Source organism: Halobellus sp. EA9 (assembly GCF_051195055.1).
In the GTDB taxonomy this organism is placed as follows: Archaea; Halobacteriota; Halobacteria; order Halobacteriales; family Haloferacaceae; genus Haloquadratum; species Haloquadratum rubicundus.
The window spans coordinates 53,882-265,347 of record NZ_JBNTJW010000004.1; the positions used below are offsets into that span (position 1 = coordinate 53,882).

General features: G+C 69.4%; 207 protein-coding genes, 2 tRNA genes and 1 pseudogene (1 of these 210 cut by a window edge). 111 read left to right on the plus strand and 99 right to left on the minus strand.

All coding sequences use genetic code 11. The annotated features are described in order from the left end of the window. Both ACQUQ0_RS06410 and ACQUQ0_RS06415 read left to right on the plus strand, forming a co-directional pair. Positions 1-1,278: the 3' portion of a helicase C-terminal domain-containing protein gene (locus ACQUQ0_RS06410; protein WP_435183891.1), read on the plus strand. 606 nt of this gene lie to the left of the window's left edge; the window shows 1,278 of its 1,884 coding nt (coding positions 607-1,884); its start codon lies off the left edge, out of view; it ends in the stop codon at positions 1,276-1,278. Between the two features lie 349 nt (positions 1,279-1,627). Continuing rightward, positions 1,628-1,834, plus strand: a complete 207-nt coding sequence (locus ACQUQ0_RS06415) for a DUF7317 family protein (RefSeq protein WP_435183892.1) — start codon at positions 1,628-1,630, stop codon at positions 1,832-1,834. A gap of 105 nt (positions 1,835-1,939) precedes the next feature. On the opposite strand, the gene ACQUQ0_RS06420 is transcribed toward ACQUQ0_RS06415, so the two are convergent. Then, positions 1,940-3,076, minus strand: a complete 1,137-nt coding sequence (locus ACQUQ0_RS06420) for a 60S ribosomal export protein NMD3 (protein ID WP_435183893.1) — start codon at positions 3,074-3,076, stop codon at positions 1,940-1,942. A 124-nt stretch (positions 3,077-3,200) separates the two neighbouring features. Here ACQUQ0_RS06420 and htpX point away from each other — a divergent pair, with 124 nt between their 5' ends. The 5 genes from htpX (at position 3,201) to radA (ending at position 7,935) form a co-directional block, all read left to right on the plus strand. Then, positions 3,201-4,073: a zinc metalloprotease HtpX gene (gene htpX, locus ACQUQ0_RS06425; protein WP_435183894.1), complete on the plus strand. Its 873-nt coding sequence runs from the start codon at positions 3,201-3,203 to the stop codon at positions 4,071-4,073. 3 nt (positions 4,074-4,076) lie between these two features. Beyond that, on the plus strand, positions 4,077-4,688 hold the full coding sequence (gene pspAB / locus ACQUQ0_RS06430; protein ID WP_435183896.1) for a PspA-associated protein PspAB: 612 nt from the start codon (positions 4,077-4,079) through the stop codon (positions 4,686-4,688). Positions 4,689-4,760: 72 nt separating this feature from the next. After that, the gene (locus ACQUQ0_RS06435) at positions 4,761-5,420 is read left to right on the plus strand and encodes a hypothetical protein (RefSeq protein ID WP_435183897.1); all 660 of its coding nucleotides are present in this window, start codon (positions 4,761-4,763) and stop codon (positions 5,418-5,420) included. Further along, positions 5,417-6,772: a hypothetical protein gene (locus ACQUQ0_RS06440; protein WP_435183898.1), complete on the plus strand. Its 1,356-nt coding sequence runs from the start codon at positions 5,417-5,419 to the stop codon at positions 6,770-6,772. The genes ACQUQ0_RS06435 and ACQUQ0_RS06440 overlap by 4 nt, the downstream gene beginning before the upstream one ends. Positions 6,773-6,903: 131 nt before the next feature. Next, complete coding sequence (gene radA, locus ACQUQ0_RS06445; RefSeq protein WP_372386651.1) at positions 6,904-7,935, plus strand: DNA repair and recombination protein RadA; 1,032 nt, start codon at positions 6,904-6,906, stop codon at positions 7,933-7,935. Between the two features lie 94 nt (positions 7,936-8,029). On the opposite strand, the gene sufU is transcribed toward radA, so the two are convergent. The 12 genes from sufU to ACQUQ0_RS06505 all read right to left on the minus strand — a co-directional run bounded on the left by sufU (position 8,030) and on the right by ACQUQ0_RS06505 (position 20,930). Then, on the minus strand, positions 8,030-8,449 hold the full coding sequence (gene sufU / locus ACQUQ0_RS06450) for a Fe-S cluster assembly sulfur transfer protein SufU (protein WP_435183899.1): 420 nt from the start codon (positions 8,447-8,449) through the stop codon (positions 8,030-8,032). Between the two features lie 58 nt (positions 8,450-8,507). Next, on the minus strand, positions 8,508-9,017 hold the full coding sequence (locus tag ACQUQ0_RS06455; RefSeq protein WP_435183900.1) for a hypothetical protein: 510 nt from the start codon (positions 9,015-9,017) through the stop codon (positions 8,508-8,510). A gap of 60 nt (positions 9,018-9,077) precedes the next feature. Next, the gene (locus ACQUQ0_RS06460) at positions 9,078-9,650 is read right to left on the minus strand and encodes a mechanosensitive ion channel family protein (protein ID WP_435183901.1); all 573 of its coding nucleotides are present in this window, start codon (positions 9,648-9,650) and stop codon (positions 9,078-9,080) included. A gap of 61 nt (positions 9,651-9,711) precedes the next feature. Further along, positions 9,712-10,989, minus strand: coding sequence for a bifunctional cysteine desulfurase/selenocysteine lyase SufS (gene sufS, locus ACQUQ0_RS06465; protein ID WP_435183902.1), 1,278 nt, complete (start codon positions 10,987-10,989; stop codon positions 9,712-9,714). Between the two features lie 98 nt (positions 10,990-11,087). Further along, positions 11,088-11,387, minus strand: coding sequence for a DUF424 domain-containing protein (locus ACQUQ0_RS06470; protein WP_435183903.1), 300 nt, complete (start codon positions 11,385-11,387; stop codon positions 11,088-11,090). Beyond that, positions 11,387-12,220 carry a tetratricopeptide repeat protein gene (locus ACQUQ0_RS06475; RefSeq protein WP_435183905.1) on the minus strand — a complete coding sequence of 278 codons (834 nt, stop codon included), beginning with the start codon at positions 12,218-12,220 and terminating at the stop codon, positions 11,387-11,389. The genes ACQUQ0_RS06470 and ACQUQ0_RS06475 overlap by 1 nt, the downstream gene beginning before the upstream one ends. 107 nt (positions 12,221-12,327) lie before the next feature. Beyond that, positions 12,328-12,789: a universal stress protein gene (locus tag ACQUQ0_RS06480; RefSeq protein WP_435183907.1), complete on the minus strand. Its 462-nt coding sequence runs from the start codon at positions 12,787-12,789 to the stop codon at positions 12,328-12,330. Then, positions 12,789-14,354: a VC_2705 family sodium/solute symporter gene (locus ACQUQ0_RS06485; RefSeq protein ID WP_435184250.1), complete on the minus strand. Its 1,566-nt coding sequence runs from the start codon at positions 14,352-14,354 to the stop codon at positions 12,789-12,791. Before ACQUQ0_RS06485 ends, ACQUQ0_RS06480 begins: the two co-directional genes overlap by 1 nt. An 83-nt stretch (positions 14,355-14,437) precedes the next feature. Next, positions 14,438-15,040 carry a DUF4212 domain-containing protein gene (locus ACQUQ0_RS06490; RefSeq protein WP_435183908.1) on the minus strand — a complete coding sequence of 201 codons (603 nt, stop codon included), beginning with the start codon at positions 15,038-15,040 and terminating at the stop codon, positions 14,438-14,440. A 14-nt stretch (positions 15,041-15,054) separates the two neighbouring features. After that, complete coding sequence (acs, locus tag ACQUQ0_RS06495; protein ID WP_435183910.1) at positions 15,055-17,043, minus strand: acetate--CoA ligase; 1,989 nt, start codon at positions 17,041-17,043, stop codon at positions 15,055-15,057. Positions 17,044-17,166: 123 nt separating this feature from the next. Beyond that, on the minus strand, positions 17,167-18,810 hold the full coding sequence (locus tag ACQUQ0_RS06500) for a bacterio-opsin activator domain-containing protein (protein ID WP_435183912.1): 1,644 nt from the start codon (positions 18,808-18,810) through the stop codon (positions 17,167-17,169). Between the two features lie 128 nt (positions 18,811-18,938). Next, positions 18,939-20,930: an acetate--CoA ligase gene (locus ACQUQ0_RS06505; protein ID WP_435183914.1), complete on the minus strand. Its 1,992-nt coding sequence runs from the start codon at positions 20,928-20,930 to the stop codon at positions 18,939-18,941. A gap of 133 nt (positions 20,931-21,063) precedes the next feature. Here ACQUQ0_RS06505 and thpR point away from each other — a divergent pair, with 133 nt between their 5' ends. Continuing rightward, positions 21,064-21,624 (plus strand): RNA 2',3'-cyclic phosphodiesterase, encoded by a 561-nt coding sequence (thpR, locus tag ACQUQ0_RS06510; protein WP_435183915.1) that lies wholly within the window; start codon positions 21,064-21,066, stop codon positions 21,622-21,624. Positions 21,625-21,655: 31 nt separating this feature from the next. Here the strand turns inward: thpR and ACQUQ0_RS06515 are convergent, their stop codons facing one another. Further along, positions 21,656-22,588, minus strand: coding sequence for a DMT family transporter (locus ACQUQ0_RS06515; RefSeq protein WP_435183917.1), 933 nt, complete (start codon positions 22,586-22,588; stop codon positions 21,656-21,658). A 158-nt stretch (positions 22,589-22,746) separates the two neighbouring features. On the opposite strand from ACQUQ0_RS06515, the gene ACQUQ0_RS06520 reads away from it, so the two are divergent. The 6 genes from ACQUQ0_RS06520 to ftsY all read left to right on the plus strand — a co-directional run bounded on the left by ACQUQ0_RS06520 (position 22,747) and on the right by ftsY (position 25,844). Beyond that, positions 22,747-22,899 carry a 50S ribosomal protein L39e gene (locus ACQUQ0_RS06520; protein WP_049985609.1) on the plus strand — a complete coding sequence of 51 codons (153 nt, stop codon included), beginning with the start codon at positions 22,747-22,749 and terminating at the stop codon, positions 22,897-22,899. A gap of 2 nt (positions 22,900-22,901) precedes the next feature. Continuing rightward, a complete protein-coding gene (locus ACQUQ0_RS06525; protein WP_435183919.1) occupies positions 22,902-23,180 on the plus strand; it encodes a 50S ribosomal protein L31e in 279 nt (92 codons plus the stop codon). Position 23,181: 1 nt separating this feature from the next. Then, complete coding sequence (locus ACQUQ0_RS06530) at positions 23,182-23,847, plus strand: translation initiation factor IF-6 (protein WP_435183921.1); 666 nt, start codon at positions 23,182-23,184, stop codon at positions 23,845-23,847. Positions 23,848-23,965: 118 nt separating this feature from the next. Continuing rightward, positions 23,966-24,151 carry a 50S ribosomal protein L18Ae gene (gene rpl18a, locus ACQUQ0_RS06535; protein ID WP_435183923.1) on the plus strand — a complete coding sequence of 62 codons (186 nt, stop codon included), beginning with the start codon at positions 23,966-23,968 and terminating at the stop codon, positions 24,149-24,151. Further along, positions 24,148-24,609 (plus strand): prefoldin subunit alpha, encoded by a 462-nt coding sequence (gene pfdA, locus ACQUQ0_RS06540; RefSeq protein WP_435183925.1) that lies wholly within the window; start codon positions 24,148-24,150, stop codon positions 24,607-24,609. The genes rpl18a and pfdA overlap by 4 nt, the downstream gene beginning before the upstream one ends. Positions 24,610-24,692: 83 nt before the next feature. Beyond that, positions 24,693-25,844, plus strand: a complete 1,152-nt coding sequence (gene ftsY / locus ACQUQ0_RS06545; RefSeq protein WP_435183927.1) for a signal recognition particle-docking protein FtsY — start codon at positions 24,693-24,695, stop codon at positions 25,842-25,844. Positions 25,845-25,852: 8 nt separating this feature from the next. Here ftsY and ACQUQ0_RS06550 read toward each other — a convergent pair whose 3' ends face one another. The 3 genes from ACQUQ0_RS06550 to ACQUQ0_RS06560 all read right to left on the minus strand — a co-directional run bounded on the left by ACQUQ0_RS06550 (position 25,853) and on the right by ACQUQ0_RS06560 (position 27,775). Beyond that, positions 25,853-26,110, minus strand: a complete 258-nt coding sequence (locus ACQUQ0_RS06550; RefSeq protein WP_435183928.1) for a hypothetical protein — start codon at positions 26,108-26,110, stop codon at positions 25,853-25,855. Between the two features lie 131 nt (positions 26,111-26,241). Beyond that, on the minus strand, positions 26,242-26,886 hold the full coding sequence (locus tag ACQUQ0_RS06555) for a GNAT family N-acetyltransferase (protein WP_435183930.1): 645 nt from the start codon (positions 26,884-26,886) through the stop codon (positions 26,242-26,244). 274 nt (positions 26,887-27,160) lie between these two features. After that, on the minus strand, positions 27,161-27,775 hold the full coding sequence (locus ACQUQ0_RS06560) for a LysE family translocator (protein ID WP_435183932.1): 615 nt from the start codon (positions 27,773-27,775) through the stop codon (positions 27,161-27,163). Between the two features lie 64 nt (positions 27,776-27,839). Here ACQUQ0_RS06560 and ACQUQ0_RS06565 point away from each other — a divergent pair, with 64 nt between their 5' ends. From ACQUQ0_RS06565 to ACQUQ0_RS06580, 4 genes are all read left to right on the plus strand, one after another. Further along, a complete protein-coding gene (locus ACQUQ0_RS06565) occupies positions 27,840-29,249 on the plus strand; it encodes a signal recognition particle protein Srp54 (RefSeq protein WP_372386676.1) in 1,410 nt (469 codons plus the stop codon). 69 nt (positions 29,250-29,318) lie between these two features. Continuing rightward, on the plus strand, positions 29,319-29,900 hold the full coding sequence (locus ACQUQ0_RS06570; RefSeq protein WP_435183935.1) for a magnesium transporter: 582 nt from the start codon (positions 29,319-29,321) through the stop codon (positions 29,898-29,900). After that, positions 29,901-30,458, plus strand: coding sequence for a magnesium transporter (locus ACQUQ0_RS06575; protein WP_435183937.1), 558 nt, complete (start codon positions 29,901-29,903; stop codon positions 30,456-30,458). It abuts the gene before it with no gap. Between the two features lie 82 nt (positions 30,459-30,540). Beyond that, positions 30,541-31,572, plus strand: a complete 1,032-nt coding sequence (locus ACQUQ0_RS06580) for a nucleoside recognition protein (RefSeq protein ID WP_435183939.1) — start codon at positions 30,541-30,543, stop codon at positions 31,570-31,572. Between the two features lie 27 nt (positions 31,573-31,599). On the opposite strand, the gene ACQUQ0_RS06585 is transcribed toward ACQUQ0_RS06580, so the two are convergent. Both ACQUQ0_RS06585 and ACQUQ0_RS06590 read right to left on the minus strand, forming a co-directional pair. Then, positions 31,600-32,022 (minus strand): RNA-binding domain-containing protein, encoded by a 423-nt coding sequence (locus ACQUQ0_RS06585; RefSeq protein WP_435183940.1) that lies wholly within the window; start codon positions 32,020-32,022, stop codon positions 31,600-31,602. Next, the gene (locus ACQUQ0_RS06590) at positions 32,019-32,618 is read right to left on the minus strand and encodes an AAA family ATPase (protein WP_435183942.1); all 600 of its coding nucleotides are present in this window, start codon (positions 32,616-32,618) and stop codon (positions 32,019-32,021) included. Before ACQUQ0_RS06590 ends, ACQUQ0_RS06585 begins: the two co-directional genes overlap by 4 nt. Positions 32,619-32,739: 121 nt before the next feature. On the opposite strand from ACQUQ0_RS06590, the gene ACQUQ0_RS06595 reads away from it, so the two are divergent. Next, positions 32,740-32,813: transfer RNA gene (locus ACQUQ0_RS06595), tRNA-Arg, on the plus strand. 290 nt (positions 32,814-33,103) lie between these two features. Continuing rightward, positions 33,104-34,018, plus strand: coding sequence for a malate dehydrogenase (mdh, locus tag ACQUQ0_RS06600; RefSeq protein ID WP_435183943.1), 915 nt, complete (start codon positions 33,104-33,106; stop codon positions 34,016-34,018). 41 nt (positions 34,019-34,059) lie between these two features. Here the strand turns inward: mdh and ACQUQ0_RS06605 are convergent, their stop codons facing one another. The 4 genes from ACQUQ0_RS06605 to ACQUQ0_RS06620 all read right to left on the minus strand — a co-directional run bounded on the left by ACQUQ0_RS06605 (position 34,060) and on the right by ACQUQ0_RS06620 (position 38,267). Further along, entirely contained in the window at positions 34,060-35,328 is a 1,269-nt protein-coding gene (locus tag ACQUQ0_RS06605; protein ID WP_435183944.1) for a hypothetical protein, read from the minus strand. A 66-nt stretch (positions 35,329-35,394) separates the two neighbouring features. Then, positions 35,395-35,793: a CBS domain-containing protein gene (locus ACQUQ0_RS06610; RefSeq protein ID WP_435183946.1), complete on the minus strand. Its 399-nt coding sequence runs from the start codon at positions 35,791-35,793 to the stop codon at positions 35,395-35,397. Between the two features lie 290 nt (positions 35,794-36,083). After that, entirely contained in the window at positions 36,084-37,817 is a 1,734-nt protein-coding gene (locus tag ACQUQ0_RS06615) for an excinuclease ABC subunit C (protein ID WP_435183948.1), read from the minus strand. A gap of 54 nt (positions 37,818-37,871) precedes the next feature. Further along, positions 37,872-38,267, minus strand: a complete 396-nt coding sequence (locus ACQUQ0_RS06620; RefSeq protein ID WP_435183950.1) for a hypothetical protein — start codon at positions 38,265-38,267, stop codon at positions 37,872-37,874. Between the two features lie 91 nt (positions 38,268-38,358). Between ACQUQ0_RS06620 and ACQUQ0_RS06625 the strand changes: the two genes are divergently transcribed. From ACQUQ0_RS06625 to ACQUQ0_RS06635, 3 genes are all read left to right on the plus strand, one after another. Next, positions 38,359-38,655: a hypothetical protein gene (locus ACQUQ0_RS06625; protein WP_435183952.1), complete on the plus strand. Its 297-nt coding sequence runs from the start codon at positions 38,359-38,361 to the stop codon at positions 38,653-38,655. A 90-nt stretch (positions 38,656-38,745) separates the two neighbouring features. After that, on the plus strand, positions 38,746-39,798 hold the full coding sequence (locus tag ACQUQ0_RS06630) for an ABC transporter ATP-binding protein (protein WP_435183954.1): 1,053 nt from the start codon (positions 38,746-38,748) through the stop codon (positions 39,796-39,798). Next, a complete protein-coding gene (locus ACQUQ0_RS06635; protein WP_435183956.1) occupies positions 39,795-40,715 on the plus strand; it encodes an ABC transporter permease in 921 nt (306 codons plus the stop codon). Before ACQUQ0_RS06630 ends, ACQUQ0_RS06635 begins: the two co-directional genes overlap by 4 nt. 7 nt (positions 40,716-40,722) lie before the next feature. Here the strand turns inward: ACQUQ0_RS06635 and ligA are convergent, their stop codons facing one another. Beyond that, positions 40,723-42,849: an NAD-dependent DNA ligase LigA gene (ligA, locus tag ACQUQ0_RS06640; protein ID WP_435183958.1), complete on the minus strand. Its 2,127-nt coding sequence runs from the start codon at positions 42,847-42,849 to the stop codon at positions 40,723-40,725. A 175-nt stretch (positions 42,850-43,024) separates the two neighbouring features. Between ligA and ACQUQ0_RS06645 the strand changes: the two genes are divergently transcribed. The 9 genes from ACQUQ0_RS06645 (at position 43,025) to ACQUQ0_RS06685 (ending at position 52,706) form a co-directional block, all read left to right on the plus strand. Then, a complete protein-coding gene (locus tag ACQUQ0_RS06645) occupies positions 43,025-44,230 on the plus strand; it encodes a pyridoxal-phosphate-dependent aminotransferase family protein (RefSeq protein ID WP_435183960.1) in 1,206 nt (401 codons plus the stop codon). A 127-nt stretch (positions 44,231-44,357) separates the two neighbouring features. Further along, positions 44,358-45,704 carry an O-acetylhomoserine aminocarboxypropyltransferase/cysteine synthase family protein gene (locus ACQUQ0_RS06650; RefSeq protein WP_435183962.1) on the plus strand — a complete coding sequence of 449 codons (1,347 nt, stop codon included), beginning with the start codon at positions 44,358-44,360 and terminating at the stop codon, positions 45,702-45,704. Beyond that, positions 45,701-46,909 (plus strand): homoserine O-acetyltransferase MetX, encoded by a 1,209-nt coding sequence (gene metX, locus ACQUQ0_RS06655; RefSeq protein WP_435183964.1) that lies wholly within the window; start codon positions 45,701-45,703, stop codon positions 46,907-46,909. Before ACQUQ0_RS06650 ends, metX begins: the two co-directional genes overlap by 4 nt. Positions 46,910-46,975: 66 nt before the next feature. After that, on the plus strand, positions 46,976-47,344 hold the full coding sequence (locus ACQUQ0_RS06660; protein WP_435183966.1) for a hypothetical protein: 369 nt from the start codon (positions 46,976-46,978) through the stop codon (positions 47,342-47,344). A gap of 94 nt (positions 47,345-47,438) precedes the next feature. Continuing rightward, positions 47,439-48,740 carry an O-acetylhomoserine aminocarboxypropyltransferase/cysteine synthase family protein gene (locus ACQUQ0_RS06665; protein ID WP_435183968.1) on the plus strand — a complete coding sequence of 434 codons (1,302 nt, stop codon included), beginning with the start codon at positions 47,439-47,441 and terminating at the stop codon, positions 48,738-48,740. A gap of 88 nt (positions 48,741-48,828) precedes the next feature. Continuing rightward, the gene (locus ACQUQ0_RS06670) at positions 48,829-49,986 is read left to right on the plus strand and encodes an anion permease (protein WP_435183970.1); all 1,158 of its coding nucleotides are present in this window, start codon (positions 48,829-48,831) and stop codon (positions 49,984-49,986) included. Between the two features lie 145 nt (positions 49,987-50,131). Further along, entirely contained in the window at positions 50,132-50,521 is a 390-nt protein-coding gene (gene fer / locus ACQUQ0_RS06675; protein ID WP_435183972.1) for a ferredoxin Fer, read from the plus strand. Positions 50,522-50,695: 174 nt separating this feature from the next. Continuing rightward, a complete protein-coding gene (locus ACQUQ0_RS06680) occupies positions 50,696-51,058 on the plus strand; it encodes a NifU family protein (RefSeq protein WP_435183974.1) in 363 nt (120 codons plus the stop codon). A gap of 100 nt (positions 51,059-51,158) precedes the next feature. Beyond that, the gene (locus ACQUQ0_RS06685) at positions 51,159-52,706 is read left to right on the plus strand and encodes a sulfatase (protein ID WP_435183976.1); all 1,548 of its coding nucleotides are present in this window, start codon (positions 51,159-51,161) and stop codon (positions 52,704-52,706) included. Positions 52,707-52,766: 60 nt separating this feature from the next. On the opposite strand, the gene ACQUQ0_RS06690 is transcribed toward ACQUQ0_RS06685, so the two are convergent. From ACQUQ0_RS06690 to ACQUQ0_RS06705, 4 genes are all read right to left on the minus strand, one after another. After that, positions 52,767-54,200, minus strand: a complete 1,434-nt coding sequence (locus tag ACQUQ0_RS06690; RefSeq protein ID WP_435183978.1) for an ATP-binding protein — start codon at positions 54,198-54,200, stop codon at positions 52,767-52,769. 93 nt (positions 54,201-54,293) lie between these two features. Continuing rightward, positions 54,294-57,986, minus strand: a complete 3,693-nt coding sequence (locus tag ACQUQ0_RS06695) for a DNA polymerase II large subunit (protein WP_435183980.1) — start codon at positions 57,984-57,986, stop codon at positions 54,294-54,296. Beyond that, complete coding sequence (locus ACQUQ0_RS06700; RefSeq protein WP_435183982.1) at positions 57,986-58,405, minus strand: PPC domain-containing DNA-binding protein; 420 nt, start codon at positions 58,403-58,405, stop codon at positions 57,986-57,988. The genes ACQUQ0_RS06695 and ACQUQ0_RS06700 overlap by 1 nt, the downstream gene beginning before the upstream one ends. A gap of 293 nt (positions 58,406-58,698) precedes the next feature. Beyond that, the gene (locus ACQUQ0_RS06705; RefSeq protein ID WP_372386710.1) at positions 58,699-58,866 is read right to left on the minus strand and encodes a DUF7556 family protein; all 168 of its coding nucleotides are present in this window, start codon (positions 58,864-58,866) and stop codon (positions 58,699-58,701) included. 367 nt (positions 58,867-59,233) lie between these two features. Between ACQUQ0_RS06705 and ACQUQ0_RS06710 the strand changes: the two genes are divergently transcribed. The 19 genes from ACQUQ0_RS06710 (at position 59,234) to ACQUQ0_RS06800 (ending at position 81,470) form a co-directional block, all read left to right on the plus strand. After that, entirely contained in the window at positions 59,234-60,082 is an 849-nt protein-coding gene (locus ACQUQ0_RS06710) for a CBS domain-containing protein (RefSeq protein WP_435183984.1), read from the plus strand. Beyond that, a complete protein-coding gene (gene glyS / locus ACQUQ0_RS06715; RefSeq protein ID WP_435183986.1) occupies positions 60,079-61,878 on the plus strand; it encodes a glycine--tRNA ligase in 1,800 nt (599 codons plus the stop codon). The genes ACQUQ0_RS06710 and glyS overlap by 4 nt, the downstream gene beginning before the upstream one ends. Before the next feature lie 2 nt (positions 61,879-61,880). Further along, positions 61,881-62,510 carry a dolichol kinase gene (locus ACQUQ0_RS06720; RefSeq protein ID WP_435183988.1) on the plus strand — a complete coding sequence of 210 codons (630 nt, stop codon included), beginning with the start codon at positions 61,881-61,883 and terminating at the stop codon, positions 62,508-62,510. A 62-nt stretch (positions 62,511-62,572) separates the two neighbouring features. After that, entirely contained in the window at positions 62,573-63,088 is a 516-nt protein-coding gene (locus ACQUQ0_RS06725; protein ID WP_435183990.1) for a cation:proton antiporter regulatory subunit, read from the plus strand. Further along, positions 63,088-64,299, plus strand: a complete 1,212-nt coding sequence (locus ACQUQ0_RS06730) for a cation:proton antiporter (RefSeq protein ID WP_435183992.1) — start codon at positions 63,088-63,090, stop codon at positions 64,297-64,299. The genes ACQUQ0_RS06725 and ACQUQ0_RS06730 overlap by 1 nt, the downstream gene beginning before the upstream one ends. After that, positions 64,296-64,997, plus strand: coding sequence for a DUF429 domain-containing protein (locus ACQUQ0_RS06735; RefSeq protein WP_435183994.1), 702 nt, complete (start codon positions 64,296-64,298; stop codon positions 64,995-64,997). The genes ACQUQ0_RS06730 and ACQUQ0_RS06735 overlap by 4 nt, the downstream gene beginning before the upstream one ends. Before the next feature lie 346 nt (positions 64,998-65,343). Further along, positions 65,344-66,558 (plus strand): argininosuccinate synthase, encoded by a 1,215-nt coding sequence (locus ACQUQ0_RS06740; protein WP_435183996.1) that lies wholly within the window; start codon positions 65,344-65,346, stop codon positions 66,556-66,558. Between the two features lie 6 nt (positions 66,559-66,564). Further along, positions 66,565-68,037 (plus strand): argininosuccinate lyase, encoded by a 1,473-nt coding sequence (argH, locus tag ACQUQ0_RS06745; protein ID WP_435183998.1) that lies wholly within the window; start codon positions 66,565-66,567, stop codon positions 68,035-68,037. Between the two features lie 232 nt (positions 68,038-68,269). Next, a complete protein-coding gene (gene lysW, locus ACQUQ0_RS06750) occupies positions 68,270-68,449 on the plus strand; it encodes a lysine biosynthesis protein LysW (protein WP_372386720.1) in 180 nt (59 codons plus the stop codon). A gap of 1 nt (position 68,450) precedes the next feature. Further along, entirely contained in the window at positions 68,451-69,317 is an 867-nt protein-coding gene (gene lysX / locus ACQUQ0_RS06755; protein ID WP_435184000.1) for a lysine biosynthesis protein LysX, read from the plus strand. Next, entirely contained in the window at positions 69,314-70,357 is a 1,044-nt protein-coding gene (gene argC, locus ACQUQ0_RS06760; protein WP_435184001.1) for an N-acetyl-gamma-glutamyl-phosphate reductase, read from the plus strand. The genes lysX and argC overlap by 4 nt, the downstream gene beginning before the upstream one ends. Before the next feature lie 25 nt (positions 70,358-70,382). Further along, positions 70,383-71,330 carry an acetylglutamate/acetylaminoadipate kinase gene (locus ACQUQ0_RS06765; protein ID WP_435184003.1) on the plus strand — a complete coding sequence of 316 codons (948 nt, stop codon included), beginning with the start codon at positions 70,383-70,385 and terminating at the stop codon, positions 71,328-71,330. Beyond that, positions 71,327-72,466, plus strand: coding sequence for an aspartate aminotransferase family protein (locus ACQUQ0_RS06770; RefSeq protein ID WP_435184005.1), 1,140 nt, complete (start codon positions 71,327-71,329; stop codon positions 72,464-72,466). Before ACQUQ0_RS06765 ends, ACQUQ0_RS06770 begins: the two co-directional genes overlap by 4 nt. Further along, positions 72,463-73,680 (plus strand): [LysW]-lysine hydrolase, encoded by a 1,218-nt coding sequence (locus tag ACQUQ0_RS06775; RefSeq protein WP_435184007.1) that lies wholly within the window; start codon positions 72,463-72,465, stop codon positions 73,678-73,680. The genes ACQUQ0_RS06770 and ACQUQ0_RS06775 overlap by 4 nt, the downstream gene beginning before the upstream one ends. A gap of 5 nt (positions 73,681-73,685) precedes the next feature. Further along, entirely contained in the window at positions 73,686-74,585 is a 900-nt protein-coding gene (argF, locus tag ACQUQ0_RS06780; protein ID WP_435184009.1) for an ornithine carbamoyltransferase, read from the plus strand. A gap of 59 nt (positions 74,586-74,644) precedes the next feature. Then, positions 74,645-75,148, plus strand: coding sequence for a phosphate-starvation-inducible PsiE family protein (locus ACQUQ0_RS06785; protein WP_435184011.1), 504 nt, complete (start codon positions 74,645-74,647; stop codon positions 75,146-75,148). A 146-nt stretch (positions 75,149-75,294) separates the two neighbouring features. Beyond that, the gene (locus ACQUQ0_RS06790; protein ID WP_435184013.1) at positions 75,295-77,472 is read left to right on the plus strand and encodes an ATP-dependent DNA helicase; all 2,178 of its coding nucleotides are present in this window, start codon (positions 75,295-75,297) and stop codon (positions 77,470-77,472) included. 146 nt (positions 77,473-77,618) lie between these two features. Continuing rightward, positions 77,619-79,988, plus strand: coding sequence for an amino acid permease (locus tag ACQUQ0_RS06795; protein ID WP_435184014.1), 2,370 nt, complete (start codon positions 77,619-77,621; stop codon positions 79,986-79,988). Between the two features lie 105 nt (positions 79,989-80,093). Further along, entirely contained in the window at positions 80,094-81,470 is a 1,377-nt protein-coding gene (locus ACQUQ0_RS06800; RefSeq protein WP_435184251.1) for a cytochrome P450, read from the plus strand. A gap of 28 nt (positions 81,471-81,498) precedes the next feature. On the opposite strand, the gene ACQUQ0_RS06805 is transcribed toward ACQUQ0_RS06800, so the two are convergent. The 4 genes from ACQUQ0_RS06805 to ACQUQ0_RS06820 all read right to left on the minus strand — a co-directional run bounded on the left by ACQUQ0_RS06805 (position 81,499) and on the right by ACQUQ0_RS06820 (position 83,854). Then, complete coding sequence (locus ACQUQ0_RS06805) at positions 81,499-82,020, minus strand: 2'-5' RNA ligase family protein (RefSeq protein ID WP_435184015.1); 522 nt, start codon at positions 82,018-82,020, stop codon at positions 81,499-81,501. A gap of 46 nt (positions 82,021-82,066) precedes the next feature. Next, on the minus strand, positions 82,067-82,276 hold the full coding sequence (locus ACQUQ0_RS06810; RefSeq protein WP_435184016.1) for a DUF7554 family protein: 210 nt from the start codon (positions 82,274-82,276) through the stop codon (positions 82,067-82,069). 296 nt (positions 82,277-82,572) lie between these two features. Then, complete coding sequence (locus ACQUQ0_RS06815) at positions 82,573-82,941, minus strand: VOC family protein (RefSeq protein WP_435184017.1); 369 nt, start codon at positions 82,939-82,941, stop codon at positions 82,573-82,575. Between the two features lie 118 nt (positions 82,942-83,059). After that, the gene (locus ACQUQ0_RS06820) at positions 83,060-83,854 is read right to left on the minus strand and encodes an IclR family transcriptional regulator (RefSeq protein ID WP_435184019.1); all 795 of its coding nucleotides are present in this window, start codon (positions 83,852-83,854) and stop codon (positions 83,060-83,062) included. 755 nt (positions 83,855-84,609) lie between these two features. Between ACQUQ0_RS06820 and ACQUQ0_RS06825 the strand changes: the two genes are divergently transcribed. Both ACQUQ0_RS06825 and ACQUQ0_RS06830 read left to right on the plus strand, forming a co-directional pair. Continuing rightward, positions 84,610-85,785 (plus strand): SPFH domain-containing protein, encoded by a 1,176-nt coding sequence (locus tag ACQUQ0_RS06825; RefSeq protein ID WP_435184021.1) that lies wholly within the window; start codon positions 84,610-84,612, stop codon positions 85,783-85,785. Positions 85,786-85,879: 94 nt separating this feature from the next. Then, the gene (locus ACQUQ0_RS06830) at positions 85,880-86,026 is read left to right on the plus strand and encodes a hypothetical protein (protein ID WP_372386734.1); all 147 of its coding nucleotides are present in this window, start codon (positions 85,880-85,882) and stop codon (positions 86,024-86,026) included. A 135-nt stretch (positions 86,027-86,161) separates the two neighbouring features. On the opposite strand, the gene ACQUQ0_RS06835 is transcribed toward ACQUQ0_RS06830, so the two are convergent. The 3 genes from ACQUQ0_RS06835 to uvrB all read right to left on the minus strand — a co-directional run bounded on the left by ACQUQ0_RS06835 (position 86,162) and on the right by uvrB (position 90,243). After that, entirely contained in the window at positions 86,162-86,614 is a 453-nt protein-coding gene (locus ACQUQ0_RS06835; protein ID WP_435184024.1) for a universal stress protein, read from the minus strand. Between the two features lies 1 nt (position 86,615). Then, a complete protein-coding gene (locus ACQUQ0_RS06840) occupies positions 86,616-87,731 on the minus strand; it encodes a sulfite exporter TauE/SafE family protein (protein ID WP_435184026.1) in 1,116 nt (371 codons plus the stop codon). Between the two features lie 352 nt (positions 87,732-88,083). After that, on the minus strand, positions 88,084-90,243 hold the full coding sequence (gene uvrB / locus ACQUQ0_RS06845) for an excinuclease ABC subunit UvrB (RefSeq protein ID WP_435184028.1): 2,160 nt from the start codon (positions 90,241-90,243) through the stop codon (positions 88,084-88,086). Between the two features lie 336 nt (positions 90,244-90,579). Between uvrB and ACQUQ0_RS06850 the strand changes: the two genes are divergently transcribed. Together ACQUQ0_RS06850 and ACQUQ0_RS06855 are read left to right on the plus strand one after the other, a co-directional pair. Further along, a complete protein-coding gene (locus ACQUQ0_RS06850) occupies positions 90,580-91,308 on the plus strand; it encodes a hypothetical protein (protein WP_435184030.1) in 729 nt (242 codons plus the stop codon). A 105-nt stretch (positions 91,309-91,413) separates the two neighbouring features. Beyond that, positions 91,414-91,683: a DUF7553 family protein gene (locus tag ACQUQ0_RS06855; protein ID WP_435184032.1), complete on the plus strand. Its 270-nt coding sequence runs from the start codon at positions 91,414-91,416 to the stop codon at positions 91,681-91,683. A gap of 187 nt (positions 91,684-91,870) precedes the next feature. Here ACQUQ0_RS06855 and ACQUQ0_RS06860 read toward each other — a convergent pair whose 3' ends face one another. Further along, positions 91,871-92,482 carry a transcription antitermination protein gene (locus ACQUQ0_RS06860; RefSeq protein ID WP_435184034.1) on the minus strand — a complete coding sequence of 204 codons (612 nt, stop codon included), beginning with the start codon at positions 92,480-92,482 and terminating at the stop codon, positions 91,871-91,873. Between the two features lie 54 nt (positions 92,483-92,536). Here ACQUQ0_RS06860 and ACQUQ0_RS06865 point away from each other — a divergent pair, with 54 nt between their 5' ends. Then, positions 92,537-94,156: a stage II sporulation protein M gene (locus ACQUQ0_RS06865; RefSeq protein WP_435184036.1), complete on the plus strand. Its 1,620-nt coding sequence runs from the start codon at positions 92,537-92,539 to the stop codon at positions 94,154-94,156. Positions 94,157-94,184: 28 nt separating this feature from the next. Here the strand turns inward: ACQUQ0_RS06865 and ACQUQ0_RS06870 are convergent, their stop codons facing one another. Further along, positions 94,185-95,051 (minus strand): sulfurtransferase, encoded by an 867-nt coding sequence (locus tag ACQUQ0_RS06870; protein WP_435184038.1) that lies wholly within the window; start codon positions 95,049-95,051, stop codon positions 94,185-94,187. Between the two features lie 241 nt (positions 95,052-95,292). Here ACQUQ0_RS06870 and ACQUQ0_RS06875 point away from each other — a divergent pair, with 241 nt between their 5' ends. Both ACQUQ0_RS06875 and ACQUQ0_RS06880 read left to right on the plus strand, forming a co-directional pair. Next, entirely contained in the window at positions 95,293-96,099 is an 807-nt protein-coding gene (locus ACQUQ0_RS06875; RefSeq protein ID WP_435184040.1) for a sulfurtransferase, read from the plus strand. Positions 96,100-96,181: 82 nt separating this feature from the next. After that, entirely contained in the window at positions 96,182-97,042 is an 861-nt protein-coding gene (locus tag ACQUQ0_RS06880; RefSeq protein WP_435184042.1) for a hypothetical protein, read from the plus strand. Between the two features lie 16 nt (positions 97,043-97,058). Here the strand turns inward: ACQUQ0_RS06880 and hisB are convergent, their stop codons facing one another. Continuing rightward, positions 97,059-97,676 carry an imidazoleglycerol-phosphate dehydratase HisB gene (gene hisB, locus ACQUQ0_RS06885; protein WP_435184044.1) on the minus strand — a complete coding sequence of 206 codons (618 nt, stop codon included), beginning with the start codon at positions 97,674-97,676 and terminating at the stop codon, positions 97,059-97,061. A gap of 107 nt (positions 97,677-97,783) precedes the next feature. Between hisB and hisG the strand changes: the two genes are divergently transcribed. Beyond that, the gene (gene hisG / locus ACQUQ0_RS06890; protein WP_435184046.1) at positions 97,784-98,629 is read left to right on the plus strand and encodes an ATP phosphoribosyltransferase; all 846 of its coding nucleotides are present in this window, start codon (positions 97,784-97,786) and stop codon (positions 98,627-98,629) included. 33 nt (positions 98,630-98,662) lie between these two features. On the opposite strand, the gene ACQUQ0_RS06895 is transcribed toward hisG, so the two are convergent. Further along, positions 98,663-99,064: a DUF7473 family protein gene (locus tag ACQUQ0_RS06895; protein ID WP_435184048.1), complete on the minus strand. Its 402-nt coding sequence runs from the start codon at positions 99,062-99,064 to the stop codon at positions 98,663-98,665. A 106-nt stretch (positions 99,065-99,170) separates the two neighbouring features. Continuing rightward, entirely contained in the window at positions 99,171-99,734 is a 564-nt protein-coding gene (locus tag ACQUQ0_RS06900) for a TATA-box-binding protein (protein WP_435184050.1), read from the minus strand. 139 nt (positions 99,735-99,873) lie between these two features. Between ACQUQ0_RS06900 and ACQUQ0_RS06905 the strand changes: the two genes are divergently transcribed. Continuing rightward, positions 99,874-100,875, plus strand: a complete 1,002-nt coding sequence (locus ACQUQ0_RS06905; RefSeq protein ID WP_435184254.1) for a THUMP domain-containing protein — start codon at positions 99,874-99,876, stop codon at positions 100,873-100,875. Positions 100,876-100,895: 20 nt separating this feature from the next. Here the strand turns inward: ACQUQ0_RS06905 and ACQUQ0_RS06910 are convergent, their stop codons facing one another. From ACQUQ0_RS06910 to ACQUQ0_RS06925, 4 genes are all read right to left on the minus strand, one after another. Continuing rightward, positions 100,896-101,315 (minus strand): hypothetical protein, encoded by a 420-nt coding sequence (locus ACQUQ0_RS06910; protein ID WP_435184052.1) that lies wholly within the window; start codon positions 101,313-101,315, stop codon positions 100,896-100,898. Between the two features lie 102 nt (positions 101,316-101,417). After that, the gene (locus tag ACQUQ0_RS06915) at positions 101,418-102,023 is read right to left on the minus strand and encodes a protein sorting system archaetidylserine decarboxylase (RefSeq protein WP_435184054.1); all 606 of its coding nucleotides are present in this window, start codon (positions 102,021-102,023) and stop codon (positions 101,418-101,420) included. Positions 102,024-102,026: 3 nt separating this feature from the next. Further along, on the minus strand, positions 102,027-103,121 hold the full coding sequence (locus tag ACQUQ0_RS06920) for an AAA family ATPase (RefSeq protein WP_435184056.1): 1,095 nt from the start codon (positions 103,119-103,121) through the stop codon (positions 102,027-102,029). Between the two features lie 80 nt (positions 103,122-103,201). Next, positions 103,202-103,753 (minus strand): SHOCT domain-containing protein, encoded by a 552-nt coding sequence (locus ACQUQ0_RS06925; RefSeq protein WP_435184058.1) that lies wholly within the window; start codon positions 103,751-103,753, stop codon positions 103,202-103,204. Positions 103,754-103,867: 114 nt separating this feature from the next. Between ACQUQ0_RS06925 and rnz the strand changes: the two genes are divergently transcribed. Both rnz and ACQUQ0_RS06935 read left to right on the plus strand, forming a co-directional pair. After that, positions 103,868-104,809: a ribonuclease Z gene (gene rnz / locus ACQUQ0_RS06930; RefSeq protein ID WP_435184060.1), complete on the plus strand. Its 942-nt coding sequence runs from the start codon at positions 103,868-103,870 to the stop codon at positions 104,807-104,809. Between the two features lie 194 nt (positions 104,810-105,003). After that, on the plus strand, positions 105,004-106,983 hold the full coding sequence (locus ACQUQ0_RS06935) for a DUF460 domain-containing protein (RefSeq protein WP_435184062.1): 1,980 nt from the start codon (positions 105,004-105,006) through the stop codon (positions 106,981-106,983). Here the strand turns inward: ACQUQ0_RS06935 and ACQUQ0_RS06940 are convergent. After that, positions 106,980-107,501 carry a hypothetical protein gene (locus tag ACQUQ0_RS06940; protein WP_435184064.1) on the minus strand — a complete coding sequence of 174 codons (522 nt, stop codon included), beginning with the start codon at positions 107,499-107,501 and terminating at the stop codon, positions 106,980-106,982. The two genes, ACQUQ0_RS06935 and ACQUQ0_RS06940, sit on opposite strands and share 4 nt — an antisense overlap. 64 nt (positions 107,502-107,565) lie before the next feature. Next, positions 107,566-107,883, minus strand: coding sequence for a PLDc N-terminal domain-containing protein (locus ACQUQ0_RS06945; protein ID WP_435184066.1), 318 nt, complete (start codon positions 107,881-107,883; stop codon positions 107,566-107,568). Positions 107,884-108,001: 118 nt separating this feature from the next. Here ACQUQ0_RS06945 and ACQUQ0_RS06950 point away from each other — a divergent pair, with 118 nt between their 5' ends. Next, positions 108,002-108,997: a tyrosine--tRNA ligase gene (locus tag ACQUQ0_RS06950; protein ID WP_435184067.1), complete on the plus strand. Its 996-nt coding sequence runs from the start codon at positions 108,002-108,004 to the stop codon at positions 108,995-108,997. A 94-nt stretch (positions 108,998-109,091) separates the two neighbouring features. Here the strand turns inward: ACQUQ0_RS06950 and hisA are convergent, their stop codons facing one another. After that, the gene (gene hisA / locus ACQUQ0_RS06955) at positions 109,092-109,823 is read right to left on the minus strand and encodes a 1-(5-phosphoribosyl)-5-[(5-phosphoribosylamino)methylideneamino]imidazole-4-carboxamide isomerase (RefSeq protein ID WP_435184069.1); all 732 of its coding nucleotides are present in this window, start codon (positions 109,821-109,823) and stop codon (positions 109,092-109,094) included. An 88-nt stretch (positions 109,824-109,911) separates the two neighbouring features. Further along, positions 109,912-110,142 (minus strand): hypothetical protein, encoded by a 231-nt coding sequence (locus ACQUQ0_RS06960; RefSeq protein WP_372386765.1) that lies wholly within the window; start codon positions 110,140-110,142, stop codon positions 109,912-109,914. Between the two features lie 87 nt (positions 110,143-110,229). Between ACQUQ0_RS06960 and ACQUQ0_RS06965 the strand changes: the two genes are divergently transcribed. Together ACQUQ0_RS06965 and glmM are read left to right on the plus strand one after the other, a co-directional pair. Further along, entirely contained in the window at positions 110,230-110,451 is a 222-nt protein-coding gene (locus tag ACQUQ0_RS06965) for a hypothetical protein (RefSeq protein ID WP_435184071.1), read from the plus strand. A gap of 63 nt (positions 110,452-110,514) precedes the next feature. Further along, a complete protein-coding gene (glmM, locus tag ACQUQ0_RS06970; protein WP_435184073.1) occupies positions 110,515-111,879 on the plus strand; it encodes a phosphoglucosamine mutase in 1,365 nt (454 codons plus the stop codon). Positions 111,880-111,975: 96 nt separating this feature from the next. Here the strand turns inward: glmM and ACQUQ0_RS06975 are convergent, their stop codons facing one another. Genes ACQUQ0_RS06975 through ACQUQ0_RS07000 form a run of 6 tightly spaced genes read right to left on the minus strand, consistent with a single transcriptional unit; the run spans position 111,976 to position 115,518 of the window. Next, positions 111,976-112,254, minus strand: a complete 279-nt coding sequence (locus ACQUQ0_RS06975) for a hypothetical protein (protein WP_435184075.1) — start codon at positions 112,252-112,254, stop codon at positions 111,976-111,978. Beyond that, positions 112,254-113,462 carry a DUF7118 family protein gene (locus ACQUQ0_RS06980; RefSeq protein ID WP_435184077.1) on the minus strand — a complete coding sequence of 403 codons (1,209 nt, stop codon included), beginning with the start codon at positions 113,460-113,462 and terminating at the stop codon, positions 112,254-112,256. The genes ACQUQ0_RS06975 and ACQUQ0_RS06980 overlap by 1 nt, the downstream gene beginning before the upstream one ends. Before the next feature lie 5 nt (positions 113,463-113,467). Next, positions 113,468-113,836, minus strand: a complete 369-nt coding sequence (gene hisI / locus ACQUQ0_RS06985) for a phosphoribosyl-AMP cyclohydrolase (protein ID WP_372386770.1) — start codon at positions 113,834-113,836, stop codon at positions 113,468-113,470. 60 nt (positions 113,837-113,896) lie between these two features. Further along, positions 113,897-114,910 carry a prepilin peptidase gene (locus ACQUQ0_RS06990; protein ID WP_435184079.1) on the minus strand — a complete coding sequence of 338 codons (1,014 nt, stop codon included), beginning with the start codon at positions 114,908-114,910 and terminating at the stop codon, positions 113,897-113,899. A gap of 56 nt (positions 114,911-114,966) precedes the next feature. Then, on the minus strand, positions 114,967-115,155 hold the full coding sequence (locus tag ACQUQ0_RS06995; protein ID WP_435184081.1) for a hypothetical protein: 189 nt from the start codon (positions 115,153-115,155) through the stop codon (positions 114,967-114,969). 39 nt (positions 115,156-115,194) lie between these two features. After that, positions 115,195-115,518 (minus strand): DUF5783 family protein, encoded by a 324-nt coding sequence (locus ACQUQ0_RS07000; protein WP_435184083.1) that lies wholly within the window; start codon positions 115,516-115,518, stop codon positions 115,195-115,197. 115 nt (positions 115,519-115,633) lie between these two features. Here ACQUQ0_RS07000 and ACQUQ0_RS07005 point away from each other — a divergent pair. Together ACQUQ0_RS07005 and ACQUQ0_RS07010 are read left to right on the plus strand one after the other, a co-directional pair. After that, a pseudogene (locus ACQUQ0_RS07005) lies at positions 115,634-116,744 on the plus strand (CNNM domain-containing protein). An 86-nt stretch (positions 116,745-116,830) separates the two neighbouring features. Further along, positions 116,831-117,745 (plus strand): universal stress protein, encoded by a 915-nt coding sequence (locus ACQUQ0_RS07010; protein WP_435184086.1) that lies wholly within the window; start codon positions 116,831-116,833, stop codon positions 117,743-117,745. Between the two features lie 44 nt (positions 117,746-117,789). On the opposite strand, the gene ACQUQ0_RS07015 is transcribed toward ACQUQ0_RS07010, so the two are convergent. From ACQUQ0_RS07015 to hemB, 14 genes are all read right to left on the minus strand, one after another. Next, positions 117,790-118,356 carry a hypothetical protein gene (locus ACQUQ0_RS07015; RefSeq protein WP_435184088.1) on the minus strand — a complete coding sequence of 189 codons (567 nt, stop codon included), beginning with the start codon at positions 118,354-118,356 and terminating at the stop codon, positions 117,790-117,792. 74 nt (positions 118,357-118,430) lie between these two features. Further along, on the minus strand, positions 118,431-119,483 hold the full coding sequence (locus ACQUQ0_RS07020) for an anion permease (RefSeq protein WP_435184090.1): 1,053 nt from the start codon (positions 119,481-119,483) through the stop codon (positions 118,431-118,433). 153 nt (positions 119,484-119,636) lie between these two features. Next, complete coding sequence (locus tag ACQUQ0_RS07025) at positions 119,637-120,011, minus strand: Hsp20/alpha crystallin family protein (protein ID WP_372386777.1); 375 nt, start codon at positions 120,009-120,011, stop codon at positions 119,637-119,639. Between the two features lie 544 nt (positions 120,012-120,555). Then, positions 120,556-122,004: a DHH family phosphoesterase gene (locus ACQUQ0_RS07030; protein WP_435184092.1), complete on the minus strand. Its 1,449-nt coding sequence runs from the start codon at positions 122,002-122,004 to the stop codon at positions 120,556-120,558. Positions 122,005-122,079: 75 nt separating this feature from the next. Continuing rightward, complete coding sequence (locus ACQUQ0_RS07035; RefSeq protein ID WP_435184094.1) at positions 122,080-123,249, minus strand: MFS transporter; 1,170 nt, start codon at positions 123,247-123,249, stop codon at positions 122,080-122,082. A 39-nt stretch (positions 123,250-123,288) separates the two neighbouring features. After that, entirely contained in the window at positions 123,289-124,068 is a 780-nt protein-coding gene (locus ACQUQ0_RS07040; protein WP_435184096.1) for a uroporphyrinogen-III synthase, read from the minus strand. After that, positions 124,065-124,907, minus strand: a complete 843-nt coding sequence (cobA, locus tag ACQUQ0_RS07045) for a uroporphyrinogen-III C-methyltransferase (protein WP_435184098.1) — start codon at positions 124,905-124,907, stop codon at positions 124,065-124,067. The genes ACQUQ0_RS07040 and cobA overlap by 4 nt, the downstream gene beginning before the upstream one ends. Before the next feature lie 2 nt (positions 124,908-124,909). Continuing rightward, positions 124,910-126,052: a hydroxymethylbilane synthase gene (gene hemC, locus ACQUQ0_RS07050; RefSeq protein WP_435184100.1), complete on the minus strand. Its 1,143-nt coding sequence runs from the start codon at positions 126,050-126,052 to the stop codon at positions 124,910-124,912. Positions 126,053-126,124: 72 nt separating this feature from the next. Further along, the gene (locus tag ACQUQ0_RS07055) at positions 126,125-126,625 is read right to left on the minus strand and encodes a hypothetical protein (RefSeq protein ID WP_435184102.1); all 501 of its coding nucleotides are present in this window, start codon (positions 126,623-126,625) and stop codon (positions 126,125-126,127) included. 70 nt (positions 126,626-126,695) lie between these two features. Continuing rightward, on the minus strand, positions 126,696-128,039 hold the full coding sequence (gene hemL, locus ACQUQ0_RS07060; protein WP_435184104.1) for a glutamate-1-semialdehyde 2,1-aminomutase: 1,344 nt from the start codon (positions 128,037-128,039) through the stop codon (positions 126,696-126,698). Positions 128,040-128,156: 117 nt separating this feature from the next. Continuing rightward, on the minus strand, positions 128,157-128,990 hold the full coding sequence (locus ACQUQ0_RS07065) for a CPBP family glutamic-type intramembrane protease (RefSeq protein WP_435184106.1): 834 nt from the start codon (positions 128,988-128,990) through the stop codon (positions 128,157-128,159). A gap of 98 nt (positions 128,991-129,088) precedes the next feature. Next, the gene (locus ACQUQ0_RS07070; RefSeq protein WP_435184108.1) at positions 129,089-129,442 is read right to left on the minus strand and encodes a P-II family nitrogen regulator; all 354 of its coding nucleotides are present in this window, start codon (positions 129,440-129,442) and stop codon (positions 129,089-129,091) included. Next, positions 129,435-130,811 carry an ammonium transporter gene (locus tag ACQUQ0_RS07075; RefSeq protein ID WP_435184109.1) on the minus strand — a complete coding sequence of 459 codons (1,377 nt, stop codon included), beginning with the start codon at positions 130,809-130,811 and terminating at the stop codon, positions 129,435-129,437. Before ACQUQ0_RS07075 ends, ACQUQ0_RS07070 begins: the two co-directional genes overlap by 8 nt. A gap of 328 nt (positions 130,812-131,139) precedes the next feature. Further along, the gene (gene hemB, locus ACQUQ0_RS07080) at positions 131,140-132,120 is read right to left on the minus strand and encodes a porphobilinogen synthase (protein WP_435184112.1); all 981 of its coding nucleotides are present in this window, start codon (positions 132,118-132,120) and stop codon (positions 131,140-131,142) included. 106 nt (positions 132,121-132,226) lie between these two features. Between hemB and ACQUQ0_RS07085 the strand changes: the two genes are divergently transcribed. The 3 genes from ACQUQ0_RS07085 to ACQUQ0_RS07095 are packed head-to-tail and all read left to right on the plus strand — an operon-like array spanning position 132,227 to position 133,791. After that, complete coding sequence (locus ACQUQ0_RS07085) at positions 132,227-132,748, plus strand: DedA family protein (RefSeq protein ID WP_372386811.1); 522 nt, start codon at positions 132,227-132,229, stop codon at positions 132,746-132,748. 42 nt (positions 132,749-132,790) lie between these two features. Beyond that, the gene (locus ACQUQ0_RS07090; RefSeq protein ID WP_435184115.1) at positions 132,791-133,018 is read left to right on the plus strand and encodes a hypothetical protein; all 228 of its coding nucleotides are present in this window, start codon (positions 132,791-132,793) and stop codon (positions 133,016-133,018) included. 44 nt (positions 133,019-133,062) lie between these two features. Further along, positions 133,063-133,791 (plus strand): Sjogren's syndrome/scleroderma autoantigen 1 family protein, encoded by a 729-nt coding sequence (locus ACQUQ0_RS07095; protein WP_435184118.1) that lies wholly within the window; start codon positions 133,063-133,065, stop codon positions 133,789-133,791. A gap of 10 nt (positions 133,792-133,801) precedes the next feature. Here the strand turns inward: ACQUQ0_RS07095 and ACQUQ0_RS07100 are convergent, their stop codons facing one another. Next, complete coding sequence (locus ACQUQ0_RS07100; RefSeq protein ID WP_435184120.1) at positions 133,802-134,650, minus strand: S26 family signal peptidase; 849 nt, start codon at positions 134,648-134,650, stop codon at positions 133,802-133,804. Between the two features lie 166 nt (positions 134,651-134,816). Here ACQUQ0_RS07100 and ACQUQ0_RS07105 point away from each other — a divergent pair, with 166 nt between their 5' ends. Beyond that, complete coding sequence (locus ACQUQ0_RS07105; RefSeq protein WP_435184122.1) at positions 134,817-136,478, plus strand: DNA-directed DNA polymerase II small subunit; 1,662 nt, start codon at positions 134,817-134,819, stop codon at positions 136,476-136,478. Positions 136,479-136,496: 18 nt separating this feature from the next. On the opposite strand, the gene ACQUQ0_RS07110 is transcribed toward ACQUQ0_RS07105, so the two are convergent. Then, positions 136,497-136,940: a hypothetical protein gene (locus tag ACQUQ0_RS07110; RefSeq protein ID WP_435184124.1), complete on the minus strand. Its 444-nt coding sequence runs from the start codon at positions 136,938-136,940 to the stop codon at positions 136,497-136,499. Between the two features lie 214 nt (positions 136,941-137,154). On the opposite strand from ACQUQ0_RS07110, the gene ACQUQ0_RS07115 reads away from it, so the two are divergent. Continuing rightward, positions 137,155-138,333, plus strand: a complete 1,179-nt coding sequence (locus tag ACQUQ0_RS07115; protein ID WP_435184126.1) for an aspartate kinase — start codon at positions 137,155-137,157, stop codon at positions 138,331-138,333. A 37-nt stretch (positions 138,334-138,370) separates the two neighbouring features. Here ACQUQ0_RS07115 and ACQUQ0_RS07120 read toward each other — a convergent pair whose 3' ends face one another. Beyond that, a complete protein-coding gene (locus tag ACQUQ0_RS07120; protein ID WP_435184127.1) occupies positions 138,371-139,030 on the minus strand; it encodes a metallophosphoesterase family protein in 660 nt (219 codons plus the stop codon). A gap of 131 nt (positions 139,031-139,161) precedes the next feature. Beyond that, positions 139,162-139,743, minus strand: a complete 582-nt coding sequence (locus ACQUQ0_RS07125; RefSeq protein ID WP_435184128.1) for an IMP cyclohydrolase — start codon at positions 139,741-139,743, stop codon at positions 139,162-139,164. 162 nt (positions 139,744-139,905) lie between these two features. Between ACQUQ0_RS07125 and ACQUQ0_RS07130 the strand changes: the two genes are divergently transcribed. The 6 genes from ACQUQ0_RS07130 (at position 139,906) to ACQUQ0_RS07155 (ending at position 149,226) form a co-directional block, all read left to right on the plus strand. After that, on the plus strand, positions 139,906-140,847 hold the full coding sequence (locus ACQUQ0_RS07130; RefSeq protein ID WP_435184130.1) for a CPBP family intramembrane glutamic endopeptidase: 942 nt from the start codon (positions 139,906-139,908) through the stop codon (positions 140,845-140,847). Between the two features lie 85 nt (positions 140,848-140,932). Further along, a tRNA-Gln gene (locus tag ACQUQ0_RS07135) sits at positions 140,933-141,005 on the plus strand. Between the two features lie 577 nt (positions 141,006-141,582). Beyond that, a complete protein-coding gene (locus ACQUQ0_RS07140; RefSeq protein WP_435184132.1) occupies positions 141,583-143,301 on the plus strand; it encodes an L-lactate permease in 1,719 nt (572 codons plus the stop codon). 131 nt (positions 143,302-143,432) lie between these two features. Then, a complete protein-coding gene (locus ACQUQ0_RS07145) occupies positions 143,433-146,480 on the plus strand; it encodes an FAD-binding and (Fe-S)-binding domain-containing protein (RefSeq protein WP_435184134.1) in 3,048 nt (1,015 codons plus the stop codon). A 29-nt stretch (positions 146,481-146,509) separates the two neighbouring features. Next, positions 146,510-147,022, plus strand: coding sequence for an LUD domain-containing protein (locus ACQUQ0_RS07150; protein ID WP_435184136.1), 513 nt, complete (start codon positions 146,510-146,512; stop codon positions 147,020-147,022). Next, a complete protein-coding gene (locus tag ACQUQ0_RS07155) occupies positions 147,019-149,226 on the plus strand; it encodes an LUD domain-containing protein (protein ID WP_435184139.1) in 2,208 nt (735 codons plus the stop codon). Before ACQUQ0_RS07150 ends, ACQUQ0_RS07155 begins: the two co-directional genes overlap by 4 nt. Before the next feature lie 31 nt (positions 149,227-149,257). On the opposite strand, the gene ACQUQ0_RS07160 is transcribed toward ACQUQ0_RS07155, so the two are convergent. The 5 genes from ACQUQ0_RS07160 to ACQUQ0_RS07180 all read right to left on the minus strand — a co-directional run bounded on the left by ACQUQ0_RS07160 (position 149,258) and on the right by ACQUQ0_RS07180 (position 155,365). Beyond that, on the minus strand, positions 149,258-149,773 hold the full coding sequence (locus ACQUQ0_RS07160) for a hypothetical protein (RefSeq protein WP_435184142.1): 516 nt from the start codon (positions 149,771-149,773) through the stop codon (positions 149,258-149,260). Then, positions 149,770-151,491, minus strand: a complete 1,722-nt coding sequence (locus ACQUQ0_RS07165; protein ID WP_435184145.1) for an Nramp family divalent metal transporter — start codon at positions 151,489-151,491, stop codon at positions 149,770-149,772. Before ACQUQ0_RS07165 ends, ACQUQ0_RS07160 begins: the two co-directional genes overlap by 4 nt. Before the next feature lie 134 nt (positions 151,492-151,625). Then, on the minus strand, positions 151,626-152,195 hold the full coding sequence (locus ACQUQ0_RS07170; protein WP_435184148.1) for an ArsR family transcriptional regulator: 570 nt from the start codon (positions 152,193-152,195) through the stop codon (positions 151,626-151,628). 175 nt (positions 152,196-152,370) lie between these two features. Beyond that, a complete protein-coding gene (gene cgi121 / locus ACQUQ0_RS07175) occupies positions 152,371-152,865 on the minus strand; it encodes a KEOPS complex subunit Cgi121 (RefSeq protein WP_435184149.1) in 495 nt (164 codons plus the stop codon). A 13-nt stretch (positions 152,866-152,878) separates the two neighbouring features. Further along, positions 152,879-155,365 carry an ATP-dependent DNA helicase gene (locus tag ACQUQ0_RS07180; RefSeq protein WP_435184150.1) on the minus strand — a complete coding sequence of 829 codons (2,487 nt, stop codon included), beginning with the start codon at positions 155,363-155,365 and terminating at the stop codon, positions 152,879-152,881. A gap of 117 nt (positions 155,366-155,482) precedes the next feature. On the opposite strand from ACQUQ0_RS07180, the gene ACQUQ0_RS07185 reads away from it, so the two are divergent. The 3 genes from ACQUQ0_RS07185 (at position 155,483) to ACQUQ0_RS07195 (ending at position 158,643) form a co-directional block, all read left to right on the plus strand. After that, the gene (locus ACQUQ0_RS07185) at positions 155,483-155,725 is read left to right on the plus strand and encodes a ferredoxin (protein WP_435184153.1); all 243 of its coding nucleotides are present in this window, start codon (positions 155,483-155,485) and stop codon (positions 155,723-155,725) included. 96 nt (positions 155,726-155,821) lie between these two features. Next, entirely contained in the window at positions 155,822-155,995 is a 174-nt protein-coding gene (locus ACQUQ0_RS07190; protein WP_435184156.1) for a hypothetical protein, read from the plus strand. 119 nt (positions 155,996-156,114) lie between these two features. Next, complete coding sequence (locus ACQUQ0_RS07195; protein ID WP_435184159.1) at positions 156,115-158,643, plus strand: DEAD/DEAH box helicase; 2,529 nt, start codon at positions 156,115-156,117, stop codon at positions 158,641-158,643. A 6-nt stretch (positions 158,644-158,649) separates the two neighbouring features. On the opposite strand, the gene ACQUQ0_RS07200 is transcribed toward ACQUQ0_RS07195, so the two are convergent. Further along, the gene (locus ACQUQ0_RS07200) at positions 158,650-159,708 is read right to left on the minus strand and encodes an AI-2E family transporter (RefSeq protein ID WP_435184162.1); all 1,059 of its coding nucleotides are present in this window, start codon (positions 159,706-159,708) and stop codon (positions 158,650-158,652) included. Between the two features lie 117 nt (positions 159,709-159,825). Between ACQUQ0_RS07200 and ACQUQ0_RS07205 the strand changes: the two genes are divergently transcribed. From ACQUQ0_RS07205 to ACQUQ0_RS07215, 3 genes are all read left to right on the plus strand, one after another. Beyond that, entirely contained in the window at positions 159,826-160,953 is a 1,128-nt protein-coding gene (locus ACQUQ0_RS07205) for a thiamine ABC transporter substrate-binding protein (RefSeq protein ID WP_435184164.1), read from the plus strand. A 118-nt stretch (positions 160,954-161,071) separates the two neighbouring features. Next, positions 161,072-162,766 carry an ABC transporter permease gene (locus tag ACQUQ0_RS07210; RefSeq protein ID WP_435184256.1) on the plus strand — a complete coding sequence of 565 codons (1,695 nt, stop codon included), beginning with the start codon at positions 161,072-161,074 and terminating at the stop codon, positions 162,764-162,766. A gap of 2 nt (positions 162,767-162,768) precedes the next feature. Continuing rightward, a complete protein-coding gene (locus ACQUQ0_RS07215; protein ID WP_435184166.1) occupies positions 162,769-164,040 on the plus strand; it encodes an ABC transporter ATP-binding protein in 1,272 nt (423 codons plus the stop codon). A gap of 54 nt (positions 164,041-164,094) precedes the next feature. Here the strand turns inward: ACQUQ0_RS07215 and ACQUQ0_RS07220 are convergent, their stop codons facing one another. Next, a complete protein-coding gene (locus ACQUQ0_RS07220; RefSeq protein WP_435184168.1) occupies positions 164,095-164,775 on the minus strand; it encodes a class I SAM-dependent methyltransferase in 681 nt (226 codons plus the stop codon). A gap of 125 nt (positions 164,776-164,900) precedes the next feature. Between ACQUQ0_RS07220 and ACQUQ0_RS07225 the strand changes: the two genes are divergently transcribed. Next, on the plus strand, positions 164,901-165,350 hold the full coding sequence (locus ACQUQ0_RS07225; protein WP_435184170.1) for a DUF2391 family protein: 450 nt from the start codon (positions 164,901-164,903) through the stop codon (positions 165,348-165,350). Between the two features lie 70 nt (positions 165,351-165,420). Beyond that, the gene (locus tag ACQUQ0_RS07230) at positions 165,421-165,999 is read left to right on the plus strand and encodes a DUF7090 family protein (RefSeq protein WP_435184173.1); all 579 of its coding nucleotides are present in this window, start codon (positions 165,421-165,423) and stop codon (positions 165,997-165,999) included. Positions 166,000-166,030: 31 nt separating this feature from the next. Here the strand turns inward: ACQUQ0_RS07230 and ACQUQ0_RS07235 are convergent, their stop codons facing one another. The 5 genes from ACQUQ0_RS07235 to ACQUQ0_RS07255 all read right to left on the minus strand — a co-directional run bounded on the left by ACQUQ0_RS07235 (position 166,031) and on the right by ACQUQ0_RS07255 (position 169,499). Beyond that, complete coding sequence (locus ACQUQ0_RS07235) at positions 166,031-166,876, minus strand: DUF7089 family protein (RefSeq protein ID WP_435184175.1); 846 nt, start codon at positions 166,874-166,876, stop codon at positions 166,031-166,033. 57 nt (positions 166,877-166,933) lie between these two features. Continuing rightward, positions 166,934-167,023, minus strand: coding sequence for a hypothetical protein (locus ACQUQ0_RS07240; protein WP_435184177.1), 90 nt, complete (start codon positions 167,021-167,023; stop codon positions 166,934-166,936). Between the two features lie 250 nt (positions 167,024-167,273). Next, complete coding sequence (locus ACQUQ0_RS07245; RefSeq protein WP_435184180.1) at positions 167,274-168,368, minus strand: OapC/ArvC family zinc-ribbon domain-containing protein; 1,095 nt, start codon at positions 168,366-168,368, stop codon at positions 167,274-167,276. 94 nt (positions 168,369-168,462) lie between these two features. Further along, entirely contained in the window at positions 168,463-168,852 is a 390-nt protein-coding gene (locus tag ACQUQ0_RS07250) for a DUF2073 domain-containing protein (RefSeq protein WP_372391515.1), read from the minus strand. 5 nt (positions 168,853-168,857) lie between these two features. Next, a complete protein-coding gene (locus tag ACQUQ0_RS07255) occupies positions 168,858-169,499 on the minus strand; it encodes an Era-like GTP-binding protein (RefSeq protein ID WP_372386850.1) in 642 nt (213 codons plus the stop codon). 949 nt (positions 169,500-170,448) lie between these two features. Here ACQUQ0_RS07255 and ACQUQ0_RS07260 point away from each other — a divergent pair. From ACQUQ0_RS07260 to ACQUQ0_RS07275, 4 genes are all read left to right on the plus strand, one after another. Next, a complete protein-coding gene (locus ACQUQ0_RS07260; protein ID WP_435184183.1) occupies positions 170,449-172,425 on the plus strand; it encodes an AAA family ATPase in 1,977 nt (658 codons plus the stop codon). Positions 172,426-172,493: 68 nt separating this feature from the next. After that, positions 172,494-172,997: an amino acid-binding protein gene (locus tag ACQUQ0_RS07265; RefSeq protein WP_372386853.1), complete on the plus strand. Its 504-nt coding sequence runs from the start codon at positions 172,494-172,496 to the stop codon at positions 172,995-172,997. A gap of 137 nt (positions 172,998-173,134) precedes the next feature. After that, entirely contained in the window at positions 173,135-173,719 is a 585-nt protein-coding gene (locus ACQUQ0_RS07270; protein ID WP_435184259.1) for an IMPACT family protein, read from the plus strand. A 563-nt stretch (positions 173,720-174,282) separates the two neighbouring features. Further along, complete coding sequence (locus ACQUQ0_RS07275; RefSeq protein ID WP_435184185.1) at positions 174,283-175,131, plus strand: hypothetical protein; 849 nt, start codon at positions 174,283-174,285, stop codon at positions 175,129-175,131. Positions 175,132-175,259: 128 nt separating this feature from the next. Here the strand turns inward: ACQUQ0_RS07275 and ACQUQ0_RS07280 are convergent, their stop codons facing one another. The 3 genes from ACQUQ0_RS07280 to ACQUQ0_RS07290 form a co-directional block, all read right to left on the minus strand. Further along, positions 175,260-175,472, minus strand: coding sequence for a DUF7569 family protein (locus ACQUQ0_RS07280; protein ID WP_372386856.1), 213 nt, complete (start codon positions 175,470-175,472; stop codon positions 175,260-175,262). 82 nt (positions 175,473-175,554) lie between these two features. Beyond that, positions 175,555-176,235: a uracil phosphoribosyltransferase gene (gene upp / locus ACQUQ0_RS07285; RefSeq protein ID WP_435184188.1), complete on the minus strand. Its 681-nt coding sequence runs from the start codon at positions 176,233-176,235 to the stop codon at positions 175,555-175,557. Positions 176,236-176,321: 86 nt separating this feature from the next. Further along, complete coding sequence (locus tag ACQUQ0_RS07290; protein ID WP_435184191.1) at positions 176,322-176,504, minus strand: hypothetical protein; 183 nt, start codon at positions 176,502-176,504, stop codon at positions 176,322-176,324. 56 nt (positions 176,505-176,560) lie between these two features. On the opposite strand from ACQUQ0_RS07290, the gene ACQUQ0_RS07295 reads away from it, so the two are divergent. Both ACQUQ0_RS07295 and ACQUQ0_RS07300 read left to right on the plus strand, forming a co-directional pair. Further along, complete coding sequence (locus ACQUQ0_RS07295) at positions 176,561-176,887, plus strand: hypothetical protein (RefSeq protein ID WP_435184193.1); 327 nt, start codon at positions 176,561-176,563, stop codon at positions 176,885-176,887. A 95-nt stretch (positions 176,888-176,982) separates the two neighbouring features. Next, positions 176,983-177,204, plus strand: coding sequence for a hypothetical protein (locus tag ACQUQ0_RS07300; RefSeq protein WP_435184196.1), 222 nt, complete (start codon positions 176,983-176,985; stop codon positions 177,202-177,204). A 98-nt stretch (positions 177,205-177,302) separates the two neighbouring features. Here ACQUQ0_RS07300 and ACQUQ0_RS07305 read toward each other — a convergent pair whose 3' ends face one another. Then, a complete protein-coding gene (locus tag ACQUQ0_RS07305; RefSeq protein WP_435184199.1) occupies positions 177,303-178,637 on the minus strand; it encodes a CobW family GTP-binding protein in 1,335 nt (444 codons plus the stop codon). 117 nt (positions 178,638-178,754) lie between these two features. Here ACQUQ0_RS07305 and ACQUQ0_RS07310 point away from each other — a divergent pair, with 117 nt between their 5' ends. The 3 genes from ACQUQ0_RS07310 (at position 178,755) to ACQUQ0_RS07320 (ending at position 181,986) form a co-directional block, all read left to right on the plus strand. After that, a complete protein-coding gene (locus tag ACQUQ0_RS07310; RefSeq protein WP_435184202.1) occupies positions 178,755-179,051 on the plus strand; it encodes a hypothetical protein in 297 nt (98 codons plus the stop codon). Positions 179,052-179,053: 2 nt separating this feature from the next. Next, positions 179,054-180,031, plus strand: coding sequence for an ArsA family ATPase (locus tag ACQUQ0_RS07315; RefSeq protein ID WP_435184204.1), 978 nt, complete (start codon positions 179,054-179,056; stop codon positions 180,029-180,031). A 146-nt stretch (positions 180,032-180,177) separates the two neighbouring features. Further along, entirely contained in the window at positions 180,178-181,986 is a 1,809-nt protein-coding gene (locus ACQUQ0_RS07320; protein ID WP_435184205.1) for a carbon starvation CstA family protein, read from the plus strand. Between the two features lie 61 nt (positions 181,987-182,047). Here the strand turns inward: ACQUQ0_RS07320 and ACQUQ0_RS07325 are convergent, their stop codons facing one another. Continuing rightward, a complete protein-coding gene (locus ACQUQ0_RS07325) occupies positions 182,048-182,701 on the minus strand; it encodes a hypothetical protein (protein ID WP_435184208.1) in 654 nt (217 codons plus the stop codon). After that, entirely contained in the window at positions 182,701-183,078 is a 378-nt protein-coding gene (locus ACQUQ0_RS07330; protein ID WP_435184210.1) for a cupin domain-containing protein, read from the minus strand. The genes ACQUQ0_RS07325 and ACQUQ0_RS07330 overlap by 1 nt, the downstream gene beginning before the upstream one ends. A 94-nt stretch (positions 183,079-183,172) precedes the next feature. On the opposite strand from ACQUQ0_RS07330, the gene ACQUQ0_RS07335 reads away from it, so the two are divergent. The 6 genes from ACQUQ0_RS07335 to ACQUQ0_RS07360 all read left to right on the plus strand — a co-directional run bounded on the left by ACQUQ0_RS07335 (position 183,173) and on the right by ACQUQ0_RS07360 (position 186,805). Continuing rightward, positions 183,173-183,382 (plus strand): hypothetical protein, encoded by a 210-nt coding sequence (locus tag ACQUQ0_RS07335; protein WP_435184212.1) that lies wholly within the window; start codon positions 183,173-183,175, stop codon positions 183,380-183,382. A gap of 109 nt (positions 183,383-183,491) precedes the next feature. After that, entirely contained in the window at positions 183,492-184,178 is a 687-nt protein-coding gene (locus tag ACQUQ0_RS07340) for a DUF5828 family protein (protein ID WP_435184213.1), read from the plus strand. A 70-nt stretch (positions 184,179-184,248) separates the two neighbouring features. Then, positions 184,249-184,488, plus strand: coding sequence for a hypothetical protein (locus ACQUQ0_RS07345; RefSeq protein WP_435184215.1), 240 nt, complete (start codon positions 184,249-184,251; stop codon positions 184,486-184,488). A gap of 94 nt (positions 184,489-184,582) precedes the next feature. Further along, on the plus strand, positions 184,583-184,963 hold the full coding sequence (locus tag ACQUQ0_RS07350; protein WP_435184217.1) for a helix-turn-helix domain-containing protein: 381 nt from the start codon (positions 184,583-184,585) through the stop codon (positions 184,961-184,963). 79 nt (positions 184,964-185,042) lie between these two features. Then, a complete protein-coding gene (gene thrC / locus ACQUQ0_RS07355) occupies positions 185,043-186,308 on the plus strand; it encodes a threonine synthase (protein WP_435184218.1) in 1,266 nt (421 codons plus the stop codon). 92 nt (positions 186,309-186,400) lie between these two features. Next, complete coding sequence (locus ACQUQ0_RS07360; protein WP_435184219.1) at positions 186,401-186,805, plus strand: hypothetical protein; 405 nt, start codon at positions 186,401-186,403, stop codon at positions 186,803-186,805. 18 nt (positions 186,806-186,823) lie between these two features. Here ACQUQ0_RS07360 and serA read toward each other — a convergent pair whose 3' ends face one another. Continuing rightward, positions 186,824-188,428, minus strand: coding sequence for a phosphoglycerate dehydrogenase (gene serA / locus ACQUQ0_RS07365; protein ID WP_435184220.1), 1,605 nt, complete (start codon positions 188,426-188,428; stop codon positions 186,824-186,826). A gap of 130 nt (positions 188,429-188,558) precedes the next feature. On the opposite strand from serA, the gene serB reads away from it, so the two are divergent. Continuing rightward, positions 188,559-189,209: a phosphoserine phosphatase SerB gene (gene serB / locus ACQUQ0_RS07370; protein WP_435184222.1), complete on the plus strand. Its 651-nt coding sequence runs from the start codon at positions 188,559-188,561 to the stop codon at positions 189,207-189,209. Positions 189,210-189,212: 3 nt separating this feature from the next. Here the strand turns inward: serB and ACQUQ0_RS07375 are convergent, their stop codons facing one another. The 4 genes from ACQUQ0_RS07375 to ACQUQ0_RS07390 form a co-directional block, all read right to left on the minus strand. Continuing rightward, positions 189,213-190,253, minus strand: coding sequence for a DNA cytosine methyltransferase (locus ACQUQ0_RS07375; protein ID WP_435184225.1), 1,041 nt, complete (start codon positions 190,251-190,253; stop codon positions 189,213-189,215). A 91-nt stretch (positions 190,254-190,344) separates the two neighbouring features. After that, positions 190,345-190,578 (minus strand): hypothetical protein, encoded by a 234-nt coding sequence (locus ACQUQ0_RS07380; protein WP_435184227.1) that lies wholly within the window; start codon positions 190,576-190,578, stop codon positions 190,345-190,347. Positions 190,579-190,748: 170 nt separating this feature from the next. Then, positions 190,749-191,687 (minus strand): lipoyl synthase, encoded by a 939-nt coding sequence (gene lipA / locus ACQUQ0_RS07385; RefSeq protein ID WP_435184228.1) that lies wholly within the window; start codon positions 191,685-191,687, stop codon positions 190,749-190,751. Between the two features lie 95 nt (positions 191,688-191,782). Next, entirely contained in the window at positions 191,783-194,746 is a 2,964-nt protein-coding gene (locus ACQUQ0_RS07390; RefSeq protein ID WP_435184229.1) for a PAS domain S-box protein, read from the minus strand. A gap of 220 nt (positions 194,747-194,966) precedes the next feature. Between ACQUQ0_RS07390 and ACQUQ0_RS07395 the strand changes: the two genes are divergently transcribed. Continuing rightward, complete coding sequence (locus tag ACQUQ0_RS07395; protein ID WP_435184231.1) at positions 194,967-195,338, plus strand: 2Fe-2S iron-sulfur cluster-binding protein; 372 nt, start codon at positions 194,967-194,969, stop codon at positions 195,336-195,338. Between the two features lie 230 nt (positions 195,339-195,568). After that, on the plus strand, positions 195,569-197,908 hold the full coding sequence (locus ACQUQ0_RS07400; RefSeq protein WP_435184232.1) for a DEAD/DEAH box helicase: 2,340 nt from the start codon (positions 195,569-195,571) through the stop codon (positions 197,906-197,908). Positions 197,909-197,911: 3 nt separating this feature from the next. On the opposite strand, the gene ACQUQ0_RS07405 is transcribed toward ACQUQ0_RS07400, so the two are convergent. Beyond that, positions 197,912-198,535: an HAD family hydrolase gene (locus ACQUQ0_RS07405; RefSeq protein ID WP_435184261.1), complete on the minus strand. Its 624-nt coding sequence runs from the start codon at positions 198,533-198,535 to the stop codon at positions 197,912-197,914. A gap of 153 nt (positions 198,536-198,688) precedes the next feature. On the opposite strand from ACQUQ0_RS07405, the gene ACQUQ0_RS07410 reads away from it, so the two are divergent. From ACQUQ0_RS07410 to ACQUQ0_RS07420, 3 genes are read left to right on the plus strand one after another with little or no spacing between them, the layout of a single operon-like run. Then, entirely contained in the window at positions 198,689-199,435 is a 747-nt protein-coding gene (locus tag ACQUQ0_RS07410) for a DUF91 domain-containing protein (protein WP_435184234.1), read from the plus strand. Between the two features lie 55 nt (positions 199,436-199,490). Beyond that, positions 199,491-200,627 (plus strand): tRNA-intron lyase, encoded by a 1,137-nt coding sequence (endA, locus tag ACQUQ0_RS07415; RefSeq protein WP_435184235.1) that lies wholly within the window; start codon positions 199,491-199,493, stop codon positions 200,625-200,627. 13 nt (positions 200,628-200,640) lie between these two features. Next, a complete protein-coding gene (locus tag ACQUQ0_RS07420; protein WP_435184236.1) occupies positions 200,641-202,287 on the plus strand; it encodes a tryptophan--tRNA ligase in 1,647 nt (548 codons plus the stop codon). A 15-nt stretch (positions 202,288-202,302) separates the two neighbouring features. Here ACQUQ0_RS07420 and ACQUQ0_RS07425 read toward each other — a convergent pair whose 3' ends face one another. After that, complete coding sequence (locus ACQUQ0_RS07425) at positions 202,303-202,584, minus strand: amphi-Trp domain-containing protein (RefSeq protein WP_435184238.1); 282 nt, start codon at positions 202,582-202,584, stop codon at positions 202,303-202,305. Positions 202,585-202,925: 341 nt separating this feature from the next. On the opposite strand from ACQUQ0_RS07425, the gene ACQUQ0_RS07430 reads away from it, so the two are divergent. From ACQUQ0_RS07430 to ACQUQ0_RS07440, 3 genes are read left to right on the plus strand one after another with little or no spacing between them, the layout of a single operon-like run. Next, a complete protein-coding gene (locus tag ACQUQ0_RS07430) occupies positions 202,926-204,437 on the plus strand; it encodes a phenylalanine--tRNA ligase subunit alpha (protein WP_435184239.1) in 1,512 nt (503 codons plus the stop codon). Beyond that, positions 204,437-206,194: a phenylalanine--tRNA ligase subunit beta gene (gene pheT, locus ACQUQ0_RS07435; protein ID WP_435184241.1), complete on the plus strand. Its 1,758-nt coding sequence runs from the start codon at positions 204,437-204,439 to the stop codon at positions 206,192-206,194. Before ACQUQ0_RS07430 ends, pheT begins: the two co-directional genes overlap by 1 nt. Positions 206,195-206,244: 50 nt before the next feature. Then, complete coding sequence (locus ACQUQ0_RS07440) at positions 206,245-208,860, plus strand: valine--tRNA ligase (RefSeq protein WP_435184244.1); 2,616 nt, start codon at positions 206,245-206,247, stop codon at positions 208,858-208,860. 27 nt (positions 208,861-208,887) lie between these two features. Here the strand turns inward: ACQUQ0_RS07440 and ACQUQ0_RS07445 are convergent, their stop codons facing one another. Together ACQUQ0_RS07445 and ACQUQ0_RS07450 are read right to left on the minus strand one after the other, a co-directional pair. After that, complete coding sequence (locus tag ACQUQ0_RS07445) at positions 208,888-209,961, minus strand: quinone-dependent dihydroorotate dehydrogenase (RefSeq protein WP_435184245.1); 1,074 nt, start codon at positions 209,959-209,961, stop codon at positions 208,888-208,890. Positions 209,962-210,020: 59 nt separating this feature from the next. Continuing rightward, positions 210,021-210,218 (minus strand): hypothetical protein, encoded by a 198-nt coding sequence (locus tag ACQUQ0_RS07450; RefSeq protein ID WP_372386932.1) that lies wholly within the window; start codon positions 210,216-210,218, stop codon positions 210,021-210,023. Between the two features lie 248 nt (positions 210,219-210,466). Here ACQUQ0_RS07450 and ACQUQ0_RS07455 point away from each other — a divergent pair, with 248 nt between their 5' ends. After that, complete coding sequence (locus tag ACQUQ0_RS07455) at positions 210,467-210,799, plus strand: non-histone chromosomal MC1 family protein (RefSeq protein ID WP_372386934.1); 333 nt, start codon at positions 210,467-210,469, stop codon at positions 210,797-210,799. Positions 210,800-211,466 lie beyond the last annotated feature (667 nt).

Sequence of the window (211,466 nt, forward strand, 5' to 3'; positions counted from 1 at the left end):
GGCGTCCCGGACGTCGCCGGCGCCACCGACACCCTCGAACGGACGGTGCGCTTCGCCGAGACGCTCGCGGGCGTCTGCGAGCGCGCGAAGGACGACCTCCTGCGGAAGCCGGAGCTGACGCCGGACGAGGCGGCGCGGCGGGACCGCCTCCAGGAGCTCCGGTCCGAACTCCAGTGGTTCGTCGAGGACTACCGCGACCCCGAGAGCCCGACCACCTGGGTCGTCGACCAGCCCGACGGCGAGGGCGGCCCGATCACGATCAAGCCGCTCGATCCCGCCCGGTACCTCCACCACACGGTCTGGGACCGCGGCAACAAGTTCGCGCTCCTGTCGGCGACGATCCTCGACAAGGCGGCCTTCTGCCGCGGCGTCGGCCTCGATCCCGCGAACGTCGCGTTCGTCGACGTCGAGCACACCTTCCCGGTCGAGAACCGCCCGCTGTACGACGTCACCCAGGGGAAGATGACCTACGAGGAGCGCGACGAGACCCTGCCCAAGATCGCGCGGACGCTCGTCCGGATTACGGCGAAACACGGAGACGAGAAGGGACTCGTCCACTGCCACTCCTACGCGATCCAGTCCGAACTCCGGAAACGACTCGCCCAGCTCGGCCTCGGGGGTCGCGTCCGCGCGCACGACCGCGAGGACCGCGACGCCGAACTCGAATCCTGGAAGGCGACCGACGACCCCGACGTCTTCCTCTCGGTGAAGATGGAGGAGGCCCTGGACCTCGCGGGCGATCTCTGCCGCTGGCAGGTCGTCTGCAAGGCGCCGTATCTCAACACCAACGACTCCCGCGTGGCCCGCCGCCTGGAGGAGGGCCAGTGGTCCTGGTACCGCCGGACCGCACTCCGGACGGTGATTCAGGCCTGCGGGCGCGTCGTCCGCGCGCCCGACGACTACGGCGCGACGTACCTCGCGGACTCCTCCCTGCTCGATCTCTTCGAGCGCACGCGGGGCGATATGCCGACGTGGTTCCGCGACCAGGTCGACCGGCTCTCGACGCCCGACCTCCCCGCGTTCGACCAGGTCGCGGCCGGCGGCCGCGGCGGACCGTCCCGATCGAACCGGGGGAACACACGGGACGGAGGCCGGCAGGGAACGCGGTCCCGCGGCGGATCCGCGTCGCGCTCGGCGCGGTCCGGAGCGAACGGCAGTCAGCGCGACCGGAGCGACCGAAGCAGCGGCACCGACGGCGGAAGCGGGAGCGGAAGTGAGAGCGGGAGCGGCGACGACCGATCGGACCACCCGCTCTCGGACGTCTGGGGCGATCGGTAGCGTCCGGCCGGCTCAGAACAGCAGCGCGGCGCCGTACGCGAACGACGACCCGACCATCAGGAGAACGAGGACGAGCGCGAGCAGTTGCTGGCGGTCCATACCCTCGGTAGCGGCCGCACCGATTCAATACTTCCGGCGCTCTCCGACCCCGTCGGATTGTGATAGTACACGGGAATCGAACGAATTGCGAAACGGATACATAATGAACGTTAATTTATGTTTACATCAGCGAACCGAATACGCGAGTAATCAACTGAACGTTTTGCATTATAGCGGATCGATATGTGTTTGGGACGTTATATCACAGAATACTTAACACTCCTAGTCGCGTTGATTCAGGCGTCCCGCAATGTATACCCACGGGCTGAACACGGCGATGACGCTATACCAGACCGGCACACTGACACTCTCGCAGGCGGCGGCCCGCGCGGGTCGCTCGACGGAGGCGTTCGCGACGGCGCTCGAACGCCACGGGATCACGATCCGCGAAAAGCAGCTCCGGCCGGGACCGGCGAGCGGACCGGCACCGAGCGACGGACCGACCCGGGCGGACTGACCGAAGGCCCGTTCTCCGGCTCTCATAGTGATTACTCTCGTTTCTTACCGCCGAACGCCGTTACCGGGGGTGGCGTTCGGCGGGAAACAGTGAGAGTAATCACTATCAGGACGCATCCGCGTCGTCAGTGTCCACCGCGTCCGCCGGGAGGACGTGGAGGCCCGCGCGGCTCTTTATCACGGGGACGGTATCGGCGTCGCCGTCGACGTACGACGGCCGCGCGATCGTTTTTGACTCGTAGGTCTCGGGGTCGAGCACCTGGATCGCGTACTCGTCTTCGACGGCGACGACGGTGGTCTCCGAAGCGTCCTCGACCGTGCCGAGCCGTCGCGCGTCGGGCGTCTCGCCCTCCTCGAAGGACGCCTCGTAGGGGTCGCCGGTGGCGAGGCGGACCCCCTTGAGGTTGCCGCGGACGCTCCGGACGAGCACCGGACCGTCATCGTCGTCGGGGTCGATGACGTCGCCGGGCGTGAACTTGGGGAGGCGGACGGCGTAGGTCACGCGGTAGACCTCGTTGCCGTCGCCGTCTTCGGTCACGAGCGTCGGGTACTCCTCGACGTGACCGCCGAGTTCGCGGACGATCCGCTTTGCGACCCCGCCGCCGATCTGGTTCGTCGAGAGCTTGATATCGGTGCCGTCGCTCGTCTCTGTGACCTCCGAGACGAACGCGTTGCGGTCGCCGGTCGCCTCGCGCTCTTCGACGTACGCCTCGGCGATCTCGACAGCGCGCTGTTCCTCCTCGGCCGTCGGCGTCCGCTCGTCGGCCCGGATCTGGACGATGCTGGCGTAGTAGCCGCCGGCGATCCGACCGCAGCGGTCGCAGGTCTGCCGGGAGATGAAGACCGGGACGGTCACCTGCTCCTCGCGGTAGGTGTCGCGGACGATCCCCGAGAAGGTGCAGTGCATCCGGATGGTGTTTTCGTCCACCTGTTCGGGCTCGACGCCCCAGCGGACGTCCTCGGCCTTCAGGTGGACGCCGAGCGCCTCGGTCACCTGCTCGACCGCGACGTCGGTGTAGTCGCGGGCGCCGACGTCGACCCAGCGGTTGCCCTGATGGACCGCCCCGCACTGGGAGCACACCCGGACCTCGATCCGGTCGGGGGCGTCGACGAGGTCGAAGTCCGCGAAGTAGCAGTCGTCACAGAGGACGGCGTCGCGCTCGCGGGGCTCGCCCGGGAGGGTCTCCTCGCGCTCCGGCACCGGATCCCCGCACCGCGGACAGAAGTCGCCCGAACTCATCATCGCACGTAGACGATCGAGGCGGTTAAGCGCGACGAAGCGGGGCGGCCGACGGCGACGGCGACACGGATCGGGCGCGTCCGTCGGCCCCAACACCGTTTATTAGCCGGAAGCCGTAGACGCGGGTATGGAGTGGAAATCCGACTGGGGACTCCGGGGCCGGATGGTCCTGACGATGTTCCTGCTCTTTGCCCTCTACATCGCGTTCGTCGGCGCGCTGTGGTGGACGGACTCGTTCGTCTTCCTCCCGCTTATGGGCGCGTTCGTCCTCGCACAGTTCTTCTTCAGCGACCGGCTCGCGCTCTACAGCATGGGCGCGAAGACGGTCACAGAAGAGGAGTATCCCGAACTCCACGCGACCGTCTCGCGGCTCAGCCAGCAGGCGGACCTGCCGAAGCCGACCGTCGCCGTCGCCGACTCGCGGGTGCCGAACGCCTTCGCGGCCGGGCGGTCCCAGAAGAAGGCGACCGTCTGTGTGACGACCGGGCTGCTGCGGACGCTCGACCGCGACGAGCTCGAAGGCGTGATCGCCCACGAACTCGCCCACGTGAAGAACCGCGACGTGATGGTGATGACGATCGCGTCGTTCCTCTCGACGGTCGCGTTTATGATCGTCCGGATGGGCTTTTGGTTCGGCGGCGGCGGCCGCGACCGCCAGGGCGGGGGCGGGATCATCGTCGCGATCGTGGCCTCGCTCGTCGTCTGGGTCGTCTCGTTCTTCCTGATCCGGGCGCTGTCGCGCTACCGCGAGTTCGCCGCCGACCGGGGCGGCGCGCTCATCACCGGCCAGCCCTCGGCGCTGGCGTCGGCGCTTCTCACGATCGACGGCCGGATGGACCGGGTGCCCAGGGAGGACCTCCGCGAGCAGTCCGAGATGAACGCGTTCTTCATCGTCCCGCTGAAGAGCGACTTCATCGGGAAGCTGTTCAGCACCCACCCCGCGACCGAAAAGCGCGTCGAGCGCCTCCGCGAACTGGAACGGGAGATGGAGACCCAGTAACGGATGGGCCTCTTCGACACCATCAGGGCCGTCCTCGGCACGAGCGCCGAGGCGGACGCGACCCGCGACGCCGACCCCGAGGACCTCTTCGGGATGAGCACCGCCTACGTCACGATGGAGGCCGACCTCGGCTTTCGTTCCGTGGGCGCGGCGGCGCTCTGCTTTTCGGGCGTCGACAGCACCGACTTCGAGGCGACCGTCGACGACGTCGAGGCGATCCTCCGCGCCGGCGAGGAAGAGACCGGGACCACCTTCGACGTCCGCGAGGACAGCCACGGCTGGGAGTGGGTCGTCCTCCGCGACGACGACCCCGAGGACCTCGTCACCTCGGTCCACTTCGCGGCCGACGAGTTCCGCGAGCGCGGCTACGGCTCGCGCCTGCTCGCCGCCGTGTTCGGCTTCGAGCGCGAGGGCGATGGCGACCGCGCCTACTGGATCTACTCGTTCCGGCGCGGGGCGTACTACCCGTTCGCGCCCGAGCAGGGCAAAGAGCGGAATCAGCGCCTCGAATTCAAGCTCGAATCCGTCCTCGACGGCGAACTGGAACTGGAAGGCGACGAGTCCTACTGGTACCCGATGTGGCCCGACCGCGACGGCGGCCACCCCTGGGACTGACAGGCAGGGTCGCTGAAAGAGCCGACTGAGTCTCCGCGGGCTATTTACCCGTCGGACCGGAGGACAGAAGCGATGCCCTCCAGACAACAGCCGACGCGCCGCCGACTGCTCGCCGCGGCCGGGTCCCTCCTCGGCGCGACCGCGCTCGCGGGCTGTGGCGGCAGCGGCTCGGCGTCGGGGTCCTCCCGGGTCGCGCCCGGATCCGACCCGCCCGAGGACGCGCTCGTCGATCCGCCGCACGTCAGCCTCCGGAACGGGGACAGAGAACCGATCGTGCGGAGCGAGACGCCGAGCGAGACCGAGTCGGCCGGCGACGGCGGCGAAACGCCCGAGATCGACAGCTGGACGCACCACATCGTCGCCAGCGACGAGGCCGCCGCGGCCCTCACCTTCGCCGACGTCGACGGCGTCGACGAGGCGCGGGCGTTCCTCGACGAGACGGACTTCGGCTCGGAGACGGTCTACGTCGAGCGGCACCTCGTCGGCGAGTGTTACCACCACCGGCTCTGTTGGGTCCGCTGGACCGACTCGGAGATCGAGACCGACTACGCGCGGGTGCTCCGCGACGCCGACGTCGCCTGCGAGGCCGACGCCCGCGACGTGGTGACGAACCTGATCCGCCTCCCCGCGACGCTGGAGCCGGGGCAGATCACCAGTTACGGCTCGGGCAGCGGCGGCGGACGGTGTCGCCGCCCCGAGGGCGGCGAGCCGACGGAGGTGGACGCATCGTGAGCCGGGATCCTTCGGTGGTCGGCCGGCGGCGGTTCCTGGCGATCTCCGGCACGGGCGCGCTCGCGACGCTCGCCGGCTGTTCGGGCCTTCTCCCCGGCGGGAGCGAGCCGACCGTCGACGCCGACGCGCTGGCCGAGGCGGTGAGCGGCGACGCGCCGGCGGTCCCGGAGACGGTCCCCGTCGACATCGAGGCGTCGTTCGTCGACGAACAGGAGTCGATCGCGCGCTCGGCGCTCGACGGCGTGCCCGCGCCGTTCGACCGCGAGGAGATTCCCAACGGCGTGATCCGCGAGCGGCTGAACGGCGTCTACGAGTCCGCGACCGAGTCGATCGACCGGGTCGACGAGGCGCTGACGCCGTACGACCGCCTCGACCGGGCGAACGGCGCCCGCGTCGACGCCCACGAGGTACAGGCGGCGTGGCGCGCGATCGACGCGGACCTGACGGTCTCGGAACTCACAGCCGAGACGCCGGCCATCGCGGGGAGCGTCGACGAGGTCGACGCGCGGTGGTCCTACGTCGGCGACGATCCGGTCCGGGCGGTGGTCGTCCACGACGAGATCGGCACCGAGATCCGCGCCGCGCGGAACTGGCTCGACTCCCGGCACCGCCGCACCACCCGCGACGGCCGCACGGCGCTCGAAGTCGGGGCGCTCGCCTCGGATCACGAGCGCGCCCGGACGAGCGTCGCGGTCGCGTCGTACCTCTTCGATCGGTTCCGGGCGAGCCTCGACGCGACCGCGGATCTGCGCGCCCGGTTCGAGGCCGCCCGCGGGATCCTCCGAGCGCGCGTGCGTGAGGCAAAGACCGCGCTCCCGCCGCAGGACGTCGACGAGCCGACGTCGCTCGTCGACCGCGACGTGGACGAGACCGCGGGAATCCGCGCGCTCGCGGAGCTCGGTTCCGAAGCCAGATACCGCGCGAAGGACGTGACCGCATCCGACCGTGACGGCGGCGACGAGGTGCCGTGGCTCGCAAACGACGTCCTGGGCGCGCTCGACGCGCTCGTCTTCGTCCGCGCGTTCGCGTCCCTCCGCGAGCGGATCGAGGACGGCGACGACATCGCCGTCGAGGGAATCGAGGACGTGGCCGCGATCCGCGAATCGGCGATCGACGCCGTCGCCGAGGCTCGCGACGCCGATCGCGGGGCGCTCCTCGTCGACGCGATGCTCCCCGACCTCGCCGACGAGATCCGCTGGACCGACGACCGCCTGAGGCGGGCCTCGGGCACCGTCAGCGTCGATTCGGTCGCGTACGACGCCGTAGACTACGTGGTCGCTGGCGCGACCTGTCGGGCGCTCCCACCGGTGTGTGCCGAGACGGCGGCCGCGCTCCGGAACGGCTCGTCCTGAGTCTCGACCGCGCTTTTTCCCGATAAACGTTCGCGCCCGTGATCGAGTCGCGTCGCCCGCGTCCGGCGCTTTCACTTTTACTGCGGTGTTAACGAGGGTTTATGTGGGCGTGGGACTCAGAGAGGAGTACGATGCCAGAAGACGATCTCGAGAGTCTCCCAGGAGTCGGCCCAGCGACAGCGGACAAACTCGTCGAAGCGGGATTCGAGAGCTACCAGGCGATCGCGGTCGCGAGCCCGGGCGAGATGTCGAACACGGCGGACGTGGGAGAGTCGACCGCCGCGGACATCATCAACGCCGCGCGCGAGGCCGCCGACATCGGCGGCTTCGAGACGGGCGCGGCGGTGCTGGAGCGACGCGAGCAGATCGGCAAGCTCTCCTGGCGGATCCCCGAGGTCGACGAGCTGCTGGGCGGCGGGATCGAGACCCAGTCGATCACCGAGGTCTACGGCGAGTTCGGGGCCGGCAAGTCCCAGGTGACCCACCAGATGGCCGTCAACGTCCAACTGCCCCCCGAACACGGCGGGCTCGGCGGCTCCTGTATCTTCATCGACTCCGAGGACACCTTCCGCCCCGAGCGGATCGACGACATGGTCCGCGGCCTCGACGACGAGGTCATCGAGGACCTGCTCGAACGCCGCGAGATCGAGGGCACGCCGGGCGACGACGAGACGATGTCGGACCTGCTCGATTCGTTCCTGGACCACATCCACGTCGCGAAGGCGTTCAACTCCAACCACCAGATCCTCCTCGCCGAGAAGGCCAAGGAGCTCGCCCGCGACAACGAGGAGGCGGAGTTCCCCGTCCGCCTGCTCTGTGTCGACTCGCTGACCGCGCACTTCCGCGCGGAGTACGTCGGCCGGGGCGAGCTCGCCGAGCGCCAGCAGAAGCTCAACAAGCACCTCCACGACCTGATGCGGATCGGCGACCTCTACAACACCGCCGTCCTGGTGACGAACCAGGTCGCCTCCAATCCGGACTCGTACTTCGGCGACCCGACCCAGCCGATCGGCGGCAACATCCTGGGCCACACCTCGACGTTCCGGATGTACCTCCGGAAGTCGAAGGGCGACAAGCGGATCGTCCGGCTGGTCGACGCGCCGAACCTCGCCGACGGCGAGGCCGTGATGCGCGTCCAAGACGAGGGACTCAAACCCGAATAGGGCCTCTGTACGTCGTCGAAGGCGCCTGTCGGTGCGCCGCCGACGGGGATCGAGAACGAGGCGCCGACGTCACGGCCCGCGGCCGAAGAGGGGGCTATTCCTCGGTCGTCGTCTGTTCGATCTCGACGTCGCCGCGGTGGATGGCCGCCCCGTCCTGGGCCACCTGCCGCGCGAGGACGGCGCACTTGATCCGCATCGGCGAGATGTCGACGCCGAGCATCTCGGTGACGTCGTCGGTGTCCATCGCGTCCAGTTCCGAGAGCGTCATCCCCTGAAGCCTCTCCGAGAGCATACTCGCCGAGGCCTGACTGATCGCACAGCCGTTCCCGGTGAACGTCACGAACTCGATGGTCTCGCCGTCGTCTTCGAGGCTGACGTTCACCGTGATCGTGTCGCCGCAGGAGGGGTTCTCCCCGGTGTGGGAGAAGTCCGGATCCGACATCTCCCCCTTGTTCCGGGGGTTCTTGTAGTGATCCAGAATCTGCTGACGATACATATCCGAGCCCAGTCCCATTGTTGGAAGAGCGTACGACAGTCTCGCGCAAAAGGGTTCCGCCGGCCGGCGCGGGCGGTCAGAACAGCCCGAAGCTCCGAGCGAGGTCCGCGACGGTGTTGATGACGACCCACTTCACGGCGTTGGTCGTGCCGACCCCGGAGAGCCGGATGTCGCCGGCGGCGACCGCGTCACGGAAGACGACCGCGGGGTTGTCGGCGGCGATGATCTCGTCGAAGGTCTCATAGTCGAGCGACATCCGCAGGGTCGCGTCCGAGCGGGCGCCCTGGTCGAGTTCGGTCATCCGGAGTTGGCCGTCGAGGCGGAACGAGAACGTCGCCGTCGCGCCGTCGGCGTCGGTGACGACGAGGTTCACGCGCTCGTTCTCCAGTTGGTCGCCCGCGACGCCGAGGTCGACCGCCGTGATCGACTCGTTGTAGACGGCGACCATCCCCCCGAACTCCGCGAACGCCTCGTCGGCCCACTCGGGCTGGTCCGACTGGCCGACGGCGAGTCCGCTCGTGACGACGAGGAGCGCGAGAAGCGTCGCGAGCCACCGGAAGGGACCGACCGAACGTGCAGAATTCATACCCTCGGTACGCGAGCGACGGTAATAAAGCGGTAGTGAGCGGTGTTAGCACGAGACCCCTCAGGCGGGGGCCTCGGCGGCGTCGTCCGCGGCGAGGCGCGTCCACTTCTTCTCGACGTCGCGGTTCGCGACGACGACGACGTCGCCGTCGGTGTTCCGGAACCGGGTCTTCCGGAGTTCGATCGACTCCACGGTCCCGGTGACGGGGTCGGCCTTCACCTCGTCGCCAGGGTTGAAGTCGGGGTCCCGGAGGAGATACACCCCGGCGACGGTGTCGGCGATCATGTTCGACAGGGCGTAGGAGACGCCGAGCGCGACGAAGCCGGCGGCGGTGCCGAGGCTCGCGGCGATCTCGCCCATCCCGAAGATGTTCAAGAGCGCCAGGGCGACGCCGAACCACAGGAACACGCTCGCGATCGTCACCCCGAGGTCGACGACGAGCCCCTGGTCCGCGGGGTAGACGGCGTCGAGGGTGCGCCGGAGCGCGCGCGTGAGCAGTTTGATCCCGACGTAGGCGATCGCGAGAAAGACGAGACCGGTGAGGAGCCTCGGGACGGCCGCCTGAATCCCGGTCGCGAACTCGCCGAGCGTCCGCTCGATCGTCTCGAAGAGGAATCGGGTCACGGTGGGCATCGCTGCCGGGAGGTCGACGGTGAGCCACTAAGGGTTTCGGGAGGAGAGAGAAAAGCGCCGCTCAGGCGAAGAGCTGCCGGGCGTCGTCGACGGCGTCGACGAGGGCGTCGATCTCCTCGGTCGTGTTGTAGATGTAGAACGACGCGCGGGTGGAGGCGGGCACGCCGAGCTTGTCGTGCAGCGGCTGGGTGCAGTGGTCGCCCGCGCGGATCGCCACGCCGTGGTCGTTGAGGATGCTGGAGAGGTCGTGGGCGTGGACGCCCTCCAGATTGAACGCGACGAGCCCGCCGCGGTCGTCGCCCGGCGGCCCGTAGATCTCGATGTCGTCGAACGCCGAGAGCCGATCGTAGGCGTACTCCGCGAGCAGGTCCTCGTGGGCTTGGACGTTCTCCATCCCCACCGAATCGAGGTAGTCGATCGCGGCCTCCAGGGCGATGCCCTGGGCGATCACGGGCGTGCCGGCCTCGAACTTCCAAGGGAGGTCCTCCCAGGTCGAGTCCTCGTAGGTGACGCTCCGGATCATCTCGCCGCCGTAGAGGTACGGCTGCATCTCCTCGAGTAGGTGTTCCTTCCCGTAGAGCACGCCGATCCCGGTCGGGCCGAGCATCTTGTGGCCCGAGAAGGCGAGGAAGTCGGCGTCGATCTCGCCGACGTCGACCGGGCGGGTCGGGACCGACTGCGCGCCGTCGACGAAGATGTGCGCGTCGTGGTCGTGGGCGAGGTCGGCCAGGTCGGCCACGGGCACGACCGTCCCGAGCGTGTTCGAGACGTGGACGACAGAGACCATCGCTGTCGAGTCGTCGATGAGTTCGGCGGCGTGGTCCATATCCAGGCGGCCGTCCTCGTCGACGCGGACGTACTCGACGCTCGCGCCGGTCTTCTTGGCGATCTGCTGCCAGGTGACAAGCGAGGCGTGGTGTTCCATCTCGGTCAGGACGACCGTGTCGCCGGGGCCGAGTTCGGCGAGGCCCCACGCGTAGGCGACGAGGTTCATCGCCTCGGTGGTGTTCTTCGTGAAGACGACCTCCTCGCGGCCCTCCGCGCCGATGAACTCCGCGACGCAGTCGTGGGCCTCCTCGTAGGCGACGGAGGCCTCCTGGCTCAGATGGTGGATGCCGCGGTGGACGTTGGAGTTGTAGCCGCGGTAGTAGTCGACGATGCTGTCGACGACGGGGTCGGGGGTGTGGCTCGTCGCCGCGTTGTCGAGGTAGACGAGCGGCCGGGTGTCGTCGGGGCCCTCGCCCGGCGTCTCGATGTCGCCGCCGACCTTGCGGTCGAGGATCGGGAAGTCCTCCCGGATCGAGGCGACATCGATCGGATACGATTCCTGAGTTCCCATTGGGGAGTCGTAACGGCCGCAGGACTAACACCGCTTCGGTATCGGCGGGACCACGGAACCGGAGACGGTTACGTTCGGCCGGGGCGGGAGCGCGCGGCTCACATCCAGAGCAACTGGGCGTGGTGCGTCCCGTCGACGACGAGCACGCGCTCCTCGTCGACGATGCCGGCCTCGACCGCGACGCCCACCGCGCGCTCGCCGACGATGTTGGCGACGCTGGCGCGGGTGAGGCTGTCGATCACGGTCTCCGCGTCGGCCTCGGCGGCCTCCTCGCCGCCGTAGAAGTCCTCTGTGACCTCCAGGGAGACGTCGCCGTCGACGTAGGTCTCGCCGAGGCACTCGGGGTCGCAGACCGAGACGAGCAGGCCCTCAGGCGTCTGTCGCTCGCGGAGTAACATCACCGCTCTCGCTGTCTGTCGAGGGGCTCCTGGGCGTCCTCGACCAGGTCACCCAGGCCCTGCGGCTGGCCGCCCCGCTCCGGCTGGCCGCCCTGGCCCTGCTCCAACAGCTCCTGTTCGCGCTCCTCGCGCAGTTCGTCGGCCTGCTGTTGGGTCCGTTCGGCCTCCTCGTCGCGGCCGAGCTCTTCGAGCGCGCGGGCCTTCTCTTCGAGGACGTCGGCGGTGCGCATCCCCAGGCGGATGGCGTTGTCGAAGGCGTTGACCGCGTCCTCGTTGAGGCCGCGCTCGTGGAGGAAGAAGCCGCGGTTGTACCACGCCTGCGGGAAGCGCGGGTCGATCTCGACCGCGCGCTCGGCGTGGTGGAGCGCCTCCTCGACCTCGCCGGCGTTCCAGAGCGCGTACGCGAGGTTGGTCTCGGCGGAGGCGGCGTGCTCGGAGTCGTCGTCGATGCGGAGCGCCTCGCGGTAGGCGCCGATGGCCTCGTCCCACTCCTCCAGTTCGGCGTGGGCCGCGCCCTTGTTGACCCAGGCCTCCTGGGCCTCCAGGGAGTCCTCGTCGCCGAACCGCGCCGCGCGCTCGAAGGTCTCTGTCGCCTCCTCGAAGCGGTTGATCTGCATGTACGAGAGCCCGACGTCGATGAGCTTCTCGACGTCGACCTGGTCGGAGGCGATGTTCCGTCGGTCGAGTTCGTCGGTGACGACGCGGGAGTCCACGGGGTCGACCTTCGTCGGGTCGACCTTCAGCTCCGGCGGGTCGAGGGTGAACTCCTCGTAGTCCTCGTCGAACCCCTGGCCGGAGGAGAACTCGTGGTCGTCGCGCTCGCCGTCTGTCATACCGTTCGATTCACGGTCAGGACGGTTAAGCACTACGTCACGGGGAGCGCCGGCGAGAGCGCGAGCGCGCGGCGATCCGGGCGCTCCGACCTATCCGAGCGCTCCGACTATCGCTCGGCGTGCTCGTCGACGACGAGGACGGGCACCCGCGTCTCCCGCAGGACGTGCTCGGCGACGCTCCCGAGCAGCGCCCGCGAGAGGCCCGAGCGGCCGTGCGAGCCCATCACGACGAGGTCGATCTCGTTCTCCTCGGCGAACTTCCGGATCGCGCGTGCCGGCTGGCCGGCGCGCACGTGCTCTTCGGCCGTCAGGCCGTGCTCGGCGGCCGCGTCGGCGACCTGGCCGGTCGCCTTCTCGGCGCTCTCTTTGACCTCGGGCATCTCGTCGAGGTGGCCCTGACGGATGCGGTCGACCTGTTCGGTCCCCAGCGAGTAGCTGGTGGCGTCGACGTCGATGACGTAGAGCGCGTGGATCGTCGCGCCGTACTTCTCGGCGAGGTCGATCGCGTGGTCGACGGCGACCTCGGCGGTGTCGCTTCCGTCGGTCGGAACGAGGATGGTGTCGTACATCAGTCGTCACCGGGGGCGTGACCCCCGTCTGTCGCCGCGGCGTCTTCCGCGCTCTCGGTTCGGGACATCGGCTCGGGGCTGTGACACTGCCGGACCAGCCGCTTCGTCGACTCCGGCGGCTCCTCTGTCACGTACGAGACCGCAATGGTGATCGCGAACACGAGCGGCGTCCCGACTAAGGCGGCGCCGATCGCGGGGAAGACGTCCCCGAAGGCCTGGCTGAACGGGAAGATGAGGTCGTTGACGACGGCCGCGATCCAGATCGCGAGCCCGACGGACATCCCCGCGAGGGCGCCCTGGCGGTTCGTCTTTTCCCACCACAGCCCGAGGAAGAACATCGGGAACAGCACGATCGCCGCCAGCGAGAACGCCAGGGCGACGAGCTGGCCGATGAGCGCCGGCGGGTCCAGCGCCGTGACCGTGACGACGATCCCCAGGAGGACGATCGTCCCGCGGCCGACGAGCACCTGCTCGCGCTGGGTCGCGTCGGGGTTGATGATGTTGGTGTAGATGTCGTGAGAGACCGCCGAGGAGGCGGTGATGAAGAGCCCGGCCGTGGTCGCGATGGCGGCGGCGATGCCGCCGGCCGCGACGAGGCCGACGAACCACGTCGGGAGGCTCGACAGCTGGGCCGCGAGCACGACGATCAGGTCACCCTCGCCGCCGGACATCCCGCCGGAGGCGGCGTAGGTCGGGCCGTACTGCGAGGCGTCGTAGAGGTCGACGCCGAAAGCCGCCAGCGCCGGCGCGCCCCAGTAGAGCAACATAATGAAGAACAGCCCCCAGACGGTCGAGTGGCGGGCGGTCCGCTCGTTCTCGACCGTGTAGAAGCGCACTAAGACGTGCGGGAGGCCACAGGTCCCGAAGACGAGCGAGAACGCGGTCGCGATCCACAGGAAGTACGAGGAGTTGGCGAACGGCCGGGAGAACTCGCTGCTGAGGTCGCTGATGAGCGCGCCGTACTCGATCTGCGGCAGGATCGTCGAGTAGCCGTTGACGATGCCGACGACGTAGACCGCCGCGAGGAAGGCGACGATGAGGATGACGTACTGGACGGCCATGTTCTTCGTCGCGCCCATCATCCCCGAGAGCGTCAGGTAGGCGACGGTGATCGCCATCATCACGACGACCATCGTGACGTAGTCGGTCCCGAAGACGTAGAGGCCGACGAGGCCCATCCCGCGCGCCTGGCCGACCGAGTAGACGAACCCGATCAGGATCGTCGTCGCCGCGCCGAGCGCGCGGGCCGTATCGGAGTTGAAGCGGTCGCCCACGAAGTCGGGGGCCGTGTATTTCCCGAACCGACGCATCTGCGCCGCGAGGAAGATCAGGAGGACGAAGTAGCCCGCGGTCCAGCCGATGATGAACGCGAGGCCGTAGAAGCCAGACAGCGCCACGAGCCCGGCCAGGCCGAGGAACGACGCCGCGGACATCCAGTTCGCCCCGATGGCCATTCCGTTCTCGATGTTCCCGATCGAGCGGCCGGCGACCCACATCCCCTCGGTGTCGGCGACCTTGAACAGGTAGCCGACCACGAGGAACAGCGCCAGCATCGCGACGACCATCACGGCCGGGATCGGCTTGAACGAGATGTCGAGCGCCTCCGGCAGGAGGTCCCCGGACTGCAACAGGACCGACGCGGCGGCGCTCACTGCACCTCACCCCCGTCGGCGGCGGCCGTCTCGGCGTCGGCGTCGCCGCCGGCGTCGACCTCCGCCGTCGAGTGGTCGATGCCGTACTTCTCGTCGAGCCTGTCGCGCCGGCGCGAGTAGATGAACGCCAAGACCAGCGAGCTCGTCGGCGCGAGGAACGCCACGGAGAAGTAGTGCGCCGGGAAGTCGATGATCGGGATCGGCTGGGTCATCAGCCCGGGCGCCAGGTACGTCGCCGTCACCGGACCCCACGTGAGGACGACCCAGGCGAGAAATCCCGCCCAGACCTGCTTCAGGTGGTCGCGCATAAACGGCGTGCTCGGCTTCAGGAGGTTGATTTCGGCCTCCAGGTAGTCGATGTCGCCCCCGGCATCAGCCCCGGGCCCGGCGTCGGCGACCCCGCCGTCGGTGGCGGCCCGCCGGCCGTCGTCGGTGCCGACCTCAGTCCCGCCGTCTGGAACGATCCGGTCCTGGGGGATGGTCCGGTTCCCTTCGTCGATCGCGATGCCATCGTCCGTCGCGTCTCCGGTCCGGCCCGCCGATACGTCCTCGTCGTCGGTGTCAGCGTCGGCCGCTCCGTGAGTGGTAATATCTGTCATCTTTGGGTATGCTATCAGTCCTGTACCTGTACGCGGATCTCCTCGACGACCTCGGGGTTGCGGAGCGTGGAGGTGTCGCCGAGTTCCTCGCCGTTGGCGATGTCCTCCAGGAGCCGCCGCATGATCTTGCCAGACCGGGTCTTCGGGAGCTCGGGCGTGAAGATCACCTGCTCGGGGCGGGCGATCGGGCCGATCGCGTCCTCGACGCCTTCGATGATCGCCTCGCGCATCTCCTCGGACCCGCCGTAGCCGTCTTCGAGGATCACGTAGGCGTAGACGGCCTCGCCCTTGACCTCGTGGTCGCCGCCGACGACGGCGGCCTCGGCGACGCCCTCGACGCCGACGATAGCAGATTCGATCTCCATCGTCCCCAGGCGGTGGCCCGAGACGTTGATCACGTCGTCGACGCGGCCCAGAACGGTGATGTAGCCGTCGTCGTCGATCTTCGCGCCGTCCTCGGGGAAGTACACCCAGTCCTCGGGGTCGTCGCTGTCGGTGTCGGAGTACTCCGCCCAGTACTCCTCAATGTAGCGCTCGTCGTTGCGGTACAGCGTCCGCAACATCCCCGGCCAGGGCTTCTGGACGGTGAGGTAGCCCGCGCGGCCGGCGCCGACCTCCTCGCCCTCTGTGTCGACGATCCGGGCGTCGACGCCCGGGAGCGGCGGCCCCGCCGACCCAGGTTTCATATCCTTCACGCCCGGGAGGGTGGTGACCATCATCCCGCCGGTCTCGGTCTGCCACCACGTGTCGACGATCGGGCACTCCTCGTTCCCGATGTGCTTGTAGTACCACTTCCACGCGCGGGGGTTGATCGGCTCGCCGACCGTCCCCAGCAGACGGAGGCTGGAGAGGTCGTGCCGTTCGGGGTACTCCGAACCCCACTTCATAAACGCCCGGATCGCCGTCGGCGCGGTGTACAGCTGCGTGGCCTCGTACTCGTCGACGATCTGCCAGAGGCGGTCCTTGTCGGGGTGGTCCGGCGTGCCCTCGTACATCACCGTCGTCGTGCCGAGCGCGAGCGGCCCGTAGACGATGTATGAGTGGCCCGTGATCCACCCGATGTCCGCCGAGCAGAAGTACGTGTCATCGGGCTCGATGTCGGGGACGGCCTGGGACGTCCAGGCGGCCCACGAGAGGTAGCCCCCCGTGGTGTGTTTGACGCCCTTCGGCTGGCCCGTCGTCCCCGAGGTGTACATCAGGAACAGCATGTCCTCGGCGTCGCGGGCGACGGGGTCGACCTCGGCCCCCTCGTTGGCGGCGACGAGGTCGCCATAGTCGTGTTGGGCGTCTTCGAGATCGTGGCCGAATCCATCCTCGCCGAGGCGGTCGACGACGACCGTCGCCTCCACCTCGTGGTCGACGCCCGCGAGGCCCTCGTTCGCCTTCGCGAGGTGGTCGAGCGGGTCGCCGCGGCGGTAGTACCCGTCGCAGGTGATCAGGTACTCCGAGTCCGCGGCGTTCATCCGGGTCGCGAGCGCGTCCGCGGAGAAGCCCGCGAAGACGACCGAGTGCGGCGCGCCGATCCGGGCGCACGCCAGCATCGCGATCGGCAGCTCGGGCACCATCGGCATGTACATCGTGACCACGTCGTCCTCGCCGACGCCGAGGTCGCGGAGGGCCGCGGCGAACTCGTTGACCTCGCGGTGGAGTTCCGCGTAGGTGTAGGTGCGGTCGTCCTCCTCGACCGGTTCGCCGATCCACTCGATCGCGGCCTCGTCGCCGCGCTCGTCGAGGTGGCGGTCCAGGCAGTTCGCCGAGGCGTTGAGTTCGCCGCCCGTGAACCACTCGTAGAACGGCGGGTTCGAGTCGTCGAGGACGGTGTCGTAGTCGTCGTCCCACGAGAGCAGGTCCGCGGCGGCCTGCCAGCACTCCGGCCAGTTCTCCTCGAACTCCTCGTAGATCGCGTCGTCCGCGACGTTCGCCTGTTCGACGAACGCCTCGGACGGCTCGAAGACGTCCTGTTCGGCGAGCCGCGCTTCCAGTTCTACGTCGTCATCTCCCATAGTCTATCACTCACAATCGGACACCCCCACATAAACGGCGGTTCTAAATATGCCAATTATTCACGCGGGAGAACGGACCACGGGGGCTAACTGTTGCAAAGCGGGCGTCGCCTCGCCGCCCGGTTACAGCTCGGAGCGCGGCGCCGCGTCGTCGAAGAACGCCGTCAGAAGCTTCTGCTGGGCCTTTCGGAGGTGGTTGTGGAGCGTCGGCGAGGAGACCGCAAGCGAGTCCGCCAGCTCCTCGGCGGTCGAGCCGCGGGGCCACTCGAAGTAGCCGCCGTGGTAGGCCGCCCGGAGGACGGTCGCCTGCCGGTCCGAGAGCCGGTCGGCGAGCCGCTCGCGGAAGCCCACGTCGGTCTCGACGGGGCGGTCCTCCTGCCGCTTCGCCGACAGCGACACCCCCGGGTACGCGTCGGTCACGGCGTCGACCGCCGCGCGGACGTCGGCGTCGCCGGGGATCTCGCCCGTGAGCGTCGCCGCGCCGTCCTCGGCGACGAGCGAGCGGACCCGCGCGCCGCGGTCGACGAGCGCCAGGGCGGGCGCGTCGGTCACGACGACCTCGACGGCGGCGCCGTCACCGTAGTCCTCGATGAGCCGCGTGTCGGCGACGGCGTCGGCCGCGTCGGCGTGCGACAGCACCGGATCCGCGCCCGCGCCGCGCGTCACGAGGTAGTAGAGCAGCGATCCGTCGCCGACGGGGACCGCGCCGGAGAGTTCGACCCGGCAGCCGAGCGCCCCCGAGAGGTCGGCGACGAACGACGACCCCGCGGGACAGCGGAAGTCGAGTTCGACGACGGTGTCCGCGAGGAGGAGGCGCTTCCGCTGGACCGCCGCGAGCGCGTGACCGACCTGCGTCCCGAGGACGGCGAGCGCGTCCCGGCGGGCGTCGCCCACCGGCCGCCGCACGCCGACCCCGAGCACGCCCCAGCGGGTGTCGTCCCGACGGACCGGGACCAGCGCCAGCGGGCCGCGCTCTGACTCGCGGACCCGCACGTCCCGCTGGTCGCGGGCGCGGGCGTCCGGGTCGTAGCCGTCGAGCGCCGTCTCGGCGGCGGCCGCGTCGACGCCGACGGCCTCCCGCACGGCGAACGCCTCCCCGGTCCGCTCGGCCAGCCAGGCGAAGCGGACGCCCTCGGCGTCGGCGAGGCACGCGCACGCCGTCCGGGCGGTCTCGTCGACCGTGGCGACGCCGAGCAGTTCGGCGCCCAGGTCGGCCGCGAGCGCGACGTCCCGTCCGAGGCCGTCGGGCGCCGTCGCGGCGCCGTCGAGCGCGGCCGCGACGGCCTCGCGGTCCGGGTCCGACAGGAGCGGCGCGAGGCGCTCCAGCCGCCAGCCGCCGAGCGCACAGACCACGCGCGGGGGGACGCCGTCGTCTAGGAGTTCGGCCGCGAAGTGCCACCGGAGGTCCCGCGAGGAGGCGTCGACCCCGTCGACGCGGTCGGCGACCTCGCCCACGAGCATCTGGAGGCGGCGGGGCGACACCGTAAGGAGGGGATCGTCCTCGCCCGCGCCGACGTTCCCGGCGTACTTCCGGAGGTCGTGTTCCACGCCCGCGGGCAGATGGGCGTCGCGGGCGACGTCTCCGTCCGCGTCTCTGACCGCGAGGAAGTGCGTGCCGTCGTGCGATTCGACGTCCGCGAGGCGGACGCGCGTCATCTCGACGGGGCGAAGTCCGACCTCGCCGCCGAGTCGCAGCACGAGGTCCTCGCGGTGGGTTTCGGTGGCCCGTCGGAGCCGACGGTACTCGCTGGCGGCCGGGGGATCCATCTGTCGTTTCGGGAGATCGTAACAGTGCGAAATAAATCTGTGCGTAGTAGCGATCACGTTCCCCGTAACGAACGTTCAGGGCTGCATCCCAGCGAAAAGCCGTTTCGGAATTCGATTTTCCTCCGAAACTACTTGTCGTGGGTCCGCGACCGGAGTTCGCCGAGGATCTCGGGGTTGCGGAGCGCGGAGGTGTCGCCCAGGTCCTCGTCGTTGGCGACGGCGCGGAGCAGCCGCCGCATCACCTTCCCCGAGCGGGTCTTGGGGAGGTCGGGGGTGAAGACGACCGCCGCCGGGATCGCGACTGCGCCGATGGCGTCCTCGACGGCGTCGCGGATGCGCTGTCGGAGGTCGGCCTGCGGGGCGTCGCGCTCGGGGGCGACGTACGCGTAGATGGCGGTGCCGGTCGACTCGTCGTCGGCGCCGACGACGGCGGCCTCGGCGACGCCCTCGACGCCGACGATGGTGGACTCCAGTTCCATCGTGCTGAAGCGCCGCCCGGCGACGTTGACCGCCTCGTCGATCCGGCCGAGGAACGTGAGATAGCCCTCTGCGTCCGCGACGGCGCCGTCCTCGGGATGGTACCGCCAGGGACCGGCGTCGGGCGACTCCGAGGGAGCGACCGAGTCGGACGAGTCGGCGTCGGCCGCCGTCCGTCGGCCGTCGCGCGCGCCCCAGCCGGTCCCGTTCGCGAGCGCCCGCGGCATCCCCGGCCAGGGCCGGGTGAGCACGAGCTCGCCGGACTCGCCGGGCTCGACGGACTCGCCGCCGGCGTCGACGACGGCCGCACCGATTCCCGGGAGCGGCCGGCCCGCCGAGCCGGGCTTCATCGGGTCGACGCCGGGGAGCGTCGAGACGAGGATCGCGCCGGTCTCGGTCTGCCACCACGTGTCGACGACGGGGCACTCGCCGCCGCCGATGTGCTCGCGGTACCACCGCCAGGTCGGCTCGTCGATGGGCTCGCCGACCGTGCCCAGGAGTCGGAGGCTGGAGAGGTCGTGGCGGGCGGGGTGGTCTTTCCCCCACTTCATGAACGCCCGGATCGCCGTCGGCGCCGTGTAGAACACGTCGACGGCGTGGCGGTCGACCAGCTCCCAGAGGCGGTCCTTCTCGGGGTGGTCGGCGGTGCCGCCGTAGAGGACCGTGGTCGTGCCGAGCGCGAGCGGCCCGTAGACGATGTAGGAGTGGCCCGTGATCCACCCGATGTCCGCCGAGCACCAGTGGGTGTCCTCCGGGCGGATGTCCAGCACCGAGCGCGCGGTCCAGGCGACGTGCGCGAGGTACCCGCCCGTCGTGTGGGTGACGCCCCGCGGCTCGCCGGTCGTCCCCGAGGTGTAGATGCGGAAGAGCGGGTCGGCGGCGTCGCGGGCGACGGGGTCGACTTCCGCGCCCGCGTGGTCGGCGACGAGGTCGCCGTAGTCGTGGTAGCCCGGGCCGAGGTGGACGCCCTGGCCGAGGTGGTCGAGCACCACGACCTCGACGTCGTGGCCCAGCGCGAGCCGCGCGTTGTCGGCCTTGTTCTTCTGGGCGATGGCGTCGCCGCGGCGGTAGTAGCCGTCGCAGGTGACGAGGTACGCCGAGTCCGCGCGGGCCATCCGCTCGGCCAGGGCGTCCGCGGAGAAGCCCGCGAAGACGACGTTGTGGATCGCGCCCAGGCGCGCGCACGCGAGCATCGCGACGGGGAGCTCGGGCACCATCGGGAGGTACAGCGTGACCACGTCGTCCTCGCCGACGCCCAGGTCCCGGAGGGCCGCGGCGAACTCGTTGACCTCGCGGTGGAGTTCGAGGTAGGTGTAGCTCCGGGCGTCGCCGAGCGGGCCCTCCCAGACGAGCGCCCGTTGGTTCTTTCGCTCGTCGAGGTGCCGGTCGACGCAGTTGTAGGAGGCGTTCAGACGACCGTCGGGGAACCACTCGAAGGGCGGCGTCTCGCCGCCGCGGAAGACCGTCTCGGGGTCGTCGTCCCACGAGAGCAGGTCGCCCGCCCGGCGCCAGCAGTCGGGCCACTCGGACTCGAACGCGTCGTACACGTCGGGATCGGACACGGTGGCCTGCCGGCGGAACCACTCCGGCGGCGGGATGCGCTCGCCCCCCAGTTGGGGCCGACCCGAGCCCTCTCCTGTCATCGTCTCATCGTCGGTGCCGGTACGGGCATAAGCCTCCCGCTCGCGGCGGGAACCGCGGGGACGTCCGGCGCTCGCGGCGGCGCCGACCGCGCGTCCCGTCGCCTTTTCACCGCCGGCGGACGTGCCCCCCGATATGCGACTCTTCGTCAGCATCGACCTCCCGGACCGGCTGGCCGACGCGGTCGCGGCGGCCCAAGAGCGGTTCGCCGGCGCCGAGGGGCTCCGGTTCGTCGATCCCGAACAGGCGCACCTGACGCTCTTCTTCCTCGGCGAGGTCGACCCGGGGCGGCGCGACGAGATCGAGGCCGCGCTCGACCGCGCCATCGACGGCGCCGGCGTCGAGCCCTTCGAGCTCCGCGTCGGGGGCTTCGGCGTGTTCCCCGCGATGGACTACATCAGCGTCGTCTGGGCCGGCGTCCGCGAGGATGGGGGTGCCGCGGAGACGACCCGGCTGGCCGCCGCGGTCGAAGACGAGCTCACGGCGCTCGGCTTCGAGGCCGACGACCACGACTTCACGCCGCACGTGACGCTCGCGCGGATGGACGACGCGCGCGGGAAGGCGCTCGTCCAGGACGTCGTCCGCGACGCCGACCCCGACCTTGGCGCGGTCACCGTCGAGGAGATCCGACTGACGGAGAGTACCCTCCGCGACGACGGGCCGGAGTACGAGACGGTCGCGTCGTTCCCGCTGTAGGCGGGAGGCGGGCGCGGCGGGGGACAGCGAATCAGTCGGCGGTGGGATCGGGATCGAGCCGGTCGCGCCACCGCCGCAGTTCCGCACGGATGGCCGCCCGCTTGACCAGGACGAACCCCGCGAAGATGACCGCGAAGCCGGCGACGGTGGTCGGCGCGAGCGACTCGCCGAGCGCGAGCCAGCCCGCGAGCGCGGCGAACGTCGGGATCACGTATTCGAGGAGGCTCACCTCGATCGGCCCGACGCGCCGGAGGAGCCAGAAGTACAGCGCGAAGCCGCCCGCGCCCGCGACGACCGCCAGGTAGAGGAGCGACGCGACGGCGGCGGGCGTCCAGACCGCGTCGCCGAGGGACTCCCAGGGGAGGGCCGCGCTCGTCGCGTGGAGGACCGCGGCGCCGACGAGCATCATCCAGGCCTGCTCGGCGACAGTCGGCATCGTCGTGGGGGCGTCGTGGGTGAGGACCGCCCCGAGCGCGAACGCGAGCGCGGAGGCGAAGACGAGCCCCACGCCGAGGAGGTCCGCGCCCGCCAGCGCCGTCGGATCGGGGTCCGCGATCGTGACGACGCCGGCGAAGCCGAGGAGGACGCCGACGAGGGAGACGGGCGAGAGCCGCTCGCGGGCGGCGGTGAGGCGGGTCAGCGCGGGCGTGACGACGGGGATCAGCCCGAGCAGGACGGCGGCGACGGCGCTCGTGACGTAGAGCTGGCCGGCGAACAGGAGCGCGTGGTGGACGCCGACGAGGAGGACGCCGCCGGCGGCGATGGGGCGCCACTCCGCGCCGGCGGGTCGGAGGCGGTCCCCGCGCCAGGCGGCGAGCGCGAAGAGGAGCGCGGCCGCGACGTCGAAGCGCACCGCGGCGAGCAGCGCCGGCGGAATCGACGCGAGGGCGACTTTCGTCACGGGGAAGGCGGTCCCCCAGACCGCGGCCACGAGGAGGAACGCGAGGATCGTGCGGCGACGCATACCGCCGCGGAGGCGGGGGGCGGAGTTGAATGGCTCGAATCCGTTCTGTGATCTCCGCGGGCGGACGCGTCGCCGACGGTGCGGGGCTGAGAGGCGCTCGCACGCCCCGGCGGCGAAGGAACAAGATTTTATGCGGTCCGGGGATAGAGGCGAGCACTATGAGCAAGAAGTCCAAGGCCAAGAAGAAGCGCCTGGCCAAGCTGGAGCGTCAGAACACGCGCGTTCCCGCCTGGGTGATGATGAAGACGGACATGGAAGTCACGCGCAACCCCAAGCGCCGCAACTGGCGGCGAAGCGACACGGACGAGTAAGGATGAGCGCCAGCGACTTCGAGGAACGCGTCATCACGGTACCGCTCCGGGACGTCAAGGCCGAACCCGCCCACGCACGCGCGGGCAAGGCGATGTCCCTGATCCGCGAGCACCTCGCACAGCACTTCTCGGTCGACGAGGGCGCCGTCCGCCTGGACCCCTCGCTCAACGAGACGGTGTGGGCCCGGGGGAACCAAAAGCCCCCGAGCAAGCTCCGGGTTCGCGCCGCCCGGTTCGACGAGGACGGCGAGTCCATCGTCGAGGCGGAGCCGGCCGAATAGCGTGCTCCGCGCCTCCTTCGCCGGGTCGCCGTACGTCGGCGTCTTCGCCCGCGCGACGGATCACGTCCTCATCGTCCGTTCGGACGCCGACGACGACGTCGTCGACGCGATGACCGACGAGCTCTCGGTCCCGGCAGTGGCCACCACGGTCGGCGGCTCCGGCACCGTCGGCGCGCTCGCGGTCGGCAACGAGAACGGGATCCTCGTGACGAGCCAGGCGACAGAGCGCGAGCGGGAGGCGATCGAGTCGGCGGCGGGGGTCCCCGTCGCCGAGCTCGCGGGGCAGATCAACGCGGTCGGCAACGTCGTCCTCGCGAACGACTACGGCGCGTACGTCCACCCCGACCTCTCGGACGCGGCCGTCGGGACCGTCGAGGAGGTCCTGGAGGTGCCCGTCGAGCGCGGGAACCTCGCGGACGTCCAGACCGTCGGGACCGCCGCCGTCGCGACGAACGAGGGCGCGCTCTGTCACCCCAAGTCCCGAGAGCCCGAACTGGAGGCCCTAGAGGAGCACCTCGACGTCCGCGCGGACATCGGGACGGTGAACTACGGCGCGCCGCTGGTCGGCTCGGGGCTCGTCTGCAACGCCGCCGGCTACGTCGCCGGCGAGGACACGACCGGGCCGGAGCTGAGCCGGATCGAGGACGCGCTCGGCTACCTGGAGTAGCGCGCTTTTCTCCCGCCGCGCGGATTCCGTCCGCGAGGCGCGTTCGCGGCCGATTTTTCCCTCCCGCCCGAAAGCCCGAGTAGGAAGATACTTCCCGCTCGCTCGGGAATCCAAGGGTATGAGTCAGTACGTAGTGAGCGGCCGGTTCCAGAGCCGCGACGGGTTCAGCGAGTTCAACACGGTCGTCGACGCGCCCAACGAGGACGTCGCTCGCGAGCGCGTCTACGCGAACATCGGGAGCCAGCACGGCCTGAAGCGGACCCAGATCGAGATCGACGGCGTCGCAGAGGAGGCCACAGCATGATGGGCGGCGGCCAGCAGCAACTCCAGCAGCTCTCCCAGGAGCTGCAGGCGATCGACGAGGAGATCGAGGAACTGGAGTCCCAGGTCGAAGAGCTCCAGACCGAACAGACCGAGATCGACGAGGCGATCGAGGCGATTGGGTCGCTGGAGACGGGCTCGACCGTCCAGGTCCCCCTCGGCGGCGGCGCGTACGTCCGCGCGGAGGTCCAGGACATCGACGAGATCATCGTCGATCTCGGCGCCGACTTCGCGGCCGAACAGCCCGCCGACGACGCCGTCGAGGCGCTCGAAACCAAGCGCGACGCGCTCGACGACCGCATCGACGAGGTCCAGGAGGACATCGCCGAGCTCGAAAGCGAGAGCGACGAGCTCGAACAGCAGGCCCAGCAGATGCAACAGCAGATGCAGCAGCAGCAGCAGATGCAGCAGATGCAGCAGCAGAGCGGCGACGACGAGTAAGCGCCCCCAGCGCCGAGTTCGGGCCCGAAGCCGGGCCCCCCGGGTCGGCGCGGCGACAGACGAGATACACGCGGTAGATCACTATGTTCGACGGACTGAAGAACAAACTCAACAGTTTCCGCGAGGACGTCAAGGAGACCGCCGAGGAGAAGCAGGCCGAGGCCGACGAGACCGCGGCCGCGGTCGACGAGATCGAGGCAGACGCGGACGTCGCGGCCGACAGCGGCGAGGCGACCGACGCCGACGCCGAGACGGCCTCCGAGTCCGAACCGACCGACGGGGCGGGCCTCGCGTCCGAGGAGGCGGCCGCCGCGCTCGACGAAGAGCGCGAGGAGGACGCCGGCCCCGGCCGGCTCCAGCGCGCCGCCGCCTTCGCCACGGGGAAGGTCATCATCGAGGAAGGCGACCTCGAAGACCCCCTCTGGGAGCTGGAGATGGCGCTCTTGGAGAGCGACGTCGAGATGAACGTCGCCGAGGAGATCCTCGACACCGTCCGCGAGAAGATGGTCGGAGAGACCCGCGCCCAGGTCCAGACGACGGGCGAACTCGTCGAGGAGGCCCTCCACGACGCCCTCTACGAGGTGATCAGCGTCGGCCAGTTCGACTTCGACGAGCGGGTCCGGTCGGCCGAAAAGCCCGTGACCATCGTCTTCACCGGCGTCAACGGCGTCGGCAAGACCACGAGCATCGCGAAGCTCGCGCGCTACCTCGAAGACCGGGGGCTGTCGGTCGTGATGGCGAACGGCGACACCTACCGCGCCGGCGCGAACGAGCAGATCCGAAAGCACGCCGACAACCTCGATCAGAAGCTCATCACCCACGAGCAGGGCGGCGACCCCGCGGCGGTGCTCTACGACGCCGTCGAGTACGCCGAGGCCCACGACGTCGACGTCGTCCTCGGCGACACGGCCGGGCGGCTCCACACTTCCAACGACCTGATGGCGCAGTTGGAGAAGATCGACCGCGTCGTCGACCCCGACATGACGCTGTTCGTCGACGAGGCGGTCGCGGGCCAGGACGCCGTCGAGCGCGCCAAGAAGTTCAACGACGCCGCTGAGATCGACGGCGCCGTCCTCACGAAGGCCGACGCCGACTGGAACGGCGGCGCGGCCATCTCCATCGCGTACGTCACCGGAAAGCCCATCCTCTTTCTGGGAACGGGCCAGGGGTACGACGACCTCGAACGGTTCGACCCCGAGCGGATGGTCGAGCGCCTGGTGGGCGAGGGGTCGTAGTCGGGCGCCTACGCGTCCCCGTCGGACTGGAACGGCTCGCCGACGGCCGACCGGGGGAGAAGACTCAGGAACTCCAGTTCGAGGTCCTCGCTGGAGGCGAAGCGGTCGGTGTGGGAGTCCCGAAGCACCTCGTCGACGGTGACCGATCCGTCGGCCAGCCACACGGTCACGTCGCCGCACTCGCGGGCCGCCTGCGACGGCGAGAGCGGGAAGGAGAGCCCCGAGAAGACCGTGCCGATTCTGTTGAGTCTGATCGATTCTGTCATAATCACCCCGTGTACGCTCGATAACATAATAAATGTATATGATATACTCCAGTCCGGCATCCCCTCGAACGGAACGGAGGCACGGAGAGACGGGTCCGCGGCGGCGACTGCGACCGCGGGCCCGGCGGCGCTCACCGCTCGGCGGGCGGCCGCTGGACCTCCTCGGCGATCGGTTCGTCCAGCGAGAGGTGCATCGAGAGGTTCGACTGGGTCCGCTCTGTGACCTCGAAGTCGACGTTGCGGTAGACGGAGATGGCGCGGCGGTTTCCCTTGGCGACGTCGAGTCGGAGCGCGTCGTGGCCCCGGTCCTCGGCGTACGCGATGAGGTGCCGGATCAGTTCGGAACCGACCCCGCGGTTCTGGTAGTCGTCGTGGACGAAGATCACGAACTGGGGCTCGTCGGTCCCGGCCGGGACGACGCCGACGTGGCCGACGATCCGGCCGTCGTCGTCGGCGACCAGATTCCAGCCCTCATCGGTGAGCCTGATCAGCCACTCCTCGATCCTGGTCCGACTCCCCGGCGGCAGCCCCATCGTCCGGTTCGTCGCGTCGATGTCTTCGTACATCTCCACGAGCGCGTCGAAGTCGGCCTCCTCGTAGGGGCGCACGAGCAGCGGGACCGCCTCGCCGTCGACGAAGCGGGGGCACCGCGGCGGACACATCGCCGTCCCGGTACACTCCGACGGATTCCAGTAGCGACACTCGGTGTCGGTCTCGGTCTCAGGGTCAGCGCCGGAGTCGCTGGGGCCGGTGTCGTCGGGGTCGGTGTCGGTCATAGCCCGTCGCCTCCGTCACCGCACCGCGGGTGGGCCTCCCCGGACCCGCGCCGTCCCGCTCCGGGAGCGCCTCGGGAGCACGAGGCGGGGCCGCCGCGGCCCGCTGTCGCTGGCGACGGCGGGCCCGCTGGGAGGTCGCGGCCCCGGGCGTGGACTCGAACGTCGGTCATTGCAGAGGAGTACGTCCCTTGGGGACATGTATCTTACTTCGAATACCTTCGGACGCGTCGGAGGCGACGCGCCCGTGCGAACGTCCGCCCGCGCGGAGAGAACGTCACTCGACCGCCAGCGCGGCGCCGAGCGCGATCATCGCGCCCCCGCCGAGCCACGAGAGCCGGGCGGTCGTCGTCGACGACGACAGGAGCGCGCCGACGCGGCCGGACGCGACCGCGACGCCGCCGAGGTAGACGGCGGTCAGCGCGGCGTACGTCGCCCCGAGGAGCAGCATCCGAACCGGGGAGTCGGGTCCCGAGCCCGCGAATCCGGGGAGGAACGCGAGGAAGAACAGCGCCACTTTCGGATTCAGGGCGTTGACGAGGACGCCCCGTCGGAAGCTCCCGGCCGCCGGCTCGGCCGCGGCGTCGGCGGAGCCGAATTCGTCGTTTCGGATGGCCTGCACGCCGAGGTAGACGAGGTACACCGCGCCGGCGTACTTCACCGCGCGGTACGCGACGGGCGCGGCGCGGAGGAGCGCCGCCAGCCCGAGCGTCGCCACCGCGATGTGAAAGAGGACGCCGGTCGAGATGCCGAGCGCGGAGCGGACGCCCGCGGCGCGGCTCTGGATCCCGCGGGTGAGGACGTACATCGTGTCGGGCCCCGGCGTGAGGATGAGCGCGACCGCGGCGGCGCAAAACGCGAGGAAGGTGGGGAGCTCGGGAAAGAGCGCCATCGGCTCGGATTCGGTCGCGCCCGCAGAAAAAGCCTTTACCCGGGCGGCGGCGTAGAGAGGGGTAATGGTACTCGATAATCTCGGGAGTTCCCTGCGCTCCAGTCTGGATAAACTGCAGGGGAAGTCCCGCCTCGACGAGGAGGACGTCGAGGAGATCGTCAAGGAGATCCAGCGCTCGCTGCTCTCTGCGGACGTCGAAGTCGATCTCGTGATGGACCTGTCCTCGTCGATCGAAGAGCGGGCACTCGAAGAAGAGCCCCCGGGCGGGACGTCGGCGCGGGACCACGTCCTCAAGATCGTCTACGAGGAACTGGTCGACCTCGTCGGCGAGTCGACGGATCTCCCCCTGGAGTCCCAGACGATCCTGCTCGCCGGCCTCCAGGGGTCCGGCAAGACCACGAGCGCCGCCAAGATGGCGTGGTGGTTCTCGAAGAAGGGGCTCCGCCCCGCGGTCATCCAGACCGACACCTTCCGGCCCGGCGCCTACGACCAGGCCAAACAGATGTGCGAGCGCGCCGAGGTGTCGTTCTACGGCGACCCCGACGAGTCGGACCCGGTGACGATCGCCCGCGAGGGCCTCGAAGCGACCGAAGAGGCGGACGTCCACATCGTCGACACCGCCGGCCGCCACGCGCTCGAAGACGACCTCATCGACGAGATCGAGGAGATCGAGTCGGTCGTCGACCCCGACCGCTCGCTCCTCGTCCTGGACGCCGCGATCGGCCAGGGCGCCAAGGAGCAGGCCCGCGAGTTCGACTCCTCGATCGGCATCGACGGCGTCGTCGTCACCAAGCTCGACGGGACGGCGAAGGGTGGCGGCGCGCTGACCGCCGTCAACGAGACCGGCTCCTCGATCGCCTTCCTCGGGACGGGCGAGACCGTCCAGGACATCGAGCGCTTCGAGCCCAACGGCTTCATTTCCCGGCTCCTGGGGATGGGCGACCTCAAGCAGCTCTCCGAGCGCGTCGAGCGCGCGATGGCCGAGACCCAGGAGGAAGACGACGACTGGGACCCCGAGGACATCATGGAGGGATCGTTCACCCTCAAGGACATGCAAAAGCAGATGGAGGCGATGAACCGGATGGGGCCCCTCGATCAGGTGCTCGATATGATCCCCGGACTGGGCGGCGGCTTCAAGGACCAGCTCCCGGACGACGCGATGGACGTCACCCAGGACCGGATGCGCGCCTTCGACGTCATCATGGACTCGATGACCGACGACGAACTGGAGAACCCGCGCTCGATCGGCGCCTCCCGCGTCCGCCGGATTGCCCAGGGGTCGGGCAAGGACGAAGAGACCGTCCGGGAACTGCTCGAACAGCACAAGATGATGGAACAGACCATCCAGCAGTTCCAGGGGATGGGCGATGGCGACATGCAGCGAATGATGAAGAAGCTCCAGAACCAGGGCGGTGGCGGCGGAATGGGCGGCCTCGGCGGCGGGGGCGGCGGCCTCGGCCCGTTCGGCGACTGATCGGCGGACGGACCCCGACCGCGCGCCCGACGCGTCCGATTTTTTACCCCTCGCGTTCTCGTCTCTCGTATGACCGTCCGGGACGTCGCGCGAGAGGCCTACCGCGAGGCGCTTCCGGCGCTCGCCGCGAGCCTCGTCGGCGGACTGATCGCGGGCGTCGTGCTCAGCGGGATGCGCGCCGAACTCCGCGACGTCTCCGGACTTTTAGTCTTGGTCCCGGCGCTCCTAGCCACCCGCGGGAACGTCTACGGCTCGCTCGGCGCGCGGATCTCGACGGCGCTCCACCAGGGCCTCGTCGAACCCCGGGTCCGCGGCGGCGACGAGCGGCTCCGGTCGGCGGTCGCGGCCGCGCTCGCGAACGGCCTGCTCGCGTCGGCGTTCGCCGCCGTCGCGGTCTTCGCGATCCTCACGGCGCTCGGCAGGCCGGTCGCGTCGCTCCCGACGCTCGTCGCCATCGCGCTCGTTGCGGGCCTGCTCTCGGGCGTCGCGCTCTCGGCCGTCGTCGTCACCGCGGTCTTCGCCGGCTACCGCCGCGGCCGCGACCCCGACACGCTCGTGGGGCCGCTCGTGACGACCACCGGCGACGTCTTCGGCGTGTTCTTCTTGCTCGCGGCGGTCAGGCTGGTGCTCCGCCTCGCGGAGGTGGTCTGAGTGTCGACCGAGTGGACCGTCCGCGCGATCTCGCGGGCGATGCTGCCCGTGCTCCTCGTCCTGACGCTCGTCGAGGTCGGGAGCGGGCTCGTGCTCGGGAGCTTCGAGGCGCAGTTGCTCGAATACCCGACGCTGCTCGCGCTCGTGCCCGTCACGATCGGGACCGCCGGCAACCTCGGGAGCATCCTCGCGGCCCGGCTCTCGACGGCGTTCCACCTCGGGACGCTCTCGTTCGATCCGCGCGACGAGAGCCTCGCCGGCAACGCGGTCGCGACGCTGGCGCTCGCGGTCTCGATCTTCCCCGTCGTCGGGATCGGCGCCTGGGGGCTCACCGCGCTGGCCAGCGGCGTCCGGCTGGCGCCCGAGACGGTCGTCGCGATCTCGCTGACCTCGGGGATCGCGCTGGCCGTCCTGGCGATCGCGGTGACCCTGGCGGTGACGTACGTCGCCTACCGCTTCCGGCTCGACCCCGACGACGTGGTGATCCCGATCGTGACGAACACCTGCGACGTGCTCGGCGTGGTGGTGCTGTTCGCGACGGTGCAACTGCTGCTGTGACGCCAGCTGCTGAGCCGACCGTCGGGCCGAACGCCGTGCCGCAACCGACGCCGATTAGTCCGCGGACGTCCGAGACGAACGCGTGCAACTGCCGGGAGCCCTCGACGCCGTCTGGCCGGTGCTCGTCGAGGTAGCGCCGCGTGTCGCCCGCATCGCGGTGTTCATCGGGGTCGGCGTCTTCCTCGCGAACGTCGCCGTCGGCTTCGGGCTCGTCGAGAAGATCGCGGCGTTCTCGAAGTACCTCACCCGGCCCGCGAACCTCCCCGACGAGGTCGGGACCGCGATCGTCACGACCGCGGCCTCGACGACCGCCGGCTACGGGATGCTCGCGGACTTCCGCGAGTCCGGCCGGCTGAACGACGCCGAGACGCTGATCGCGGTGACGATGAACACCTTCTTCGGCTTCGTCCAGCACATCTTCACCTTCTACGCGCCGGTGTTGATCCCGATTCTCGGGCTGGAAGTGGGCCTGCTCTACGTCGGCGCCCGCGCCGCGATCGCGCTCGGGATCACGATCGCGGGCGTCCTCGCGGGCGCCGTGTTGCTCTCGCGCGGCTCCGCAGACGACCGGCCCGAGACTGCGGCGGTCGACGGCGGCGTCGAGACGCCGGACGACGGGTCGGATCCTGACGCCGATATCGACGACGGAGGCGACGAGGAGTCGCCCGCGGCGGTGGTCCGCACCGCGGCCGAGAAGACCTGGCCGAAGCTCAAACGGATCGTCCCGCGGCTCGCGCTCGTCTACGTCGTCGTGACGCTTCTGGTCCGCACGCAGGACCTCCGCGCGGTCACGGGCGTCGCCGAGCCGCTGACCGCACTGCTGGGGCTTCCGGGGGCGTCGCTGCCGGTGATCGCCGTGTTCGCGTTCGACACCACCGCCGGCGCGGCGACCATCGCGCCGATGATCGGCGGGACGTTCACGCCGCGGACCGCGGTCGCGACGATGCTTCTCGGCGGGATCGTCTCCTTCGCGGTCTCGACGTTCAAGCGCTCGATCCCGTTCCAGTACGGGATCTGGGGGCCGGCGTTCGGGTCGAAGGTGATCGTCGTCAACACGGCGCTGAAGATCGTCTTCATCGCCGCAGCGCTGGCCGTGTTGCTCGTGCCGGTCTGAGGCAGGGATCGACGATCGCGGACCGAATTACCGCTCTCCCTCGTCGAGGTCGATCGGTTTTCCTTCCTCGGTCGGCGGCGCGACGTGGTCGATGTAGGCGTCGACGTCGGGCTCGTGGACGGTGACGTGGACCTCGATGTCGCCGAGTTCGTCGGGGTTGCCGACGGCGAAGTTGATCGTGCCCTTGAACGCGGCCTGCTTCTTCAGCGAGAAGGAAAAGCCCTCCTCGTCGGCGCGCTTTGCGAACTCCCGCCTGGCGGTGTCGAGGATCTCCTGTTCGTGCAGCCGCTCGGAGAAGCGCTCCAGCGAGTGGGTCGCGCCGACGAGCTCCTTGTCCCGATGTTCGAACTCGACGTTCGGGAACAGATTCCGCACCGCGTCCTCGACGCGGGCTGTCACCTCGGTGTCGCGCACGGGGGCGACGATCCGGGCCTCGACGCGGTAGATCACGGCGCACCACCCGCCGTTCGGACCTGGACGTAGTCGTCGTCGCCGATCCGGTCGAGGTCCTCGTCGAGGATCGCGCGGACCCGCTCGCGGAACGCTTCCAGGGAGTCCGTGTTCCGGACGACGACGTCCGCGCGGTCCATCACCTCGCCCATCCCGAAGCCGAGTTCGCGCTCCTCGCGCTCGCGGAGGGCCTCGCGGTCGAGGTCGGTGTCGTCGCGGCCGCGTTCGAGCAGGCGGTCCGCGCGGGTCTCGAACGGCGCTTCGACGCTCACGAGGAGGAAGTCGTCGCCGAACGCCTCGCGGAAGCGGTCGAGTTCGACGTCCGAGCGGAGGCCGTCGACGAGGACGACGTCGCCGTCTTCCAGTTCGGACTCGATCATCGGGAGCGACCGCTCGGCGATGGCAGCGGGGCCGTCCTCCTCGCGGAGCGTCTTCGCCATCTCGCCGTGGTGCTCTGCGGGGTCGAATCCGCGCTCGCGGCAGGCCTTCCGGATCACGTCGCCCATCGTGACGACCGGGACGCCGGCCTCGCGGGCGACGGCGGCGGCCTCGCCCTTGCCGCTCCCGGGCAGTCCGACGGTGCCGATGACCTTCATTACGCGACGGTTCTCGGCTGCGGACCTTACGCGTTCCGCTCCCCGCGCGCTCCGCTCCGGGCGGCAGTCTCCACGCGGCTTCCACATTCCTTTTTACTGCCCGCCGACTGCCTTCCGACGAGGGCGCGTAGCTCAGTCGGACAGAGCGTCGGACTTCTAATCCGATGGTCGCGGGTTCGAATCCCGTCGCGCTCGTGCAGCGAGGAACGAAGTGACGAGCGAACCAGCGCGCGGGATTCGAATCAGGGAGCGAACGGAGCGAGCGACCGTGGTTCGAATCCCGTCGCGCTCGTGAAATCGGAGATTTCACTCGCGCGACGTACTCCCGATCGCTTCGCTCTCGGGAGTCCCGTCGCGCCGCGAGAACCGCCGAGCGAAGCGAGACGTGTCGAAACGCACCGCAAGGGATTCGAATCTGGGGGCGAACGGGAGCCGAGCCCGCTTCCGAAGCGTTTAATCGAATTCCGACTCCTTTCTCATCCGATATGACGAAAGTCAGCATCGTCGGCGCCGCCGGGACGGTCGGCGCCGCCGCCGGGTACAACCTCGCGCTGCGCGACGTCGTGGACGAACTGGTCTTCGTCGACATCCCCGACAAGGAAGACGAGACCGTCGGACAGGCCGCGGACGCGAACCACGGGATCGCCTACGACTCCAACACCGAGGTCGTCCAGGGCACCTACGAGGACACCGCGGGCTCGGACGTCGTCGTCATCACCGCAGGCATCCCGCGCCAGCCCGGCCAGACGCGGATCGACCTCGCGGGCGACAACGCGCCGATTATGGACGACATCGGCTCGTCGCTCGCCGAGCACACCGACGACTTCGTCTCGGTCACGACCTCGAACCCCGTCGACCTGCTGAACCGCCACCTCTACGAGTCGGGCGACCGCGACCGCCACAAGGTGATCGGCTTCGGCGGCCGCCTCGACTCCGCGCGCTTCCGCTACGTGCTCAGCCAGCGCTTCGACGTGCCCGTGAAGAACGTCGAGGCGACGATCCTCGGCGAGCACGGCGACGCCCAGGTCCCGGTCTTCTCCAAGGTGCGCGTCGACGGCGCCGACCCCGACTTCGCCGCCGACGAGCGCGAGGAGATCCTCGGCGACCTCCAGAAGTCGGCGATGGATGTCATCGAGCGCAAGGGTGCGACCCAGTGGGGACCCGCCACGGGCGTCACCCACACGGTCGAGGCGATCCTCCGCGACACCGGCGCGGTGCTCCCCGGCTCGATCGTCCTCGACGGCGAATACGGCTACGAGGACACCGCCTTCGGCGTCCCGGTCAAACTCGGCGCCGACGGCGTCGAGGAGGTCGTCGAGTGGGACCTCGACGACTACGAGGCCGACCTGATGGACGACGCCGCCGAGAAGCTCAGCGATCAGTACGACAAGATCGCGTAAGCGCGTCAGCGGACCCGCGTTTTCTCCCCTGCGATCGCCGCTCAGTCGGTCACGACGCCCGCGACCGACGGGATCGCGTCCACGACGCCGGCCGCGACGCCGTAGGCCGCCAGCGCGTGCGCCCGCGGCCGGTCGTCGAGGATGTCGGTCTCGGTGAGGTAGCCGTCGCCCTTCGAGAAGTAGCGCGCCGCCGCGCGTAAGAGCCACCGCTCGAACGCGTCGCCGGTGGCGGCGATCCGGTAGGCCCCGTCGACCGCCCGGCGTTTCACGTCCAAGAGCAACGACTCCGGCACCGACGAGCGACCGCGGAGCCGCTCGACCGCGGCCTCCCCGGTCGAAAAGCCGTGGAACTCCGCGAGCGCGGTCGCGAGCGTCGTCGTCTCCAGGCCGGGGAGCCCGTCCCGGCGGGCCCACCGGGCGTCTTCGAGCGTCTCCTCGCCGGGTGCGAGGGTCAGCAGCCGGTTCCAGGCGGTGTCGCGCGGCGTCTCCTCGCGGACGCGTCGGGAGTCGTACCACTCGTCGTCGTGAGCGAACTCCCGCACACGCGACCGGTACGTCTCCCGGGCGGAGGCGAGGTCGATCCGGACCGGCACGGACTGGCGGGCACGGAACGTCCGGTGGAACTGGCGGGCGTCGTCGAGGTGACGGACCGAGCGCTCGTGGTTCCGGACCGCGCGGGCCAGCGCCTTCTCGCGGACGCGCTCGGGACGCTCGTCGAGGGCCGCACGATCGACCTCGGCGTTCGTGCCGGCGATCGCCGCCACGTGGAGCCGCGTCTCGATCAGGTCGATCCAGACCATCGCCTCGGCGGGCGCGTCGCTCTCGTAACGGAGCCCGGACCGGAACTCTTCGATGCCGGGCGCTGGACCGGTCTGTGCCGGGCCGTCGGAGCCGATCGTGACGTCGTCGAGGGACGCGGCCGCGGCCCCGAGCGCCAGCGCGACGTACCTGACGTGGTAGCGCGCCTCGCTGAGCGTCTCGAAGGACGGCGGGTGGGACTCGTCGAGGAACTCCCGGGCGTCGGCGACGCTGCCTTCGGTCCCGAAGAATCGGTCGCCGTCGAGGTGGCCGGCGGCGCGGGCGCGGTCGACGATCGGCGCCGCGCGGTCGGTGAGGTCGCGGAGGTGGTCGAGCGCCGAATCGCGGTGTTCGGGGCGGACGAGCGCGACGTCCTGGTGGCTGACGCCGTCGGGGTAGGGGACGGCCGCGGGACCGACCGCGGCGACCGCGCCGGCGCCGAGGAGCCCGGCGACGCCGACGGCGCCGCCGGCGCGGAGGAGCGTGCGGCGGGAGATGGAGGGACCAGTCACAGAGACGGCCTTCGGCGGTGAGCCCAATACGTCTTGCCCCCGCGGCCGCTCCGCGGGACCCCCGGTCTACGCGGTGGCGGCCTGGAGGTCCGAGAGGTACGACGCGAGATCGGTGGTCGTGACCATTCCGATGACGGCGCCGTCGTCGTCGACGACCGGAACGTGGTGGATCCCGTGGTCGACCATCGACTCGGCGATCTGGGCGATCGGCACCTGCGCCGTCGTCGTGACCGCGGTGTCGGACATGTACGCGGAGACGGGCGTCTGGTCCTTCGGCTGCCGCTCGGCGACGATCTGCACGAAGTCCGTCCGCGTGAGGATGCCGACGAGCTGTCCGTCTTCGACCACGACGACGGAGCCGATCTCCTCGTCAAGCATCTTCTGTGCGGCGTCTTCGACCAGCGTATCGGGCGAGACGGTGTGGACCGGCGAGGACATCACGCGTGCGACGAAAATGTCGTCCATACCCCGGATACGGCATCAACGACTATTAAGAATTCTGCAGGCGGCGACTTCTTCGCCGAGCGGCCGGTGCTAACACGAGCGTTTATCAGTGAGAGCGGGACCAGGCCCCGCGTGGTGTGATCGATGCCCCGCGCCGGGCAGCGGTTGTTCGGCACGTCGGCGCGGGGAGCGGTCCGGAGATGAGGTGCCGACTGTTCGCTCTTCCCACTCATAGTGATTACTCTCGTCTCTTACCGCCGACGCCGTCACCGGGGGTGGCCTTCGGCGGTAAACAGTGAGAGCAATCACTATCAGAGCCGCTCGCGGATCGTCCGCGCGGTCTGCTCGCCGACGCCCGGGACGTCCGTCAGGTCCGCCGTCGACGCCGCGCGGACGTTCTCGACGCTCCCGAACCGACGGAGGAGCGCCCGTCTGGTCTGTTCGCCGACGCCGGGGACGTCTTCGAGCACCGTGCGGACGTCGTCGCGGAGCGTCTGGTGGTACTGGACCGCGAAGCGGTGCGCCTCGTCGCGGACGCGCTGGAGCACGTGGAGCGCCGGGTGGTCGTCGCCCCAGTCGCGGACGCCGTCGGGGGTGACGACGAGCTCCCGCTCTTTCGCGAGCGCGACGGCCGGGACGTCCCAGCCGACCTCCGCGAGCGCGTCGGTCGCGGCGCCGAGTTGGCCCTCGCCGCCGTCGATCAGCAACAGGTCCGGATCGGGGCGGCCGTCCCGGCCCTCGACCGCCCGCTCGGCGCGCCAGCGGACGAGCTCGCGCATCCGCGCGTAGTCGTCGTTGCCGTCGGCGAGTCGCTTTCGCCGATACGCCGACTTCTCGGCCGAGCCGTCGACGAAGCAGACGTTACTGCCGACGACGGCCTTCCCCTGGGCGTGGCTCACGTCGAAGCCCTCGATCCGCGAGACCGAACCCAGGCCGAGCGCGTCAGCGAGCGCACCGATTTCGTCATCGTGGTCCGGACCACGTCGGGCGTTCTTGAGCGCGAGGTCGACGAGCTTCGCCTCTCGGCCCGCGCCCGGAACGCGGAGGTCGATGCCCTCGGCGCGGAGCCACGACGCCACGTCCGCGTCGTCGGGGCGCTCCGAGCAGAGGATCGCGTCGGGAAGCTCCCGCTCGGCGTAGTACTGGGTGAGGAACGCGGTGAGCACCGCGGCCGAGCGCTCGCCACCCTCGGGCGCGTCGAGTCGGTGTCGCGAGCGGTCGACGAGCTGGCCGCGCTCGCTGTGGAGCCGCGCGACCGTCGCGGTGTCGCCCTCGACGGCGACGCCGAGGACGTCGACGGTCCGCTCGTCGGACTGCGCCGAGACGGCCTCCTCGCCGCCGGCGTGGAACGACTCGACTGCGTCGAGCCGATCGCGCAGATTCGCCGCCCGTTCGAACTGTTCGCCCTCGGCGGCGGACTCCATCTCCCGGCGGAGCGGATCCGCCAGCACGCCGGTCTCCCCCTCGAAGAACCGAGTCACGGACTCGACGTCCTCCCGATACGCGCCGGGGTCGATCTCGCCGGTACAGGGCGCGCTACAGAGCCCCATCTCGTAGTCGAGACAGGGTCGGTCGCGGTTGGCGTACTTGTGGTCCGAGCAGCCGCGGAGGCCGTAGGTCTTTCGGAGCGCCTTCACGACGGTCTCGACCCGGCCCTTGTCGGTGAACGGCCCGAAGACGGTCGCGCCGGGATCCGGGTCGCGCGTCACCTCGATCCGCGGGATCCGGTGGTCGGTGAGCTGGACCAGCGGGTAGGACTTGTCGTCCTTCAGCCGGACGTTGTACCGCGGCTGGTGGCGCTTGATCAGGTTCGCTTCGAGCAGCAGCGCCTGCGTCTCGGTGTCGGTGACGGCGACGTCGATCGATTCCGCGCGGTCGACCATCCGGCGAATCCGCTCGCCGCGCGGGTCGGCGTACGACCGGACCCGGTCGCGGAGGTCGACGGCCTTGCCGACGTAGAGGACGTCGTCGCCGTCGAGGAACTGGTAGACCCCGGGGTCGGTCGGCAGCTCCGCGGCGCGGTCGCGGAGGTGACTGCGCTCCATCGGCCGGGAGTAGCGGATCGAGCGGCTTGAGCGTGACGCGACGGGTCGGAGCGGCTACGCTCGCGTCCGACGTCCGACCGCGAGGAGCGCGAAACCGCCCAGATCCGTGGCGAGGAAGGCGACCGCGGCGCTCGGTGTCGAGCCGAGCCCGGCCGCCTCCGTCCCGACGAGGTAGCAGGCGACGAACGCCGTCGCCGCAACGGCGCAGGCGACGAGGATCCACGCGACCGCAGCGCCCGCCCGGTCGTAGGCGGGCCAGTACTCGTCGTAGGCAGTCGGGACGACGACGCCGAGCGTCACCAGGAGGAGGAAACTCCCCGGACCGGAACCGTAGGCAGAGCGGAAAGCGTAGGCGGCCGGCAGCGCCGCGGCGACGCCCGCGAAGATGGTGAGCTGTCGTTGCGCGGTCGCCCATCGGTAGATCGCCGATCGGGAGTTCGTGGAGGGCACACATCGAAGATCCGACGGCGGGAGAATAAAACCGGGGGCGCAGAGCCGACGGAGACGGTAGCTACAAGCCGCGCCTCGACCACCGTGGGGTATGGGCGAAGGCGAACGCGACGGCGACGGCGCCGAAACCGTCCGCTGCTGGCTCGTCGAACGGACCTACACAGATCGCGGACTCGTCGATATGGTGTACGCGACCCCCGACGGCGCCCGCGTCCGCCGGAAGCAGGTGTCGACGACGGTGATGCGACAGCGGGGGCAGGGAACGTCCGCGGCCGTCGAGGTCGACCGCGACGACCTCGAACCGGTGGACGACGACGAGACCCGCGAGCGCTACGCCGCGGAGGTCGAACGCGTGCGCGAGCAGTACGACCCCGACGACGAGATCTGACGCCGTTCGGCGCCGAGGCCGCCGCCGGATCGATCTCAGAGCTGATTCTCTCACCAAACGCTTTATGAACGGACCAAACAACCCTCGGCTATGGCTGCTATCGAACTCGACGGGGTGACAAAGCGGTTCGAGGACGTCACCGCCGTCTCGGACCTCTCGTTGACCGTCGAGGAGGGGGAGGTCTTCGGCTTCCTCGGCCCGAACGGCGCCGGGAAGTCGACGACGATCAATCTCCTCCTCGATTTCGTTCGCCCGACCGCGGGGCGGGTGTCCGTCCTCGGACACGACGCCCGCGCCGAGAGCGTCGCCGTCCGGGAGCGGACCGGCGTCCTCCCGGAGGGCTTCGACGTGTACGACCGGCTGACCGGCCGCGCGCACGTCGAGTTCGCGATCGACTCCAAGGAGGCCGACGCCGACCCCGACGCCGTACTGGAGCGTGTCGGCCTCGCCGACGCCGCCGACAGGCAGGCCGGCGGGTACTCGAAGGGGATGCGCCAGCGGCTCGCGCTCGCGATGGCGCTCGTCGGCGACCCCGACCTCCTGATCCTCGACGAGCCCTCCTCGGGGCTCGACCCCGCGGGCGCCAAGGAGATGCGCGAGATCGTCCTCGAAGAGGCCGAGCGCGGCACGACCGTCTTCTTCTCCAGCCACATCCTCGAACAGGTCGAGGCGGTCTGCGACCGCGTCGGCATCCTCCGGGCGGGCGAGCTCGTCGCGGTGGATTCGATCGACGGGCTCCGCGAGGCCTCGGACGCCGACGCGACGCTCCGGGTCGCCGTCGGCGAGCCCGTCGACGACGACGTCCTCGACGCGGTGCGGGCGCTCGACGGCGTCCGCCACGTCGAGCGCGACGACGACGACGCCGTCCGCGTGGGCTGCGACAGCGACGCCAAGACCCGCGTCGTGAGCGAGATCGAAGACCGCGGCGTGAGCGTGACCGACTTCACGACCGAGGAGGCGTCGCTCGAAGACCTGTTCCTCGCGTACACCGAGGGCGACGCCGGCGACAGGGAGGAGACGGTCGAGGCGGACGTCGAGTCCGACGAAGCCTCGGACTCGACCGAAGCGGCGTCGGCTGACGCCGAGGCCGACGATGCGGTCGCCGAAGGGGAAGCGGCCACCGAAGAGGAGGTCCAGCGATGAGCTGGCAGGCCGTCGCCCGCAAGGAGTTCCGCGACGCGATCCGCTCGCGGTGGCTCCACGGCTCGACGCTCTTCTTCGCGCTCTTCCTCGGCGGGGCCTCGGCGTTGTTCTTCGGCCTCCTCCTCGGCCCGCAGGGCCGACAGGTGTCGAACCTCTTCGGCGTCTTCCTCAGCCTCGGCGTGTTCAGCTTCTCGTTCCCCGGGCTGCTCGCACTCGTGCTCGGGTTCGTCGCGCTCTCGACCTCGTACGGATCGATCACCGAGGAGCGCGAGACGGGCTCGGTCAAGCTCTTACTCTCGCTCCCGAACTCCCGGCTCGACGCCGTCGTCGGCAAACTCCTCGGGAGATCCGCGGTCGTCGTCGTCGCGCTCCTCGTCGGCTTCTTCGCGGCGTTCCTCGCGCTGCTCGGGACGGGCACGCGACTCCAACTCGGGTCGTTCGTCCCACAGATCGCGCTCACGGCGCTGCTCGGCGTCGCGTTCGTCTCGATCGGGCTCGGCGTGTCGGCGCTGGCGGACTCGAACCGCGAGGCCACCCTCGCGACGATGGGCATCTACCTCATCTTCGCCATCCTGTGGGGGTCGATCTCCGAGGGCATCCCCAAACTCATCAACTACGTGGCGACTCAGATCGGGATCGGGGGCGTCGAAGAACTCACGCGGGTCAAAATCGGCGTGTTCCTGAAGTACCTGAACCCCCTGAAGACCTACGAGACGCTCGCGGCACAGTTGTACTACGGACCGGCGCGAGCGCGCCTCGTGAGCACGGCATTCGGGGAGCAGCAGGTCCTCGGGCCGGTGTTACAGGAATCTATCCCGTTCTACTTCTCGGGGTGGTTCCTCTTTTTCGTCCTCCTCGCGTGGATCGTCCTGCCCGCGGCGGTCGGCTACTGGGCGTTCGAGCGCGCCGACCTCTGATTGCGGCTCACTCCTCTTCCGGCGGGTACTCGATCCCGTGTTCGCCCAGTAGCGCCGCGAACGATTCCTCGTCGAGCGTCGGCACGTCGTTCGCCTCGGCGTCCTCGCGCTTCGTCCGTCCGGGGTTCTCGCCGACGACGAGGTAGTCCGTGTTGCCGGAGACGCTCCCGGTCGCGGTCGCGCCGTGGCGCTCCACGAGCGACTGGGCCGCGTCGCGCGTGACCGACAGCGATCCCGTGAAGACGAACGTCAGGCCGTCTAAGGCGTCGCTTCCTTCTTCCTCGACGGGCTCGGGCTCGACGCCCAGTTCGCGGAGCTCCGCGACGGCCGCGCGGTTGCCCTCGTTCGCGAAGAACTCCGCGACGTGTTCGGCGACCGTCGGACCGACGTCGTCGACGGCCTCCAGTTCGTCCTCCAAGGCGTCCATCACCGCGTCGAGGTCGCCGAACTCGCGGGCGAGGTTCCGGGCGGTGTGCTCGCCGACCTCGGGGATGCCGAGCGCGACGAGGAAGTCCGGGAGCGGCGGCGACGTCGTGGCCTCGATCGCGTCGACGAGGTTCCGGGCGCTCTTCTCGCCCCAGCCCGCCAGGTCGGCGACGTCGTCGGGATCGAGCCGGTAGAGGTCCGGAAGCGACGACAGGACGCCGGCGTCGACCAGCTGCTCGACGCGCTCCTCGCCGAGGCCGTCGATGTCGAGCGCCTGCCGACTCCCGTAGTGGACGATCGCCCGCACCAGCTGGGCGTCGCAGGTGAGTCCGCCGGTGCAGAACGCCAGCGGGCCGTCGCGCTCGACGGGGCTGTCGCAGACCGGGCAGGTCTCGGGGAAGTCGAAGGTGCCGTCGGCGCGCTTTTCGACGACCTCGGCGACCTCGGGGATGACGTCGCCCGCGCGGCAGACCCGGACCTCGTCGCCGACGTCGACGCCGAGCCGCTCGATCTCCTCGGGGTTGTGGAGCGAGGCGCGCGAGACGGTGACGCCGCCGACGTCGACCGGCTCCAGGAGGGCGACGGGCGTCAGCCGGCCGGTGCGGCCGACCTGGACGACGACGTCGGTGACGCGGGTGACTTCGGTCCGGGCGGGGAACTTGTAGGCGAAGGCCCATCGGACCGACCGACTCGTCGCGCCCAGTTCCTCGCGGGCGTCGCGGGCGTCGACCTTGATCACGGTGCCGTCGATCTCGTAGTTCAGGTCTTCCCGGGCGTCGAGCAGATCGTCGCGGTAGTCGATGGCGCCCTCGATCGAGTCGACGACGTCGACGCGGTCGGTGACGTGGAGGCCCCACTCGCGGAGGCGATCGAGCGCCTCCCGCTGGCTCTCGGGCACCCGGCTGGCGTCGAGGACGTCGTAGAAGAAGCAGTCCAGGGGGCGGTCGGCGACGACCGAGGGATCGAGCTGGCGAAGCGTCCCCGCGGCGGCGTTCCGGGGGTTGGCGAAGGGCTCCTCGCCGCGCTCGACGCGCTCGCGGTTGTGCTCGCGGAACGCCTCGCGCGGCATAAACACCTCGCCGCGCACCGCGAGCCGCTCGGGCGGGTCGCCGCCCAGTCGGAGCGGGACCGGCCGGATCGTCCGCACCTGTGCGGTGACGTCGTCGCCGACCGCGCCGTCCCCGCGGGTCGCCGCCCGGACGTACTCGCCGTCCTCGTAGACGACTTCTACGGAGAGCCCGTCGAACTTCGGCTCGCAGACGTAGTCGACGTCGCCGACGTCCTCGCGGACGCGCCGGTCGAACTCACGAACCTCGTCGGCGTCGGTCGACTGGTCGATGGAGAGCATCGGCGCGACGTGTTCGACCGTGTCGAGTTCGTCGAGCGGTTCGCCGCCGACGCGCCGGGTGGGGCTCCCCTCGCGGTCGAGGTCGAAGGCCTCCTCCAGGTCCTGGAGGCGCGCGAACAGGTCGTCGTAGGCGCGGTCCGAGATCAGCGGATCGGCGCGGACGTAGTAGCGGTAGTCGTGCTCGCGGATCGCCTCGCGGAGCGTCTCGGCCTGCGCGGCGGCCTCGTCGCGGGAGAGGTCCGCGACGGGCGCAAAGTCCGTGTCGGGGTCGCGGAGGTAGGGGTTGTCGGGGTCGGCGTACGCGAGGTCCGCGTCGTCATCGGCTGTCGCTGCGGCGTCGGCCGACGCGTCGTCGCTCATTTGTCGGTCACTCGGTCGGGGCGGAGTTAGGTGCTTCGTCGCGGGCCGCGGGCGAGCGCCGGCGGGTCGCCGCGGCCCGGAACCCAAACTCGGATTCGGGTGAACGAGGCGGTGAGCGGCGACTGTGTCGCGGGAAACCCGTACCGCTTATCCCTGCGGACTGCAATCGCCGCGTATGGAAGAGGACTTCCTGCTCCTCAACCCCGGCCCGGTGCCCGTCACCGACGAGGTGGCGGCGGCGATGGACGAGCCGATGGTGTCCCACCGGTCCGCGGCGTTCGAGGCGGTCTACGAGCGAGCACAGGACGGTCTCGACTACATCTTCGAGGAGTCCACCCTGGAGGGAGCCTCCACCGCGACGACGGGCGGCGGGACGACGCTTCTCCTCAACGGGACGGCCACGATGGGAATGGAGGCCGCGGTCGCCAATCTGGTGGGCGACGGCGGCCACGTGGTCTCGCTCGTCAACGGGAAGTTCGGCCGCCGCTTCGCCCGCATCGCCGAGCGCTATGCCGACGTCACCCGCGTCGAGGTCCCGTGGGGCGAGTCGATCCCCCTGGAGGACGTCCGCGCGGTCGTCACAGACGAGACCGACGTAGTGACGATGGTCCACAACGAGACCAGTACCGGCCTGCTGAATCCGGTCGAGGGCGTCGGCGAGATCGCCGAGGAGTACGACGCCCGCTTCGTCGTCGACGGCGTCACCTCGATCGGCGGCGACGTGTTCAAGATCGACGACTGGAACGTCGACATCGCCGTCACCGACGCGCAGAAGGCGCTCGCGGCCCCGCCGGGCATCAGCGCGATGTACGTGACAGAGGAGGTGAAAGACGATCTGGACGGCGAGGCCGCGCCGTTCTACGAGGACTTGGAGTGGCACCTTCGGAAATCCGAATCGCACCAGACGCCCTTCACGAGCGCGGTGCCGCTGTTCCGCGCGATGGCGGTCGCCGTCGAGGACATCGTCGAGGAGACGATGCCGACGCGGATCGCCCGGCACCGCCGCCAGTCGGCCGCCTTCCGCGCCGGCTTCACCGCGATGGGGCTGGACCTCTTCGCGGACGCGACGGGCGCGACCGAACTGTCGAACACCCTCACCGCGGTCTCGCTGCCCGAGGAGGTCTACGGCGACGACGCCGACGCCTTCTTCGACGGCGTCGACGCGCGTAACGTGAGCATCTCCGGCGGCCAGGCCCACCTCGGCGGGACGATCTTCCGCGTGAGCAACATGGGCGGCCTCCCCGACGAGGCGATCCTGCGCGGCGTCCGGACCGTCGGCGAGGCGATGGCCGACGCGGGCGTGGACGTCGACGTCGACGCCGGCGTCGCTGCCGCGCGCGAGGAACTGGACCTGACCGAGGCCGCGTCCGCCGACGACTGAGCGCCGAGCCGCCTCGACCTTCTCGTTCAACGTACTCCCGCCAGCCGTGCGACCGTCGAGTACCTCGTCGACTCGGCCGTAACCGACGGTTATAAGCCTCCGAACGAATATGCGTAATGTACATAGTATGGTCGATGGGTTCCACACCCGGAGTCTTCATGCCGGCCAAGAGCCGGACGAGACGACGGGCGCTCGCGCGCCGCCGATCTACCAGACGACCTCGTACGCCTTCGGGGACGCCGATCGCGCGGCGGACCTCTACGCGCTGGAGGCCGACGGCGACGTCTACTCGCGGATCTCCAATCCCACGACTCGGATCCTCGAAGAGCGCCTCGCGGCGCTGGAGGGCGGCGTCGCCGCCGTCGCCACCGCCTCGGGGATGGCCGCGCTCGACTCCGCGACGAGCGTCCTCGCGAGCGCGGGCGACAACGTCGTCGCTTCTTCCGATATGTACGGCGGCACCGCGACCTACCTCACGAAGATGGCGACCCGCCGCGGCGTCGAGATCCGGGTCGTCGACACCCTCGACTACGACGCCTTTGCGGACCGGATCGACGAGGACACCGCCTTCGTCCACGTGGAGACGATCGCGAATCCATCGCTGAAGACGCCCGACTTCGAGCGCCTCGCCGACATCGCACACGCGAACGCGGCGCCGCTCGTCGTCGACAACACCTTCGCGACGCCGTACCTCTGTCGGCCGCTGGAACACGGCGCCGATATCGTCTGGGAGTCGACGACGAAGTGGATCCACGGGTCGGGAACCACAGTGGGGGGAATCCTCGTCGACGGCGGGACCTTCCCCTGGGAACACGCCGACTACGACGAACTCTCGGGCGAGAACCCCGCGTTCGGCATCGACTTCGTCGAGCGCTACGGCGAGGCCGCCTTCGGCAACGCGGTCCGCCAGCGCGCGCTCCGGACCCTCGGCAATCAGCAGTCGCCCTTCGACGCCTGGCAGACGATCCAGGGCCTGGAGACCCTGCCCATCAGGATGCAGCGCCACTGCGAGAACGCCCGCGCGGTCGCGGAGTTCCTCCGGGACCACGAGGACGTCGCGTGGGTGTCGTATCCGGGCTTCGAGGAGCACCCGACCCACGCGAATGCGACGCGGTATCTCGGTTCTGACGAGAACGGCGAGGGTGCGAGCGAGTACGGCGGGATGGTCACCTTCGGGCTGGCCGCGGGCTTCGAGGCCGCAAAGCGGACCTGCGAGGAGACCGACCTCGGCTCGTTCCTCGCGAACATCGGCGACGCGAAGACGCTCGTGATCCACCCCGCCTCGACGACCCACGCCCAGTTGAGCGAGGAGGAACAGCGCGCTGCGGGGCTGAGCCCCGAGATGGTCCGCCTGTCGGTCGGCATCGAGGACGAGGCGGACGTCATCGCCGACCTGGACCGCGCGATCGGCGCGGCGACCCAAAGGACCCAAAGGGTTTCGGGCGGGGACGCGAAGGGGGGAGACAGCGAATGAAGACAGACAGCGGGACCGTCGACCTCGGGCGGTTCGACTTCGCCTCCGGCGACGAGATCGAGAACCTCGAAGTCGCCTACGAGACCTACGGGGAGTTCGACGGCGACAACGCGGTCCTGATCTGCCACGCCCTCACCGGCAGCCAGAACGTCGCGGGCTACGGCTCGGAGACGACGGGCCAGGCCCGCGCGTGGTGGAACGACATCGTCGGCCCCGGGAAGGCGATCGACACGAACGACTACTACGTCGTCTGCGCGAACGTCCCCGGGTCGTGTTACGGCACCACGGGGCCGGCCTCCAAGGACCCCGAGGGCGAGGTCTACGGCACCGACTTCCCGCCCGTGACGGTCGCCGACTGGACGCGCTCCCAGCGCCTGCTGCTGGACGAACTCGGCGTCGGCCGCCTCCACGCTGTCGTCGGCGGCAGCGTCGGCGGGATGAACGCCCTCGACTGGGCGAAGCGCTACCCCGACGACGCCCGGTACGTCGTCTCGGTCGCGGCCGCGGCGCGCCTCGACGCCCAGTGCCTCGCGCTCGACGCCATCGCGCGGCGGGCGATCACGACCGATCCGCACTGGAACGGCGGCGAGTACTACGACCGGGACGAGGCACCGACAGACGGCCTCGCGCTCGCCCGGCAGATCGGCCACGTGATGTACCTCTCGAAGGCGTCGATGGAGGGGAAGTTCGGCCGGCGCGCCGCCGGTCGGGACGCCCGCCGCGACTCCTTCCCCTCGGACCCCGCGGCGGCGTTCTTCCCGTACCGCGACGTGGAGTCGTACCTCGACTACCAGGCCGAGAAGTTTGTCGACCGCTTCGACGCCAACTCCTACCTCTATCTCACCCGCGCGATGGACGACTACGACCTCGCGGAGGGCTACGAGGACGACGCCCGGGCCGTCGCCGCCTTCGAGGGCGAGGCCCTGTTGCTCTCCTTCACGGGCGATTGGCACTTCACGACCGAGCAGTCGGAGACGCTCGCGGCGGCGTTCCGGGAGGCGGGCGCGCCGGTGGCCCACCACGTCATCGAGTCGGACCACGGCCACGACGCGTTCCTCGTCGAGCCCGAGAAGGTCGGGCCGCCGCTCCGGGACTTCCTCGATTCGGGCGTCGAGGGGCGCGCGGTCCACGACACCGACGCCGACGCCGATTCGGGGCCCGGAAGCGACTTCGCGCCCGTCCACGCGTCGCTGTTCAGTCAGTAGGCGCGGCGCAGTCGGCGGGCTGTCGGAACCCGAACGCACTTTTCGGTCCGCGCCGTCCGGACGCCTGTGACTCCTGCCGAACTCCTCGCGCGGCTCGTCGGCCTCCTCGTCGCCGCCGCGGGCGCCGCCCTCGCGTGGGGCGGCCTGTTCGCCCCGATCGCGGGCACGCGCGGCGTCGACCTGCTCGCCCGGGGCGCGGTCGCGAACCTCGTCGTCGCCGGGGGACTCGCCGGCCTCGGCTTCCTCGCGGCGGGCCTCGCCGTCGTCGTCGACCGCGGGCGCCCGCTCGCGGTCTCCGTCGGCGGGCTGGTCCTCGTCGCGGTCGTCGCGCTCCTCGCCGTCGGGACCGATTCATCACAGGCCGTCCTCGGCGTGGGCGTCGTCGCCGCGGCGACGCTCCTCGCGGGCGCCTCGATCGAGGGGCGCCCGGCGTGAGACCGTGACGCCGGATCCGCGGACGGCGTCGTAGATACCGGCGGAATTTGCTCACGTCACGTCGGTTAGGCCGCCGCTCCGAGAAGGGCGGGGTATGGCAGACGACGAAGAGCAGCCACTCGGGTTCGGGACGCGAAGCCTCCACGCGGGACAGGAGCCCGATCCGGCCACCGGCGCGCGGGCACAGCCGATCTACCAGACCACCTCGTACGTCTTCGACGACGCCGAGGACGCCGCGGGACAGTTCGCCCTGGAGAAGGAGGGGTTCATCTACAGCCGGCTGATGAATCCGACGGTCGCGACGCTCCAGGAGCGCCTGGCGTCGCTCGAAGGTGGCATCGGCGCCGCGGCGACGGCCTCGGGGATGGCCTCGCTCGACCTGGCGACGTTCCTGCTCGCGAGCGCCGGCGACAACATCGTGACGGCGTCGTCGCTCTACGGGGGCACCTACACGTACTTCACCCACACCGTCGAGCGCCGCGGGATCACGACGCGCTTCGTCGACACCCTCGACTACGAGGCCTACGAGGAGGCGATCGACGAGGACACCGCCTACGTCCACCTGGAGACGATCGGCAACCCCGCGCTGGTCACGCCGGACATCGAGCGGATCGCCGACATCGCCCACGAGAACGACGTCCCGCTGTTCGTCGACAACACCTTCGCGACGCCGTACCTCTGCCGGCCGATCGAGCACGGCGCCGATCTCGTGTGGAACTCCACGACGAAGTGGATCCACGGCGCCGGCACGACGATCGGCGGGGTCCTCGTCGACGGCGGGTCGTTCCCGTGGGCCGAACACGCCGAGAAGTACCCCGAGATCGGCGCCCCCAACCCCGCCTACCACGGCGTCAACTTCGCCGAGCGCTTCGGCGACGCGGCGTTCACCTACGCCGCCATCGCCCGCGGCCTGCGCGACCTCGGTAACGCCCAGTCGCCGTTCGACGCGTGGAACACTCTCGAAAAACTGGAGTCGCTGCCGATGCGGATGGAGCGCCACTGCGAGAACGCGATGGCCGTCGCGGAGTACTTAGCGGACCACGACGAGGTCTCCTGGATCAACTATCCCGGCCTGGAGAGCCACGAGACCCACGAGGAGGCCTCCGAATATCTGGAGGGCGGCTACGGCGGGATGATCACCTTCGGCCTGGAGGCCGGCTACGACGCCGCCCGCGACACCGTCGACAACGTCGAGCTCGCCTCGCTCCTGGCGAACGTCGGCGACGCGAAGACGCTCGTGATCCACCCCGCCTCGACGACCCACCAGCAGCTCACAGAGGAGGAACAGCGCGCCGCGGGCGTGACGCCGGACATGGTCCGGCTGTCGGTGGGCATCGAGGACGTCGACGACGTCATCGCCGACCTCGATCAGGCGATCGAGCGCGCGACGAACTGATCGGCGAGCCGCGTTCGGGACGCGCCCGTCGCCCGCGCGCCGATCGGGCGATGGTGACGTTTTTCCTCCTCTGCCCTGAACGGGGAGTGTGGTCGAAGCACTCCTCATCGTCGGGCTCCTGGTCGCAGTGTTCGTCGGGTTCAACATCGGCGGCTCGTCCACCGGGGTCGCGTTCGGCCCCGCGGTCGGGAGCGGCCTCGTCTCGAAGCTCGGCGCGGCCGCGCTGATGACGGCGTTCGCGCTCTTGGGGGCGTGGACGGCGGGCCGCGAGGTCATCCAGACGATGGGGGGACAGATCGTCCCCGAGAGCCAGTTCACGCTGGCGGCCAGCGTGGCCGTCCTCTTCTTCGTCGGCCTCGCGCTCCTGATCTCGAACACCTTCGGCGTCCCGGCGTCGACGTCGATGACGGCGGTCGGTGCGATCGCGGGCCTCGGTCTCGCCACGGGGACGCTCGACGAGGGCGTGATGCTGGAGATCATCTCGTGGTGGATCGTCTCGCCCGTGATCGCCTTCTGGATCTGCGCGGTGATCGGGCGGTACCTCTATCCCTACCTCGACGCCAAGCTGAAACTCGATCAGTCACCGGGGGCGATCCTCGTCTTCGACCGGAGCGGGGCGGTCCCGCGGCCCCGACTCGGACCGAACACGACCTCCCGCGAACTCGGCAGCGTCGCCCTCGTGGTCGTCATCGCCTGCTATATGGCCTACTCGGCGGGGGCGTCGAACGCCGCCAACGCGGTCGCACCGCTCGTCGGCAACGGCGCGGTGTCGATGAACAACGGGATCTTCCTGGCCGCCGGCGCGATCGGGCTGGGCGCGTTCACCATCGCCCGGCGGACGCTCGACACCGTCGGCAACGACCTCACCGAACTGCCGATCCTCGCGGCGCTCGTCGTCGAGACGGTGTCGGCGTCGCTGATCGCGATGCTCTCGTACCTCGGGATTCCGGCGAGCCTCGCGGTGTCGGCGACGATGTGCATCGTCGGGCTCGGCTGGGGGCGGGCCACCCGCACGGTGACGCTCGGCGAGGCGCTCAGCGGCGACACGCCGGAGATGTCCGTGGACGCGCTGACGACGGAGACCGGCGAGGAGGTGCCCCGGATGGGCGAGGAGTCCTCGACGGACCTCGCCGGCACGGACCTGTTCGACCCGGGGACCACCGGTCGGGTCATCTTCTTTTGGCTCCTCACGCCGAGTCTCTCGGCCGCGGCGTCGTATGCGCTCTTTGCGACCGTTCCGATATAGCGTCCGGCGATCCGATCGCTTCCGAGTTCGGTTCCCGATCGCCCAAAACCCCACGTTCGTTTCGCTGAAGCGGTAATACGGTCGAAAAGCAGGTCTGGATCGAACAGCAAAGTCTAATGGGGTGGCATACAAATCGCCAAGTGAGATGCCTACCGTAGAATACCTCAACTACGAAGTGCTGGACGATCAGGGCTGGGATATGGACGACGACGACCTCTTCGAGAAGGCGGCCGACGCCGACCTGGGCGACGAGGACTACGGCACCCTCGAGGTCAATCAGGGCGAGTACATCCTCGAAGCCGCCGAGGCGCAGGGCTACGACTGGCCGTTCTCGTGCCGCGCAGGCGCCTGTGCGAACTGCGCGTCGATCCTCAAGGAGGGCGAGATCGATATGGACATGCAGCAGATCCTCTCCGACGAGGAGGTCTCCGAGAAGAACGTCCGCCTGACCTGCATCGGGTCGCCCGCGGCCGAGGAAGTCAAGATCGTCTACAACGCGAAGCACCTCGACTACCTCCAGAACCGCGTCATCTGAGCCGGATCCCGGGCGCCAGCCCGAGAGCGGACTTCGGAACCGACTCCGACCACCATTTTTCTGAGGCCGCCGCGACAGCGGCGCGCCGGCGAACTGCCGGACGCCGTCCGCGGATCGAGCCCCGAGGAGGTATCGAACCAAAGGCCTAAGCCCGTCGGTACCGAACGCGTAGGTATGAGTACGGACGCTACGGGCGGCGACGACGACCTGAAGGAGCGCGTCACGAACTTCCTGCGCCGGAACTTCCCGCAGATCCAGATGCACGGCGGCTCGGCCGCCATCCAGCACCTCGACCGCGAGAAGGGCGAGGTCACCGTGATGCTCGGCGGCGCGTGTTCGGGCTGTGGCATCTCCCCGATGACGATCCAGGCGATCAAGAGCCGGATGGTCAAGGAGATCCCCGAGATCGAGACCGTCCACGCCGATACGGGAATGGGCGGTGGCGGCCACGACGGCGGTGGGATGTCGCCGTCCTTCCCCGGCGAGACCGAAGGCGAAGAGCGCGACAGCGACGAAGGCCCGCAGGCCCCGTTCTAACGCTCGCGTCGATTTGCGTCGGTCGGCTCCGATCGGCTCCGACACCCCCCGGCGACGCCGGACCGGTGACTCTTTGACGCCGACGCTGTGAGAGGTGGGTATGAGTGCCGAATCGCCGGATAACGTCCTCTTCGTGGTGATGGATACCGTCCGGAAGGACCGCCTCACCCCCTACGGGTACGACCGGCCGACGACGCCGACGCTCGACGCCTTCGCCGAGGAGGCCACCGTCTTCGAGCAGGCCGTCGCGCCGGCGCCGTGGACGCTCCCGGTCCACGCGTCGCTCTTCACCGGAATGTACCCCTCCCAGCACGGCGCCGACCAGGAGAACCCCTACCTGGAGGGCGCGACCACGCTCGCGGAGACGCTCTCGGATGCGGGCTACGACACCGCCTGCTACTCCTCGAACGCCTGGATCACGCCGTACACCCACCTCACCGACGGCTTCGACGACCAGGACAACTTCTTCGAGGTGATGCCCGGCGACTTCCTCTCGGGCCCGCTCGCCCGCGCGTGGAAGACGATGAACGACAACGACGCGCTCCGGGCGATCGCGGACAAGCTCGTCAGCCTCGGCAACACCGCCCACGAGTACTTCGCCGGCGGCGAGGGCGCCGACTCGAAGACGCCCGCCGTCGTCGACCGGACGATGGAGTTCCTCGACGACAGCGACCGCGCGTTCGCGTTCATCAATCTGATGGACGCCCACCTGCCGTACCACCCGCCCGAGGAGTTCGCCCGGGAGTTCGCCCCCGGCGTCGACTCGACCGAGGTGTGTCAGAACTCCAAGGAGTACAACTCCGGCGCCCGCGACATCGACGACGAGGAGTGGGAGGACATCCGGAGCCTCTACGACGCCGAGATCGCCCACATCGACGACCAACTGGGACGGCTGTTCGACTGGCTGCGGTCGGAGGACAAGTGGGACGACACGATGGTCGTCGTCTGCGCGGACCACGGCGAACTCCACGGCGAACACGACCTCTACGGCCACGAGTTCTGCCTGTACGACCCGCTCGTGAACGTCCCGCTGCTGGTCAAACACCCCGACCTGGAGGCAGAGCGCCGCGCCGACCAGGTCGAACTCGTCGACCTGTACCACACCGTCCTCGACGCCCTCGACGTCGAGGGCGGAACGCCCGCTGCGGCGGGCGAGACGGCAGTCCCGCTCGACCGCACGCGCTCGCTCCTCTCCGAGTCGTACCGCGAGTTCGGCCGCGTCGACGACGACGCCCGCGACCCGGGACAGCGCGACGACGGCGCGGACGCCTTCATCGAGTACTCCCGGCCCGTCGTCGAGCTCAAGCAGTTGGAGGAGAAGGCCGCCGACGCGGGGATCACGCTCCCCGAGGACTCCCGGTTCTACTCGCGGATGCGCGCCGCGCGCCGGACCGACGCGAAGTACGTCCGGATCGACCGGATCGCCGACGAGGCCTACCGGCTCGATTCGGACCCCGACGAGACGGACAACGTCGCGGGCGAGGGCGACCCGGAGGTCGAGGCGACCGAGGCGGCGCTCGCGGACTTCGAGTCGGCGGTCGGCGGCGCCTGGACCGACGCGCTCGACGACGACGTCACCGACGACACCGTCGAGGAGATGGACGACGAGGCCCAAGAGCGCCTGCGGGACCTCGGGTACTTGGAGTGACGGTCACCGCGGCGCCGTGACGCTGTCGCGATCGCGACCGCGACCGCGACCACCTCTCGCTCAAGCGTCGGCGGTCCGGATCTCGAATCGGGCGCCGCCGCTGGCGCTCTCGCCGACGTCGAGGTCCCAGCCGTGGCCGGTGACGATCCGCTCGACGATCGCGAGGCCGAACCCGCTTCCGTCCTTGCTCGTCGTGTACCCCCGATCGAAGACGTGATCGCGGTGTTCCGGCGGGATGCCGGGACCGTCGTCTTCGATGAACACGCCCCCGCCGCCGTCGAGCACGCCGGCGGTGATCGCCACGTCGCTGTCCCCGTGTTCGACCGCGTTCCGGACGAGGTTCTCGAACGCCTCGGTGAGGCGCGTCGGGTCGCATTCGAGCGAGACGCTGCCGGTGATTCCGAGCGAACTCCCGGTCGCCCGAGCGTTGTCGTAGCTCTCTCGCATCAGCTCTGCGAACGCCGCCGGCTGTCGGTCGCCGATCGAATCGCCCTCCTTCGCCAGCGCGAGGAGCTCGTCGACGAGCCGATCCATCCGAGTGATGGCGTCCAGCGCCGTGTCGAGCCGCTCGCTCTCCCGTTCCTTGGCCGCGAGTCGGATGTTCCCGTTCGCGATGTTCAGGGGGTTTCGGAGGTCGTGGGCGACCGTCGACGCGAACTCTTCGAGCTGCTCGATCGTCTCCAGCAGGTCCTGTTGGTACACCTTTCGGTCGGAGATGTCGCGGGTCAGCCCGACGAGCGAGACGACGGTGCCGTCGTCGTCGACGACGGGCTTACACCGGGATTCGACCCACAGCTGGACCGCCTCGGACTTGTTGACCCGGTACTCGACGAGCTGTGGCTCGCCCTCGGAGGCGCGCTGCATCGCCTGTTCGACGCGCGCCCTGTCGCCGTCGTGGATGCGTTCGAGGAACGACGTGGGGTCGGCGCGCAGCTCCGAGGTCGGCTGTCCGAACAGCGGTTCGTGCCGGTCGTTGATGAACCGCAACTCCGACCAGTCCGGCGTGAACACCCACAGCGCCTGGTCGGTGACCGAGACGATCTCGCGCAACTGCTCGTTCGTCCGCTCGATCTCCCGTCGGCTCCGCCGGTGTTCGACGTACGTGACGATCTTCTGGACGAGCAGCGGCGCCTGATTCTCGATCGCCTCGCGGATCACGTAGTCGGTGACGCCCGCCTCGATGGCGCGACTCGCGACCGTCTCGTCGCCGGTGTTCGTAAACAGCAGGAACGGGACGTCGGCGTCGACCGCTCGGACCCGCCTGAGAAACTCGACGCCGGTCTGGCCCGGCATGTGGTGATCGCAGAGGATGCAGTCGATGTCGGCGTCGGCGTCGCTCCGGGCGTCGGCGAAGACCTCCCACCCGCGATCGGGGCTCGCGGCCGTCTGGACGCGCAGGCGATCGCTCTCGTCGGTCAGCTGCGTGCGCAGGAGCTCCAACTGCGGCTCGTCGTCGTTGACGTAGAGAACCTCGATATCCGGTTCGCTGGTCATTGCCGGAAACACCCCCCGATCCGGGATAATACTTCACGTCCGAGCTTCAATTCGGAGAATCACGCGCCGATCCCGCCGGATCGCAGCCTCGAATCACATAAAGTCCGCGATGCCGGACTGTTTGTTCTTGTCGTTCTCGAAGACGGATTCGAGGGAGCGCTCCAGGACTTCGAGCCGCTGTTTCGTGTACTCGCGACAGCCGAACTCCTCGGCGACGTGGATGGCGGTGTCCATGTACTTGTTGACGGACCCGCGGTGGACCGTCAGATTCACCCGGCCGCCGCACTCCCGGCACTCGCCGGTGAGCGGCATTCGCCGGTACTTCTCGCCGCAGTCGAGACACCGGGTCTCCTGGCGGGAGAAGGCGCGGAGGTTCCCGATCAGGTCGGGGAGGAAGTGGTACTCGATGACGCGCTTTGCGACGTCGGTCTCGTCGACGGCCCGCAGTTTGCGCGAGAGTTCGAGCTGGGCGTCCATCTTGTCCATCATCGACCCGAGCGTCTTGTACGCCGAGAGGTCCGGCCCGAGGGCGATGTCGGAGGTGTCGTGGGTGTGGTCGAAGCCGCGGTACTCGTCGTCGGTGCCGAGGGTGTCCTCGCCGAGTTTGATGGCGTCCTCGACGGCGCCGGGGTCGGCCATCTCGCGGGTGGCCTCGTAGAATTCGAGGGGATACTGCCGGACGATGTCCATGTTGTGCGCCTCGTCGTCGATCTCGCTGGGGTCGATCCGCGAGGACATCACCAGGGGCGCGTCCATCTGACCGCCGCGCTTGTCGGGGAGGTAGGACTTCGAGAAGTTCAGGAGACCGTCCATCAGCAGCATCACGCAATCTTCGTCTCCGTCGCAGTTCCGACGCTTGGCGGCGTGAAAGTACGGATGCGCGTAGCCGACGGCCGCGGAGGTGAAGCCGACGACGCGGCCGACGACGGCAGCAGAAGTGTGCGGCGCCATCCCGAAGACGAGCTCGCCGACGAGGTCCTCGCGCTCGTCGACCTCGTAGAACGGCGGCAGATCGTAGAAGTCTTCGAGGAGGTCGTCGACGAAGTCGGCGGTCTTGAGCATATGCTCGGCCGCGCCGTCCGAGAGGACGATGTCCTGGACCTTCAGTTCGACCAGCTGGTCGTCGAACTCCAGGGGTTCGCCGTCGATGTCGGTCTCGTAGCCGAGCTCGCGGAAGTCCTCGGCCGTGACGTCCAGTTCCGAGGGCCGGACCGCCGTGACCGGCAGGTCCGTCATATCGTAGCGGACCGTCCCGTCCTTGAACGAGGTGACGCCGTTCTTCGCCCGGAGGACGCCCTTGGCCATCGGCTCGGGCGTCTTGTCCGCCGAGGTGAGCCCCTGGACGCCCTTCAGGATGTCGTAGGCGGACTCGCGCTCGCCCACCTGTTCAAGCGCGTCGCGGTACTCCTCGCCGACGTCGACCGAGAACCACTCGGCGCTCGTGACCTCCCGCTCGCACCCGTCGCAGTAGACGCGGCCGGACTCGTCGGGCTCGACGACGCGGCCGCACTCCTCGCACTCGTAGTGGGGCTCGGTGTGGGCGTCGCACTCCGGACAGCGGGTCCGGAAGGTGTGGGCGTCGCACTCCGGGCAGAGCCGATCGCCCACGCGGACGTCGACGACGCCGCGGCGCCCCTGGTCGTCCCTGAACCGCGCGGCCTCGCCGACGTCGCGCTGGCTGCCGCCGGCGTCGCCGATCGGAAAGAGCGTGTGGACCGCCGGCGAGAGGTCGCGGGACTCGGACTTCTCGGGCCGGCCCATCCGGTTGCCGATGCGGGTCGGCGCGCGCTCCCGGACCTCGAACGGCGCGACCTCGTTGACGGCTTCGAGCGCGCTCTCGCCGTCGTCCCACTCGCGAGCGCGCGCGGAGAGGTCCTCGGGCGTCCAGTCGCGGTCGAGCGTTCCCCCCTCGACGTCGAAGCCGAGCGAGCGGACCAAGAGTCGCCACTCCGGCACCGCGACCGTCTCCTCGCGTCGGGTGTGTTCGACGAGCAGGTGCTCCAGGGCGCTCGCGACCCGCTCGGAGAACGGGAGGACGAGCGCGTCGGCGTCGACGTCGCCGCGCTGTTCGCCCTCGGCGCCGGCGCGGTCGGCCTCGGAGCCGTCGCCGGGCGCGCGATCGACGACGCCGCCGTCGGCCTCGGCGGCGACGACCCGGCCGGCGTCGACCGCGTCCGCGAGCGCCGCGAAGTCGTCGACCGAGACGTCGTGCCAGAGGTAGGTGTAGTCCGGGTGGAGCGGGCAGTCGTAGTCGGTCGCCCACGCGACCGCCTCCGCGGGCGTCGGGTGTTCCAGGTCGACGCCGGGGTCGTCCGCGAGCGCCTGGACCGGGGCGCCGGCGTCATCGAACTCCTGGACCCACCACTCGTAGACGTAGGAGGCGGGCGCGAGCGGGTGATTGTTCTCGACGAACTCGCCGTAGTTGACCAGGTACTCGCCGAGGTCGATGATCTTCTCGACGCCGTTTCTGATTTCCAGCGCCTCCGCGGGGTCGTCGATCTGCCGGACGTCGCCGTTCGCCAGTCTGACGGTCGGCCCCTCGATGGAGTCGACGGGGATGACGCCCGCGGCCTTGCCCGGCCGCTCGGTCTTGATCTGCGTGCCGGTCGCGAGGAAGTCGTCGACGAGGTGCATCGTCGCCGGGTGGACGCCCGCGGTCGCGAAGCCGTGGTTGCGGGCGCGGCCGTAGCGGAGGCGGAAGCCGCCCGCGGCGCTCGGGTGCCCGAAGACCGGGCGGCCGGCGATCAGGTCCCGGAGGTACTTCTCGGAGGGGTCGAGCCGCGGCGGGCCCGCGGGGCGGTCGTCCTCCGAGTCGGGGGCGTCGCCGTCGCCCGACGGTCCCTCCTCGGCCTCGTCGCCGTCGCCGTCGCCGTCGCTCTCTGCCGAGTCGTCGGCCTCCTCATCTCCGCCTCCGTCTTTCGCGTCGGCGCCGGCGCCGCCGTCCTTCCCGATCGTCCCGTCGATGAGGTCCTGGAGCCACGGCCAGTCGACCTCGTCGAGGCCGCGGGTGTACCGCTGGATCTTCGGGGCCTTCAGCGCGATCCCCTCCGCGAGGACGAGACACATCCCCCCGCGCGGGGAGTTGGTGTCGACGCGTTCGAGGTCCCGGAAGCCCGAGACCTCCTCGTCGCCGGTGGCCTCGCCGTCCAGCATGATCGGCATGTGCTCGGCGATGAACTTCGTCTCCTTGTCCTTCGGCGAGTACTGGAGCCCCGTCTCCTTGTCGTAGAGGCCCACCTCCTCGGCGTAGCGCTCGATCTCCGCCGAGCGGGCCTTGTACTCGTCGATGTCCAGAAGCGAGCGGGCGTAGTCGGCAACGAGGACGGAGAGCGCCTGGGCCGTCCCGCCCGCCGAGCGGATCGGCCCGGCGTAGTAGACGTTGACGAACTCCGTGCCGTCGTCGTTCTCTAGGATCTCGACGCGGTCGATCCCCTCGATGGGCGCGGCGACGACGCCCTCGGTGAGGAGCGCGACGGCGGTGCGGACCGCGCCCTCGACCTTGCCGGCCCGGCCCTCGTAGTCGCCGACGGTGCCTTCGACGAAGTCGGTGACCAGTTCGAGGGCGGCCTCCTCGCGGGACATCTGGCCTTCGAGCTCGCGAACGCGCTCGGCGACGCCGTCGATCCCGAGGATGTTCTCCACGCGGTCGGCCATATCCTTCGCGACCGGGATCTCGACCCCGGGCTCGGGGTCGCGGCCCTGCGCCTTCGCGCGCTCGGCGCGGTCGAACGCCTCGTCGAGGCGGGATTCGATCCGCTCGAAGTACCGCTCGTCCTCGGGCCGCATTACAGCCAGAGGTCCAGATCGGTCGGCCCGTGGTGCTCGCGGACGAGCGGTTCGTCGAAGGCGCGGAGGTGGACCTCGCCGGCGAACACCGTCGCGGCGTTGAGGTGGCCGGCGAGCGCCTGGCCGCTCTCGCGGGAGAGCACGGCGTGGGTGTGCGCGAAGGTCTCGCCGTCGAGGTCGGCGACGTTGCCGACGCAGGCCGCGACTTCCAGGGGCTCGTCGAAGGTCACAGACCGGTACTCCTTGTCGTCCTGGTCGTAGAACCACACCTCGGCGTCCTGGACGGCGCCCATCGCCTGGAACCACGCGGCGTCGATGTCTTCGAGGTCGGCGAACTCCTCGATCTCCGTCCGCCAGTCGGCCCCCGTTTCGAGTCGCAGGAGGAACTCCCGGGTCGACTCGACTTCGCGATACTGCATACCCGTTCCGTGGAGAGACGCGGACAAAAATCTACGTGTCTGCGCGTCGCGAGGGGTCCGCGACCCCGGCTCGGACCCGAAAGCGTACGTCGGTGCCGGTCCGAACGCGAACGATGAGCGACGCCGGAGAGGATGACGATGACGACGCCGGTCTCGTCGACCGGGCGAAATCGGCCGGGCTCGAAGTCGCCGGCGTCGTCGTCGACGCGGTGCTCGATGCGCTGTGAGCGGCGCTGCCGCTGGCGGGAAATGCGGCGACAAAAAATCAGTTCAGGGGCGAGGGGACCGTCCGATCAGGCCCACTCGTCGAGCGACGGCGCCTCCGATACTCGCATCGAGAGCCACGCATCGTCGCGGGAGATGTCCGCGATAATGAACTCCGACTGAGCGGGGGTGGAGTCCACCGAGGCCATCACCTCGGCGCGCGACGCGTCGGACACGGCCGTCGCATTCGGCGTCATGTTTGTGAATGTGTCTCAGTCATACATAAACCCGTCGAATTGACTGTGCGAGTATCACACGAATATGTATATTTCGTCGCGAGTAACGATACAGATGAGCGGTAATCCATCGTACTTACCCACGAATGATTTGCTTTGCGCGGACAAATTCGTCGTTCTGATATGGAATAGTCCGTGAGATACTATGTCGTGGCAATTGCTCCCAGACGCGGGACGGGTCGCGGGTCGGGCGGCCGGCGGCGAGAGCGGCGCGACACGAGACCGCTTCGGGCCGGGCGGACGCGCCGCGAAACGGGGGCGACGGGCCGGCACGCGGAGCGAACGGGGCTTCAAAGAGTACAAGAGGTGTGGCGCAGTAAGGCGCCGTATGAACGTTGCCGACGCGATGACTCCCCGCGAGGACGTGGTGGTCGTAGAACTCCCGGGGACTCGCGACGACGTGCTGGAGTATCTCCAGGAGCGCGGCTTCTCTTCGGTCCCGGTCGTCAAGCGGACCGACGAGGGCGAGGAGTACAGAGGGCTCGTCTCCCGCGAGGAACTGATCGAACGCCCCGACGAGGACCAGCTCGCGGTCCTGATGCGGGACGTCCCGACCGTCACGGCCGACGCGAGCGTCGTCGAGGCGGCGCGCCTGATGTTCGACAGCGGGACGCGGCGCGTCCCCGTCGTCGACGGCGTCCTGGAGGGCATCATCACCGTCACCGACGTCGTCCGCGCGATCGCGCGCGGCGAGGTCGACCTGGACGTCACCGCCGGCGAGATCGCCACCCGCGACGTCAACACGACCTACACGGAGACGCCGCTGCCGGTCGCCGAGCGCGAACTCTACTACGCAAACGTCCCCTACGCGGTCTGTCTCGACGACGAGGGATCGATGGCCGGGATCCTCACCGAGGTCGACATCATCGAGGTCGCCCGCGTCGTCGAGGGCGAAGACGACACCGGCGACTCCGTGGCCGGCCAGGACGACGAGTGGATGTGGGAGGGGATCAAGGCCGTCGGCAACCGCTACATCCCGACCCGGAACGTCGAGATCCCGGCCGAGCCCGTCTCGACGTTTATGTCCGGCGACCTCGTGACCGTCCCGAAGAGCAAGCCCGCCGTCGAGGTGGCCCAGGCGATGATCACAGAAGACATCGAGCAGATCCCGCTCGTGACGGGCGACCAGCTCGTCGGCATCGTCCGCGACATCGACCTGCTGGAGGCGCTGGAATGAGTCAGGAGGAAACCGAGGGCGAACGGCTCGCGGAGCTGGCCAAGCGCCGCGGGTACTTCTTCGGCGCGAGCGGCGCCTACGGCGGCGCGGCGGGCTTCTACACGTTCGGGCCGCAGGGCGCGTCGCTGAAGTCGAACGTCGAGGACGCCTGGCGCGAGCGCTTCACCGTCCAGGAGGGCAACTTCGAGGTCGAGGCGCCGACGATTATGCCCGAGCCCGTCTTCGAGGCCTCGGGCCACCTCGACGGCTTCGACGATATGCTCGTGGAGTGTCCCCAGTGCGGCGAGTCCCACCGCGCGGACCACCTCATCGAGGACGAGACGAGCATCGAGGAGGCCGAGACGCTGCCCATCCCCGAGGTCGAAGACCTGATCGAAGAACACGAGATCCAGTGTCCCGCCTGCGGCGCGCACCTCTCGGGCGAGCCGGTCGACGACTTCAATCTGATGTTCGAGACGAACATCGGCCCCGGGTCGTCGACGCCGGGGTACCTCCGGCCCGAGACCGCACAGGGTATCTTCGTGGAATTCCCGCGGATCAAGGAGTACGCGCGCAACAGCCTCCCGTTCGGCGTGACCCAGATCGGGCGGGCCTACCGGAACGAGATCTCGCCGCGGAAGAGCATCGTCCGCACCCGGGAGTTCACCCAGGCGGAGCTGGAGCAGTTCGTCGACCCCGAGCGCGACGAGCCCGATCTGGAGTCGGTGAGAGACGTCGAGGTGACGCTCTACCCCGCGACCGAGCAGGAGCGTGACGGCGGCGGCTACGTCGAGACGACGGTCGGCGCGGCGGTCGAGGAGGGCATCGTCGGCGACGCCTGGGTCGGCTACTTCCTCGGCGTCGCCCAGGAGTGGTACGAGCGGATCGGCGTGGACGTGGACCGCTTCCGCTTCCGCCAGCACCTCCCCGGCGAGCGCGCCCACTACGCCGCGGACTGCTGGGACGCCGAGAGCGAGGTCGACGGCGACTGGATCGAGATCGCCGGCTTCGCCTACCGGGGCGACTACGACCTCTCGAAGCACGACGAGTACGGCGACGACGAGTTCACGATCTTCCGGCAGTTCGACGAGCCAAAGGAGGTCGAAGAGGCCGTCGTCGAGCCCGACATGAGCGTCCTCGGCCCCGAGTTCGGCGGCGCCGCCGGCGACGTGAAGGCGGCGCTCGAAGACCTCGCCGAGCGCGATCCCTCGGCGTTCGAGGGCGACGTCGTCGAGGTCGAGATCGACGGCGAGACCCACGAGGTCGACGCCGACGTGGCGAACTTCCGCATCGAAGAACGGACCGTCTCCGGCGAGCACATCACGCCGCACGTGATCGAGCCGTCGTTCGGCGTCGACCGGACGGTGTACACCCTGCTCGCGCACGCCTACGAGCGCGACGAGGTCGACGGCGAGGCGCGGAGCTTCCTCTCGCTCTCGCCGGAGGTCGCGCCGACCGACGTCGGCGTCTTCCCGCTCGTCTCGAACGTCGAGCGGCTCGTCGAGCGCGCCGAGGGGATCGTCGACGACCTTCGAACCGCGGGCTTCAGCGTCGTCTACGACGACTCCGGCAGCATCGGCCGCCGCTACCGCCGCCAGGACGAGGTCGGCACGCCGTTCTGCGTCACCGTCGACCGCGACGGGCTCGAAGGCGACGGCCCCGACACCGTCACGATCCGCGAGCGCGACACCGCGCGGCAGGTCCGCGTCCCCGTTTCGGACCTCGTCGACGAACTGCGGGCGGTCGAGAGCGGCGACCGGCCGTTCGACGACCTGGTCGACGCCTACGAGCTCGTCGCGCCGGGCGCCGACGGGTAACGATGGCGCTCGCCCGCGTCTCGACGGCCGAGCTGCAGCGGCGACTCGTCCACGCGAGCGGGACGGGACTCGTGCTGCTGTACGTCTTCGGCGTCGTGACGTGGGCGCAGTTCGGCCGCCTGATGCTCTTTGCCGCCGCGGTCGCGGCCGTCCTGGAGACGCTTCGCCTTTTCATCGGCCTCGACTGGGCGATCTACGACCGGCTCACCCGCCCGTACGAGGAGACGAACGTCGCGGGCTACGCGCTGTATATGTTCAGCATCACCGCCGTCGCGCTCGTCTTCGCGCCGCACCTGGCCGTGCCGGCGGCGCTGATGCTGACGATCGGCGACCCGATCTCGGGGCTGCTCGGCACGACGCGCGAGGCCGACGAAGCGAAGGGCGTCGAGACGCTCGGCGCGATGTTCCTGGTCTGTCTCCTCGTGTCGGCGCCGTTCCTCGTCCCCGTCGCGGGCGCCGTCGCCGGCGGCGCGGCGTCGGTCGCGGCCGCGCTCGCTGCCACCCTCGCGGACGGCTTCAAGCCCGTCATCGCGGGCTACGTGATCGACGACAATCTGTCGATCCCGCCGGTCGCGGCCGTCGCGGGCGGGGTCGTGCTGGCGGTCGCCGGCGCGGCGCCCGTCGTCGGGTGACGACCGAATCTGCGGCGCCGCTCACAGGGCGATTTTTGTACCGCAGGGCCGAACCGGGGAGCGTGACCGTCTACGAGAGCGACCTCCCGGGCGTCGGAAAGAAACACGAGATCGACCTGCCGGACGGCTCACAGCTCGTCGTCGTGACCCACAACGAGGGGCGGCGCGAAGTGTTCCGGCGGCCGGCCCCCGACGCCGACTCCGAGAAGCTCTTCGAGCTCCCCGACGACCTGGCGCGCCAGGTGGGCACGATCCTCGAAGGCGCGTACTTCCAGCCCGTGGAGTCCCAGCGCGTCGAGACGCTGCTCGGCGGCGACACGCTCTTGGAGTGGGTCGAAATCGACGCCGACTCGCCGGTCGCGGGCCGGACCCTCGGCGAGGCCGACCTCCGACGGGAGACGGGCGCGTCGGTCGTGGCCATCGAGCGCGGCGACGCGGTGATGCCGTCTCCCGGCAGCGACACCACGATCGAGGCGGGCGACACCCTGGTCGTCGTCGGGAGCCGCGAGGCCTACGAGGCGTTCGAGTCGCAGGTGACAGACGGCGCCGAGAGCGACGACGGCTCGGACGGCCGATAATGGCCGCTGGACTCCTCGAACTCGGCGAACTGTTCGTCGTCCTCGCGGTCGCCGGCGCCGTCGCGCTCCGCGTCGGACTCTCCGTCATTCCGCTCTACGTCGTCGGCGGGATGGCCGCCGGCCCGTTCGTCGCCGGCCGCCTCGGCGTGCCGTACGTGCCGGACGGCGAACTGCTGACCGTCCTGGCGGAGGTCGGGATCGTGCTCCTCCTCTTCTTTCTGGGACTGGAGTTCAGCCTCGATCGGCTTCTGGCGTCGCGCTCTGCGATCACCCGCGCGGGCGTGATCGACGTCGCGATCAATCTGCCGCTCGGGATCGCGCTGGGGCTCGCGCTCGGGTGGTCGGTCGTGGAGGCGCTGCTCCTCGGCGGCATCGTCTACATCTCCTCGTCGGCGATCGTCACGAAGACGCTCATCGACCTCGGGTGGATCGCCGACGAGGAGGCCGAGCCGATCCTCGGCACGCTGGTCTTCGAGGACCTCTTCATCGCGGTCTACCTCGCGGTCGTCACCTCGCTCGTCCTCGGTGGTGGCGGGGGCGCCGGCGGCCTGGGCGGCGTCGCCCGCTCGCTGGCGATCGCCTTCGGCTTCCTGGGGCTGCTGCTCGTCGCCGTCCAGTACGGGACGGCGTTCTTCGCCCGCGTGCTCGACGTCCCCGAGACGGAGGCGTTCGTGCTCCGGACGCTCGCGGTCGTCGTCCCCGTCGCCGGCGTCGCGCTGGCGCTGGGCGTGAGCGAGGCCGTCGCGGCCTTCTTCGTCGGGATGGGCTTCTCGACGAGCGGCCACCGCGAGCGGATCGAACAGCTCCTCACGCCCGTCCGCGACGTCTTCGCGGCGGTCTTCTTCTTCTGGATCGGCGTCGGCACCGACCCGCTGACCCTCGCGGCGGTCGCCGTCCCGCTCGTCGCGGCGGTCGCCCTGACGACGCCCGCGAAGGTCCTCTCGGGGTACCTCGGCGGGCAGGCGTACGGGCTCTCCGAGCGGCGCTCGCTCCGGGTCGGCGTCGGGCTGGTCCCCCGCGGGGAGTTCTCGCTCGTCATCGCCGCCCTGGCCGCGAGCGGATCGACGCCGGTCCTACAGGAGACGATCCCCGCGCTCGCGGTGGGCTACGTGCTCGTGATGAGCGGGCTCGGGACGGTCCTGATGCAGCGCTCGGACGTCGTCGAGACGATCGTCGGCCGGATCCGGCCGGTCGACGGGGCCTCGCGATGAGCGATAGATCCGCCGTCGGCGTCGACGCCTGCCCCGCCGGCTGGGTCGCGAGCGTCCGCGGCGCCAACGGCCTCCGCGTCGAGACGCACGAGTCGTTCGCGTCGGTCGCCGGGGCCTACCCCGAGGGGCGAATCCTCGTCGACATCCCGATCGGACTGCCGGCGGGGAGCCGACGCCGTTGCGACGAGGTCGCAAGCGACCTGCTGGGCTGTCGCGGCATCTCCGTCTTCTACCCGCCGAGCGAGCGCGCGGTCGAGCGCGACGACTACGACGCCGCCAGCGACGCCCACCGCGCGGACGTGGGCCACGGGCTCTCCCGGCAGGCGTTTCACATCCGGGAGGAGATCCGGGAGGTCGCCGAGGTCGCGGGCGACGACTACGACGGGCGGATCCGGGAGGCCCACCCGGAGCTCTGTTTCGCCGGGCTGAACGGGCAGCCGATCGCCTACGCGAAGTCCGGCGAGCGGGGCCGTCGGCTCCGACGCGCGCTCCTGAGCGACGCGGTCGAGGGCGCGGAAGCGGCGTACGCGGACGCGCTGGAGCGACACCCGCGGAGCGCGGTCGGCCGCGACGACGTCCTCGACGCGATGGTGCTCGCGGTCGCCGCCGCGGCGCCGTCGCTCGCGACCGCGCCGCCGGACCCCGACGGCGACGAGCCGCGGATCTACTACCTCGGGTTCGCGGTCCGGGGGCCGTGAACGCCCGCGTCGGCGCCGACGCGTCCCGAAAACGTTTAGTGCGACGGCTGAACTGTATACCGACGATGACAGGGCGCTCTCGGACGCTCGCTCGCGTTCTCCGGAGAGCCGCCGCTACGGCCGTCTCGGCGCCCCACGCGCCGATTTCTGCCGACGTCGACGCCGGCGCGCGACGCCGACGACGACGGGCCGCCTAGGCCCACCACTCCTCTCCTTTCCACGTCCCGTCGATCCGACCCGGAAGCGACAAGCGTCTCTTCGGCCCGGTTACAGGCATTGCTGCGATTTAATTTTTTAATCCTAAACCGTGTAATTTATACACGAGAGCGACTGATTCGGAGGTATAATGACAAGCGTGGCACTCGCGTTCTCCGGCGGGCTCGACACCACGGTGTGCGTGTCGCTCCTGCAGGAGGAGTACGGCTACGACGAGGTCGTCGGCGTCACGGTCGACGTCGGCCAGCCCGAATCGGAGTTCGAGGAGGCACAGGAGACGGCGGACGCCCACGGCCTGGACCTGCACGTCGTCGACGCGAAAGAGGAGTTCGCCGAGCTCTGCTTCGACTCGGTGCGCGCGAACGCGACCTACCAGGGCTATCCGCTCGGGACGGCGCTGGCTCGGCCGGTCATCGCGAACGCCATCCTCGAAGTCGCCGAGGCGGAGGGCTGTGACGCGCTCGCGCACGGCTGCACCGGCAAGGGCAACGACCAGCTCCGCTTCGAGGTCGTCTGGCGCGCCTCCGACCTCGACGTCGTCGCGCCCGTCCGCGAGATGGAACTCACCCGCGAGTGGGAACAGGAGTACGCCGAAGAGCACGACCTCCCCGTCCAGTCCGGCAACTCCGGCGTCTGGTCGATCGACACCAACCTCTGGAGCCGCTCGGTCGAGGGCGGCCAGTTGGAAGACCCCAGCTACGTGCCGCCGGAGGACATCTACGAGTGGACCCAGGACCCCGCGACGAACACCGAAACTGAATTAGTGGAGATCGAGTTCGAGGACGGCTACCCCGTCGCGCTCGACGGCGAGGAGCTCTCGCCCGTCGAACTCATCGAGCAGCTGAACGAGCAGGCCGGCAAGCACGGCGTCGGCCGCACGGATATGATGGAAGACCGGATGCTCGGGCTGAAGGTCCGCGAGAACTACGAGCACCCGGCGGCGACGACGCTTCTCACCGCCCACGAGGCCCTAGAGCAACTGGTGCTCACGAAGGACGAGCGCGACTTCAAGCGCTCCATCGACGACGAGTGGGCCCAGAAGGGCTACGAGGGCCTCGTCGAGCACCCGCTCGTCGGCGCGCTGGAGGGCTTCATCGACGAGACCCAGTCGCGCGTCACCGGCACCGTGACCGTGAAGTTCGAGGGCGGCCAGGCCCGCGCGGTCGGCCGCGAGTCCGACTACGCGGTCTACTCCGAGGACGCCGCCTCGTTCAACACCTCCGGGGTCGGCGACATCACCCAGCAGGACGCCACGGGCGTCGCGAAGTACCACGGCTTCCAGTCGCGCCTCGCCAACGCCGCGACCGAGGCCGCGGAAGGCGACGACGAAGGCGACTGGGAGTAAGCGACGATGACCGAGGGCGAGGGACCGGACGACGCGAGCGTGGTCCGGCGGGACCGCTTCAGCGGCGGCCCCGCCCGCGGATTTCTGTCCAGCCTCGCGGCCGACGAGCGCATCTTCCAGGCCGATCTCGCGGTCGACCGCGCGCACGTGGTGATGCTCGCCGAACAGGGCATCGTCGAATCCGACGTCGCGGGCGAGATCCTCGCCGCGCTGGACGAGGTCGAGGCGGCGGGCCACGGCGCGCTCCCCGACGGCGAGGACGTCCACGAGGCGATCGAGACGGCCGTCGTCGACCGTATCGGCCCGGACGGCGGAAAGATGCACACCGCCCGGAGCCGCAACGACGAGGTCGCCGCCTGCATCCGCTGCCGCCTGCGCGAGGACCTGCTCGACGCGGCCGAGGGCACCGTCGCGCTGCGCGAGGCGCTCGTCGACGTCGCCGAGGAGCACGTCGACACCGTGATGCCGGGCTACACGCACCTCCAGCCGGCCCAGCCCACGACCCTCGCGCACTTCCTCCTCTCCTACGAGTCCGCGGTCGCCCGCGACACGGCGCGGCTGCTCGACGCGTACGACCGGACGAACCGCTCGCCGCTCGGCGCGGCGGCGTTCGCGGGGACGCCGTTCGATATCGACAGGGAGCGGACCGCGGCGCTGCTCGGCTTCGACGGGATCGTCGAGAATTCGATGGACGCCTCCGCGGGGAGGGACTTCCTCGCGGGGGCGACGAGCGCGCTCGCGACCCACGCCGTGACGCTGTCGGGGCTGGCCGAGGACCTGGTGATCTTCGCGAACAAGGGCTTCGTCGACCTCGCGGACGACTACTCCTCGACGTCGTCGATCATGCCGCAGAAGGTCAACCCCGATACCCTCGAACTCGTCCGCGCGGTCGCGGGCGACGCCGTCGGCGACCTGACCGGCCTGCTGACGACGCTGAAGGGGCTGCCGCGGGCGTACAACCGCGATCTCCAGCGCGCGACGCCGCACGCCTGGGAGACCGTCGACGCGGTCTCGGAGGCGACGGCCGTCGCCGCGGGCGCGGTCGCGACCGCCGACTGGCCCGTCGAGACGCTCGCCGCGGAGGCGGGCGCGGGCTTCTCGACGGCGACCGGCGTCGCCGACGCGCTCGCGATGGCGGGCGTGCCGTTCCGCACCGCCCACGAGGTGCTCGCCGAGGCGGCCGAGCGCGCCGGCGGCGAGACGCCCGACGTCGCAACACTTGACGAGGTCGCAGCCGACGTACTCGGCGACTCCCTCTTCGAGTACGTGGACCGGGCGGACGTCGAGGCCGTGCTCGATCCCGGCAAGAGCGTGGCGAGCCGGGACTCCGTCGGCGGCCCCGCCCCCGAGGTGGTGGCCCGCCAGCTCGACGCCGCCGAGGAGCGCCGCGACGCGGACTCGGCCGCGATCGCCGAGCGCCGCGACGCGCTCGACGAAGCGGCAGCGACGCTGGAGGCGGAGGTGGCCGGCTATGTCTGACGCGCGACCCGAGCCGCGCGCCGACGGCCGCGCGTCGCGGGGGCCGCCGGACCCGCCGCGCGGGCGTCGATCGCGACGGTCCCCCTCCCGGGGACGATAACATATGAAATCAGACATAGATTTCACACGGGCGGACTGATCGACTGTTTCACGCCGTTAGTAGTATCGCCGTTCAGGTAATTTATCCGATAACTTCGATGGGTTTAAGTCGCTTCCACGCCGACCGACGGGTATGGCAGAAACCGTCACCGCAGAAGACCCGCTCACCGGAGAAGAGATCGAGATCCCCGCCGACGTCGAGGTCGGCGAGATCGTCGACAGCCCGGCGACCGGCGCCGAACTGGAAGTCGTCTCCGTCGACCCGATCACGCTCGAAGAAGCCCCGGAACTCGAAGAGGACTGGGGCGAGTGAGATGAAGGTTGGGCTGCTCTACTCCCGGATCCGGAAAGACGAGAAGCTCCTCCTGGGGGAGCTCCGCGACCGCGACCACGAGATCGAGAAGATCGACGTCCGGAAGGAGCAGTTCAACATCTCGGAAGCGCCCGACGTCTTCGCGGACGTGGACGTCGTCGTCGACCGCTGTCTGGCGACGAGCCGGAGCGTCTACATCACGCAGTTCCTCGACGCCTACGACGTGCCCGTCATCAACTCGGCCGAGACCGCCGACGTCTGCGCCGACAAGGTGAAAAACAGCTTGGCGCTGGAGGCCGCCGGCGTCCCGACGCCGAACACGGAGGTCGCGTTCACGACCGACAGCGCCCTGGAGACGATCGAGGAGTTCGGCTACCCCTGCGTGATCAAGCCCGTCGTGGGCTCGTGGGGGCGGCTGATGGCGAAGGTCGAGTCCCGCTCGGCCGCCGAGGCCGTCCTCGAACACAAGGCGACGCTGGGCCACTACCAGCACAAGGTGTTCTACGTCCAGGAGTTCGTCGAGAAGCCCGGCCGCGACATCCGCGTCGTGGCCGTCGACGGCGAGCCGGTCGCCGCGATGACGCGCTCGTCGGACCACTGGCTCACCAACGCCGCCAAGGGCGGCGAGGTCGCGGCCTTCGAGGTCGACGACCGGGTCCGCGAGCTCGTCGCCGACGCGTCCGACGCCGTCGGCGGCGGGCTCTTGGGAGTGGACCTGATGGAGACAGGCGAGGATTACACCGTCCACGAGGTCAATCACACAGTGGAGTTCAAGGCGCTCAACGACGCCGTCGACGTCGACGTCCCCGCCGAAGTGGTCGACTGGATCGAAAACAAGGTGGCGACGGAGACCGAGGCGAGCGTATGAGCGAGCACTACACCGCCGCCGTCGTCGGCGGCTCGGGCTTCACCGGCGGCGAGCTCCTGCGGCTCCTCTATCAGCACCCCGACTTCGACGTCGTCCAGGCGACGAGCAGATCGAAGGAGCGCAAGACCGTGGGCCACGTCCACCCGAACCTCCGGGAGATGGACCTCCGTTTCACCTCTCCCGAGGACCTCGAATCCGTGGACGCCCTGTTCGCGGCGACGCCCCACGGCGTCTCGATGGAGCACATCGACCGGTTTCAGGAGGCCGCGGACACCGTCGTCGACCTCTCGGCGGACTTCCGCCTGAGTACGGAAGAACAGTACGACGAGTGGTACGACGGCCACGTCTGTCCCGAGTACCTGGAGGAGGCCGAGTACGCGCTGCCCGAGATCAATAGAGAAAATCTCCCCGGCGCGAGCCTGATCGCCTCCGGCGGCTGCAACGCCACCGCGACGATCCTGGGGCTGAAGCCGCTGTTCGACGCCGGGATCTTGGAGGGCGACGAGCAGGCCGTCGTCGACGTGAAGGTCGGCTCCTCGGAGGGCGGCGCCGGCGGCGGCGACGCCTCCAGCCACCCCGAGCGCTCGGGCATCGTCCGCCCGTACGCGCCGACGGGCCACCGCCACGAGGCCGAGATCGAGGAGTTTCTTGGATTATCGGTCTCGTTCACCGTCCACGCGGTCGACATGACCCGCGGCGCGAGCGCGACCTGCCACCTCTTTCCCGATCAGCCGGTCTCGAAGGGCGACCTCTGGAGCGCCTACCGCGACGCCTACGCCGACGAGCCGTTCATGCGGACCGTCGCCGGCGGAGGCGGCGTCTACCGCTACCCCGAGCCGAAGGCGGTCGCCGGGACCAACTTTGGAGAGGTCGGCTTCGAGGTCGACCCCGGCAATCGGAGACTGGTCGTCTTCTCGGCGATCGACAACATGATGAAGGGCTCGGCGGGGCAGGCCGTCCAGGCCGCGAACGTCGCGCTCGGCCTCGACGAGACCGCGGGACTGGAGTTCGCCGGCCTCCACCCCGTCGGCGCGCCCTGACCGCACGCGACTCCACCTCACGATGATGTACGATACTACACCACACGACGCACGCGCCGCGCGCCAGACGCCCGACGACGACGCGGACCCGCGAGTCCGAGCCGACGGGGGCGAGCGCGGCGACGGGAAGCCGCCGGTCGTCGTGAAGGTGGGCGGCGCCCGCGCGGTCGACCCCGCGGGCGCAGTCGAGGACGTCGCGGACCTCGTCGCCGAGGGACGGGAGGTCGTCGTCGTCCACGGCGGCTCGACCGCCGTCGACGACACGCTCGAAGAGCTCGGCGAGGAGCCGACCTACGTCGAGACGCCCGGCGGCGTCGTCGGGCGCTTCACCGACGAGCGCACGATGGAGGTGTTCACGATGGTGATGCCCGGCAAGCTGAACACCGACCTCACCGTCACCCTGCGGAACGCGGGCGTCGACGCCGTCGGTCTCTCGGGCGTCGACGGCGGCTTGCTTTCGGGCCCGCGGAAGTCCGCGGTGCGCGTGATCGAGGACGGCAAGAAGAAGATCAAGCGCGGCGACCACTCGGGGAAGATCACCGACGTGAACGCCGACCTGCTCGAACTCTTGTTGAATCAGGGCCACACGCCGGTCGTCACCGTGCCGATGCTGGCCGACGACGGCGTCGCGGTCAACGCCGACGCCGACCGGGCCGCCGCGGCCGTCGCGGGCGCGCTCGGGGCCGAACTGGTCGTCCTCACCGACGTCGCCGGCGTCTACCGCGACCCCGACGACGAATCGACGCTGATCGGGTCGGTCGCGACCCCGGCGGAATTCGACGCGCTAAAGGACGCTGCGGAAGGGTTTATGACCAAGAAAGTGATGGCAGCCAAAGAGGCGCTCGACGGCGGGGCGACGACCGTGATCGTCGCGGACGCGAACGCCGACGATCCGATCCTGGCCGCACTCGGCGGGAGCGGCACCCACATCGAGGCGAGCGCGGTCGCAGACGGCGAGGAGGTGGACGGATGAGCGGCGGCTTCGTCTTCTCGGAGAAGCCGATCCAGATCGAGTCCGGCGAGGGCGCGTACCTCTACAGCCCCGACGGCACCGAGTACCTCGACTTCGGCGCCTCCTACGCCGTCGCCGCGCTCGGCCACGCCCACCCCGCGGTGACAGAGGCCGTCCGGGCACAGGCCGAGAAGCTGACCTACGTGCAGGCCTCCTACCCGGTCGAGGCGCGGACCGACCTCTACGAGAAACTGGCCGCGCTGGGGCCGGGCGACGCCGACAACGTCTGGCTCTGTAACTCCGGGACCGAGGCCAACGAGGCGGCGATGAAGTTCGCCCGCTCGGCGACGGGGCGCTCGAAGATCGTCGCGACGAAGCGCGGCTTCCACGGCCGGACGCTGGGGTCGCTCGCTTTGACCTGGAAAGACAAGTACAAGGCGCCGTTCGAGCCGCTGGCCGGCGGCGTGGAGTTCGTCCCCTACGGCGACAGCGAGGCCCTCGCCGAGGCGGTCGACGAGGAGACGGCGGCGCTCTTCTTGGAGCCGATCCAGGGCGAGGGCGGGATCCACCCTGCCCCCGCGGAGTATCTCGAACACGCCCGCGAGGTGACCGAGGACGCGGGCGCGGCGCTCGTCTTCGACGAGATCCAGACGGGCGTCGGGCGGACCGGCGACCTCTGGGCCTGCGAGGGCGTCGGCGTCGAGCCCGACATCCTCACCTCCGCGAAGGGGATCGCCAACGGGCTCCCGCTCGGGGCGACCCTCGTGCAGGACTGGATCGCCGAGGAGCCCGGCGACCACGGCTCGACGTTCTCCGGCGGGCCGGTCGTCGCCGCCGCGGCCAACGCGACCCTGGAGACGGTCGTCGACGAGGACGTGCCCGGAAACGCCGCGCGCGTCGGCGAGTACCTCCGGAGCGAGATCGAGGCCGCGGTCGACGAACACGACCTCCCCGTCAGGGAGGTCCGCGGCGTCGGCCTGATGATCGGGATCCAGGTGAAGCGGGGGGCAAACCGCGTGCTGAAGAACCTCGCGCTCTCCGAGCAGGTGCTCGCGCTGCCGGCGGGCCGGACGGTCGTCCGGCTGCTCCCGCCGCTCACGATCGACGAGAGCCACGCCGACCAGTTCGTCGACTCGCTCGTGGAGGTGCTCGGATGAGCCTGGAACTCGATCCCGACGACCTCGACGAGACGGAGGCCGAGCCGGCCGCGGCCGAAGCCGATCCGACGGACGCGGACCCGACCGAGCTCGTCGAGTTCGACCCCGACAGCGTCGACGTCGCGGGCGACGGCGGCACGGCGTTCACCGCGACCGACCACGACGTCTTCGACGTCGAGCCGGGGCTCACCGAGGGGCTGAACGAGGCCCAGACCCTGCTCGCGGATCTGGTCTCGATCCCCTCGCCGTCCGGCCAGGAGGCCGCCGCGGCCGAGCGGCTGAAGGCGTTCTTCGAGGCCCACGACCGCGAGGTGTGGATCGACGAGGTCGGCAACGTGCGCGCGCCCGCCGACGACTCGGTCCTGTTGACCTCGCACGTCGACACCGTGCCGGGCGACGTGCCCGTGCGGATCGAAAACGGCGTGCTCTGGGGTCGCGGGACCGTCGACGCGACCGGGCCGCTGGCGGCGATGGCCGTCGCGGCCGTCGAGACCGGCGTCTCCTTCGTCGGCGTCGTCCAGGAGGAGACCAGTTCCACCGGCGCGTGGCACCTCGTCGAGGACCGCGAGGCGCCCGAGGCGGTGATCAACGGCGAGCCCTCGGGCTGGGACGGCATCACCCTCGGGTACCGCGGCTTCCTCGCGGGCACGTACGTCTCGACGAGCGAACTCGGCCACTCCTCGCGCCCCGAGGACAACGCCATCCAGTCGGCGGTGAACTGGTGGTCCAGCGTCGCGGACTTCTTCGACGAGGACGAGTCCGACGGCGTCTTCGACACGGTGACGACAAAGCCCGTGAGCTTCGACGGCGGCCCGACGGAGGACGGCCTCGCGGTCGAGGCGACCGTCGACGTCCAGTTCCGCGTGCCCCCGAAGTTCACCATCGACGACATCCGGGAGGTCGCCGAGGGCGAATTAGTGCGGGGAAGCGTCCACTGGGAAAAGCCCATCCCGCCCGTGATGACGAGCCCGCGCACCGAGGTCGGCCGCGCGTTCCGCGTCGCGATCCGCGGGGCCGGCGGCGAGCCGAGGCTGCTCAGGAAGACCGGCACGAGCGACATGAACATCTACGCCGGCGCGTGGGACTGCCCGATGGCGACCTACGGCCCGGGCGACTCCGATCTGGACCACGCCCCGAACGAACACCTCGACCTCGCGGAGTACGACAGCTCGATCGACGTCCTCGTGGACGTCTGCGAGCGCCTGCAGGAGTGAGAGAGATGCTCGAAACCGACCACTTCCTCGACATCGACGACCTCGCGACGGACGAACTGCACGCGGTGCTGGACCGCGCCGCGGCGATCAAGGCCGGCGAGGACGACACCGAACTCCCGGACCACACCCTGGGGATGCTCTTCGAGAAGCCCAGCACCCGAACCAGAATCTCCTTCGAGACCGGGATGACGCAGTTGGGCGGCCACGCCATCTTCCTCGGCCCCGACGACATCCAACTGGGCCACGGCGAGCCGCTGTCGGACACCTCGCGGGTGCTCTCGCGGTACGTCGACGCCGTGATGGCGCGGCTGTTCGACCACGAGGACCTCCTGGAGATCGCCGAGTACTCGGACGTCCCCGTCGTCAACGGCCTCACCGACGACGCCCACCCGTGTCAGACGCTCGCGGACCTCCTGACGATCCAGGAGGCCTTCGGCGGCTTCGAGGACGTCCAGGCCGCCTGGGTCGGCGACGGCAACAACGTCGGCCAGTCGTTCGTGATCGGCGCGGCGATGGTCGGCCTGGACCTGACGGTCGCGACGCCCGACGGCTACGGGATGAGCGAGGACGTGCTCGATCAGGCCGAGGCGATCGGTCACCCGCCGACGGCCGTCGACGACCCCGCCGAGGCCGTCGCCGACGCCGACGTGGTCTACACCGACGTGTGGATCTCGATGGGCCAGGAGGACCAGCGCGAGGAGAAGCTCGCCGCGTTCGAGGGCTATCAGGTGAACGAGGAACTGCTCTCGGACTCCGACGCGCAGGTGATGCACTGTCTGCCCGCCCACCGCGGCGAGGAGATCACCCACGACGTCCTCGAATCCGACCGCGCGCTCGTCTGGGACCAGGCCGAGAACCGCCTGCACGCCCAGAAGGGGCTGCTCGTCGAACTGCTGGACGCCTGATCGAGGACGGCAACCGCTTTTATTTACGTGTAGCCGAACCATCGGGTAGCGACGCTCGTATGGTTGGAGACTCGGATTCGGACGCAGATCCGGAAGCTGCGGGGGTGGGGAGTTCGCCGCGGTGGCTGGACACGTGGGTCGATCGCGTCGCCAGCCACATCGAGGACTTCATCAACGTCGTCGAACTGGCCGCCGCCGCCATCTTCGCGCTGCTCTTCGCCATCGGCGTCGTCGATCTCGCGCTCCAGATCGTGGAGGTCGCCGCGGCGGGCAACATCACCGATCCCCTGGCCGTCATCGACATCATCGACACCGGGCTACTGCTCCTGATCATCGTCGAGGTGTACCAGACGGTGATCGCCTACACCCGGCGGAACGAGACGCGCCGCATCGTCCGGCTGATCATCTACACCGGGATCATCGCGATGGTGCGGAAGGTGATCATCTTCCGGACCGGCGAGTACGCGACAACCCAGGACGCGCTCTTCGCGGCGGCCGCTTACACGCTCGCGCTGATCGGGCTCGGCGTGATCCTCTACATCGAACAGCGGGCGACGGAGTGATAGTGATGACTCTCGTCTCTGACCGCCGACGCCGTCACCGGGGGTGGCCTTCGGCGGTAAACAGTGAGAGCAATCACTATGAGCGTAATCACTGTGGGCCTACCGCCGTCCGAGCCTTTTAATCCGAGGAGGGCGGAGGAGTCACCGTGTCGACGACCGGCGAGTACGAGCGGTTCTTCCCCTACGAGGAGCCGTACCCGAATCAGCGCTCGGCGATGGAAGAGATCGCCGCGGCGCTGGACGACGAGTGCGACGTCCTCCTTGAGGGCGCCCCCGGGACGGGAAAGACCCTCTCGTCGCTCGTGCCCGCGCTCGACTACGCGCGGCGGACCGACAAGACGGTCGTGATCACGACGAACGTCCACCAGCAGATGCGGCAGTTCGTCGAGGACGCCCGCGCGATCACCCGCGAGGAGCCCCTCCGCGCCGTGGTGTTCAAGGGCAAGTCCTCGATGTGCCACATCGACGTCGAGTACCAGGAGTGTCAGACCCTCCGCGACACCACCCGGACGCTCGTCGAGAAGGAAGAAGAGCGGGCGGAGCTCTCAGAGCAGGCGGAGGCGCTCTTGGATCGCATCCGCGAGGGCGCCGACGGCGCCGGCGAGGCCAGACGCGCCGTCACCGACGAACTCGACGAGATCGATTCGGAGCTCGAAGACCTGCGCGACGGAAACGTCTGCGAGCACTACTACAACAACCTCACCGGGTCGAACGACGAGTTCTTCGAGTGGCTCTTCGACGACGTCCGAACGCCCGAAGAGATCTACGAGTACGCCCACGAGCGGACGCTCTGCGGGTACGAACTCCTCAAGGAGGGGATGGAGGCGGTCGATCTGGTCGTCTGCAACTACCACCACCTCTTGGATCCGAACATCCGCGAGCAGTTCTTCCGGTGGCTCGGCCGCGAGCCCGAGGAGGTCGTGACCGTCTTCGACGAGGCCCACAACATCGAATCGGCCGCCAGAGACCACGCGAGTCGGACGCTGACCGAGAACACCTTGGAAGAAGCGCTCGCGGAACTGGAAGACGCCGACGACTCCCGCGCGGCGCCCGCCGAGAACGTCCTCTCGGCGTTCCTGGGCGCGCTGCGGGAGACCTACGACGACGCGTTCGGCTTCGGCGAGCGCGAGCAGGTCGGCGACGACTGGTACGACCTCTCGATCGCCAATGCGGATCGGCGCGACGACCTCACGCTCTCCTTCCTGGGCCGCTACGAAGGTCGCGGCATCGACGCGGAGGTCGACCTGGCGCTCCAGCTCGGCCGCGCGCTCGATCGGGAGTACGAGGAGGCCTACCGCGAGGGCGAGGCGACGACGCGGTCGGAGTGTCAGACTCTCCAGGCCGCGGAGTTCGTCGCCGCGTGGATGGCCGACGGCGCGAAGCTCGGACAGCACCCGATGTGCTCGGTGCGCCGCGACGCCGGCACCGACGAGATCTACGGCCGCGCGGAGCTGTACACCTGCATCCCTCGCGAGGTGACCGAAGCGCTGTTCGAGGAGGTCCACGCGAGCATCCTGATGTCGGCGACGCTCCGGCCGTTCGACGTCGCCGAGGACGTCCTCGGCCTGTCGGATCCGGCGACGATGGCCTACGGGCTCGAATACCCCGAGGAGCGCCGCCGGACGCTCGCGGTCGAGGCGCCCGCGCTCTTCAGTTCCGAGCGGAACGACCCCGAGACCCAGTCGGCCGTCGCCGACGTCCTGGCCGACGCGACGCGCTTTACGCCCGGGAACGCGCTCTTCTTCTTCCCCTCCTACGCCGAGGCCGAGCGCTACCGCGACCGCCTCCGGTCGCGCGAGGACGTGACGACGCGGGTCCTGCTCGACGGCTCCGACGTCGACACGGAGTCGCTCCGCCGGGAGTTCGTCGGGAGCGGCGACGCCGCGCTGTTCACCTCGCTGTGGGGGACCCTCGCGGAGGGCGTGAGCTTCGACGGCGACGACGCGCGGACCGTCGCGGTCGTCGGCGTGCCGTACCCCCACCTGTCCGAGCGGATGGAAGCGATCCAGGACGCCTACGACCGCGCCTACGACGACCGCGAGTCGGCGGGCTGGCGCTACGCGGTCGAGATCCCGACGATCCGGAAGACCCGACAGGCGCTCGGGCGCGTGATCCGTTCGCCCGAGGACTTCGGCGTCCGACTGCTCGTCGACAAGCGCTACACCCAGCAGAGCGCGGATATGGGGAAGTACGGCGTCCGCGACAGCTTCCCGCCCGAAGAGCGGGCCGAACTGCTCGACGTCGCCCCGGAGAAGCTGAAGTTCGCGATGCTGAACTTCTACGCCGACCTCAACGTCTACGACGGCGAGCCGCCGGCGCCGTGACGGGCTGTGTGGGCTATCGAGCGGGAGGTCACGGGAACTCCGTCGTCCAACGGGGCCTCGACGCGGGCCGGCCGGTATTACCACCGACCTAATATATCACGCTGAAGATGATAGCGCTTTTCTCGGTCCCGTCAGACCCTTGATCCGTGACTGACGAACGAACCAGCGTCGAGACCGAACTGGACCGAGACATCGGCGTCGTCGGGGCGGTCGCGCTCGGCGTCGGGACGATGATCGCCGCCGGAATTTTCGTCCTGTCGGGGCTCGCGGTGAGCAACGTCGGCGCGATGGCGATCGTCGCGTTCGTCGTCGCCGCAGTCGTCGCATCCTTTACCGCCTTCGCCTACGCCGAGTTCGCCTCGATCTACCCCGAATCGGGCGGCGGCTACGCCTACGTCGCCAACACGTTCGACTCCGACGTCACCTACATCGTCGGCTGGTCGATGATTCTCGGGTATCCCGCGAGCGCGGCCTTCTACCTGGCGTCCTTTTCGGACTGGTTCGACGAATTCATCGTCCCGCTGTTCTCCCAGGGGCTCCAGGCGGCGCTTCCGTTCTGGGTGTCGGGGCTGGTGATTCTCGCCCTCCTCCTCGGCGTCAACCTCAAGGGCACCGAGGAGTCGGGGCAGTTCCAGATCGTCGTGACCGCGCTCAAGGTCGCTCTCATCGTCGTCTTCCTGTACGGCGGCCTCCAGGCGTTCGACGCCGCGACGATCCAGCAGTCCGTCACGGACAACCTCACGAAGTTCCGCCAGATCGGGCTGACCAGCGCGCTGGTGTTCATCACGTTCTTCGGGTTCGAGGCGATCGCGACGAACGCCGAGGAGATCGAAGACCCCGGCCGGAACGTCCCGCGGGCCATCTTCATTTCGATGGGGTTCGTCACGGTGGTCTACTCGCTCGTCGTGCTCGTCGTGACGTTGGCCATCAACAACCCCGAGTACCTGCAGCTGCTCATCAGGACCGTCGGCGACGTGACTGATGCGGCCGGCGCGCAACACTTCATCGAGACCCACGGCGAGCTCGCGATGGCCTATGCGGCGTCCTTCTATCTCGGCGACGTCGGGTTTTACGTCATCATCGTCGGAGCGCTGTTTTCGATGCTATCTGCGGCGAACGCGACGATTCTCGCCGGATCGCGCGTGAAGCTGGCGATGAGCCGACGGGACCATCTCCCGGATCGGTTCGACACCCTGCACGAGTCGTTCAACACGCCCTACTGGTCGGTGGCGCTGACCGGGGTGCTCATCGCGTTCTTCATCTTCTTCTTCACGGTGCTGCCGCGAACGCTGTTCGGGACGCTCACGATCCACACCGGCGTCGTCCCGTTCCATATGGGCATCAGCGCGATCGCCCACTTCGCCGATTTCATGCTGTTGACCGGATTGATCGTGGTCAACTTCGCCGTCGTGCGATCGCGCCAGAAGTACCCCGACATCGATCGCGGGTTCGAGGTGCCCGCCGTCCCGTACGTCCCGATAGTCGCCGTCCTCGCGAACCTGGTGCTCGTCGCGAACGTCGAGCCCGGCGCGCTGGTCTTCGGTCTCGTCGCGGAGGTCATCGGGATCGCTCTCTGGGTGACCGTCATCGGGACGACCAGCGAGGCCGAGATCGAACAGGAGACGCCCACCGTCATCGAACAGTCCGCGCCCGACGACCGCGAGTACCAGCTGCTCGTCCCGATCGCCGACCCCGAACACACCGAGCAACTCATACGGACTGCGCGTGACATCGCTGCCGACAACGACGGCGAGATTCTCGTGCTGTCGGTCGTCGACCTCCCCGAACAGACGCCGCTGTCGGCGGGCCACGCGGAGGCCGACGACCGACAGGAGATCCTGGAACGAGCGAGGGCCGTCGAGGAGGGCAGCGGCGGGACGGACGTTCCGGTCAACGGTATCGTCCGTATCGGCCACCACGTCGACGAGGCCATCCTGCACACGATCGCGCAGCACGACTCCGACGCGGTCCTGATGGGATGGCGCGGGCGACCGGCACGACGGCGCGATATCGTCCTCGGATCGACCGTCGATACGGTGGTGCAGGAGGCCGCGTGTGAGGTGCTCGTCGAGCGGATCGGCAACGGCGGGGCGCCCGGTTCGATCCTGCTGCCGACCGCCGGCGGTCCGCACGCCGAGTACGCCGCCGAGGTGGCCCGCGCTATCGCACACACGACGGGGGCGTCCGTCACTGCGCTGCGTGTCGTCGGTCCGGACGCTGACGAGCGGGCCCGCACGAACGCGAGGGAGGGGCTCGAAGAGACGGCGACCACCCTGGCAGACGTGTCGTGTGAGACGCGACTCGCGGAGGGAGAAGACGTCGCGGAGACGATCGTCGACGAGTCGTCGGAGTACGATCTCACGGTCATCGGAGCGACCCGGGAGGGGCTGCTACGGAAGTTCGTGTTCGGGGCGGTCCCCGAACAGGTCGGACCAAACGCGGCTGGGACGGTCATCATGGCCAAACGGGATCTCGGAATCTCCTCGTATCTCCGCAGATTGATCTCACAGGAGTAGCACCGTCCGTCGACTCGGGGGCCTCCGCTGCCTCGCGGACCGGGATCACGAAGAACGGCCGAACGGCTCATACCGCTGCAGGCCAACTAAGACTCGATGTCTCCGATGCGAACCCAGCCGCCGGGGCCCGCCGGCGTGCCCGTGTTCGGCAACAGCCGGCAGTACGCCCGCGACCCCTTCGCCTTCCTCACGAGCGTCACCGAGGCCTACGGCGACGTCGTCCGGTTCGACCTCGGCCCGCTTGAGACGTACCTCCTCACCAACCCCGCCGACATCGAGCGGGTGCTGGTCTCCGAGGCGTCGAAGTTCGGCAAGACCGACGTCGAGAACGACGCCATCGGCACGCTGCTCGGCGACGGCCTCCTCCTGAGCGAGGGCGAGACCTGGCAGAGACAGCGGCAGTTGGCCCAGCCGGCCTTCAGCCCGCAGCGGGTCGCCGGCCTGGGCGAGGTGATCGTCCGCAACGCCCGCGAGATGCTCGACGACTGGGAGGCCGGCGAGGTCCGCGACGTCCAACTGGAGATGGCGCGGGTGACCGTCCGCGTGATCGTCGAAGCGATGTTCGGTGCCCAGCTCTCCGAGGACCAGACCGAGGCGATCCAGGAGCACCTCGAACCGCTCGGCCAGCGCTTCGAGCCCGATCCGATGCGCGCCGTCGTCCCCGAGTGGGCGCCGACGCGGGAGAACCGTGAGTACCACCGCTCGGTCCGGGCCCTAGAGAAGATCATCGACGACCTCGTTGCCGAGCGCCGCGGGACCGAACGCGACGCGTCCGTCGATCCGGCGGCCGACGCGGTGGGCGACGACGGCCAGCCGATGGACCTGCTGTCGATCCTGCTCCGGGCGCGCGACCGCGGCGAGCAGAGCGACGAACAGCTCCGCGACGAGCTGATGACGATGCTGCTGGCCGGTCACGACACCACGGCGCTGGCGCTGACCTACACGTGGTACCTCCTGTCGGAACACCCCGAGGCGGCGGCGCGAGTCCACGACGAACTGGAGGCGGTCTGCGGCGGCGACCCGCCGACGGCGGCCGACGCGCGGGAGCTCGACTACCTCGAACGCGTGCTCCAGGAGTCGATGCGGCTGTACCCGCCCGTCTACGCGCTGTTCCGCGAGCCGAAGGTCGACGTCCGGCTGGGCGGCTACCGGATCCCGAAGGGGTCGGCGCTGATGCTGTCCCAGTGGGCCGTCCACCGCTCGGGGCGGTGGTATCGGAACCCCGAGGCGTTCGACCCCGACCGCTGGCTCGCCGAGCGCCGGAACGAACGCCCGCGGTTCGCGTACTTCCCGTTCGGGGGCGGCCCGCGCCACTGCATCGGCAAGCACCTCTCGCTGTTGGAGGCGAAGCTGATCCTCGGGACCGTCGCCCAGGAGTACGAACTGGAGTACGTCCGCGACGAGCCCTTCGAGCTCCGCGGGTCGCTGACGATGCACCCCGACGAGCCGATGGGGATGCGGATCCGGCCCCGGACGGAGTGAGGCGGATCGCCGAACCGCTTACGGAAAGTCACCGCAGCGGGAGCCGCGCCGCGTCCTCGCGATGCCGCGAGTCCCAGATCCGGAGTTCGTCGGCGGTCCAGGCGATCGGCTCGATCTCGCGACGCCGAACGAGGTCGCGGGCGTCCTCGACGCTCCCGCCGCGCGCGAGGGTGACGTGCGGGACGTAGTCGTCGCCCTCGATTTCCTCGACGGTTCCGAAGGCCTCGCAGAGCCGACGGTGCAGCGCGTGGAGTCCGGGGCTCTCGACGGCGAGATAGACGACCGGCCCGGTGCCGCGCGGCGGGTCCGCGAAGCAGTCCAGCCCGGATATGCGGAGATCGACCGGCCCGGAGGCGGCATCCCGGAGCAGCGGGCGCAGCCGCTCGCGGAGCCGCGAGAGCGAGTCGGCGTCGGGGTCGAGGGCGGTGTCGAAGCGCTTGACGACGAGCGTGTGACGGTCGCGGATCCGCTCGAAGCGCGTCAGCTCCGGGTGGAGGTCGCCGGCGAGGCGGGCGACCCGTCCGGGAACGGGGACGTTCAGACTGAACACGGACGGTATGGATCGCGGACGCGCAAGAAGCCGTCGGGTCGGTCGATCAGATCCGATCGAGGAGCCACAGGACGATCAGGACCACGAGCGCGAGGCCGAGAATCGGCTGGAGCGGTCCGAGGAGCCAGCCGACGATGCCGAGGACCTCGCTGATGACTTCGAGTACGAGCCAGATCAGGACGAGGACCAGCACGATCCTGAGGAGCGATTCGACCTCCAGTTCGGCGCGGTCGGCGTCGGGCAACGGAATACGCATAGGCGTCACATCGGCGGGGATAATCAAGTGTCTTCGGATGGTTACGGTCGAATTTAGCGGAATGTAACCGCTGCGATCGAGCGTAACATTAGCAATTCGGATATTTTCGAAAAAGATAATTTATCGTATTATTTTTTAGTCGCTATTCAGACCGCCGTTGGGAATTTCAGCGGCTAAATAGGGTATAATGAGATTAGAAAAAACAGATGGCTATGATATCTGTTTGGATTACTATTCTAAGTGTAAAATTGGAATCGATACCCCGATCGAGCGCGGCCACGGGGTCCGGATCGGCGTTATTCGTCCGCTTCGTCGACGGCCTGGAACCGGCGGCCGTCGGGGTCGCGGAAGTTGCAGATCGTCCGGCCGGTCTTCTCGACGTAGTAGGGGTCGACGACGCGCTCGACGCCCGCGTCGCGGAGTTCGTCGGCGAGCTGTTCGACGTCGTCGTGAGCGAAGGCGATGTGGTTGATGCCGGGGACCTCCTCGCCCTCGACGGTGTGGATCTCGAAGATCGGTCCGTCGCCGTCGGCGGGTTCGAGCTCGTAGGAGGTGCCGTGGTGATCCGTCTGACGCAGTTCCTCGTAGCCGAGCTTCTTCAGGAACTCCGCCATCTCGTCTGCGTCACTCGCCTCTATCTCGATGTGATCGATTTTTCCAAGCACGCTCTTCTATTGAAGATAGTAGTATAAATAAATTCCTCAATTAGCGAAGTTTTTATATATTGTTTGGTTCACATTTGAAATCAATCCGTCGAACGGACAGCGTACGCGGGCCAACGGCTCACGACGTGTCCGCGTGGGCGATGTTGAGTTCGAGTTCGTTGACGAAGCTCAGGAGCGTCGCTCGGACCTCCTCGTCCAGCGGATCGCCCTTCATTCGGTGGTAGGGCCCGGTGACCGAGCACGCGCCGATGACCTCGTCGTCGGGGACGAGCGGCGCCGCGATCGCCACGAGCCCCTCCACGCTCTCGCCGATGTTGTACGCGTAGCCGCGCTCCCGGACCGTCGCGAGTTCGTCGAGCAGGTCGCCGACGTCGGTGATAGTGTTGTCGGTGACGCTGGGGAGCGGCCCGCCGTCGAACAGCCGCTCGACCTCCTCGCGGGAGTGCCGCGAGAGGAGGCACTTGCCCGCGGCGGTTTCGTGGGGGTAAAGCCGTTTGCCGACCCGGGTGCGGGTCGGAACCCCGCGGCTCCCCGCCTCCCGGAACAGCGTGATCGTGCGATCGTTTTCGAGGACGGTGTAGATGCTCGTCTCGTTGGTCTCCAACGCCAGCTCCCGCATCTTTTGTTTGATGATCCGCGAGCCGGGGTGGTCGTATCGGATTCGCCCGCCGATGTCGAGAAAGCGCAGCCCGAGCCGATACTGCCCGTCTTCCCGCACGACGAAGCCGCTCTGCTGGAGCGTCTTCAGGTGTTTGTACGCGCCGCCCTTCGAGAGGCCGGCGTGCGCCGCGATCTCGGTCACGCTCGCGAGCCCGAGGTCCTCCATCGCGGCGATGACTTCGTGGGAGGTCTCCACCGACTTGATCGTCGGCGTCCCCTTCGGCGGACCCGCATTCGGTTCCGACTGGTCCATATCCCCCGTTGTCGAGCACACCGCTTAACTCTTTGTGAGAAACGGATTAGAAGAATCGTTTCTGAGGAAGAAATCTAATTTATTCGAGGGGAAGTCCAAGATCGACCGGATACAGTCAGTATAGACATCGAATCGGATTCGAGTTTAGCCGTCAAACGCTAATATACACTTGATTTTACAGGGTCTCTCTCATCGGCGATCACGTCCCCTCACAGAAGCACCGTAGAAATCTGCGAATATGGGTTTGCGAGAGGGAAACACGAGAAAATGAATCGATAACGCCCGAATCGAGCCACCCAAACCTGAAGACACAGTTCCGGAGATCGTCCGACAGACGGTCTGCTGGCCCGATAGTTGCCCGTCCAAAAGGTAACATATGTACGGATGTTATATTTGGGTGCCGTCTATGCCCAACTATCAAGCGTACGCCTCCACCACCAAGAGCCGCATATACCGATTATCTGCTTCTAAATATACAAATATAAATTTTCGTAGTTATAATTTATTCTTATAATGTGTTCGCCACGAGACTCGATTTTTTCTTTTGTCGCGTTTCAAACGGCTCATTGGAGTATCTGATTCAATATACGCTATCCAAATTAATCCTGTATTTCTGTTTATTTTTGTTTTCAGTATTTATTATGTTATTAACTATATTCGTATGTTTTCGAGGGGGCGAAGCGCGGCCGCGACGACCGAAGTATCGAGACGACCGCGCGGAACACCCTTAATGTGACACGTTCCCAATGGCCGATATGGCGAGCCTCTTCCGCGAACTGGGCCGGCTGTCCGCCCGTGGTCTCCCCGACTGGGTCGCGCCCGCGACCGGCGTCGCCCTCATCGCCCTCGTCGCCTTCGTCCTCTTCGGGAGCGATCCGGCCACCGCCCTCGGTCTGGTCGTCCTCGCGCTCGCGGCCGCGACGGTGTACAGCGCGGTCGAGATCGTCGACGCCTACGACAAGGAGGCGCTGACGGTCTTCGGCGAGTACCGAAAGCTGCTCGAACCGGGCCTGAACGTGATCCCGCCGTTCGTCTCGCGGACGTATCCCTTCGACATGCGGACCCAGACGATCGACGTGCCGAAGCAGGAGGCGATCACCCGCGACAACTCTCCCGTGACCGCCGACGCCGTCGTCTACATCCGCGTGATGGACGCCAAGCGGGCCTTCCTGGAGGTCGACGACTACCAGCGCGCGGTCTCGAACCTCGCACAGACGACGCTCCGGGCGGTGCTCGGCGATATGGAACTCGACGAGACCTTATCTGAAAGAGAGAAGATCAACCGCCGCATCAACGAGGAACTCGACGAGCCCACAGACGAGTGGAGCATCCGCGTCGAGAGCGTCGAGGTCCGGGCGGTCAAGCCCAGCCGGGACGTCGAGGACGCGATGGAAGAACAGACCTCCGCCGAGCGCCGCCGCCGGGCGATGATCCTGGAGGCGCAGGGCGAACGGCGGTCGGCGATCGAGACCGCCCAGGGCGAACAGCAGGCGAACGTCATCAGCGCCCAGGGCGAAAAGCAGGCCTCGGTCCTCCGCGCGCAGGGGGACGCGGTCGCGACCGTGTTGCGGGCGCGGGCCGCCGAGTCGATGGGCGAGCGGGCGATCGTCGACCGGGGGTTGGAGACGCTGACGTCGATCGGGACGTCGCCGTCGACGACCTACGTCCTCCCGCAGGAGCTCACCAGCCTCCTGGGTCGCTACGGCCGCCGGCTGACCGACTCCGACCTCCAGGAGTCCGCCGGCCTGGAGAGCCTCGACTTCGACGCGGAGACCCGCGAGCTGCTCGGCCTCGACGAGGTGGAGGCGATCGTCGACTCCGTCGACGAGATCGAGGCCGCCGAGGGCGTCGACGACCTCCCCGAACGGGGAGCGGAGGCGTCCGACACCGACGTCGACCTGAACGTCGACGGCGCGTACGAGACGCAGTGAGAGTACTCACGATGAGACGCGTCGGCCGCCGTGCGTCCGAGAGACCGCCCGAATAATCGTTAACATTATCCCACGGCCGGCGCATAATTGAGGTATGAGCCACGAACGCGGACCGGCCGCCCCACGCGGCGAGGCGACGCCACCGACGCCGGAGCACCGGATTCTGAACCGGGTGAAACGACACTTCCTCGAGTGGGCCGATCGGTACGTCGAGATGCGCGTCCGCGCGATCGAGAAGTAGGGCTCGCGCTCACCGTCGGGACCGGCCCGACAGCGTAGCGGATTCTCTCGTCGGAGACGCTTCGATCCGACGACGGATTTTCTGTGCGTCCAGTCGAAGGTACCGCCCCGCCCGTTCGGGGTCGCGGAGGCGACGTTACTCCAGTTCGCCGTCGCCGCGGACCGTAAGCACCGGCACGGGCGAGTGGCGCACGACGCGCTCCGTGACGCTGCCGACGAGGTAGCGGTCGAGACCGGAGCGCCCGTGGGTCCCCATCACGACGACGTCGGCGCCCAGTTCGTCGACTAAGTCGAGAATCTCGTCCTGCGGGATGCCGGTCGCGACCGTCCGTTCGACCGCGACGGCGTCGGGGAGCCGCGCGACCGTCTCCGCGATCGAGGCCTCGGCGCGGTCGTGTTCCGCGTCCTCCCAGACCTCGGGCGCGAGCCCGCTGCTCGGGCTCTCGAAGCGGTTCCGGCTGTCGGCGACCGAGACGACGTGGACGGTCGCCTCGGACGTCTCCGCGAGCGTTCCCGCGTGCGTCGCCGCCGCGAGCGACGCCTCGCTCCCGTCGGTCGGGAGCAGGATCGTCTCGTAGGGGCCGGCCATCTCAGGCGACCCCCGCGGCCATCAGGAAGAGCGCGACCGAGATGATCGCAAAGAGCACGCCGACGAAGCCCTTGATCGTCGACGTCTCGAGCGCGTTCGAGACGTAGGGAGCGATCTGGCCGCCGGTGACCGTCGCCGGGACCGTGAACACGACCATATTCCACGGCGTCGACGCCAGGCTGAGCGAGTGGCCGCCGACGAGCCCGCCGCCGAAGACGTGGACCAGCGAGGCGAGCACGGCCGTCAGCGCGACCACGATGTGGTTCGTTCCGATGGCGACGCGGACCGGCACCTTGGTGCCGAGCATCGAGATGATGCCGAGTTCGCCGGCGCCGAACCCGGCCAGCCCCTGGAACGTCCCGCCGATGCTGTAGTTGGCGAAGCGCCGGAGGTAGCCGCCGCGGGTGTAGCGGTAGTCGTCGCCCTCGCGGTCGACGCGGGTGACGTTGCCCTCCTCGTCGGTGTCGACGCCGGCGGGACCGAGTTTGTCCGCGTCGTTCGGCAGGTCGGCCTGGCCGCCGTCGACCGCCGCGTCGGGGTCGACCTCGCCGTCGACGTCCGCGGCCGCGTCGGCGTCGTCGTCGGACTCGCCGGCCTCGTGGTCCAGGTCGGTCTTGAACAGGAGGTACGACGCCGTGAGCAACGCGATCCCCAGCAGCGCGTGGAACACCGGCTCGGGGACGATGAACGACAGCAGCGCCCCACCGACGACGAAGGGGACCGTGCCGCCGACGATGGTGAGCGCCAGCCGGCGGTCGACGAGCCCGTACTGGATGAACGCGATCGACGAACTCGACAGGCCGAACGCCTCGCTGATCAGGCCGACCTTGACGATCGTCTCGGGCTCCAGCGGCGCGGCGACCAGCGGAAACAGGAAGATGAGGAACGGCACGAACAGCGCCGAGCCGCTGATCCCGACGGTGTTGACGATCGTCGCGCCGGTCAGGAACACCGGGAACAGCCACCAGAACTGGAGCCAGTAGTCGGTCCCGGCGTCCGCCGGCGTCGGCGCGGCGAAGAACACGCCGACGACGAAGACGAGCGGCGCGAGGAACACGAACACGTGCTGGTACCGGAGGAACGATCGCTGGACGCGGTCGTATGAGACGGAACTCATTGGTCTTTGAAGTTAGTTGGCGGTCGGGCGCTCGATCGGCCGGCCCGAAGAACGAGCGCGGGGCGACCGGGCGATCGAGACGGCGACATACTCACGAACTGTGGCGACGGCGAGGGGCGCGTCCGGTGCGGGCGACGACCGACGGGTGCGGCGGGACATCTACGTGATCCCCCCGCGGGTATCGCGACGGAAGTGCCGGCCGACACCGCGGCGCGCCGAATCCTGACTCATCGTAGCCGCCCGATAGCAACGACCGGGGAATAAATCTTGAGGTTCGGGGACGTCCGTGCGAGTGCGTACCGCGGCGGCGTCGGGGGAATCGGCCCTGGAAGCCACGTAGTCGCGTGCGCCGTCAGTCCTCGTCGGCGTCCTCGCGCCCCGGCGTCACGTCGACCGGCTCGTCGCCCGCGGGCACGCCGTCGACGGGGTCCTCCGCGGGGACCGCATCCAGCGGGTCGTCGCCGGGATCGACGCCCTCGTCGGCGTCGTCGTCGACGATTCCGAACTCCTGACGGAGGTCGCGGATGCGGTCGCGGATGTCCGCGGCCAACTCGAATTCGAGGTTGTCGGCCGCCTCCTGCATCCGCTCTTCGAGGTAGGCGATCCGCTCGCGGGCTTCGTCCTCGTCGTCGGGGTCCTCGTCCGGCGAGGGCGACCCGCTGCCGCCGCTGCCGGGGAGGTTCGCCTCGCCGATCTCCTTTTCGATCGTTTGCGGCTCGAAGCCGTGTTCCTCGTTGTACTCCCGCTGGATCCGCCGGCGGCGACGCGTCTCCTCGATCGCCGACTCCATCGCGTCGGTCGTGTCGTCGGCGTAGAGGACGACCTGGCCCTCGACGTTCCGCGCCGCCCGCCCCATCGTCTGGACGAGCGTCGTCTCCGAGCGGAGGAAGCCCTCCTGGTCAGCGTCGAGGATGGCGACGAGCGAGACCTCGGGGATGTCCAGCCCCTCCCGCAGGAGATTGATGCCGACGAGCACGTCGATGTTTCCGAGCCGCAAGTCCCGCACGAGCTCGTGGCGCTCCAGCGTGTCGGTCTCGTCGTGCATATACGCGACGTCGACGCCCGACTCTTCGAGGAACTCCGTGAGGTCCTCGGCCATCCGCTTCGTGAGCGTCGTGGCGAGCACGCGCTCGTCGCGCTCGATCCGCTCGTCGATGCGGTCCATCAGGTCGTCGACCTGGCCGGTGGCGTCTTCGACCTCGATCTCGGGGTCGACCAGGTGGGTCGGCCGGACGATCTGCTCGACGATCTGCTCGGAGTGCTCGCGCTCGTAGTCGCCGGGCGTCGCCGAGACGTACAGCGTCCGGTCGGTCTTCTCCTCGAACTCCTCGAAGGTGAGCGGGCGGTTGTCGTAGGCGGTGGGGAGCCGGAAGCCGTTCTCGACTAAGGAGTCCTTCCGGGACTTGTCGCCCGCGAACTGCCCGCGGATCTGGGGGAGGGTCTGGTGGGACTCGTCGACGACGGTGAGGAAGTCGTCGGGGAAGTAATCGAGGAGGGTGTAGGGCGGCTCGCCCGAATCCCGGTCGGAGAGGTGGACCGAGTAGTTCTCGATGCCCGAGCAGTGGCCCGTCTCCCGGAGCATCTCGATGTCGAAGGTCGTGCGCTCCTCGATGCGCTGGGCGGCGACGAGGTCGCCCTGGCGCTCGAAGTAGCTCACGCGCTCGTGCATCAGCTCTTCGATCTCGTCGATCGCGTCCTCCAGTCGCTCGTCGGGGATCGAGTAGTGCTCGGCCGGGTGGACCAGGACGGCGGGCTCCTCGGAGACGACCTCGCCGTTCAGGGGATCGAGCTTGGTGAGCCGATCGATCTCGTCGCCCCAGAACTCGATGCGGACGGCGTAGCGGCCGTACATCGGGTACACCTCGACGGTGTCGCCGCGGACGCGGAACGTCCCCTGCTGGAAGTCGACGTCGTTGCGCTCGTAGTTCAGGTCCACCAGTTTGGAGAGGAGGTCGTCGCGGTCGAGCCGGTCGCCGCGCTCGATCCGGAGCGCCATCTCCGTGTAGTTCGCCGGGTCGCCGAGCCCGTAGATCGCCGAGACTGAGGCGACGACGATGACGTCGTCGCGGGTCAGGAGCGACCGCGTGGCGGAGTGGCGGAGCCGGTCGATCTCCTCGTTGATCGACATGTCCTTGTCGATGTAGGTGTCGGTCTGTTCGACGTAGGCCTCCGGCTGGTAGTAGTCGTAGTAAGAGACGAAGTACTCGACCGCGTTGTCGGGGAACAGATTTCGGAACTCCTCGTAGAGCTGCGCGGCGAGGGTCTTGTTGTGCGCGATGACCAGCGTGGGCTGTTGCAGCTCCTCGACGACCCACGAGACGGTGTTGGTCTTCCCCGACCCCGTGACGCCGAGCAGGGTCTGCTTTGTCATCCCGGACTCGAAGCCCTCGACCAGCTGCTCGATGGCGTCGGGCTGGTCGCCCGCGGGATCGAACGGCGCGTCGACGCGGAACGCCCGCTCGGCTGCCGGCCTGTCGGGCGCGAGCGGACTCGATCCGGAGGTGTCGCTCATCGGGACTCGATAGGAGACACACGCACTTGAGGGGGTCGGTCCGGGCGGTTCCGACGAGCTAACTCAGGAGGAGCCGCCGGTCGGCGCGCTCGTGTTCGGCCGACAGCACGTCGACGGGCGGCGCGAACGGCGCCGTCTCGGCGCGCGCAGAGACGACGTGGGAGGCGCGGTTCGTAGATGTGTTCTAGCAATCGTATTATTCTGCCGGACCTCGAACCTGTTTCGGTGAATATTGCGAATCCGAAAACATACTTTGTCGATATTCGTCCAGGTAGAGGTAATGGCCTCGACCGGTGGACTCGCGACGGGACAGATCGCGGGGAAAGTGACCGACCGATGAGCGGCGCGGTGTACGGGGCGATGGCCACCGCCGCCGTCCTCGGCGCGACCCACGCGGTCGAGCCGGATCACGTGGCCGGCATCTCCTCGCTCACGAGCCGCTACGGCGACTCCAGGCTCTCGGCGCTGGCGGGCGCGTGCTTCAGCCTCGGGCACGTCGCGCTCGTCGTCTGCTGGCTCGGCGTCGGCTATCTCCTCCTGGGACGGACCTCCTTCCCCGCCGTCCTCGACGCCGTCGGCACGGTCGGCGTGGTGGTCCTGCTCGGCGCGCTCGGGATCGGGATGGCCTGGAGCGGGCTCCGCTCGCTGCGTCGCGGCCGTGACCACGCCGCCGAGGGGACCCACGACCACGACGGCGCCCACAGCCACTTCCACGTCCACGGGCGCTGGGGTCACACCCACGCCCACGCGCAGAGCGACCACGACCACGGCGTCCGGACCTACCTCCGGACGGGCCTCGTCGGCGCGCTCTTTACGCTGTCGCCGCCGATGTCGATGATCCTCTTCGCGTCGACCCTGTTTCCGACCCACGGCGCCGACGTCGTCGCGCTCTCGGTCGGCGCCTACGCCGTCGCGATCGTGGGCACGATGAGCCTCGTCGGTGCCGGCGTCGGGACGCTCTTCGGGCTCGTGAGCGTCGACGCCCGCACCGCGGGAATCGCGCGGACGCTCGCCGGCGTGCTGATCGCCGGCGTCGCGGCCTGGGTGGGGCTCGGCCTGTTCTGAGCGCGGAGGGGCCGTGCCCACGCCCTCCGTCGATTCTCGTCGACGCCGCACGGGATCGAGGCGGCGTGTGAAACACTCTTGTGAGTCGGTGCGAAATCCCCGCGTATGGCCGGAGAACTGCTCCAGGAGGCGAGCGATCGACTCCGCGAGGCCGCCGAGGCCGCAAGCGGCGACACACAGCAGCGCATCTACGACCAGTCGGACGCGATCGCGACGCTGGCGGCGCGCGACCGCGGCCCCGACCACGGGCGGCTGGCCCGCCACATGAACGCGCTCGGCGAACTGGCCGACGACACCGAGGGCGAGGTCCGCGAGGCCGTCGTCGAGGCCCGCGAGAAGCTCTCGACGTTCCGGGAGGGCGTCGAGGGCGTCTGATACTGTCGGACACAACTGTTTCAAGATATTCGCCGCCCAGGGGGGCGAAATTCTTCACAGACTTGTGTCCGACAGTATGAGTCGGACCGGCGTCGAGCGACGACTGCCGATACCCCTCTATTTCTGGTGGAGATGTCGCCTGAGACGACGAGTGACGACCGCGGCGTGAGAAATCGGCTCGGCGAGATCAGCAGACGTTCTTCGGCTTGATGCCCATCGACTGGAGCGTCTCGACGTAGTCGTCGTAGGCGGCCTCGATCACGGCGTCGGCCGCGTCCCCGGCGCGGTCCCAGTCGTCGCCGTCGCAGGCCGCATCGAGCGCCTCGGCGACGCGGTCGCGTTCGGATTCGAGGTCCGAGCGGAGCCCGCGGAAGTCGTTCGCGGCCATCGGGTCGGCGTCGCCGACGAAGAAGCCGACCATCTGACCGACGTACTCCAGGGACACCAGGTAGCGACCGAGGAGGCCGCCCAGGCGCTCCGGCGTCGACTCGAAGCCGTCGAGGGCGTCGTACAGCGGCGGCGACTCGTCGAGCGAGGGATCGTCGGCGACGGCTTCGGCGTGCTCGCGGGCGGCCGCGGCGAGGTCCGCGTAGAGCGATCGGACGTCGGCGTCGCCGTCGTCGGCCCAGTCGTCGAGGACCGACGCGAGCGCGAGGGCGTCCGCGGCCGCGGCCGCGCGGACGCTGTTGCCGTCCATCTCGCCCGCGGTGAGCGCGTACATCGCCTTCGAGGAACCCAGCCGCGAGAAGGCCGTCTCGTGGTCGTCTCGGAGCGCCGCTTCGAGGTCGGAAGCGTTCATATCCGCCAGATGCGCGCCGACGCGCTTGTAGCCATCGACACCGCCCGAACACCTATGCCGCCGCGTCGAGACGTGCCGGGCGTGAAGCCCTCCACCGCCCTCCGGACCGGCTGGCGGGCGCTCGCCGAGCGCTCGGCGTCGGTCCTCCCGCTCTATCTGCTCGCGAGCGGGCTGTACGGTATCGCGCGCGTCCCGCTGCTCGTGGCCGGCCTGGTCGCCCTCTGGATCGCCGGCGCGAGCGGTCGTCTGGATCCGTTCGTCGAGGTGCTGCGCCGGAGTCAGCGCGCGGCGAGCGGCGACGCGGCCGGCTCCGACCCGTTCGCCTCGGGAACCGTGAACCCCGACCAGCTCGGACCGGGGTTCGGCGACGCGGTCGGGAACCTCCTCACGCCCGAGATCGTCGCGCTCCTGGCGCTCGGCGCGCTCGGCGCAGCCGTCCTCGGCATCGTCGCCTCCGCGGTCGGGAGCGCGGTGGCGGTCGGCGGCATCGCCGGCCTCCTCCGCGGCGGCGACGGCGTCCGGGCAGGGGTCGACGGCGCCGCGGCGTACTGGCGCTCGATCCTCGGCGTTCGCGTCCTCTTCCTTCTCGCCCTCGCGGTCGTGGTCGTCCCGCTGGGGAGCGTCGTCGCCGGCGTCGCGAGCGCGGTCCTCGGCGCGGCCGCGTCGGCCAGCGGGGCCGGGGCCGCGCCGTCCGTCGGGGGATCGGTCGCCGCCGCCGGGATCGCCGTCCTGGGCGCGCTCGTCGCCGCGGTGCTCGTCCTCGTGATCGTGCTGCTCTTCGCCTTCGCGGAGCAGGCGGTCGTCGTCGACGACGCGGGCGCCCTGGCTGCGGTCCGCCGGAGCGTCCGGTTCCCCCTCGACCGGCCGACGGCGTTCCTCGGCTACGTCGCCGTCGCGTTCGGCGCGCTCGTCGTCAGCGTGACGGTCGCGGTCGCGGGATCCCTGACCGGCACGGCGCGACTGACGGGGCTCGTGGGCGCGATCGCGCTCCCGCCGATCGTCGACGGGTACAAGACCTCGGTGTACGCCGAGACCGCGCTCCCGGACGATCCGAATCCGACGCCGCTGGACGGCCGGGCGCGGGCGGCGTTCCTCGGCGGCCTCCGTGAGGCGGGAGCGTTCGTCCGCGACCACCCGGTCGCGAACCTCGCGGCGCTCGCCTGCATCCTCGCCGGAGGCGCGATCGGCTGGGTCGCGACCTCCTCGTTCGGCGTGACGCTGCCCGTCGGCAGCGACGTCGGCGGCGTCTTCGGCGGCGGGCCGCTGGGGCCCGTCGGGACGGCCGTGAACCTCGCGGTCAACAACTGGCTCGTCGCGGCCGACCTCGCGTACAGCGGGCTGGCCGCGGGCGTGCCGGCGGTCGTGAGCCTCGGCTTCAACGGCCTGCTCGTCGGCGCCGTCGGCGGCGCGTTCGATCCGACGGCGTTCGCGGCGCTTGTGGCGCCCCACGGCGTCGTCGAGGTCCCCGCGCTCGTCGTCGGCGGGGCGCTCGGCCTCCACCTCGGCGCCGTCGCCCTCGGCGCGTTCCGGGGTCGGCGCGGCGCCGACGACGTCGTCGACGCGGTGCGCTTGGCCTACCGCGTGCTCCTCGGACTGGCGCCGCTGTTCGTCGTTGCCGGACTCATCGAGGCGTTCCTCACGCCGGCGATCGCGGCGCTGGTGCTCGGCGGGTGAAAGAAACGGAAAATCGGACTCGGCCGCGTTACTCGGCGTCGCCGGTCTCGACGGGGGCGCCGACGAGGTTGCCCCACTCGGTCCAGGAGCCGTCGTAGTTGACGACCTCGTCGTAGCCGAGCAGTTCGTGCAGCGCGAACCACGCGATCGACGAGCGCTCGCCGATCCGGCAGTAGGCGACGGTCGTCTCCGAGCCGTCGATGCCCTGGTCCTCGTAGAGTTCCTTCAGCTCCTCGGCCGACTTGAACGTCCCGTCGTCGTTGACGGTCGCCGCCCAGGAGATGTTCTGGGCGCCGGGGATGTGGCCGCCGCGCTGGGCGGTCTCCTGCAGTCCCGGCGGGGCGAGGATGTCGCCGCGGAACTCCTCGGGCGAGCGGACGTCCACGAGCGGAAGACCCTCGTCGACCGCGTGCTCGACGTCGTCGCGGTACGCGCGGATGGACTCGAAGGGGCCCTTGGCGGTGTAGTCGACCTCGGGGAACTCCGGGACCTCCTCGGTGGTCGGGTAGTCGTTGTCGATCCAGTAGTCGCGGCCGCCGTTCAGGAGCCGGACGTCGTCGTGGCCGTAGTACTTGAACTGCCAGTAGGTGTAGGCCGCGAACCAGTTGGAGTTGTCGCCGTACAGCACAACCGTTGAGTCCTCGGAGATGCCGTGGCCGCCCAGCAGCTCCTCGAAGTCCTCCTTGTCGAGGATGTCGCGGGTGGTCTGGTCCTGGAGCTGCGTCTCCCAGTTGAAGCCGATGGCGCCGGGGGCGTGGCCCTCGTCGTACGCCTCGGTGTCGACGTCGACTTCCACCAGTCGATAGTCGGAGTCGTCGCTCTGGAACTCGTCGAGGTGCTCTTCTACCCACTCCGGGGAGACGAGCACGTCTTTCGCGTAGCCGTCGTCTGTCATTGCGTTTCCCCAATAGACCCCATCCCGTATAATCCTCACATCTACGGCGCGTACTGCCCATCCTCCCACTATCCAGAAAATGTTGCCGGTTCAATCGCACGTGTGGGAGACTGCGGGCGCGACGACGAGACGGGGCCCGCGTTCCGAGCACATTCCCGGCAATATCCTCTTGTTTCTCTGACACCGACGTCTCGCGGCCGGATCGGCCACGTTGAAGGCCCGGCTTCCCGAACCCACAGGTATGTACGAGAACGTCGTCGTGTCGGCCGCGTGGCTGGCCGAGCGGCTCGGAGACGAGGACACGAGCGTGATCGACGTCCGCGACGGCTGGGAGTTCGACGGCATCGGCCACGTGCCGGGCGCGGTGAACGTCCCCTTCGGGGAGTTCCGCAGCGAGGCCGGCGACGAGGGGATGCTCCCCGGCGCGGAGCCCTGGGAGTCGCTGCTCTCGGCGGCGGGCGTCGGTCCCGCGGACCACCTCGTCGCCTACGACGACACCCACGGCGTGTTCGCGGCGCGTTTCCTCGTGACCGCCGAGCTATACGGCCATCCGATCGATAAACTGCACCTGCTCGACGGCGACTACAGCGCGTGGAACCGGGAGCGCGAGACCACCTCGGAGTCGGCGTCGCCCGAGCCGACCGACTACGCCGTCCGGGAGCCCGAGCACTCGCCGCTCGTCGACTACGAGGCCGTGCTGGACGCGCTCGACGACGAGCGGACCGTGATCGTCGACACCCGCGACCCCCAGGAGTTCGCCGAGGGCCACCTCCCCGGCGCGGTCAACGTCGACTGGCGGGACCTCGTCGACGACGAGACGCGCGGGCTGAAGCCCGAGGCCGACCTCCGGGAGATCCTCGAAGCCGCCGGGATCGTCCCCGACGCTCAGATTCTTCTGTACTGCAACACCGCGCGCCGGATCAGCCACACCTACGTCGTCCTGCGGTCGCTCGGCTACGAGGACGTCGGCTTCTACGAGGGGAGCCTCACGGAGTGGACAGAGCGCGGCGGCCCCGTCGAGACGGGGAGCGAAACGGAATCGGAGTAGCGGAGGCGAGGCGCCCCGCGCCGGTCGCTCTCGGCTATCGCGCGGCGACGGGTTTTATTCGCGCCCCGGCAGAGACTGAGGTATGCCGATGCGCCAGCTGCGATCCTGTGACTTCTGCGACGAGGAGGCGACGGGCGTCTACGAGGTCGTCCCTCCGGAGCTGTCGCCGACGGAGGGCGAACAGCGACGCCTCGTGCTCTGCGGGGACTGCCGAGAGACCCTCGAAGGCGTGCTCGCGCCCCTGCTCGCGCGGCTCGGCGTCGAGAGCGAGGCCGAAGGCGACGACAACAGAGCAACTCCGGCCGACGAGGACGTCGCGCCGACGGACTCCTTCGCCGACGACGACCCCGGCGGCACGTCGCTGTCCGAGTCCGGACAGGGCGGGATTCCGGACCTGCGGGCGGGCGGGAACGAACCGAGTGCGAGCGGAAGCGACGAGACCGGCGGAAGCGCCGGAAGCGGCGAAGGTAGTGGCGACGGCGAACGCGGCGACGACGAAAGCGACAGCGGCGAACGCGACGACGCCACCGACGGGCATGCGGACGTCGGCGTCGAGGACGCCGCCGACTCGGACGCCGGGCCGGATCGGGTGGTCGACGAGGAGGCGGTCCCGCCGCTCAGCGAGGGCGACGCGGCAGCGCCGACAGACGAGGACTCGGAGTCGAAAGCGGAGTCGGGGCTTGGAGGAACGGACGAAGCCTCGGCGTCGGAAACGGCGGACGACGGGGCGAGCTCGACGGCCGCGCCCGGCGAGGAGCCGCCGAAGTTCCGGACCGTGATGCGCCTCCTCGGCAACCGGGAGTTCCCCGTCGCCCGCGACGAGATCGTCGAACTCGCCACGAGCGCGTACGACCTCGGGGAGAGAGAGGTCGACGAGATCCTGGCGTACGCCGTCGACCGCGACCTGCTCGAAGACGACGGCGAGACGCTGCGGAAGGCCTGATAGTGGTTACTATGAATTACAGCGCGCCCTTCGTGCTCGGCGTGTCGCTCCGCCGGGAGTCGATCCGCGTGGCGTCGTCGAGCGCGCGCGCGAGCGCCTTGAACAGCGCTTCGACCTCGTGGTGGGCGTTCTCGCCGTCGACCCCGACGTGCAGCGTCAGCCCGGCGTTCATCGCCAGCGAGTAGGCGAAGTGGCGGGCCATATCGCTCGTGAAGTCGCCGATCCGGGACTGGGAGAAGGACCCCTCGAACTCGAAGTGCGGCCGCCCGCTGACGTCGACGACGACGTCCGCGACCGCCTCGTCGAGCGGGACCCGCCGGTCGGCGTAGCGGACGATGCCGCGCTTGTCGCCGAGCGCCTCAGCCAGGGCCTCCCCGAGGACGATCGCGACGTCCTCGACGGTGTGGTGGTCGTCGATCTCCAGGTCGCCGTCGCAGCGGACCGTGAGGTCGAAGAGGCCGTGCTTGGCGAACGACTCCAGCATGTGGTCGAAGAAGCCGATCCCCGTCTCGACCGCGCTGTCGCCGTCGCCGTCGACCGCCAGCGTGAGGTCGATCGTCGTCTCGGCCGTCTCGCGGGTGACGGCGGCCTCTCGGGCCGCGGCGTCGCCCTCGTCGGCGTCGGTGTCGGTCATACCGGCGAATCGACGCGCGCGCCTATGATCGTTGTGCCTCTCTCTCGGGACCGCACGGCGCGCCCGCCGTCCGAAAGTGGTACGTCGCGGGCGAGCGAGGCTCAGGTATGCGCATCACCGTCCCCAACAAGGGCCGCCTGCACGACCCGAGCGTCGACCTGCTGGAACGGGCGGGGCTCCACATCGAGAGCGCCGCGGACCGGAAGCTCTACGCCGACACCGTCGACCCCGAGGTGACGGTGCTCTTCGCCCGCGCCGCCGACATCCCGGAGTACGTCGCCGACGGCGCCGCCGCGGTGGGGATCACCGGCCGCGACCAAGTCGTCGAGTCGGGCTGTGACCTCGTCGAGCTGGTCGACCTGGAGTTCGGTCGGTGTCGCCTGGTCCTCGCCGCGCCCGAGGAGGGCGAGATCACGTCTCCCGAGGACCTCGCGGGCGGCAGCGTCGCGACGGAGTTCCCGCGGATCACCCGCGGGTACCTGGAGCGAGAGGGCATCGACGCCGACGTCGTGGAGGTGACGGGCGCGACCGAACTGACGCCGCACGTCGAGATGGCCGACGCCATCGTCGACATCACCTCGACGGGGACGACCCTCCGGATGAACCGCCTTGCCGTGATCGACGAGGTGCTCGACTCCTCGGTCCGGCTGTACGCCCACCCGGACTACGCCGACGACCCGAAGGTCGAACAGCTGGTGACGGCCTTCGAGTCGGTGCTCGCGGCCGAGGACAAGCGCTACGTGATGATGAACGTCCCCCGCGAGCGCCTCGGCGACGTCCGCGAGGTCATTCCGGGACTGGACGGCCCGACGGTGATGGACGTCGCCGGCGACGACACCGTCGCGGTCCACGTCGTCGTCGACGAGCGCGACGTCTTCGAGGTCGTCAACGACCTCAAGGCGGTCGGCGCCTCCGGAATCCTCGTCACCGAGATCGAGCGGCTCGTGGAGTAGGTCGCGGCGCCCCAGAGCGCCCCGCGTGCCAGATCAGCCGGGCGCGCTCTGGATGATCGCCAGCACGCCGAAGAGGATCGTCCCGAGGATGACGCTGACGACGAAGTGGATCAGCGTGATGTACGCCGACAGGCGGCGCGACTCGCCGTAGAGGAGGTAGATCGCGACCCCGTCGAGGGCGAGCGCGACGGCGAGCGCCGCAAAGAGGGCCGGCGGGCTGTTCCGCGCGAACGCCGCCGCGAGGACGCTCACCACCGCCGGGATCGGGCCGACGACGAACGCGTTGCGGACGGGCACGTCGCCGAGGACGTTGCGGGCGGCGATGTGCGCCGTCACCGAGAGGAAGACCGCGAAGGACGCGAACGTGCCGGCGATCGCGATCGGGGTCGCGGGGGACGACTGAAGCGGGATCGAGAGCGGGGCGGGAGTTACCATCGGGCGTGAGACGAAACCGGGGCCTCATAGCGATTGCTCTCACTGTTTACCGCCGAAGGCCACCCCCGGTGACGGCGTCGGCGGTAAGAGACGAGAGTAATCACTATCAGTCGTCCAGCAGGCCGAGTTCGCTGAGGCGGGAGGTGATGACGTCGACGGCCTCGCGGGCGTCGTCGGGCTCCTTGCCGCCGGTGATGACGAGCTTGCCGGAGCCGAAGAGCAGCGCCACGACCGAGGGCTCGTCGAGGCGATAGACGAGGCCTGGGAACTGCTCGGGCTCGTACTCGATGTTTTCGAGGCCGAGGCCGATGGCGATGGCGTTGAGGTTCAGATTGCGGCCCAGATCCGCAGAAGTGACGATGTTCTGGACCGTGATCTCGGGCTCGTCGTCGACGGGGATCTGGAGGTCTCGCAGCTTCTCGAAGACGATGTGGAGGCTCTCGTGGACGTCGTCTGTGGACTTCGCACCGGTGCAGACGATCTTGCCGGAGCGGAAGATGAGGGCGGCGGACTTGGGCTCTTGGGTCCGGTAGACGAGGCCCGGGAACTGCTCGGGGTCGTAGTCGGCCCCTTCGAGGTCCATCGCGACGCTCTGGAGGTCGAGCTCCTGGCCGATCCCCGTGGAGGCGACGACGTTTTCGATGTTGATGGTGTCCTTGGGATCGCTCATAGACGACTTAAATCTCGTATTTAAGGTTTAAAAAGGTTGGTGCGCGGATCGACGCGCCGACGGGGGGCGTCAGCGACCGGTCGGAGCCGGCAGTCGACACGCTGATTGGCGACCGGAGCGAGGTGGGAGCGTGTACTACCTGGAGCTCGCGGGCGAGGCGGGAGACGAGGCCTTCGCCGCGGTGGAAGCCGAGCGCGCCGCGGCCTCGGCCGTCGAACGGGTCGCGCCCGGCCTCGCGACCGCCCGCGGGATCCGCGCCGATCGCGTCCCGACGCTGGCGTACACCCGCCGCGTCTCCGAACTGGTCGGCCGGACCGACGCCGACGTCGCGAGCGCGGTCGCGGTGCTGGAGGCGGCGTCGTTCGACCGCTCCGGGACGGTCGCCGTCCGCGCACGGGACGTCCGCGCGACGGCCGACGTGAGCACGTCGGCGGCCGAGCGGGAGCTCGGCGGCGTCCTCGTCGACCGGGGGTTCGACGTCGATCTCGACGATCCCGACCACGTGCTTCGCGTCTGTTTCGCCGACGACGTCTGTCTCGTGGGCTGGGCCGTCGCCGAGCGCGACGCCGCCTTCGGGTCGCGGGCGCCGACTGATCGGCCGTTCTTCCAGCCCGGGAGCATGGCGCCGATGGACGCCCGCGCGTACGTAAACCTCGCCGGCGGCCCCGCGCTCCCGGACGCGACCGTCGTCGACCCGATGTGCGGGACCGGGGGGCTGCTCGTCGAGACCGGGCTCGTCGGCGCGCGGGCCGTCGGCTCCGACGCGCAGGCGAAGATGGCGTCGGGGGCGGCGGAGAACCTCGCGCACTACCTCGGCGACGGCGCGGCGGTCGCAAGCGCGAACCCGGACTGGGCCGTCGTCCGCGGCGACGCCACAGCGCTTCCGTTCGCCGACGACGCCGCCGACGGCGTCGTCTTCGACGCGCCGTACGGCCGCCAGTCGAAGATCGCCGGCCACGAACTCGAAGACCTGGTCGCGGGCGCGCTCGCGGAGGCCGCGCGGATCGCGCCCTCCTGCGTGCTCGTCGCCGACCGCTCGTGGACGGACGCCGCTGAGGCCGCCGGCTGGCGGGTCGACGAGCGGTTCGAGCGCCGCGTCCACCGGTCGCTCGTCCGGCACGTCCACGTCCTGGAGCGGTGATAGGCAGTTCAGGGCCGCGATCAGGACCGCAGCAGCCACCCGAAGACGAGCGGCGCGAACAGCAGCGTCAGCGGGATCAGGATCCAGACCTGGCCCGCGAGCACGTCGTACTGCGCGACAGTTTCGCTCACGGGTGTCCCCTCCAGATGGCCGACGAGAAACTCGAAGCCGACCGTGAGGACCGTCCAGCCGGCCCCGATCGCGAGCAGTTCCGCCGGCGAGTAGTCGACGGTCGCCGTCGCGAAGAACGCCCCCGAGACGGCGAGGATCGCCGCCACGAGGAGCGCGGTGCTGAGGACGTGACCGGGGTACTCGCCGATCCGAGGGACCAAAACGAGCTCTCGGAAGACGCCGTTCGAGACCGCGACGATCGCCATCAGGATCCAGACGGCGAGCGGGTCGAGCGCGGGCGCGGGGACGGAGAGAGCGAGTGTGGTCATCGTCGATCACCCGTCGATAGGGCGCCCGCGAGGAAAGCCGAGTCGGTGGTCGTCACCGGGTGAGAACCGTCAGCCAGGGACCGAACCGCCCATCTGACCCGCTTATCGCTCCCGCGCGGCGACGATCGACTCGCCCGCGCGGACGCGGTCGCCCTCGGCGACGAGGAGGTCCGCGCGGTCGTAGGCGGGCGGCAGCAACACGTCGGCGCGGGAGCCGAAGTCGATGTGACCGATCCGCGCCGCGCGGGCGAGGTCGTCGCCCTCGGCGACGTAGGGGTGGATCCGCCGGGCGAACGCGCCCGCGATGAGGGAGATTTCGGCCGGGCCCTCGTCGGTCGCGACCGCGACGTCGACGCGCTCGTTGCGCTCGGAGTCCTTCGAGAACGCCGGGCGGTGAGCGCCCGATCGGTGGCTGACGCGCTCGATTCGGCCGTCGAAGGGGCCGCGGTTCACGTGGACGTCGGTGACGTTCATAAACACGCCCACGCGGAGTTGGTCGCCCTCCTCGCGGACGACCGAGACGCGCCCGTCGGCGGGCGAGACGACGCCCGGGCCCGACGGCTGGCGCTCGGGGTCGCGGAAGAACCACGCGACGAAGCCGCCGACCGCGAGCGCGACGAGCGCGAGGGGGAACGCGAGCGGGGCCAACACCGCGGCCGCCGCGAAGGCCGGGACGGCGAACCGCCGGACGCCGGGGGCAAAGCGCATCGGTCAGGCGAGCGCCTCCCCGTCGAGTTCGCGCTGGCCGCCGGTCCACGCCGCGAGCAGGTGGGTGAGGTGGAGCCGCGCGTCGTTGCCCTCCGCGAGGTCGAGGTCGACCGCGCCCGCGAGGCGGTGCAGACGGATCAGGTTCGACTCGCCGAACGCCTCGGGATAGGTGTCGGCGACGCGGAGCAGTTCCGAGAGAAGTTCCTGACCGCCGAAGCCGCGGTCGTCGAGGAGCTCGGTGAGTTTGTCGCGGGCGTCGCCGACGTCTCCCCGAGCGGCCGAATCCAGCACGGCCTTCAGTTCGTCGTCGTGACCCGCCTCGGAGAGCGCCGTCTGAGCCGACTCGACCGTGATCTCGCCGTCGCCCTCGACGGCGGCGTGCTGGGCCGCGAGAACGGCGTACCGGAGGTCCCCGTCGGCCTTCGAGGCGACGAGGTTCAGCGCCATCGGGTCGGCGTCGACCTCCTCGCGGTCGGCGATCTCGACGAGAACGTCCTCGATCTCGTCGGTCGTCGGTGCGCGGACCGGGATCGGGAAACAGCGCGAGCGGATCGGCGGGATCAGCTTCGAGGGCTGACGCGTCGTGATCACGAACTGGGTGCTCCGGTGGTACTGCTCCATCACGCGGCGGAGCGCCTGCTGGAAGTCCTCGCGGATGGTCTCGGCGTTGTCGAGCAGCACCGTCTTGTACGTCCCCGAGGCGGGCTGGTACGACGCGAGCTCCTGCATCACGTGGGAGATCATGTCCCGCTTGGACCACTCCCGCTTGTACTTGTTCCCCTTGCCGCCGCGGCGGTACTGCTTGGAGAACTCCGTCTGCCCCTGGAGGAAGCGCGAGAAGCGCGGGTCCTCGCGGATCTCCTTTTTCGTCCGGTCGAAGAAGTCAGCGACGTTGATCTCGACGAGGTCCGCGTCGGGATCCTCGTGGGCCTCGCGGGCGAGCGCGCGGACGGCCGCGGTCTTGCCGACGCCGGGCGGGCCCTGGACCACGAGGTTCATCGGTTCGTCGACCGTGCGGGCGAGCCGCTCGCGGACCTCCGACTGCGGGAGGTCGGAGACCGAGGGCGCGTGCGTGTCCGTCCACAGGGGCGCGTCCATCGACGGCAGGTAGTCGGCGGGGGGGTAAGAAACTCTCCCTCCGCGCTCGGCACGGCCGCAGACTGGGCGGCGCCAGCCGCTCAGGAACGGCGCTCGGATTCGGGTTCGCGCTCGCGGTCGAGTTCAGCGGACCCGGGCTCGGAATCGGTCCCTGCTCCGCTCGCCGTTTCGGACCTGTCGCGGCCGCGGGTGACGCGCTCGCGGGCGTTCTCGGGCGTGTCGGTCTCCAGGAGCACTTCGAGCTTCCGCTCGAACTGCGCTTCGGAGAGGTCGCCGCGGGCGTAGCGGTCGCGGAGGCGGTCGAGCGCGTCGTCGACGCCCTCGGACTCGTCCGCGCGGTCCGACCGCTCGTCGACTCGGCGCCGGCGCTCGGCCGACCCCGAGCGGTCGTCGGCCGCGTCGCGGGCGCGGTGTCCGCGGATCAGCGACACCAGGGGGACGACGACGGCGTACCCGATGACGAAGATGATCCAGAAGTCGACCGCCGCGAGGACCGGCACGCCGAACAGCGAGCCGAGGCCCGCCCCGAGGACCAAGAGCGCGGTGGCGCCGACGACCGGGTCGTCCGAGTCCGCCGGGTCCCGGTCGCTCCACCACCGCTCGCTCCGCGAGGCGTCGCGCCGCTCGCTCATAGTCGAGGTGTCGGGAGAGCGAGGGAAAGGTGTATCGCCGCCGCGGCCGTCGCTCGGAGGGCGTCGAGGCGGCCGATCCGACACGCGTTTACCACGCCGACGCCGAGGACGGGTATGTCGATGCGCGTGACGTTCCTCGGGACGGGCGGGGCCGTGCCGACGACGGAGCGAGCGCCGAGCGCGTTCCTCGTCGAGCGCGAGGGCGAGCGGCTGCTGTTCGACTGCGGCGAGGGCACCCAGCGGCAGATGATGCGGTTCGGCACCGGCTTTGCGGTCTCGCACGTGTTCGTCACGCACCTCCACGGCGACCACGTCCTCGGGATTCCGGGGCTGATCCAGACCCTCGACTTCAACGACCGCGAGGAGCCGATCGCGATCCACGGCCCGCCCGGGTCGAAGGGCCACCTCAAGGACCTCGTCGAAGCCGGCGGCTACCGGCCCGGCTTCCCGGTCACCGTCCACGAGGTCCGGCCGGGCGGCGTCGCGCTCGACGGCGACGACTACGAGGTCCGGACATTCCCGACCGAACACCGGAGCAGCAGCTCGATGGGCTACGCGCTCGTCGAGGACGACCGCCGCGGTCGGTTCGACCGGGAGAAGGCCGAGGAACTCGGCGTGCCCGTCGGCCCGAAGTTCGGCAGGCTCCACGACGGCGAGCCCGTCGAACTCGACGACGGGACCGTCGTCCGGCCCGAGCAGGTCGTGGGCGAGCCCCGGCCCGGGCGCAAGTTCGTCTACACCGGCGACACGCGCCCCGTCGATGCGGCTGTCGAAGTGACGGACGCGCCGGACCTGCTGATCCACGACGCCACGTTCGCCGCGGAGTGGGCCGACCGCGCGAGACAGACCGGCCACTCGACGGCCCGTGAGGCGGCCGAGATCGCCACTCGCGCGGGGGCGAAGCGACTCGCGCTCACGCACGTCTCCTCGCGGTACGCCGGGGACGCGAGTCCGATCGAACGGGAGGCAAAGGAGGCGTTCGCGGGGGAGTCGGCCTTCGTCCCCGACGACGGACAGAAGGTCGAGGTGCCGTATCCCGACGCCGACGAGGGGTGAGCGGCGGCTCCGCGGGGAAGTAGCGAACAGCCGGCAGCGGCGGTCCCGCGCGGGCGTGCCGGACAACCGCTGACCGGCGCGGGGCGAGCGTTACGTCACGGCCGCGTTGGCTTCGTCTTCGTAAATAAACGCTCGCTGCCTCGTCGGCCGACCCCGGCGTGGCATATATATCTACACGCGACTAATCCGGTGACGTGAACGACCGGACGAGCGCACTCGACTCCCTCGTTTTCGGTGTGGACATCCAGAGCGGCGACGTCCGCGGCGACGCGCCCTCCTACGCGCTCGTGGCCTTCGACGGCGAGAACGTCGACCGCGACGTCGTCTCCCACCGGAAGCTCCGGCGCCTGCTCGACCGCGAGGAGCCCGCGATGCTCGCGACGGACAACATGTACGAGCTGGCGGCCGACAAGGACGAACTCGTCCACTTTCTCAGGACTATCCCCGAGGCGACGAAACTGGTGCAGGTGACCGGCGCCGAACGGCCCGAACCGCTCTCGCGGGTCGCCTCCCGCCACGGCGTCCCCTACGGCAAGAAACCGATGAAGGAGGCCGAGGCGGCGGCGCGGCTCGCGGCCGCCAACGTCGGCTACGAGGTGTCGGCCTTCGGCGACACCACGACCGTGAAGGTCGCCCGCGGGCGCTCGACCGGGAAGGGCGGCTGGAGCCAGGACCGCTACACCCGGCGGATCCACGGGTCGGTGAAGCGCCGCGCACGCGAGGTCACAGAGCGGCTCAAGCAAGCCGACCTCGACTTCGAGAAGGACGTGACAGAGAAGTACGGCGGCTACGCCAACGCCGTCTTCACCGTCGAGGCGCCGCCCGCGGACATCCCGCTCTCGGAAGGGCGCTCCGGCGACACCCGGGTCGAGATCGAGCGCGAGCGCCGGGACGGCATCGAGTTCGAGCCGCTCGTGAAGCGCCGCGATCACGTCTTCGTCGGGATCGACCCCGGGACCACGACCGCGGCGGCGGTCGTCGGCCTCGACGGGAGCGTCCTCGACGTCTACTCCACGCGGACGGCCGACACCGCCGACGTGATCGAGTGGCTGATCGAGCGCGGCCGGCCGGTCGTCGTCGCGGCCGACGTGACGCCGATGCCCGAGACGGTCGAGAAGTTCCGCCGGAGCTTCGACGCCGCGGCGTGGACGCCCACTTCGGACCTCCCGGTCGACGAGAAGCTCCACCGGACGCGGGAGGCGTCCTACGAGAACGACCACCAGCGCGACGCGCTCGCGGCGGCGCTGTTCGCCTTCGACGACCACGAAGATCAACTGGACCGGATCTCACAGAAGGTGCCGCCGGACATCGAGCGCGGCGAGGTCGTCGCCCGCGTCGTCGCCGGCGAGGAGTCCGTCGAGGCCGTCCTGCGTGACCTCCGGGACGACGAGGACGAATCGGATGACGACTCCGAGCACCACGAGCGCGAACTCACAGAGGAAGAAGAGGAGATCCGTCGGCTCCGGACCCGCGTCGAGCGCCTGGAGTCCCACGTCGAGGACCTCAACGACACGATCGACGAGCGCGAGGCCGAGATCGACGAGTACGAGGAGAAGCTCTCGGAGGCCAAGCGCGAGGAGCGCCGCGAGGCCAGAGAGCGCCGCGAGGTGAAGCGCCTCGAACGCGAGAACGACCGCCTCGAACGGCGCGTCGACGAGCTCGAAGCGAAGAACGAAGCGCTCGACGAGAAGCTCGAACGGCTCAAGCGCCTCTGGAAGCTCGATCACTCGAACTTTTCAGATGTCGACACCGACGGCGACCTCGTCTCGGTGAAGGTGATCGAGCAGTTCACCCGCGACGCCATCCAGGCGGCCGACGAGCAGTACGGCCTCGCGGCCGGCGACGTGGTCTACCTCCGGGACGCCTCGGGCGCCGGGCGATCGACCGCGGAGCTCTTGGCGGAGATCGACCCGCGCGTCGTCCTGCGGTCCGGCGGGGGGCTCTCGGACGTCGCCGACCGAATCCTCTTCGAGCACGAGATCCCGGTCGCGCCCGCCGACGACGTCGCGATCCAGGAGGTCGACGAGCTCGCGGTCGCCAGCGAGGCCGACGTCGAGGCGGCGATCGACGACTGGGAGCGCCGCGCCGAAGCGCGCCGCAAGGAGCGGAAGGCCTCGATGGTCGATCAGATCATCTCCGAGCACCGCGCCGAGACCAGAAGCGAGTCGCGTTAGCCGTCCGTCCCGCGCCGTTCGACGTCGGCGCCCCGTCGCTCGAAGGCGTCGACCGCCCGCTCGAACGTCTCTTCGCCCGTCCCCGTGTACAGCGACGGGAGATTCACCCGTCGCTTCCGGACCGATCCGTCGACCGCGTACTCGACGACGAGCCGCGGCCGGGTCAGTCCCTTCGCGCCTCGAATCGCCGCGACGGACTCGACGTCTGCGAGTCGGATCCGGTCGGGCGACCGGAAGCCCCGGAGATACCCCGCGAGACGGAGCACGACGATGACGGCGACGACGCCCACGACCGGGAGCACGTCGCCCTCGTAGACCGCGAGGGCGAGCCAGCCGAGGCCGGTCGGGAAGGCGAGCGCGTAGCCCGCGAACACGGCCTTGCGCCACCGCGCGTCGCTCCGCCAGTAGTCATAGTAGAGCCCGCGCAGGTAGCCTCGCACGGACTCCTCGAAGCGGACGGCGCCGTCGTCGAAGCGCGCGATCCCGCGTTTCGTCCGGAACGAGTCGGGGACGGACACACGCGAACGGTCCGCCGCCGGCCACGTAGAAACGTCGGTGGCTGAAATCCGGATTGCAGTCAGTCTACCGCGCCTGCGGGCCCGTCTCGATCTCGTGCGGGGCGTCGGGCTGGCCGACGAAGTAGTAGATCACGAACCCGAGGAGCGGCAGGAGGAACGCGAGCGCGGTCCACCCCAGCGGGGAACCGCTCTCGCGGCCGTTGGCGTCGAGGTAGACCCAGCCGGGCAGCGCGATGTGCGCCACGAGGAAGTAGACCGCGAATCCGAAGAAGTACGCGAGCGTCCCCAGGTCGGCGATCACGAGCCACATCGCGAACAGCGGGACGAACGCCACGGCGACCAACCCTCCGAGGACGACGAGCGGCGAGCGAGTCGTAGCCATCGTCCTCCCTTGGATCCGCGCGGGTATGACGCTTTCCGGTCGGTCGGGGGCGACGCCGCGAGGACGGCGTCGGCGCCAACCCAGAAGTCATATGCCGCCGTCGCGACTCCCCTCCCGTATGGACGCCTACGACCTGATCACCCGGAACGTCTCCGAGGTGGTCACAGACGAGGAAGTGCGCGCGCTAGCCGACTCCCCGGACGGAAAGCGGGCGTACGTGGGCTACGAGCCCTCCGGCGTCCTCCACATCGGCCACATGCTGACCGCGAACAAGCTCATCGAGCTCCAGGAGGCGGGCTTCGAGGTCGTCGTCCTCCTGGCCGACGTCCACGCCTACCTCAACGACAAGGGGACCTTCGAGGAGATCCGCGAGACGGCGACGCGGATGCAAGAGCAGTTCGTCGCCTACGGGCTCGAAGCGTCACAGACGGAGTTCGTCCTCGGCTCGGAGTTCCAACTCGACGAGGAGTACATCCTCGACCTGCACGCGCTCGAACTGGAGACGTCGCTCTCGCGGGCCGAGCGCGCGATGGCCGAGATCGCCAGCGGCGACGGCGCGACCGTCGCCCAGGCCGTCTACCCGCTGATGCAGGCGCTCGACATCGTCTACCTCGACGTCGACCTCGCGATCGGCGGGATGGAACAGCGGAAGGTCCACATGCTCGCTCGCGACACCCTCCCGAGCATCGACGCCGACGCGCCGACCTGTCTGCACACGCCGCTGATCGCCGACCTGACCACCGGCGTCGGGAAGATGTCGAGCTCTGAGGGCCTTTCGCTCTCGATGGAGGATTCCGAATCGGACATCGAAGAGAAGGTCAACAAGGCCTACTGCCCGCCGACAGCCGACCCCGATCCGACCGACGACGGCGAGGAGCGCGAAAACCCCGTCCTCCAGATCTTCGAGTACCACGTCTTCCCGCGCTTCGGCGAGGTCGTCGTCGAGCGGCCCGAGAAGTACGGCGGCGACCTGACCTACGACGCCTACGCGGACCTCGAAGCCGACCTCGAATCCGGCGAGCTCCACCCGGCGGACGCGAAGGGCGCGCTCGCGACCTACCTGAACGATCTGATCGCGCCCGGCCGCGAGAAGATCCGCGAGCAGCGGAACTGAGGCCCAAGGAGTCATAGTGATTACTCTCACTGTTTACCGCCGAACGCCACCCCCGGTAACGGCGTTCGGCGGTAAGAGACGAGAGTAATCACTATCAGGCGTCCATCGCGGCTTCGAGCGTGAACGTGCCCTCGTAGAGCGCGGTCCCGACGACCACGGCGGCCGCGCCGGCCTCTCGGAGCGCGCGGACATCGTCGAGCGAGGCGACGCCGCCGGAGGCGACGACGGGGATGTCGACCGCCTCGACGACGCGCCGGGTCACGCCGGCCTGGACGCCCTCGTGTCGGCCCTCGACGTCGACGTCGGTGAAGAGGATCGCGCCGGCCCCGAGGTCCTCGTAGCGGGCGGCGGCCTCGGCGGGGTCGAGCCCCGTGCTCTCGGTCCAGCCCGAGACGACGACCTCGCCGTCCTTGGCGTCGAGGCTCACCATCACGCGGCCCGGATGCGACTCGGAGATCTCTCTCACCAGGTCGGGCTCCTCGACGGCCGCGGTGCCGAGGATCACGCGCTCGACGCCGCGGTCGAGCAGGTCCGTCGCGTCCTCGCGGGTCCGGATGCCGCCGCCGAGCTGGACCGGGACGTCGACGGCCTCGACGACGGCCTCGACGGCGTCTGCGTTCTGCCGCTCGCCCTCGAAGGCGCCGTCGAGGTCGACGAGGTGGAGCGTCTCCGCGCCCGCCTCGATCCACCGGCGGGCCGCCGCGACGGGGTCGCCGTAGCGCTTCTCGGTGCCGCGTTCGCCCTGGACGAGCTGGACGACCTCGCCGTCCTGCATGTCGACGGCGGGGACGACCTCGAAGGCGGGGAAGGAGTCGGTGTCGGACATAGCCGCCCCTCGGCGGGGCAGCGGCCTAAAGTCTCCGTCTCGGTCTCCGGAGCGGCGCAGTCGCTGGAGTGAGCGTCCGCGTGATCTCTCACTCCGTGAGCGGGAGCAGGATCCCGAACACGAACGGCGAGAGGAGCGCGAGCGCGACGCCGAGCCACTCCGCGTCGACGAGCAGGGCGTGCTCCCAGGCGGGGACCGCCATACCGGTGCTCGCGAGGGCGAACTCGCCGAGCGCGCCGAAGGCGAACAGGCCGAGACCGAAGAGGGTGCTGCGTTTCGTGAGCGTCGGGTAGTCGATGTCGCCGTAGCGTCCTGCCATAGTCGACTGATTCGGCAAGTCCGTCTTATCGGTTCCGTTCGGGCGGCGAGCGGAGAGCCGCGAGCGCCCGAACTGCTCGAAGTCCTCGTGTTCGGACTGGGATCGGCCGGGCTGTCCGTCGTCGGCGTCTCGGTCGAGCGCTTCGCCGTGGCGACCGCACAGGGCGGCGAGGTCGGCCTCGGAGCGTGGGCCGCCGTGATGGGCGCCGTCGCGCTGTACTTCGCGTACTACGTGGCGGCGGACAAGGTCGTGCCCGCGTGGAGCGAACTCAAGCGCGCGGCGGGCGGCGCGTCCGCCCGCACCGAGTGATCACGGCGGGCGACGGTCGCCCGTTCGCAATCGCTTTCACGACGGCCCGAGGAAGATCCCACGATGAAACTGTTCGGTTCGAGCGGCACCCGGGGCGTCGTCGGCGACGGCCTGACGCCCGAGTTCGTCCTCCGGGTCGCCCGGGCGGCCGGGACCGTCTGGGAGGCCGACCGCGCCGTCGTCGCGCGCGACACCCGGACGACCGGCGAGATGCTTTCGAACGCCGCCACGAGCGGGCTCCAGAGCGTCGGCGTCGACGTGGATCGGCTCGGCCCGACGCCGACGCCCGCGGCGGTCCGCTACGCCGGCACGCACGAACGGCCGGGCATCCTGATCACCGCCTCGCACAATCCGCCCGAGTACAACGGCGTGAAGCTCGTCGGCGCCGACGGCGTCGAACTCTCGGTTGCAGAGCTCGAACGGATCGAAGAGCACGTCCTCGGCGAGGAGTTCTCGACCGCGGCCTGGGACGCCGTCGGCGACGTGCGCGAGGTCGAGACGGCGAACCGCGAGTACGTCTCGGATCTGCTTTCCGCCGTCGACCGCGAGGCGATCGCCGCCGCCGACCTCACCGTCGCGCTCGATCCGGGCCACGGCGCGGGCGCGCTGACGAGCCCCGAGTTCTTCCGGGAGCTGGGCTGTGAGGTCGTCACGGTCAACGCGAACCCCGACGGCCACTTCCCCGGTCGGGACTCCGAGCCGGTCGGCTCGAACCTCACGGACCTCAAGTCGCTCGTCGCGGCCGCCGACGCGGACGTGGGGATCGCCCACGACGGCGACGCCGACCGCGCGGTCTTCGTCGACGAGACGGGGGCGTTCGTCCCCGGGGAGTCCTCGCTGGCCGCGCTCGCGGCCGAGGCGCTGGAGCCGGGCGACACCGCGGTCGCCGCCGTCAACGTCTCCCAGCGCCTCGTCGACGTCTGTCAGGCGGCCGGCGCCGACCTCGAACTGACGCCGATCGGCTCGACGAACATCATCACGCGGATCCGCGAGCTCCGCGCCGCCGGCGAGCACGTCCCCATCGCCGGCGAGGGCAACGGCGGGGTCTTCTTCCCGCCGTACTGGCTCGTCCGCGACGGGGCCTACGTCGGCGCGAAGTTCCTCGAACTCGTCGCCGAGCGCCCGGCGAGCGAGGTCGTCGCCCCCTACACCGACTACGAGAACGTCCGCGTGAACCTCGGCTACGAGAGCGAGGCCGAACTGGAGGCGATGCTGGCGGCGGCTCGCGAGTACGCCGAGGCGGCCGACGCCGAGCCGAACACGAAGGACGGCTACCGCCTCGACTACGGCGACGCGTGGGTGCTCGTCCGCCCCTCGGGGACCGAACCGAAAGTGCGGGTCTACGCCGAGTCGACGTCGCGAGCGGAGGCACAGGAGCTCGCCGACGAGGCCGCCGACGCGCTCCGCGAGGCGCGCGAGCGGGCGTAGCGGCTCGATCGGCTCATAGTGATTACTCTCGTCTCTTACCGCCGAACGCCGCTCCCGGTAACGGCGTTCGGCGGTAAACAGTGAGAGCAATCACTATCACAGTGCGAGCACGCCCAGCAGCGCACAGACCGCGCACAGCGCGAGCAGGACGAACCCGCGCTCTATGGAGACGTCGTCGCGGCGCCGTTCGGCGGCGTCGGACTCGGGGATCCGGTCCGGGTCGTCCGCCGGCCCGAGCCGGGCGAGCGCGTCCGAGCCCCCTCGGCCCGCGCGCCGGGTGAGGTGTTGGATCGCCCGACGCGTCCGGAGCGCCCGGGCGCCGAAGTAAAAAGACAGGAGCGCGGCCGCGAAGGCGACCGCCGAGACGACCACCATCAGCCCGGGCCCGTCTGTGCGGCCGCGGACTCGCTTTCGTCCAGCGCGGTCGCGAGCCGCTCGCGGGCGTCGCGGAGGCGGTCCAGCTCCGCCGCGACGGCGCCCGTCTGGACGCGCTCGCGGGTCTCGGCGTCGAGTTCCTCGTGGGCCCGGAGCGCGAATCGGAGGTCCGCGTAGTCCTCGCGGCGGGTCAGGTCCCGGACCTCTCGGAGCCGCGCGACCGTCTCCTCGCTCGCGAACCGACCGAGGAGCGAGATCGCCTCGACCGCCCACGCCCGGAGCGTCCCGGCGGAGGGCGGCGGCAGGGCGACCGAGAGCGGGTCGGCGGAGAGCCGTTCGAGGAACGTCCGGTGGACCGCGACGTTGGTCTGGAGCGCCGCCGGATCCTCGGCGTAGTGGTCCAGTTTCGAACCGGTGTACTCCGCGTACTCCAGGAGCGTCGGGATCGGCTCGTCGGCGTCGGGGCTCTCGCGGGCGAACTGTCGGAGGTCCCGCGGCGGCGAGCGGAAGTCCACGAGGGGGAACGACTCGGCGCGCTCCAGGAGGCCGATCACGGCCGCGATCGACGCCGACTCGTAGAACGTCGCGAACTCTTCGCGGACGGCCTCGTTGTACGCGGCGATCGGTTCGCGGAGCTCCTCGACGGGGGCGTCGAGGTCGGCGTCGGCGAAGGCCAGCACCTCCTCGCGGGACTCGATCGCGTCGTCGAGGTCCGAGAGCCGGAGTTTGGCGTCCCGGCGCGCCTTCGAGAGGGCCTCTTTCGTCTCCTCTCGCCGGTCGAGGAGGTCGACGTACTCGCCCGCCGGTTCGAGGTCCGCGCGGGCGCCGGCGAAGTCGTCGTCGCTGAGGCGGCGGCGGTCCATCCGCTCGGCGGCCGCCTCGAAGGCCTCGCTCGCGGGGACCGACTCGGGCAGGTCCTCGACGAGCCCGAGGAAGCGGTCCTGGAACTCCACGTAGGCCTGGAAGTCGCCCGTGCCCGTCGCGGAGTCCTCGTAGCGGTCGAGCAGGCGGACGGCCTTTCGGTAGGCGTCGGCGGCCTCGACGACCGAGTCCTCGCCGACGTCAGCGATGCGCTCTTCGACCGCGTCGCGCCGCTCCCGCGCCTCGCCGAGCGCGTCGAGGCAGTCCTCGACGTCGGCGAGGAGCGCTTCCATCCGCGCTTCGGGGTCGGCCTCGGCGTCGGCGTCGACCGATTCGGATCCGGACATCGGACTCACTCGTAGACCGCGTCGGGGTCGAAGACGCGCTCGCCGACGGTCTCGCCGTCGACCGTGCGGTAGAAGCACGAGCGGTGGCCCGTGTGGCAGGCGCCGCCGGTCTGGTCGACGAGGTAGAGGAGCGTGTCGGCGTCGCAGTCGACGCGGATCTCCCGCACGTCCTGGGTGTGGCCGCTGGTGGCGCCCTTCTCCCAGAGCTCCTCGCGGCTGCGTGAGTAGTAGTGCGCCCGGCCGGTCTCGCGGGTGCGTTCGAGCGCCTCGGGCGAGACGTACGCCAGCATCAGCACCTCACCGGAGTCGGCGTCCTGTGCGACGGCGGGGACGAGGCCGTCCTCGCCGAAGTCGACCGCGACGTCATCTGTCATTGCTCCGATGTCGGCGAGGGCGGCCGATAGGTCTTTTGCCCCCGTCGGCGGGGGCGTCCCCTACACGATGCCCAGCGCGCCGAGCACGCCGAAGACGACGTCGCCGTAGGTGAACGCGACGACGGTGCCGACGAACATCGGGACGATGAACGGGATGCCCGGCGAGATCCACACCCGGTCGCGCTCGGCGACGATCGCGAGGCCGCCGCGGAGCTTCTCGGGGGTCGTGCCGTACGCCGAGCCCTCGATGTCGTCGAGGAACGCCTCGGCGCCCCACTCGTCGTCCGGGTCGACCGCGACGGGCTCGGCGTCGCCGTCGGTCGGTTCTGGCTCCGGTGTCGCGTCGGCTTCCTCGCCTCCGTCGCCTCCGTCGCCGACGGCGCCGTCCGTGGCCGGATACGTCGCGTCGATGCTCGCCGGATCGCGGAACGCCTCGGGATCGTCGCGGAGGTCCGAGAGCGACGCGCCGCGCCAGCGGAGGTACATCCGCAGGGCGTCGAGGTCGAGGCCGGACCTCGAAAAGCCGTCGGGCGTCTCGAAGAGCCGGCCGTGCGCCGTCGAGAGGTCCGCGACGCCGACCCGGCGGCCGAGGAAGCCAACCGGGAACCGGAAGTCGCCGTCCAGCAGATTCCGCCCCGCGATGCCGAGCGGGTAGGCGATGGCGAGGACGACCGTGTTCGTGAGGACGGTCATCGAGAAGACCCCGAGCGTGGTCACGACCACCGGGAGCGTAAAGCCCGAGAAGTAGTACGTCGGGAAGGTCGGGAGCAGGATGGCGATGGTGATGAGCGCCTTCGCGTCGGCGCCGCCGAAGCCGCCGACCAGCCAGAACAGGTAGGCGATCGGCGCGACGACGAAGAGGCTGATCGCGACGCGGACGAAGAACAGCAGGTCGCCCGGCGCCGCAAGCGAGAGGTGCGAGAGCGCGTCCCACGCGAGGAGCGCGACGCCCAACGCGACGAGGGGGTACCAGGTCCGGCTGGGCACCCGCCGCGTCTCGACGTCGCGCCACGCCGCCCACCCCAGGACGGGCACGACGACCAGGCGGAGGATGTCGGGTACGCTGGCGAACATACAGGGGAAGCGAACCCGGGGGAGTTGTAGTTTGCGTCTGACGGCCCCGCGCTCGGCTACCGACCGAGGAGCGCCGAGAGCCGTTCGTACCCGCCGCGGTACGCGAAGAGATACCCCAGCGGGACGGCGACGGCGGCCGCGAGGCCGACGAAGTACAGCTGCGAGAACGGGTCCGGCGGGAACAGCAGCGCCGCGGCGAGGTCGGCGGCGATGACCGCCGCGAGGAAGGAGGTTCCGAAGCGCACGAGCCGTTCGTCCGTCCGAACTCTCTCCTTTTCCCTCGCCTACTCGGAGTCGTCCAGCCCGAAGACGTTGCGGTGCTCCGCGCGGAGCTCCGAGAGGTACTCCTCCAAGACCGCCGAGAGCTTCTCGTCGTCGACGATGACCGCCGTCAGGCGCTCTGCGGGGTTCTCGGGGAGCTCAATCCGGAAGTCGCCGTCCTCGTAGAAGGGCTCGGACTCGTTGAGGATCTGCTGGTCGATGGCGTGGATCAGCTCGGAGTCGTACTGCTCGTTCATCGTCTCGAAGGCGTTCTTGTACGCGCGCTGGAGCTCGGCGAAGTAGTTCGCGTACTTGTCTTCGAACTTCTCGGGGTCGAAGTCGGCCATACGCACTCTTGGCTGCGGCCGGTACAAACCGGTTTTGTGTCCTGGCGGTAGGCGGCGAAGGCCGTTTCCGGAATGAGTCCCCAGGTATTTGGAGTGTCCGAAACTGATCGCCGGTATGACCGTCGCCGGAAGTTTGAGCGGGCTCGAAGTCGCACTTCGACTGCTCGCTGGCGTCGCGCTGATCCTCGCGAACGGCTTCTTCGTCGCCATCGAGTTCGCGCTCACGCGCGTCCGGCAGTACCCCGAATCCGAGTTCGACGAGCCGGGGCTGCGCCGGGCGTGGGAGATGACCGACGACCTCGAAATCTACCTCACGAGCTGTCAGGTCGGGATCACCGCCTCCAGCATCGCGGTTGGGATCGTCGCCGAGCCGGCGCTGGCGGCGCTCTTCGATCCGTACTTCGAGTCGACGGTGCTCGCGTCGGTCGGCGCGGGCGGCATCATCGCGTTCTTGATCATCAATCTCCTGCACCTCACCCACGGCGAGCAGACGCCGACGTACCTGGGCGTCGAGCGGTCGAAGTTCGTCGCGCGCCACGGCGCGACCCCGCTGTACTGGTTCGCGAAGCTCATCGCGCCGATCATCGCCGTCGGCGACGGCGTCGCCAAGTGGACGCTCAAGCTGTTCGGCGTCGAGATGACGGGCGCGTGGCTGGAGGCCGAGACCGACGCGATCGAGTCGCGGGCGGACCTCCGGCACGAACTCGGGTCGGTCCTCGAACGCGGGGACCTGCCCGAAGAGCGCCGCGAGGAGGTGCTCAACGCGCTCGACGTCGGCGAGCGGGCATCGCGGACTCGATGACCCCGGTCGAGGAGATCGTCTTCCTCTCCACCGAGATCCCGATCGAGGAGAACCTCGACCGGATCGGCTCGAACCCCCACACGCGCCTGCCGCTCGTCGGCGCGGATCCGAGCGACTTCCGCGGGATCGTCTACGTGCCGGCGGTCGTCGGGAACGTGGACGCGCTCCGGGAGGGACGACGAGCCTGGCGGAGATCGCGGCGCCGCCGATGACGCTGGCGGCGGACACGCACATCAGCGACGCGGTCGATCAGTTCCAGGTCGAGCGCCAGGAGCTCGCCCTGGTCGTCGAGGACGGCGACGTGGTCGGGCTCTTGACCGCGACCGACGCCTTCGAGGCCGTGGTGGGCGACCTGGAAGACCCGCTCGACGTCGAGGCCGACGGCAGCGACTATCACCCGGTCTCGCCCGACGGGAGCGGGTGAAAGAGCGCGAGAGCGCGCCGCCGCCCGCGGTCGAGGTCGGCGCCGCAGATGCCACCGTATTTGTGGGTCGGCGTTGATGGGTCCGTATGTTCGACGACGTCCTCTTCCCGACCGACGGGAGCGGCGGTGCCGCCCGAATCCTCGATCACGTCCTCGACCTGGCCGAGGCGCACGACGCCACGCTGCACATCCTCTCTGCTGCACAGACCGACAGCGACGCCCTGACGCGGGGGCGCGAGGACATCGCCGCGGAGATCGAATCGCGAGCGCGGGCGGCCGTCGACGCGGCCGCCGACCGCGCCGCCGACCGCGGGGTCGAGACCGTCAGAGCCGTCGAGACCGCCGCGCCCGCCGACGCCATCGTCGCCTACGCCGCCTCGGGTGGCGACGACGATGACGGCGGCGTCGACCTGATCGCGATGCCGACCCACGGCCGCACGGGGATCGAGCGGCTGCTCCTGGGGAGCACGACCGAGCGCGTCGTCAGGCGCTCTCCCGCGCCGGTCCTCGCAGTAGGTCCCGACGAGGATCGGGAGCTCGCGTACCCGTACGAGCGCGTGCTCGCGCCGACCGACGGGAGCGCCTGCGCGGACGTCGCCGTCGGCCTCGGTGCCGACCTCGCGGCCGCGACGGACGCCCGCCTCGACGTCCTCTCGGTCGTCGACGTGGCGCACCTCGGCCTCGACGCCCGCGTCGACCTCCAGATCGAACAGCTGGAAGCGAACGCCGAGCGGTTCGTCGAGAGCGGCGTCGACCTCGCAAGCGACGCGGGCGTCGCCGAAGAGGCCATGGCGAGCGAGGTCGTGACCGGCACCTCGGCGCACCGCGAGATCAACAGGTACGTCGCCGAACACGACGTGGATCTGATCGTGGTCGGAACGCACGGCCGCACCGGCGTCGACCGCTACCTCCTCGGCAGCGTGACCGAGAAGCTCCTCCGGACGGCGTCGGTGCCGGTGCTGACCGTGCGACGTCCCGATGACGACGGGGACGAGGTGTAGCGCCTCGCGAACGCGGGAGAAGAACCGGGGGAAACGCCGGCTCATCAGGTCTCTTCGCCGTCGGCGGCTTCAGGGTCGTCGGGGGTTCGCTCCTCTATCTCGGCCTCGACGCGCTCTTCGACGCGCTCGTCGACCTGCTCTTGCACCTCTTCGTCGACGGTCTCTTCGACCCGCTCTTGGACCTCCTGGTCCAGCCGTTCGTCGACGCGTTCCTGAACCTCTTCGTCGACGGTCTCTTCGACGCGGGCTTCGACTTCCTCGTCGACCGTCTCCTCGACGCGCTCTTCCACCTCCTCGCCGACCTGTTCGTCGACCGTCTCCTCGACGCGCTCCTCGACTTCCTTGCCGACCTGCTCTTCGACCTCCGCTTCGACTTGCGTCTCGGCCTCGCGGGAGACGGCCTCCTCGAGGATGCGCTCGTAGATCGACATCTTCTCCCAGACGCGGAGGAGGTAGCCGACGACGAGACCGCCCTCGAAGGCTGCCACGCGCGGGTCGACGCGGAAGACGAGATAGACGAAGCCGGCGATGAAGAGCGCGCCGTAGAGAAGTTCGATGTGGAACTGCGTCTCGCGACCGCGGAACCGTCCGGTCAGCGTGCCCAGTATCATCGTTGAACGGGACTACACCGTTCGTCGACTAAAGTAAACCGCCGGACTGCAAACGGGACGCGCCGACGACACCGTCACGTCAGGAGATGCAACCGTTCCGCGGCCTCGAACGCCGCGAAGGCGATCACGCCGGCGACCGTCGGCGTCGCGATCCACGTGGTGACGATCCGCTTCGTGACGCCGGGGTCGAAGAGGTCGAGCCGATCGGCCGCCTGGGTCTCGCGCTCGGCGGCGGTGAGTCCTTCGGGACGCGCGATCGCGCGGAGGGGGATCCGACGGCTGGCGCGCCCCCAACCGAGACCGATCACGCACGAGGTCAGCGTGACGGCGAGGCTGGCGGGGATACCGGCCCAGCTGAGACCCGTGATGATCGAGGCGGCGATCGTCTCGACGACGAGCGAGCCCTCAAGCGAGAGGTCGGTGATGTCCTCGCCGACGGTCTCCATCGTCCGCGTCCCCAGGGTGAACGCCCCGACCCCGATAGCGACGCCGCCCAGGAGGACGCCCGGCGTCATCGCCAACTTGCCGGACCCGACGAGCGGCGCGACGGCGTTCGCGGTGTTCGACGCGCCCGCGGAGAACGCCATATAGCAGCCGATGCCGATGACCACCACCCGGGCGAGCCAGTCGTTCTCCTCGGAGAAGTCCAGCCGCGCGACGATCTCGTCGTAGAAGTACCGGCCGACGAACGCACAGAGCCAGAACGCCAGGATCGGCGAGACGATCCACCACATCACGACGACGCCGACCGTCCCCCAGTCGAGAACGCCGAGCGCGGATCCCATCCCGACGACGGCGACGACGGCCGTCTCGCTCGTGCTGACGGAGACTTTGAGGACGTTTCCGAGGAGGATCCCGAGCCCGATGAACAGCAGGACGCCGATCGAACTGAGGGTCGTGAACGACTCCGGCGGCACGAACTCCGAGCCGAGCGTGTGGACGACGTTCGTGCCGACGGTCACCCCGCCGAGGAGGACGAACACGGCCATCAGCCCGGACGCCTGCCGCATCGAGAGGATCCCGCTCCCGGTTGCGGGGCCGAAGGCGACGCCGGTCGAGGAGCCGCCGATGTTGATGCCGACGAAGGCGGCCACGGCGATGCCGATCAGGAACAACGCGGATGGCATCGTTCGCTGGTGAAAGGGACAACTCAAAGCGGCTGTTCGTTAGCGCCGATTCGACCGACAGCGACCGCCCGGGGTGACGGGCGATCCGTGACGCGGCGAACTCGGAGAACCCGACCCGCCGTCGCGGGACCGACCACGTCGCGGTCGAGGCCGTTACCCCTCGATGGGGATGGTCTGGCCGTGGGTGTCGCCCTCCGCTTCGAGCGGGAGCGTCACTTCGAGGACGCCGTTGGTGTAGGTCGCCGTGATGGCGTCCTCGTCGACGTCCTTGGGGAAGCGGAGGCGTCGGTGGTACGTCCGCTTGCGGCCGCGCTCCTCGTTGACGTGTTCGGCCGCGATATTCAGGACGCCGTCGTCCCACGCGAGGTCGATGTCCTCGCGCGTGAACCCCGGCATCTCGACCGCGAGGACGAACTCGTCGTCTTCCTCGTACAGTTCGTAGTCGGTACTCCCGGCGTCACCGAAGATACGGGACGGGAATTCGAGGCCCTGCATCCAGGAACTGGCGGGATCAGTCGGCAGCGCCATTGCTGATCACCTCAGTTCCACATGGTACTTGTGCGCGGTTCGTAATAAAAATTATTGTTATTTGATAGTTTGTCAAAACTGGCGAATGCAGGGACAGCAGTTCAGTGGATGCGTTCCATTTTGTATAGCGTTATATGATTTGTACGCTGTGACATCGGTCGGAGCGCCGATCACCAGGATCAGCGACAAAGCGCCCGAAGAGGGTCGAGAGAACGCGTTCCGTAGACGAGCGGTAGATCGTCGGGCGCCGTGAGGGATCTGGTCGCCGTTCAACGGGGCAGTCGGCGACGTCGTCGTCTGATCGAGACGAAGTCCCCGATCCCGCCGATCGAGTGCGACTCGCCGTCGCGCATCTGTGACCCCCGCTCGAATCGACAGCGAGGAGCACCGGATCCAAAGCGCGAGAAAAACGCTCGAAGGAATGGAGACGTGATCAGTACAGAACAGGGCTATCGGTCCTCTAGTCCTAAAATAAATCTCATAATGCTATATCGAATCCAAATGCGCATCTCTCCATCCCTAACATCCTAGAGAGAGTTCGTCCTCAGGACAGCTGCTCGCCGACGATACGGTCGGCCTCGGCGACGAACTCGACCTGCGTCCCAGCGGGGATCGTCGCTCCGGCCGCGACGTCGTGACCGCCGCCGTCGCCGCCGACCGCGCGGGACGCCTCGCGCATCACCCGCGAGAGATCCAGGCCCTCCCGGACGAGCACGTGCGACCCGCGCGCGCTCACCTTGATCTCCTCGGCGGACTTCTCGGCGAAGGCGATGATCGGAATGTCGCCGCGGATCCCCGAGGCGCCGACGGCCATCCCCGCGACGATCCCGACGATGGTCTCGCGGATGCGCGTGCCCGCGTCGAACCACTGGAGGTGCTCTTCGACGGTCGTCCCCTCGTTTTTGACCCACTGGAGCCCCTCCGAGAGGTTCCGGCGGTGGTTCCTGAGCAGCGTGCGCGCGCGGTCGAGCGCCGCCTCGCGGTCGCCCAGACAGACCGCGAGGCCGACGTCGGCGCGCTCGTACCGCGCGGTCGCGTTCAGGAGCGTCGAGAACTCGCTGACGTCTCTGAGCTCCGTCCCGGGGGCCTCGTCGGTGAGGGTGTAGGTCGTCCCGACCAGCGCGTCGATCCGGTCGGCGGGCACGCCCGAGGCGATGGCCCGCTTGAGGAGCGCGCTCACGACGGTCTGGCGTTCGGCCATCGTCAGGTCGACCCAGCGGCGCCACTCGCCGTCCGCCTTCAGGTCGAGATCGAGCCCCGAGAGGAACTCGATCGCGCCGTTCTCGTCGTTCGTGATCCCGGGGATGCGGACGTCGGTGGCGTACTCCAGGAACTTCGGGAGCGGGCGGGTCTGGCGGCCGTACACCAGGAGGTCGGTCGCCTCTTCGACGACGCCGGCCGCGACGCCCTCCTCGACGATGCCCTGATTCGCGCCCGAGAGGCCGCCGTCGCTCGCCTGCATATCTCCCACGGCGCCGACGACCGCCAGCGCGGCGAGGTCGCGGTTGTCGCCGCCGCTCGGTTCGAGTGCGCGCGCGAGGACGTAGCTCGCGCCCGCGCCGGAGAGTTCGGACGCGCCGTCGATCCCGACGAGCAGGGGATTGAGGTGGTGGTCGGGCTCGGGCGCGTCCGCCACCTCGGCGGGCTGGTGGTGGTCGGCGATGACGGGCGTGAACGCGCCGTCGGCGGCGTAGGGAGCGATGACATCGAGCTGGCCGCTCCCGAAGTCGGTGAACAGCACGGTGTCGTAGTCGGTGGCGGCGATCCGCGCGACCTCCGTCTCGTCCAGTTGCTTGGCGAACACGGTCTCGAAGGGGATGTCCGCGCGTTCGAGCGCCGTCGCGGCGACCGCCGCGCTGGTCAGCCCGTCGGCGTCGATGTGCGAGGCGAGCAGCACGCGGTCCGCGTCGCGGAGCCGGTCCGCGCAGGCGGCCGCGCGCTCGCGGAGCTCGGGGACCGGTCCGCCGCGTTCCTCGGTCGTGTCCGCGCTCATACCCGTCGGTGGGGCGCTCTCGGATTTAAACCCACGTTCCGCGCAGTTCCGGTCGCGGCCCCGCTTCGGCCCCGCTTAGATCCGCCGGACGACGAGGAGGAGAAGCGCGGCGCCGACGCCGGCGAGGACGGCGAGCAGGCCCCAGGCGGCGTCGTAGCCGCCGGTCTCGACGAGGTAGCCGAAGAGGGGCGGCGTCACCACGCCGCCGGCGTTGATCGCGGTCTGGCCGCCGGCGGTGGCCGCGCCCACCTCGTCGCCGTCGACGAGGTCGGTGAGACACGAGTAGAACACGCCGGTCGAGCCGTGGATCGACACGCCCAGGCCGGCGAAGAGGACGAACGCCACCGCGATCGATCCCGGCGCGACCGCGACCGCGCCGAACAGCGCCGCGCCGAGACCGAGTTGGCCGAGCGCGACGAGCGCGGAACCGCGAGCACCGCCGAGGCGGTCGGCGAGCCCGCCGGCGCCGATTCGGGCGGCGCTGCCGGTGAGTTGCGTGAGCGCGAGCGCGGCGCCCCCGGCTGCGGCGCTGGCGCCCACGGCGTCCTGGACGTAGAGGACGATGTAGCCGAGCATCGTGAAGATCGACGCGCCGACGAAAAAGCCCGCGGCGACGAGGACGACGTACGTGCGCCGCCCCAGCAGGCCGCGCACGTCGGGCACCGAGAGGTCGCCGGTGCCCGGCCGGCCGCGGTACCGGAGCGCGAAGATCCCGGCGTAGCCGAGGGCCAGGACGGAGATCGCCCAGAAGCCGACCTCCCAGGCGGCGACGGCCGCGACGCTCGTGACCACGAGCGAGGCCGCCGCGCTCCCGGTCGTGACGCCGACCTGCTTGAGCCCCATCGCGAGGCTCGTCCGACCGGGGGGCGCGGCGGCGACGATGCCGCGGTTCGAGGCGGGCATCGCCGTCGAGTACGCCGCCCCGAGGAGGGCGCCGGCCGCGAGCACCGCGGCGTAGGTGGGCGCGAGCGAGACCGCGACCGCGGCGACCGCCAGCCCCGCGAGGCCGGCGATCATTACGGGGCGTTCGCCGTAGCCGTCGACGGCCGCGCCGCTGGGAAACAGCGCGACCGTGTAGCCGACGAGCGCGGCCGTGAGGAAGAAGCCGACCAGCGACTCCGAGAGCGAAAAGGCCTCGCGGACGAAGCCCGTCGCGGCGAAGATGCTGTAGTAACAGAGGCTCGCCGCCGTCTGCCAGCCGGCGACGAGCCCGACCGGCCGCCACTCGTCCAGCGACTTCAGCACGTCCGGGCCTCGTCGAGTGGGCGACTTCACCCTGTCGAGTCAGTCGTGGTAGGTCGGCGCCGCTTCTTCGACGACGGCCGTGGCGAGCGACTCGAAGGTGGCTTCCTCGGGGACGACGTCGACGCGGACGCCGTAGCCCTCGGCGGTCTCCTCGGTCGGGTCGCCGATGGCGCCGACGACGGCGGCGTTGAGGCCGCGGATCGCCTCCGCTTCGACATCGCGCTCGGCAGCGGCGTCGAGGAAGTTCTCGACGGTGAGCGACGACGTGAAGCAGACGGCGTCGAGTTCGCCGCCGGCGGCCATCACCGCGGACTGGCCCGAGCCCTCGGGGCGGACCAGGCGGTAGAGCACCGTCTCGTGGACCTCCGCGCCCGCCTCGCGCAGGCCGTCGAGGAGGACGTCGCTGCCGTGGTCGCTGCGCGCGACCTCGATCCGGCGGCCCGCGACGTCGCCTTCGAGCGCCGCGACGAGCCCCGCGGAGGTGTACTCCTCGGGGACGACGTCGACCGTCCAGCCCGCCTCGCGGGCCTTCGCGGCGGTCTTCGGGCCGATACAGGCGAGCGTCGCGCCGCCGGGGGACCACCCCGCCTCGGCGAGGAGTTCGACGCCGGTCTTGCTCGTGAGGACGACGACGTCCGGGTCGGAAGGGGCGTCGCCCGCGGGACCGCCCCCGTCGGCGCCGGGCGTGTTCCCGGTCGGCTCGACCGCGAGCATCGGATCCGGGACCGGGATCGCGCCGAGCGATTCGAGCAGTTCGACGGCGTCGACCATCCGCTCGTCGTCCGGGCGGAAGACGGCGACGCGGACCTCGCGGGTCATTCCTCGCTCACCGCCGCGGAGCGATTCCGGAGGAACTCCGTCACGCGCTCGCGCTCGGCCGCGACCTCCCCGATCACGGTGATCGCGGGCGGTTCGATCCCCGCCGAATCTCGCACGTCGACGATCGTCTCCAGGGTCCCGCTCGCGACGCGCATCCCCGGCCGGGTCGCCTTCTCGACGAGCGCGACCGGCGTCTCGGGATCCGTTCCGGCCTCGCGGAGCGCGGCGGTGTAGTCCGGGAGCTTGCCGACGCCCATCAGGACGACGATCGTGCCGCCCGTCGCCGCGAGCGCGTCCCAGTTCACGGCCGACTCCTCCTTCGTCGGGTCCTCGTGGCCCGTCACGAACGAGACCGAGGAGGCGTGGTCGCGGTGGGTGACCGGGATGCCTGCGGTTCCGGGGCCGGCGACCGCGCTCGTGATGCCGGGGACGACCTCGAAGGGGACGCCCTCGCTCGCGAGGTGCTCCATCTCCTCGCCGCCGCGGCCGAAGACGAACGGGTCGCCGCCCTTCAGCCGGACGACGTGCTTGCCCTCGCGGGCGAGCTCGACGAGCCGGCGGTTGGTGTACTCCTGGGGCGTCCACTCGCCGCCGGCGCGCTTGCCGACGTCCTCCCGCTTGTCCTCGGGGATCGACTCGATGATCTCCGGGCCGGGGAGCTTGTCGTGGAGGACGACGTCGGCATCTTCGAGCAGGCGCTTCGCCTTCACCGTCAGGAGTTCGGGATCGCCGGGGCCGCTGCCGACGAGGGAGACGAGGCCGGTCGAGTCCGTCCCGTCCCCGTCTGCGCGTTCGTCCGCTCGCTCGCTGCCGCCGTCGGTGAGAAGCTCGTCGCGCATCGTCACTCCTCCGCCGTTTCGCGTGCGGTCGCAATCAGGTCGTCGGCGCCGCGGTCGGCGAGGTCGGCCGCGAACTCCGCCGCGGCGTTGGCGTGGTCGCGGACGGGCAGGTCGCGGCTCGCTTGAATCTCCTCGTCGCCGTCGCCCGAGAGGACGCGGGTCGTCGCGTGGACGTGCTCGCCCTGAAGCTTCGCGTGGACCCCGATCGGCGCGATACAGCCTCCGCCGAGTTCGGCGAGCACCGTGCGCTCGACGGTCGTCTCGACGCGCGTCCGCGGGTGGTCGAGCGTCGAGCGGATCCGCTCTGTCGCGTCGGCGTCGCCGCGGGCGGTGACCGCGATGGCGCCCTGGCCGGGCGCGGGCACGAACGACGCGGGATCGAGGCGGTCGTACTCGACGTGGTGCAGCAGGCCCGCGCGGCGCAGGCCGGCCTCCGCGAGGACGATGGCGTCGTACTCGACGTCGATCTCGCGTTCGAGCGCGCGGCGCTCGATCTCGGCCAGCCCGTCGAACCACTCCTCGATCGATCGCTCGAACTCGGGGGCGTCCTCGTCTCCGTCTTCGTCACCGTTCTCGTCGCCGCCCTCGTCGTCGGCGACCGGGTCTTCGCCCGTCTCGTCGCGGTCGGCCTCGACGCGCCGTTCGTGTTCGGCCTGGAGGCCGGGCGCGAGCAGTTTCTCGATCCGCGTGTCGACGTTGCCGCGGAGGGGCTCGACCGCCAGATCGGGGCGTTCGGCCAGGAGCTGGGCCTTCCGCCGGAGCGAGGAGGTGCCGACGACGGCGCCGTGCGGGAGGTCTTCGAGCGCGGTCCCGTCGGGCGAGAGGAGCAGGTCCGCCGCGGACTCGCGCTCGGGGACGCCGGCGACGACGAGGTCGGCCGAGCCCTCGGTCGGCATGTCCTTCATCGAGTGGACGGCGGCGTCGACCGCGCCGTCGAGGACCTCTTCGTCGAGCGCGCGGACGAACGCGCCGGTCTTGCCGAGCCGGTGGATCAGTTCGTCCCGGATCTGGTCGCCGCGCGTCTCGACCTCGACGAGTTCGACCTCCTGCCGTCGGCCCGCGAGCGCGTCCCGGACGCTCGCCGCCTGCCGGAGCGCCAGATCGGAACTCCGGGTGGCCAATCGGAGTGTACCGCGTGTGGTCATTAGCGACTCCTCGGCGGCCACGGGTGAAAAGGCCACCACTTCCGCCCGGAGGCCGGACTCGGCAGGACGGCGTCAGGGCGTCCCGACCGCGACGTGGCGCTTGTAGAGGTAGTACAGCGCCACGACGAGGCTCAGCGTGAACGCGCTGGCGACGACGGTGACGAGCGCCACGAGCCCCCACAGCAGCGGATCCGGCGACCACGACGCCTCCGACTCGGCGATGGCCCGCGCGTCGACGTAGGTCGCGATCGGGAACATCACGGTGAGAAGGAGGCCCGCGAGCCCCACGATCGGGAAGACGACGAAGGCCCCCAGGAGCGAGACGATCCCGCCGGTGAGGAACAGATCGAAGAGGAACGCCCCGAGGAAGAAGACGGCGAGGACGCCGCCGAGAACGACGTAGATCGGCACGGCCGCGATCCAGTACCACCAGCGGGAGTCGACCTCGGCCCGGGGGAGGTAGTCGCTCACGGGGTCGCCGATCCGGTTCGTGGAGCCGGACGACGCTCGCGGGGATTCGTCGGACGGAAGGGACGGCGAAGCGGCCGTTTCGTCGCCTGGAGAGCCGTTCATATTCCGAGGCACGCCGGTATCGTACAAAAAGCCGCGGCCGATCGGTCCTCGGTCCCCCGTCCCGAGTGCGCTACAGCGCTTCCTTGTACGCTTCGAGCGTCCGCTCTATGTCCTCGTCGGTGTGGGCGTAGGAGACGAACTGCGACTCGAACTGATTGGCGGTGAGGAAGATGCCCCGCTCTTTCATCTCCTGCCAGAAGATCCGCTCCCAGCGCTCGGTCTCGGCGTCGGCGACGTCGGCGCCGGTCTTCGGGCAGTACTCGTAGCGCGCACAGGAGTCGCGCTGGCGACAGCCGGCGTCGCAGACGCCCTCCTCGTCGGCGTCCGCGGGGCCCTCGCGGGTGAAGACCGTCTTGAACATCGAGTCGGTGCCGACGACGGTGTAGGAGGGCGCCTGGTCGGCGCAGATCTCGGCGGTCCCGCGGCGGAGGCGCTCGCCGAGGCGGTTGACGTGCTCGTAGACGTCGTTCTCCGCGGCGTATTTGAGGGTCTCGTAGCCCGCGGCCATCGTCACCGGGTGGCCCGAGAACGTCCCGGACTGGAAGACCTCTCCCGCGGGGGTGAACTGCTCGATGATCTCGGACTTTCCGCCGATCGCGCCGACCGGGAAGCCGCCGCCGACGATCTTGCCGAAGGTCGTCACGTCGGGCGTGACGCCGAACTTCCCCTGGGCGCACTGGAGGCCGCCGACGCGGAAGCCCGTGATGACCTCGTCGAAGATCAGGAGCGAGTCGTGGGCCGCAGTCAGTTCCCGGAGGCGTTCGAGGTAGCCGTCGACGGGCAGGACGATCCCCGTGTTGCCGAGGATCGGCTCGGTGAGGACGGCGGCGATGTCGTCGCCGTGCTCTTCGAAGACCGCCTCGATCGCGTCGACGTCGTTGAACGGGACCGGGATCGTGTGCTCGGCGAACGCCGAGGGGATGCCCGGGCTGCTGGGTTCGGCGCCGTCGGGCCCGCCCTCGACGAGCGTCGACTCCTGGGCGCCGTGGTAGCCGCCCTGCATCACGACGATCTTGTCGCGGCCGGTGTAGCCGCGGGCCAAGCGGACCGCCGAGACCGTCGCCTCGGTCCCGGAGTTGACGAATCGGACCATCTCCACCGAGGGGACGTGGCGGGCGACGAACTCCGCGAGGTCGACCTCGATCTCGGTGGGCGCGCCGTACATCGGGCCCTCGGCGGCGTGGGACTGGATGGCCGACTGGACCGGCTCGGGCAGGTCGTGGCCGTACAGGAGCGGCCCGTAGCCGTTCACGTAGTCGATGTAGCGGTTCCCGTCGGCGTCGACGACGTGGGCGCCGTCGCCGCGCTGGACGAAGAACGGGTAGGGGCGCGTCGCCCGGACCGAGGAGTTGACGCCGCCCGGAATGACCGACAGCGCGCGGTCGTACAGCCCCCGCGACTCGTCGTGGTTCATACCTCCGGCTTCGGTCGGGCGTTCAAAATCATTGTCGCTTCGAGCGGTCGGCGGCGCGCACGGACGCGGGACCGCAGGACCGCGGGGCCCGAGACTGCGGGATCCGGGACCGCGGGGTCACTCCCCGCGGAGCCAATCCAGGGCCGTCGAGTCCGTGGCGTCCGCGTCGGCAGTCGATCCATCCACCGACCCCGCCTCGGAAGCGCCCGCGGCGGCGCCGGCGGACGCGTCGGTATCGCCCCCGGCGGGCGGCGTCTCGTCGGCGTACCGCTCGGCCAGGAGGAGCCCCACGGCGTCGTTCAGCGCGTGGATCGCGATCAGCGCCGGGAGCGAGCGGAACCACAGGTAGAGCAGCGTCGTCACCAGGGCGGGCTGGGCGATGCGGATGACGGCGTCACGGTCCCAGGTGTCGCCGACGTGGCCGAGCGTGAACGCGAGTAAGGAGACGCCGCCCGCGAGCGGGGGACTGCCGGTGAGCGCGAGCAGCCGTTCGAGCGCGTAGCCGTGGAAGGCGGTCTCCTCTGTCGCGCCCGCGGTGAACGCGACGAACAGGCGTTCGGGCACCGACAGGGCCGCGAAGGAGCCGAGGCCGGCCGCGAGGCTCTCGCCGCCGTCGCCGACTTTCGCCCACAGCGGCGCGGTCGCGATGTTCACGCCGACCATCGCCGCGAGGCCGACCGCGACCTGGGAGACCAGCTGCTCGGGCGAGCCGATCCGCCAGCCGATCGACGCGAGCGTGTTGCCTTCGAGGGCGACGACCGCGAGGAGCGTCGCCGGGACGGCCCACTTCCAGAGGTGTTCGCGGAGCGCGGTCGCGCGGGGCCGGTCCCGGGCCGCCGGATCGGCCGCCGAGCCCGCGGCTCTCGCCGCCGCTCGGCGAAGCCGGTCGAGCAGCTCGAAGCCGACGAGCGCCACGACGAGCCCGACGGCGGTGACCGGGGTGAGCGCCACACCAAAAGAGGCGACAGGATCGGTCTTTGTTTTTTCTCTCCGGAGCGGGACTAGAACGGAATCCGCCGACGGTCGCCCGCTCGTCGCGCCGCGGGCGCTTATACCGCGTCGGGCCCCGTCTTGCCCGTGCGTATCTGGTAGGCCGATTCGACCGGGAGGACGAACACCTTGCCGTCGCCCTTCTCGTCGGTGTGGGCCGCGTCGACGATCGCCTCGGCGACGTCGGCGGCGGGGATGTCGGCGACGACGCACTCGACTTTCACCTTCTGGTGGAGGTCGACCGTGTACTCCTCGCCGCGCCACTGTCCCTTCTTCGCGGGCTGGGACCCCCGGCCCGAGACGTTCGTGACGGTGAGCGAGGGCGCACCGATCTCGGCGAGTGCCTGTTTCACGTCGCTCAGCTTGTCCGGGCGCACGAACGCCATCACCAGTTTGATTTCGGTGTCACTCATCGTCGTTCACCTCCGTCTCCGCGATCGGCACACCGCCGTCGGTGCGGACGTCGCCGCCGTCGGTGGCGACGGTGCTGTCGCGGGTCTCGTTGGGCACGAACTCGGGGTAGACCGAGACGCCGTGTTCGCCCTCGTCGAGCCCTTCGCTCTCTTTTTCCTCGCTCACGCGCAGACCCACGACCGAGTCGATCGCGGCCAGCACGACCGCCGAGGCGACGATCGTCCACAGTGCGATGACGATGACGCCGATGATCTGGAGCGCGAACTGGTTCGCGGCGAAGCCGCTGACCGAGAAGACCGGGATCAGCGCGGTGCCGACCGCGCCGGCGACGCCGTGGACCGCGAAGACGCCGCAGACGTCGTCGACCGTCAGCGTGTCGACGGTGAAGCGGAAGGCGGGCAGCACCAGGAAGCCGGCGAGGCCGCCGAGGATCGCGCTGCCCCACCACGTGACGTGCGGGACCGCGCCGGTCACGGCGACGAGGCCGGCCAGCAGGCCGTTGGCCGTCCAGAGCGGGTCGGGCTTGCCCTGGTAGTACGACGAGGTGACCATCGCCATCGCGCCGCCGGCGCCCATCCCGAGCGTGGTGTTGAGCGCGACGCGGCCGAGCGCGGCGCCCATGAAGGTGAGCCCTCCGTCCTCGGTGACGGCGAGGACCGTCGCCTGCGTGCCGACGTTGAAGCCGTACCAGCCGAACGCCAGGATGAACGTCCCGAGCACGGCGAGCAGCATCGAGTGGCCGGGGATGGCCTGGCTGTTGCCGTTGGAGTCGTAGCGGCCCTTGCGGGCGCCGACCATCTTCGCCGCGACGAGTCCGGCGACGCCGCCGCACGTGTGGACGACGGTCGCGCCGGCGAAGTCGAGGTAGCCGGCGCCGAGCGCGGCGCCGATGAAGCCGCTCCCTGAGAGCAGGCCGCCGCCCCAGGTGAAGCCGACGACGACCGGGTAGATGAACGCCGTCATCAGGATCGTGAAGATCACGTACGCGCTGAAGTTCATCCGTTCGGCGACGGCGCCGGAGACGATCGTCGCCGCCGTCATCGCGAACACCGCGCCGAACAGCCAGCCGATCCAGGCGTTCGGGTCGCCGAGGTACGCGAACGCGCCGGCGACGCTCCCGCCGGAGGTGAGCGCGCCGACGACGCTGACGACGCCCGAGCCGATGATGAAGTAGATCAGGACGCCGAGGAACCAGTCGCTCATGTTCTTCATCAGCACGTTCCCGACGTTCTTCGCGCGGACCTGGCCCGATTCCAGCAGGGCGAAGCCCGGCTGCATGAAGAAGATCAGGAACGAGACGACGAGCACCCAGACGTTGTTGACGCCGGAGGCGATCGCCGACGGATCCACTTGCAGCGGCGCTACCATACCGCCACCTCACGATCGAAACGTTCGGTCACCTGTGCTCCGAAACTGCTGTGGTTCGTAGTGTATCTCACGGGAAATCCCCAAGCAAAGATAGTATATAAAATTTGTAGTTGAATATGTCCAAAATAACTATTCATACGCAGACATTCGTATTATTTGGGTAATAATATTATGTATATAAGGGCCAGCATCAGATACTGGTACGTGCTGGTACGGTGAATTATTGGACGTATGTTCAGGCAAATCCTGCCCGATCGTCCGTTTCAGGTCGTGCGCGCCGGATAAAATTCGAATTACGAGATATCAGACCGAGGCCGCGGCAGCCCGGTCAGAGCCGGTGGGCGACGTCCTCGGCGAAGTACGTGACGATGAGGTCGGCGCCCGCCCGCTTCATCGCCAGCAGCGACTCGTAGGCCGTCTCTTCGAGGTCGAGCCAGCCCTTCTCGGCGGCGGCGTGGATCATCGCGTACTCGCCGGAGACGTTGTACGCGGCGACCGGCCGGTCGAATCCCTCCCGGACCGCGCGCACCACGTCCAGGTAGGCGAGCGCCGGCTTGACCATCAGCGCGTCCGCGCCCTGGTCGACGTCGAGGCGGGCCTCCCGGAGCGCCTCGCGGCCGTTCGCGGGGTCCATCTGGTAGTGTCGGCGGTCGCCGAACGCGGGCGCGCCGTCGGCGGCGTCGCGGAAGGGGCCGTAGAAGGCGCTCTCGTACTTCACAGCGTACGAGAGGATCGGGAGGTCCGCGAAGCCGGCGTCGTCGAGGGCGGTCCGGATCGCCGCGATCATCCCGTCGGTCATCGAACTCGGCGCGACCATATCCGCGCCCGCCTCGGCGTGGGAGACGGCGGTCTTCGCGAGCAGGTCGAGCGTCGGGTCGTTCCGCACCGTCAGCGTCGGGTCCGACGCCGCGTCGGGTTCGAGGACGCCGCAGTGGCCGTGGCTCGTGTACTCACACAGGCAGACGTCGGTGATCACGTACGCGTCGGTCTCGGCGGCGATCCGGCGGACTGCCTCCTGGACGACGCCGTCGTCCGCCCACGCGCGCGTGCCGCGTTCGTCCTTGGACTCGGGGATGCCGAACACCATCACCGCCTCGACGCCGGTCTCCCGCACCTCCTCGACCCGGGCGACCGCCTCGTCGACCGGCACTCGCTCGTGGTTCGGCATCGACTCGATCGGCACCCGCTCGTCGGTCGTCGCGTCGACGAACACGGGGGCGACGAGGTCCGTCGCGTCCAGGTCGGTCTCGCTGACGAGCGGTCGGATTCCGTCCCGTCGGAGCCGTCGCGGGCGGTCGGTGAGGTCCATACCGGGGCTTCGCGGCCGGCGGAAAAAATCGCATCGGACCGCGGGCGGCGCTCGGAGGGCGTCCGGAGCGAAATACGTTTGTGCGACTCGCCGATACGTGTGGACGATGGTGCCGGCCGCCGCCCTCCAACTCGACGCGATGCCGCCGCAGCTGCTGGCGCTGCTCGAATCGGAGTGGGCGTACCTCGCCCTCTTCGGCGTCTTCGTCCTCGAAGGCGCGATGCTGATGTACTTCATGCCGAGCGAGCTCATCGTACCGGGGTCGCTCCTGCTCCTCGGGACGGACGCGCTCGTCCCGGTCCTCGGAATCGCCGTCCTCGGAGCGACGGTCGGCCAGTACGCGCTGTTCAAGCTCGCCCAGCGCGGCGGCCGCGAGTACCTCCTCCAAAAGCGGTGGTTCCGCATCGAGGAGGCCAAGCTCGACCGCTTCGACGGGTGGTTCGAGCGCTGGGGCCCGATCGTGGTCCCGGTGAGCAACGCGCTGCTTTTCACCCGCGGAATGCTGACCGTGCCCGCCGGCTTCGCGGAGATGGACGACCGGCGGTTCCTGGCGCTGTCGGCGCTCGGGACGCTGGTCTTCGAGGTCGCGCTCGCGGGGCTGTACCTCTACGCCGACACGCTGTTGTAACCGGCCCCCAGGGTTTTGGGGGCGCCGCTCGGAGTCGACGGTATGCCATCGCTCCGAACGGAGACGGCCGGCGCCGTCCGCGACGCCGTCCCCTTCCTGGCCATTATGCTCGTGTGGCTCGTCGTGTCGCTCCTGTTGTACGGCCTGTTTATGCTCACGAAACCGGGCGTCGAATACCCGGCGTGGACCTACGCGACGCCCTTCGTGCCGGGACTGATCGGATTCTTCGGACACGCCCTCCGGCAGGCGCTCGCGGTGGTGGCCGAGTGAGCGTCCCGGAGGGTTTTTCGAGATACGGCGCGTGAAGGCCGGGTGTGAGCGACTTCGACGAGGAAGCCGAGCGGCGGCGACTGCGCGAAAAGTACGAGAAGGACGAAGAGCGGCGCAAGGAGACCCAGCAGATGAGCGAGCTCCTGCTGAAGGGAGCGACGATGACGAACCAACACTGCGGCGAGTGCGGCTCGCCGATCTTCCGGTACGACGGACAGGAGTTCTGTCCGAGCTGCCAGCGCGTCGCGGGCGAGGCCGGAACGGGATCGGACGCGGGGTCGGAAGCGGCATCCGCCGAGGCCGCCGAAGCCGCCGAAGCCGCCCAGTCGACGCCCGAAACGCCCCAGCAGGGGGATCAGCGCCCCGGCGACCCGAGCCCGACCCCCGACGCGAATGCCGGAGCCGACCCGATCGACGTCGACGCGGTCGGCCCCGTCGACGAGGCGCAGGACGCGGGAGAGACCGGGTCGGAGGCCTCCACGAGCCCAGAGCGCCCCGGAGCCGCGGGCCAGCGCGACACCGACCCGAGAGGGACGCCCGGAGAGACGGCCCGGTCCGGCCCGGAGAGCAAGCCGGCCGAATCGGCCCCCGAGCGCCGTCCGGAGCCGGGCGCGACCGAGGCGTCCGACGTCGGGAGTGCGCGGGCGGCGCTCCTGCGCGCGCTGACGCGACACGCCGAACTGGCCGAGGCGACCGACGATCCGCGGCGGGCGAGAGACCACCTCGCCGCGGCGCGCGAGGCGAGCGAGGCGCTCGACGCGCTCGATCGGTGACCGGGGCGCTCTACGCCGCGAGCGCTCCCGCCAGTTTCAGGCGGACGTAGCCGAGGTACGGGACGCGGAAGCGCGCGGTGCCGCGGATCCACTCGGGGCGCACCGGCCCGGCGATGTCGCTGGCCTGGTCGTAGCGGCCGTTCGCGTCGCCCTTGGTGATGAAGCCGGCGTGGGGGGCCGGACAGTTCGCGAGTTGCTCACAGGTGCCGGCGTGCATATACGACGGATTGGCCTCGTCGTACCAGTTCTCTCCCTTCTCGACGTAGAAGTGCGCGCGGTGGATGATCGGCGAGCCGCGCCGGGTGGGCGGGTCGTAGATCACCACCGAGCCGTTGCCGCCGAAGCTCCGGTAGCCGCGCTCCTCCCCGATCTCGACGGTGACGACGCCCGTTTCGTTGTAGGCGTAGTCGGGGCTGAACCGCTGGGGCTCGGTCACGAAGATCAGGTCGCCGCGCTGCATGTGCGGCTCCATACTCCCGCTCTCGACGGCGACCATCGGCGGCCAGACGCCGCTGATCGCAAAGAGCAGCAGGCCGACCGCGAGGACCGCGAGCGCGCTGTAGAGCGTCTCGCGGACGAACAGCAGCGGGCCGCTCTGGGCGGTGCGGAAGCGCGTGAGGAGGCTCTGCGAGCCGGCGGCGGTCGAGCTCGGCCGGGGACGCGGGCGCTCGTCCTTCCGGGACTCGGCGACGCCGACCGGAACGTCGGGCTCGTTGCCCTCCGCGTCGGGGTCGTAGGTGGCGGTGGATTCCCGGGGCGTGCTGTCCTCGTCGGTGACGTCGCCGTCGTCGCTGGGGCCAGAAGACGCCGCGGAATCGTCGACTCGCCGCCCGACGTCGCTCCCCTGGTCGTCCGTCATCTACCGGGCCTACTGCGTGGGCGCGTTTCAACTTTCTGGGGCAGTCCCGGGCGAACCGTCGGGAGCGACGGCCGAGCGGCGGCGCCGGACGGCCGCACCGGAGCGACCGCGTCGGGTCGCGGCCCCGGGACAGTACGCTTTTCTTCCGCAACCGCGTTCTCCGGGTGTGCCTCTGGAGACGCCGGTGCGGATCGTTCGGGAGCTCGCCGGGCGCGGCTACAACGCCGAACAGACGGCGGTGACTCTCATCGCTGGCGCCGACGACCCGGCGCGCGCGCTCGAACGGGTCGTCGACGCGGCCGACGACGACGCGCTCCGGATCACGGCCGAGGACGTCCGGGCGGCGCTCGCCGACGGGACCGCGGCCGCGCCGTCTCCGGATCCACAACACCCCTCTACTTCTGGTGGAATCGAAGATCGAAATCGGCAGACTGAATCGGATATCGATTCGAAAAGTAGTCCAGTAGAAGCAGAGGTGTCTGAAGAGAGGGAATCGGCGGCACGGGACGGGAGCGCGGTCGGGGCGACCGGTGGCACCGGTGCGTCGGATGCGACGGGCGCCGCCGACACCGGGAGCGTGGCGAGCGCCGCGGACGCCGCGGGGCGGACGGTCGATCCGTCGCTCCGTTCGCTGGAAGTGAGCGGCGACATCACGGGCCAGAGCACCGGCACGGGCGAGTACGAGGACTTCGTGAAGGTGTTCCGGGACCGCTACGAGAAGCTCTCCAGGCAGCTCCGGGGGCGGGTGAATCACCGCCCCGCCGAGGCGATCCAGTCGATGAACGGCGGCAGCGACGCGGCGATGATCGGCCTCGTCAACGACATCCGCTCGACGAAGAGCGGCCACTGGCTCGTCGAGCTCGAAGACACCACGGGGACCTTCCCGTGTCTGGTGATGAAGGACCGCGACTTCGCCGGCCTCGTCGACGAGCTCCTCTTAGACGAGTGCATCGCCGTCGAGGGGACGCTCTCGGACGACGCGGGGATCATGTTCGTCGACTCGCTGTACTTCCCGGACGTCCCCCGGACGTACTCGCCGAACACGGCCGACCGCGAGGTCCAGGCGGCGCTGATCTCGGACGTCCACGTCGGCAGCGAGGAGTTCGAGGCCGACGCCTGGGGCCGCTTCGCCGACTGGCTCCACACCGAGGAGGCCGCGCGCGTGGAGTACCTCCTCATCGCGGGCGACATGGTCGAGGGCGTCGGCGTCTACCCCGGCCAGGACGAGGAACTGGACATCGTCGACATCTACGAGCAGTACGAGGCCTTCTCCGAGCACCTCAAGGACGTCCCCGGCGACGTCGAGATCCTGATGATCCCCGGGAACCACGACGCCGTCCGGCTCGCCGAGCCCCAGCCCGGCTTCGACGAGCGCCTGCGGGACATCATGACCGCCCACGACGCCCGGATCACGGGCAATCCCTCCTTGGTGACCGTCGAGGGCGTGAAGATCCAGATGTACCACGGCGTCTCCCTCGACGAGGTGATCGCCGAACTCCCCGAGGAGAAGGCCAGCTACGACGACCCGCACAAGGCGATGTATCAGCTCCTGAAGAAGCGCCACGTCGCGCCGCAGTTCGGCGGGAAGACCCGGCTCGCGCCCGAGGAGAAGGACTACCTCGTGATGGAGGAGGTCCCGGACGTCTTCCACACCGGCCACGTCCACAAGCTCGGCTGGGGGAAGTACCACAACGTCCTGGCGGTCAACTCCGGCTGCTGGCAGGCCCAGACCGACTTCCAGAAGTCCGTCAACATCGACCCCGACGTGGGCTACGCGCCGATCCTCGACCTCGACACGCTGGACATGACCGTGCGGAAGTTCTCGTAGTCGACCGGTGGTCTCCGGTCAGTCGCCGTTGGGGCGGAACCGATACCGGGTCGTCGGCTCGCCGTCGAACCGCGGCCCCGGCCCGACGGGGTCGAAGCCGGCGGCCCTGGCGGCGGCCTCGGCGTCCTCGTCCGAGCGGGTGACCACGTACTCGACGTCGAATCCCTCGTTGACGGCGAAGCGGATCGGCTCGGCGAGCAGTCGCTCTGCGACCCCCTCGTCGCCGGCCAGTTGGGTCACGTGGACCGTGCCGTCGCGGACGTCGAAGGCGACGAACCCGAGGACGGCCTCCTCGTTGCCCTCGGCGACGTCCGCGTTCGGACCCGCCGCCGACTCGTCGGCGACCGCGAGGCGGACCGTCCGGTCGTGGACGACGTTCCGGAGCGCGTCCGCGGGGAGGTCCACGATGGATCCGAGCGTCTCGGCGTCGGCTTCGACGGCGTCCCGGATCGTGACGTCCATACCTCGATATTCGGCCGGAGGAACTTAAACGGACGCCGCGGACCGAACCGCGGCGAGGCCGCGGTGTGCCGAGGGAGTCGGACCGAACGCGTAGGAGGACAGAAATTCGGCAACCGTTGGGCCGGGAGACAAGATTTTACACTACCCCACGCAATCCCTCGACAATGACGACGCACCACTCGCAGTTCCAGGACCGAGCAGGGGAGGACCGACCGTGCGCGTAGTCGCGAAGTTCGGCGGCACCTCGCTGGGGAGCGGCGACCGGATCAACCGCGCCGCCGACTCCATCGCCGCCGCCGTCGAGGAGGGCCACGAGATCGCCGTCGTCGCGAGCGCGATGGGGAGCACGACCGACGACCTCCTCGACGAGATCGAGTTCGAGGCCGACGACCGCGACCGCGCGGAGATCGTCTCGATGGGCGAGCGGACCAGCGTCCGGATGCTCAAGGCCGCGCTCGCGGCGCGGGGCGTCGACGCGATGTTCGTCGAGCCCGGCTCGGAGGACTGGCCCGTCATCACGAACGACCTCGGCGAGGTCGACGTCGAGGAGACACAGCGCCGCGCGGCCGCCCTCGCGGAGGACCTCGACGGCGTCGTCCCGGTCGTCACGGGCTTTCTCGCACAGAACCACGAGGGCGAGATCACCACGCTGGGTCGCGGCGGCTCGGACACCACGGCCGTGATGCTCGGCCGGTATATGGACGCCGACGAGGTCGTGATCGTGACCGACGTCGAGGGCGTGATGACCGGCGACCCCCACGTCGTCGAGGGCGCGCGCAACGTCGGCCGGATCACCGTCGACGAGCTCCGGAACCTCTCGTTCCGCGGCGCCGAGGTGGTCGCGCCGTCGGCGCTGACCTACAAGCACGGCGGCCTCAACGTCCGGGTCGTCCACTACCAGCACGGCGACCTCCTCACCGGCGGGACGCTCATCGAGGGCGAGTTCGAGAACCTCATCGATATGCAGGACGAGCCGCTGGCGTGTCTCACCGTCGCCGGCCGGGCGATCCGGAACAGCCCGGGCATCCTCGCGGACCTCTCCCAGGCGCTCCGGAACGCCGACATCAACATCGACGCCGTCGCCTCCGGGATGGACTCGATCACGTTCTACGTCGGCGAGGACCGCGCCGAGGAGGCCGAGAACCTCCTGCACTCGAAGGTCGTCGACGACCAGACGCTCTCGTCGGTGACGGTCGACGACGACGTCGCCGTGATCCGCGTGACGGGCGGCGAGCTGCCGAACCGGCCGGGCGTCATCCTCGACATCGTCAAGCCGATCTCCGAGGCCGGCATCAACATCCACGACGTGATCACCTCCGCGACGTCGGTGGCGATCTTCGTCGCGTGGGACGACAGGGAAGAGACGCTCGAAATCGTCCAAGAGGAGTTCTGACGCGGTCTTCAGCCGCGCGACCTGCCGCCGCGCGTGCTCACCGCCCCTCGTAGAGCCGCTCGCCGATCCGATCCGGGAGCCCGGCCTCGGTGACGGCGTCCGCCACGCGGTCGACGTCGTACTCGACGCGCCGCTCCTCGACCGCGAGGTCGTCGAGGTCGACGACCGCGTACGCCGCCCGCGGGTCGCCGTCGCGGGGCTGGCCGACGCTACCCGGGTTCATCACGATCCCCTCGTCGAATACCTCGTGGCCCTGGACGTGGGTGTGACCGGTCACGAGGACGTCTTCGGATCCGAGCATCCGCGCCGAGAACTCCTCGGGGTAGGTGTAGCGGTCGGGGTCGTCGGGATGGCCGTGGACGAGTTTCATTCGGTCGTCGAGGACCGTCCGGTCGTCGGGGAGGTCCGCGAGCCACGCGAGCGCGTCGTCGTCGAGTTCCTCGCGGGCGTAGTCGACGCCGGCGGCCGCCATCGAGTTGAAGCGGAAGGCCGTGCCCGAGGCGACCGCGCGGTCGTGGTTGCCCATCACCGTCGGGATCGCCCGCTCGCGGACGGCCGCGACGCATTCGGCGGGCCAGGGGTTGTAGCCGACGACGTCGCCCGCGCAGACGACGGCGTCGACCGGCGGGAGGTCCTCGAAGACCGCATCGAGCGCGACTTTGTTCGCGTGGACGTCGGAGATGACCGCGACCTGCATACGCGAGCGTACGAGAGGAAGCGGCAAAAGGGTGGGTCCGCCGGCGGCGGGAGGGCAGCATCGGAGCGCGCCCGAGCCCGGTCCGCACAGGCGTCCCGGGCGGGGTCTCGGGAAATCCCCGCGGCGGCCCGTCACTCGCCGTTGTGGAAGCCGACGGCGACGTCGCCGCCGTCGTAGGTGACGCCCGCGGCGCAGACGGCGTGTTCGTAGTCGAGGTCGTAGGCGCGCCGTGCGATCTCGGCGGGGTCCGCCGAGGCGTCGCCGGCGAAGTCGACGGGGGTCGGCTCGTCCTCCTCGTAGGTGGCGACGAGGGTCGGCTCGGCGACCGATTCGACGACGAGCGCGTCCCGGCGGACGATGCCGACGTAGGAGTCGTCGCCGATCACGCCCGCGACGCGCGGGGTGTCGTAGTCGTCCTTCTCGTAGTCGAGCGCCAGGAGGGCGGTCGCGAGCGCGTCGCGAGCGGGGTAGCCGAGGTCGAGCTTCTCGGCGATCGGGTCGACGTGGGAGCCGTTGCCGACCACGACCGCGTCGCCGCCCTCGCGGACGCAGTTGTAAGAGACGTAGGGGTTGTCGTTCTCCGGCGCGTCGGGCGTCGGGCCGACCGTGAGCGTGCCGTCCCGGTCTGCGATCCGGCGGTTGGGGAACGAGCGGGAGGAGACGCGGTAGGCGCCGAAGTCGGGCGCGACGATCACGAACCGTCCGATGTACATACACGAACGTGGTCAAGAGGCCGGTAAATAGGTGATGGAATGTACACGAAAGCGCTGGTCGGACGGCGACGGGCCCCCGCGAACGCCGCCGGTACCGCCTCTGCCGCCTGCGCGGCCGATCGCACCAACATTCTTGACTCCGCCTGTCAACGGTTCGAACCGATGCCCTCCGCACCCTCCACCGAACCGACCGGCGGCGGCACCGCCGACACGACGACCGAATCGGTCCCCGCAGCGATCGACACCTCGCGGCTCGCGACGTTCTTCGGCACGCTCCTCGCGCTCGTGGTCGGCTTCGTCGTCGCCGCCCGCGTCGCGAGCGTCCGGCTCGTCGCCGTCGCGCCGGTGTATGTGTTCACGCCGCTCGTCGCCGCCGCGGTCACGATGCTCCGGAGCGACGTCTCGCTCGACGAGATCGGCGGGCGGATCGGCCGCCTCCGCTGGTACCTCGCCGCCGCGGTGGCGGCCCTCGCGCTCGTCGTCGTCACGCTCGGGGTGGCGGTGGCGATGCCCGGGGTGGCGTTCGATCCGACGGCGGATCCGACGCCCGGCGTCGGACTCCCGTCCGGGGCCGTCGGGGTCGTCGCGGTCGCCGGCCTGGTCCTCGGGCTCGGAATGACCGTCAACGCGGCCTTCGCGCTGGGCGAGGAGGCCGGCTGGCGGGGCTATCTGCTCTGGGAGCTCGCGCCGCTGGGGTTCTGGCGGGCGAGCGCCCTGATCGGCGTCTGCTGGGGGCTCTGGCACGCGCCGGTGATCCTCGACGGCTACAACTATCCGTCGTTCCCGCTGGTCGGCGTCCTCGCGATGACGGCCGCGACGGTGGCGTTCTCGCCGCTCTACACCTACGTCTGCCTCCGGGCGCGGTCGGTGCTGGCCGCGGCCGCCTTCCACGGCGTCTTCAACGCCGCCGCGGGGATCGTCACCGCCTACGCGGCCGCTGAGACGGCGCTCCTCGACGAACTGGTGGCGAGCCCCGTCGGCCTCGGCGGCATCGCGGCCTTCGGGCTCGCGGCGGCGGCGCTGGCGGTCGTCGGGACGCCCGACCTATCGCGGTCGACTCTCGGCGGCGAGCGCTCCGAGTCCGACGGGTCGACGCGGGGGTGAACGCCCCGTCGAGGCCGGGATTTGCCGCCCGCGGGACCCGACTTCGCAACACTCATATGGAGCCACGGATTACGCACAGTTGCGCAGTCCTATGGGGTAGTGGCCAATCCTGGAGCCTTCTGGGGGCTTCGACCCAGGTTCGAATCCTGGTGGGACTACTCTTCTCGGTCGTCCGGAACGACCAGTAGCGGCTCGTTCGGATGCCGCCGTCAGCGGAGTCGCCTCTGCGGAGTGCGAGCAGGGGCCGGACCTCGGTTCCGGACCCGTCGTCGCCGGGTCGCGGGTCCGACGCACGCGGAGTGCGCGCGAGCGACGCCGCAACCCACGTCGCGACGCTCCGTCGGCGAGCCCCCCGTGATCAGTTCGGCCTGTTTGTTCCGAACCCGACTCAGTCCGTCGATTACAGTTGTGTGAATACCAGTGAACGTCGCGGCGTCCGGCGGTTCAGTTGAGTGTATTCCCGCGTCCCCGAATGCACACAACTGTAACGATACCGCGAAATGCGGCGTTTTTTGTACTAAATTTCTTCTGAAATAATTAATCAAATTTTCGTAGAATGTCTATTCTCGTTTCTCATTCGGTTGTCTAATATCCGAAGGGAAATAAAACGTAATCACATTATAAAACGGAATGTTTGCAACCGGCGGCGTATGAACCGTGGAACACCAGGTTCAGCCACGACGGACGGACCGAGACGCTCCGATGACTGCCGGCTGACGGAGGTGACGGCGACGGATGGTTAGCACGGCCACGCTCGCGGTCGCGGGGGCGGTCCCGATCGCGGTCGCCTTCGTCCTGCTCGTCGGCCTGCGGTGGTCGGCGGTCCGCGCGATGGGCGTCGGGTGGGTGCTCGCCACGGCGCTCGGACTGACGATCTGGGGGATGAACCCGAGCTGGTGGGTCGCCTCGGCGGTCTTCGGCGCGCTCCAGGCGGTGAACATCATCCTGATCGTCTTCGGCGCGATCCTCCTGATGAACTACCTCGACGGGAGCGGCGCCATCTCGACGATCCGGTGGTACTTCACGCAGATCGAGTCCGATCGCCGCGTGCAACTGCTCCTCATCGGCCTCGGGTTCGAGACGATCATCGAGGGCGCCGCCGGGTTCGGGACGCCGGGCGCGCTCGCCGCGCCGCTCTTCATCGGCCTCGGGTTCCCGCCGCTGGCGGCGGCGGTCTTCGGCCTGTTCTTCAACGCGCCGAACCCGCCGTTCGGCGCCGCCGGCACGCCGATCCTCGGCGGCGTCGGCGCCGTGATGACCGACGGGCTCCTCCCGCAGGGCGTCGCCGTCTCGGAGTTCCTCGAGATGGTCAGCGCCTGGACCGGCGTGATAACGGGAGTCACGTACGTCTTCTGGGGCTTCCTCGGCGTCGTCCTGCTGATCTACTGGTTCGGCGACGACGGCGAACGCTCGGTCCGGGGCGCGCTTCGGACGGCGGCCCCCGTCGCGCCGTTCGCGTTCGTGCTCGGGATCGTCGCCGGCGGCGTCCAGTGGGCCGTCGCCTGGTTCATCGGACCCGCCCTGCCCGACATCGCTGCGGGGTTCGTCGTCCTCGGCATCGGGATGGTGATGGCGAACAGGGACGTACTCGTTCCGGAGGACCGGTGGGACTTCCCCGACAGTTCGACGTGGAACGACACCTGGCGCGGAGGCCTCGACCTCGACGAGATCGCGGTCGAGAAGCCGAGCAAGGAGATGCCCGTCCTGCTCGCGTGGACGCCGTACCTCCTCGTCGCCGCCCTGCTCCTGATTACGCGCTGGCCGACGCTCACGATCGGCGGCCGGCAGATCGTCGACGTGGTGAGTTCGTTCACCGTCGGCTTCGACGTCCTCGGGTACGAACAACTCCACTGGGCGATCAGCTACCTCTACCTGCCGGGGACGTTCCCGTTCCTGCCGATCGCCGTCCTGACCGGCTTCCTCCACGGGATGGACGTCGACGGGATGCGCGACGCGTGGCGGGAGTCCGTCGACCAGACGATCGTGCCGGCGCTGACGCTCATCGTCGCCGTCTCGATGACCCAGATCATGATCCAGTCGAAGGTCAACCCCGCAGACGTCATCGGGATGATGCAGGCGCTCTCGCGGGGGCTCGCGACGATCGCCGGCGGCCTGCTCCCGATCATCTCGCCGTGGATCGGCGCGCTGGGCGCGTTCATGACCGGGTCGAACACCTCCTCGGACATCCTGTTCAGCGTGCTCCAGTACAACGCGGCCGGACAGGTCGGCATCTCGCAGACAGTCACCGTCGCGCTGCAGAACACCGGCGGCGGCATCGGGAATATGATCTCCGTGCTCAACCTCGCCGCCATCGGCGGCGTCGCCGGGGTGGCCGGCCGCGAGGGCGACATGATGCGCAAGACGATCGTCCCGACGGTCATCTTCGCGCTGTGGGCCGGGCTCCTCGGTCTGATCTTCGTGTACGTCGCGCCGGGAGGGTCGATACCGTTCTGACCGGGTCGACCCTCACGACGTTCGACGCTATGTCTTTTTGCCTCCGTTAGAATATACTACATTTATCCAGTATTACTTCTAAAAACAGTAAATTCGTGTATTTTATTGGTGTTCGGTGTTTGGTGAGAGATATGGCATCGGAGCCGGATGAGCGTCCGGACCCGCACCTCGACGGGCGGGCCGACTACGACCACGCGGACGGCCGAATCGCCCGCCCCGATCTCGCCGCGGCCCTCGCGGATCGAATCGAGGGCGACGTGACGTTCGACGAGTACTCGCGGCAGCTGTTCGCCACCGACGCGAGCATCTACGAGGTCACGCCGATCGGCGTGGTTCGGCCGAAGACGACCGAGGACGTCGCGAGCGTCGTCTCGTACTGCAACGAGCGGGAGATACCGGTCCTCCCGCGCGGCGGGGGGACCAGCCTGGCGGGGCAGACGGTCAACGAGGCCGTCGTCCTCGACTTCAAGCGACACATGGACGAGTTCCTCGGCGTCGATCCCGACGCCCGCGAGGCCAGCGCCCAGGTCGGGATCACGCTGGCAGAACTGAACGCGGCCGTAGAGCCCGAGGGACTGAAGTACGCCCCCGACCCCGCCTGGGGAGACAAGTCGGTCCTCGGCGGCTGCATCGGCAACAACTCGACGGGCGCCCACTCGCTCAAGTACGAGAAGGCCGACGGCTACATCGAGTCCGTGACGGCCGTGCTCGCCGACGGGACCGTCACCGAGTTCGGGTGGATGGACCTCGCGGAACTCGACGCCGCCGCCGACCCGGCCGGGGACCTCGAGGCGCGGATCTACGACGAGGTCCGTCGCGTGATCGAGGAGGAATCCGCGGCGGTTCGGGAGCGCTATCCCGACCTCAAGCGCAACGTCTCCGGGTACAACCTGGACGTGCTCGTCGAGGACGCCGAAACGCGGGGAGAGGTGAACCTGGGTCGACTGCTCGCCGGCAGCGAGGGAACCCTCGCCGTCGTCACGGAGGCCACGGTCTCCCTGGAGCCGATCCCGGAGACGACGAGTGTCGCGATGCTCGCCTACGACGACGTCCTCGACGCGATGCGGGACGTGGCCCCGATCCTCGAACACGACCCGTCGGCGGTCGAGGTGATGGACGACGTCTTCCTCGATATGGCCCGCGACACCGAGGAGTTCGCGGCGGTCGCCGGACTGCTCCCCGAGGGGACCGACTCGACGCTCCTGGTGGAGTTCTACGCGGACTCCGAGGCGGACGCGCGACGGAAGGTCGCCGACCTGATCGCCGATCGGGTGCCCGACGAGCGCGCGGCCGGCGGACCGAGCGACGGCGCGAGCGACGTGACGGACGCCGATCCGGTGGCGGTGGACGTCCTCGAGGCGTACGACGACGAGCGCCAGGCGAAGTTCTGGAAGATGCGCAAGGCGGGGCTCCCGATCCTGCTCTCGAACACCGGCGACGACAAGCACTACCCCTACATCGAGGACACGGCGGTTCCCGCCGAACACCTCCCCGAGTACGTCGCCGACTTCCGCGAGATCCTCGACGACTTCGACACCTTCGCGTCCTACTACGCGCACGCCGGCCCGGGCGTGCTCCACATCCGCCCGCTGATCAACCTCAAGACCCAGGACGGCGTGGACACGATGGAGGGGATCGCCGACCGCGTCACAGATCTGGTGATGAAGTACGACGGCTCGATTTCCGGCGAACACGGGGACGGCCGCGCCCGCACCCAGTGGAACGAGAAGTTCTACGGCAGGGGGCTCTGGGAGACCTTCCGATCGCTGAAGCGCGCCTTCGATCCGAACTGGATCCTCAACCCCGGCCAGGTCTGCGGGGACGAGGACGGACCGACCGACATGACCGAGGACCTCCGGTTCGACCCGGAATACGACTTCGAGGTCCCCTTCGACCCCGAGCTCGACTGGAACAACGAAAACGGGTTCCAGGGGATGACCGAGCTCTGCCACGGCTGTGCGGGCTGTACTGGGTACCAGGACACGACGGGCGGGGTGATGTGTCCGACCTACCGCGCCGCCGACGAGGAGATCACGAGCACGCGGGGGCGCGCGAACGCGCTCCGGCAGGCGATGAGCGGTGATTTGCCCGACGACCCCACCGACGAGGCGTTCGTCTCCGAGGTTCTCGACCTCTGTATCGGCTGCAAGGGCTGCAAGCACGACTGCCCGAGCGGGGTCGACCTGGCGAAGCTCAAGGCCGAGGTGACCCACGCTCATCACCAGGAACACGGCGTCGACCTCCAGGACCGGCTGTTCGCCAACGTGGACAGCCTGTTCGCGCTCGGGAGCCGCGTCGCGCCCCTGGCCAACGCGCTGTCGTCGCTGCCCGGCGCGGACTGGCTGCTCGAAAAGACGGTCGGCATCGCCAGCGAGCGGGAGACGCCCACCCTCCACGGGGAGACGGTCCGCGACTGGGCCGCGGCCCGGGACCCGGGCGTTCGGGAGTCCGCGGCGGACCGGTCGATCGTCCTGTTCGTCGACGCGTACACGAACTACACGCGCCCCGCCGTGGGTCGGGCCGCCGTCGAGGTGCTGGAGGCGACCGGCACGCACGTCGCGGTGGCCGACACCAGCGACAGCGGCCGGCCCGCCTACTCGCTGGGGATGCTCGACAAGGCCCGCGGGATCGCCCGGGAGAACGTCGCTCGGCTGGAGGACCACGTCGATGCGGGCCGGGAGATCGTCTTCGTCGAACCCTCGGACGCCGTGATGGCGCAGACGGACTACCTGGACCTGCTGGGCCGCGACCACGAGGGGGCAGAGCGGATCGCCGCGCACAGCTACGGCCTCTGTGAGTACCTCGACGCTCACCGGCTGGTCGGGGCGGCCGACTGGGACGCCGAGGGGTCGCTGACCTACCACGGGCACTGTCACCAGAAGGCGACGGCGAAGGACCACCACGCGGTCGGGGCCCTCCGCCGGGCGGGCTACGAGGTCGACCCCCTCGATTCGGGCTGTTGCGGAATGGCCGGCAGTTTCGGCTACGAGGCCGAACACTACTCGATGAGCAGGGCCATCGGCGAGATTCTCTACGACCAGGTCGAAGAGAGCGACGGCGACCGGGTGGTCGCCCCCGGCGCGTCCTGTCGGACCCAACTGGGGGACCGCCCCGGCGGCGGCGAACCGCTGCATCCGGCGACCGCGCTCGCCGATGCGCTTAGGAGCGGCAGCTCATAAACAATAGACATTATCGAAGGTGTGAGAAGATGGCAACCACGACAGACACGACGCTCGGCCGGTTTCGCGACCGGCTGGACGACTTCGACGTATCGCACACGCGGACCGACCCCGACGGGGTGGCAGACGCCGTCGCGGCCGCGCTCGACGGTCCCGCGGTCGGCGTTCCCCTCGCCGACGGACTGGGTGAACTGCCCGACGCAGTCGAGACCGACTGGTCGCCGGGGGAGCTCGAACGCGCGACGACGGGGGTGACCCACGCCTCGCTCGGCATCGCCGACTACGGGAGCCTCGTCCTCCCGGCGACGTCCGACGGCGTCGAACCCGCCAGCCTGTTCGTCGACCAGCACGTCGCGGTCGTCGCGGTCGACGACGTCGTCGGGGGGATGGCCGAGGCGCTCTCGGAGCTCGGAGATCGGTTCCGCGCCGAGCGCGACGACGCCATCGTCGCCACCGGCCCCAGCGCCACCGCCGATATGGGGGCGCTGGTCAAGGGAGCGCACGGCCCGATGACCGTCCACGCCGTCCTCGTCGACCGATGACCGCGAACCAACGCCGATCGAAGGCCGACCGCATTCGCCACATCCTGGAAACCGAAGGCGAAGCCGTCGCGGAGAACACCCAGGGGTTCAACGACGGCCGCTACGAGTCCGTCGCCGACCTGGAGGACTACGAGGCGCTCAAGCGCGAGGCCCGCGAGATCAAGGAGGACGCCATCGAGCGGCTCCCGGAGCTGATCGACGACCTCCGAGACGCCGTCGAGGAGAACGGCGGCGAGGTCTACGTCGCCGACGACGCCGCGGACGCGAACGCGTACGTCAGGGAGGTCGCCGCCGACGCCGACGCCGAGCGCGTCGTCAAGAGCAAGTCGATGACCACCGAGGAGCTCGAACTGAACGAGGCGCTCGAGACGGACGGCGTCGACGTCGTCGAGACGGACCTCGGCGAGTGGGTCCTGCAGGTGGCCGACGAGGCGCCGAGCCACATCGTCGCGCCCGCGATCCACAAGTCCAGGGAGGGGATCGCCGAGCTGTTCAACGAGCGGTTCGAGCCCGACGAACCCCTCGAGACGGCCGAGGAGCTCACCCGGTTCGCCCGCGAGAGACTGGGCGCGCAGATCGCCGACGCCGACGTGGGCGTCACGGGCGCGAACTTCCTCACCGCCGACTCGGGGACGATGGCGCTCGTGACCAGCGAGGGGAACGCGCGCAAGACGGTGACCGCCACGGACACCCACGTCGCGATCGCGGGCGTCGAGAAGGTGATCCCCTCGGTGGAGGACCTCGCGCCGTTCGTCGAACTCATCGGCCGCTCGGGGACGGGCCAGGACATCACCTCCTACATCTCGCTCCTGACGCCGCCGGTCGATTCGCCGACGCTCGACTTCGAGGGCGACGAGCTCGGGCCGGCCGACGACCGCGAGTTCCACCTCGTCCTGGTCGACAACGGCCGGCTGGCGATGCGCGACGACGACGACCTCCGGGAGACGCTGTACTGCATCCGGTGTTCGGCCTGTTCGAACTCCTGTGCCAACTTCCAGCAGGTCGGCGGCCACGTCTTCGGCGGGGAGACCTACTCCGGCGGCATCGCCACCGGCTGGGAGGCCGGCGTCGAGGGGCTGGACGTCGCCGGCGAGTTCAACGACCTCTGTACGGGCTGTTCGCGCTGCGTGAACGCCTGCCCGGTCGAGATCGACATCCCGTGGATCAACACCGTGGTCAGGGATCGGATCAACCGCGGCGAGATCGGCGAGGAGAGCGCGACCGAGTGGCTCGTCGAGGGACTCACGCCCGACGCCGAGCCCGGCGGGCTCGACCTCCAGAAGCGGCTGTTCGGCAACTTCGGTACGCTGGCCCGGCTCGGGAGCGCGACCGCGCCGCTGTCGAACTGGGTGGCGAGCACCGAACTCGCGGGGCGACTCGGCGAGCGGTTCGTCGGCCTCGACCGCCGCCGCGACCTGCCCGCGTTCGAGCGGGAGACGTTCCGCGAGTGGGCCGCAGGGCGCGACGGCCTCGACGTCGCGGACGCCCAGCGGACCGTCGTGCTGTTTCCGGACCTCTACACGAACCATATGCAGGTCGACCGCGGCAGGGCGGCGGTCCGGGTACTGGAGGCGCTCGGCGTCGCGGTCCGGATCCCGGACGCGAGCGCGAGCGGGCGCGCCCCGCTGTCACAGGGGATGGTCGCGACCGCTCGCGAGCGCGCCGAGGTCGTCGCCGACGCGCTCGTGCCGTACGTCGAGTCCGGCTACGACGTCGTCGTCATCGAGCCCAGCGACCACGCGCTGTTCCAGCGGGAGTACGAGAAGCTCCTCGACCGGGAGCGCTACGAGGCGCTCGCGGCGAACAGCTACGAGCTGCTGGAGTACGTCTACGGCCTCCTCGCGAACGGCGCGGACGGAAGTCGGCTCGCCGACGGCGACGGGGAACGGGTCGCCTACCACAGCCACTGCCAGCAGCGGACCCTCGGCGTGGAGCGCTACACCGAGGCCGTCCTCGACGACCGCGGCTTCGACGTCGTCACCTCCGACGTCGAGTGCTGCGGGATGGCCGGCAGCTTCGGCTACAAGCAGGAGTACCACGACGTGAGCGTCGCCGTCGGCGAGGAGTTGGCTGACCAGTTCCGCACTGAGGAGACGGCCGATCGGACGGTTGTCGCGAGCGGCACGTCGTGTCTGGACCAACTAGACGACCTGCTGTCGCGGCCGAGCCGACACCCCATCGAGCTGCTCGCGCCCGGGGACTGATACCGGCTGTCGTGGGTGTGACTGGGACGGATCAGCGTCGTCCGAGGCCGCGGAGCCGACGGCGGCCAGCGCGCCCGAGTCGCCGGAGGCGCTCGCGGAGGCGAATCCCAGCCCCGGATTTGCGTTCGACGACGGTCGCGCGCGTCGAGAGCGTGGATTCGAGCGCCGCACACAGCGCCTCGACGTCGACGTCGCCGTGGACCCGGACCCGAACCGGCGGCGCGTCCGTGCGGTCGAGGACGACCTTCTCGCGACCGAACCGGCCGCCGTCGTACACGACCACCCGGTCGACGTCGGCGTAGTCGACGGCGTACTCGTGCTCGGCCGCCGCCCGAGCCGCGGCGAGTCCGTCGTCGTCGAGCGTCGCCGCGAAGGCCGCGGCCCGCCCGTCAGCGCTCCCGGTCGCGAGGTCGAACCCCGTCAGGTAGTCGTACTCCACGACCAGCACGCGCCGCTCGCAGAACAGCAGATCGACGAGCCTGAGCGGGTAGCTCCCGGTCATCGCGTAGTGGAGGTGTACCCGGACCCGCGGCCGCGGCGCGCTCACGGGAACGGCCCCCGGTCGTCCGCCGCCGCTCCGCCGCTCCGGCGGCGCCCGAGCTTCGCCCGCGCGACGCGCACGACGACGAAGGCCTGGACGAGCCCGTAGCCGAGCCACAGGAGGTAGCCGCCGGGGGCGCTCCCGAGCACTGCCGTCGAGACCGCGAGCGACGCGACGCCGAGCCACTCGGCGGCGAACGTGCCGACGAGGAGCACGCTGAAGTAGCCGAAGAAGCCGGCGGCGAACCACATCGCGACCGCGCGTCCCCACCCGGGGGCGGTGTGTGCCGGCAGGCGGCGGGCGTTGATCAGCTGGACGACGACGGTGTAGGGCCACATAATCAGCCCCGAGAGGGCCGCGCCGATCACGAGGAGGTTGAACGGGTTCTCCACCTCGATCGGGAGCGAGAGGATGAGGACGCCCCAGCCGCAGAAGACGGTCAACAGCCCCCAGAACAGCCGCGGGAGCCGCCAGCCGGCGTCGCGGCCGTACAGCTCGTAGATCACGTCAGAGCTGTTGCGGACGAACGACTCGATGATCGCGTACTCGGTCGTGAAGAGCGCCAGAAAGAGGGTGAGGTAAATGAGCGCGGTGGCGAGGGGACCGACGGTCGGCGCGATCCCGACGAGCCACATATCGACCCCGCCGAGTTCGGTTCCGGCCGCCCGGCTGACGGCGACGGTCACCATCGCCGTCGTGATGACGATCAGCCCGACGACGAACGTGAGGAGGTGCTCCAGTTGGGTGACGCGCCACCAGCCGCGCCAGCGCTCGAGGTTCGGGGACTCCGGGACGAAGGAGAACCCGTTCTCGTGGACGGTCTCGGGATCGTCGCCGGCGAACGGGTTCTTGATCCGACCCTGGTACCGACCCATCCCGTAGCCCTTCTCGCGGATCCAGAGGCTCTGTGAGAGGTTGAGGTAGCCGCCGGCGCCGGCGTACGCGATGGCTCCCAAAAGGACGGCGACGGCCGTGGTCGGCGGCGTCGCCCCCGGCGCAGTCAGGGTCGCCGGGAGCCCCGCGAGCGCTGCGGGGGAGCCGAGGAGGGCGAAGAGCAGCAGCGCGGCCCCCATCGAAAGGACAACCAGCAGCAGTTGGAACCGCTCCACGACGTTGTACATCAGGGGCGTGAGCTGGTATGTGAGCCAGATCAGGGTCATCAGCGCGATCCCCAGGATCCGCCAGCCCGGGACCGCGACGTCGAATACGCTGTAGGTGCCGAGCGAGAGGCCGGCTGCGCCGACCTTGGCGGCGCTCGCGGCCCAGCCGGGCCAGCCGAGGCTGAGGAACCCGCCGACGAGGAACGCGAGCGGGATCGCCGGGTGGACGCGGCCCATCGCCCGGAAGACGCTCTCGCCGGTCGCGAGCGTCCAGCGCTGTATCTCGGTGTTGAGGACGAACTGGACGAGAACGCCGAGGATGAAGACCCAGTACAGCGTCCACCCGTACGTGGCGACCAACTGCGGCCAGAACAGGGTCTCGCCGCTGCCGAGCGACGCGCCGAGCATTATCGCGCTCGGTCCCACGACGTGCTTGAGTTTCGGCACCTTGGGCAGGTCGAGCAGTTTGAGCCGGCCGCCCGTACCCTCCTCGGGGTGGGCGTCGCCGTCCGGTGCCGGATCGAGGTTGTCGTAGGCGACCGGTGTATACGAGGACGTCAGACCGTCGAACTCCTCGGAGGAGGCGTACACGTCGTCGCGAGACGCGGAGTCGGTATCGGACATCGGGATCTCACATCAGTTCATCAGTTTATCAGTCCACCAGTTCGAACAGGTCCGGGTCAGCGCAGTTCCGTCATCGTCGTCGGGGGGTCGCCCGCCGCTCACCGTGCGTCGGCGACCCGAGCGGTCCCGCGGCCTCACCCGCCGAGGTAGTGCCACACGTGTTCACGGTCCTCCGCGACGTCGACGTTCGGGAGGTCCTTCAGCGCCGGCTCGATCACGGCCCACCACTTGTCGGCGGTCTTGAACCCCGCGGGATGCTCCGGGAACACCTCGGTGAGGAACTCAGTCTCGGTCGCGTCGGGGTTCTCGCTGAGGTAGTCGTAGGCCGCCCGCAGCGCCTCCCGCCGGCGGGCGAGCGTCTCCCCGGAACCCCGGATGTCCGCCGACGCGATCTCGGCTTCGACCTCCGGGTCGCGGTCGGGTTGCGACCGGGCGTCCACCCCACCGGGTGCGGAATCGTCGGGGACGGGAACCCACCACACCCGACCGCGGGCACCGACCTTCCGCGTCGCGAGCGACCCCCGCTTCACGAGCGCGTTGAGTTTGTTGTGAGCGGTCCGGCGCGAACAGCCCAGGCTGTCCATCACGTCGTTGGCCGTCAGCGGACGCGCCCGGTCGCTCCGCTGGCGGAAGACGGCGAGGACGGCCTCCAGCGAGAACTCCTCACTACCGTTCGAGCCGCTGTCCGTCGCCGTCTGGGACATACGGCCCCGTTTACGCGCATCTGTAATGTACTTTGATACTGACTGCTCTCACCGTGTCCCGGTGATCGCGACCCTCGATCCCGTCGATCACTGCGGGAGTCCCCGCAGCGAGACTGACATAGGAGAATCTCCAGTTGAAACGGAGGGGTTGGTGGGTCCGCTCGGCTCGGGAGCGCTACTTCTCGACGACCAGCAGGGCCACCCGCTCGAGGACCAGCGCCTCGACGTCGCCGTCGACGGCGTCGAGTTCCGCGTCGGTGATCGCGAAGAACTCGCGGACGCGGTCGGGGTCGTAGTCGCCGAGCGTCGGTTCGGAGCGGTCGAGGATCCGCGAGCGGACAGCCTCCGCCGCCTCCGTCTCGTCGCCGCCGTCGACGAGGACGACGGCGCGGTTCTCTCCCTCCGAGACCCCGAGTTCGAGCGCGTCGGTGATCTGGCGGCGTCCCGCGGCGTACAGCAGGATCTCGACGGCGCGGTCGCGGGCGACGTTCTCGCCGCGTTCGATCGCCCTGTCGGCCAGTTCCACCGCGCGTTCGAGGTGCCGGCGGCTCACGACGTAACGGGCGTCAAACGCCTGGACCGTCGCGCCCGTGTCGGCGGCGACATCGGCCAGCGCGGCGACGAACGCGTCGACGTCGTCGACGGCGACGGCGCCCTCGACGAGCCTCATCGCTCCCTCCCGCTCATCCGAAATCACCCAGGCTGGACTGCGCTTCCGGGTCGGCGTCGGCGTCGTCCGAGTCGGTCGCGGACGTCGACGACGAATCGAGGGACGCCGACGCGTCGCCCGCACCCTCGGAGACGTCGTCCATCGACGGGTCCTGTCGGCCGACGTTTTCGAGGATCCGCTCGGCGGTCTTCCGGCGCCCGCGGAGCGCGCGGAGGACCGTCGACTTGTCGGCCTCGCGGAGGTCCGCGCGGGTCTCGACCCCGGCCTCGTAGAGCCGGCGGGCGCGCTTGCGGCCGACGTTCCGGACGCCCGCCAGGTCGAGCAGGTCCTCGCGGACGCCGTACTGGACGCGCTTTTTGGCCTCCCGGACCGGGACGGCGGGGAGTCCGACCTCGCCCGCGAGCCGTTCGGCCGCGCCCAGCAGCCACTCGGCGGTCTCGACCTTGCCGCGGATGTCGCCGGGGCCGACGCCGTAGCGCTCCGTGATCCGGTCCTCGTCGACCTCCCTGGCCCAGTCTTCGAGCATCCGCGCCGTCTTCAGCGCCGAGAGCCACTCCTCGAAGCGGACGTCCTCGTACTCGGAGGGCGTCCGCCCCAACAGCTCGGCCTCGCGCTCGTAGCAGACCTCGGTGTACTCCTCGCGGTCGCCGGATTTCAGGTAGAGCTGGTACATGTCCGGCGTGCGCGAGACGAGGTGGAAGAGCCCGAGCGCCGTCGGGTAGGTGACGTCCGAATCGTCGGCGGAGTCGCCGGCCGCATCGCCGTCCGATCCGTCGCTCGACTCGTCGAGCGATCCCGACGCCAGTTCGCTCGCCCGCTGGAAACCCGAGTCGGCCGCGGCGTCGTCGCCTTCGGCCGCCGAGGGTGCCGAGCCGCCGTCCCCGAGCGCCCGCACCATCTCGCCGCGGTTGGCGTCGGCCCACTCCAGGCCGTCGATGATCTCGGCGGCGGTCATCGGATCCAGGTACAGTTGCGAGACCGTGTGGCCGATCCCCGTCGCGGTGAGCGTGCCGTCCTCGCGCTCTACGAAGCCGTTGCGGTCGAGGTACGCGAGGACGTCGTCGGTCACTCGCTCCAGGCGGCCCGATTCGTCGGTCTGGGTCGCGTACAGAGTCCGGTCGTAGAACTCGAGCAGTTCGTCGCGCGTGTGGGCGAAGCCGGACGCGACCGTCGCGAGCGCGTGCGTCCGCAGCGCGGGCTCGGCGGCGAGCTTCGAGCGGACGGGCTCGGGGTCGGCCCAGATGTACCGCTCGAACAGCTCGTCTCTGGTCTCCGAATTCTTCGCGAGCAGGACGGCCTCGCCGTAGGGGTCCAGCCCCGGCCGGCCGGCCCGGCCCATCATCTGGTGGACCTCCAGCACGTCGAGCGGCTTCATCCCGCCGAACTCGCCGTCGTAGCGCCGCCAGTCGCGGACGATCACCCGCCGGCTGGGCGTGTTGACGCCGGCGGCGAGCGTCGGCGTCGCCGACACGCACTTGACGAGGCGGTCGCGGAAGGCCTCCTCGACGAGCGAGCGGTGCTCGGGCGCGAGGCCGGCGTGGTGGAACGCCGCGCCCTTCGCGACGCAGTCCGCGAGCGTGTCGCTCGTCTCGGCGTCGGAGACGTCCCTGATCTCGGTCGCGAGCTCGGCGAGCCGGCCGCGCTCGTCGTCGGTGAGGTGGGTCGCCGTGACGTCCTTGAGGCGCTTTGCCGCCGCCTCGGCGTTCCGCCGGGAGTTCACGAACACGAGCGAGGAGCCCTGGTCGTCGCCGTCGGCGCCGTCGTCTCCGGCCAGGGCGTCGTCGACGAGCGCGGCCGTGGGGCGCTCGCCCGAGCCGACGGGGACCTCGCGCTGGCTCCCGTCGTCGAAGGTGATCGCGTTCCCGTAGTGGACCCCCATCCGGAGGTCGATCGGCCGCCACGCCGACTCGACGAGCTCGGCGTCGAGCCACTCGGCGACGACGTCGGCGTTGCCGACAGTCGCCGAGAGGGCGACGATCTGGAGGCCGGGGTTCAGCGTCCGCAGTTTCCCGAGCGTGACCTCCAGGGTGGGGCCGCGCTCGGCGTCGTCGACGAGGTGGACCTCGTCGGCGACGACGCAGGTCAGGTCGTCGATCCAGCCCGCGCCGTTGCGGACGAGGGAGTCGACCTTCTCGGAGGTCGCGACGACGATGTCGCGGGAGGCGAGCCACTCGCCGTCGGAGTCGTAGTTGCCCGTCGAGACGCCGACGTCGAAGCCGTACGCTTCCCAGCGTTCGAACTCGGCCTTCTTCTCGGAGGCGAGCGCGCGGAGGGGGACGATGTAGAGCGCTTTTCCCCCGCGGGCGACGCTCGAAAGCATCGCGAGCTCGGCGATGAGCGTCTTGCCCGAGGCGGTCGGAACGGCGGCGACGAGGCTCTCGCCGCGGGTCACGCCGGCCTCGACGGCCTCGGCCTGGGGCGGGTACAGCTCCTCGATCCCTTCCTCGCGGAGGTGGTCGGCGACCCCCGCTGGCAGTTCGGGCACGTCCGCCGGATGCATCTACCCGGGCTACGCCGTTCTCGCGTTTAAATTGTCGGAGACGGGGCGCTCGATCGAGGGCAGGCGTCGCACCCGCGCCGTCGCCAGGGATATGGTCCCCGTCGCCGAACGAGAAGTATGAAGATTCGCTTCGACCGGGACACGTGCATCGGGATGTTCCAGTGCGTCGACGAGTGGGACGCCTTCGAGAAGGACCTCGACGCGGGCAAGGCCGACCTCGCGGGCGCCACGGAGGTCGACGACGACCTCTTCGAACTCGAGGTGCCCGACGGCGAGGAACTGGACGCCGAGTTCGCCGCCCGCGCCTGTCCCGTCGACGCCATCGAACTGTACGACGACGACGGCGAACGGGTCGTCTGACCGGTATCGAAGGCGAGCCGGGGCTGCGTTCCCGACCAGGTGGATCCAGCACAATCGTTATATAGGATGCTGGAGAGATTCCCACTTGAGAGAACTATGAGCCACCGACGTCACAATCAGAACCTCTCGGAGTGGGCAGACCTCGTCGGCGCCTCCCTGCCGGACTCCGTGGAGGACGCCGACGATGCGAACGGCCGATCGGAGGCCTTCCGGGGCGGCGAGGCCGCCGACACGTTCGGATACGAGTTCGGTTCGGACGCCGATCGGTGACGGCACGTCTCGACTTCCCGTTCGGCCCGCGATCACGAGCGTGATCGGGCCTACGGGGCCGATTTCACTTTCACTCCCGCCGGCGAACGCTTAACAGCGACCGCGCCCAATCGGGCGTGATGGCGGCCACCGACGATCCCGCGTACGTCGATCACCCCCTCCTGAACCCCGGGTTCATCGAGCGGCGCCGGTATCAGCTCGAACTCGCGGGCACCGCGCGGAACGCCCACACGCTCGTCTGCCTTCCGACCGGGCTCGGCAAGACGACGGTGAGCCTGCTCGTGACGGCCGACCGGCTCGACGAGCACGGCGGCAAGGTGCTCTTTCTCGCGCCCACGAAGCCGCTCGTCCAGCAGCACGCGGAGTTCTACCGCGAGGCGCTCGCGGCTCCCGACGAGGAGATCGTCGTCTTCACCGGCGAGATCAGCCCCGACAACCGGGCCGAGGCCTGGGACGACGCGCGGGTCGTCGTCGCGACGCCGCAGGTCGTCGAGAACGACCTCGTCGGCAGCCGGATCTCCCTCGCCGAGGTCACCCACCTCACCTTCGACGAGTGCCACCGCGCGACCGGCGACTACGCCTACGTCTACATCGCCGAGCGCTACCACGAGGACGCCGAAACGCCGCTCGTGACCGGGATGAGCGCCTCTCCCGGCGGAGACAAGGACGCGATCCTGACGGTGTGTCGGAACCTCGGGATCACCGAGGTCGAGGTGATGACCGAAGACGACGCCGACGTCGACGAGTACACCCACGACACCTCCGTCGAGTGGGAGCGGATCGAGCTCCCCGACGAGATCCTGCAGATCAGAGACGCCCTCAACGAGGTGATCAAGGACCGCCTCGGGAAGCTGAAGCAGCTGGGGGTGACGAACACGACCCAGCCCGACGTCTCCCAGAAGCAGCTGAATCAGATGCGCGGGAAGCTCCAGGAGCTGATGAACGCCGACAAGTCGGAGGGGTACAAGGGGATGTCCACCCACGCGGAAGTGATGAAGCTCCGGCGGGCGGTCGAGCTCGTCGAGACCCAGTCGGTCGAGTCCGTCCGCAGGTACTTCGAGCGCCAGCGCAACGCCGCGCGCTCGTCGGGCGCGTCGAAGGCGAGCCAGCGGCTCGTCGCCGAGCCCCGAGTGCGAGAGGCGATGAAGCTCGCGGAGTCCTTCGACGGGACGCACCCGAAGTTCTCGCGCGCGCGGATCCTGCTGGCCCAGACGCTCGGCATCGAGGGCGGCGAGCGCGTGATCGTCTTCACGGAGTCGCGCGACACCGCCGAAGCGCTGACGGAGTTCCTCTCGGCGTCGTTCGCGGTGGAGAAGTTCGTCGGCCAGGGCGACAAGGAGAGCTCCGAGGGGATGACCCAGAAGGAGCAACAGGAGACCCTCGACGCGTTCCGAGACGGGGAGTTCGAGGTGCTCGTCTCGACCTCGGTCGCCGAGGAGGGCCTGGACGTCCCCGAAGTCGACCTCGTGTGCTTCTTCGAGCCGGTGCCGACCGCGATCCGGTCGATCCAGCGGAAGGGCCGCACGGGCCGGCAGGCGGAGGGCCGAGTCGTCGTGCTCCTGGCCGAAGACACCCGCGACGAGGCGTACTTCTGGATCTCGCGGCGGCGCGAGAAGGAGATGGAGTCCGAGCTCCGGGAGCTCAAGAGCGTCGCGGGCGACATCGAGTCCGAACTCAATCCGCCGCAGGGGGCGCTCGACGCGTACGAGAGTGCGGTCGAGAGCGAGCCAGAAGACGCGGACGGCGGATCGGCGACCGACGCCGGGCCGAGCGGCGGATCCGCGGACGACGACGCCGAAAGCGACGGCGGCACCGAATCGGCCGCGGGCGCTCGGACCGACGGCCAGGCGGGGCTGACGGACTTCGGCGCCACCGACGAGGAGATCGAGCGGGCGCGGGGAGACGGCGACGAGAGCGCCGACGGCGAGGCCGGCGACGACGGAGCCGACGAGGAAGACGACTCGGAGGGAATCGTCGCGACCGCCGGCGACGACGCCGACGAGACCGAGATCGTCGTCGACCAGCGCGAACTCGACGCCGCGATCGCGAAGGACCTCTCGAAGCGCGACGGCGTCCGCACGCGCCTGGAGACGCTGGCGGTCGGCGACTACGTCCTCTCCGATCGCGTCGCGGTCGAGCGGAAGTCCGTCAGCGACTTCCTCGATACGCTCCTGGACGGCGAGCGCTCGCTGTTCGAGCAGATCGGCGACCTCGCCCGCGCGTACGCACGGCCCGTATTGATCGTCGAGGGCGACGGCCTCTACGAGGAGCGGAACGTCCACCCCGGCGCGATCCGGGGCGCGCTCGCGTCGCTGGCGGTCGACTTCGACGTGAGCGTCCTCCGGACCAGAGACGAGGACGACACCGCCGACCTCCTCCTGACGATCGCCGAGCGCGAGCAGGGCGAGCGCGACCGGACGGTGAGCGTCCACGGCGAGAAGAGCGCGAAGACCCTCGCCGAACAGCAGGAGTACGTCGTCTCGTCGATCGCGGACATCGGCCCCGTGACCGCTCAGTCGCTCTTACAGGAGTTCGGGACCGTCGAGGGCGTGATGACCGCGCGCGAGGACGACCTCCGAGAAGTCGACGGCGTCGGCGAGGTGACGGCCGAGCGGATCCGCGAGGTCGTCGGCAGCGACTACGAGTAGCGGGGGTCAGCCCTCGTCGCCCGCGGGGCCGGACTCGGAATCGGCCGACTCTGCCGGGTTCAGCTCCGCCGAGCTTAGTTCCGCCGGATTCAACTCCGCGGAGAGCAGCGACGCCGACTCGACGAACAGCGCGACAGCCAGCGGGCCGGCGACGACGCCGAGCGCGCCGAGGGTGAGCGCGCCGCCGAAGAACCCCACGAAGTAGAGGCTCCCCGGGATCCGCGCCGTCTCGCGGGCGAGTCGGGGGCGGATGAGCACGTCCGGGAGCCACGCGACGACGAAGCCGCCGACGAGGAAGACGAGCGCCGCCTGGACCGGCTGGCCGAGCGCGACGTGGTAGGCCGCCAGCCCGGCCAAGAGGACGCTCGGGCCGACGATCGGGATGAACTGGAGGACGGCGGCGATGGTCGCGAGCGTCACGACCGCGTCGTAGCCGAGCGCGAAGAAGACCGGGACGGCGAGGGCGAACGTGCCGAGCGCGGTGACCGCCTGGAGGACGTAGATCGCGAACAGCGTGTCGCGGGCGCGGCGGTTGAGCGACTGGGCGGCGTCGCGGTAGGTCGGGGGTACGAGCGCCAGCGCCGCGCGGTGGGCGTCCTCGCCGTAGAACAGCAGCGAGTAGACGAGGAAGACGAACAGCGTGACCTTCACGAGCAGGACGGGCGCGGCCGTCGCGGCGCGGCGGGCGGCGCGCTCGACGACGACGACCGCGAGGTCGGTGAGCGACTCCAGCGTGAGGAGGTACTCGAACCCCAGGACCGAAATGTCGATCTCCGCGGGGAGCAGGCCGATCACGGCGACGAAGGAGTCGAAGCGGAGGTACGCCACGACCGCCAGCGGCGCGAGGAGCAGCAGCGTCGCCAGGAACGCCGCCGCGGTCGTGCCGGCGCTCGCGACCCGCCGGGACTGCCCCCGGTCGACGAGCTCCTGGCGGAGCGGCCACAGGAGGTACGCGACGGTGACGGCGAAGAAGACCGTCCCGAGGACCGACGCCAGGAGGGCGGCCGCGAGCGCGCCGGCCGCGACGAACAGGCCTCCGAGCGCGTATCGACGGTGCTGTGACATACCTCGGGCCTCAGGGCGCGGGGTGAAGAACGTTGCTACGGGCGCGGGGCCGGCCGGGGCTGATTTCCGGTCGGCGATTCACCACGGTTAAATACCACTGGGTGTGATCACTCGGTAATGAGACGGAGAACGTTCCTTCGCGCGGTCGGTGCGGGCGGGGTCGCCGGGCTGGCCGGCTGTACCGGCGGCGACGGCGGCGGTTCCACCGGGACGAGCGGCGGCGAGACGGAGACCGCGACCGGCACGGCGACCGGGACGGCCGGCGGCACGCCCGAACTGGTGGTCGCGACCTACGGCGCGTTCGTCGACGCGCCCTCGACGAGCCCCGGGCCGTGGATCAAGGAGACCTTCGAGTCGGAGTTCGACGCGACGCTCACCTTCGCGACGCCCGACAGCGAGATCAACTACTTCATCGAGCGGGCGCTCCAGGGGGTCGAGATCGACGCCGACGCCTACGTCGGCCTCAACGTCGATATGCTCATCCGGATCGACGAGAAGCTCGACGACGGGCTGTTCACGACGCTGGGCGACGTCGAGGGACAGAGCGACGTCAAGGAGGGTCTGAACTTCGATCCCCGGGGCCGGATCGTCCCCTACGACACCAGCTACGTCAGCCTCGTCTACAACGAGACGATGGAGAACGGCGACTTCACCGCGCCCCAGACGTTCGACGGGCTGCTGAAGCCGGCGTACGAGGGCGACCTCCTCGTGCAGAATCCGACGGCGAGTTCGACCGGGAAGTCGTTCCTCCTCCACACGATCAAGGCGAAGGGCGAGGACGGCTACCTCGACTACTGGCGGAAGCTACAGAACAACGACGCCCGCGTCGTGTCGGACTGGTCGACGTCGTACACCGCCTACTCCAACGAGGAGGCGCCGATGGTGGTCTCGTACTCCACCGACCAGGTGTACGCCCACAGGGAGGGCCAGGACCTCTCGAAGCACCAAATACGGTTCCTGAACGACCAGGGCTACGCCTACCCGGAGGGGATGTCGGTCTTCCGGAACGCCGACGACCCCGAGCTCGCGCGGCGGTTCCTCGAATTCATGCTTCGGCCCGACGTCCAGGGTGAGATCGCCCAGCGGAACGTCGCGTTCCCGGCGACGACGAACGCAGAACTCCCTTCGGACTTCGAGAAGTACGCCAAGGCGCCGCCGGAAGCAGTCACCTTCACGTACGACGCCCTGCGAAACAACGTGAGTGAGTGGACCTCGGCGTGGGAACGGCAGTTCGCCAGCAACTGACGCCGGAGGCGACGACGGATCACCCGTGAGTACCGCCCTTCGGGACGCCGCGTCCGGACTCGGGAGTCGCCTCCGAGCGGCGGCCTCAGCGATCGAGGCCCGCCTCCTGACCCTGGGGATGGTCGCGACCGCGTTCGTCCTCGTCGCGGTCTTCTACTACCCGGTCGCGACGGTGTTCGTCGACAGCGTCCTCGTCGACGGGCGAGTCACGATCGAACCCCTGGTCTCGGTGCTGACCTCCCGGTTCTACCTCGTCGAGATCTTCGGCTTCACCGCCTATCAGGCGCTCCTGTCGACGGTTGCGTCGGTCGTCTTGGGTCTGCCGGGCGCCTGGCTGCTGGCGCGCTTCGAGTTCCCCGGCCGGGAGACGCTCCGGTCGCTGACGATCCTCCCGTTCGTGATGCCGTCGATCATGGTCGCGATCGGCTTCGTCGCGACGTTCGGACAGAACGGGACGCTGAACGCGGTCCTGCGGGCGCTCGGGCTGCCGACGGTCGAACTGCTCTTCACGCTGCCGGCGATCGTCATCGCGCACGCGTTCTACAACGCCCCGCTCGTGGCGCGGGTGACGACCGCGGCCTGGGAGAGCGTCGACGCCTCGGCGATCGAGACCGCGCGGAGCCTCGGCGCGTCGCCGACGCGGGCCTTCCGCGACGTCGTCGTGCCCCAGTTGCTCCCCGCGGTGGCAGTCGGCGCGACGCTGACGTTCGTGTTCACGTTCGCGTCGTTCCCGATCGTCCTGGCGCTCGGCGGCTTCCGGCTGGCCACCGTCGAGGTGTTCATCTACTCGCGGATCCAGAACCTCGCGTACGCCGAGGCCGCCTCGCTGGCGGTCGTCGAGACCGCGGTCTCGCTCGGACTGACGTACCTCTATCTCCGCTACGAGGGTCGACAGCGGGCGTCCGGGCAGGGCGCACGGCCGCAACCCAGACGGTCGCTGTGGCCCGGGCGTGGCGGTGCCGAGGGCGGGATCGGAGCCGACGCCTGGGATCTTCGGGAGATCGCGACGCGAGTCGGGATCGCGGCCTACGCCCTCGTCGTCCTCGCGGTGTTCGTCGTCCCGATCGCCTCGATGGTGCTGACGAGCCTCACCGGGCCCGAAGGCGAGCTGTCACTCCGGCACTACCGCTTCCTGCTGGAGCGCCAGCGGACCGGCGCGGCCTATCAGGTCCGGCCGCTCCCGGCGATCGAGAACTCGCTGCTGTTCGGCGCGGGGACGCTCCTCGTGGCGGTCCCGATGGGCGTCCTGATGGCGGTGCTGACGACGCGGGACTTCCGCGGCCGGGCGGTCGTCGACGCGCTGTCGATGGCGCCGCTGGCGGTCTCGGGGATCGTCGTCGGCCTCGGTCTCCTCCGTGGACTGGTGTTCGGCGTCGAGGTCTTCGGGACGCGGCTCACCGTGACCGGCGCCCTCGCGGTCGTCGCGGCCCACGCCGTGGGCGCGTACCCGTTCGTGACGCGGAACGTCGCCCCGCTGTTGCGGACCCTCGACCCCCGGCTGGTCGAGTCCGCGCGGAGCCTCGGCGCGAGTCGGGCGCGGGCGCTCGTCGACATCGAACTCCCGCTCGTCGCCGCCGGCGTCGTCGCGGGCGCGGCCTTCGCCTTCGCGATCAGCATCGGGGAGTTCGACTCGACGGTCGTCCTCGCGGAGGGGTCGACGAGCTACACGATGCCCGTCGCCGTCGAGCGCTACCTCGGCCGGCGGCTGGGCCCGGCGACCGCGATGGGCTGTCTCCTGCTCCTGGTGACGGGTCTGAGCTTCGTCGTGATCGAGCGGTTCGGCGGCCAGTACAGCGGTCGGGGAGGATTCTGAGAATGGAACTGACACTCGACGGCGTGCGGAAGGCGTACGGCGAGACGACCGCCCTCGGCGGGAGCGGCGGCGTCGACCTCCACGTGAACGACGGGGAGTTCTTCACGCTCGTCGGCCCCTCGGGCTGCGGGAAGACCACGACGCTCCGGCTGGTGGCGGGGTTCGAGCCGCCCACGGCGGGCGAGATCCGATTCGACGGCCGGGAGATGCGCGGCGTGCCGCCCGAAGACCGGGGCGTCGGTGTCGTTTTCCAGAACTACGCGCTCTTCCCGCACCTCTCGGTCGCCGAGAACGTCGCCTACGGGCTCCGATTCGCCGAACCGCCCGGCGGCGAGACCCGCGAGGAGCGGGTGGCGTCGCTCCTCGAACTGGTGGACCTCCCCGATGCCGGCGACCGCGATCCCAACGAACTCTCCGGGGGGCAACAGCAGCGCGTCGCGCTCGCGCGGGCGCTGGCGCCCGGGCCGGACCTCCTGCTCTTGGACGAGCCGATGAGCGCGCTCGACGCCCGCCTGCGGGAGCGCCTCCGGATGCAGGTCAAGGAGATCCAGTCGGAGCTCGGGATCACCACGGTCTATGTGACCCACGATCAGGAGGAGGCGCTGGCGATCTCGGACCGCGTGGCCGTGATGAACGACGGCGAGGTGGCGCAGGTCGGGACACCGCGGGACGTGTACCGCCGCCCCGCCACCCGGTTCGTGGCGAACTTCGTCGGCGACAACAACGTCTTCGAGGGGACGGTCGTCGACGTCGACGTCGACATCGGCGTCGGAACCGACGTCGGCGCCGACGCCCGGGGCGTCGAGGGCGTCGAGGGCGTCGATACCGAGATCGACACCGGGAGCGGGAACGGGAACGGGAACTCGACCAGAACGGGCGGATCCGGCGACGAACCCGGAAAATCTCCAGGTGAAAGAGAGGGGTTCGGCGACGTCGCAGTCGACGTCGGGGGAAAGCGGATGGCGGTCGCGACCGAACGCGCGGTCGACCCCGGCGATCGGGTGCTGTTCTGCGTGCGGCCCGAGTCGATGCGCGTGTTCGGCGGATCGCGCTCGGACGAGTCGGGGCTCCGCTCGTCGGCGTCGAGCGGTTCGGAGAACGTCCTCGACGCGACGGTGTCGAACGCGGAGTTCCTGGGCGAGTCCACCCGGTCGTACCTGGCGTGGCGCGGCCGCGAACTGACGGTCCGGACGGTCGATCCCCTCGACGGCGACGTGCGCGTCGGCTTCGACCCCGCGGCGGCCCACGTCGTCGAGGTCGGCGACGGTGGGTGAGCGGGACTGGTGATCCGCGGCGGATGTGCGGGTGCGGCTGACGCAGTCGGAAGATCAGGGCGCGACGCCGACGGTGAGGAGCGTTCCGTACGTCCGGTAGCGCTCGACCATCGCCTCGCGGGAGTCCCAGTCATCTGTCGGGAACGCTTCCGCGGAGGGGATCTCGACCTCGCGGTCGGGGATGTTGTCCTGGCCGGCGACGGAGAGTCCGGCGTCGCGGAAGGCGTCGCGGTATTCGTCCCCGGACCAGCGGGTCATCTCGACGTCGATCCGCTCCTGCCACGCGTGGGAGTGGAGGTTCTCCTCGTAGTAGTTGACCGCGCAGTAGAAGGTGCCGCCGGGCCGGAGCACCCGCCGGACCTCTTCGAGGGTGTGGTGCGGATCGGCGGCGTAGTAGAACGCCTCCATACTCCAGACGTGGTCGATCGAGCCGTCGGCGAAGGGGAGTGCGTCGAAGTCGCCGACGACGTAGGCGACGTCGGGGTCGTCGGTGTAGGAGCGGGCGTTCCGGACCATCTCCGGCGACCCGTCGAGGCCGTAGACGCGCCCGGCGTCCTGCGTCTCGCGGAGCGCGCGGCCCGCGTAGCCGCTGCCGCAGCCGAGATCGAGGATCGTATCGCCCGGCTCGACGGGCATCCGTGCGAGGGCGTGCTTCGCCGTGTGCCAGTGTCGCTCTTCCATTCCCCGATCGCGGCCGTCGGCCGCCCAGGCGTCGAACTCGGCGCGAACGCTCATACTCGTCCGTCGGGCGGGCGGCACAAGAACGGTCTGCTTACGGGCCGGCCGCTTTCCGCGGGCGACGTCGCGGCGGCCGCAGACTTCCCTGCACGTATATATGCCAGGCCCCGTCGATGGGACGTATGGTCGGACGCCGTCGGCGCTTCGCGCTCTCCGATACCGCCCAGCAGATCATCGGGGGCTTCCTGCTCGCCGGGCCGTTCGTCGTCACCGAGGAGGTGTGGGTCCTCGCGCGGAGCATGTCGTGGCCCCAGGCGCTCCTGACGGTCGTCATCGTCTTCGTCATCGGGTACGGCGCGCTCTACAAGGCCGACGACCGCGACCCGGACAGAGAGACCGAAGTCGGCGGGATCCCCGTGCGGTTCATCTCGCTCGTCGCCGTCTCGTACCTCTCGGTGGTGATCCTCGCGATCGCGTTCAACGCGCCCGAGACGTTCCTCGGCGTGGATGCCGGAGCGGGCTCGTTGCGACCGCTCGTCGTTCCGGCGGGCCTCGGCGCGACCGTCAAGGCGATCAGCATCGGCGCGATATTCAGCGTGATCGGGGCGGCGACGGCCGACTCGCTGTACTGATCCCCACAGAGCGAGGGCGACCTCGGGACGTCTCCCGCATCGTTAAGTCGACGCGGCCGGACCAACGGGTATGGATTACACGCTCGCTATCGAGAACGCACCGGATTCGATCCCGGGCGGTACCGGAGTCCTCCTCCTCCATCCGAGCATCGGGGCGACAGACCGGATCGACACCGACTTCCTGAGGACCGACACCGATCACTTCCTCGTCGTCTCCACCCGAACGACGGCCCGCGAGGTCGAACAGAAGCTCGAACACTACGACGTCGACGAGTCGAAGGCGGTCGTCCTCGACACGCTCTCTGTCGAGCGCGGCTACTCGCGGCGCGGGAGCGAGCGCGTCCACTACGTCGCCGCCCCCGACGACCTGGACGGGATCGTCCAGAAGACCCGGGAGTTCCTAGAGTCCCACGACGGGAAGGTACGCGTCAGCGTCGATTCGGTGACCGAGATGGCGTACTACGCCGACGTCGACGGCGCGTACGAGGCGAGCAAACGGCTCCTCGAACTGCTCGACGAGCACGACGCGGTCGGGCTGTTCCACCTCTCGAACGAGGTCCACGACGAGGGGACGATCCGACGGTTCCGCGACCTGTTCGACGGGATCGTCGAACTCGACGTCGACGGCGGCGTGACCGCGGAGTTCTGATACTGTCGGGCGGAACCGTCCGACGGGAGGCTCACTCGTCGGCGGCGTCTTCGTCGGCCCCGTTCCCGCGGGCGTCGTCTCCGCTCGCATCCCCGGCGGCGTCGAGCTTCTCGAACGTCTTTTCGGCCCACTGGACCCCGTAGTCGGGGCCGTGTTCGACGAACGCCCGGGTGTCCAGGGCGGCGAACGGCGCGGGGAGATCGAGGTCGTGTTTGACCGCCGAGCAGGCGTACTCGGTCGCCTCCGCGAACGACGTACCGCCGCGGGCCACCGCGCGCGGGAGCGTCGAGAGCCGGCCGCGGAGCCGCTCGCCGGCGTCGGCCCAGGCGTCGTAGAGCGCGGGGCGGGCCTCCTCCCACTCGCGGAACGTCTCCCTGGTCTGGAGCCCCAGCCAGGCGTCGTAGAGCGCGGCGGCGATCTGGTAGACGTCGGCCGGAGACAGCGGGACGACCGCATCGAGCTCGCGGTAGGCGCCGTCGAAGAACGGGAGGAAGTGCTCGGGCGCGTCGGTGCCGACCTGGACGAACGCCTCCGCGAGCAGGAACTCCAGGAAGTCGTCGGGGGTGCCCTCCGCGCGCTTCTTGACGAGCACGATCGGGGGGTCGGTCTGGCGGCTCCAGACGACGGTGCCGTCGCCGGGCATCCCGATCGTGAAGTCCGAGCCGGCGTATCTGACGAGCGCGTCGGGGGCGTCCGGCGGGAGCCACTCCGCCGGGTAGATCGCTGGATCGAGGCCGTCGACGAACAGGCCCAGGTCCTCCGCCGCGGCCGGCGGTATCGTCTCGAAGTCGGTCCCGACGTCGAGGGCGACCGCGTCGGGCGCGTGGGCGTCGCGGACGGCGGCGACGGTCGAAGACAGCTCGCGTCGGTCGAACATAGTGTCCCTTGTCGGTGGGATCTCTTGAGCGGCGCGGCTCCCGCAGAAGAAGAGCGGCTATCCGAACGCGAGCGCGGCAATGATGGCGATGGCGAGGACGGCCGACACACCGACGGTACCGAGGACGATCTTCGTCGCTTGGCTCATACTGACACCCTGGCAACGGGGGCGCTTAAAACCAGCCAATCCGTCGGAACGGTCGACTCGGGGCCGGAGAGACGGCATCGAGAGGGAGTAGGAGGTAAAGGTAGGGGGTAGGGGACGTCGCGACCGAGGACGGGACCGGGACGGAGGTACGGATTCCGTGAGCGACTTCATAGTGATTACTCTCACTGTTTCCCGCCGAACGCCACCCCCGGTGACGGCGTTCGGCGGTAAGAGTCGAGAGTAATGACTATCAGACGTCGTCCGGATCGGGCGTCGTGTCCCACGTGTCGGGCACTTCGATGACGTACCGGCCGTCTTCCTGCAGGGAGATGATGTACTCCGTCCGGTCGTACAGCTCCATCAGATTGAGTTCGTACTCGCCGGGGGCGACGATCTTGATGCTCTCGAACTGTTCGTTGAGCTCCTCTCTGAGCTCGTCGAGGTCGGGGCGCTCGTCGCTCGACGGCTCGATGACTCGACCGTCGGCGTCGGGCGGGGGGGAAGCGGTGTCGCCCGTGTCCCCTGTTTCGGGTCCGCGCTCCGACTCGTCGGGGGCCGCGGCCGCGATTTCGTCGGGCGAGACGACGTCGCTGCGGGCTTCGGCCTGCGCCGCGTCCTCCGGGGGCTCGTCGGGCGACAGCGTATCGGCCGTCGACGATCCCGTCGGATCGGACGTCGGCGCGGTCGACGCGGCCTCCGTCGAATCGGGTGCGGGCTGGGACTCGGATCGGGGTTCGGGCTGGGACTCGGATCGGGGCTCGGGCTGGGACTCGGATCGGGGTTCGGGCTCGGATTCGGGGTCGGCATCCGGTGCGTTTCGGGTGGACGCCGATCCGCCCGCCGGAGTGTCACGTCGCGGCGGCGACTCGTCCTCGTCGCGCTGATTCGGCCACTCGCGGGAGGAGGCGAGGGGCTCCCGATCGGAATTGGCATCGGAATCAGGATCGGAATCGGAATCAAGATCGGAATCGGAGTCCGCAGACGCCGACGACTCTCCGAGCGCTCGGTCGGCCGCGTCGCTCCAGGCCGTCGAAGTTCCGGTCCCGGTTCCGGGATCGGGGTCGGAAACTGAGTCAGAGCCGGAGCCGGAATCGGGAGCGTCCGCCGCCGTACCGGACGCGCGTGTCTCCGATGGATTTTCTGGGGCGGTCCGCTCGCTCTCCTGGGTGGCGTCGGACTTTCGGGCGGTGGCCCCGCCCTCCGGACTGCTCGTTCCCTCGTCCGGCGTCGTCGCCGGGGCCGGACGGAACTGGAATTTGTTGCCGCCGCAGTTCGGACACCCCGACAGCATCTCCTTCGACCCGTCGGCGAACACTCGACCGCAGTTCGTGCATTCGTGAGGCATCTGTGGTTAGTGGGGGGCTGTGGTCGGGGCGGGAGCCGGGGGCGGCGTCATCGGTGTGTCCCTGTCATCGGTCACTTGTCTGCCCGTACCACGCTCACTTCCGCGAGACGAGCGCGCTGATGAGGTTCTCGTCCTTGTGGAGCGTCTCGATCTGGTTCGCGGGACCGATGACGGTGAGCTTCTTGTCCGACTCCTTGCCCATCAGGCGCCCGAGGAGACCCTGATTTCCCTTCCGGGACTGGGGGTAGGTCTCGATCTCGATCCCGTTGAACTCGTCGGGGCTGATCTCGGTCATCGTGACCTCGATGAGCTTCGACTCCTCGTCGGGCGAGAGCCCCTCTTCGAGGACGACGATGTTGCCGTCGCGGACGCCGTCGAGGATGAGCCGGATCTTCTCCATACTCGTCAGTCCCTCCATCCGGGCACCGCTGATCAGGTCGATCTGGACGCCGTCTCCGGTCTCGCCTGGGGTTACTTCCGGCATCGTGGTCACCCGAAGTACTCCGCGATCTTCGCGTAGACTTCGTCCATATTGTTCCCCTCCAGCGCCGACAGCGGGACGGTCTCGTGCTGGGGGAACGCGTTGGCGATGCGCTGGACGTTCGAGTCTTCGAGGTCGGTCTTGTTCGCGAAGATGAGCACGGGGAGATCCTGGCTCTCGATGATCCCGATGAGCATCGTGTTGACCTGCGTGAACGGGTCCTCGGTGCTGTCGAGCACGTAGATGACGCCGTCGACGTCCTCGCGGAGCCAGTGCATCGCCTCCGCGACGCCCTCGGTCGCCTCGCGGGACCGCCGGACGGCGTCGTCTTTGTCCATATCGTGTTCGAGGAACTCCTTGTAGTCGACCTTCGTCGTTACGCCCGGCGTGTCGACGATGTCGATGCTCACGGTCTTGCCGTCGCGCTCGATCTCGACGTTCTCCTTTCGGCGTGCGCGTCGGGTCTCGTGGGGGATGTGGCTCTCGGGGCCGACGGCGTCGCCGGTCCAGTCGCGTGCGATTCGGTTTGCGAGGGTCGTCTTCCCGGCGTTGGGTGGTCCGTAGATGCCGATCCGCTTGGGCTCGGCATCCGAGAACATCCGGTCGACGGCCCGTGAGATGCTATCTCTGAGGTCTGTGAACAGTCCCATCCTGGCCTCCCGCGCCTCCCGATCCGATCCGTGGTCGTGGAGGGCGTATGGAGGTATCACATTCCCGTGTTCACTTAAACACTGCGTCAGACGGCCCGCAGAGCGGAGGTCCATACGGAGAATTCGAACGGTTCAGGTCGGTGATAGGCCGGTTCCGGTACCGGGGTCGATGGGAGATGCCGCGAACGGATCGTCACGATCGAGTTCGAGCGAACGAAACACAGGAACGAAACGACAGTCGTTTCCTGCGTCTGCCTACCGTCCCGATCCTCTTCGGCTCTCCGGTCTCCCGACTCCTAATTACCAACTCCCTTCCCGATCCCCAACTCCCCCACCCCTTCGTTTCAACTGGAAACGCTCGATCCTGTGTGACAGAACGCGCTCGGGAATAAAATCCGTATATAAGTATAATAAAATTAAATAATAGCTATTGCTGTTTTATTTCTTATTTTGGAGTACGGGTCTGTTTTCTATTCTGCTGTAATAAAGCTACCGCTATCTAAAGCACCCGCTCACCCACCCCCACCCCATCGATGGACGTTCCACACGAAACGAAGGGGTGGGGGAGGGGCGGCCGAGTATCCTCGAATCCGGGAACTGTTACCAACTCAAAGCGTATCGTCGGCGATCGAGAATCTCGGCTCGTCCAATAGAACATCACGGGCGAGTGCCGATCGTGCCGAGAGATTGACAGCGAGATGGCCGATATCCGAGCGTATCAGCCTCTCTTGCACCACTTTCGAGCGATTCGGTTCGGGTCTCGACGCGTCGGTTCGTGTCTCCCAGGAGAAAAGAGGCAAGTTTTTTGTAGGACCTGTTCGTCTGGTTCGTCTGCATCAACTGGACACGTCGCCGAGAGAAAAACGCCGCAATTCGGTTTTCTCTCCCTACACGTCGGATCTACCGGACGCGGGGACGTGATTTCCAGTCGAAATCGGGGGGTTCATCGATGGACGAAGACACGCAATCCGGGAACGAAGGCACTGCCGACGGGGGCGACGACGTCGAGTCCGACACGCGACCCGACGCTCGCTCACTCGTCGAGGAAGCGGAGCCGAACGGGGACGAGACGGCCGATAGCTCTGACGCCGTCGACGGTTCGCCCGACGGTGGGAGCGCACACAGCGGCGGCTCGACCGCCGATCGCGACGCCCAGAACGCGGCGATCACGGACGAGTTCCCGGTCGACTCGCCGACGGACGACTCGGACGGGTCCGACGACGTCGACGAGTCGACCGAGAGCGACGAGTCCGACGAGCCCGGTGGAGCGGACGACCCGTCCGTCTCCGACCCACCGGCGGAGGCCGGCTCGTCCGCCGCCGACGGCGACGACTCGCCGACCGCGACGACCGCGGAGGACATCGACATCGGCGAGAGCATCGGCCCGAGCGATCCGAGTTCGCTCCGGGTCGGCGGGTCCGGGTCGACCTCGTACACCGACTCTGACGCGGAGACCGACGCCGTCGACGACGCGGACCCCGACGCGCGGTCGTCGGATCTCAGCCTCGACGAGGTCGTCCTCGACGACGACGACAGCCAGGGGCTCTTCGACGACCTGCTCTCGGGCGAGCCCATCTTCGAGAACAAGGAGGTCCTCCGGCCCTCCTACACCCCCCACGAACTCCCCCACCGGACCGAGCAGATCAATCAGATGGCGACGATCCTCGTCTCGGCGCTGCGCGGCGAGACCCCCTCGAACATCCTGATCTACGGGAAGACCGGGACCGGCAAGACCGCGAGCGCGAAGTTCGTCAGCCAGGAGCTGGAGTCGACCTCCAAGAAGTACGACGTCCCCTGCGAGGTCGAGTACATCAACTGCGAGGTCACCGACACCCAGTACCGCGTCCTCGCACAGCTTGCGAACAAGTTCATCGAGAAGAACCAGGACGTCATCGACGACGAGCTCGAAGAGCTGACCGACCTGCGCGACTCGGCGTCGAACACCGCCGACGCGGACGCGGCGCTCGTCGGCACCGACTTCGAGACGGTCGCCGACGTCGAGGCCCGAATCGAGGTGCTCGAAGCCGACCGCGACGAGATGGAGCAGGTGCCGATGACCGGGTGGCCGACGGACCGCGTCTACTCCACGTTCTTCGACGCCGTCGACTACGAGGAGCGCGTCGTCGTGATTATGCTCGACGAGATCGACAAGCTCGTCGAGAAGTCCGGTGACGACACGCTCTACAATCTCTCGCGGATGAACTCCGAGCTCGACAACTCCCGGATCTCCATTATGGGGATCTCGAACGACCTGAAGTTCACCGACTTCCTCGACCCCCGCGTCAAGTCCAGCCTCGGCGAGGAGGAGATCGTCTTCCCGCCGTACGACGCGAATCAGCTCCGCGACATCCTCCAGCACCGCGCGAACGTCGCGTTCAAGCAGGACGCGCTCACCGACGACGTCATCCCGCTGTGTGCGGCCTTCGCCGCCCAAGAGCACGGCGACGCGCGTCGCGCGCTCGATCTTCTCCGCACGGCGGGCGAACTCGCCGAGCGCGGCCAGGCCGACACCGTCGAGGAGGCCCACGTCCGCAAGGCCCAGGACAAGATCGAACTCGACCGCGTCGTCGAGGTGGTACGCACCCTCCCCACCCAGTCGAAGATCGTCCTCTTCGCGACCATCCTCCTGGAGAAGAACGGCGTCCGCAACGTGAACACCGGCGAGGTGTTCAACATCTACAAGCGGCTCTGTGAGGAGATCGACGCCGACGTCCTCACCCAGCGCCGCGTGACCGACCTGATCTCCGAACTCGATATGCTCGGCATCGTCAACGCCGTCGTCGTCTCGAAGGGCCGGTACGGGCGCACGAAGGAGATCTCGCTTTCGGTCCCGATCGAAGAGACCGAGGCGGTGTTGCTGTCGGACTCCCGGCTGGGCGACATCGAGAACGCCCAGCCGTTCGTGCAGGCGCGGTTCGACAACTGATAGCGATCGCTCCCGTCTCTTACCGCCGAACGCTACTCTAATACTCCTGGCCGCAGACCGTACCGACCGTGTTCGACGAGATAATGGAGAAGTTCGAGGGGAGCCCGAGCCAGCAGGAGGTCATCCGGCTCCTCTTGGAGCGCGGCTTCTCGGTCAACGACGACGGACGCGTCGTCTCCGGGGGAATCGAGATCCCGAACACGGGGATCGCCCGCGAGATCGGCGTCGACCGCCGCGTCGTCGACTCCACCACCACGGCGATCCTCGAAGACGAAGAGCTCCGGCGTATCTTCCAGAACATCTCGTCGATCCCGAGTCTGATGGACCTCGCGCCCGTCCTCGACCTCTCGGTGCTCACCGTCGAGGTCAACGACGCCGAGCGCCCTGGCATCGTCGCGGAGGTCACCACCCGGCTCGCCGACCGCGGCATCTCGATCCGGCAGACGATCAGCGAGGACCCCGAGTTCACCGACGAGCCGAAGCTCTACGTCATCACCGACGAGCCGGTCCCCGGCGACCTCCTGAACGAACTCTCCGAACTGGCGTTCGTCCGCCGCATCAGCATCGCGTGACCTCCGATCCAGACTCCGGACCCGGACCCGGACCCGGACCCGAATCCGGGTCTGACCCCGTCGCCGACACCGACTCGACTGCCGACCGCGCCGACACCTTCCGGACCGTCGACGGCCCCGGCGAGGCCGCCTTCGAGATCCGCGGTTCGGAGTTCGTCGGCTACGTCGCGCCCGCGGACTCGGTCGACGCGGCCGAGTCGTTCGTCGAGCGCATCCGCGAGCGCCACGCCGACGCGACGCACAACGTCTCCGCGTACCGCGTCCCCGCCGGCGAGGGCGGAAGCGCCCGATCGCCCGACGGCTCGACGATGCTCCGCGAGTACCAGTCCGACGACGGGGAGCCGAGCGGGTCGGCGGGGAAGCCGGCCCTGAACGTCCTCGTCCAGCGGGAGCTCCGAAACGTCGCCGCCGTCGTCACGCGCTACTACGGCGGGACGAACCTCGGCGTCGGCGGCCTCGCCCGAGCCTACTCCCGCGCCGTGAAGGAGGCCGTCGACGACGCCGGGGTCGTCGAGTCCCTCCCCCACGAGCGCTTTTCGGTCACGGTCGCGTACGACGACTCCGGGACCGTCCGCGGCCTTCTGGAGAGCGAGGGCGTCGCGTTCGACGCGTCCTACGAGGCCGAGGTGTCGTTTTCGGTCCGGGCGCCCGTCGACTCGGCCGCCGACCTCCGGGACCGGATCCGGAGCGCCACGAGCGGGCGCGCGTCAATAGAGCGCTGACGCGGTCGATTGCGGACGCGGTCGATTGCGGACGCGGTCGATTGCGGACGCGGTCGATTGCGGACGCGGTCGATTGCGGACGCGGTCGATTGCGGACGCGGTCGATTGCGGACGCGGTCGATTGCGGACGCGGTCGATTGGCGGTCTCACGTCCGACCCGCCCGTCGCGACGCCTCCGCGATCCCCGCCGACCGCGTCCGCAACGCATCGTGCGTACTGTTCTCACATCCCGGCTCCCCATCCTATTGGGCTCGGCTTCCCGCGGTTCCCTTCGAACCGAATCCGCACGACTCCGACGACGTTCGAGGTGAAATCGAGGGGTCCGCACCCGGGGCGCCGGGTCCCCTCCCGACGTTTCGGTGCGTCCGATACGTGACTCGTTCTCACAGTTTGGCTACGATTCCTATTGGGGTCGGTTTCCGGCGGTTCGTTTCGAAACGAATCCGGGCGACGGCGGCGCGGTTCGAGGCGAAACCGAGGGGTTCGGTCCGATCGGAACCCGAGGCTCAAACCGGCTTTTGTGTCACCCCCGGGTACTTGGGGGCGGCTCCTGAAGGACCGGTATGGTCGACATCGACTCCGAGACGCTGTTCAACGGCGCGGCGGCGGCCCTCACCACGGTCGCCGTCCTCTTTTTCGTCTTCAACGTCGAGTGGGGGTACTCGCCGGTCTCGAAGGTCCTGCTCGCGCTGGCGTTCCTCGCGGGCGTCTTCGCGGTCTCTCAGCGAACCGAGGACAGACAACTCACGCTCCTCGGCTACGGCGTCGTCGTCGCCTCCGTCGTCGGCGTCTTCTTCGACCTCGTGAACACCCTCGAGGCCGGCAACGCGGTCACCGTCTTCGGCCTGCTCGCGCTCGCACTCGTGCTGTTCGGTCTCCGAACGCGGTTCGACGAGCGGAATCACCTCCTGACGGCCGGGGGCGCGACCAGGCTCTTGGGCGCCCTCGCGGTCGTCGCCGGCGTCGTCCTCGTCGTCGACGTCGCGACCGGCGGCCTGGCGTACGAACTCCAGCCTGGGAGCCAGGTCGAGATCACCCAGTCGCCCCGCGACGAACTCCGCGTCGCCTCCGTGGTCGCGACGAACCCGACGCCGCTCCCCGAGCGCGTCGAGACTCCGGACTACGCGGTCTGTACGGCGGGCGACTGGAGCGAGTACCGACAGCCGACCGAGCCCGGTCGCGAGCGCCCGCCGGTCCACGCGGATCTGAACGTGCAGGACGGCTACAACGAGCACGTGATGAGCTTCGGGTCGAAGACCTACCCCGTGACGCTGTATCTCGACGCCGCCAACGTCTCCGGGGAGACGTTCTCCGTCCGCCGGACCGACGCCTGCCCGGACGACGCCACCGGCGAGCCGTACCTCGCGATCTTCGAGTCGTCGTCGGACCGGCCGGACGTCCGTCCGGTCTGATAGTGATCACTCTCGTCTCTTCCCGCCGTTACCGGGGTGGCGTTCGGCGGGAAACGTGAGAGTGATCTCTATGAATCGATCGCCCCGTCGCGACCGCCCGGGTGCCTCGACCGTCCCCGCGGTCGGCGTCAGTCGACGATGATGTCGGCGTCCTCGTCGTAGCTCTCCTCGCGGGACCGCGGCTGCATCTCGGCCCGGTAGCGCTCGATCCAGTCCGCGAAGCACGCCGGACAGAGCCGCTGGCTGTCGACCTCCGAGCGGTCGACGTTCAACTGGACGGTCCGCGCGAGTGGCTCTTCGATCGGATCGCCGCAGGCGTCGCAGGGCTCGCTCCCGGTCATACGTCCCCGTGGGCGACGCGTCGGTAAAGGTGTTCACCCGCTCGGGCCGCAGGTCGGCCGCAGGTCGGCCGCTCGTCGCCCCTCACGTCGTCCTGAACGCCCGGTCGCCCGCGTCGCCGAGGCCGGGCACGATGTACCCGTCGTCGTCGAGGCGGTCGTCGATGGCGACCGTCAGCAGGTCCGCGTCGGGGAACTCCCGGCCGACGCGAAGCAGCCCGTCGGGCGCCGAAACCGCCGAGAGGACGAACACGTCGGCGGGATCCGCGTCGGTGGAGCCGAGGACGTGATCGAGGACGGCGCACATCGTCGAGCCCGTCGCGAGCATCGGATCGGCCACGATGACGGTGTCCTCGTCGGTGATCTCGGGGATCTTCACGTAGTCGATGTTGATCGGGAACTCCCCTTCGTCGTTCATCCCGGCCTCCTCGTCGCGGCCGGCGCTGATGACGCCCTGTTTGGCTCGCGGGAACGCCTTCAGGAGCCCCTCGACGAACGGCGTCGCCGCCCGCAGGACGTTGACGATCACGACGTCGTCGAGGCCGCGGACCCGCTCGCCGGTGGTCTCGGTCAGCGGCGTCTCGACGGTGACGTACTCGGTCTCCATCGCGCCGTCGATGATCTCGTAGCCGCAGATCCGTCCGAGCTTGACGAGCCCCTTCCGGAACGCCACCTGCTCGGTCTCGACGTCGCGGAGTCGCGAGAGCGTGTCCTTCGCGAGTGCGTGCGTGATCAGATACGCGTCGTCGCGGTCTTCGATGGCCATTGTCCCACAGTCGCGGCACGATCTACATAACTCATCGGGGTCGTTCGCGCCCCGTCCCCGACAGTCGCTTCCGCTTTCTTCGGCCGCTATCGCGTGACGACGTACGTCGCCGCCATCAACACCAGCGCCAGCGACGCCACGTTGATCGGCGTGAACGACGCGATATCGACGAAGCCCAGCCCCCACACGACGACCGTCGCGAAGAGCGACGAGAGCACGAGGTTCATCACGAAGAGCACGCGCGGGTCTCCCTCGGAAGTCGTCTCCATACGCCCGCGTCGCAGGCGGCCTACACATATTTTGCGCCGGCGGCCCACATTCGACTGTGTCCGTCCGCAACCGGGAGGGCGAGCCCGTCGATCCGGTCCCCTTCGTCATCGTGGCCGGCTCGGCGTGGCTCCTGTGTCTCTCCTTCGGCCCGCTGTACCTCGACGCCTTCGCGATCCCGTGGCCCCGCGGGCTCGCGGTCTCCGTAGCGGTCGCGCTCGCGGCGACGCTGTGGGCCTACCGCCGGTTCGTCTGGACGGTCGATCCGGCAGTCCGGCGGGAGGTACCCGCGGACGTCCGGTTCCGCAAACTCTGCTACGGCGCCGTCGTCTTCGGGGTCGTCTTCATCCTCCTGAGCGTCGTCGCGTTCCTGAGCGCCGCCTGATCGACCGCGGCGCGCGGCCGCTCCGCCCTCCGGTCGTCCGTCGCTCGCGCACGAGCGAGGCGGAACTTTGTACGTCACGATCTTTCCCTATCGATATGGGACTGCTCGGCACGCTCAAGGACGCCTTCGAGGCCTCGACGGAGTCGCCCAACCGGGGGTCGTCCACGTCGGAGACCCGCGGCTCGTACTGGTGTCACGACTGCGCGGAACGGATCCCGGCGAAGGACGTCGCCGGCGACGCGCCGCCGACCTGCCCGGACTGCGGCGACGAGATGGAACTGGAGCGCTCGCCCGATTCGACGGGCTGCGCCTGCTGAAGCCGAATTCGAGACTCATAGTGATTACTCTCGTCTCTTACCGCCGAACGCCGTTACCGGGGGTGGCGTTCGGCGGTAAACAGTGAGAGTAATCACTATCAGTCCGTCGGCGTCGCGAGCACGGCCTCCGCGCCCGGTTCCGACGGGAACTGACCCAATCCCGACAGCGACGCCCACGCGTCGGGTCCCGACTCGAACTCCGCGTCGGTCAGGAGCGCCTCGTCGAGCCGCGCGCGGAGGGAATCCCCGTCGACGTCCTGCCCGATGAACACCAGTTCGGTGCGCCTGTCGCCCCACTCGTCGTCCCACTCGAAGCCGAGGTCCGAGCGGTTGTTCCGGTAGCTCCGCTGTTCGAACTCCGGCAGGCTCGCGATCCAGCGACCCGTGACCTCGACGGCGGCCGACGGGCCCGCCTGGCTGAACGTGAGGTGGGCGTCCTCGCGGCCGGCGACCCAGAGGTGGCCCTTCGAGCGGATCACCGACGGGGGGAGGTCCGCGAGCACGGCGGCGATCCGCTCGGGGTGGAACGGCCGGCGGCGGCGGTAGGTGAAGGAGGTGATGCCGAAGTCCTCCTCGGGGTGGACGTGGTCGTGGTCGTGGTCGTGGTCGTCGCCGTGGCCGTGTCCCTCGTGTGCGTGATCGTGTCCGTCGCTGCCGTGATCGTGCGCTGCTCCGTCGTGCTCGTCGCCGTCTCGCTCGTCGCTCTCTAGCGCCCGCTTCCACCCGGCCCGTTCTGCGGCGGCGCCGGGCTCGAACACCCCGAGGCCGAGGACCTCGTCGACGTCGATCTCGCTGTAGGTCGTCGGGTGGATGCGAGCGTCCGGGCGCAGCGTCCGGACGACCTCCTCGACGTGCGCCAGTTCGTCGTCGGTCACGAGGTCGGTCTTGTTCAGGAGGACCACGTCGGCGAACTCGACCTGCTCGACGAGCAGTTCCGACAGCGGGCGAGTCTCCCCGTCGCCGTCGCTCGCGACCGCCTCGGTCGGATCGCCGTCGGGGTCGAAGGTGTCCGCAAAGAGCCGGCTGTCGACGACGGCGACGACGGCGTCGACGCGGTAGCGCGCGGCGGCGGGCGACCCGCCGGTGAACAGCCGCGCGACCGGGCCCGGGTCGCTGATCCCCGAGGGCTCGACGACGAGGTGGTCGAAGGACCGCTCCCGTGCCAGCCGGACGACCGCGGTTTCGAGGTCGTCGCGGAGCTCACAGCAGATGCAACCGTTCGACAGCTCCGTGACGGTCCCGTCGGCGACCGAGGGCTCGGACGCCTCGTCGACGAGGTCGGCGTCGACGTTCAGTTCGCCTATGTCGTTCACGAGCACCGCGACGTCGCGGTCGGCGGCGCCCGCCAGCAGCCGATTGAGCAGCGTCGTCTTCCCCGCGCCGAGGCTCCCGGTGAGGATCGTCACCGGCGTCCCGTCCGTCGAAGTCGCCATACGCTCTGTCGGCGACGGCGCTACTTCAACGTGCGGGCGCGGGGCGGCTCGCCGCGACCGACGGCGAGCGAGCCGGCGGTGCGATACGCTTTTGTCGCGGCGTCCGTACCTCGCGCTATGTCGCTGGCCGACCGGATCGAACGCTTCAGAGCGCGCCTCGCCGAGTGGCTTCGAGGCCTCTACCACGGGATGGTCTCCCACCCGGCCTACGAGAAGATCGAAAAGGAGGCCGAAGACGTCGAGGACACGTTCATGCTCGCGTGCTTCCCCGAGGCCTTCGGCATCCCCTCGCCGGTGTCGTACTACACCGCGGAGCTGCTCCCGTACCTCGAAGACGAGTTCGAGGCCTGGGAGCGCCGGATGTGGGACCGCGGGTCGCTCCTCGAACGCAAGGGCCAGCAGTACCACTTCTGACGATGCGCAAACACGTCTTCTTCGGCGGGAAGGGCGGCGTCGGCAAGACCACGATGTCGTCGGCGTACGCGCTCCGCTGTGCCCGCGCGGACCTGCGCACGCTGATCGTCTCGACGGACCCGGCCCACAGCACCTCCGACGTCTTCGACCAGCAGTTCGACGACGACCCCGCGTCGGTCGAGGGGATCGAGAACCTGGACGCGATGGAGATCGACCCCGAGGCCGAGACCGAGCGGCACCTGATGGAGACGAAACGGGCGATGAGCGACCAGGTGAGCGCCGCGATGGTCAACGAGATCGACCGCCAGATCGAGATGGCCCACCAGACGCCCGGCGCCTACGAGGCCGCGCTGATGGACCGCTTCATCGACGTGATGCGCGAGGCCGACGACTACGACCGCGTCGTCTTCGACACCTCGCCGACCGGAGGGACGCTTCGGCTCCTCTCTCTGCCGGAGATGCTCGAAGGATGGATCGACCGGCTCGCCCACAAGCGCGAGAAGGCGATCGAACTCTACGAGCGGGCGGCCATCGGCAACAACGAGCCCCGGCGGATGATGGACGGCGATCCGATCCTCGAACGGCTGCGCACCCGCAAGGAACGCTTCGAGTTCGCCGGCGATCGACTGCGAAACGACGCCGCCTTCTTCCTCGTCGTCAACCCCGACGAGCTGTCGCTCCGTGAGACGAGCCGCGCCATCGACGAACTCCAGTCCTACGGGCTCGACGTCCGCGGACTGGCGGTCAATCGACTCACGCCCGAGCCCGAAGACCACGAGGAGGGCCGCGGCGCCCGCTTCCTCCGCGACCGGGTCGAGACCGAGCGCGAGCACCTCGACGAGCTGCGGGAGTCGTTCGGCCCGCCGGTCGTCGCCGAGGTCGAGACCCGCGTCTCCGAGGTGAAAGGGAGTATCCTCGAAACGGTCGCGTCTGAGCTCGACATCGAGGTCGGCGTCGAGCCCGCCTCGACCCCGGAGTGACCGCTCGCTCGATCCGACACGCTCGGCCCGACGCTCGATCTCCCCGCAGTCGGACGGAATCCGTCCGCTCGCAGCCGATAAATGCGCTCAATGATCGTTAACATTATACGTGATTATTTCACAACCACGCGTGGGGTAATATCAATATGGTTCAGGTGCTATGGCTCGTCATAGCGGCACTCGCGTTGTTCAGCGGCGGGTACCTCGGGTACTCGAAGTATCTCGCGCAGTTCGTCGACCTCGACGACAGTCGCGAGACTCCGGCACATAAGTACGAGGACGGGCAGGAGTACGTCCCATCGAAGAAGCCCGTCCTCCTCGGCCACCACTACTCCAGCATCGCCGGCGGGGCGCCGATCGTCGGCCCGATCACCGCCGGCGTGCTCTGGGGCTGGCTGCCGGCGATCGCCTGGATCGCGATCGGCAACCCGCTGATGGGTGCCGTCCACGACTTCTCCGCGCTGTCGGCCAGCCTCCGACACGAGGGGAAGTCGATCGGCTACATCATCGGCGAGTACGTCGGCGAACGCGGCAAGAGTATGCTGCTGTGGTTCGCGTTCCTGACGATCATCCTCGTCGTGGCGGTGTTCGCCCTCGTCGTGGCGATCGTCTTCAACGCGTACCCGTCGGCGGCGACCGCGAGCCTGATCTACATCGGGCTGGCGGTCCTGCTCGGCGTCTGGCTGTACCAGCTCGACCTCCCGTTCCTCGTGGGGACCGGGCTGTTCGTCGCGCTGATGTTCGCCGGCGTCTGGGTCGGCATCCAGTACCCGCTCGCCCTGGTGCCGGGCGGCGACTACCCGGCGAACACCATCGTGCTGTTCGGCTCGAACCTCTCGTGGCTCCCGGCCGCGGGCGCGTTCGGCGCCAACACCGCGGCCTGGATCCCGATCATCCTGCTCTACGGCGCGATCGCGAGCGCGCTCCCGGTGTGGTTCCTGCTCCAGCCGCGTGACTACCTCTCGTCGTTCCTCCTGTACACCGGCGTCGGCGGCGCGCTGCTCGCCGTCATCGTCGGCACGCTCCTCGGGACGGCGAGCCAACCGCTCGTGACGAACCTCGAACCGTTCTACGGCTTTGTGGGCCGCAACGGCGCGCCGCTGTTCCCGCTGCTGTTCATCACGATCGCCTGCGGGACGATCAGCGGCTTCCACTCGCTGGTCTCGTCGGGCACGACCGCGAAGCAGCTGAACCGCGAGACCGACGCCCGCGCGATCGGGTACGGCGGGATGCTCGGTGAAGGACTGCTCGCGACGACCGCGCTCATCTGCGTCGCGCTCGTCGCGCCCGACGTCGGTGGCGGGATCGGCCTGGCGCTGCCGACGTTCGCGAGCGGCGGAGCCATCCTCCTCACGAGCTTCGGCGTCCCCCAGTCCTTCGGGGGGCCGTTTATGGCGCTCGTGCTCGTGAGCTTCCTCCTGACCTCGACCGACACGGCCGTCCGCCTGGGCCGCTACATGATGGAGGAGATCGTCGGCACGCCCGAGACGTCCGTCCAGTCCTTCGCCGCGGACCGCTACGGCAACGCCGCGGTGCAGACCATCCCGGCGTACATCCTCATCGCCAGCGGATCGTGGGCGACGCTCTGGCAGCTCTTCGGCGGTGCGAACCAGCTGCTGGCGGCGCTGGCGCTCCTGACCGCGACCGTCTGGCTGGCCAACTGGGACGACTCGAAGCAGCTCCTCAGCACCGGCGGTCCGATGGCCGTGATGGTCGTCATCACCGTCTCGGGGCTCCTGTGGCTGGCCTTCTACAGCAACCTCTACACGAAGTTCCTCGACCCCGCCTGGATGGCGGACGCGACGATCGTCCAGATGCTGTCGGCGGTGACGCAGATCGCCCTCGCGCTCGTGTTGGTGTACCTCGGGCTCTCGCTCGTGAAGATGGGGTACGACAACATCGAGGCGGTCCGGAGCGGCGAGCGCTCCGGCGGGTTCTCGCCGGGCGACGACTGAGCCCGGAAGATCCGCGTTCCGAACCGCCGCTCTTTCCTCTCGGTCCCTTCTCGCCGAACGGCTACCGTCCGCCGACCAGCCGCGCCACCGCCCCGCGTAACCGCCCGAGCAGCCCCTGCCGTCGGTCCGCCGGGGGCACGTCACGCCACAGCGCGAACGCCTCCGCGGAGTCGGCGCTCTCGCTCTTTACGATCGCCTCGCGCTCGGGCGCGACGACCCCGACGTTGACCTCGTAGTGGCCGTAGTAGCCGAACTTCAACAGATTCCGGTCGCGGAAGCCCTCGACGAACTCCGCGACGTCCGCGGGGATCTCCTCGGCGACGAGGACGAAGGTGAAGTCCGTCCCGAAGTGCTCCTCGTCGGGGACGAGCCACTCCGCGGAGTCGGCGAGGTCGTGGCCGAGTTCGATCAGCCGTTCCAGGTCCGCGACGGTCGGCCGGTCCCGCCGCCGGGCGAACAGGAACTCCCGGTGCTCGTGGTTCGCGTAGTCGAGCGCGGGGTGGAAGAAGTGCTTCTGGCTCTCCATCCGCATCTCGGCGTAGAGGGCGAACCGCTCGCCGCCGACCGCGCGGTCCCGTTCGAGGTCGTAGTTGAACATCAGGCGGTCCGAGACCCGGTCGAGGTACTCGTCGTCCCAGACTGGGACGTCGTCGAGGTCGATGCCGACCTCCTCGGCCGCCTCGACCGGATCGAACGGCTCGGACTGTTCGGACATCAGTCCTCGGCGTCGTAGGCGACGGCGTCGCCGTCGACGGCGGGCGCGCCGATCGCGAGCACGACGACGTCCCCGTCGGCGTCGTCGGGGTTGTAGGCCCGCTGGGGGCTCTCGGGGTCGACCGCGAACAGCTCGTCGGTCTCGACCTCGAAGGACGCCTCGGGCGTCTCGACGGCGAGCGTCCCAGAGAGGACGTAGAACGCCTCCTCCTGTTCCTCGTGGTAGTGGTACGCGAGCGGCAGCTGCTCGCCCGGCTCGGCGCGGAAGCGATTGATCGCCATATTCCCGAGCCCCGCGGCCGCCCCCAGGCGACGCAGTTCGCACGGCCGCTCGTCTGCCGGCTCCACGTCCTCGTAACCCACGGTCCGATATCCCATACCCGCACACTCCGCATACAGGCACTAAAGCCGCTCGGGACCGGCGCCATCTTCCCCCAATTTTAATGTCGTTTGCCTCCCTTACGTCGGTACGATGCGCACGAACGACAACACCGAGTCCTGCGGGCGCTGTGCGATGTCGACGGTCGTGGACACGACCGATCCCGACGTCGAGGGCCCCTTCGAGGGCGATCGGATCGAGGTCGACGAGGACTCGCTCCGTCGCGCCTCCCCGAGCGCGTGGCTCAGCGGCGTCGTCAGCCGGCTGGACCGGGCCGCGACCGACTTCATCCACGGGCGCTGAGCGGCGTCTCGCGTCCTCGCGCCGCGAAACCGTTCGATGCGGTGTGGCGGACGGTCCCACGGTCCGGAGTAGAGTTTTATACTTCCCCGTCCCTACCCCGTCAGAAGCGATGGAAGAGAGCGTCTCCGGATTCAAGGTTCGGGGCTCGTGGGGCGACGTCGTCGAGCACGGCGAACGCATCACCCGCGCGCTCCGCGACGCCGGCGTCGAGGGGGAGGCCTTCGAGGAGTGGGACGAGTGGCGCCCGAAGTCCCACGAGCGCCTCTCGAAGGACGTGAGCGAGAAGACCGCCGTCCAGGCCAGCGTCGCCGAAGGCGAGGGCGAGAAGGCCGGCAAGGGTCCCGACGAGGACCTCCAGACGGCGGGCGAGCGCCTTTCCGAATCGTACGAGCGCGTCGAGGAGGGCGACAGCGACGGCGCCGTCGAGCGCTGGTCGGAGTCGCTCGGGTACGTCGCCCGCGCCGCCGACTCCGCCGGCCGCCGGGCGCTCCGCCGGGTCGAGAACACGGTCTACCAGCGCGTGATGACCCAACTGGCGCCCTACTACTTCGACAACGAGCTCGTGAGCGCCAACATCCAGAAGTCCGCCCGCGGCGACGACGAGGTGACGTTCATCTTCGAGGTGAACATCAACGACGACGACCTCAAAGACGAGGTCAGCGGCCGGCTCGCGGCGTTCGACGACGAGGTGACCCGCTGGCACGTCGACACCCCGAAGGAGACAGAAACCGCAGAGGCCGCAGAGGGCGTCGAGCCGCCCGAGTCCGAGGAGCGCTCGCGCTCGACGACGAACTGAGAACGGGGCGGGCGCCGGTGCCGCGCCGCGGACCGCCAACAGTCATACTCCCCGCCTCGTATCTCCAGGTATGTCCGACCCGCTCCGGATCGAGTCCGGCGAACTGACCGCCGCGGAGATCCTCGAGGCGCTCCGGGAGGGGCGCCGTGTCGTCGTCGAGGCCGAACTGCTCGGCGGCACCCACGAACTCTCGCTCCGGCACGACGGCGAGACCTACTACTGCGACACGCCGACGACGCTCCACAAGCACGACGACGAGGCGGAGATGCTCGCCTGCATCGAGAAGATGGGCTACGCGCGGGCGGAGTAGCGCCGTCGACGCCCCGCCGCCGCCCCGCCGATGACCCGCGGACCGGAACTGCCGCTACCCCGGACTTTAGTCGCGTCGGCGGTGAACGGCGTGTATGGCCGACGTACCAGAGATGAGCGACCTCCTGGAGACCGAGGATCCGGGGTTCCAGCAGGTGCTGGCCTGCGTCTTCGGGATCCAGCGCCACGAGAGCCGGACCTACCTCACGCTGCTCGACAATCCGGGCAGCACCGTCGCGGAGCTCGCGGACATCCTCGACCGCGACCGGAGCAACGTCAACCGCTCGCTGACGACGCTGATGGAGAAGGGCCTCGCCGCGCGGGAGCGACGCCTCCTCGATTCGGGCGGGTACATCTACCAGTACACCGCGACCGACCTCCCCGAGGCCAAGGAGATGCTCCACGACGCCCTCGACGAGTGGGTCGAGCGCGTCCACCGGAGCATCGACGAGTACGGCGCCGAAGAGGCGGCCTAGCGCGTCGGCCGCCGGTCGACGGCCCCGTCGGACGCGCGAACCGCCCTCCTTTTCACCGGCGAACGCGAGGAGTCCCACAATGAGCCTCGAACTCACCGCGCCCGCGCCCGACGCCCCGGACGTCGCCGACGACGGCGTCTGGCTCGCGGACATCGAGACCGGCGAGACGTACGCGCCGTTCGACGAGATCAGGTACACCGGCGAGGACGGCAACCTTCTCGAAGTCCGCTACGCCGACCCGCCGACGTTCGAGGACTTCCGAGGCCAGGGCCGCGGCGTCTGGCGCTACCGCGCCGCACTCCCCTTCGACGAGGGCGTCAGCCTCCCCGAGGGCGACACGCCGCTCCACGAGGCGCCGCGCCTGCGCGAGTCGATCGGCGTCGAGACCCTCCGCGTCAAACACGAGGGGATGAACCCCACCGGGTCGTTCAAGGATCGGGGAATGACCGTCGGCGTCCGCGTCGCGCGGGAACTCGGCGTCGACCGCCTCGCGTGCGCCTCGACGGGGAACACCTCCGCGGCGCTGGCGGCCTACGGCGCCCGCGGCGGGATGGAGACGCTCGTCCTCCTCCCCTCGGGGAAGGTCGCCGCCGGCAAGATCGCTCAGGCGGCGCTCCACGACGCCCGCATCCTGGAGGTCGACGGCAACTTCGACGCCTGTCTCGACATCGTCCAGGACCTCGCTCGGCGCGGCGAGGTGTACCTCCTCAATTCGCTCAATCCCTTCCGCCTGGAGGGCCAGAAGACGATCGGCCTCGAAATCTTAGAGGAGTTCCGCGACGACTACGGCCGCTTCCCCGACCGGATCGTCCTCCCCGTCGGCAATGCGGGCAACACCTCCGCGCTCTACAAGGCCTTCCGCGAGCTCGTCCAGTCCGGCGCGCTCGACCCCAGCGAGGTCCCGAAGCTCACCGGCGTCCAGGCCGAGGGCGCCGCGCCGATGGTCGAGGCCGTCGAGCACGGCTGGGCGGACACAGAGCGCTGGGAGGAAGTCGAGACCCGCGCGACCGCGATCCGGATCGGCAACCCCGTGAACGCGCCGAAGGCGCTGCCCGGCATCCGCGAGACCGGCGGGACCGCCGTCTCCGTCTCCGACGACGCCATCACCGAGGCCCAGCGCGACCTCGCGAAGGAGGGCATCGGCGTCGAGCCCGCCTCGGCGGCCTCGGTCGCCGGGCTGAAGAAACTCCGCGACAGGGGCGTCGTCGACGCCGACGAGGACGTCGTCTGTCTCACCACCGGCCACCTGCTGAAGGACCCCGACGCGGCCTTCGAGGCCGGCGGCGACCCCGAGCCCGTCGCCAACGACACCCAGGCCGTGTTGGAACACATCGGCGCGAAATAGGGTCGGCCCTCCCGCTCACTCGTCGCCGTGCAGACGTCCGTTCGCCGCCCGTCTGACGGGCATTCTTGAGGGTATGGTACTACGTACCACATATGGCCTCGTCGTCGTCACCGACCTCCTCGGGCGGCGACGCGCCCGGCCCGAATCCCGAGCGCGCGGCGCGTCCGCTGCTCGTCGATCGGATCGCCGAACTGGAGGAGGAACACGAACGGCTCGCAGCGGCGAACGCCGAACTGGAGCGGGAGAATGAACGCCTGGAGCGGAAGGACGAACGCCTGGAGCGGCGTCTCCGCCGTCGCCGCCGCGAGCGTCAGGACGTGATCGATCGCTACGAGCGACAGCTCCGCCGGCGGACGGCCGAACTGGAACGCGAGCGCGACCGGAGCGACGAGCGGCGGACCGGGGCTCGTGGGCGCATCGCCGCCGTGCTCGCGATCGGGCGGCGGTTCGCCGAACGCTGTCCCGGATTTGGATCGACAGAGCAGCGTAGAAGGTGACAGAGCGGCGCCGAGTGGCTACTCCTCGTCGCGGTCGTCCTGGCCGTTGAGCGTGAGGTAGGTGACGTCGATCATCCGCTCGTCGGCGAGGATCGTCTCGACCACCTCTTGGGGAACGGGGTCGTCGAGGTTGTAGACGGTGAGCGCCTCGCCGCCCTCCTCGTCGCGGCGGGCGTTGAACATCCCCGCGATGTTGATGTCGTAGTCGCCGAGCACCGAGCCGATGAAGCCGATGACGCCCGGCCTGTCGGCGTTGCGGGCGACGAGCATCTTTCCGTGGGGGATCGCGTCGACCCGGTACCCGTCGATCTTGACGATCCGCGGGTCCTCGCCCGCGAAGAGCGTCCCGCAGACGCTCAGGGACTCGTCGTCGTTGCCGACGCGGACCGTCACGAGGCTCTGGAAGTCCTCGGACTGGAGGCGCTTCGACTCCGTGACGTCGATGCCGCGCTCCTCGGCGATCTGCGGCGCGTTCACGGCGTTGACCTGCCACTCCAGCGGCTCGAAGACGCCCTTCAGCGCGGAGGCGGTGACGAGCTCGACGTCCTCCTCGGCGATGTCGCCCTCGTACTCGACCTCGACCGAGGAGATCCGGCCGTCGAGCAGTTGCGCGGCGATCTTCCCGGCTGTCTCGGCGAGGCCGATGTACGGTCGAATGCGCGGGAACACGCTCTCGTCGACCGAGGGCGCGTTCAGCGCGTTCATCACGGGCTCGCCCGCGAACGCGGCGTCGATCTGGTCGGCGATCGAGGTGGCGACGTTCTCCTGGGCGGCCTCGGTGGAGGCGCCCAGGTGCGGCGTCACGACGATCTCGTCGACGTCCAGGAGGGGACTGTCCGGCGAGACGGGCTCGTCGGCGAAGACGTCGACCGCCGCGCCGTCGAGGACGCCGTCGTCGACCGCCGCCGCGAGCGCGTCCTCGTCGACGACGCCGCCGCGGGCGCAGTTGACGAGGAAGCCGCCGCCCATCAGTTCGAGCTCCTCGGTCGAGACCATCCCCTCGGTCTCGGGGGTCAGCGGCGTGTGGACCGTCAGGAAGTCCGCCGCTTCGAGGCACTCCTCGAACTCGACCAGTTCCGCGCCGAGGCGCTCGGCGCGCTCCTCGCTGATGTAGGGGTCGAAGGCGACCAGATCCATCCCGAGTCCGTCGAGCCGCTTTGCGACCTCCTGGCCGACGCGGCCGAGGCCGACGATGCCCAGGGTCTTGCCGTTGAGTTCGGTGCCGAGGTAGTCGCTCTTGGCCCACTCGCCGTCCTTCAGGCGGGCGTGGGCCTGCGGGATCGAGCGCGCCGCGGCGAACGACATCGCGACCGTGTGCTCGGCGGCCGCGCGGACGTTCCCCTCCGGCGCGTTGGCGACGATCACGCCGTGTTCGGTGGCGGCGTCGATGTCGATGTTGTCGACGCCGATCCCGGCGCGACCGACGATGACGAGGTCGGGTGCGGCCTCGAAGACCGCCTCGGTGACCTCGGTTCCGGACCGAACGACGAGCGCGTTGGCGTCCGAGACGGCCGAAAGAAGCGCTTCGCCCTCCACGTCGTAGGCTGTCTCTACGTCGTGGCCCGACGAGCGGAGGCGTTCGAGCCCCGCGTCGTCGATCGGGTCCGTAATAAGCACCTTCATATGCTCACCCCTATCTCGCTTCCAGGGTTAAACGTTTCTTCTCGCCGCTGACGAGGGTTTGAGCCCTGTTATCGACTACCGTGGCGTCGCGGATAGGAGATTTGAAAGCCTCCGCTTGCGATTTCCGGGTATGCGACTCGTGGCCTTCGACTTCGACGGAACGCTTTCGGACTCGGAGATGACGGTCCTCCTCGGCGAGCGGATGGACGTCGCAGACCGGATGGCGGACATCACGGAACGCGCGATGAACGACGAGCTCTCCTACGCCGAGAGCCTCCGCGAGCGCGCGTCGCTCCTCGACGGCCTCGAGGCGGAGGGCGCCGAGGAGGCCTTCGGCCAGGTGCGGCTCCGCCCCGGCGCGGCCGACCTCATCGAGCGCCTGCGCGACGCCGGCCACCACGTCGCGATCCTCACCGGCGGCTTCGAGCGCGGCGTCGAGCGCGCGCTGGAGCGCGAGGGCGTCGAGGTCGACACCATCGTCGCCAACAGGCTCCCGATCGAGGGCGGGCGCCTCACCGGCGACGTCGAGGGGCCGCTCATCACGGGCACGAAGGACGACGCCCTGGAGTCGCTCGCGGACGATCTCGACGTCCCCCTCTCGCGGACGATCGCGGTCGGCGACGGCGCCAACGACCTCCCGATGCTGGAGGTCGCGGGGCTCTCTGTCGGCTACCTCCCGAAGGACGCCGTCCGCCCCGCCTGCGACGTTGTCGTCGCCTCGATGTACCGGCTCGGGAAGGTGCTGGAGGGGTACAACGTCGTCAAGCCGTCCGAGGCATAGCGATCACTCCGCGTCCGCGACGTTCGCGTTCCGCATCGCCGCGAGATCGGCCGCCAGCGCCTCGGCGATGGCCTCCGAGAGCCCCGGCGGGACGGCGTTGCCGACGACCTTCAACTGCGTGCTCTTGGGCCCCTGGAACACGTAGTCGTCGGGGAACGACTGGAGGATCGCGCACTCGCGGACGGTCCCCACGCGGTTCTCGACGGGGTGGATGAACGCCGCGTTGTGGTTCTCCTTGACCGTGATCGAGGGCTCGTCGCGGGGGAGCCGCCGCCAGCTGTCGCCGTAGCTCTCGTAGAGGCTCTCGCCGGGTTCGACCTCGGCGATGCGCTCTCGCATCTCCTCGGAGTGGTCGGTCTTGTCGTGGTTCGGCAGGCCCTCGATTTCCCTCTCCAGGAGGGCCTCCTCGACGGTCACGTACGGCTTCAGCCGCTTTCCGGTGAGCGTCGCCTGCTTCGAGGGGCCGTGGGTGCACTCGGGGTAAGTCGGAACGGAGCCGTCGCGACGCCCCTGGAAGATCACCCGGCGGCGGTTCTGCGGGACGCCGTAGTCGGCGGCGTTGAGCGTCTCGTAGGCGGGCTTCTCGTAGCCCGCGCGCTCGAAGCCCTCCAGGATCGCCCGGAGGGTGTCGCCGTCCTCCATCGACTTGATCCCGGGGACGTTCTCCATCGCGAACGCGTCCGGTTCGACGAACTCGACGAAGTCGATGAAGTTCCCCACCAGGTAGTTCCGCTCGTCGTCGGGGTCGCGGTGGCCGGCGATGCTGAACCCCTTGCACGGCGGGCCGCCGATCACGACGTCGATCTCGTCCGCGTCGATCGGATGCGACTCGAAGAACTCGGCGGGCTCGACCGCCGAGAGATCCGCCTGGATCGCCAGCGCGTCCTCGTGGTTGTGCTCGTAGGTCGCGAGGAAGTTGGCCTCGACGTCGACGCCGGCGACGACGTCGTAGCCGCCCTGCAGGAACCCCTCCGAGAGGCCCCCGCCGCCGCAGAAGAGATCGAGCACGCGGATCGACGATCGATCGAGGTCTGTGTCCGGCATTCGCGGGTTTCTCCGAGACTCGTCGCCGACCGTATTTAAAAATCGCGGGCCGGGAGTCCGACCCGGAACGCTCGACCGATCGCGCCTCCCATTACTGTTCGGCGCGCCGTGCCGCGCACCGGTACCCCTCGTCGGTCTCTGCGAGTTCGCCTCGCTCGACTAACTCCGCCAGCGCGCGCTCGACCTCGGCCTCGCTCAGGCCGCTCCCTTCGAGGGTCTGGAGGACTTGGTCCTTCGAGAGGGCCACGAGGCGCTCGCCGTCGCAGTTCAGATCGACGATCTGTTGGACCAACTCCAGGGTGTTTTCGGATGGGTGCGTGGACACGGTGCGTTCTCGCTACCGGATCATCGGGGGCAGAGGTAATAAGTGATCGTACAATTGTGAACTCGGGTTCCGTTTGTCAGTGTTCCCGCACAGTGGTCACTCTCGCCGTTTACCGCCGAACGCTACCCCCGGGAACGGCGTTCGGCGGTAAACAGTGAGAGTAATCACTATCAGTCGCCCGCCGTCCGCGCCCGCTGGCGCGCGGCCTCGACGCTCTCGCCGTCGCGCAGGACGGCGTCGACGAACAGCTCGCCCGCCTTGTACGACGAGCGCACCATCGGCCCCGACGCGCAGTAGAGGAAGCCGAGTTCCTCCTCGGCGACCCGCCGCCACGTCTCGAAGGCGTCGGGGTGGACGTACTCGAAGACGTCCAGGTGCGACCGCGAGGGCTGGAGGTACTGGCCGAGGGTCACGATGTCGACGTCCGCTTCCCGAAGATCCGAGAGCGTCTGGTAGATCTCGTGGTCGTACTCGCCGAGGCCGAGCATCAGGCTCGTCTTGGTGTAGACCTCGGACTCCTCGGACACCTGTTCGAGCACCGACAGCGACTGCTCGTAGCCCGCGCGGCGGTCCCGGACGGGCCACTGGAGCCGCTCTACGGTCTCGACGTTGTGCGCGATCACGTCGGGACCGGCGTCGACGATCTTCCGTACCAATCGGGGCTCGCCCTGGAAGTCGGGGATGAGCACCTCGACGAGGATGCCGGGATCCCGCTCTTTGATCTCGCGGATGGTCTCGGCGAAGTGGCCCGCGCCCTGGTCGGGCAGGTCGTCGCGGTCGACGGAGGTGAGCACGACGTAGTCCAGGCCGATCTCGGCGACCGCGTCGGCGACGTTCGCGGGCTCGTCGGGGTCGAGCGCCTCCATTCCCCCCGTTTCGACGTCGCAGAAGTTACAGCCGCGCGAGCAGCGGTCGCCCATCAGCATGAACGTCGCCGTGCCGGGGCCGTTGCGGCCGCTCCAGCACTCGCCCATATTCGGGCAGTTCGCCTCCTCACAGACCGTGTGGAGGTCCCGATCCCGGAGCGTCTCCTTGATGTCGGTGAACCGACGCCCCGACGGCGGTCGCATCTTCAGCCAGTCCGGCTTCCGCCTGCCCGTGCCGCTCATATGCCTACCTTTGTGCGCCCGAGCAAAAGCCTGCGGGTGACCGGCCCACCCTCACCGCGGGGGTCGGTTTCGGCGTCGAGTCCGCGACCGCCCGGTCAGGCCGGCAGGTCCATCGCCACCGTCGTTCCGGAGCCGTCCGCCGTGATCAGCCGCAGGTCCCCGCCGCGCGCGTCCGCGACCCACTTGACGAGCCACAGCCCCAGCCCCGAGGCGTGCTGGAGCTGTGTGATCTCCCGGTTCTCGGCGACGACGGACCACTCCGTCTCGGGGATGCCCGACCCGTCGTCGGTGACCGCGAACCGGATCGCTCCCTCGTCGGTGTCGGTGACCGCGACCTCGACGACCGAGTCCGGCTCGGGGGTCCCGTACTCGATCGCGTTTTCGAGCAGTTCCCGCAGCGCGCTCTCGACCAGTTCGTCGTACCGGACGGGCGCCGCCACGTCGACGGCGACCCGAACGTCGACCGCGTCGGACCCGACCGTCGTGGCGACGAGCCCTCGGAGCCGCGATTCGGTCTCCTCGGGCGAGAGCCGGTCGCTCTCGGCGTCGCTGTTCCGCAGCACGCGCTGTATGGCCTGGGCCGTCTCGCTCGTGTCGACGAGCGACCGGCAGGCGCTTGCGATCTCGGTCGCGTGCTCGACGAGCCGGTCGTCGTCGGCCTCGGACTTGATGAGGTCTGCCCGGCCCTGGATGACGTTGGTCCGGTTCCGGAGGTTGTGCCGGAGGAGCCGATGCAGCACCTGGAGGTGCGTGCCCTGCCGCTTGACCTCCGTCACGTCGGTCAACACGACGAACGCCCGTTCGACGTCGCCGCTCCTGTATGGGACGCTCCGGAGCAGGTAGGCGTTCACCCCGCCGTCGGTCCGGGCGCGGACCTCGCGTTCGATCCCGGTCTCGCGCTCGCTGACGTCTTCGAGCGCGTCCCGGATCTCGGCCGGGAGGGCGTCGCCGGCGTCGGCGAGCGGGACGCCCTCCAGGTCGTCGTCGGTCCCGTCGGCCAGGTCGACGAACGGCTCGTTGGCGGCGTTGATCTCCGCCCCCTCGCCCCCGAACGACAGATCGACGAGCGGATCGGTCAGCGAGCCGAACAGTTCGGAAAACCGCGTGTGCTGACGGGACGCCTCCTCCTGTGCCAGGCGCAGTTCGCGGATGTTCTGGACGGTCCCGACCACGCCGTCCCCGCTGGGCTGGGCGATCGGCGTCGCCGAGATCCGGGCGGGGACCACGCCGCCGTCGCGGGTCTCCAGGCCCGTCTCGACGGCGTCGGAGCCGCCCGAAAGCGAAACCAGCCGCTCGGCGACCGCGTCGTCGTCGAGGACGTCCGCGATGTTCGCGCCGACGAGCCGCGAGCGCGTCGTCCCGAGCGTCTCCGCCAGCGACTCGGTCACCAGCGTGAACGCGCCCTCGTCGTCGATGGTGAACAGCATGTCGTCGACCGTCTCGACGAGCGCCTCGTACCGCCGCCGCTCCTGGTCGCGCTCGACGCGCTCGAACACCGATTCGGCGGTCGCAGAAAGCAGTTCGAGGAAGCGCCGCTCGTCCTCGCTGAATCCGTCCTCGTCCCGGTGGCCGACGCTGAGTACCCGCGAGTCGCCGATCGGGAGGTACATGCTCGCGTCGATCGGGGTGTCCGGGAGGTGGTCCTCGTCGGTGGCGGTGACGGTTCGGCCCTCGGTGAACGCCGTCCCGACGTGGCCCTCGTCGGCGTCGTAGCGCGGCCGCTCGCCCAGCGTCCCGGCGACCCCGTCGGACGCCGCGATCGGGACGAGCTCGTCGGTCGCCGCGTCGTGTTCGCGGACGACCGCGCCGTCGGTCTCGATGGTGTTGGCCGCGACGTCGACGACCCGCTCTGCGACCGCCGCGGTCGTCTCGGCGGCGACCATATCCTGGGTCGCCTCCAGCAGATTGTTCAGGATCCGCTGGCGCCGACGCTGGCGGCTGATGTCCCGGAGGGTGCCCACGGTCCCGGAGAAGGAGCCGTCCTCCAGCGGCCGCAGCGTCATCCGGTCGGTACACGGGATCCGCTCGCCGTCTTTCGTGATCAGTTCGACGTCGAGCTTGGCGATCGAGATGTCCCGTTCCTCGGCGTCGCCGGTCTCCCGAAGCAGTTCTCTGAGGGCGTCTTCGGCCTCCTCGACGGTCCAGTCGTCCTTGATCAGGTGGACCGACGAGCCCAGGAACTCCTCGCGGTCGTAGCCGGTGATCTCACACAGCGCGTCGTTGACGAAGATGAACCGCCCCTCCTCGTCGAGGATGTAGACGGCGTCGCCGACGGTCTTCACCAGGTACTCGTACAGCGTCTGATCCGTCGCGCCCCGCCGCTTTGCGGTGATCTCGCGGACGTAGGCCGCCGCCCCGTCGTCGTCCGGGTAGATCGTGACCTCGAACCACCGATCGTCGGGCGTCGTGACCTCCTCCCGCGTCACCTCGCCCGTCTCTCGGGCCTCCCGGAGTTCGCCCCTGATCTGTTCGGCCGACGCGGGCGTGAGGACGTCCCACAGCGACGCCCCGACGGCGTCGGCGTCGTCGACGTCGAGGAACCCCTCCGCCGCGCTGTTGAGGTAGGTCACGGCGTCGTCGCCGTCCACCTCGATGATCCCGTCGTCGATGCGCTCTAACGCCCGGACCGGGCCGCCGTCGGTGCCCGCGGCTCGGTCCGGATCGGTGCCCGCGTCGCCCCCGCCGACGCTTCCGAACGCGCGTTCGGCCTTCGCCGCGAGGAGCGCGGGGTCGTCTCCCGGCGTCCAGGTCAGGGCGTCGACCGCGCCGGCGTCGAGCGCCCGCGCGGCCGCCGCGGCATCGGTCGACACCCAGACCGTCGGGCGATCGATGCGCTCCGGGACGGCGTCGGCGCCGGCGGCGAACACGATGGCTCCGGCGTCCTTCGGAGAGGGCGAATCGGCGCCGAACGCCGCGACGTCGGCGAGTTCGCCGATGGCGAGTTCGGTCGTGGCCGCGAGCGTTTCCAGCACGGATTCGAGCTCGTCTCGTGTGGCGGTGTACTCGCCGTCCACGTACGGACGGACGGACAGAGCGTGCGTTTCCGAGACGGGAGACATTTGGTTTTAGAACCATCTCAGGACTGTTACTTCAACGTTGGTGCCTGCTTATCAGATGTGATCTTCTCGGGATCCGGCCGCCACGTGGGCTCGTCCCCCCGGCCGATGACCCGATTATCTCTATCCTCGACCGGTACCGCCGGCCCGCCGGAGCGAGGCGACGAATCGGGTGGACAGCAACACCAAACACTATGAGGGGCCGCCGCTCCCGACTAGGAGTATGGCCGAGATGGTCCCGCTCACGGTCGTCGACGGCGACGAGGAGACGGTCGTCGAGGTCGAACGCGGCGCGACCCTCCGCGAGGCGCTCCGCGAGCGCGGCTTTTCGGTCTACGGGACGGTCTCGCGGCACGCCAACTGCGGCGGTCGCGGGCTCTGTGCGACCTGCACCGTCGAGGTCGATCCCGCGCCGGAGCCGACCCACTGGCACGACGCCGCCGCGGTGCGGTTCGGCTATCCCCGGCTTTCCTGTCAGATCGCGGTCACGGAGCCGATGACGGTCAGGCTCCTCGACAAGCGCGTGTGGGGCCAGATCCTGCCGCGGCGGCGCGACGGGAGCGAGGACGGCGGCGACACGCCCGGTGAGGACTGATAGTAATTACTCTCGTCTCTTACCGCCGAACGCCGTTACCGGGGGTGGCGTTCGGCGGTAAACAGTGAGAGTAATCACTATGAGTGCGTCGCGCGCGGCTCCCTCCGCGCCGATGGAGAAACGACTTTGCCGCCGGAGTTCCCCCTCCCAACTATGACTCGTCTCGCTCCCCGTTCTCTCGCTCCCGCCCCGAGGGGTTCCCCGGCCCGACCCGCTCGGAGGTGCGGCGCGTGAAGGTCGCCGAGGTCGTCCCGGAGTTCGCCGACGCCTTCGGCTTCGATGAGTTCAACCGGATGCAGCGGGAGGCCGCGCCGGCGATCCTCGAACGCGACGAGAACGTCGTCGCGGCCGCGCCGACCGCCTCCGGCAAGACGGCGCTCGCGGAGCTGGCGATCTGCCGCACGCTCGCCGACGGCGGCACCGCGCTCTTCGTCGCGCCCCTGCGCGCGCTCACGAACGAGAAGGAATCCGAATGGGAGCGCTTCGAGGAACTCGGCTACTCGGTCTACGTCGTCACCGGCGAGCGCGACCTCAACCCCCGGCGGGCCGAGCGCGCGGACATCCTCGTGATGACGCCCGAGAAGACCGACTCCGCGACGCGGAAACACGACTCGGCGCGCTACTCCTTCGTCGCCGACGTCGACTGCGTCGTCATCGACGAGGTCCACCTGCTCGATTCGGACACCCGCGGCGGCGTGCTGGAAGTGACCGTTTCGCGACTCCGCCGGATCTGCGACCCCCGGATCGTGGCGCTGTCGGCGACGATGCCCAACATCGAGGACGTCGCGGCGTGGCTCGATGCGGTCCCGCAGACGACCTTCGAGTTCGGCGACGAGTACCGCCCGGTCGACCTCCACGCGGGCGTGAAGACCTACTCCCACGGCGACAACGCCTTCGCCGACAAGTACCGGCGGCTCTACACCGCCTTGGACCTCGCCGAAGAGCACATCCGCGAGGACGGCCAGGCGCTCGTGTTCGTCTCCTCGCGGCAGGACGCCGTCCGCGCGGCCGGCAAATCGCGGGACGTTATCGCCGAGCGCGACATCCCGATGGGCGCCCGCGGCGACTACGACTTCCACAATCAGGCCAAAGAACTCGACGACGACGCGCTCGCGAAGGGCGTCCCCGACGGCGTCGCCTTCCACCACGCGGGGCTCTCGAAGGACGACCGCGACCGCGTCGAGTCGTGGTTCAAGGAGGGCAAGATCCAGCTGCTCTTCTCGACGTCGACGCTCGCGTGGGGCGTGAACCTCCCCGCGCGCTGCGTCGTCATCCGCGACACGAAGTACCACGACCCGCTGGAAGGCGAGGTCGACATCTCGCCGCTCGACATCCTCCAGATGCTCGGGCGCGCGGGGCGGCCAGGCTACGACGACGTCGGCTACGGCTGGGTCGTCTGCGACCGCGCGGACGCCGACAAGTACCGACGCCTGCTCCGGGACGGCAAGGAGATCGAGTCCCGACTCGCGGAGGACCTCGACTCCCACCTCAACGCCGAGATCGCGATGGGAACGATCCGGGACCTCGACGACGTGCTCTCGTGGCTGGAGACGACGTTCTACTACCGGCGCGCGCAGTCGAAGCCCGACGCATACGACTTCGCGAACCTCCGCGACCGGGTGCGGGAGACCCTGGAATCGCTCGTCGACCGGGGCTTCGTCGAGATGGGCGAGGACCTCTCGGTCGGCGGGACGGCGCTCGGCCGCCTCGCCTCGAAGTACTACCTCCGGCTCGAGACCGCAGAGCGCTTCCGCGACCTCTGCGCGCGGGAGACGATCGACGCCGACGGGGTCCTGGAGACGGTCGCGGGCGCCGCGGAGTTCCGCTCGGTCTCGGCCAGGCAGTCCGAGTCCGACGCCGTCGACGCGGTGCTCTCGGACGTCGCGACCGACCTGGAGGACGGCCCCCGGAAGGTGCTGGCGATCCTCCACGCCGGGATGCAGAACAGCACCCCCGCGGACCTGCGCTCGGACGCGTGGATCATCCGGCAGAACGCGCTCAGGCTCCTCTCGGCGCTCCGGGAGTTCCTCGCCGAGTTCGCGGGCCCGCGGGCGGCCAACCTCGCGCGCCGCGTCGAGGCCCGCGTCGAACACGGCGTCCCGCGGGAGGCGGTCGGGCTCACCGCCGTCGACGGCATCGGCCCGAACCGCGCGCGGACGCTCGCGACGGGCGGGCTCCGCAGTCCTGCGGACGTCGTCGACGCCGGCACCGACGAACTCGAACGGGCCGGGCTCTCGGCGGGCGTCGCCGAGCGCGTCGTCGAGAACGCCCGCTCGCACCCCGCGATCGACGTCTCCTGGGGCGACTTCCCCGACAGCGTCGCCGCCGGCGAGAACGAGCTGTGTGAGGTCGTCGTCCGCAACCGCGGCGGCGGCGCGGCCGTGGGCGTCCGCGTGACGGTCAACGACGTCGAGATGACGACGAAAGAGGCGTACCTCTCGGAGTCGCTTTCGGTCCCGGTCGGCGTCTTCGGCGCCGACGCCGACGAACTGGAGTACGCCGTCGAGGTGACGTTCCCCGAGGCGCCGCTGTACCCGGTGCGGGCGACGCGGACCGTCGCCGTCGAGTAGGAGCTACTCGCTCCCCAGGAAGACCCGCCGGAGTCCGTCCGGGCCGTCGGCGACGACGTCCGCGCGCGAGAGGTCCAACTCCGCGTTGTGCGTCGTCCGGAACGCGACGGTGAAGGCGCCCGCCCGCACGGCGGCCTCGATGCCGTGGAGCGAGTCCTCGACCACGACGCAGTCGGCGGGTTCGACGCCGAGTTCCGCCGCCGCGCGCTCGTAGATGTGCGGTTCGGGCTTCCCCGGCTCGTCGATGTCCTCGGCGCTCAGCACCAGATCGAGCGGGCCGAGATCGAACCGCTCGCGGACGATCGCGATCCACGACTGCGGCGCCGACGAGACGATCGCGAGCGGTCGGCCCTCGGCTCTGAGAGAACCGAACAGCGCCGGGATCCCCTCGGTCAGCGTCACGTCCTCGCCGTACAGCGACCCGGCGCGGTCCTGGTAGGCCGCGACGAACTCGTCCTTCGTCACGGTCGTCCCGTACTCCCGGTCGAGGTAGTCGTAGATTTCGTAATACGGCATCCCCGTCACCTCCTCGTGGGCGGGGTCGCCGCCCTCGATCGCCGCCGCGAAGACCCACTCGTCCTCGAAGCGGTGCCAGTAGGTCTCCGAGTCGACGAGCACGCCGTCCATATCGAACAGCACCGGGCCGTCGGGCAGTGCCGATCGGCCGCCGCCGTCGCCATCGTCTCCGCCGTCGCCTGCGTCCATACCCCCCGTCGCACGCCTTCGGACAAAGACCTTCGCGAGTGGGTTCTTGACCGAGGACGGGACCACCCCCGCTGTATGTCCGAGACGATCCGCGTCTTCGCCGGCGATTGCACGACGACCTTCGAGGGCGCCCGCGACGGCGCCCGCACGCACCGCGGCCGCGTCGCGGTCGTGGTCAAGCCCGACCGCACCGTACTCGTCCACGACGCCGACGGCTACCAGCCCGTGGCGTGGCTGACGCGCCCCGACTCCCTGACGGTCGAGACCGATGCCGGGGGGTTCGGCCTCGTCGCCCGCGCCGACGACCAGGCCCTCCGCGTCGTCGCCAACGAGTCCTCGGGCTGGGTCGAGTACCCGGTCACGGAGGCGGGCGTGCCGGTCGGCTCGCACCCGGAGACGGGCGAGCCGCTGGTCCGCGCGGGCGGCGCCGTGATCGGTCTCGATTCGGATGCCAGATTCCCGCTCCCGGCGGGCGCGACAGTCCTCGACGACACCTGCGACGAGTGCGGCCTGCCGACGATTCGCGCGGAGGCCGGCGACGCCTTCGAGCTCTGTCTCGACCGCTCGTGTGCGTCGCTCGACGACGCCGTCCGCGAGCGGTTCGACCGCGCGTGGACCTGTCCGGACTGCGGTTCGGACCTCCGGATCATCCGCCGGGGCGGCCGCCTGCTCGCCGGCTGCGACGCCTACCCGGACTGCGAGGCGGCCTTTTCGATCCCCGCTGGCGTCGTCGTCGACGAGTGCGCCTGCGGGCTGCCGGTCTTCGAGACGGCGCGGGGCCGTCGCTGTCTCGACGGGACCTGCGACCGCTTCGAGGGGTGATCCGGCCCACCCGCCGACCGCAGGCCCTATGTCCCCGCCGCGTCCGCTCTCGGGTATGGAGGGGACACTGGCCGACGGGGTGGTCCGCGTCGGCGGCGACGCCAGACAGCGGTTCTACGACTCCCGGGGCTACGGCCGGCCGCTCGACCGGAACCGCATCGAACTGGCGCCCGTCGAGGCCGCCCACCTGCTCGCGCGCGGCGACCTCGACGCCGTCGTGGACGGGTCCGGGAGCGGCGACGGCGGCGCCTCGCGCCGCCTCGACTTCCGCGCGTACCTCGCCCGGACGGGCGCGACGCTCCGCTTCGCGGTCTACAAGGACCTCCGCGATCGGGGCTTCTACCTCTCGCCCGCCCGCGCGGAGTGGCCGGGCGTCGGCGGCGACGCGGCCGGTTCCGACGACGTCGACTTCGTCGTCTACCCCCGGGGGAAGGGCCCCTGGGACGACGAGATCGCCTACCGGATCCGGGTCGCGGGCGAGCGCGAGCCCGTCCGCGCGGACTCCCTCGGCGGCGTCACCCTCGCGGTCGTCGACGAGGACGGCGAGCTGACGTACTTCGAGACCGACCGCGAGCCCGATCTCGTCGCCGGCGCGGAGGGGGAACCCGCCGACGACGTCTCCGCAGGCGGCGATCGGACCGTCGCTCCCGACGCGGACGCCGAGCCGTCGCTCCCCGAGGAGGTCGCCGCCGACCTCCTCGGCGACCGCGTCGTCTGCTACGGCGACGCCGACGCGCTCTACGAGCGGCGGTTCTACGGCCAGCGGCTGTTCGGCCGCAACGCCGAGGAGGGGCCGATCCAGCTCTCGCTCGTCGAGGGCGCGTACCTCGCCCAGCGCGGCGTCGTGGACGCGGACCCCGCGGCCGTGGTCGCGCTCGGCCGGGAGGTCGAGGGCGAGCGCTTCGACCGCCGGCTGCGGACCTACGCGGACCTGCGGGACCGCGGCGTCGTCCCCAAGAGCGGCTTCAAGTTCGGGGCGGACTTCCGGGTGTACGCCGAGTTCACGGACGTCGACTCGCTCTCGCACTCGACGGACCTCGTGCGCGTGGTCGCGCCCGACCGCGTCTTCTACCCGCGGGACCTCTCGCTCGACGTCCGGCTCGCCGGCGGGGTCCGGAAGCGAATGGTTTTTGCGCTCACCGCGGCCAACGGCGAGATAGACTGGCTCTCGGTTGCCCGACTCACCCCGTGAGCCACTCCCGCATATGACACGAGACCACGACGCTCCCGAGCGCGAGGCGGCGGACGACGAGCAGACGCGACCGGCGCGTCCGGACGGCGGCGCGGACGCCGACAGCGCCGCCGGCGCCGACGACGTCGCGCTCGACCCGTGGGGCTCTTCGACGATCGCCGACTACCGGAAGCTCTTCGAGGAGTTCGGCATCGGCGAGTTCGACGACGTCCTCGCGGAGGTCCCGAACCCCCACTACCTGATGCGCCGGGGCGTCATCTTCGGCCACCGCGACTACGAGCCCGTCGCCGAGGCGTTGCGCGAGGGCGAGGAGGCGGCCGTCCTCTCGGGCTTCATGCCGACCGGCGACCCCCACATCGGCCACAAACTGGTCTTCGACGAGATCATCTGGCACCAGGAGCAGGGCGCCGACGCCTACGGGCTGATCGCCGACCTGGAGGCTCACTCGGCCCGCGGGATGAGCTGGGAAGAGATCGACGAGCACGCCCGCGATTACCTCCTCAGCCTGCTCGCGCTCGGCTTCGACCCCGAGGAGGGCGAGCTCTACCGCCAATCGGAGAACCGGGAGCTTCAGGATCTGGCCTTCGAGCTCGGCTCGAAGGCGAACTTCTCGGAGTTCCAGGGCATCTACGGCTTCGACGGCGAGACCAACGTCTCGCACATGCAGTCGGTCGTGACCCAGATGGCCGACATCCTCTATCCGCAGTTAGACGAGCCCAAGCCGACGGTCATTCCCGTGGGTCCGGACCAGGACCCCCACGTCCGCTTCGCCCGGGACCTCGCGGCGCGGATGCGCTTCTTCGGCGTGACGGAGGCGTACGCGAGCTTCGAGCTCGACGACGCCGAGCGCGCGCTCGTCGGCGCCGTCTACGAGAAGCGCGACGAGTACGCCGAAGAGCCCGACCGCCCGCGCTGTGAGGAGGCCGGCGCGTGGCTGGCCGAACTGGACGACGCGGACCTCGACGAACTCGGCGTCGTCGTCGACGACCGAGTGCGGGAGTCCGCGGTCGAGAAGCTCGACAACGGCGGGATGGAGCCGCTCCGCCCCCGCGTTCGCTTCCTCGATCTCAACGCGACCGACGAGGCCTTCGAGAGTCTGGTCGAGGCCATCGACGGCGAGAAGCGCCGCTACGACGAGCACGTCGACGCCTTCGATCTCGATCCCGAGGCGGCCGGAGAATTAGCGAGGGAGGTCGAACTCGACCACGGCGGCTACGGCTTCGTCCCGCCGTCGTCGATCTACCACCGATTTATGACCGGTCTCACCGGCGGAAAGATGTCGTCGTCGATCCCGGCCTCGCACATCTCCCTCCTGGACGACCCCGAGGAGGGCTACGACAAGGTGAAGGCCGCGACGACGGGCGGCCGCGACACCGCCGAGGAACAGCGCGAACTCGGGGGGAAGGCCGACGAGTGTCCCGTCTACGAGCTCTACGCGTACCTGCTCGCGGGCGACGACGACGAGTTCGCGAAGGAGGTCTACGACGAGTGCGTCGGCGGCGAGCGGCTCTGCGGCGGCTGCAAGGAGCAGGCCGCCGAACTGATGCGGGAGTTCCTCGAAGACCACCAGGAGAAACGCGAGGAGGTCGAAGCACTCCTCGAGGACCTCGACATCTCCCTGACGTCGTCGCGGCGGGGCGTCGCGCCGGGCGACGACTGACCGGGAACGGCGTCGCTACCCGATCGAGAGGTCGCCGCCGGTCGCCTCGCTCGCGCCCTCCTGCCACTCGATCTCGAACTCGATGGAGAGTTCGCCGTTCCCCTCCGCGGGCCCCTCGCGCTCGGCCTTCACCTCGAAGGCCGCCGTCGCGGGCGGATCCATCGTGATCGACTGCCCGCCCGCCGAAAGGGTGATCGCCCCGCCCGACTCTAGCTTCTTGGCGACCTCGCGGAGGTACGACGCGATCGCCGCTCGGTCCTGGGTGCTCTCGGACTCGAAGAGGACTTCTTCCGGCATACGTCTCCCTTCGCCGCACAGGCCGATAAACGCGCGCTCGATTCACCGTGCCAACAATCCGCACGATTTCGCAACGGTTTTGTCGGCGGCGGGTTCACCCACGCGTATGCGCCACGGACCCGACTCCGCGCGCGGCGTCGCCCGCCGATCGACCGACTCCGACGGGTCCGGCTTCTCCTTCGGGACCGCCTGACGACGGCGGACCCGGGGCCGAGGTGCGCCGACGTCCCGGCCCGGCGAAACCGTCCGATCCGGTCTCCCTGGCAGCGAAGCCCGCGGTCTTCGGAACTGCTAACTGGCGGCCGCGCAGTAGACGCGACAACGACTCCCCGATATCCAGAATGAAGCTCCCCGAATCACAGGTCGCGGCGCTGAACGCCGCGAGCGCGACGGACGAGACGCCGATCGATCGACTCGCCGAGGAGGCGGACCTGAAGCCCGAGACCGCGACGCAGGCGGTCTTCGAGCTCCGCGACGAGGGCCTGCTGGAGGTCACAGAACGCGAGTCGGTCGAGTACGAACTGACAGACGAGGGCGCCGAGTACGTCGAGGCGGGCCTCCCCGAGGTGCGGCTGTACCGCGCCGCCGTCGAGGCCGGCGCCGACGACGCCCCGGCGCAGATGGGCCGGATCATCGGATCCTCGGGCCTCGAAGGCCCCGAGGTCGACATCGCCCTGGCGAACTTCGGCCGGAAGGGCTACGGCGACATCGACAGCGGCGAGCTCTCGGCCGATCCCGACGCCGACGCGGACGACGACCCCGAGGCGGCCGCTCTCGCGTCCCTCGCCGAGGGCGGGAGCGTCGACGACGTCGACGCCGACGTCCTCGATCAGCTCGTCTCCCGGAATCTGCTGGACCGCCACGAGCGCGTCGTCCGGACGGTCACGCTCACCGACGCGGGCGTCACCGCGCTGATGGAGGGTGTCGAGACCGCCGAGACGGTCGACCGGCTCACGCCCGAGATGCTCACCTCCGGCGAGTGGCAGGACGTGGAGTTCACCGAGTACAACGTCGAGGCCGACGCGCCCGAGGTCCGGGGCGGCAAGACCCACGTCCTCCGCCAGACGGCCGAGCGCGTGAAGGACGTCCTCGTCGGGATGGGGTTCCAGGAGATGGAGGGACCCCACGCCGACGCGGACTTCTGGATCAACGACTGCCTGTTCATGCCGCAGGACCACCCCGCGCGGACCCACTGGGACCGCTTCGCGCTCGACGTGCCGCCGATCGACCACCTCCCCGAGGACCTGGTCGACCGCGTCGAGTCCGCCCACCGCGAGGGGGTCGGCGAGGACGGCGACGGCTACCACTCGCCCTGGTCCGAGGACTTCGCCCGCGCGGTCGCGCTCCGCGGCCACACCACGTCGCTGTCGATGCGCTACCTCTCGGGGACGGAAGTCGGCGAACTCGAACCCCCGCAGCGGTACTTCTCCGTCGAGAAGGTCTACCGCAACGACACGCTGGACGCGACCCACCTCCTGGAGTTCTTCCAGATCGAGGGCTGGGTGATGGCTGAAAATCTTTCAGTCCGGGACCTGATGGGCACCTTCGTGGAGTTCTACGAGCAGTTCGGCATCACCGACATCCAGTTCAAACCGCACTACAACCCCTACACCGAGCCCTCATTCGAGCTGTTCGGCAAGCACCCCACCACGGGCGAGCTCATCGAGATCGGCAACTCGGGGATGTTCCGCGACGAGGTGCTCGAACCGCTCGGCGTCGAACACGACGTGATGGCGTGGGGGCTCGCCCTGGAGCGCCTGGCGATGCTGACCACCGGCGCCGAGGACATCCGCGATCTGCACGGGACGCTGGCCGACCTTGACTTCCTCCGCGGCGTGGAGGTGACCTACTGATGCCCGTCGTCGACATCGACCCCGACGAACTCCGCGAGCTGACCGGTCACGACGAGAAGGACGACGAGGAATTGAAATCGGACCTCTTCGGCCTCGGCCTGGAGTTCGAAGGCGAGACCGAAGACGGCCTACTGCAGTTCGAGTTCGGGCCCGACAGGCTGGATCGCCTCTCGGTCGAGGGCGTCGCGCGCTCGCTGCGGTACCACTACGGCGACGACCGCGGCGTCCGGGTGCCCGACACCAACGACCCCGACTTCACCTACGTCGTCGACGAGGACGTCCCGGACGAACGTCCCTACGTCACGGGTGCGATCGTCCGCGGCGTCGACCTCGACGAGCGGAGCTTGGACTCGCTGATCCAGCTCCAGGAGAAGCTCCACGCCACGATGGGCCGCAAGCGCGCGAAGGGCGCGATCGGCATCCACGACCTGGTCGCGATCAAGGGCGAGGTCCTCCGCGAGGACGCGTCGGGCAACTCCATCACCTACACCGGGATCGAGCCCGACGGCGACACCTTCGTCCCGCTCGACAGCGACCGTGAGCTGACGCCCGCCGAGGTGCTCGAAGAGCACCCGACCGGCGAGACCTACGCCGACATCGTCGCCGACTACGACCGCTACCCCGCGATCTACGACGAGCTCGGGCTGTTCTCGTTCCCGCCGGTCATCAACGGCCGCCGCACCGAGGTCTCGACGGACTCGACTGACCTGCTCGTCGAACTCACCGGGACCGACCAGTGGACGATCGACCGGATGTGCAACATCATCTGCTACGCGCTCTCGGCGCGCGGGGCGACGATCGAGGAGGTCGAGATCGAGTACGAGGACCGTACCCTGGTCCGGCCGGACTTCGAGGTCGAGACCAAGTCGGTGAGCCACGATCGCATCGAGACGATGCTCGGCGTCGGCTTCGAGCCCGAGGAAGTCGTCGACCTCTTCGAGCGCTCCGGGCTGGACGCCGTCGTCGCGGACGACGAGGGCGAGAGCGCGGCCGAGGGCGAATCCGGCGATGGCGACGCCGCTACCACCTACGACGTGTCGATCCCGCCGTACCGCGTCGACGTGCTCCACCCGCTCGACCTCGTCGACGACGTCGGCCGCGCGTACGGCTTCGACGAGCTCGAACCCCGATACCCCGACATCGGGACCGTCGGCGGGCGCCACGAACGCTCGCGTCTGGAGGCGGCGACACGGAACACGCTCACCGGCCTGGGCTTCGAGGACCTCCTGAACTTCCACATGACCTCGGAGGAGGAGGCCTGCGACCGGATGAACGTCGAGGCCGGGACCGAGTACCTCGGCGGCGGCGAGCCCGTCGAGATCACCGAGCCCTACAGCGAGGACTACACGATCCTGCGGCAGTGGGCGCTGCCCTCGCTCGTGATGGTCTTGGAGAACAACACCCACCGCGCCTACCCGCAGGACCTCGCGGAGGTCGGCCTCGTGGCCGAGCGCGACGACGACGTGAACACTCGCGTGCGCGAGCGCCGGCACGTCGCGGGCGTGCTCGCGCGCCACGACGCCACCTACGAGGACGCGAAGGCCCGCCTGCAGGCGATCTGCCGGGACTTCGACGTCGATCTGGCGACGCCGCCGACCGAGCACCCCTCGTTCATCGACGGCCGCGTGGCCGCGGTCGAGATCGACGGCGAGGCGGTGGGCGTCGTGGGCGAGCTCCACCCCCGCGTCCTGGTCGAACACGACCTCGAACTGCCGGTGGCGGCCTTCGAGTTCGAGCTGGACGCGCTGGCGGACTGACCGCCTAATCGAGCCACTTAACAGCCCGCCCGCCGGTATTTCCGTCCAGGATGCCGAGCGGAGAATACGACCCCGACACCGTCGAGGCGAAGTGGCAAGACCGGTGGGTCGACGACGAGACCTACGCCTACGAGGGCGCCGCAGACCCCGACACCGCCTTCTCGATCGACTCGCCGCCGCCGACGGTATCGGGGAGCCTCCACTGGGGCCACGTCTACGGCTTCACGCTGCAGGACTTCGTCGCGCGCTTCAACCGGATGCGCGGCAAGGAGGTCTACTTCCCGTTCGGTTACGACGACAACGGCATCGCCTCCGAGCGCCTCGCCGAGGACGAACTCGACGTGCGCCACCAGGACTACGAGCGCCGGGAGTTCCAGCGGATGACCCAGGAGGTCTGCGCCGAGTACGAGGCCGAGTTCACAGAGAAGATGCAGGACCTCGGCATCTCGATCGACTGGAACCAGACCTACCAGACCATCTCGCCGGCGGTCCGGCGCATCTCCCAGCTCTCTTTCATCGACCTCTACGAGCAGGGTCGGGAGTACCGCCAGCGCGCGCCGGCGATCTGGTGTCCGGAGTGCGAGACGGCGATCTCGCAGGTCGAGACCGAAGACGACGAGCAGCCGAGCCACTTCCACGACATCGCCTTCGAGGTCGTCGGCAGCGGTGACGAGGACGAAGAGGAGTTCACTATCTCGACCACGCGGCCCGAACTCCTCCCCGCCTGCGTCGCGGTCTTCGTCCACCCCGACGACGACGAGAATCAGTACCTCGTCGGCGAGACCGCGCGGATCCCGCTGTTCGACCAGGAGGTCCCGATCCTCGAAGACGAGCGCGTCGATATGGAGACGGGCTCGGGCGTCGTGATGTGCTGTACCTTCGGCGACCAGACCGACATCGAGTGGTACCAGGCCCACGACCTCGACCTCCGGATCGCGATCGACGAGTCGGGGACGCTGACCGACGTCGCCGGCGAGTACGAGGGGCTCTCCTCCGAGGAGGCCCGCGAGGCCATCGTCGAGGACCTCGACGACGCGGGCGCGCTCTTGGACCGCTGGGAGATCACCCACACCGTGAACGTCCACGAGCGCTGCGGCACGGGCGTGGAGTTCCTCGTCAAGGACCAGTGGTACGTCGAACTGCTGGACAAGCGAGAGGAATACCTGCAGGCGGGGAGAGAGATGGACTGGTACCCCGAGAAGATGTTTACCAGATATCGAAACTGGATCGAGGGCCTCCAGTGGGACTGGTCGATCTCCCGCCAGCGCTCCTCGGGTATTCCGTTCCCGGTCTGGTACTGCGCCGAGTGCGACGAGCCGGTGCTGTCCGAGAAGGAGAACCTCCCGGTCGACCCGCTGAGCGACGAGCCGCCCGTCGACGCCTGTCCCGAGTGCGGCCACGATGAGTTCGAGCCCGAGGACGACGTCTTCGACACGTGGGCGACGTCGTCGCTGACGCCGCTGATCAACGCCGGGTGGGACTGGGACGGGGAAGAGTTCACCTTCGAGAACCCCGAGCTCTACCAGTTCGACCTCCGGCCGCAGGGCCACGACATCATCTCGTTTTGGCTCTTCCACACCGTCGTCAAGTGCTACGAGCACACCGGCGAGGTGCCGTTCGACAGCGTGATGATAAACGGGATGGTCCTCGACGAGAACCGCGAGAAGATGTCCAAGTCGAAGGGCAACATCGTCGCGCCCGACGAGGTCGTCTCGAAGTACCCGGTCGACGCGGCGCGCTACTGGGCCGCGGGCTCGGCCGTCGGCGACGACCTCCCCTACTCGGAGAAGGGCCTGCGGGCGGGCGAGAAACTCCTCCGGAAGCTCTGGAACGCTTCCAAGCTCGTCGAGAGCCTGACCGACGAGGCTCCCGAGGAGTTCGACCACGACGACCTCGCGGCGCTGGACCGCTGGCTGCTGGCCGAACTCGACCGCGAGATCGAGCGGCTGACAGAGCGCTTCGCCGACCGGGAGTTCTCGAAGGCGCGCGACGGCCTGCGGGGCTTCTTCTGGCACACCTTCTGCGACGACTACCTGGAGATCGCGAAACAGCGCGTCCGCGACGGCGGCGACCCCTCCGCGGCCTACACGCTGGAGGTCGCCCACCGGCGGTTCCTCAAGCTCTTCGCGCCCATCCTCGCGCACGCGACCGAGGAGCTGTGGCACGATATGCACGGCGACGGGAGCGTCCATCGGACCGAGTGGCCCGAGCCGCTCGGGGTCGACGCCGACTTCGCGGCCGGCGAGACGGCGATGGCCGTCGTCGGCGCGCTCCGCAAGTACAAGAGCGACGAACAGCTGCCGATGAACGCCGCGCTCGACCGCGTCGAGATCTGGGGCGACGTCTCCGGGTTCGAAGACGACATCTCCGGCGTGATGCACGTCGAGGAGCTGGCGACCCTGGAGGAGCGCCCGGCGGTCGAGTCGGTCGTCACCGGCGTCGACCTCGATTACTCGCTCGTCGGCCCGGAGTTCGGCAGCCAAGTGCCGGACATCGAGGCCGCGATCGAGGCGGGCGACTACGAGGTCGTCGACGGCGAACTCCACGCCGCGGGCGCCGAGCTCGGCGCGGAAATGTTCGAGATCGAAGAGGAGCGGCAGTACCTCGGCGAGGGCGAGATGGTCGAAGCCGGCGACGCGATCGTCGTCGTCCACGACGAGGCGTAACGGTCTCGCTCGACCCGTCGCTGGCTTTTATAGGTCCGCGGCGACCGCGTCCTCGATCCGATCGAAGCCGTCCCGGTCCAGCAGTTCGAGCAGTCCCTCGTTGATGTCGCGTGCGAGCGTCGGGCCCTCGTAGACCAGGCCGGTGTAGAGCTGGACGAGGCTCGCGCCCGCACGGATCTTCGCGTACGCGCCCGCGGCGTCGGAGACCCCGCCGACGCCGACGACGGGGGCGTCCGTGCGCTCGGCGACGAACCGAACCATCTCGGTCGCACGGTCCTCGATCGGCGCGCCCGAGAGCCCGCCCTTCTCGGCCCGGTTGGGGCTCCGGAGGCCCTCGGGCCGGTCGGTCGTCGTGTTGGTGGCGATGACGCCGTCGAGGTCGAAGTCGTCGACGACCGCGAGGGCGTCCTCGATCGCCGGCTCGGGGAGGTCCGGCGAGAGCTTCACCAGGAGGGGCGCGGCGCCGGCGTCGACGAGTTCGCCGAGGATCGCCTCCAGGGAGTCGCGGTTCTGGAGCTCGCGCATTCCCTCGCTGTTCGGACAGGAGACGTTGACCGCGAGGTAGTCGGCGCTGTCGGCCACCTGTTCGTACGTGTAGCGGTAGTCCTCGGGGGCGTCGTCGGCGTCGGTCGCCTCCGAGAGCGCGACGTTGACGCCGACGGGGATCCCCGGATCGGGGCCGGTCCGAAGCCGCTCGCCGACGGCGTCGGCGCCCTCGTTGTTGAGGCCCATCCGGTTGACGATCGCCCGGTCTTCGACGAGGCGGAACATCCGCGGACGGGGATTGCCGGGCTGTGCGCGGGCGGTGACGCCACCGACCTCGACGTGGCCGAAGCCGAGCGCGCCGAGGATCGCGGGGAGTTCGGCGTTCTTGTCGAAGCCGGCGGCGACGCCGACCGGATTGGGAAAGGACTCGCCGAACGCCTCGACCCGCAGGCGGTCGTCGTCGACGGCGAGTCGCCGCCGGAGCGCGTCCTCGGCCGGGGTGTGCTGGACGGCTCGCAGCCCGCGGTGGACGAGCCGGTGGGCGGTCTCGGCGGGCAGCGAGAACAGAACTGGTCCGGCCGCGCGGTAGGCCGATCGGATCACGGCGTCGCCCACCCTCGGCTGTCGTCTCGCCGGTCTCCCCCTCGCGACCGGTCGGACCCTCGGATCATCCCTCAGAAATCGTGTTCGACGTCGTCGGGGTCGGCCTTCTGGATGATGATCTTGCCGTCCCGGACCCGAACGAACACCTCGTCGCCGATCTCCATCCCGGCCACGGCGAGTTCGTCCTCGTGGAGGTTCACGTGGACGTTGTGGTACTCGCCGTGTTCGTCTTTCGCGCCACTCGGGCTGAGTTTCTTTTTCCGAACCATCGGAGCTGTCTAGCCGAAGGTTCGCCGCAGGATATACATAAGTGTTGTTTACGCCCTGTCCATCTGATTCGTTCGATTGGGGGACGCTCGCCGCCGGACGCCGACCTGGCGCCGAACGATCGGGCCTCCGCCGTTCGGGATCTCCGATGACGGAGCGGCGATTCGCGCGCGAAATCCCCGTACCGCAGTCCATTTTGCCGGTATATTTAAGCCAGACCATGTGTTTCCTTGACATAGAGGTACGAACAATGGTACGCGAGGACGGCAAGCGGAATTTCGTGATGCTCGAAGACGGCGAAAAGACCAAGCAGTTCACCGGCCGGATGCCGCGACAGGCGGCCCTGAAGGCGGCCCGTCGGCTCGAAGGCTACGAGTCCTACGGGTCCGAGGACGAGGCCAAGGAGGATCCGACGGAGATCAGACTGCTCGAACGAGGGACCGACCGAGTCCACATCTACGACGCCTGGGCCTGGCACGACAGCGCGCCGGACGACAAACCGGGGTGGATGCAGGACAACGAGGTGTCGACAGTCACTCGGGGCAACGTCTCGAAACAGGGAATCGAACACATCGACAAGTAGCGTCGCCGTCCCGTCCGCGCGCTGGCCGCCCGCCGACGTAGGGCCGTCTCTCGCCAGCGTCGGAGACCGTCCCACCGGGTTCGACACCGCTTTGTCCGTCCCGCAGTAACGGATTTCCGCGCGGTTATCATCCGAGTAGACCGCACGCGCGACGCGTGGGATGACGGCTCGGCCTCCGACCGCGCGATATTCCGATCACGCCCGCGTGCGTGTGCAGTAACACTTCGTCGAGTCGCATCGTTCGGCCCTCGCCCTCTCGGTGTGAAATCGCATAACGAAGCGGGGACGGTTCGACGGCCTTTTATGTAACCCCGGCATTCGGATTAGTACGCGGAAGCCCGCCCGGGACGCCCCGGACGGGACCTCGCCGGAACGCACTCGCAGAGCGCGTCGGCGCCGCCGACTCGGAGATGGGTCGTGGCGATACGACGGGCTTAAGTATTCGAGTCGGTTCCGGTTGAATGCGAACGACACACCGCGACTGGGCGCGGTTCGATCCCGTGCCCGATCGGACACGCCGACTTCGGTCGGCAGCGAGGTGGATCGGTGCCTTTATGGCTCCGAGCGACCTACGCTTACGTCCGCAAGAGATGAGGATTCCACCCCTGCGGTCCGCCGTACAGATGGGATCTGATGTTAGCCTTGGTGGTTCGGTGACACCTGTCTG

Excerpts from the sequence above, each read along its gene's own strand:
- ACQUQ0_RS07170 (WP_435184148.1), bottom strand. The coding sequence starts at position 152,195 with ATGTCCCAGACGGCGACGGACAGCGGCTCGAACGGTAGTGAGGAGTTC.
- ACQUQ0_RS07020 (WP_435184090.1), bottom strand. The coding sequence starts at position 119,483 with ATGCCATCCGCGTTGTTCCTGATCGGCATCGCCGTGGCCGCCTTCGTC.
- ACQUQ0_RS06480 (WP_435183907.1), bottom strand. The coding sequence starts at position 12,789 with ATGTACGACACCATCCTCGTTCCGACCGACGGAAGCGACACCGCCGAG.
- ACQUQ0_RS06730 (WP_435183992.1), top strand. The coding sequence starts at position 63,088 with ATGGCCGCTGGACTCCTCGAACTCGGCGAACTGTTCGTCGTCCTCGCG.
- ACQUQ0_RS06415 (WP_435183892.1), top strand. The coding sequence starts at position 1,628 with ATGTATACCCACGGGCTGAACACGGCGATGACGCTATACCAGACCGGC.
- ACQUQ0_RS06975 (WP_435184075.1), bottom strand. The coding sequence starts at position 112,254 with ATGGTGGTCGTCTCGGCGGTCGCCTTCGCGGCCGCGCTCCTGTCTTTT.
- ACQUQ0_RS06570 (WP_435183935.1), top strand. The coding sequence starts at position 29,319 with ATGACCGTCCGGGACGTCGCGCGAGAGGCCTACCGCGAGGCGCTTCCG.
- ACQUQ0_RS07360 (WP_435184219.1), top strand. The coding sequence starts at position 186,401 with ATGGCCTCGTCGTCGTCACCGACCTCCTCGGGCGGCGACGCGCCCGGC.
- ACQUQ0_RS07155 (WP_435184139.1), top strand. The coding sequence starts at position 147,019 with ATGACCGCGAACCAACGCCGATCGAAGGCCGACCGCATTCGCCACATC.
- ACQUQ0_RS06710 (WP_435183984.1), top strand. The coding sequence starts at position 59,234 with ATGAACGTTGCCGACGCGATGACTCCCCGCGAGGACGTGGTGGTCGTA.
- ACQUQ0_RS07390 (WP_435184229.1), bottom strand. The coding sequence starts at position 194,746 with ATGTCTCCCGTCTCGGAAACGCACGCTCTGTCCGTCCGTCCGTACGTG.
- ACQUQ0_RS07420 (WP_435184236.1), top strand. The coding sequence starts at position 200,641 with ATGACACGAGACCACGACGCTCCCGAGCGCGAGGCGGCGGACGACGAG.
- ACQUQ0_RS07330 (WP_435184210.1), bottom strand. The coding sequence starts at position 183,078 with ATGGGATATCGGACCGTGGGTTACGAGGACGTGGAGCCGGCAGACGAG.
- ACQUQ0_RS07255 (WP_372386850.1), bottom strand. The coding sequence starts at position 169,499 with ATGGGACTGTTCACAGACCTCAGAGATAGCATCTCACGGGCCGTCGAC.
- lysX (WP_435184000.1), top strand. The coding sequence starts at position 68,451 with ATGAAGGTTGGGCTGCTCTACTCCCGGATCCGGAAAGACGAGAAGCTC.
- ACQUQ0_RS06865 (WP_435184036.1), top strand. The coding sequence starts at position 92,537 with ATGCCGCCGCGTCGAGACGTGCCGGGCGTGAAGCCCTCCACCGCCCTC.
- ACQUQ0_RS06525 (WP_435183919.1), top strand. The coding sequence starts at position 22,902 with ATGAGCGCCAGCGACTTCGAGGAACGCGTCATCACGGTACCGCTCCGG.
- ACQUQ0_RS07225 (WP_435184170.1), top strand. The coding sequence starts at position 164,901 with ATGGTCGGACGCCGTCGGCGCTTCGCGCTCTCCGATACCGCCCAGCAG.
- ACQUQ0_RS07340 (WP_435184213.1), top strand. The coding sequence starts at position 183,492 with ATGGAAGAGAGCGTCTCCGGATTCAAGGTTCGGGGCTCGTGGGGCGAC.
- ACQUQ0_RS07075 (WP_435184109.1), bottom strand. The coding sequence starts at position 130,811 with ATGGTAGCGCCGCTGCAAGTGGATCCGTCGGCGATCGCCTCCGGCGTC.
- ACQUQ0_RS07230 (WP_435184173.1), top strand. The coding sequence starts at position 165,421 with ATGGATTACACGCTCGCTATCGAGAACGCACCGGATTCGATCCCGGGC.
- ACQUQ0_RS07240 (WP_435184177.1), bottom strand. The coding sequence starts at position 167,023 with ATGAGCCAAGCGACGAAGATCGTCCTCGGTACCGTCGGTGTGTCGGCC.
- ACQUQ0_RS06960 (WP_372386765.1), bottom strand. The coding sequence starts at position 110,142 with ATGGCAGGACGCTACGGCGACATCGACTACCCGACGCTCACGAAACGC.
- ACQUQ0_RS06835 (WP_435184024.1), bottom strand. The coding sequence starts at position 86,614 with ATGGCCGGCCCCTACGAGACGATCCTGCTCCCGACCGACGGGAGCGAG.
- ACQUQ0_RS07405 (WP_435184261.1), bottom strand. The coding sequence starts at position 198,535 with ATGGACGGCGTGCTCGTCGACTCGGAGACCTACTGGCACCGCTTCGAG.
- ACQUQ0_RS07055 (WP_435184102.1), bottom strand. The coding sequence starts at position 126,625 with ATGAACGGCTCTCCAGGCGACGAAACGGCCGCTTCGCCGTCCCTTCCG.
- ACQUQ0_RS07300 (WP_435184196.1), top strand. The coding sequence starts at position 176,983 with ATGGGACTGCTCGGCACGCTCAAGGACGCCTTCGAGGCCTCGACGGAG.
- hisG (WP_435184046.1), top strand. The coding sequence starts at position 97,784 with ATGCGCATCACCGTCCCCAACAAGGGCCGCCTGCACGACCCGAGCGTC.
- ACQUQ0_RS07315 (WP_435184204.1), top strand. The coding sequence starts at position 179,054 with ATGCGCAAACACGTCTTCTTCGGCGGGAAGGGCGGCGTCGGCAAGACC.
- serA (WP_435184220.1), bottom strand. The coding sequence starts at position 188,428 with ATGAAGGTGCTTATTACGGACCCGATCGACGACGCGGGGCTCGAACGC.
- ACQUQ0_RS06980 (WP_435184077.1), bottom strand. The coding sequence starts at position 113,462 with ATGTCCGGATCCGAATCGGTCGACGCCGACGCCGAGGCCGACCCCGAA.
- upp (WP_435184188.1), bottom strand. The coding sequence starts at position 176,235 with ATGGCCATCGAAGACCGCGACGACGCGTATCTGATCACGCACGCACTC.
- ACQUQ0_RS06665 (WP_435183968.1), top strand. The coding sequence starts at position 47,439 with ATGGCAGACGACGAAGAGCAGCCACTCGGGTTCGGGACGCGAAGCCTC.
- ACQUQ0_RS06455 (WP_435183900.1), bottom strand. The coding sequence starts at position 9,017 with ATGAATTCTGCACGTTCGGTCGGTCCCTTCCGGTGGCTCGCGACGCTT.
- ACQUQ0_RS07070 (WP_435184108.1), bottom strand. The coding sequence starts at position 129,442 with ATGAGTGACACCGAAATCAAACTGGTGATGGCGTTCGTGCGCCCGGAC.
- ACQUQ0_RS06615 (WP_435183948.1), bottom strand. The coding sequence starts at position 37,817 with ATGGAGCGCAGTCACCTCCGCGACCGCGCCGCGGAGCTGCCGACCGAC.
- lysW (WP_372386720.1), top strand. The coding sequence starts at position 68,270 with ATGGCAGAAACCGTCACCGCAGAAGACCCGCTCACCGGAGAAGAGATC.
- ACQUQ0_RS06485 (WP_435184250.1), bottom strand. The coding sequence starts at position 14,354 with ATGGTCGTCGCGATGCTGGCGCTGTTCCTCGTGGTCGGCTACCTGTTC.
- ACQUQ0_RS06765 (WP_435184003.1), top strand. The coding sequence starts at position 70,383 with ATGTACGATACTACACCACACGACGCACGCGCCGCGCGCCAGACGCCC.
- ACQUQ0_RS07195 (WP_435184159.1), top strand. The coding sequence starts at position 156,115 with ATGGCGGCCACCGACGATCCCGCGTACGTCGATCACCCCCTCCTGAAC.
- hemC (WP_435184100.1), bottom strand. The coding sequence starts at position 126,052 with ATGACCACACGCGGTACACTCCGATTGGCCACCCGGAGTTCCGATCTG.
- ACQUQ0_RS06560 (WP_435183932.1), bottom strand. The coding sequence starts at position 27,775 with ATGGCGCTCTTTCCCGAGCTCCCCACCTTCCTCGCGTTTTGCGCCGCC.
- ACQUQ0_RS07190 (WP_435184156.1), top strand. The coding sequence starts at position 155,822 with ATGAGCCACCGACGTCACAATCAGAACCTCTCGGAGTGGGCAGACCTC.
- ACQUQ0_RS06700 (WP_435183982.1), bottom strand. The coding sequence starts at position 58,405 with ATGCAGTATCGCGAAGTCGAGTCGACCCGGGAGTTCCTCCTGCGACTC.
- ACQUQ0_RS06500 (WP_435183912.1), bottom strand. The coding sequence starts at position 18,810 with ATGGATCCCCCGGCCGCCAGCGAGTACCGTCGGCTCCGACGGGCCACC.
- ACQUQ0_RS07165 (WP_435184145.1), bottom strand. The coding sequence starts at position 151,491 with ATGTCCGATACCGACTCCGCGTCTCGCGACGACGTGTACGCCTCCTCC.
- hisA (WP_435184069.1), bottom strand. The coding sequence starts at position 109,823 with ATGTCCGACACCGACTCCTTCCCCGCCTTCGAGGTCGTCCCCGCCGTC.
- ligA (WP_435183958.1), bottom strand. The coding sequence starts at position 42,849 with ATGAGCGACGACGCGTCGGCCGACGCCGCAGCGACAGCCGATGACGAC.
- ACQUQ0_RS07410 (WP_435184234.1), top strand. The coding sequence starts at position 198,689 with ATGTCCGAGACGATCCGCGTCTTCGCCGGCGATTGCACGACGACCTTC.
- ACQUQ0_RS06460 (WP_435183901.1), bottom strand. The coding sequence starts at position 9,650 with ATGCCCACCGTGACCCGATTCCTCTTCGAGACGATCGAGCGGACGCTC.
- ACQUQ0_RS07310 (WP_435184202.1), top strand. The coding sequence starts at position 178,755 with ATGTCGCTGGCCGACCGGATCGAACGCTTCAGAGCGCGCCTCGCCGAG.
- cobA (WP_435184098.1), bottom strand. The coding sequence starts at position 124,907 with ATGCGCGACGAGCTTCTCACCGACGGCGGCAGCGAGCGAGCGGACGAA.
- cgi121 (WP_435184149.1), bottom strand. The coding sequence starts at position 152,865 with ATGAGGCTCGTCGAGGGCGCCGTCGCCGTCGACGACGTCGACGCGTTC.
- ACQUQ0_RS06990 (WP_435184079.1), bottom strand. The coding sequence starts at position 114,910 with ATGTTCGCCAGCGTACCCGACATCCTCCGCCTGGTCGTCGTGCCCGTC.
- ACQUQ0_RS06505 (WP_435183914.1), bottom strand. The coding sequence starts at position 20,930 with ATGACAGGAGAGGGCTCGGGTCGGCCCCAACTGGGGGGCGAGCGCATC.
- ACQUQ0_RS07110 (WP_435184124.1), bottom strand. The coding sequence starts at position 136,940 with ATGGACGTCACGATCCGGGACGCCGTCGAAGCCGACGCCGAGACGCTC.
- ACQUQ0_RS06870 (WP_435184038.1), bottom strand. The coding sequence starts at position 95,051 with ATGACAGACGACGGCTACGCGAAAGACGTGCTCGTCTCCCCGGAGTGG.
- ACQUQ0_RS07430 (WP_435184239.1), top strand. The coding sequence starts at position 202,926 with ATGAAGCTCCCCGAATCACAGGTCGCGGCGCTGAACGCCGCGAGCGCG.
- ACQUQ0_RS07450 (WP_372386932.1), bottom strand. The coding sequence starts at position 210,218 with ATGGTTCGGAAAAAGAAACTCAGCCCGAGTGGCGCGAAAGACGAACAC.
- ACQUQ0_RS07130 (WP_435184130.1), top strand. The coding sequence starts at position 139,906 with ATGCCCTCCGCACCCTCCACCGAACCGACCGGCGGCGGCACCGCCGAC.
- serB (WP_435184222.1), top strand. The coding sequence starts at position 188,559 with ATGCGACTCGTGGCCTTCGACTTCGACGGAACGCTTTCGGACTCGGAG.
- ACQUQ0_RS06555 (WP_435183930.1), bottom strand. The coding sequence starts at position 26,886 with ATGACCGACACCGACCCCGACGACACCGGCCCCAGCGACTCCGGCGCT.
- ACQUQ0_RS07040 (WP_435184096.1), bottom strand. The coding sequence starts at position 124,068 with ATGACCCGCGAGGTCCGCGTCGCCGTCTTCCGCCCGGACGACGAGCGG.
- ACQUQ0_RS06810 (WP_435184016.1), bottom strand. The coding sequence starts at position 82,276 with ATGCGTATTCCGTTGCCCGACGCCGACCGCGCCGAACTGGAGGTCGAA.
- ACQUQ0_RS07100 (WP_435184120.1), bottom strand. The coding sequence starts at position 134,650 with ATGACGGACGACCAGGGGAGCGACGTCGGGCGGCGAGTCGACGATTCC.
- ACQUQ0_RS06520 (WP_049985609.1), top strand. The coding sequence starts at position 22,747 with ATGAGCAAGAAGTCCAAGGCCAAGAAGAAGCGCCTGGCCAAGCTGGAG.
- ACQUQ0_RS07030 (WP_435184092.1), bottom strand. The coding sequence starts at position 122,004 with ATGAGCGCGGACACGACCGAGGAACGCGGCGGACCGGTCCCCGAGCTC.
- ACQUQ0_RS07260 (WP_435184183.1), top strand. The coding sequence starts at position 170,449 with ATGGACGAAGACACGCAATCCGGGAACGAAGGCACTGCCGACGGGGGC.
- ACQUQ0_RS06625 (WP_435183952.1), top strand. The coding sequence starts at position 38,359 with ATGGGCGAAGGCGAACGCGACGGCGACGGCGCCGAAACCGTCCGCTGC.
- ACQUQ0_RS06650 (WP_435183962.1), top strand. The coding sequence starts at position 44,358 with ATGGTCGATGGGTTCCACACCCGGAGTCTTCATGCCGGCCAAGAGCCG.
- ACQUQ0_RS06590 (WP_435183942.1), bottom strand. The coding sequence starts at position 32,618 with ATGAAGGTCATCGGCACCGTCGGACTGCCCGGGAGCGGCAAGGGCGAG.
- glmM (WP_435184073.1), top strand. The coding sequence starts at position 110,515 with ATGAAACTGTTCGGTTCGAGCGGCACCCGGGGCGTCGTCGGCGACGGC.
- fer (WP_435183972.1), top strand. The coding sequence starts at position 50,132 with ATGCCTACCGTAGAATACCTCAACTACGAAGTGCTGGACGATCAGGGC.
- ACQUQ0_RS06915 (WP_435184054.1), bottom strand. The coding sequence starts at position 102,023 with ATGCGCTTTGCCCCCGGCGTCCGGCGGTTCGCCGTCCCGGCCTTCGCG.
- ACQUQ0_RS07140 (WP_435184132.1), top strand. The coding sequence starts at position 141,583 with ATGGTTAGCACGGCCACGCTCGCGGTCGCGGGGGCGGTCCCGATCGCG.
- ACQUQ0_RS07235 (WP_435184175.1), bottom strand. The coding sequence starts at position 166,876 with ATGTTCGACCGACGCGAGCTGTCTTCGACCGTCGCCGCCGTCCGCGAC.
- acs (WP_435183910.1), bottom strand. The coding sequence starts at position 17,043 with ATGGGAGATGACGACGTAGAACTGGAAGCGCGGCTCGCCGAACAGGAC.
- ACQUQ0_RS06860 (WP_435184034.1), bottom strand. The coding sequence starts at position 92,482 with ATGAACGCTTCCGACCTCGAAGCGGCGCTCCGAGACGACCACGAGACG.
- ACQUQ0_RS06690 (WP_435183978.1), bottom strand. The coding sequence starts at position 54,200 with ATGACCAGCGAACCGGATATCGAGGTTCTCTACGTCAACGACGACGAG.
- ACQUQ0_RS07085 (WP_372386811.1), top strand. The coding sequence starts at position 132,227 with ATGGTGCCGGCCGCCGCCCTCCAACTCGACGCGATGCCGCCGCAGCTG.
- htpX (WP_435183894.1), top strand. The coding sequence starts at position 3,201 with ATGGAGTGGAAATCCGACTGGGGACTCCGGGGCCGGATGGTCCTGACG.
- ACQUQ0_RS07215 (WP_435184166.1), top strand. The coding sequence starts at position 162,769 with ATGGAACTGACACTCGACGGCGTGCGGAAGGCGTACGGCGAGACGACC.
- glyS (WP_435183986.1), top strand. The coding sequence starts at position 60,079 with ATGAGTCAGGAGGAAACCGAGGGCGAACGGCTCGCGGAGCTGGCCAAG.
- ACQUQ0_RS06490 (WP_435183908.1), bottom strand. The coding sequence starts at position 15,040 with ATGACAGATATTACCACTCACGGAGCGGCCGACGCTGACACCGACGAC.
- ACQUQ0_RS07290 (WP_435184191.1), bottom strand. The coding sequence starts at position 176,504 with ATGGAGACGACTTCCGAGGGAGACCCGCGCGTGCTCTTCGTGATGAAC.
- ACQUQ0_RS07345 (WP_435184215.1), top strand. The coding sequence starts at position 184,249 with ATGTCCGACCCGCTCCGGATCGAGTCCGGCGAACTGACCGCCGCGGAG.
- rpl18a (WP_435183923.1), top strand. The coding sequence starts at position 23,966 with ATGAGTCAGTACGTAGTGAGCGGCCGGTTCCAGAGCCGCGACGGGTTC.
- ACQUQ0_RS07440 (WP_435184244.1), top strand. The coding sequence starts at position 206,245 with ATGCCGAGCGGAGAATACGACCCCGACACCGTCGAGGCGAAGTGGCAA.
- pspAB (WP_435183896.1), top strand. The coding sequence starts at position 4,077 with ATGGGCCTCTTCGACACCATCAGGGCCGTCCTCGGCACGAGCGCCGAG.
- ACQUQ0_RS07375 (WP_435184225.1), bottom strand. The coding sequence starts at position 190,253 with ATGCCGGACACAGACCTCGATCGATCGTCGATCCGCGTGCTCGATCTC.
- hemL (WP_435184104.1), bottom strand. The coding sequence starts at position 128,039 with ATGAACCACGACGAGTCGCGGGGGCTGTACGACCGCGCGCTGTCGGTC.
- ACQUQ0_RS06785 (WP_435184011.1), top strand. The coding sequence starts at position 74,645 with ATGGTTGGAGACTCGGATTCGGACGCAGATCCGGAAGCTGCGGGGGTG.
- pheT (WP_435184241.1), top strand. The coding sequence starts at position 204,437 with ATGCCCGTCGTCGACATCGACCCCGACGAACTCCGCGAGCTGACCGGT.
- ACQUQ0_RS07210 (WP_435184256.1), top strand. The coding sequence starts at position 161,072 with ATGGTCGCGACCGCGTTCGTCCTCGTCGCGGTCTTCTACTACCCGGTC.
- ACQUQ0_RS06855 (WP_435184032.1), top strand. The coding sequence starts at position 91,414 with ATGGCCGGAGAACTGCTCCAGGAGGCGAGCGATCGACTCCGCGAGGCC.
- ACQUQ0_RS06945 (WP_435184066.1), bottom strand. The coding sequence starts at position 107,883 with ATGGCTACGACTCGCTCGCCGCTCGTCGTCCTCGGAGGGTTGGTCGCC.
- ACQUQ0_RS07145 (WP_435184134.1), top strand. The coding sequence starts at position 143,433 with ATGGCATCGGAGCCGGATGAGCGTCCGGACCCGCACCTCGACGGGCGG.
- argH (WP_435183998.1), top strand. The coding sequence starts at position 66,565 with ATGACCGAGGGCGAGGGACCGGACGACGCGAGCGTGGTCCGGCGGGAC.
- ACQUQ0_RS06895 (WP_435184048.1), bottom strand. The coding sequence starts at position 99,064 with ATGGTAACTCCCGCCCCGCTCTCGATCCCGCTTCAGTCGTCCCCCGCG.
- ACQUQ0_RS06705 (WP_372386710.1), bottom strand. The coding sequence starts at position 58,866 with ATGACGCCGAATGCGACGGCCGTGTCCGACGCGTCGCGCGCCGAGGTG.
- lipA (WP_435184228.1), bottom strand. The coding sequence starts at position 191,687 with ATGAGCGGCACGGGCAGGCGGAAGCCGGACTGGCTGAAGATGCGACCG.
- ACQUQ0_RS06685 (WP_435183976.1), top strand. The coding sequence starts at position 51,159 with ATGAGTGCCGAATCGCCGGATAACGTCCTCTTCGTGGTGATGGATACC.
- endA (WP_435184235.1), top strand. The coding sequence starts at position 199,491 with ATGGAGGGGACACTGGCCGACGGGGTGGTCCGCGTCGGCGGCGACGCC.
- ACQUQ0_RS07120 (WP_435184127.1), bottom strand. The coding sequence starts at position 139,030 with ATGCAGGTCGCGGTCATCTCCGACGTCCACGCGAACAAAGTCGCGCTC.
- ftsY (WP_435183927.1), top strand. The coding sequence starts at position 24,693 with ATGTTCGACGGACTGAAGAACAAACTCAACAGTTTCCGCGAGGACGTC.
- ACQUQ0_RS06840 (WP_435184026.1), bottom strand. The coding sequence starts at position 87,731 with ATGAGTTCCGTCTCATACGACCGCGTCCAGCGATCGTTCCTCCGGTAC.
- ACQUQ0_RS07275 (WP_435184185.1), top strand. The coding sequence starts at position 174,283 with ATGGTCGACATCGACTCCGAGACGCTGTTCAACGGCGCGGCGGCGGCC.
- ACQUQ0_RS06475 (WP_435183905.1), bottom strand. The coding sequence starts at position 12,220 with ATGACAGACGGCGAGCGCGACGACCACGAGTTCTCCTCCGGCCAGGGG.
- ACQUQ0_RS06680 (WP_435183974.1), top strand. The coding sequence starts at position 50,696 with ATGAGTACGGACGCTACGGGCGGCGACGACGACCTGAAGGAGCGCGTC.
- radA (WP_372386651.1), top strand. The coding sequence starts at position 6,904 with ATGCCAGAAGACGATCTCGAGAGTCTCCCAGGAGTCGGCCCAGCGACA.
- mdh (WP_435183943.1), top strand. The coding sequence starts at position 33,104 with ATGACGAAAGTCAGCATCGTCGGCGCCGCCGGGACGGTCGGCGCCGCC.
- ACQUQ0_RS06920 (WP_435184056.1), bottom strand. The coding sequence starts at position 103,121 with ATGGACGCGCCCCTGTGGACGGACACGCACGCGCCCTCGGTCTCCGAC.
- thpR (WP_435183915.1), top strand. The coding sequence starts at position 21,064 with ATGCGACTCTTCGTCAGCATCGACCTCCCGGACCGGCTGGCCGACGCG.
- ACQUQ0_RS07025 (WP_372386777.1), bottom strand. The coding sequence starts at position 120,011 with ATGGCGCTGCCGACTGATCCCGCCAGTTCCTGGATGCAGGGCCTCGAA.
- ACQUQ0_RS07335 (WP_435184212.1), top strand. The coding sequence starts at position 183,173 with ATGCGCACGAACGACAACACCGAGTCCTGCGGGCGCTGTGCGATGTCG.
- uvrB (WP_435184028.1), bottom strand. The coding sequence starts at position 90,243 with ATGAGCGACACCTCCGGATCGAGTCCGCTCGCGCCCGACAGGCCGGCA.
- ACQUQ0_RS07185 (WP_435184153.1), top strand. The coding sequence starts at position 155,483 with ATGAAGATTCGCTTCGACCGGGACACGTGCATCGGGATGTTCCAGTGC.
- ACQUQ0_RS06820 (WP_435184019.1), bottom strand. The coding sequence starts at position 83,854 with ATGGACCAGTCGGAACCGAATGCGGGTCCGCCGAAGGGGACGCCGACG.
- ACQUQ0_RS06740 (WP_435183996.1), top strand. The coding sequence starts at position 65,344 with ATGACAAGCGTGGCACTCGCGTTCTCCGGCGGGCTCGACACCACGGTG.
- hemB (WP_435184112.1), bottom strand. The coding sequence starts at position 132,120 with ATGGACCTCACCGACCGCCCGCGACGGCTCCGACGGGACGGAATCCGA.
- metX (WP_435183964.1), top strand. The coding sequence starts at position 45,701 with ATGAAGACAGACAGCGGGACCGTCGACCTCGGGCGGTTCGACTTCGCC.
- ACQUQ0_RS06770 (WP_435184005.1), top strand. The coding sequence starts at position 71,327 with ATGAGCGGCGGCTTCGTCTTCTCGGAGAAGCCGATCCAGATCGAGTCC.
- ACQUQ0_RS07245 (WP_435184180.1), bottom strand. The coding sequence starts at position 168,368 with ATGCCTCACGAATGCACGAACTGCGGTCGAGTGTTCGCCGACGGGTCG.
- ACQUQ0_RS06900 (WP_435184050.1), bottom strand. The coding sequence starts at position 99,734 with ATGAGCGATCCCAAGGACACCATCAACATCGAAAACGTCGTCGCCTCC.
- ACQUQ0_RS07125 (WP_435184128.1), bottom strand. The coding sequence starts at position 139,743 with ATGTACATCGGACGGTTCGTGATCGTCGCGCCCGACTTCGGCGCCTAC.
- sufS (WP_435183902.1), bottom strand. The coding sequence starts at position 10,989 with ATGGGAACTCAGGAATCGTATCCGATCGATGTCGCCTCGATCCGGGAG.
- hisI (WP_372386770.1), bottom strand. The coding sequence starts at position 113,836 with ATGACAGATGACGTCGCGGTCGACTTCGGCGAGGACGGCCTCGTCCCC.
- ACQUQ0_RS06825 (WP_435184021.1), top strand. The coding sequence starts at position 84,610 with ATGGCGAGCCTCTTCCGCGAACTGGGCCGGCTGTCCGCCCGTGGTCTC.
- ACQUQ0_RS07350 (WP_435184217.1), top strand. The coding sequence starts at position 184,583 with ATGGCCGACGTACCAGAGATGAGCGACCTCCTGGAGACCGAGGATCCG.
- rnz (WP_435184060.1), top strand. The coding sequence starts at position 103,868 with ATGTCGATGCGCGTGACGTTCCTCGGGACGGGCGGGGCCGTGCCGACG.
- ACQUQ0_RS06435 (WP_435183897.1), top strand. The coding sequence starts at position 4,761 with ATGCCCTCCAGACAACAGCCGACGCGCCGCCGACTGCTCGCCGCGGCC.
- ACQUQ0_RS06550 (WP_435183928.1), bottom strand. The coding sequence starts at position 26,110 with ATGACAGAATCGATCAGACTCAACAGAATCGGCACGGTCTTCTCGGGG.
- ACQUQ0_RS07305 (WP_435184199.1), bottom strand. The coding sequence starts at position 178,637 with ATGGCGACTTCGACGGACGGGACGCCGGTGACGATCCTCACCGGGAGC.
- ACQUQ0_RS06630 (WP_435183954.1), top strand. The coding sequence starts at position 38,746 with ATGGCTGCTATCGAACTCGACGGGGTGACAAAGCGGTTCGAGGACGTC.
- ACQUQ0_RS06645 (WP_435183960.1), top strand. The coding sequence starts at position 43,025 with ATGGAAGAGGACTTCCTGCTCCTCAACCCCGGCCCGGTGCCCGTCACC.
- ACQUQ0_RS07015 (WP_435184088.1), bottom strand. The coding sequence starts at position 118,356 with ATGATACTGGGCACGCTGACCGGACGGTTCCGCGGTCGCGAGACGCAG.
- ACQUQ0_RS06950 (WP_435184067.1), top strand. The coding sequence starts at position 108,002 with ATGGACGCCTACGACCTGATCACCCGGAACGTCTCCGAGGTGGTCACA.
- ACQUQ0_RS06565 (WP_372386676.1), top strand. The coding sequence starts at position 27,840 with ATGGTACTCGATAATCTCGGGAGTTCCCTGCGCTCCAGTCTGGATAAA.
- hisB (WP_435184044.1), bottom strand. The coding sequence starts at position 97,676 with ATGACCGACACCGACGCCGACGAGGGCGACGCCGCGGCCCGAGAGGCC.
- ACQUQ0_RS07000 (WP_435184083.1), bottom strand. The coding sequence starts at position 115,518 with ATGGCCGACTTCGACCCCGAGAAGTTCGAAGACAAGTACGCGAACTAC.
- ACQUQ0_RS06875 (WP_435184040.1), top strand. The coding sequence starts at position 95,293 with ATGTACGAGAACGTCGTCGTGTCGGCCGCGTGGCTGGCCGAGCGGCTC.
- ACQUQ0_RS07320 (WP_435184205.1), top strand. The coding sequence starts at position 180,178 with ATGGTTCAGGTGCTATGGCTCGTCATAGCGGCACTCGCGTTGTTCAGC.
- ACQUQ0_RS06800 (WP_435184251.1), top strand. The coding sequence starts at position 80,094 with ATGCGAACCCAGCCGCCGGGGCCCGCCGGCGTGCCCGTGTTCGGCAAC.
- ACQUQ0_RS07010 (WP_435184086.1), top strand. The coding sequence starts at position 116,831 with ATGTTCGACGACGTCCTCTTCCCGACCGACGGGAGCGGCGGTGCCGCC.
- ACQUQ0_RS06720 (WP_435183988.1), top strand. The coding sequence starts at position 61,881 with ATGGCGCTCGCCCGCGTCTCGACGGCCGAGCTGCAGCGGCGACTCGTC.
- ACQUQ0_RS07150 (WP_435184136.1), top strand. The coding sequence starts at position 146,510 with ATGGCAACCACGACAGACACGACGCTCGGCCGGTTTCGCGACCGGCTG.
- ACQUQ0_RS06880 (WP_435184042.1), top strand. The coding sequence starts at position 96,182 with ATGCCGATGCGCCAGCTGCGATCCTGTGACTTCTGCGACGAGGAGGCG.
- ACQUQ0_RS06515 (WP_435183917.1), bottom strand. The coding sequence starts at position 22,588 with ATGCGTCGCCGCACGATCCTCGCGTTCCTCCTCGTGGCCGCGGTCTGG.
- ACQUQ0_RS06910 (WP_435184052.1), bottom strand. The coding sequence starts at position 101,315 with ATGACCACACTCGCTCTCTCCGTCCCCGCGCCCGCGCTCGACCCGCTC.
- ACQUQ0_RS07180 (WP_435184150.1), bottom strand. The coding sequence starts at position 155,365 with ATGCATCCGGCGGACGTGCCCGAACTGCCAGCGGGGGTCGCCGACCAC.
- sufU (WP_435183899.1), bottom strand. The coding sequence starts at position 8,449 with ATGGGACTGGGCTCGGATATGTATCGTCAGCAGATTCTGGATCACTAC.
- ACQUQ0_RS07455 (WP_372386934.1), top strand. The coding sequence starts at position 210,467 with ATGGTACGCGAGGACGGCAAGCGGAATTTCGTGATGCTCGAAGACGGC.
- argF (WP_435184009.1), top strand. The coding sequence starts at position 73,686 with ATGCTCGAAACCGACCACTTCCTCGACATCGACGACCTCGCGACGGAC.
- pfdA (WP_435183925.1), top strand. The coding sequence starts at position 24,148 with ATGATGGGCGGCGGCCAGCAGCAACTCCAGCAGCTCTCCCAGGAGCTG.
- ACQUQ0_RS06850 (WP_435184030.1), top strand. The coding sequence starts at position 90,580 with ATGAGCGGCGCGGTGTACGGGGCGATGGCCACCGCCGCCGTCCTCGGC.
- ACQUQ0_RS06925 (WP_435184058.1), bottom strand. The coding sequence starts at position 103,753 with ATGAGCGAGCGGCGCGACGCCTCGCGGAGCGAGCGGTGGTGGAGCGAC.
- ACQUQ0_RS07220 (WP_435184168.1), bottom strand. The coding sequence starts at position 164,775 with ATGAGCGTTCGCGCCGAGTTCGACGCCTGGGCGGCCGACGGCCGCGAT.
- ACQUQ0_RS06470 (WP_435183903.1), bottom strand. The coding sequence starts at position 11,387 with ATGTTACTCCGCGAGCGACAGACGCCTGAGGGCCTGCTCGTCTCGGTC.
- ACQUQ0_RS07425 (WP_435184238.1), bottom strand. The coding sequence starts at position 202,584 with ATGCCGGAAGAAGTCCTCTTCGAGTCCGAGAGCACCCAGGACCGAGCG.
- ACQUQ0_RS06830 (WP_372386734.1), top strand. The coding sequence starts at position 85,880 with ATGAGCCACGAACGCGGACCGGCCGCCCCACGCGGCGAGGCGACGCCA.
- ACQUQ0_RS07280 (WP_372386856.1), bottom strand. The coding sequence starts at position 175,472 with ATGACCGGGAGCGAGCCCTGCGACGCCTGCGGCGATCCGATCGAAGAG.
- ACQUQ0_RS07395 (WP_435184231.1), top strand. The coding sequence starts at position 194,967 with ATGGCCGAGATGGTCCCGCTCACGGTCGTCGACGGCGACGAGGAGACG.
- ACQUQ0_RS06420 (WP_435183893.1), bottom strand. The coding sequence starts at position 3,076 with ATGATGAGTTCGGGCGACTTCTGTCCGCGGTGCGGGGATCCGGTGCCG.
- ACQUQ0_RS06735 (WP_435183994.1), top strand. The coding sequence starts at position 64,296 with ATGAGCGATAGATCCGCCGTCGGCGTCGACGCCTGCCCCGCCGGCTGG.
- argC (WP_435184001.1), top strand. The coding sequence starts at position 69,314 with ATGAGCGAGCACTACACCGCCGCCGTCGTCGGCGGCTCGGGCTTCACC.
- ACQUQ0_RS06635 (WP_435183956.1), top strand. The coding sequence starts at position 39,795 with ATGAGCTGGCAGGCCGTCGCCCGCAAGGAGTTCCGCGACGCGATCCGC.
- ACQUQ0_RS07250 (WP_372391515.1), bottom strand. The coding sequence starts at position 168,852 with ATGCCGGAAGTAACCCCAGGCGAGACCGGAGACGGCGTCCAGATCGAC.
- thrC (WP_435184218.1), top strand. The coding sequence starts at position 185,043 with ATGAGCCTCGAACTCACCGCGCCCGCGCCCGACGCCCCGGACGTCGCC.
- ACQUQ0_RS07090 (WP_435184115.1), top strand. The coding sequence starts at position 132,791 with ATGCCATCGCTCCGAACGGAGACGGCCGGCGCCGTCCGCGACGCCGTC.
- ACQUQ0_RS07200 (WP_435184162.1), bottom strand. The coding sequence starts at position 159,708 with ATGTCACAGCACCGTCGATACGCGCTCGGAGGCCTGTTCGTCGCGGCC.
- ACQUQ0_RS06695 (WP_435183980.1), bottom strand. The coding sequence starts at position 57,986 with ATGCGGCCCGAGGACGAGCGGTACTTCGAGCGGATCGAATCCCGCCTC.
- ACQUQ0_RS07205 (WP_435184164.1), top strand. The coding sequence starts at position 159,826 with ATGAGACGGAGAACGTTCCTTCGCGCGGTCGGTGCGGGCGGGGTCGCC.
- ACQUQ0_RS06610 (WP_435183946.1), bottom strand. The coding sequence starts at position 35,793 with ATGGACGACATTTTCGTCGCACGCGTGATGTCCTCGCCGGTCCACACC.
- ACQUQ0_RS07325 (WP_435184208.1), bottom strand. The coding sequence starts at position 182,701 with ATGTCCGAACAGTCCGAGCCGTTCGATCCGGTCGAGGCGGCCGAGGAG.
- ACQUQ0_RS06775 (WP_435184007.1), top strand. The coding sequence starts at position 72,463 with ATGAGCCTGGAACTCGATCCCGACGACCTCGACGAGACGGAGGCCGAG.